The following is a 230,686-nucleotide window of genomic DNA, read 5'->3' as shown; positions in this document are numbered from 1 at the left end:
TGATTGATTGAGCGTGAGTCAAAAAATGCTCTAAACTTCATGATCTAAGGTAAACATTCCTCAATTTCAGTCCAAAGATCTCAAATGTGAATTTTACAGATATCCACTATTTTGTATTAATTGTTCCAGCTTGCCTGATTTTAATGGGAAGCTTGCTTTTAATATGTCATTTTGCTTTTAGGGCTCCCTCATATTTATTGTGGCTCGGGCTTGGATATATTGTGCCTTCATTTTCTGTGGCTGCGCAAAGTTTTATGTCGAATAAGCAGTTGGCTTTGTCGGCACCTATTTTAGGCAGTATGTATTTGTTTGGCGCATGGGCCAGCGCTTATGCTATGGGCTTAAGAAAGAATGCGAATGCACGTCCATATTGGTGTCTGGCCTTGATCATCATGGCTTTACTTTCACTCAGTTATTATTCCTATGTAGATGATCAACTGTGGATCAGAATGCTGATTTTGAACATTTCAATTGCATTGGTTGAGTCTTTGGTTTTGTTTTCAATGTTTAAACATTATCAAGGGATTGATTTGCTCAATAAAATAGTCGACTTTTCCTACTTGTTTATTGTGCTGTATACCTTTGTTCGCGGAATCATTATTTTTCTCTTTTTAAGAAATATCGAAGCAGACATGCTGGCAAACTCAGTCTGGTGGTTGATGATGCTTGCTGCGAGCATTATCTTAAGTATGTGGTTTGCAATAGTGCTGCTCGGAACCTTGGTGCGCGATATTATCCATCAACTCAATGATGAGCGGCTAAGAGATCCGCTAACACATTTATTCAATCAACGTGGCTTTAACGAAGCCGCTAAACGAAAGTTGCATCAGCTCTCTAAACAGCCTTATTTCTTGCTCATGTGTGATATTGACCATTTTAAGAAAATTAATGACACCTATGGGCATTTGGTAGGTGATCAAATTTTACAACAAGTCGTTGAAATTATTGGGCAAAATGTTCGTACGCACGATTTAGTAGGGCGTTTCGGCGGAGAGGAGTTCATTGTCTTATTGCAAATTGATGACCCCACGCTGGCTTATAATATTGCCAATCGTATTCGTTTAGGTATTGCCGATGCACGATTATCCTCAAAAAATATTGCCGTGACAGCAAGTTTTGGACTGGCTGCAGTACATCAACCCAACTTAAAATATGCCATACATGATGCCGATCAATTGTTATATCAGGCGAAACATTCGGGACGAAATCAGATTGGTTTTGAGCCTGCACAGAGTATATTGGGTGTGTCTCATTAGATGTCGATAGCACTAAAAACGCATAAATTCCAAGTAAAACAGTTTAGAAAGCAGAAACTTCCTGTCATACTAGGCAGTTACGAAATGGACAGTTTAAGTTTGAGGTAATACACGTGATTTCAGTTGGTATTGTCGGTGGTACAGGTTATACAGGCGTTGAATTGTTGCGTCTTTTACTACGACACCCAAATGTGCAAGTAAGCGTATTAACATCGCGTACAGAAGACGGTCGCCGTGTAGATGATATGTTCCCAAGCCTACGTGGACATACCGAACTTAAATATTCAGATTTGAATATTGATGAACTGAAAAAATGTGATGTGGTGTTCTTTGCGACACCGCATGGCGTTGCCATGAAGCATGCCGAAGAGTTGGTGGCTGCAAATACTAAAGTGATTGACCTTGCCGCAGACTTCCGTTTACAAGACTTAGAACAGTTTGAAAAATGGTATGGTATGCAACATGCGTGCCCTGAACTACTGAAAGACTCGGTTTATGGTTTGTCTGAATTAAACCGTGAACAGATTAAACATGCCAATGTCATTGGTAACCCTGGTTGTTATCCAACAACAGTACAACTGGGTTTAGCGCCGTTATTTAAGCAAAACGACACATTAGTTAAACCTGAAAGCATTATTATTGATGCAAAATCAGGTGTGTCTGGTGCAGGCCGTAAAGCCAGCCTTGGTATGATCTATTCTGAAAATGCTGATAATTTCAAAGCTTATGGCGTTGCAGGTCACCGTCATCATCCTGAAATTGTGGAAGCGTTGGAAAATATTTCAGGCTTAAAAGAGGTGTTTAACCACATTTTGTTTGTTCCGCATTTGGTGCCAATGATTCGTGGCATGCTGAGCACGATTTATGTGGACTTAACCGATGCGGGTGAAGCTGCTGATTTGCAAAGTTTATATGAACAGTTTTATGCCAATGAAGCTTTTGTCGATGTGATGCCTGCGGGAAGTTCACCAGAGACACGTTCTGTGCGGGGTGCAAATCAACTACGTATTGCGCTGTATAAACCACAACCGAAAAAATTAGTGGTCATTTCTGTACAAGACAATTTGGTTAAAGGGGCAGCAGGTCAGGCCGTTCAAAACATGAACTTAATGTTTGGGTTTGCTGAAACTGCAGGCCTAGACGGAATTGGTTTATTACCATAAAAAACGTTTTAAAACTTCACACACATTTAGATTTCGATTTAAATGTGTGTTTTGAATTGAATCAAAATAAGAGATGACGATGCCGAACACTGACACAAATATGACGTCACAACAGCCTGAACCTGCAAAGCCGTTTTTACAGACCAATAAGCCTTTGGCAATTGGTGCTGTAATATTGATGGTTGCAAGTGGACTATTGGGCTATACCGTCGGACATCGTCAGGGTTTAACGGTGGTAGGATTTGATGCAGATGCTGAGCAACTGGTTGAAGTGGTACAAAAGCAAAAGACCAGTCTGGATGCTTTAAATAAAAACTACAATGCTGCTGTTCAGGAGCGTGACGTTGCTGTAACCAATTCAAATGAGCTGTATTTGTCATTGCAAAAAGCTCTGGATCAACAAGCGCAATCTGAAACCACTGCTGTGATTTACCGTGAGGTTTTACGTCAACGCGGCGGTATTCCACTGGCTGTGCAGCATATTGCGATTAAACCGTTGCCTGAAAATGCATTTGAATATCAACTTGACTTGGTTCAAGTCAGTCCATCTAAACGTGCAGCTTCAGGTACAGTTGAACTCCGACTCATTCGTGGTACAGAGGTTTTAGTTGTGCCTCTTGAAGACAAAAACTTTAACTTTGAAAACTATGAGCGCTTAACAGGGCGTTGGACGATGCCTAAAGGCTTTACGCCACAGTTTATCGAAGTCCGTTTAACAGGTAGCACACCAGTGACACGACGCTTTAGTTGGTCACGTGGTGAGGCCGTAGAAAGTCAATCTGCATTTGTCTCTGAAATCCCTCAGGCTGAGGCGAATGCACAATAATTGTGAATTGTAAGTTTATGGGTATCTCTAAGCGTTCAACGTGTTTAAATGAAATCAAGCAGTCTTTTCATGAATCTGGCTATGTCGATTGGCATATCAGCCCGCGCTTGAGCAATGATGAACCGAATGAAGAAGAAAATGGGGATGTCGCTGTCCAAACTGCGCCACCAGAACTTAAGCGTCCGCCACTCTATGCTGTCGTTTTAATGAACGATGACTACACCCCAATGGACTTTGTTATTGAAATTTTACAACAATACTTTGCTTTGAATCTTGACCAAGCCACTCAAGTAATGCTAACTGTACATTATGAAGGAAAAGGTGTTGCAGGCGTTTACCCGAGAGACATCGCGGAAACAAAAGCAAACCAAGTCAATAATTACGCTCGGTCTCAAGGTCATCCTTTACTTTGTCAGATTGAGCCGAAAGATTAAGGGGGTTCCATGCTCAGTCGTCAATTAGAAGTATCCTTACGTTTGGCTGTTAGTATGGCTCGACAAAAGAGACATGAATTCCTAACCGTTGAACATTTATTATTGGCTTTACTCGATAATGATTCGGCCGTAAATGCATTGAAAGCCTGTGGTGCAGATATTATTGTGCTTCGCAAAGAGCTTGAAGAATATGTAGAGCAGCACACCCCTAAGCTGGGCGAAAACAGTGATCAAGCCCCGCATCCAACCGAAAGTTTTGACCGTATCTTACAACGTGCAATTTTCCATGTGCAATCAAGCGGTGGTGATCGTACAGTTGAAGGTGCAGACATTTTAGTGGCGATGTACTCTGAACGTGACTCTTTTGCAGTCTACCTCTTGAAACGCCATCAAATTAACCGTTTAACTCTGACACAATACTTGGCCCACGGCACACGTAAAGACGAAGTGCAAGTGGAAGAAGAAATTGAAGATCTTGATGGTGAATCGACCAGTTCAAGCAACGCAGGCCCTTTAGAGCTCTATACAACCAACTTAAATGTTGAGGCACAAAAGGGCAAAACGGATCCTTTAATTGGTCGTGAAAAAGAAATTGAGCGTGCAGCACAAATTCTATGCCGTCGCCGTAAAAATAACCCGTTATTGGTCGGTGATCCTGGTGTCGGTAAAACATCGATTGCTGAAGGTTTAGCTTGGCTCATTGTTAATGGTAAAGCACCGAAACCATTGGCAAATGCTGAAGTGTATAGCTTGGACATTGGTGCTTTGGTGGCAGGAACCAAATACCGTGGTGACTTTGAAAAACGTTTAAAACAGCTTTTGAACGCGTTGAAAAAGAAACCAGAAGCAGTTTTGTTTATTGACGAAATCCACATGATTATTGGTGCAGGCTCAAGTATGGGTAGCACGATGGATGCGTCAAACTTGATTAAACCCGCTTTGGCCAATGGTTCATTGCGCTGCATCGGTTCAACCACATTCCAAGAATACCGCCAAGTCTTTGAAAAAGATCATGCATTGTCACGACGTTTCCAAAAAATTGATGTCAATGAGCCATCTATATCAGAAACGATTGATATTCTACGTGGTTTGAAGAGCAAGTTTGAAGATTTCCATCATGTTAAATATGATGACAAAGCTTTAATTTCTGCGGTTGAGCTGTCTGCGAAGTTCATTAATGATCGTTTCTTGCCGGATAAAGCCATTGATGTCATTGATGAAGCAGGGGCACAACGTCGTCTGAAAGCTGAACAAGATGACACCTTGATTACCGTGGAAAATATTGAAGATATCGTGTCGAAAATTGCACGTATTCCACCAAAAACTGTGTCTAAAGATGACAAGACCGTTCTTGAAAATCTTGAACGTGATTTAAAACGTGTGGTCTTTGGTCAAGATGAAGCCATTGAAGCTTTAGGCTCAGCAATTAAGCTGTCGCGTGCAGGCTTAAAATCACCAGATAAGCCTGTGGGTAGTTTTGTTTTTGCAGGCCCAACTGGGGTAGGGAAAACAGAAGTCACCAAGCAGCTTGCGAAATTACTGGGTGTTGAGCTGGTTCGTTTCGATATGTCGGAGTATATGGAACGCCATGCGGTTTCACGTTTGATCGGTGCGCCTCCGGGTTATGTGGGCTTTGATCAAGGCGGTCTATTGACCGATGCGATTCATAAAAACCCGCACTGTGTATTATTGCTAGACGAGATTGAAAAAGCACATCCAGACGTGTTCAACTTATTGTTGCAAATCATGGATCATGGTTCATTGACTGATAACAATGGTCGTAAATCAGACTTCCGTAATGTGGTGTTGGTCTTGACCACAAATATTGGCGCGGAAAGTATTTCTCGCGTGAGTATTGGCTTCATGGATCAAGACAATAGCAATGATAACCAAGATGCAATGAAGAAAGCATTTTCTCCAGAGTTCCGTAACCGTTTAGACAGTGTGATTCAGTTTAAAGCTTTACCTACGACAGTAATTGAAAATGTAGTGGATAAGTTCTTAACTGAATTGCAAGCACAACTCGATGATAAAAAAGTCATTCTTGAAGTGGATCAGAGTGCGCGTGAGTGGATGGCTGAAAATGGCTATGACCGTTTAATGGGCGCTCGCCCAATGCAACGACTCATTCAAGAGCATTTGAAAAAACCGCTGGCTGAAATGATTCTATTTGGTGAGCTTGCAGAACATGGTGGCAATGTTGCGGTCTCTGTGAAGAACGAAAATGGTAAAGCGGTGGGTCTAAAACTTGAAGTTTTTGAAGACCAAACGGCTGAACCTGCTTAAAAATTGCTACATAATAAAAAACCCGTGTTCGCACGGGTTTTTTATTGAAAAAGTATTTAACAGTTAGAAGTAATAAAAGTAGGTTGTATGGATATTCAATTGACGAAAGTTTTAAGTACATTTGTACTGTTTTTGGTAACCGCTGTGATGGAAATATTAGGCTGTTATTTCCCTTATTTGATTTTAAATCAGGGAAGAAGTCATTGGTTGTGGATTCCTACAGCTTTAGCGCTAGGTGCTTTTGTGTGGTTGTTGACTTTACATCCGGCTGCGTCAGGACGTATTTATGCCGCTTATGGCGGAATTTATATTTTTACCGCATTGCTATGGTTGCGTTATGTCGATCAAGTATATTTATCCCGTTGGGACATAATGGGTGGGGCAGTGGTGTTGATTGGTGCGGCCATGATTATCTTACAACCGCAAGGATTGGTTCGCTAAAGTAGAGAACCAATCGCTAGAAAGGTACTATTTGATACCACAATCTTTTTGCTTTAATTCTAAATCGTAGCTATTTTTCTCAGAGCTGAGCTGTAATTTTACAATGTAGGGATTATGGCGTTGATATTGATGCTCGAAGAAAATATTGCAGTTTTGCACAACATTCTTTTTAATCACTTTTTGAACTTCTTTCGCACCCAAATCCTGTTCAAACTGCGCGAAATCAGGGGTAATGATCAAGCCTTTAAGCTCGGTACGGTCTGCATATAGATTAAATTGTTCAATGATAGTGTTGTTATCAATTTCAATTGGGAGGGTTCGAGAGTCTTCTGCAGTTAATACCGTTAATATTTCATTCAACGTTTCTGGTTGCTTAATTTTAAAATTTTGATCAATAATTTGTTTGGATTGTAAGTAGTCATCAAACTCTGAGGCTTGAACCTGAAAAAACGTAGAGCTTAGAATTGTAGCAAGGCACAGGCCAGTTTTTTTGAAATGCATGGAAAGTGTCGCTTATAAAAATTATGTTCCGATTATAGCTTTGCTCGTATAAAAAAAGCACCCTTAGGTGCTTTTCGTTGAAAAAATTAATTAGGGTCTGTTGACATTTACTGTTCATAATTAACCCTATAAAGGTAGCCATAAAAATATACTGGCTAAAGCAACAGAACTTTGATAATTTCTTTTGAGCTTGTCATATCGAGTAGCTATTCCTCTAAATTGCTTTAATCTACAAAACATATTTTCAACTAAATGCCTGATTTTATATAAATACCAGTCCATATGGTCATTGTTCGATTGGCTATTTGTTTTCTTTGGTATATTCGCTTTAGTCCCTGTTTTCCTGATCTGTTCACGCAGTGGTTCTGAATCATAGCCTTTATCTGCACATACCACTTTTGTCTCTTTTAAATCTAATGTTGATATTAAATCAGGTGCAACTTTAACATCATGTGTGGTTCCATCGGTAATCATGAAATCAATAGGATTGCCATGTGCATCAACAATCAAATGTATTTTTGAGAAGTTTCCTCCTACACTTTTAGAAATAGATTGATTCGCTATACCGGCAGAATGTTGATGAGCACGTACATGAGAGCCATCAATAAAAATCCACTCCATATCGAGGCATGAAGCTAGTAATTTGAATAATCTAAGTAACTTACCGCTGCTTGACCAACGATTAAAACGTTTGAAAATAGAGTTTGAATGACCAAAACAACAAGGAATATCTCGCCACGGACAGCCTGTTCTAATTCTATAGAGAATAGCTTCAATAAAATTGCGTAAATTTGAGTTGTGGTGAATGGATAAATTACGCAGAATAACTTTCAACTTTTGCCAGTGTTGATCTGTCAGCATGGTACGAGGCATAGCGAATAGTAAAATTGGGTTTGGCGATTTGATTTTACTACTTCGCTATTTTTTTAAGCTAAAAGTGTCAACACACCCTAATCTTTCTTAGTATTTTCATTGATTAAAAACTCAACCAATGCTTTTTGTGCATGTAAGCGGTTTTCAGCTTCATCCCAAACCACGGCATTTTTATGGTCGAGCATCTTTTCAGAAATTTCTTCGCCGCGATGCGCAGGTAAACAATGCATAAATAAACAATCAGGATGAGCAAGATTCATAAGACGTTCATTCACTTGATAGTCTGCAAAAGCAGCTTCACGAATTTTTTGCTCTTCTTCTTGGCCCATGCTTGCCCATACATCGGTCACGATGAGGTCTGCATTTACGGCAGCATCTTCAGCTGAGTTAACCAGTTCTGCACAATGTGCAAATTCACTTAAAAATTCTGCTTTGGGTTCATAACCTTTAGGTGCAGCAATTTTTAACTTGAAGCCCCACATATGTGCAGCTTCAATATATGAATTACACATGTTGTTGCCATCACCAATCCACGCTACCGTTTTGCCTGCAATGGGCCCACGATGTTCAACAAAAGTTTGAACATCTGCAAGTAGTTGGCAAGGGTGGTGATCATCAGTTAAAGCATTAATCACAGGAACTTTTGAATAAGAGGCAAAACGTTCAACAATGTCATGTCCAAAAGTACGGATCATCACAATATCCAACATACTTGAAATTACGCGTGCTGAATCTTCAATCGGTTCACCACGACCCAATTGGGTGTCTCGTGGAGAGAGAAAAATTGCACTGCCACCAAATTGGCTCATGCCTGCTTCGAACGATACACGGGTACGGGTGCTCGATTTTTCAAAAATCATACCCATGACTTTACCAACAAACGGTTGGAATACTTCGCTGTTGTGCTGTTTACGCTTTAGTTCGATACCGCGTTGTACAACTTGGTTCAGTTCTAAAGTAGATAAATCGCGTAAGGTAAGAAAGTGACGTAGAGCCATTGTTACTCCACAATAATTGCTGAAAACCGAAATAGGTACAGAACAACAATTAGTTGTTGGTTGGTGAAAAGAAAAAAGAGAGTCGATTAATATACTATATGCAAAGGAAATTGCAAAAAAACTAGACTTTTTGATGACCTGCTAAGAAACGATCTACGCAATAATGAACATATTCTAGATTTTCTTGTTCATTTTCTTCAACATAGATGTTCATAAGCACTCGCCACTCTAACTCACGCACAATCCCAAAAAAAAGCTGTGCAGAATAATTTGGATGTTCACATCGAATAATACCTATTTCATCTGCTTTGGTTAAAACACAAGCCACAGCATCTTCAATATGTTTAGGCCCTTGTTTGTGAATATGAAAGGCCAACTGCGGATTACGTTGTACTTGTTCCATAATGAGTCTTAAAAAAGAGGCATTTTCTGGAAGCACAAGGTGTGTTTGAATATTTAAAATGGTTTGTATTAAATAAACGCGCAAATTGTCCTTAGTGAAATCAAATGGCATACAAATATCTTTAAAAAACAGCTCACGACGGTAGTCGCAAATTGCTGTAAAAAGACCGTCTTTATTTCCAAAATATTTGTAAATCGATGCTTTTGAACCACCCGCATGATTGACAATATCATCAAGTGAAACTGCATCGTAGCCATGTTGCAAAAACAACTCGTTTGCACTTAATAAAAATGCAAGACAGCGTTCATGACCTCGTTTTGTGTGAGGTATGTCACGTGTAAGGGGTTCTAGTTGAACTGAGTCGTGCATATAACTAACAACAGCCTAATAAATGTGGATCTCTAGTTGCTATCATAGCAAGAATATGCACACATTGTTGTTTTGGGGCTTAACTGTTTACCACTAAAGCCCAATGCATGGAAGAAAATTACACAATAAAAACGTGAACCATGGGACTAAAGTTTTAGAGTTTTCATTCTAAAATGTCATAGCCAATTCAGTCATTATGGCTATACTCAAAACTCGAAAATTAAAGTAAATGCCGTGGAAAGGACGATGACAGAACAAAGATCTGCAGGCTTAAGATTTAGACAAGCACTGGAAGTGGAAAAACCATTACAAATTATCGGTACAGTCAATGCTTATGCAGCAATGATGGCGAAACAGGTGGGCTACAAGGCCATCTACCTTTCGGGTGCTGGTGTAGCCAACTACTCTTATGGATTGCCTGACTTAGGCATGACCAGTCTGGATAATGTTTTGGAAGATGTGCGTCGCATTACCGAACGTGTAGACACTCCGTTACTGGTCGATATTGACACCGGTTGGGGTGGGGCATTTAACATTGCCCGTACTGTGAAACAAATGATTGCCGCAGGTGCAGCCGCAGTGCACATCGAAGACCAAGTAGCACAAAAACGTTGCGGCCACCGCCCAAACAAAGAAATCGTCACCCAACAAGAAATGGTTGACCGCGTAAAAGCTGCAGTCGATGCTAAAACCGATGCAAACTTTGTGGTGATGGCACGTACCGATGCCCTACAAAAAGAAGGCCTACAAGCGGTAATTGACCGTGCCTGTGCCTGTGTAGAAGCCGGTGCTGATGCGATCTTTGCTGAAGCAATGACTGACATTACCATGTACAAAACCGTCTGTGATGCAGTCGGCGTCCCAGTATTGGCGAACATCACCGAATTTGGCGATACCCCATACTACACCAAAGAACAACTGGCAGAACAAGGCATCTCGATGGTGCTGTACCCACTGTCACCGACCCGTGCCATGCAAAAGGCAGCACTGGAAGTCATGCATGCCATTCGCAATGACGGTACCCAAGTCAACGTTCTCGACAAAATGCAACAGCGCAAAGAACTCTACGAATTTCTGGATTACCACACCTTTGAAAATACATTAGACAAGCTGTTCAAACAGGAGAATTAAAAATGGCTGAAGGAAAAGTCCTCACAGGCGCAGGATTGCGCGGACAAGTCGCAGGAAAGACAGCACTATCAACCGTAGGCAAAAGCGGGGCAGGCTTAACCTACCGTGGTTATGACGTCCAAGACTTAGCAGAAAACTGCCAGTTTGAAGAAGTGGCTTACCTGATCTTCTTTGGTGAACTACCAACAGCAGCACAGCTCACCGCTTACAAAGCTAAACTCAAATCACTGCGCCAACTGCCACAAGCACTCAAAGAAGTCCTTGAGCGTATACCAGCAGACTCACACCCAATGGATGTGATGCGCACAGGCGTATCGATGCTAGGTAACCTAGAAACAGAACAATCCTTTGCCGAACAGCAAGATGTTGCAGACCGTATTCTCGCAACCCTTCCAGCAATCATTTGCTACTGGTACCGTTTTAGCCATGATGGCGTACGCATTGAAGAAAACACCGATGATGATTCAATCGGTGCTCAATTCCTACACTTACTTCGTGGTGAAAAACCAAATGAACTGCATGAACAAGTGATGAACGTCTCACTGATCCTCTATGCAGAGCATGAATTCAACGCATCGACTTTCACCGCACGTGTATGCGCATCAACCTTATCCGATATGCATTCATGCATCACCGGTGCGATTGGTTCACTGCGTGGTCCATTGCACGGTGGAGCAAATGAAGCAGCGATGGAAATGATTGAAAACTGGACGTCACCTGAAGAAGCTGAGCGAGAAATGCTGGGCAAACTAGAACGTAAAGAAAAGATCATGGGCTTTGGTCATGCAATCTACAAAGACAACGACCCACGTAATGGCATCATCAAAATCTGGTCAGAGCGCTTAGCGAAAGATGTCGGTGACACGGTTCTTTATCCAGTATCAGTACGTTGTGAAGAAGTGATGTGGCGTGAGAAGAAATTATTCTGTAATGCAGACTTCTTCCATGCATCGGCATACCACTTCATGGATATTGCGACCAAACTCTTCACACCCATCTTCGTGATGAGCCGTGTGACGGGTTGGGCAGCGCATGTGATGGAACAACGTGCGGACAACCGTATTATTCGCCCAAGTGCGGACTATACGGGGCCTGAGTTACGTAAAGTGGTGCCAATTGAAGAGCGTTCAGCGGCTTAATATAAAGCTCTGATACATTATAAAAAAAGCCTCTTCGGAGGCTTTTTTTATATGCAATTTTTTGTTGATTTTTCTCACGGGTTAATTCAGATAAATATTTAATTTTAATGAAATAATAGATAATTAAAAGAATAGAATTGCTATAATCGCGACCGTTTATTTCTTCATTTATATTGTAATTTACTTTATGAAACATAAGTTTTTGTGTGTATCAGCACTGTTTTTGGGGTTGTCTCATTCTGCTTTCGCCATGCCATTTGACCCACTTATTGGAACATGGAAAGTGATTGATGATCGGACAGGGTATTATATTTCAGATATTGTGATTCGTAAGAATTCTAAAACATCGCAATATAGCGCAGTGGTGACCAAGTACTATCCTTTGGCTGGAGCGCCTGTGAGTGATGTATGTAGTAAGTGTCAGGGTGGGCTTAAGGATAAACCGATTTTTGGTATGCAAGTGCTGAATGGCTTAATGGGTGATGCAACAGGTCAAAAATTCGCAAAAGGCCAATGGCTGAATCCTCAAGATGGTCGTGTGTATAACATCAATACTGCGCAGTTAAATGCTGGTAAAGATCAGATGAAGGTGCAAGCCTCAGCAAAAGATGCGAAAGGTTTGAGCAGCATGACATGGAAAAAGCTTTAAGTCTTTTGATTGTGTCGATAAAGCCATTGCATTGTCATAGTGCGGTGGCTTTTTTTATGGATAAAAAAGCTGGAAGGGTATTTGCTAGATTTGCTTAATCCGTATAAAAAGGAAAAATCATCTTTCTTAGTGAGCATTCAAATAAAATGTTGTCTATACAATGAAGAGAGATGATTAAGAATTAATTGATAATGATAATTATTATTATGTGTTAAGCTTCAGTATCTCATGGCTGTATATACGAAAAATGACTCATCTTTATAGAAAGATTTTTACTACTCTGCTTTCGCGAATTTTTAGCTCGTTGTTGATCTTGGGTGCTAGCTTAAGTATTTATGCGAAACCTGAAATGAAACCTTTACCTGCCAATATTGCAGAAATCGGCTCGGCTTATTACAGTTTTAAAGTCAAAGAGTTTGCAACTACAGATCCAAATAAAACTTATCGCGTTTGGTTAGGTATTCCAAAGACAGTACAGAAGACGCAGGACGCCTATGCATCGGTCTTTATGCTGGATGGAAACGCTGCGATGTCCCATCTGAATGAAGAAATACTCAAGTCTTTGTATGCAAATGATGCCCCTGTATTGGTTGCCATTGGTTATAAAACCAATTTGCCATTTGCCACAGCTTTTCGTTCACTCGACTATACTCCAGCAGATTTATTAACTGGGAAACCCGCCCAAGATCCAAGAAATCCAGAGCGGATGAGCGGGGGAAGTGCTGATTTTAGAAAAGTGATTTTGAAGGATATCGCCCCTTGGGTTGAGCAAAATGTAAAACTGAATGCGCAAAAAAGAGCGTTATGGGGTCATTCCTATGGCGGGCTTTTCGTGCTTGATAGCTTGCTCGATGGGCGTTATTTCAGCCATTTTTTTGCTGCAAGTCCATCACTTTCTTGGGCAGATGAGCGCATGATGCAAAAAATTAGAGCCGTAAAATTAGTCAAAGAGCCACAAAAACATGTATGGCTGATGGAAGGTGATCTTTTAACACATACTGGAGCACAGCAAAGCGCTAATTTTGATGCAAATGGCATCAATAAAAATAGAGAAATTTTGTCTATATTCGATCAGCAGGGCGTAAAGTCTAAATTTTTAATCTATCCAAATCTAAAGCATGGTGAGGTGTTTAAAGCGTCTTTATTGGATGTGCTTTCAAATAAATTATATTGATGGTATTTAAATTATCCGAACATAAAGAAAAGCCTGACCATATGATCAGGCTTTTATTCTCAACAACGTTAAACAGGATTTTGTTCTAGTAGTACTTGGCCATATTGGGTGCGGAGTTCACGTTTTAGCATTTTACCCGTACCGCTCAGTGGAATGCTATCGACAAAAATCACACGGTCAGGGATCTGCCATTTCGCAATTTTGTCAGTATAGTAGTCTAAGACACCTTGTTCAGTGACTGTGCTATCGGGTTTCTTCACAGCGATGACAATAGGGCGTTCATCCCATTTTGGATGTTCGGCTGCAATAACGGCTGCCATAAGAATGTCTGAATGTCCCATCGCAAGGTTTTCAAGTTCAACCGATGAAATCCACTCACCACCAGACTTAATCAAATCTTTAGAACGGTCACTGATGTATAAGAAGCCGTCTTCATCTAAGGTTGCAATATCACCTGTGTCAAACCAGCCATCGGTCGTGAGTGCGGATTCATCTTTACCAAAGTAACTGTCAATAATCCAGTGCCCTTTAATTTGTAGATTTCCAATCTGCTCACCATCGCGGGCAATTTCATGGTTGCCTTTTTCTTCATCGGTAAGACGTAAATCCACGCCAAAAGGTGGACGGCCTTGAGAAAGACGTAGCTTGAAACGCTCTTGTTCAGAGAGCTGTTGATGTTTGGCTTTAAGTTGGTTGGCAGAACCGAGTGGACTCGTTTCGGTCATACCCCATGCATGAATGGTGTCGCAGTTATAGTCATTTTTAAAGGCCGCTAACATGGATGGTGGACATGCAGAACCACCAACAACGTTACGGTTCATACTTGTCAATTGACTACCTAATTGTTTTGCTGCTAACAGTAAACCTTGCCAAATGGTGGGTACACCCAAAGCCACAGTGACTTTATAGGTATCAATCATGTTTACTAAACTTGGCCCATCTAAGCCTGGCCCTGGCAATACAACGGTACAACCGACCATAGCTGCTGCATAAGGTGTACCCCAAGCATTAACATGGAACATGGGCACTACAGGCAACATAATGTCATTTGCAGACAGATTGAGAGAATCGGGTAGGCTGATGGCAAAACTATGCAAAATGGTGGAGCGGTGGCTATATAGCACGCCTTTTGGATTTCCAGTTGTGCCCGAGGTATAGCACAAAGAGCTTGCAGTTTGCTCATCAAAACTTGGCCATGTGAATTGTTCAGACTCTTTGCTGACCAAGTCATCATAAAATTTTACATCGGCAATTTTCTCTGTAATAGCGTCATCTGCGGCATCTAAGCAAATAAAGTGCTCTACATGGGCTAAATGTGCTTTTACCGCAGCAATTAGTGGTGCAAAGGTTTTATCAAATAACACCACACGGTCTTGGGCATCATTGATAATAAAAATCAGTTGTTCTGGAAATAAACGTGGGTTGATGGTATGGCAAATATAGCCACTGCCAGAGATCGCATACCAAGATTCTAGGTGACGATGATTGTTCCATGCGATGGTCGCCACGCGGTCACTTTGCGAAAGTCCTAAATCTTTGAGTACATTGGCAAATCGCTTAGAGTTGGCTGCGACTTTGGCCCAGTTGGTTTCAGTGATACTGCCGTCTGTATTTTTAGAAATAATGGCTGTATCCGCATGGTAGCGTTCTGCGTGATCAATAAGATTGCTAATTAATAGCGGTTGAAACATCATACGTCCAAGCATGTATAAATATCCTTATCGTTGCTTTTTTATCAAACTCTTTCTCTGTACACGACAAAAATAGATAACTCATTGAAATAATGTCATAATAATTGTTTTCTAACGACGAATACTATGACACATCTCAATGAGTTATATCTTATCTTAAACAAATCTCTAAAATGGAACAAGTCACATTTAAAGTGCTTTGCGCTCATCATGCTTGTGATTATTTTAAAGCAAACATGTAATCTTTCTTCTGCATCTAAAGCCTTGCCCATCAAGTGCTTACCACAATCATTTTATCGACGTATGCAGCGCTTCTTTGCAGGTCAGTATTTTGATTATCGTCAAATTTCTCAGTTGATTTTCAATATGTTTTCATTCGACCAAGTGCAACTGACTTTAGATAGAACCAATTGGAAATGGGGAAAACGAAATATTAATATCCTGATGCTCGCAATCGTTTATCGTGGAATAGCGATACCTATCCTTTGGACATTGCTTAATAAACGTGGAAATTCAGATACGAAAGAGCGCATTGCTTTGATTCAACGCTTTATAGCCATTTTTGGTAAAGACCGTATTGTGAATGTGTTCGCAGACAGAGAGTTTATCGGTGAGCAGTGGTTTACATGGTTAATTGAACAAGACATCAACTTCTGCATTCGTGTTAAAAAAACTTCATTGTCACCAATCATTTAGGAAAGAATCATAAAATTAGTGATTTATTTCGCCATCTTAAAGTTGGTCAAATTGAATGTCGTAAACGACGGATTTTGGTTGGTCGGGTGAAACTATATATAAGTGCACTACAGTTAGAAAATGGAGAGCTTTTACTCGTCGTTTCTCCTCAGTTTAATGCCAATGCTATTCAGGATTATGCATTACGCTGGGAAATTGAAACCTTATTCAGTTGTCTCAAAGGACGCGGGTTTAATCTTGAAAATACGCGCTTGACAGACCCTAGACGAGTGAAAAAATTGATTGCGGTGTTAGCTATAAGCTTCTGTTGGTGTTACTTAACGGGTGAATGGCAACATGATCAAAAAAAAGTGATAAAAATAAAGAAGCATGGACGACTCTCAATGAGTTTATTTCGCTATGGTTTAGACTATGTTCAAATGGCGATTCAGCGTTTAATTGGTTTTGGGAAAAAAGAAGAGTTTAAGGAAATTTTGGCAATTTTAAGAAGGCAGAACCCTGATAGGATAAGGGTTCTGTGAAATTTGTCGTGTACAGAGAAACTCTTTATTGGTTGCTCGAAACATCTGTTTTGAGCATTGATTGTATTTTTATCCTAGCTTGATCCAAATTTAAATCAAGCATTCTTTCAATCTCAGCCGCATTTTTAAAAGCGATGTAATTTAGAACCACAAGTAAATGAAAAGCATCATTTAAAAAAGTAAATGACCATTTATCACTTTATGCTGTTATTCGACAAAAGGCACTTGAAATTTATAAAAAGTATGTTTAAAACTGTGTATAGCTCATGATATATGAGTTGTGGGTATTTCAGGAAGATATACCTATTTTAAGAAGCGAATTTTTAAAAAATCATTTACAGGAGTTAAAAATGCTTCAGTTGTTTAAAAAATTATTTTGCATCCACGTTTATGAATATGAACAAATGACTGAAATAGGGGAGCATATGGAATGCCGAAAGTGCGGTGATTCTAAAACCGACTAATCATCTTAAGGAAAAGTGAGCGTAGGCTCACTTTTTAATGCCTGTATTTTTTTATGGCTTAGTTCGACTGAATTGACGCAGAACGGCTTACAATAGCCGAATAACAGTGTTTAGCGTATACAGAAGATGACTAAAAATTTTCAAGCACAGACTTATATTGTCGATGATAATCTGAGTGATACCTTAAGCTGGCTGTGTCAGCATCAAGAGTGTTTTGATTCTTTTCACTATGACGCGATTCGCCAAACGTTAACCATACGCCATGCCAATGGTGAAGATGAGATCTTCCAAGGCGATTATCTGAATGCCAGTTATGGTATTTTAATTACTGCGCATAATTTTGCTCAGTCATCTGAAGGTTAAATAGATAGACATTAAAAAAGCCCCATACTGAATAAGGAGCTTTTTTATGCTTAGTAAATCTTGGGAATTAGCTTGCCATGGCATCTAGGCTAAGGTCTGCCACCGTTGGTTTTGGCTTTTCTGCTACTAAACCTAATTTGGTGAACAGTTGACGGTCCTTACCTTCGCCTGCATTTGGTGTGGTCAGTAGTTTCTCACCTGAGAACAACGAATTTGCACCCGCCATAAATGCAAGTGCTTGGTCTGAGTCAGAAAGTGCTTCACGACCTGCAGATAGGCGGATATAGCTGTGCGGCATGATAATGCGCGCAACTGCAATGGTACGAATCCATTCCGTCACATCGAGTTTTTCAACATCTGCCAGTGGCGTGCCTTCAATTGGAACCAACATGTTGATTGGCACAGATTCTGGGTGAATTGGCATCGTTGCAAGCTCTTGCAATAAACCAATACGGTCTTCTTTCTTTTCACCTAGACCAACGATACCACCGCTACACACTTTCATGCCTGCTTGACGGACATATTCTAAGGTATTTAAACGGTCGTCAAAGGTACGTGTACTAATAATATGTGAATAATACTCGCGTGAAGTGTCGAGGTTATGGTTGTAATAATCTAAACCTGCATCTTTTAAACGCCCAGCTTGAGACTCATTCAGCATCCCTAAAGTCATGCAAGTCTCTAAACCAAGTGCTTTCACCTCTTTAACCATTTCTAGTACATAAGGCATGTCACGTTCATGTGGGTTACGCCAAGCTGCGCCCATACAAAAACGAGATGAGCCTGAAGCTAAAGCTTCTTTGGCTTCTGAAATCACTTTGTCTACAGCAATTCGCTTTTCGGCTTCAAGTTTTGAGTCATAACGTGCTGACTGAGAACAGTACTTACAGTCTTCAGGACATTTACCTGTTTTAATCGACAATAAAGTACTGACTTGAATGGTGTTGGCTTGGAAATGTTGGCGATGTACGGTCTGCGCTTGAAAGACGAGATCAAGAAAAGGCTGATCATACAAAGCTTCGATTTCTTCACGCGTCCAATCATTGCGTAGGTTCATAATGGCGATCCATTTTTAATTCTAACTTGTATACATCATACATTTAACGTGCCAACTTAAAAGGCATTATTGCTCAGTTTTAATAGTATCTCCCGATTATGTTTTTAATTTTATCTTTTTATGAGATTGTAAAAATAGTTGCAAAGTTGAGCGTTTTTTCGGAAATTTGGCCGCAAAATTCTATTTATTTGGATTTTGAGTTACACTGAAAATGCAGCTAAATAGATAAAATAAATAAAATTATGCAAGTAAATGGCTATTTGATTGAACTTTGATTGATTGAGTCTGTTTGAAGCACATTTTAGTGCCTTTTCATCAGTTGCTCTTGGATGGCCCAGTCAATATGGACTTGCACAATATCGTTAAGCTCTGGGCGAGAAGCTTGTAATTGCTGCAATATTTCATCTGAGAAAGGTGCATTACCTAGACCAATCGCGACATTACGCATAAAGCTTTGGTAGCCTGTACGACGTAGGGGACTCCCTTCTGTATTTGCCATAAAGGTGTTTTCATCCCATTGCCAAAGGTCAATCAGTTGAATGTCATCCAAGCCATGACGCGGGTTAAAATCATCAATTGGTGTAGTTTTGGCAAAGCTATTCCACGGGCAAATGAGCTGGCAGTCATCGCAACCAAACACATGGTTACCAATACCGCGGCGTAGTTCTTCAGGAATAATGCCTTGAAACTCAATAGTTAAATAGGCAATGCATTTACGCGCATCTAATAAATAAGGCTCAACAATCGCTTGGGTCGGGCAAATATCAATACAAGCGCTACATGAACCACAGTGTTTGGTGGTGGCTTGGTCAAAAGGTAGCTCTAAAGAGGTAAAGAGCTCACCCAAAACAAAAAATGAGCCTGATGTTTTATGAATGAGTAAGGTGTGTTTACCGACCCATCCCATCCCTGCATTTTCAGCCAATGATTTTTCAAAAATGGGTGCTGAGTCTGCAAATGGGCGAGATTCAAAATCGCCAACTTTGGCTTTGATTTTCTGAGAAAGGGTCTTTAAACGCCCACGCATGACTTTGTGATAGTCACGTCCGCGTGCATAACGCGCAATGATGGCGCTATTTGGTGCAAAAGGCACAAGACGTGGTTCAGGAACGGCTACCAAATAATCCATACGCACACAAATAATACTTTTGGTGCCCGGAACAAGCAGTGTTGGATCTGCGCGTTTTTCTAAGTTTTCAGCAAGAAAATGCATGTCACCATGATAACCAAGTTCTAAATATTTTTTAAAACGCGGCAATTCAACTTGAGCATCTGGTTTGGCGATGACACAATCAGAAAATCCTAAAGCCAGTGCTTCAGCTTTAATCCAAGCCTTAAGCTGCTCTGGATCATATTGATCTACAGGGATTTTTGAGGAAGATGTGGATGTTGTCATAACCAAGAACAAAGGAAAAATCATGCATCAGCAAGTGTACCACAGCAGTGAGATTCAAGCATGGGAAGGGCGTTGGTTCGCGCAGCAAAACAGTGCTTATGGGTTGATGCAACAAGTCGCATGGTCAACAACTGAACAGATGCTGCCTAGGCTTAAACAGCAGCAGGTCAAAAGCGTTGCGGTGTGTTGTGGTCAAGGCAACAATGCAGGTGACGGTTACTTGATTGCATCGTATCTAGCCGCGCAAGGTTATGACGTTGAAATTTATGCAGCTGCTTTGGGAGAGTCTGTATCACTGCAACAAGCACATGCAGCGGCCGTGCAAAAGGGAATAATGATTCATACAGGATTTGCTTTTCAACGTCCTTATGATGCGTATATTGATGCTTTGTTTGGCATTGGGTTAAACCGTGAGCTCAGTTCAGACTGGCAGGCAGTAATTCAGCAGATCAATAGACAAACAGGTTTAAAAATTGCCGTTGATATTCCGAGTGGTTTGCAGGCCAACACGGGGCAAGCTTTACCTTGTGCTGTTGTCGCCGATTATACCTTTACGGCTCTGGGCTTAAAGGCGGGTTTATTTACTGGGCAGGGTAAAGCTTATGCAGGAGTCGTTGAGCTAATTTCGCTACTTCCTGTAGAAAGTGCTTTAAAACCTTTAGCTTCACTTGCTCCACAGCATGTGCAGCTTGTACCGCGTCAAGCCTTTGGACATAAAGGAAGCTATGGGCACGTACTGGTGATTGGGGGACATGCACAGATGGGCGGTGCGGTGATGTTAGCCGCAGAAGCTGCCTTTCATGCGGGTGCTGGCAAGGTGACCGTGGTATGTGATGCAAAACACCATACTGCAATTTTAGCTCGTGCACCCAATATTATGCTGCGTGATATTAACCAAATGTCGCTCCAAGAGCGTGAAGCGTTGGTGGTACATGTGGATGCAGTCAGTTTTGGTATGGGACTGGGAAGAGATGCATGGGCTCAGCAGCAGTTTGATGCATGGTTTCCACTCATTCAGACCAGTGCTTTGCAGGTGGTATTGGATGCGGATGCTTTATGGTTTTTGGCTGAGAAGCCAGTAAAGCTTGGTAAACAGGTGTACGCAACACCGCATCCTGGGGAGGCCGCGACTTTACTCGGTATCAGTACTTCAGCGGTGGAGTCCGACCGTATTGCAGCTATTTATGCTTTACAAAAAAAATATGCAGGACAATGGGTGCTGAAAGGTTCGGGAAGCTTGATTTTAGATACGCAACTTTGGATTTGTACCGCAGGTAATCCAGGGATGGGGACAGGTGGAATGGGTGATGTATTGGCAGGCATGATTGCCAGTTTAAAAGCACAGTTGCAAGATGACATTACGTTACATCAAATTGTGACCTTGCATGCCCAAGCAGGTGACCTTTTGGCTCAGCAAGGTGAACGTGGTTTACAAGCGCAGCAAATGAGTCAGGCTATTTATACGGTCGTGAACCGAGAGTATACAGTATGAAAGCAGTAAAACTGACCATATCGGGAAAAGTTCAGGGTGTTCGATATCGACGCTGGTTTGCACAATATGCTGTTGCTTTTGGGGGATTATGGTGTGGTTGCCGAACTGGTAAATCTTGCTAAAGTCGGATCAACTCATGCGGTAGTCACGGATGTGGTCATCGTAGAACTGGCTTCAGAACAGCAAAGATTTACAGATTTTCAAATACGTCGCGAATGAGCAAGTATGCAAAAATAAAAAAAAGGGCGAAAGTTAAACTTTCGCCCTTTTCTAAGATGTTAAATCTTAGTGGTGGTGACCACCAGCACCGTGCGCATGGCCGTGCTGTAATTCTTCTTCAGTTGCATCGCGGATTTCTACGATTTCAACTTCGAAAGTTAAGTCTTGACCAGCAAGTGGGAAGTTCGCATCAACAATTACGTTTTCGCCTTCAACTGCTTTTACAGTTACGATTTGAACGCCATCATCAGTTTGAGCTTGGAACTGCATACCCGCTTGGATGTTGTCTACGCCTTGGAACATTTGCGCTGGAACTTCTTGAACGAGTTCAGGGTTGTATTCGCCATAACCTTCAGCAGCAGGAACAGTAACAGTGAATTTTTCACCTACAGTTTTGCCTAGCAATGCATTTTCTAAACCAGGGATGATGTTACCTGCGCCGTGCAAATATGCAAGTGGTTCACCTTGTGATTGGTCTAGCGTTTCGCCTTCAGCGTTAGTCAATTTGTAGTTGAAAGAAACCACGTGATCATTTGCGATAGCAGTCATGTTTTTCGTCCATTCATTTAGAATTTAAGGGGTATATCATAAAGTGAAAAGCAGCTTTTGTAGACTAAATTTAGCAAAAAAACTGCATTTTCCACGTTCTTATGGCGTTTTTTTATTAGTGGGGACGCATTTTAAGATTTCAATGCAATTTTATTTTCGGACCGACTTTTTTATTCATCAGGTCTTTTGCGGTCATCAGCCCAGCTTGGGTATAGCCATGTAAGGTGGCCTGATGGAGTCGATATAAAGAAACATACATGGTTTTTGCCAGCACGCCTTGCACATTGACTTGGCCCAGGAGTTCGCCCACAGCTTTGTATTGACTGAGGGAAACCAAAGAGCCTTTGTCAGAAAATTTAAACATCGGCAAAGACTGACCACGAATGCGCGCTTTGAGCGCTCGAAGCAAAAAGGCTGCTTGTTGGCTGGCCACTTGAGCACGTGGGCCAAGGACTGGTTCATCGGCCGCGGGCTGGCAGTGAGCACAATCGCCAAAGGCAAAAATGTTGGGGTCGGAACGGGTTTGCAAAGTTGCATAGACTTTAAGACGTCCAATCGCATCTTTTTTAAAGCCTTCAAGCGCATTTAAAACGACAGGCGCTTTGATGCCTGCCGCCCAAACTTTTAGATCGGCATCGATTTGTGAGCCGTCAGCAAAATAGACATGGTCTTTATCTAACTTGGCAACACGGTGATGGGTGAGGACTTCAACGCCAAGTTTTTCCAATTGGGTAAGTGTGTGATTTGCCATTTTGGTGGATAGGGCGGGAAGAATACGATCCGCTGCTTCAATCAAGGTCACTTTGACTTTGTTTGGGTCAATTTTATTGAGACCGTATTTAAAAAAGGTACTTTTCGCATGGACCAATTCGGCTGCAAGCTCGACTCCTGTGGCACCTGCACCAATAATCGCAATATTGAGTGCGCGTGTTTCTGGACGGTTTTGTGCATCTAAATACAAATGTAGAAGGTCTTGTTGGAAAATTTCAGCTTGCTGGCGACTGTCGAGGAAGTGGCAGTAATGTTTAGCGCCTTCGGTCGCAAAGTCGTTAGAGGTCGAGCCGACTGCAAGGACTAAGGTATCGTAGTTGAGTTCAAACTGCGTGGTTTCAGTGCTTTGTTTGGCATATTGGCGTGCTTCAAGTTTTACTTGTTTATGTTCTTGATCTAAGCCGACAAAACGACCCAAAACAAACTCATAATGATGTTTAGAAGCATGTGCAAAATAATTGATTTCTTCAACACTTGGGTTGAGTGTACCTGCCGCAATTTCGTGGAGTAAGGGTTTCCAGATGTGGGTGAGGTTTTGATCGACGAGGGTGATTTTAACCCATTTGGATTTTGCAAAGCTGTCACCGAGTTGCGTTGCTAACTCTAGACCACCAGCACCACCGCCAATAATAACAATATGGTGTGGCACTTGTTCTGTTTGTACAGCCATATGAAGCAACCTATTTATTATTAAAAAAAGAAGATGACATTGAATATGCCATCTTCTTGATTTATTGATAATTAGATTGTCTTACAAGTTACATAAAGTATAAAACTCGGGATACTGCTCGAACTTAACCGAGTGTATAGGTTTTTACTTTAGGTTCATCGCTTGATAAAAATGGAAACAAGCTTTTGAACCAAAACATTAGACGCTGGAAAATATTGGCTTCTTCAATTTGTACATCTTCTTCAATGGTGAATGTTTGAATGAGCTGATTGTTTTGATAGACCTGCACTTTCGCCAGTTGCATCACTTCAGCCAGCGGAGCGGTCAGCTTGTTTTGCAACACTTCAATATTGAAATGCGTTTTTGTGGACTCTAATGGATCAATGCGTTGAATGGTGCCATTGCCTGTATTGAGCATAATGCGTTGGTTGGTCTGGTCAAAGGCATGTAAGTCAATGGCATATGGTTGATCGTACAGTGATGTAGTCACAATTTTCGGTTGCTTACTTTCCACTTTAAACATTTTCAATGTCGATTTGACGACAGGTAGTTCAGCGATAATTTGCTTATCTTTTAGTGCAACTTCGTTACGAGTATAGGTATAAGACAAATTCATAAGGTTATGTGCAACTTCAGCACGCTTTGTTGCACTTTCTGTACCTAAAACGATGACCACCAAACGACGGTTTGGATTATCGGGGTTCATGGTCGGGCGGTTTGCTGTCAGCGCTAAATTGTATCCCGCTGCTTTGGTATAACCTGTTTTTAAGCCATCTACTGTCGGGTCTTGTTTTAACAGAACATTGGTTGCACGGTGAAAGCGTTGGTTGTAGCTAAAACTTTGCTGTTTTGAATAGTATAAATAGTCTGGCGTTTCATTCACCAAGGCTTGGCCTAGTAGCGCTAAATCATGTGCGGTTGAATAGTGCTCTGGCATGGTGATACCCGCAGGGTTTTGAAAATGCGTTTCAGTCATTCCCAGCGCTTTGGCTTCTTGGTTCATTCGTGCAACAAAGTTTGGAATATCACCTGAGATGCGTTCCGCTAAAGTCACTGCTGCGTCATTGGCAGACATGACCACTAAACCCGCTAGAAGCTGATCCACAGAAATCTGTTCGCCTTGTTTTAAGTACATTTGGGACTCATCCCACATCACCGTACTGACCACAGGTGTTGCGGTAAGAATTTCGCTCTTATTGAGCTTCCCTGCATTGATTTCTTTGAGTGCAATATAAGCCACCATCATTTTGGTGAGCGAAGCGGGTGCACGTTGAACATGACTATTATGCTCTGCAATGACTTGCCCCGATTGGCTGTCAAAAACTGTCCAAGCTTGAGCTTCAACTGTTTCAGGAACAATGTTTAGCAATGCCGCTTGAGTGAAACTTGAACATAAGGCGAAGAGTGTAGCGATGAAGTAGATGACAGCTTTCAATGAAATTCCCTAACCAAGCCATTCCGTGACTTTTAAACCTAAAACAGCTGCAAATGCTATGCCTTTTTTTCCTCAATGACCAGTCAAAAATGCAGACAAATGTGACTGTGACGCAAAACTGGCGTAAATAATGCTAAGCTAAGTTATAACTCATTTCATTTTATTTTGTATCGCCCATTATGTTGCATTATCAGATCGAATTTGACGATTATCGTCAGCACCTTATACACGTGACTTTACGTTTTGTAGCAGACCCAACACAGGTACTTTCATTACCGACTTGGATTCCGGGTAGTTACCTCATTCGCGAGTTTTCAAAGCATATAGAATCGGTTCGTGCTTATGATGAAGAAGGGCGTTTGTTAGAAATTCAAAAATTTGAAAAGAATAAATGGCGTCTTTTTAATACCGACCATGAACTGATTACGGTAGAGTATGATGTCTATGCCTATGATCTGTCGGTGCGCGGTGCGTATGTAGATCAAACCCGTTTATATGTAAACCCTGCATGTGCTTGCTTAGGTTTGGAGGGTCAAGAGGACAAAGCAGTTGAAGTTGAACTGTTCCTTCCTGATGAGCTGAAACACTTCCAATTGGCTACTGGTATGGCTTCAAAAAGCCTCGTTAAAGGTCGTTTTACCTTAAAAGCCAAAAACTATGCCGAGCTGATTGATGCACCATTTGAGTTAGCAGAGCAGACGCGTTTTGGTTTTGAAGCCAATGGCATTCCACACGAGTTTGTGGTGTCAGGTAAACATGCCATGAATGCTGCACGTATGCAGCAAGACATTGAAAAAATCTGCGCAACAGAAATTTCAATGTTTGGCTCAGCGCCATTTTCAAACTACACCTTTATGACGATGGCGACAGCAAATAGTTATGGTGGTTTGGAGCATCCAAATTCAACCAGCTTGATTAGTCCACGTGAAGACTTACCAAAAGCCAATGAGCCTGAAGAGCCGTCTGAAGACTATCAACGTTTCTTAGGCTTATGTAGTCATGAATACTTCCACTCATGGTTGGTCAAATTCATTCGTCCTGAAAACTTTGTCAATTATGATCTCAACAAAGAAGGCTATACCTCTTTGCTTTGGATTTTTGAAGGTTTCACGTCTTATTATGATGACCTGATTTTGCTGCGTAGTGGTGTGATTTCCCAAGCCTCATATATCAAACTACTCAAAACGCAGATTGATCGCTATTTGCAAAATCCGGGGCGTTTTGTTCAGTCTGTGTCTGAGTCCAGCTTTGATGCATGGGTGAAATTTTACCGTCAGGATGAAAACTCGAACAATGCAGGCACCAGCTATTACAACAAAGGTTGTTTGGTTGCCCTATGTTTAGACTTAGGTTTGCGCTTACGTGGTTCAAGTCTTGACGCACTTATGTGTAAACTTTATGAGAACGCGCAAAAGGGCATACAAGTACATGAGCGTACAATTGTTGAGTTGTGTAATGAACTGACAGGTGACAACTGGATTGAGCAAATCAATCACTTAATTAACACCACAGATGAGTTGCCGCTGGATCAACTTTTCCCTGAGTTTGGTTTAAGCTATAGCCTGAAAAATGATAAGTCATTACCGTTAGGTTTAAAGCTTGTAGATAAGCCAGAAGGCGTGTTGGTGCAAAGCGCACGTCGTGATGGTGCTGCTGCTCAAGCTGGCCTTTCTGCCCATGATGTGATCATTGCGATTGATGGTCTCAAAGCAACGGTGAAACTGGTAGAAAAGTATGCCAAGCAAGAAGGCTCGTATAGCATATTGGCATTCCGCCGTGATGAGTTGATGAGCTTTGACGTAAAAGCTGCTGGCTCAGAGCTGACTGAAGTTGAATTGAAAGTCGAAGATCAAGCGAAAGCAGAGAAGTGGTTCAAAGCTTAGTCCCTAAGCCACTTTATTTGATTCTGTACAGACAAAAAACCGATGCTTAGGCATCGGTTTTTTATGCGCTTATTTATGTGCATTAACTACCACGGTAAGTGGAATAGCCATATGGGCTAATTAATAGAGGAATATGGTAATGATCTAATGAGCCATCAATTACAAACACCACGGGCACTTCAGGAAAGAATGAGCGCTGATTTTTTTGGCGAAACCAATCACCCGTTTTAAAGGTAACTTTGTATACACCTTTTTGTAAGGCCGTATCTTTGGGATATAAATCATTGATTCGACCTTGGTCATCGGTCGTGCTTGAGCTGATTTCTGTCCATTTATCATTTTGTTGGGCTTCAAGTGTCACTTTGACATTGGCAGAAGGGAGACCATTTTCCAAATTCAGCACATGGACGCTCAATGGATTTTGAGCAAAACACCAAGAAGAAAAACCAAGTCCAATGAGCGAAAACAGCATTTTTAGCATTGAATTGACCCTTACCGTTGCAGAAAAAAGATTCAGTTTAACCAACCATATAAAAATCATAGGTTTAAAAATGTAAAAATGGGGGAGTACGCGTAGAGGGTTTATGTATCAATATTTAAGCTGCAGCATGCTGAATGGCTCTGCCGATTTAAATTGAGCGCTGAGAAAAGTCATGCTTATGCATGTAGGGCTATAAGACTATAAAAAGGATTTGAAGACTGTATTATGTGAAAAGTATCTGATGTTGTGACTTAAATGAGGTAAATAACACATTTCGCTAAAAAATTTGTTTATTTGCTAAGCAAAAGCTAAAGCCTTGTGGAAAGACGTGATTTTGAAAAACGAAGGCTGTAGTGGTATTTTCTGGCGAAATGTCGTTATCACTGGATATTACGTTGACTGTAAAGCCCTGAGGGACGATACTTTCAGGGTTTTATTCAAGCACATCGGTTCGCAGGGGTTGAGCCAGAAGCTCATCACCCTAAAAAACTCAATCTAACGCAAGGGGCTATATATGGCTGGTGGAAAGTCAACCATCATTTACACACTGACCGACGAGGCGCCATTGCTAGCGACTTATTCGCTACTGCCGATCATTGAGACCTTTACTAAACCTGCTGGTGTAGAGATCGTTAAAACTGATATCTCTGTTGCCGCACGTGTTCTCGCAGAATTCTCTGAATACCTAAAAGAAGAGCAAAAAGTCCCAGACAATCTTGCAGAACTAGGTCGTCTTACCCAAGATCCAGATACTAATATCATCAAACTCCCGAATATTAGTGCCTCTGTTGCTCAGTTAACAGCATGTATCAAAGAGCTTCAATCAAAAGGCTACGCGATTCCTGACTATCCTGAAAACCCAACCACTGAAGACGAAAAAGCGCTTAAAGCACGCTATGGCAAATGTCTTGGTTCAGCTGTAAACCCTGTATTGCGTGAAGGTAACTCTGACCGTCGTGCACCAGCTGCAGTGAAAAACTATGCGAAAAAACACCCGCACTCTATGAGCGAGTGGAAGCAATGGTCTCAAACTCACGTTTCTCACATGGATGAAGGTGACTTCTACCACGGTGAAAAATCGATGACTTTAGATCGTGCACGTAATGTGAAAATGGAACTCATCACCAAGTCTGGTGAAACGATTGTTCTGAAGTCAAAAGTTGCACTTCAAGACGGCGAAATCATCGACTCAATGTTCATGAGCAAGAAAGCGCTTTGCGATTTCTATGAAAAAGAACTTGATGATTGTAAAGAAGCGGGCATTTTGTTCTCTTTACACGTGAAAGCAACCATGATGAAAGTTTCACACCCGATCGTTTTCGGTCACTGTGTGAAAATTTACTACAAAGATGCTTTTGAAAAACACGGTAAATTGTTCGATGAGCTAGGCATTAACGTAAACAATGGTATGGCTGGTCTTTACGAGAAGATCGCAACTTTACCGACATCTTTACGTGAAGAAATCATCGAAGACTTACATGCTTGCCAAGAACACCGTCCTGCACTTGCAATGGTTGATTCGGCGAAAGGCATCACAAACTTCCATTCACCAAACGACGTAATTGTAGATGCTTCAATGCCTGCAATGATTCGTGGTGGCGGTAAAATGTGGGGCGCTGACGGCAAACCTTATGACTGTAAAGCAGTAATGCCTGAGTCAACTTTTGCGCGTATCTACCAAGAAATGATCAATTTCTGTAAGTGGAATGGTAACTTCGATCCACGTACGATGGGTACTGTGCCTAACGTTGGTTTGATGGCGCAAAAAGCTGAAGAATATGGTTCGCACGACAAAACTTTCGAAATGTCTGAAGCGGGTGTTGCAAACATCACTGACCTAGAAACTGGCGAAGTGTTGATGACTCAAAATGTTGAGGAAGGCGACATTTGGCGTATGTGTCAGGTGAAAGATGCACCGATTCAAGATTGGGTAAAACTTGCAGTAAACCGTGCTCGTAACTCGGGTATGCCAGCAATCTTCTGGTTAGACCCATACCGCCCGCACGAAAATGAAGTGATCAAGAAAGTACAAAAATACTTGAAAGACCACGACACTGCTGGTTTAGACATTCAGATCATGTCTCAAGTACGTGCAATGCGTTATACACTTGAACGTGTAGCGCGTGGCCTAGATACGATTTCTGTAACGGGTAACATCCTACGTGACTACCTGACTGACTTGTTCCCAATTATGGAATTGGGTACTTCAGCGAAAATGTTGTCTATCGTTCCGTTAATGGCGGGCGGTGGTATGTACGAAACTGGTGCGGGTGGTTCAGCACCTAAACACGTACAACAGCTTGTTGAAGAAAACCACTTACGTTGGGATTCTTTAGGTGAGTTCTTAGCACTTGCAGTATCGCTTGAAGAGTTAGGCATTAAAGAAGACAACGCTCAGGCGAAACTTCTTGCGAAAACTTTAGATCAAGCAACTGGCCAGTTACTTGACAATGGCAAGTCTCCATCACGTCGTACAGGTGAACTTGATAACCGTGGCAGCCACTTCTATTTAGCGAAGTTCTGGGCTGAAGCGCTTACTGCACAAGATGAAGATGTTGAGTTGAAAGCGAAGTTTGCGCCACTTGCGAAAGCACTTGCTGAAAACGAAGACAAAATCATTGCTGAACTTGCTCAAGTTCAAGGTCAAGCTGCTGACATCGGTGGTTACTATGCTGTAGATACAGCTAAAGTAAATGCTGTAATGCGTCCAAGTGCTACGCTTAATGCTGCACTTGAAACTGTTTAAATTTAACAAAATCGGCTTTTAGTCGATGATGTGAAAAAGCCGATGCGAATGCGTCGGCTTTTTTGTTATTCAATCTGTAGGTAAGGATGTTACTAGCAATTTAATTCTTGAATTATTAAATTATTTCAATGAAATATACTCTCTGCATACACTTAATAATGCTGAATTAGCACATTTGAATTCATGATCGAAATTTGTTCGATTGTCTCTAAATTCTAAGAAGTCTACATTACACCAAGGATAAAACATTTCTAAATAATTTAAATAATCTTGTAAAAACTCCCAATTTTTCTCATCAATTTGACCTTCAAGCAATACTTGTAATTGTTGTACTTTTGAACGTAAGGGAACGGCTATTTCGATAAGTTCAGCATAAGAGTATTTGTACTCTGATTCTTTTGTTTCGATTGAAAATGTATAAGTTAAGACATAAATCTTAGAGGTGAATTGCCCATGTAGCTCCCAGATTTCAGTGATCAATTTTGAAATGAGAGAAAGATTATGTTGGCTTTTCCAGTTTAGAACCAAAACGGCTGCAGTTATTGCTGCAAAAGTTGTTGCTGATGCACTAAGTAAAGATGCAATTAAATTTAAAGTGCTTTCAGGTATTTTTGATTCAATTAACCATTCACCAAATGATAGATAAAGAATATTAATAATAATAAAAAAGGTGAGAATAAAGAAAACGATATAGGTAGAGCTGAATAGCTTTAATAATTTAGTTGATAATTTTCTGATCATATATTTTAGTTGGAGTGAGTAATATTAAATATATTTGATTGAATGCTAGATCGAACAAGATAAATAGTTTAGTTAAATATGCTTGAAATATCATTAAGCAATAGCAAATAATAAAACAAAGCCCACTTTCGTGGGCTTTAAAATACTTAATTTTCAACGACCATTACGTCCGCGACCACGTGGAGCTTTCGTATTTGGACGTGTTGTACCATTGGTTTTACGCTTTGGTTTCTCACTATCATCCATTTGCCAAATACGCTTTGTACCTGACTTTTTCACAGAACCATCTTTGTTCTTACGAACCATAGGCTTACCACCTGTACCACCCGGTTTTTTCACATAAGAGCGTGAACGGTAAGGTTCTTCCGCAGGAATATTTTGAAAGTCAGGGTATAAAAGTGGTTCGATTTCTTTAGTTTCGCCTGGTTGTAAACCCATTTGAACCAAATCAATTGCACCAATTTTAGTACGGATTAAACGTAAAGTAGGAAAACCTACAGCAGCAGTCATGCGACGTACTTGACGGTTACGGCCTTCACAAATTGAAATTTCGACCCAAGAAGTCGGCACAGACGCACGGAAACGTACAGGAGGATCACGCTCCCATAACCACTCAGGTTGTTCAACTTTAGATGCTTCAGCAGGTAAAGTCATACCATCTTTTAATTCTACACCTTTACGCAACTGCTCAAGGGCTTCCTCAGTGACATCACCATCGACCTGAACCAAATATGTTTTAAATTTTTTATTGGCAGGGTTGGTGATGTATTGGTTCAAACCACCATGGTCGGTTAAAAATACCAAGCCTTCAGAGTCCATATCCAAACGACCAGCCAAGCGCAAAGTAGAGTCGCTGACAAAGTCAGACATCGTCATATGTGCTTCATCTTTACGGAACTGGGAGAGGACGTCATAGGGCTTATTCAGGATGACGATTTTCATTATAACCTACTAAAATATATAAATTAATTTTGATGTGGTTTCCTACTTACCCGTTTAAGTACCCGCTCTGGGAGAGATAGCGGAGAAATTAGGAATAAAATGACCACTAATTGTGGGGTACTATATCAGATTTAGGCTTATGCTCCTCAACTTTATTCTTAACGTACGAGGAATACCAAAAAACATCTTTATCAGAAAGTCTAATTGGTTGCTGAATATCCCCAGTATTAATCATGTTATAGAATTTATCTTTTCCAATGGATAGGAGTTGCATAAATTCTTTAGCTCGAATTCTGCGATCAATCTCAATCATCTTGCATCCTCTGTGCTCATTCCACCACCTTCATATCTAGAGGATAAGACTCTTGGTTATTCATGTATTCTTCATCAAATGACGGGTAAACTGTATTAGCTTTTAAATTGTGCTTTTTAAATATAAATCTAAGTGAATTTTTCGTACTGTTACCAGAAAAAGTGCAGCTACCATTAGCTTTTACTTTTTTTACATATTCAGATAATTCAAACCGAATTTTGAAGTTCATCGATCCTCCCATCAATTGATAAATTTTTCATTTTCAGGGTGAGCTGGTAATTAAATGAAAAACCGAATATGCACATTATCAAAATGTTTAAAAAAAAGATGAGAAAAGTTTAAAAAACAAAAAAAAGGTTTATTTTTTAATTTATTATATCAGTAAAATAATCTTAAGTTTGTTTAGATGGATATTCATTAAATTAGAAATGGTTTTTTGTAAAGTGATTTTTAAAAAAATATTATTATAAAGTAAGAGAGTTAAATTTTTAAAAACGCACACGGCTTAGCCGACCCTGAAAAAAAGGTCGGCTATTAACGCATACTGCTTTTTCTGTTAGTTTTTTTATTTACTCATCGTAAATTAAGAATGGATTATTTAAATTGAGTAAAATTGAATTCTTTTTGTTGTTAAATTCTCTTCCAGTTTCTGAAGTACTAAATTCATTTATCTCTTCAGTGTTAAATGATTTTCTCTCAAAATAATCATGCATTAAATAGAGTTTCATGATCTCAAATAATATATCGATTGGATCATCATCATTATTATTTAATTTAAGAAGCGACAATAATGTCCCACCAATAAAAAATTTTTGATGATTATCCTTATTTCTCTTTTTAATATTTTGTTTCTTTTCTAAAGCATCATCCGTGTCTAAGATGTTTTGATGGATTTTTATTTTTATATCATCGGGTAATTTTGACATATAATTGTCTAACATTTTTTCAGCTAAAAAATAATGTTCAAGCACTGGTGGAACAACTTCTCCGAAATAACTATAATCTAAAATATCGCGTTCTATTTTTGTGATCGATTTTGGATCTTTTTTAGATATAAAAAGAAGTTTATTATCATACGTCTTTCTTTTTTTTGTATATAGATACGTTTTTCTGATTAATTGTTTTTCTTTATCACTCAGTTTCCCTAATTTTTTTTGTTCGATTAATTGAATGACATCATAATGTGAACTTTCGAATGTAGCATTATTCATTGCAAAATATTCGATTGAATTAATGTGGTCTTGTGTTGTTAATGCTGTACGACTCATTGTGATATTTTCTCACTAAAAATATAAAAATTTATATCACATGTTAATTTTAAAACTTGAGAAAAGTTGAAATATTCAAAAAAATTGCTGCTTTTTTTTCTACTCACTGTTAGTCACTTTTAGTTTGCTGTTAGTTTGGGCTGTTAGTGGTGAGAGATAAAAATCATTTTTTGCGAATGCAAAAAAAAGATTTTTATCTCGTCTCCGTGTTCATTAAAATTTTCTTTCAGAAAATTTTAATGAACACTACGGCTCGTCCTGCGGAGCACTTTTAGTTAGTTAAGTGTTTGTATTTAAATGATATTATTTATTAAATATTCGAAAATTTACTTGAAGTGGCTAAAAATTGCACAAACGCCTGTTACACGTTAAAAATTGGGGCTGTTACATGTTTTTTTGCTTAAATTTCGTTCGGTGTTACACGTTAAAATTTCTGTTGTTACACGTTAAAACTGGGGGGTGTTACACGTTAAAAGTACATACATTTATGATGCTGATATATTTTCTATAAAAAAACGCATTATTTTTTCATTTTCTGTATCAAACGAATAAAATTTTTGAATAATTTTATATGCTCCATTTTCTTTATTTGAAATTGGATTTGTATATGTATTATTTTGATTTACGTCATAATGTGAAAGAACTAAAAATTCAGCATAAAAATTTGCGTAGAGACAAATTTAGACATTCTTCAGAACTCGGTTATCACTACATTACGCGAACATTATATTTTTCAACGCATAAACAAGATATTGAAGAGCTTGAATATACAGCATCAGCCAATATGCCAATCTGGGCAGCTGATTGCCCCGAAGTATTTTGGAATGCAGCGGATCAATATGAAAGGGCTTTGTTGCACAAACCTAGCCTATAAGGTTTATTCAGTCCTATAATTTCAAAATGAATAAACCTACTCCTAAAACTTATCGTACAACCAACTGGTCTTCCTATAATCGCGCTCTCATTAATTGGGGCAACATTTCCATTTGGTTTGATCCAAACACTCAGTGGTATGCACAACCACAAAACAAGCAAGGTCGAAATCAAACTTACTCCGATACGGCTATTCAATGCTGTTTAATGATCAAATCTTTATTTAGACTCTCTTTACGCATGGTCACAGGTTTTGTTCAAAGTCTGATTAAACTTTGTGGATTAAATTGGACCGCACCAGATTACAGTACGCTTTGTCGAAGACAAAAACATATTGATATTGCGATTAGCTATCAAAAAAGTAGTGATGGGCTACATCTACTCGTCGACTCAACTGGCTTAAAGTTTCTAGGTGAAGGTGAGTGGAAACGTAAGAAACATGGACCTGAATATCGTCGCCAATGGCGTAAGCTTCATATTGGCATCGATGCTGAAACCTTGCAAATACGTGCAGTACAGCTTACTACAAATAATGTGAGCGATTCGCAAGTACTCGGTGATTTACTTGCTCAAATTCCCTTAGATGAACGAATTGATTCGGTCTATACCGATGGTGCTTATGACACGAAGCACTGCAGACAAGTCATTCTAGATCGAGATGCACATGCGCTCATTCCGCCAAGAAAAAATGCAAAACCATGGAAAGATCAGAAATTGAGATCTTTAGAGCGGAATGAGTTACTGAAAACAGTTAAACGTTTAGGAAGAACGCTTTGGAAAAAATGGTCTGGTTATCATCGTCGAAGTTTAGTTGAAACCAAGATGCATTGCATCAAACTATTAGGTGATAAATTAACAGCAAGGAGTTTTTCTAGTCAGGTGAATGAGATTCATGCACGCATAGCCGTATTGAACAAATTTACAGAATTAGGTCGTCCTCATACCCAAGTTGTCATTTGAATTCTGTTCAAATGAGCAGAGTGTTATCTTTTAAATCTTTGTGCAACAAAGCCATATGAAAGTATGAAGGGGAGGACATCTACGCATATTACCGTGGCTCTGCCGAAAGAACTCAATTATATGCAGCGGATAGATTTATCAAATCAACTTATATATGAATTCTGCGGTCAATATCAGATGCCCTACAGCTTTGCCATCCACAATCATGTTTCAACCCTAGATGGGCGTTATGAACAACCACACCTACATTTATTATATTCAGAGCGAAGTATTTATGATGGCATTGAACGAACACCAGAACTGTATTTTCAAAGACACTGTCCAAAGAATCCTGAGAGAGGCGGTGCCAAGAAACTAACAGCAGATGTAATTGGTCTCGGTCGTCATCAAATTAATCATTATCGAAAAATCACAGAAAATGTCATAAATAAATTTTTAAAAGAATATGCACCCATTAAAGAGGTGGAGATCTACGGAATTAAGTTCCACGTCGAAAATAAGGTCTCATGTTTATCGAATGAAGATTATAATCAAAAAAATGGGACAAATTTAAAAGATGTTCCGCAAATACCGAGGCATTATTTACATAGTAAAGATCCGAATATTCAAGAAAAAATTCAAATGGTTAGGCAAACAGTTAAAGAGATTCGAGAAGCGAATTTATATGAATTGCATCAAGCCGAGTATCAGCTTGAATTGTCCAGAAAAAATCAGTATCAATATGAAAATAATGATATTGTTCAGAAGCCAAAATCTAATGATTTCGACTTCTAATTTATTTTGATTCTCAGTGTAAGGATAGTTTCTAATAAGCAAGTTCAATCTGGATAAGATGAACTTGCTTACTTGCTTACTTGCTTACTTGCTTACTTGCTTACTTGCTTACTTGATTAAATAGCTGTCGATTTGCAATTGCTCAAGTGCATGCCATTGATAACGATCCTGACCTGAAAAATGCTGTTTGATATAGGCAATATGTCGAATCACGTGTTTCTGCTGTTTGAGTAAATGCTGAATGCGCTGATCTGCATAATGAATATCAACGCGCTGCTGCAACAGCGCTTGATAAAAATGACGATAATCAGGGTTCATATTTTTCAAAATTTCATGTGATGCAATTGGAGAGCGTGGCTGACTCAATCCTTGTGCCGTCGTATTTCCAGAAATGACAATTTTCGGTTGTACGGAACTTTTCGCTGGTCTTAAGGACTGTGTGGGTGTATCTGTCTGAGTTTTGAGAGTGTGAAACGCGTGTTGAATTGACTGCGTTAGCGTATAAGCTTGGGTGTCTTTAAGTGGATTTGTACTTCTTTCAGGCTTTGTACCAGTTGTATTTGTCATTTGCACCGACGATTGCGGTTGAGCTTGAGTTTCAGTATTCGGCTGGATCAGTTGCTTTAACTTTCGATAGTTAATTGAATAAAAGTTGGTTTGAAGCCATTTATTTTTTGAGAGCTTTTTAATTACTAAAATCTCTGCCTGTTTTAATTTAGCGACGATCCGTTTAATGGTTGAGACACTATAGATCCCGAGGGTTTGTTGCCATTGCTCATAGCTATGAAACCAATACTTTTTTCCTTTGTGGACTTGAGCATCACTTTTTTCTAAGCAGTAATGCAGCTTTTGCAAGAAAGTTGCGGCTGCGACGCCATACGCTTTTGCAAGCGTAGGCGAAGCAATTAAAGGGTAGTCTGAGGGAGCCAGCAGAATATGCTGATTATGCTTGGACATAACGTGCTCCCAAAAGACGCTCAGCACGTTCAATCAGGTTTTGACGTTGATGAGTACGAAATGCCCAGAGCGAAGGGGTATGATTATTTTGATTGAGTTTTGCGACTTCAGCGATTTGTTCATCATTCATCTGGCGCATGCATTGACGAATAATCTGATGCGCATGTTCAAGCTCGGTCAGCATGGAGTCTGCAGTATCGAGTGCTTGATAAAGATGGGTTAAGCTTTGGCGCTGGGGATTTGAAATGCTTTTGCCAAGTTCAACAATCAGTTGAGAGGCTTGTTTTTTAGATGTGCAAGTGTATGCACCATGAAAAGTAGCGTTCATAGCAGTGGTCCTAGATAAGTTTTAAATACTTACCAGCATCACTTTCCTACGGTGATGGTGGCAGTTTAACAGGAGTAGGAAATACTGAATCTAGGATCAGCCAACCTTACGGTTGTCCTGCCAAACTGCCATAGCGACTGCTAAAACAGTAGGCAAAAAAATAGCCGCGAGTGCGACATTAATTTGCACCTAGATTGTATCAGGTTTCCTACGCCTGAACACAGATTTTGCTGTGTCCTATAAGCTTATCTGCGTATCCCGTGAGCTGTCAACGCTATATTTGATTATTTTTACAAAACGCAACATTTAATTAATTCATTGATTAAGCTTTAGTTATTGGGGGAAGTCTGACGGCTAGGTCTACCTATGATGAACAGGAATGTGTCGTTTGATACAGCAGGGCTTTTTTTCAGATCCACTTAAAAAAGTGAATGTTTGGTGAAGATCTATTCAATCATTTTATTCATTTATTTTATTACAGAAGAGCAGTTCATTTTAGACCGATCCATAGCATCAAAATCAGCCCATCGATGGTTTTAATTTGAGCTTATGGGTGAAATCAATAACTTAACTGAATTTATTCAAGCCGATCATGTGAATTTTATCGTATCGCGAAATTGACTAAAGCGCTGGATAAATCTAATATGAGCTCGCTGGCCTACATTGCCAGTCGGTTTTAGCAGACCGATTCATCTAGCACATGAGGTTTATATTTTTGGATATAAACTGAATGTGGGAATCTTCACGTCCCCCTTTTTTTCTATGGTAGGACGGAAGGGGGACACTTTCGGGTGTGCTGATTCCTAGATGATCAGTCTGCTAACCCCTTTTCGTTCTGCCACCATTATTTAGCAGTAATTTGGTAGAACTTCTATCACATCTAGGAGCTTCTCATGCTGTATCCATCTAATCTTTATTGTGCCTCCGCATCTGTTCAACCTTGTTGTGTCATTCAACAGGGCATACCGCACTGATTTTAATTTTTAAGCGGTATTAAAAAAACATTTTTATACGAACAATCTCTAAGGTGGATGGCTCAATCACGCCTATAAAAAATACTTATTTTTATATCCCCTGGTGATTGTCAATTGCATTGAACATGCGGGGAACAATGATGTCTGAATTCACTCAACCAAAAATCATTCCAATCGAAACTCGCCCACCAAAATCCAAAGTTTTTATAAAGTGCATCGTGGCGCCGATCGTCATCTTTTTAATTATGGCCAAAGTCTTTTCCTTTGGCTGGTTTGGTTCTCTATTTTTTGGCATTTGGCTGTTATGGTTTGTGATCACCTATTACTTCTATGAATATGGCAATACCTATTTTGCAGGCATGACGGAACAACTGACCCGTCAAGGTGAACAGTTTAATTATCACCTCTGTACACGACAAAAATAGATAACTCATTGAAATAATGTCATAATAATTGTTTTCTAACGACGAATACTATGACACATCTCAATGAGTTATATCTTATCTTAAACAAATCTCTAAAATGGAACAAGTCACATTTAAAGTGCTTTGCGCTCATCATGCTTGTGATTATTTTAAAGCAAACATGTAATCTTTCTTCTGCATCTAAAGCCTTGCCCATCAAGTGCTTACCACAATCATTTTATCGACGTATGCAGCGCTTCTTTGCAGGTCAGTATTTTGATTATCGTCAAATTTCTCAGTTGATTTTCAATATGTTTTCATTCGACCAAGTGCAACTGACTTTAGATAGAACCAATTGGAAATGGGGAAAACGAAATATTAATATCCTGATGCTCGCAATCGTTTATCGTGGAATAGCGATACCTATCCTTTGGACATTGCTTAATAAACGTGGAAATTCAGATACGAAAGAGCGCATTGCTTTGATTCAACGCTTTATAGCCATTTTTGGTAAAGACCGTATTGTGAATGTGTTCGCAGACAGAGAGTTTATCGGTGAGCAGTGGTTTACATGGTTAATTGAACAAGACATCAACTTCTGCATTCGTGTTAAAAAAACTTCATTGTCACCAATCATTTAGGAAAGAATCATAAAATTAGTGATTTATTTCGCCATCTTAAAGTTGGTCAAATTGAATGTCGTAAACGACGGATTTTGGTTGGTCGGGTGAAACTATATATAAGTGCACTACAGTTAGAAAATGGAGAGCTTTTACTCGTCGTTTCTCCTCAGTTTAATGCCAATGCTATTCAGGATTATGCATTACGCTGGGAAATTGAAACCTTATTCAGTTGTCTCAAAGGACGCGGGTTTAATCTTGAAAATACGCGCTTGACAGACCCTAGACGAGTGAAAAAATTGATTGCGGTGTTAGCTATAAGCTTCTGTTGGTGTTACTTAACGGGTGAATGGCAACATGATCAAAAAAAAGTGATAAAAATAAAGAAGCATGGACGACTCTCAATGAGTTTATTTCGCTATGGTTTAGACTATGTTCAAATGGCGATTCAGCGTTTAATTGGTTTTGGGAAAAAAGAAGAGTTTAAGGAAATTTTGGCAATTTTAAGAAGGCAGAACCCTGATAGGATAAGGGTTCTGTGAAATTTGTCGTGTACAGAGAATTATCACAATCGTGGGGTCTGGATTAACAGTCAGCATAAAACCATCATCCTGTTTGATGAACCCGAACAGCGTTTAGTGAAATACCCCTTTGACTATATTACGTCGGTCGGTCACTTCAACTTAATTGAAGACAAAGTCTCTTATACAAGCACAGTGACCAGCAATCCGATGACGGGAACGCATATCCGCCATCACGAACATCGCAGCCCAGTCAAAAGAGAATACCAAGTCAATATTGGAACACGCGATCAATTCAAACCGCATTACCGCCTCAAAGTGTTGTTTCCTTGGCGTAGCCCCAAAATGGCCAGTGAAATACGCCAACTGCTGTCGGCTGATCATTACCAATAATAACCAAGAATAAGAGGGCTAATAAAATGATGAAACATTCAAAAACGGGGATAGCATCGATTAGAAACAGCACCTTGATGCTGGTCATCAGTATGGCCATGGTCGGATGTGGCGGTGGTGGTTCAGGCGGAAGCACTGGTTCCAATAGTGGTGGAACGGATGGAGCAAACGATGGCGGTACTTCACCTCAGCCTGTCACGTGTTCTGAAACGCAATATCTCCAAGAAGGGATCTGTAAAAACAAGACAGCACAACGCTTTGAACCCTTACAGCTCCAGCGCTTTCTCAAAGGTCAGGCCTATCAGTTGAACCTAAAGACGGATCAAGATCTGGCCCTCAGTTTTAGCAGTGAAAGTCCGAGTATTTGTGACTTCGAACAAGGCGAGCTCAAAGCCCTTGATGTGGGAAAATGTACTTTAAAACTGACACAGGCGGGAACCTCACAGCTTCTGCCTGTGCATAGCACGATGGTGGTGGATGTCATTGAGGCGCAAGCAGAGGAGCATAAAGATCTGAATGCTTGTCAGGCAGGGAGACCCAGTGAGGCGGAGCGGCAGCTGTTTATCAATACCCTGAATGAGATCCGTGCCTTACACAATCTGCCGAAAGTTCGCTATGACCAAGCCTATGAAGACCAAATGATGCAAGCCTCTATGTTACTGGCGGTGAATGAAAAGACCTCACACTATCCGGACCGTACGTGGCGCTGTTTTAGTGACATTGGCTATCAAGGGGCTTCAACATCGAACTTGAACTTTGTTCAAGCCTATCAGCCTTTAGCCAGCTACGGTGCAGATACCCATCTGATCAATTGGTTGATTGAAAAAAACTCGAGCAGCATTGGACATCGACGTCATATCTTGAGTCCCTTTCTGACTAAAACCGCCTATGGCGAAGTCTCCAATACCGAGGCTAAAAGCGTATCGACCATCTTAGGCGCTGCAATGAAAGTGGTCTATCCCTATGCATCACAAACCTTAAGCACCACGATGCCGAAAGGGGTGATTGCTTATCCGTATCATGCCTATCCAAAGAAATTCTTTGCAAAAACTGAACCTTTATCCCTGTCGATATTAGTCAATCCACAAAATGCCTATGCCAACAATACGGTGGATTTTTCTCAGGCGAAACTAACCGTGACGAGACGGGATAATCAGCACATCCAAACGATCAGCAACATCCAGTATGACAATATCAGCTATGGTTTAGTGGCCAATAATCTGCAATTCCATTTTAGCGCAATGGAATACAACGTGATCTATGACGTTAATGTGCAGAATGTATTGGTGGATGGAAAAGCTGAGGACTATACCTACTGGTTTAAAGTTGATGATCAGTCTAGTGAACAGCACTTATCAGGAGAACAACGCGCATCAGGAGAATCATCCAATGAGATTTAAGCTGAGGCCATTTTTACTCGCCAGCACTTCACTACTGGCATTACAAATTGCAGTGGCGCAACCTGTTTCTACCGCCAATGCAGCGACTGTACAGCCTGTGACTTTAGAGCAGGGCTTAAACTGTTTGGATTGGGCCAAGCAAGAACAGTCGTTTAGCAATCAATTGGCCACGGGAGATTGGACGCATACCGCAGCCTCTAAGCTAACAACGTTGCAACAACAATTTAAGCAGCAATACACTCAGCAAAAATCAAGCATTGTGGATGATCCAGACGATGAAAACTACTGTGAGGATTGTCCTGAGATAGAGGTTTATTTACCCAACGATCAACGCAATCCGATTCAACGGATTGAGGCTTTGATGCAGGTCAGTGTGGCTGGGGCAAGTACTTCGATTTATCGCAATGATGACATGGCTCAGACCAAGCAGAAGCTAGAGGAAGGGTTAAAGATTCAGTTCAGTCACTATAGTGGACAGCAATTTAAACGTTTTAAGCAGCAGTGGGATCAAGCCTCAGCACATGACAATGAGAAACGAACCAAGACCCATCAGGTCTTTCAGCAGTATCCACATTTAAAAGTGTTTAACGGGGAGGTCTTTCAAAACGGAAAACGTTACAGCCCTAAACAGATTTACATCTATACCCAGCACTATAAACGGGATGCTTCTGATCTGAGCAGCATGATTGCCTATATCAGTCTGTATGACCATCCCGTGAATCCATCACAGCACATATTACAGTGTGGCTTTATTGACAATATGTCTTACACCGCTTCAACTGAATAAATAACGAGTAGCATCATGAAAAAAATATTTTTAGCGGGCTTATGTCTCAGCCTTTCAAGCTTGGCCTGTGCGGGCGCCAAAGAAAGCCTGATCGGAAAACGTCTGGTGATGGACATCCCGGATGTCCAATGTGCGGGCTTGTCCTTCTCCAAAAATGGCAAAGATGCGGCGATGTATGCAGAACTGGGACAGTGTCAGGATCCCTTACATCTTAGGGTCAGATGGTTGGATGACAAGACCTTTATCTTAATTGAAAAAGTACGTCTCAATGAGACCTCTCCACCCCGTAGCTTTTTATACAAAGTCAAAAGCATCAATCAGGATTATGTCCAGCTGACTGAGATCTGGACAGGGTGGGGAGACTCAAAAGACGATACGCTGGGTTATTATTTTAGATAACAAGATCGGAATAGTGATCAAGACAGGCCCTTGCTGAGGTAGGGGCTTTAAAACAAGAAATGAATAGTTCGATCAGTATTTAAAGGAATTCAATCATGGTGTGTAGTCCAGTGTTTTATCCAGCAAAATTCGAACAAGAAGGGCAAGCGTACAATGTCTCTTTTCGTGATATTCCCGAGGCAATGACTTGTGGTGACAATTTCGAGGATGCGCTACAGATGGCCAAAGATGCGCTGTTTACCAGTGTAGACTTCTATCTTGAAGAGGGTCGGAGTTTACCTCCACCCAGTGAATGCCAAGAGGGTGAGATCCTGATTGCTTTGGTTCAGTCTCTGAAATAATCACAGGGATCAACAATGAGGAGGCCAATGTGGAAAGCAAAGAACATGAATATTTAGAGCAACACAAAGACTTAGAGCAAACGACAGATATTTTATGTGATGTTTGTATGGAATCCACTCAACTGAATTATGCTGTCCTGTCAGCCAATTGGGGCAGTGGGTCGAAGCATAATGGAGAACAGTATGAACTGCATTTATGTGAGGCGTGTTTCTTCGCTACTGTCGTAACGTTAAAAAGAGAGCATCGGGTGAAGCAGATGTTTAATGAGGATTTTAATGAAGCTGAATTGGAACGATTTGGCCGGAAATAAAGATTGCACGATGACGGATTGTGCCTATGGATGACAACCTTGAAAGACGAGTGGTCACTGAATTGAAAAACTTATCAGCAGGCTCAGTGTTTTCTGTTCAAGATATCAGTGTTGCTCTTTCTAAGAAGCAGCTTTTAAGCTTTTTATCTCCCTATCTGGATCAGGGGGAGGTCAGTAGGGTTGTGCCTAACATTTACTATAAAGTTAAATTCTCAAATCATTTTAATCCGCCGAGAGCATTTGGGTCAATTACTGAAGCACAAGAAGCTCATTGGAATGCGGAGATTGAACCACTCATGTAAAGGATTGCGAATCCGATTAATGAGTGGTTAGGAGGGGAAGTAATTGGATTTAAATAAAGTTAAAGGATTTTTCGAGTGTTGTCTTCAAGGTTTTCTAAGAGTGCTCGGCTAGTTGAAACAATCTTATCAATAACGACTTGATCCAGTTTGAGTGTATGGTCATCCAATAATTTTAATTTCTTATCTTCAATAAACTCTTTCTCAAGACTTAAAACTGTATCATTCAAAATCAATTCTTGATAAGTAAATTCCAAGTCATCAATAGTTTTTTTGGGTTTAGGAAATAAGTAATGCTTAAATAATAAAAAGTACACATGATTGAGTGGGCCGCCGTAAGGGAAGCCATGGATATATTCTTGTGTATAAATGATATGCGCATTGATTTTGTTTTTTAATGCATTGAGTTCAGATATGGTTTTTGCTTCAATTTCAGTATCTGGCTCAATAACATCTAATTTAGAAATAAATTCGATCACAAAATCATTAATTTTTACGAGTTCGTCACTAATGGCTTTAAATGCACGTTGTTGGGTCTGACTATGTACTCGCTGAAAAAAAACATAAGCGGCAGGGACTCCGACAATGACCTTTAATATGAGTGACGAAGTTAAAAAATTAAAAAAGCCAATAAAAATATTGGCTATAAAGTGAGTAATTTCAAAAAAAATCATTAAGCTTCTTTGATATAAGTTTCAATACGATCTTTAATAATTGGGCGTCTAGGGCTTCTAATCACTAGAACTTTTTGCAGAAAATCTTTTGAAAATTTTCCTTTACGAACTAAACCACCAAAAGCTTCTTCGAGAAAAGAAGAACCTGCCATAGTTACGCCAGTAAAATCAATAATAAGATGACCGTTTGAAGCACTTTGAAGTTCTTCAAGTTTAGGAGTAAGAACTTTATCTCTAAAAGTTTCACCAGTATATTCACCATCTGCTGAAAAACGACCAGCAGGGCGAGGGTAAAAGTCTGTAGCGATGTTAATAATCATGTCACTCATGTCCATCTCCCACTTCATTAGAGCCGATGCTCTGTATTGCCAAAGGAGAATTTAAGGGCAATTTCCAGAAAATGATTGTACCATCTATTTCATCTTTGTAATTGACCATTTTTTTATAATCTTGACCATTACTCATCCATATTCCTTTTCTACTATAGACGATTAAAGTTGAATTTTTAACATTTTTACAAACTTCTAACATATCACCAAAGCCTTTGCCGCGGTGTCTTTCCTCTGTATTAGATCGTCTAAACTCACTTGCAATATCAATAAGTTGAGCGTCATCCATTCCTAACAAATTAGTTGTGTTAAAGATATTGCTTAGACGATTCAAGATATGATCATCTATTCTATCTGGCACAGTTACAGGAATACTTTTACCAAGATCTGTAATGGCTAAACTCAAATATTCTTCAGTAACTCGTAACGATACTTTCCAGCCTAAAGAGCGTTGATGAGTTTCATATGCATGATTTAATACATTACTGACTGCCTCAGAGATTGCATCATTTACGATTAAGAAAGTTTCTTCATCTAACTTTTCCGCTAAGACTTCTTCGATTTCATCATAATCACTACCAAAAGTTAGATCTGTTCCACTAAATGTAAACCAGTCAACCATGTCGTGATTGGAATAACACGACTGTAGTCCAAGACGTTCATGTATCCCAAGTTTAGTGAACATTGCTCTTACAATGTTACTTGTGTTTGAAGCTCTACTTAAGATTTTTTGGGTAGGGAATTGTTCTAATACGTGTGAAAAATAAATTGTCGCTGGAGCAATCAGAAGACCAACTTTATTAAAATCTAAATAAAGTGGTTCATCCGATTTCACTTCTTGAGGATAACGAATTTTATTAATAGCATTTAAAAGTGTTTTTCGACATTTAGCATCTTGAAAACTTAATGCATGTGGAAAAACAATACTCTTACCTTGATTAAAGGCACTAGTTTTTTTCTTCTTACGTAACTTACAAGCTATTTCCCGACGTATAGATAGAGGTGGTCCCACTTGTTTGAACAACTAAAAGCGTATTTATAAGTGATATTCCGCTCTAGTTAAGCCACCTTGTTTTGTTGGGGTAGCTGATCATAGTAAAACTCATTTGGTGTCATTTTGTCTAGACTCGAATGAGGTCGTTTCAAATTATAAAACTCAAAATATGCACTTAATTGCTTTTTCGCATCTGTGACACTGCTATAAGCTTTGAGATACACCTCTTCATATTTAACGCTCCGCCATAATCGTTCAACCATCACATTATCTACCCATCGACCTTTACCATCCATACTGATTTGAATGCCATTTGATTTCAATACATCAATAAATGCATCACTGGTAAACTGGCTGCCTTGGTCTGTATTAAATATTTCAGGTCGACCATATTTTTCAATCGCTTCATTTAAAGCCGAAATACAAAAATCCACCTCCATACTAATCGATACCCTATGCGCAAGTACCTTGCGGCTATGCCAATCAATCACAGCACATAAATAAACAAAGCCTTTTGCCATAGGGATATACGTTATATCCGTAGACCACACTTGATTACTGCGCTGAATAGCCAACCCTTTGAGCAGATATGGATATTTACGGTGAGCTTGATTAGCCTGGCTTAAATTTGGTTTGCAATATAACGCCTGAATACCCATTTTCTTCATTAAAGTACGTGTATGACGTCGTCCTATATGATGTCCTTGACGATTCAATAAATCACGCATCATACGGCTACCTGCAAAAGGGTATTGCATATGTAACTCATCCATACATCGCATCAGCTTCAGATCTGATGCACTCACAGGTTTTGGGCGATAGTAATAACAACCACGGGAGACTTTCAGCAGCTTAGCTTGCTTAGATACTGAAATCTGAAGTGAGTCGTCGATTAACTTTTGTGGTTGAAGCGGCCCAGTTTCTTCAACACACCTTCTAAAAAATCAATTTCTAATGCCTGCTCACCGATTTTTGCATGTAGTTTTTTTAGATCGATGGGTGGTTCTGTTGGAGCTTTTGATTGATCGAAAGCTTGCGAGGAAGCTGAAATCAGTTGATTTTTCCAGTCGATAATTTGGTTTTGATGAACATCAAATTCAGCACTCAATTCAGCAAGTGTTTTTTCTGCTTTAATCGCAGCAAGTGCTACCTTAGCTTTAAAATCATTTGAATGATTTCTTCTTGGTCTACGTGCCATAAAATACTCCATATATTGATGTTTATAACATCATTTGAGGAGCAGAATATCACTTATAGGAGTTGTTCAAATTTACGGATCCATCTCTGATATAGCTTGATTCGTATACCATTTTTCACTTAATTTTTTCATGTATTAATTAACTTTAAAATTGAAGTTAGAACAATAACTTGTATAAATTTTACGAAGTATAAATCATTATTGAAGTTTATATAAATCAAAACTCAAAAACTTCTTTCGCAGTAGCCACGGTCTTAGGACCTACACCTTTTACTTCAGCAAGTTGCTCAATAGTTAAGCCGCTATTTTTGACGCGTGCAATAACAATTGCTTTAGCAACATCACGCTTTACATTAAGTAGAGCTTCAATTTCATCGAGTGTCACATCAGTAATTTTAGGCTTAGTAGTCTTAGAAACAGCAGATGGATCTAGATAGTCCAGTAGATCAGCAAGCATCAAATAAATATGAAAAACTGCTTTAGTTGCTTCGAGTTGAGAGACTTCGTCATGTACGCCTTTATTCGTAATTTTATTGGCTTTTTCCAACCATGAACCAAGATAGTTAACATGCATTTGAGCCAAATCACGATTGCTGTCAGATTCAATAGTATCATTCATAAATTGCCATAAGCGATTTACGAACTGGTTTTGTTTAAAAGTCCGCTTACCAATTACTAAGTCGCTGGCAGGATAAAGTTTGTCAGCAAGACTTTCTAATAATCTTCTGCATGTTGTTAGCGCATGCGACCATTCTTCTTTACTGTCAGATGAGACAGATTTAAAAGCTAACATTAGTTGTTCTGCAATTTCAGGGTCTAAATCGAGAAGACGGTCATCAACTGCATCTTTCAGTAAGTCAAAACTCGATGAAATTGTTCCAGAAAACTTTAGCTTGTCATGTAACTCTGTTAAATATTCGAAGGTGTATTTTTTGATATATGCTAAGTGTGATTGCAAGGGATTCTTGTAGTGAGAGCCGTCGTTACCTTTCTTTTCTCTTATTAATACATTTAATTTATTTTCTATGAAATCAACTGATGAAAAACCTGCAGCTTCCGAATTATTTTTATAACGGACAATTTCATTAATATCAAATAGAGGAATTTTTAGTTTATTAATATTTTCAATCTCTTCCTTGTATTTTTTATCAAAGATATTTTGAGTTTTATTCTCTTTCTCATACTCTGTAGAAAGCTTTTTACAGAGCTTGCCCAAAGCATTAGTATATTTTGTATTACCCAACTGGACTTGACACCATGTCCAAACTTCTTCGTTGTCTAGAAGTTTTGCTGCACGTGAAAGCTTCTGAACACCAACAGTTACGCTACCTTTTGTAGACTCTAACTCTTTTAAACCTTCCTCAACAATCTTCAAAGCTTCAGCTTTCTTATCTGCCACAACTAACCCCAAACTATAATTATTAAAAAGAAATTTGTGTTAACTATATAGCATTTCTGAGATATTGTGAGTATCTAAGGTACGAACAATATGTCAAAGAGTATGGCTTAAGTTTTAGGAGGTGTTAAAGCCTTGATAACTTTGGCTGATGACTTCGCAACTTCAGTAGAGTTCTTCAACTGTTCACTAACAATATTTCCGATTTCATTTAAAGTTGAATTGTCATTACTTTTACCAAAGTATTTTGATGCAAGGTCTTTTCTTAAGTTTGTTGCATCTTTAGCTTCAAGATCTGCTAAATATGAAGGCAGTGCTTTGAGTTATAACATAGTACGTTCAGCTTCATCCTTTTTCTTCTGATAATGTGTTGCTTGCTTGATTAAGAAGGTAATAACAGTAATAAAAATAAATATTGCTGAAATTTTAATTGTCCAGTAATCATATATATCCATTCCAGATCCTGTTAAATCTGATTTTTATTTTATTATATAAAGGGCTTTGTTGCATAAAGCCTTTGACGGCAGAGCTTTCCTAAGTTGCTCAAATTTAGGTTACAACTTGGGTATGAGGTCGGCCGAGCTCCGTAAACTTATTTAAGATGGCTATACGGGCATGTACCTCGTTGACTTGGCTTTGAAAGTGCGTAGCATTGAGTTTATCTCCCAATAATTTGATGCAATGCATCTTGGTTTCTACCAAACTTCGGCGATGATAGCCTGACCATTTTTCCATAGTGTCCTGCCTAAGCGTTTAACTGTTCGAAGTAATTCACTTCGCTCTAGCGAATGAACTTTTTTATCTTTCCAAGGCTTGGCATTCTTTCTTGGTGGAATCACTGCATGCGCTTGCCGATCTGCAATGACCTGACGGCATTGTTTTGTGTCATAAGCCCCGTCTGTATAGACTGAATCAATCTGTTCATCCGACGGAATTTGATCAAGTAAATCACCAAGTACCTGTGAATCACTTACGTTGTTGGTTGTAAGCTGAACAACGCGTATTTGTAGGGTTTTAGCATCTATACCAATATGTAATTTACGCCATTGGCGACGATATTCAGGCTGATGTTTCTTACGTTTCCATTCTCCTTCACCTAGAAACTTTAAACCGGTAGAGTCGACGAGTAGATGAAGCCTATCATTACTTTTTTGATAGCTAATTTGAATATCAATATACTTTTGTCTTCTACAAAGCGTCGTGAAGTCTGGAGCTGTCCAATCTAATCCGCAAAGTTTAATTAAGCTTTGAACAAAACCAGTAACCATGCGTAAAGTGAGTCTAAATAGAGATTTGATCATCAAACAGCATTGAATCGCTATGTCGGAGTAGGTTTGACTCGACCTTGTTTTCCTTGTGGTTCTGCATACCATTGTGTTTTTGGATCGAAGCAAATGGCAATATTCCCACGATTAATGAGAGCTCGGTTATATGCGGGCCAATTGGTTGTGCGGTAGATTTTGGTGTGTAGGCTTCTTCATTTGGAAATTATATTGCCGAAGAAGCCCTTAAGAACAGCTTTGTGCAACAAAGCCCCTTTAAATTAATAATTCACCTTAAATTTTTTCAATTTAGAAAATATGTCTTAGGTTAAACTGTTCTAGTATGGAGTAAGCTAGAACAGTTTATTATTTATTTTTATTGTAAGCGTCCGCTGAACACACCTTATGAATTCATCCTATAAGCCTTAATTTAGTCCCCACTTAAAAACAAGTGGGGACTAAAATTTATGACTACAAATCACCAGACATCCATCGCATCTCTTGCGAAAAAACGAAGAACATACAGTGCTGAATTTAAACAGCAGATCGTTCAGGCTTGTAAAGCACCGGACGTTTCAATTGCTTCGGTCGCTTTGCAACATGGATTGAATACAAATCTTGTATCCAAATGGATTCGCTTAATTGATGGTAAGCCAGGGAATGATCGCTCACCACTACCGAATAAACCTGCATTTATTGCCTTATCTTGCTCTGCACCATTAGATCCTACTCCTACTGACATGTTAACGGTTCAAATTACTTTACCCCACTCAAAAGCAGAAATTGGCTTGAAATGGCAGACATCAGAAATACCTGCCTTGGCAGAATTACTCAAGGCACTTGCAACATGATCCGCATTGATGAAATCTGGTTGTCTACTCAGCCCATGGACATGCGTGCAGGTATGGATACGGCCATGGCTCAGGTGGTGAGAGCCTTTGGCTACATCAAACCGCATTGTGCTTACCTGTTCTGTAATAAACGTGGCCATCGCATGAAAGTGCTGGTACATGATGGACTGGGCATCTGGCTGTGTGCCCGGCGTTTGGAACAGGGTAAATTTCACTGGGCTCAAGTTCACCAAGGTGAAACCGTGGCCCTCAGCCCGGAACAGTTACAGGCATTAATCCAAGGTTTGCCCTGGCAGAGAATTGGATTGCAGCAAGTGGTGAATATGCTCTAAACCAAGCTCGACCATTCTGCCATCCTCCAAACGTTCTATTTCATTATCTTCATGACCTCAGGCATACTGCGGTCATGAATACGCTGCCTGACTTAAGCCAACTGACCCATGAACAACTGCTGGAATTCACCAGACAGTTGGCGCTGCAGCATCAGTCTCTAGCACAATCAAACCAGCAATTAGATGCCAGAGTTCAACATCTTGAAGTCACCAATCAGCAATTAGATTCTAAAGTTCAACATCTTTCTATTCTCAATCAAAAATACGAGCATGAGCTCGCACTATTTAAACAGCACAAATTTGGCAGTAAAAACGAACATCTCACCGCAAAACAAATCCATCTGTGGGACGAAGCGGTTGAAGAGGATATCGCAGCAGAGGTGGTCCCACTTGTTTGAACAACTAAAAGCTTATTTATAAGTGATATTCTGCTCTAGTTAAGCTACCTTATTTTGTTGTGGTAGCTGGTCATAGTAAAACTCATCTGGAGTCATTTTGTCCAGACTCGAATGAGGTCGTTTCAAATTATAAAATTCAAAATATGCACTCAATTGCTTTTTCGCATCGGTGACACTGCTATAAGCTTTGAGATACACCTCTTCATATTTAACGCTTCTCCATAACCGTTCAACCATCACATTATCAATCCATCGACCTTTACCATCCATACTGATTTGAATGCCATTTGATTTCAATACATCAATAAATGCATCACTGGTAAACTGACTGCCTTGGTCTGTATTAAATATTTCAGGTCGACCATATTTTTCAATAGCTTCATTTAATGTTTCTATGCAAAATGTAACCTCCATACTAATCGATACTCTATGCGCAAGTACCTTGCGGCTATGCCAATCAATCACAGCACATAAATAAACAAAGCCTTTTGCCATAGGGATATACGTTATATCCGTAGACCACACTTGATTACTGCGCTGAATAGCCAATCCTTTGAGCAGATATGGATATTTGCGGTGAGCTTGATTAGCCTGGCTTAAATTTGGTTTGCAATATAACGCATTAATGCCCATTTTCTTCATTAAAGTACGTGTATGACGTCGTCCTATATGATGTCCTTGACGATTCAACAAATCACGCATCATACGGCTACCTGCAAAAGGGTATTGCATATGTAACTCATCCATACACCGCATCAGCTTCAGATCTGATGTACTCACAGGTTTTGGGCGATAGTAATAACAACCACGGGAGACTTTCAGCAGCTTAGCTTGCTTAGATACTGAAATCTGAAGTGAGTCATCGATTAACTTTTGTGGTTGAAGCGGCCCAGTTTCTTCAACACACCTTCTAAAAAATCAATTTCTAATGCCTGCTCACCGATTTTTGCATGTAGTTTTTTTAGATCGATGGGTGGTTCTGTTGGAGCTTTTGATTGATCGAAAGCTTGCGAGGAAGCTGAAATCAGTTGATTTTTCCAGTCAATAATTTGGTTTTGATGAACATCAAATTCAGCACTCAATTCAGCAAGTGTTTTTTCTGCTTTAATCGCAGCAAGTGCTACCTTAGCTTTAAAGTCATTTGAATGATTTCTTCTTGGTCTACGTGTCATAAAATACTCCATATATTGATGTTTATAACATCATTTGGGGAGCAAAATATCACTTATAAGTGTTGTTCAAATTTCCTGATCCACCTCTCAGCAGTTGATTTGGAACTGGAGCGGCTGAATGCAGATAAAACCGATGCAGCGACACAGAAAGCCAAAACCAATAAACCTAAACGTCGACTGCTACCCGATCATCTACACACCATCCGTATTGAGCATGAACCTGCATCAACCCAATGCAGTTGTGGCTGCCAGTTACGTCGTATCGGCGAAGATATCAGTGAAAAACTGCATTTCAGACCGGCACAGTTCTATAAGGAACAGCATGTGCGTGGCAAATGGGTCTGTGATCAGTGTGACACCCTGACTCAGCAAGCGATGCCCGCCTATGTGATTGATAAAGGCATTGCTTCACCTGAACTGCTCAGCCATGTGCTGGTATCGAAGTATGCCGATCATTTGCCGCTGTACCGTCAGCGCCTGATCTATCAGCGGGCGGGCATTGATCTGTCCAGATCTACTTTATCTGACTGGATTGGTCGCTGCGGTGTGGAACTGGAACCTCTGGCGAATGCCTTAAAACAGGTGGTGCTGCAACAGCGGGTGATCCATGCCGATGAAACACCAGTCACCATCATGCGGATGGGTGATGATGAGAAAAAACCGAAGAAAGGTTATGTCTGGGCCTATGCCACTACACAGTACAATCCAGTTCAAGCGGTGATCTATGACTTTCAGGATAGCCGTTCAGGTCAGCATGCAGAAGAGTTCCTGAATGGCTGGCAGGGCCATCTGGTCTGTGATGATTACAGTGGTTATAAAGCACGCTTTAAATCAGGCGATGTCATTGAGGTGGGCTGCATGGCGCATGCACGTCGTAAATTCCATGAGCTACATGTGACTGGGAAAAGTCAGATCGCTGAACAGGCATTACTGATGATTCAGAAACTGTATGCGATAGAAGCAGAACTCAGGAAAAAGACCGATGGTACAGCGGAAGACCGCCGCGAATACCGACAACTGCATAGTCAACCAGTGATGCAACAACTATATGAATGGCTCAACCAACATCATCTGACAGTGCCATCGAGTTCTCCCACCGCCAAGGCCATCAATTACACTCTGAAGCGTTGGCCAGCTTTAAGCCGCTATCTGGATGATGGCAATCTACCTATAGATAATAATTGGGTGGAAGTGCGACACGAAGTCGCTTAATGAAGTTGTTCCCCCCTGCGGGAACCACCCGTGTCACCGGGTGAATCTAGAAGGCTGAATAAAGAGCGCCTTCGACAATGTAACGAGGCACCGCAAGGTGCGGGGTATCAATCGTGAGAGGCGTACCCTTCTGGCAGCCATAGCCGGACAAGGGCTAGATAATCGGTATGGTGAACACATGTGAATCTGCGTAACGATCGTTAAGTTGAACGAGCGGAAATGGCTGATACGCTCGAACCAAAACGGTAATGGAGGTGGGAATTGCGTCTTTCGACTACGCATTCGTGACCCATACGCCTCCCGGTCGATAGCAGGCACCTAAGCCGATGTACTTCAGTAAGCGGAACGTGGAAATCCCGTATTACTCCCATTGGGAAAGCAGTTTGCAAAAACTGCCCATGGTGATGCGGGCGAAGGAACGAGGAAAAAGCGAATGCCAGTCTGTAATGGGTTGGATAGAGGTTGAAACATTACCCCACGCGAAAGCGGGCTGACGTCCTTATGGTCTCTCATCACAAGAGAGTGTGTAGAACCCTTTTAATGGAGGGAGAGCAAATGAATGCAGCAGTATCAGCGTGTGCACCTTCCAGCACATCGTGGGACAGCATCGATTGGATTGCTGTACAGCGTCATGTCAGAGGGCTGCAAGCGCGTATTGTGAAGGCGGTACAAGACGGCAGGCATAACAAGGCGAAAGCTTTGCAATGGCTGCTGACTCACTCGTTTAGTGGCAAAGCATTGGCCGTCAAACGAGTGTCTGAAAACAAAGGCAAAAACACGGCTGGGGTCGACAAGGTGACTTGGAATACACCCAAGGCCAAGACCGGTGCGATGATGTCGTTGAAGAGGCGAGGTTACACGCCCCTTCCGCTTCGGAGAGTCCTTATTCCGAAGAAAAATGGCAAGATGAGACCTCTTGGGATACCCACGATGAAATGCCGGGCCATGCAGGCGCTCCATCTGCTGGCTTTGGAACCCATCGCGGAGACCATCGCTGATCGGAACTCTTATGGGTTCAGACCGCAACGCTCAACCGCGGATGCTGCAGCACAGTGCTTTGGTGTGCTGTCAAGAAAAGTAAGTGCGGAGTGGGTGCTAGAGGGTGACATTCAAGGCTGTTTCGACAATATCAGCCATGACTGGATGATCGCCAACCTTCCAATGGACAAGGTGATTCTACGGAAATGGCTCAAAGCCGGTTACGTCTACCAAAGCAAGCTGTTTCCCAGTCTTTCCGGAACACCGCAAGGAGGTATTATCTCCCCGGTGCTGGCCAACATGACCTTGGACGGACTGGAAACGATGCTGGCGAAGAGGTTCTCTAACGCCAAATGGACAGGCAAAAAGCTGCAACTGGTACGGTATGCGGATGATTTCATCATCACGGGGTATTCTAAAGAGTGGCTCGAAAATGAAGTTCGTCCTGCCGTGGTTGAATTTCTGGCGCAGCGCGGTCTCGTGCTCTCTCAGGAAAAGACCAAAATCACGCACATAGGGAACGGGTTCGATTTTCTTGGCTGGAACGTACGTAAGTACAACGGCAAGCTACTGATCAAGCCGTCAAAGGCAAACATCAGCGCTCATCTTGACAAGCTGCGAGCATTAATCAATGCAAACAAAGCGACACGACAGGCCACTTTGATCGGTTTGCTCAACCCGATTCTAAGGGGTTGGGCCAACTATCACAGTCATGTCGTTGCCAAGAAGGTTTTCAACCAGGTAGACAACGCAGTGTGGGAAATGCTCTGGCGATGGGCTGTACGTCGCCACCCTCGCAAGACACTCCGATGGGTCAAAGATCGGTATTTCAAAGTACAAGGAGCGCGTCGATGGGTGTTCTCATGTGATGAACAGTCCGCCGATGGTCGGAAGCGACAATACACATTAGTGTCTGCCTCGGACACGCCAATTGTGCGACATATCAAGATCAAGGCTGCTGCTAACCCTCATGACCCCGCATGGGATGAGTACTTCGAATCCCGATGGGGTAAAAGAATGCTGGTCTCCGCAAAGGGGCGAGCCAAGCTGTATCGGGTGTGGCTAAAACAAGGTGGTCGCTGCTGCGCCTGTCTTAAACCAGTCACCAAAGATACACCATGGCACAGCCGTCATATTGTGAAGCTAAGTCATGGTGGAACGGATGCAGTTGCTAATCTTGAGATTTACCATCTGTATTGTCCGAGGAGTGTTCAGTTTGCCAATGTCAACGATGTATAACCGGGTGCCGAATGGCGCCTTAGCAGAGGCTTGAGCCGTGTGCTGGGAAACTCGCATGCACGGTTCTTAGGGGGTTGGACGTAGGTAACTGCGTCTGACTACCCGACAACCAGATGCGACCTTGGGCGTTGGGACGTAAGAATTGGCTATTTGCAGGTTCGCTGCGCAGTGGACAGCGAGCGGCAAATATCATGACTTTAATCCAGTCAGCAAAGCTGAATGGGTTGGATCCGTATGCCTATCTCAGTGATGTGCTGAAAAGGCTGCCGACGCATAAAGCGACCCAAATAGAAGAATTACTACCACATCGCTGGAAATCCAACTCAAATTAAAAAATAGGCATGGGGTTCAGCGGATGCTTACTTTTTATTGATGAAATTTAAGTGCTTAGATCTTTAGCTTTCTCAACCATCCATGTTTCGGCTGGTGTAATGCAATAAATCGTAATTAGGATTCACTTAAAACAAGCTGCCTAACCTTAACTGCTTTCTCAAAGTGATCTAGTTTGTGTTGTAGGATCCACCATTGAGCAGCCTCCATCAATAGTTCTGGATTATCATTTTTATTCTTGAAGAAAGCATAAAAGGATAGTCCTACGTTATCTCCTTTCTTCTCAATTTTTTCGTTACATCCACGAATAAAAATCTCTTTTAATTCATCTCTCATTTTTTGACCTTTGTTAATTATTCAATATTTCTAAACCCACATAACTGTAGATAGATTTAATTCACCGTTCCCAATACAGGAATCATCCGTGGTCCAGCCTGTCTAGCCTTACTAATGATCTCTACCAACTCATCATAAGTAAGTTCAAACTTATCCTCACTGTCAAAGACGTAGACCATATTCTTGTCTTTAAATTCCTGTGGTGTCGGTGGTACAAAACGCTTAGGAATTAAGAGTTGTGCCAATTGCTCATTTGTAAGTTTAAATATATGCATAGTCTTATCTCACTCTAAAGAGTTCATTCCATTCTGTTAAATAGTTTGGGGATTTGCGTTCTTGATTCATTTGCCAGTGTTCTTCTTTTCGCCCACACAAGCCCAACGACAGCGTGTTCTTGCCATACTTGTGGGTGATGTGATCTAAGGTGTCGGAGAGCTTGGCTCGCTTAATCTGTAGCGAATAATCGGTAAATAGGTCAGGGGAGAATTTGGTTTTAGGTATGATCTCCATCAGGATGATGCCTGCCTTTTTATACTTAAATCCGGGTTTGAATATTTCATCAATGGCCTGCATTGCTATGCGGGTAATCTCTAATACATCATCGCTGTGTTCATGTAGCTGCATAATCACGTAAGGTGTGTATTTTGCACATTTATCAAAGCGACCAGTTTGAATAAACACCCCAATCATTTTGCATAGGGACATATCATCCCGAAGCCTTGAGACAGCTCTTTGCACATATAAACGCACTGAGGATTTGATATTTTCAATGTCGTAAATCGGTTGGCCATAAGATTGGCTACTGATGATTTGCTTTTTAGCAGGCGCATCACTCTCTAGATCGATGCATGAGATCCCATTCAACTCGCGTACAGTCTTTTCCATAACAATACTGAACTGCTTTTTAATCTCTGCTGGATGCGCTTGAACTAAATCCAAAACGGTACGGATATTCATTGTATTGAGCTTTTTACTGTTCTGGCGACCAACTCCCCAAACCTCGCCAACATCGATCTGTGCAAGCATGGCTTCAGTTGAGCAGGGATCCATATCGACCAGATTGCACACTCCATTAAAGAACTTATTCTTCTTGGCTAGATGATTGGCAATTTTGGCTTCAGTCTTTGAACGTCCAATGCCCACACAGCAGGGTAAAGTGAGCCACTGCCAAGCAGTCTTGCGAATGTCTTGGGCATAGTCGGTTAAATCAAATAAGTGCTCATAGCTGGTGAGATCCAAGAAGCATTCATCAACTGAATAAATCTCTTGCTCTCCTGGTGCAACATACATCCCCAGTAAAGTCATAAAACGACGAGACATGGCCCCATATAGGGCAAAGTTGCTGGAGAACACCTGAACATCATGCTTCTTGATGATGTCTTGAATCTGGAATACCGGCACACCCATTTTAATACCAATGTCTTTGGCTTCTTGGGAGCGCGCCACGGCACAACCATCATTACTCGAGAGAACAATGACCGGACGATTATTAAGGGACGGATTAAAAATACGCTCACAACTGACGTAGCAGTTATTCACGTCCACTAACGCGAATATACGATTTTCAGCTTTCATTTTTTATACTTCTTATTTGCTGGTCGAGCGTCTATAAAATTGCTTGAGGTTGAAAGTCACAACCCCTTGGATAGAGATAGACTGGCTGTCTTTAGGAATAATATGCTCGTAAGCTGGATTTTCAGCTCTCAGCCAAATAGGGGGAAGTTCATAGTCTTCATCCCCAAACATTTCTTTGATTTCTTGTTTTGACATCTTAGCGGTCATCATTAACCGCTTAAGTGTTATTTCACGCTCATCGATGAGGGCTAAAACGATATCTCTATGCTGTGCTGTAATGCTCTTATCGACCAAGAAAGGGTCATCGATTTCAAAACCAGCGTAAAGCATAGACTCACTATCAACCCGTCCCATAAAAGTGGATATGGGGTTGAAGATAAGAAAGTCATTTAAGTCGATCGACTTATCGATATGGTCTTTGGTACCAAAAGCAGGACCAGCTGAAAAACGTTCCAGTGCAGACGGAATTTCGAGGCGGGTTTTGACTGAAATTTCTTTAAGATCAAACTTAGAGCCTAGCTCATGCTTTTTTTGTATTTTTTCAAAGACAGCATTGACTGTAGGACTAGGAGCACCATCGGGACCCATGAGTGTTTGAAGGAATGACCAGACGTCATCCGAGAAATAGATCGGTAGTTTCTTTGACATGTTTGACTCCTACGCTACGAGGCGTGTTTGGAACTGAACTCTTTTTTTAGAATAGTCTGCGCTGAATTAAATTTCAAATTTAAAAGCTGTGGATAATCAAGGCACCTTCAAATTAAATTAGGTTGAGCACCATTTTCGGATAAGTGGGATTTAGGGAAGGTGATGTACTCATCCTGCATTTCAAAGAAGAACTCATGCGCCTCTTTAAAGCTGCAATTCAGCCATTCTTCGCGGTATTCGTCAGGGATTACGATGATCGAGCGCTTCTCATCTTTAGGTTTATGGAATTGCTTCATAAAGGGGTGTTTATCGGCATTGATGGTGAGCATGCTCATTGATCGGATTTGCTCCCCATCGATGACAGCATTCTCGTATATGGCCGCCACAGTAAAGGGCATGCCATCCTCACGTGCAATCCCATACCAGTGAGATTTCCCGTCAATGTATTTAGGTTCAAAGATGGTTTCGACTGGAATCAAGCCAAACTGAGACTTATGCCAAGCTTCCCTAAAACTGGGTTTCTCAGCGACCGTCTCAGTCCGGGCATTGTATGTGTACTTGCCGAAATTCTTTTCCTTGGCCCATTTGGGAATCATTCCAAAATTAATTGATCTCCATTCGATCTTGCCGTCATTGGAAAAGATCAAAGGTGAAGGATAGTTCGGGAAAATGTCTTCAGGGAACTCCAACTGATCAGGCTCAGGGAGATCTAGGAGAAAAGCACGATTCTTTCTGATAGCTTCAAAGTCTGCGCACATAGACTTATCCCTTTTTATTCTTTGTAATCATCGCTCAAATAATAACCCAACTAAGAATAAAATGATTTCAAAACAATTTAGTATCGTCAACGCAGTGCTCACATAAGAATTTGCAGTATTAAACCTAAAAACAGTGAGTTTTACATATCTATAATTGATACTCAGCTCTACAAGTCATATTTATTTATATAAGCTATACTGGTGATGGAACCGACATGATTAATAAGCAAAATCCAGAATCAAAACCTCAAAAAGAATCAAACGATGACAAGGGTGATCAGAAAACCTATCAGAATCCAGATCCCCAAAAAAAACCAAATCAAGAACCTGAGAATCCACTTAAAGAGCAAAAGTAGATCAAAAAGCCCTCGTCGAGGGCTTTTTGAAATCAAATGCTTACACTACTTTTAAGCTCAAATAGATTCATGCTGGAATAGCTGCGACAACTTTTTCTCTATCCCACAAACGATGATTTTGAATAGCTTGTTTGAATTGATCTTGGATCTCTTTAAAATTTTGAGTAGAGAATAGAGCTGCATCCTTAGTGAGCTGAAACTCATCTATTAAAGCGCATTTATCACCCAGGAAAACAATAGGCTTGAGATGTTTATATGTCTCTAATACATAATGTTTAGAAACTCCATCAGCCTTAAATACTTCTAAATTATTCCCATCAATCACGATTACGGCATCATAAGTCACTGAAGGCTCGCCATTTTGTCTTCCATCTACTGGTATTTCATTGCCATCACTAGATTTAACAGGGGCTGCGTTCGGTGCTAAAGTTTCCACAATAGCTTTTTCTGCTTCAGCCCATATTTTAATATCATCTATTGATGACGCATTTACACCGTCATGAACGAGCAAGGCAATTTTTCGCTGTTTAATATCAGATGCAGGAAAAGATGAGGTACTTAATCTTTTCGAAGATGCAATTACGGGTTGGTGCAGACTATCTTGCTGTTTAGGGGGAGTTTTAATACCTAACTCTTTCGCAACATATTCAGCTAAGTCCAAGTCAATATTAGCTAAGACAGCGTAAACTACACGTCTGCGGATATCTTCCGATTTAACCTTAGATAATTCAAAAGAATATGCATCCTTAATATGCTGTTGTTCATATTTTTCCAAACTATGGTAGTGCATTGTGGCTTGCGAGAAATGATCAGCGAAACTTTCTGGTCGAACTCTTAGTTTGCTGCCTTGTACTTCTTCAGGATGTGTCTTGAAAGCACCACTGTCATTAGGTGATTCTCTTGGCCAATTTTCATCAACAGAATTAGGTTCATAATTTGCCTTTCCTTTATAAACTTCGTGATTAGCATAACCACCTCGTCTATTCGTATGAAAAGGACAAACGGGTTTGTTAATTGGAATTTGATTAAAATTTACCGTACCTAGTCTGTGTAAGTGAGTATCCGTATAGCTAAATAGCCGTCCTTGTAAAAGGGGATCGTTACTAAAATCTATACCTGAGACAATATTTGCAGGACTAAAAGCAACTTGTTCTGTTTCTGCGAAAAAATCATCTGTATTTTTGTTTAAAACAAATTTACCTAGTGGAGTAACTGGTACAAGTTCTTCTGGGATTAATTTTGTGGCATCTAAGACATCAAAGTCCCATTGTTTTGCATCTTCTTCAGAGAAAATTTGTGCGCCTAATTCCCATTCCGGGTAATTGCCACGCTCAATAGCATCCCACAGATCACGTCTGTGAAAATCGGGATCTTTGCCATTAATTTTTAGAGCTTCATCCCAGACGACTTGAGCTACCCCTTGCTTTGGAGTCCAATGGAATTTCACTAAGAATGCTTCATTATTCTTATTAATCAATCTAAATGTATGGACACCAAAACCTTGTATAGAGCGTAGATTTCTTGGAATTGCTCTATCAGACATTATCCAAGTAGTCATATGTGATGCTTCGGTGTTTAAAGAAATAAAATCCCAGAAAGTATCATGGGCAGATTGACCAGTTGGAACTTCATTGGCATCTTCTGGTTTTACTGCATGAACAAAGTCCGGAAATTTAATAGCATCCTGAATGAAGAAGACAGGGATATTATTCCCCACCAAATCATAATTTCCTTCTTCAGTATAAAATTTTATAGAAAAACCTCGTACATCTCGAACGACATCAGCCGAACCTCGCCCACCTTGAACTGTAGAAATACGGACAAAGATAGGAGTTCGATTATTTGTGTCCGTTAGGAACTTGGCTTTAGTCCATTTTTCATTACCTGTATAAGCTTGAAAGTAACCATGAGCACCGACCCCTCGAGCATGTACAACACGTTCTGGAATACGCTCACGATCAAAATGAATAAGTTTATCTCTTAGAAGAAAGTCCTCGAGAAGAGTAGGGCCTTTCTCATTAATTTTTAGACTATTTTGATTATCAGCTACGGGAACACCTAAAGAAGAGGTAAGGGTTTTACCTATAGGATCCACGTATGCTTCCTCAGAAAGTTGGTCGATTTTTGGTGTATTTGGTTCTTTCATATCACATTCTCTTATACATTTGCTTTATAACGTTTTGTGAAATTAAGTATTTGTTTTCACTTAAGTTAATGGCTTATTTGTTGACGGATATTGTGTGCTTATACAATTTAATTAGGTTATCTACAATCGAATATGAGTTTCTTGCAAGAAAACTCTTTTTTGGATCAAAGATACCCATATAAACTTTAAGTATTTATGCTTTGAGTAAGGTAAAGAAATGTGTATTTTTTGTTCGCTTAAACTATTCATTTTAAATAATATTGAAATAATCTAAGTCAAAACAAAAGCTTATTAATTTTGATATTCCTCGCAATACAAACAGGATTTAGCCCATTTTGTATTTTGACAGCGAGGGCATTCTTCATTTAAATGATTTAAACGTTGGGTTTGACCACACAACATACAAGAATAAAAGTGATCGACATTATGATGATCTGCGATTTGGTATTCATCGGGAAACAGAGGAAGGCCCCATTTTATATTTTCTTTAGAATATGGGATCACGCTTAGGCAGCCATCAGTCTCAAGCAGTGCTATTTTAACTTGTCCGAGATGCTCTATTTTTTTTTGGCGCATTTCAGCAAAGAATTCATCGTATGAATACTTTTCTTGCTTAATATCTTCAACAATCAGTAAACCATTTTTGACGATGTATATAGGTCGACCTTCCAATACGGTCTCAATAGCATCGGATTTCATCATTAAATAAGTTGTTAAGCGATATAAAGCCATAATTACTGCAAAAACGATGACAGCATGTATGATCGGAACTTCTTCATAGAACATAGCATCGCCAGCAGCAGATCCTAAACTAAGAATAATTGCGATTTCAAAGATGGAAAGTTGTCTAACACCACGTTTACCAGAAAATCTTAAAACTAAGATAATCAGGAAGTACATCAAGACACTACGAAGTACAATTTCTGCTGCAAAAGTAAATGTAGTATCAGCTAATAGTATTTTTATAAAGTCCATTTTACACCTATTTAATTATTATTTAGATGTGCTGATAATGAGCCTAAAAGGCTCATTATCATTATATTGGCTTACATTTTGTCCCATGCATCTTTAATCGCATGTTTGGCTTGTTCCCACTTTAAGCGTGATTCAGCCTTTAGTTCTTCCCATTTTACTTTTAGATCACTTTCTGAATCCTCAAATCGTGCATCAGTACCACGCTCATTTCGGGCATGCTGACCTAATTCATAGGCTGAACGAAGATCACGGTCATAATCTACATCAGGAAGTTCTCGTTGGATATCGCCGTAATATGGGCGGTTTGAATAATCTGTACGCCAATCATGCTTGATTGGGTTTTCGTCTTGATGGTCATTGATAGTCATAATGAACTCCAATTCTATCCAACTAAGAATTCAAAAAAAATTCATAGTTGGATTTAATTAATGAATGAGTTTAAGAATTTAATAATATTATTCAACATGAAAAACTATTATTTCTGTTGAGCGTGTTGGTCATTTTTCTGGTTTTGGTTCGGTTGTTTTTGCTGATTCGGATTTTTTTGTGGTTGGTCTGGTTGCTGTTGCTGTTGTTGCTGATCTGGCTTTTTTTGCGGTTGATTTGGCTGCTGCTGTTGCTGATTTTTCTGCTGTTGATTTTGATTAGTCATTTTACTGAACCTCATAAGATTAGAATTAATCTACATTAATTAATCAGTAGATTTATTATTAATATCATAATTTGTGTTTTAAAAAACATCAGAGGTGTTACATTTTAATTTTTGAGTTAAATTGTGTTTGTTTTAAAGGTTTAGGTGTTGATAATAAATGGAAATATATATTTTGTTTTTTACAAAAGGCTAACAATGTTAAATTTTATTCTTAATTCAGATTTATATCTTTTTGATTGGATTTGTGTTTGTAATTTATTGATTTTTTTGAATTTGAAAAAATAAAAATCTGTGTTGGATCAATGAAATAACGAAAGGAATAATAACGGTGCTTGTACTTTCAATAAATAAAGTTAAAAATTTTATAAATTAGATATAATGCTTTTTACTAATTTTAAACACCATAATTTTTTTAATTCCAATGAGTGTGATTTATATCACAGATTGTGAAATGTTTCTTTATTTCAAATATTATAATTATTTACTTAAATTTTTGTATTTTAAAATAAATAAACTAAAGGATTACATTTGTTAACGTTTCTTTTCAAAGTTGTTAATTAATTAAGTGCAAGTGTCAATTATGTTGGTATAAGTTATTTACCGCGAGAGAATTATAATGCCTACTGCAGTAAAAGAGAGAATTTTAAATTTAATAACCGATGCCCATCAGAAATATTTTGAAATAACACAATTTTTCTTAGATCCATCAGTGTCGCGTTCTGCAAAAGAGTTGAAAGCTTTTCATTTCCTAGAAAACGAAATACTTCATTTGGATAGTGATTTCTCTGATTTTCCTACTAATGTTGATCAATTGGCAGTCTGGATGCAGAAACAAAATAAAACACAATGCTTGCATTACAAAGAGTACTTAGAAAGGCGTGAAAATGGGAGTGCAAGGGAGTTTTTTGGAACTACAAGTAAAGCTTATGAGTTTTTATACAAAGTAGCACCGACCAAACGTGTAGACGGGGCTTGGCTTTATAGCTTTACACAGTACTGGAATGATCCAGCTTTTAGAGACTTTATACAGATATATGTTGAGGAGTTGGGGTTAGGTTCCAGTCAAAGTAACCATGTAAAACTTTTCAATAAATTACTTCTATCACTTGGTCTTCATCAATTTTCAATGAATTTGCCTGATGAATATTATCACCAGTCAGCAATACAATTAGCTTTAGCTTATGCTCCATCAGATTTTATACCCGAGATTGCAGGTTTTAATTTTGGATACGAACAACTACCACTTCATTTACTGATTACAAATTATGAACTTAAAGAGTTAGGTATTGATTCCAAATATTTTAACCTACACATTACAATTGATAACTTTGATAATGGGCATGCTCAATTAGCTACAAATGCGATTAAATGTTTAGCCAAACGCTACCCAAATCAATCCGAATTTATTCGTAAATTAAAGATAGGCTTTTTATTGAATAATCGGGGAGTTAGCTCAGTTCAAATAATAAAGAACCTAAATACTGAGCGAGTGGTTCTGGAAATTTTCAAGAGCAAAGCTTTGGTTGGAAAGCACATGCATAATGAGAAATGCAAGTTTAATAATAAGTCTGTAAATTCATGGCTATCAGAAGAAGATCAGGTTGAGGAATTCATTAGTGAGCTAATAAAAATAGGATGGATTAAGCTTAACGAAGATCCAGAACATAGCCGATTTTTGAAAATGATCAATGAAGAAGATGGGAAAATGTTTGGTGTTTTCTCTGCTGCAGAAAAAGCTTTTATTTATGATTGGATTGCGGGTGCTAATTTAAGTAGACGCATTAACCCAGTAAATACAGAATATATAAAAAACTTTATAGAACTAAATGATTTTAGTTATTTGTCAGAAAAAGAATTATCGCTGTTACAGCAGCAAATTCAGATATCTACAAATACTGGGCATAAAATTAGCAAATTGATGCCATATTTAGCTCCACATCAACATCACCAAGAGATTGGTTTATGGGCTACGCAAAAAGTAGTTGAGTATATTTTCCCATTCTTAGGCAGTAATTTTAAATAAGAGTAGGCTAACTTATTAATTTATACAGAATAGATGTAGTCTATGACAAATAGATTGCATCTAGCTATTTTTTACAAGTATGAAATCAAATACCTATGACTCAAACGGACATTGCGAAGGATTAGGGCTTTTTTGAAATTACTTACAAAGAAATAAAGAGTACGATCAAAGTCTAGCCGTACTCTTTATTTTACGATAATTTAAATAGCTTGCCATTGTTGCTTAACTTCTTCTGAATTTTTAATCAGAACTACTTTGTCATCTTTGACCTCACCAATCCATGCAGTTGGGATCAGATGATGCTGATCATTTTCATCACGCGTCAGTTTGAGTTGGCTATCACCTTCGAGATGATCAACTGTTCCGACTTTGGTACCACAAGAAGCAATTACATCTGAATGTTTTTTAATATCTTGAATATTTAAAGTACTCATTTCTTAAACCTCTTTTATAAACATTACAACACAGAAGCCTTTAAGCTACTGCTTATTTCATCATAATTGTTGGATTTTAAATAATCCTTACATGATGATTTTATAGATTCACATAAACCTGCTATTTAGTTAACAATGAAACAAAAGAAATAAATAGTTAAATAATTACGAATAATTATCTTTTCATTACAATTTATCTATTTAACTAAACAGATTATTTCAATTATTATTTAAATAAACTCATTTGAATTAAAATTTTAAGAATGAATAGAAAAATATTTATAAAAGGCTCAACTTTAGACATATTAAATCGCTTTGAGCAGTATTCAGCTGAAGAAAAGCTAAGTCAACGTCCGATTGTGTTGAAACAGTTGATTCATTCTGTTGGACGATTGCCTGAACCTGCTTCGGGACAAACCTATCAACGCTGGCAAATTTTTGCCCAGATAGCTGGCTTTGACCTAAGTTTAGGAAAGCTTTTTGAGTCCCATTTTGATGCTTTAAGTATTTTGCATGAACTCGGTTATCAACATGAAATCAATGAGGAGACATGGGCTGTTTGGGCTGCCGATGGTGGACCCGTGCCGTTACAGGTCGAAAATGGGCTTTGTCATGGAATTAAGCCGTGGTGTTCAGGCGCTGAATTTATTCATAAAGCATTAATCAGTTTTAAAGATCAACAGGGGCAATCTCAGCTCTGCATTATTGACCTCAACCAATCATTGATCACCATTGATCTGGCTCACTGGCAAGCTATAGGCATGAAGGGAACACAGACCGCAAGAGTCAATTTTCAGGGGATAGCAGTCAAACTCATTGGTCATCCCAATGACTACCTTGATCGGGTTGGTTTTTGGCATGGTGCTGCGGGTGTTGCAGCTTGCTGGTACGGTGCCGCGGTACGGTTAGTGGATGAGCTACAACAAAGTTGCCTTAAAACCCCTAATCCTTTTAAGAAAATGTATTTAGGGCGGTTGGTAACTCGACTTGCTGTAACCCGACAATATTTCCAATATATCGCGCAACTGATTGATAGCCAACCCAAGCTTAGCCATGAACGGGATGTACGGATCTTGCGTGCGCAGGCAGAACAAAGCTGTTTGGAGGTTATTGAAGGGGTAGGAAAAGCGCTTGGAGCACGGCCTTTTTGTGAACAAGCAACTTTTGCCAGCCTAATGGCTGATTTACCTGTATTTATTCGGCAAAGTCATGCGGCATTCGATGATGAGCAAATTGCTGAACGATGTTTACAGGAGCAAATATCATGGCAGCTCTAAAACATGCTTTAGTCGAAGATCGTATTATTGAAGGGCAAGGGACCTCCCGAGAACAATGGCTGCATGCATTTGAGCAGCAGCCGCTTTCTCTACTCAATTTTAAAAAATTTCAATCTAAAAGAATCTTGATTGTCGCACCCCATCCAGATGATGAGATACTGGGGTGTGGCGGCTTGATGCAACAATTAATTATGTTGAATTGTCAGTTGGTGATCGTTGCCGTCAGTAATGGGACACAAAGCCATCCACATTCAACCAAATACAGCCCAGATCAATTAGATCAAATTCGCCCACAAGAAAGCTTAGCGGCTTTACAGTGTCTAGATATTTCTGAATATGTTCAACGTATTGCATTAAATTTACCAGACGGGCAGATTCATTTGCACAGGGAACATCTGTGGCAAGAATTAGACAAGTTGGTTAAAGCGGAAGATATTTTAATTTGTAGCTATGCACTGGATGGGCATCCAGATCATGAAGCGGTAGGAAAGACTGTACAGGCATTTGCTCTAGCTCATGACATATCATATTTACACGTGCTGATCTGGGCTTGGCATTGGGCGCGACCACTAGATCCGCGTATCCACTGGCAAAAGGCTAGAGCTTACAACTTAACTCAGGCCCAATTAATCAAAAAACGTCAGGCCATCATGCAGTTTAAGAGTCAGATTGAAGCTGATGAAAGTACAGGCAATGCTGCGATTTTATCTCCAGCAATCATCGAACGTTTGTTAATGCCTTGGGAGGTTTATCTTTGTGAATGATTCTAATCAATATTTCGAAGCCTTATATCATCACAATAATGACCCTTGGGGCTATGATTTACATTGGTATGAAGCTCGTAAAAGGCAGATTTGTTTGGCATTGCTTACTCAACAGCGTTATTCATCAGTGTTGGAAATCGGCTGTTCCAATGGCCATTTAAGTGTACATTTAGCCAAACGCGCTGATCAGCTTTTATGTCTAGATTTTTCTGAACATGCTGTTCATTGGGCCGCTAAACGTTTACAGAATTTGAAGCATGTGAGCGTTCAACACCAAAAAATTCCTGAATATTTTCCTGAACAGAAATTTGATCTGATTGTCATCAGTGAAGTGGCCTATTACTTATCAAGCAATGAACTGCATGAACTGATCGATCAGCTCCAAGACAGTTTAACGTCACAAGGTGAAATCCTGTGTTGTCACTGGCGTCACGCCATTCAGGATTTTGAACTAGATGCTTATCAAGTCCATCATTATTTAAAACAATCTTTGTTGTTCACTCATTATTTAAGTCTGAATGATCCAGATTTCATCATTGATATCTGGACGGTAAATCCTTCATCTTTGGCAAAACAACAGGGCTTAGTATGAAAATAGGTATTGTTATCCCAGCCCATAATGAGGAACAGAATTTATCCGCTTGTTTGCAGTCAATTAAACACGCTATACAGCATATAGGTCACGGTCAGGTCGAGATTCTAGTGGTTTTAGACAGTTGTACTGACCAGTCCCTCATGATTGTAAAGTCACATCAAATGAATTGGCTTGAATGTAATTTTGCTTGTGTGGGCAAGGCCAGAGACCTTGGCATTAGGCAGCTAATCGATCAAGGAGTTACATGGGTCGCTTGCACGGATGCTGATACAATTGTAGATCCAGATTGGTTACTATGCCAAATGCGACATCAGCCAACAGATGCTATTTGTGGAATCGTTATACTGGATGATCTTAGTCACTTATCAATACAACAACAGCAAAAATATCTGACGCATTATCAAGACATGATGGATCATCAACATATACATGGGGCGAATTTAAGCTTTAGTGCCGAAGCCTATATTCAGGCGGGAGGCTTTGAACCTATTCCTTGTCATGAGGATGTCTCATTAATTGAAAAATTTATTAAGCAATGTTGCAAAATCACTTGGAGTAATTTGGTTCGCGTCACCACTAGCAGTAGATTAAATGGACGTGCACCTGAAGGTTTATCGTACTTTTTAAAACATTTATAAAATTGATCTGATTTGGTGGAGAAAGCTAATCCACAGCTATACCGAGTGAAATATATTATTCAGCTTTATAAATGAACTGCTTAATTCAGTCATTTCTTCAAAACTTAAGTAAATTCATATCTTTGCCTTGTTTAATTGAAAAGCTAAGAATAAAAAGTGTTAAAAATAAACGCTTTAATTTTATTTAAATAAATGAAGATAAATGATTGATATGTAGCGATTTTATTTCTTGCAAAAAATACTATTTTTAGCTTGGTTTTGTGTATAATTTCGCCATAAAAGCCTCTGTGGATTTATAGAACTTCTCTATAGATTAGCAGGGGTTTTTCTATGGCGATTTATCCGAGATGGACGCTCTGAGTTAATTTGTGTGGATGGTATTAAATGATCCTTTTTTCCAGAACTGCTCTTATTGATCCTGAAATTCAATTAAGTGCTCAACGTCTTTCAACTCGTTTTAGCTTTTTCGGTCTTGGTTTCGCCACGGCTGCATGGGCGCCGCTGATTCCTTTTGCCCAGCAACGTTTGCATTTTAATCATGCCGATTTTGGTTTGTTGCTATTATGCAGCGGCTTAGGTGCAATGCTAGCTATGCCTGCGACAGGTAAAATTGTTCAGCGTATTGGTTGTCGTGTGCCGATCGGTTTCGCTTTACTCTTGCTTGCCGTTTTATTGCCAAGCCTAAGCTTATGGACCTCGCCGTTAATGATGGCGATCACCTTATTCTTATTTGGTACAGCAGCAGGAAGTCTGGGTGTTGCACTCAATATTCAGGCCGTAGTGGTTGAGAAAAATAGCTTAAAATCATTGATGTCTGGCTTTCATGGTATGGCGAGTCTAGGCGGATTAGCTGGGGTACTGACGATTACTGCATTGCTTGCTTTAAGTATTTCGTCTGTTATGAGCGCATTTGCTGTGAGTTTACTGTTGGTAATTATTGTTTTTCTTTCAGTGCCATACAACATAAAAGCTGTAGAAAACACCCTTCTTGAAGCGTCATCGAAAGTGAAAAAGTCGATACGACAGCGTCTGCCACAACCTTTGATTATATTAATTGGTATTGCCTGCTTCATCATTTTCATGACGGAAGGTGCGGCGATGGACTGGAGTGGTATTTATTTAACGCAACAATATGGAGTTAATGCCGCTTTTGCGGGATTGGCGTATACCTTCTTCGCGATTGCCATGACCACAGGACGTTTTACGGGGGATTATCTGATCCGTTATTTTGGTGAAAAAAAGCTTTTAACCTATAGCGCGATTTGTGCAACTTTAGGTTTAGCTTTGGTCAGTATCGCGCCTTATTGGTGGCTGGTTTTAGTGGGTTATACACTGGTTGGGACAGGTTGTTCTAACATCGTCCCGATCATGTTTTCCCGTGCTGGACGTCAGACGGTGATGCCGAGCGCAGTTGCATTGTCTTGTGTTTCGACCATGGCTTATACGGGTATTCTGGTTGGACCTGCTTTCATTGGAATGGTGAGTGAGCTGATTGGCCTAAGTACAGTGTTTATGGCACTATCGGGTCTATTATTATTGATTGTGGCTTTAAATCGGTTTACTTATGTGAAATAAGCCTCATAGTGAATTGAACTGGCAATATCTGGATACTGCCAGTTCCTTACAAATCAAAGTACTATAAATTTTGATAAATAGGGTTAACGTTACGCATTCCCAGGAATCTGAAATCCTGCATAGCGGTTTTGTTCTGTAAGTCGTTAAGAAATGCATTGCGCCACTCATTAATATCAAAATCTTTTAAACCTTTCATCAGTTGTTTGTAACGTGAAATACGTTCACGTCGTGGCATTTCCAGTGCTTTTTTTAAGGCATTGACCATCGCCATTTTGTCGGTGGGATCAACCAGAAGTGCTTCAGGCATCTGTTCCGCTGCACCTGCATATTTGGATAGAATAAGTACACCAGGATTTGATGGATTTTGCGCGGCAATATATTCTTTCGCGACCAGATTCATCCCGTCTCGTATTGAACTGATCCAGCACACATCGGCTTGACGATAGATTTGCATCAAATGATGATGTTTTATTGCATCATAAATACATTCCACGGGTTGCCACTCTTCCTTTGCAAATTCCTGATTAATCATCTCGATCTTAATCTTGAAACGCTCAAATAAACGTTGATAAGCTGGAACTTCCAAACGACATGGGCAAGCAATTTGTAAATGTTGAATATGCTGCTGATACTCAGGATATTTCTCTAAGAACTCTGCATAGGACAAAAAGCGTTCCAGTAAACCTTTTGAATAATCAATCCGATCTACGCCGATAATGGTTTTTGCAGCATTCAGCTCTACTGGACGGGTAAGGAAGTCTTGTACATCAATAAACTTATGAGCCGCTTTTTGAATCGCTGTTGGATTTACACCAATTGGATAGCATTTAATTATGGTTAAACGTTGATGGTAGCTTAATAAAGTTTGTTGAATTTTCTGTGCGTTCAATAAAGATGTGCATACTTGCATACACACTTTTTGATCTTTATCTGTTTGTAGACCCACCACATCGTATTGGCATAGATCCTCAATCAATTGTTGAGCACATGGAATTTTTTGCCAGATAAATAAAGGTGCAAAAGGAATGTGCAGGAAAAATCCAATTTTATTCTGCATACCGAGTTCACGGCAATATTTCGCCACACTTAAAAAATGATAATCATGAACCCAAATGGTATCGTCTGGATCTGCAATTTCGGCAAGTTTTTGAGCGAATAAAGAATTTACTTTTTGATATCCTTCGTATTCTGATGTTTTAAACTCAATCAGGTCTGAACGATAATGCATGGCAGGCCAAAGTGAATTGTTGGCAAACCCTGCATAATAATCTGAATATTGAGAATTTGTTAAAGGGCAGGTGACATAATCAACTTTATCCTTCCGAAAAATATTAAAATGTACTTCCTCTTGCTTATGAACTCGTTCGCCATTCCATCCGAGCCATACACCACCAATATCATCTAATGCATCTTGTATAGCGACTGCAAGCCCACCTGCGGTAGTTTTTTGCCCGTTGGGAATACTGACTCGATTCGATAAAATAATTAATTTAGACATGTTTTCTCTCCATCTAAGTTGTTGTTACCCTTAAAATTGTTATCATGGTTTCGAATATGGTCTAAAAATAATTCTAAAAAATCATATACTTGCTTTGTGTCTTTAAGCTGGTATTTGGCATGGGTAAGCCCTTGACCGACTTTGATTGAGATGCCATCTTCCAACTGATTCACAAAATAAAAACCATCTTCGTCCGTAAAGTCATCACCAATGAAAATTGGTGTGTAAACCTCATACTGGTTTAAATGAGCTAAAACTTCCTTGATTGCCAAGCCTTTATTGGCTTGAGCGGGTATTAATTCATAAACGAATTTCCCTTGAATTAATCTTAGGTTGGGGAATATCTTTTGAGCTTCTAACATTATTTTTTTTGCTATATCTTCTAGCTCTGGAGCTTTCCTATAATGCAACGCAATTGATGATTTCTTGTTTTCAATCAGTAAACTTGGATAGGCGATACATGCTCGAGCTAAAATTTTGTGAATATGTGAAATTTCTAAGAAACCCTTTGGTGTACGTAATTCTTTTTCATTTCCAAGATATATTTCTAATCCATGCAATGCAGCAATTGGAAGATCAAGGGATTCAAATAATTTACGTGCAGAATCAATGTCTCGTCCTGTCACAGCTATAACAGGAATTTTATTTGAAATAATTTGTCTTAAAATATTTAAAGTCTTAGTCGGAATATAACTGTTAGTAGGATCTAATTGAAAATCAGATAAAGTGCCATCTATATCTAAGAATAGACATGGCTTATTGTAATTTGAGTTAAGCTTGTCTCTTAATAAAGAGTTCAAGTATTCTAATTGTGAAATTGATTCATCTATTATATTTCTCAATTTTAGTATCTCATATTTCAATTATATTTTATTATAGGTTGATATTTTTTTTATAATACTTAAGTTGTCAATAAGCAAACACAAGTAGAACGTAATTTACATCAGTAATGCTTAGAATACATGGTAAATATTTCTTACATTTTTAATAAGAATTCATTTTTTATATTTATTATAGCTTTGCTACACAAAGATGTATAAGTTGAAGTCGCTTTATTGCATAAACCTATTCTTGAAGGCTTCTTCAGCAATATAATTTTCAAATGAAGAAGCCTACACACAAAATCTACCGCACAACCAATTGGCCCGCATATAACCGAGCTTTCATTAATCGAGGGAATATTGCCATTTGGTTCGATCCAAAGACCTAGTGTATGCACAATCACAAGGCAAGCATGGTCGAAATCAAACTTACTCTGACACCGCTATTCAATATTGTTTAATGATCAAATCCTTATTCCATCTAATGTAGACCAAAAAGTAAAATAAAATTTTCCCATATTATTAACTTATTATTCCTTAAATGTCTCATTCAAAGCATTTTGCACTGCGTCCACACGTGTTTTACAGGCTTTGTATGCCACCATAGACTCTTCAACGATTTTCATTAAATTATCAATGTCGGGCTCTTCCTGTGACTCCAATAGCTCGGCATTCTTTTTAAGGACTCCATAGCCTTCCTTGAAAGAGAGTTCTTTTTTACTCATTACCAATTACCTTCATTACATTTGCTTGAATGGTACCATCCTGTAATTCGACCTGGATGTTATCACCTGAAATCTGTTGAATAGAGCGAATAGCTTTCCCTTCACTACGAACTATTCCATAGCCTTTAGCCAGCACGTTTCGCGGATTCTGGATTAGGGTTTCACGCATCAGCGATTCGACTTGATTCGTTGCCAGTTTGATCTGTTGCTGGGCTAAGTAATGTAGGATGCTTCGCATCAAATCTACGCTCTTATTTGCTTCATTAATTTGCCCATGCGCAAGCGTCTTAATCACTCTCATGTATTGATCATTTTGGCTTTGGTACGTCGTGATTTGATGTTGGGATAATAGCTTAATGGTTTGGAATGAATCTAAGACACCCTGAGTCCGTTCAGCGATAAGATTACGAATACCACCAATTACCTTACTTGGTGTGTCAAATGAACGGTTTGCAACTTCATCCAATATCGTACGGTCTTTCTCGTGACCAATACCGACCCAAATCGGAACGGTTCGTTTGGCCAACAATGCTGCCAGTTCGAAATCATTTAAATAGGCAAGGTCGTTCACAGCACCGCCACCACGGATAATCACGATGAGATCGGGTGGCGTATTGAAATCAGTAGCCCATTGTCTCAGACCATTACTTAGAGAAGTGATGATACTCTGTGCTGCCGTGTTCCCTTGAAATGTGGCTGAATAGTATTTGAAATGACATACACCAGATTTTTCTAAAGCATCAGCATCTTTTTTGAAGTCACCTAAACCTGCCGCATTCTCAGGAGCAATTACCAGGACATTCTGAATATCAAACGGAGTAGGAATGAGCTTATTTTTATTTAACAGACCTTCAGTGGTTAGTCTTTCTAATATTTGTTGATAACGCCGTGCAATGTCTCCAAGGGTATAGCTTGAATCAATATCTTCAACATTAACTGAAAAGCCATACTGTGGATCAAACTTGGCTCTGACTTTTACCAGGACATTTAAATCTTTTGAAAGCTCTACACCGCTTTCCCTTTCAAACTTAAGCACCATTTTTTGAGCTGTAAATTTCCAGATGGTTCCTTTACAACTCGCTATAACTTTGTCGGTACTTTCATCCTTTTCAGCTAACTCAAGATAGTAATGTCCGCCCTTAATATTTAGATTACGGATCTCAGCTTTCACCCATACAGGCTCATTGAAAGTAATTTGAATGACTTCCTGTACGGTTGATAGATAATCACTGAGAGAAAACTGAGGTTCAGACATTAGATCAATTATTTGAAGTGCTTAGATGAATAGTATTAAAGCAAAGCCAGAAGTGCAAATTGAGAATATGCTCACTTGACCCTGATCAAGGTATATGGCATATTTCTGCTATAGTGGACGTACATATGGAAATTCACTTAATTACCGTAAAAAGCTCATCATTTGATGGGCTTTTTTTGTTGCTAGATAATTTGGAATAAAATGTGAATGAGGTCTCAATATAAACCAAGTATATTAGTTGGTATTAAGTTCTCCATGATAGTTAATATCAGTTTATACCTGCACCTTCCCCAAGTTGCAGGTTTTTTTTCTTCATTTTTTATTCGATTAATGATTTAATTATTTTGTTGTAAATAAAAACAACGATTCCTTGTTTCGGCGCAAAAGACCAAGGGGAAAGCCTTACAGAAATGTAGGGCTTTTTTAATAGGAGCTTAACTTAAATCGTATTGGTATAAATTTTAATTTTTTATCAGATGCTTAGTCGATAAAGTGCGTTCAAATAATTGCGCTTTTTTGTTGTGATATATTTTAATCATTACTTACAACAAGAAGAATAGAAATGAATATTTATATCGGTGGTGATTTAGATGGCAGGGTAATAGTGCTTGATAAACCATGTTTTAATGCTAAAAAAGTAAACAAGACAAAAGCAGCAAACTACATTAAGCAAATGTATGTCATACATGGTGACGTCTATTATTTTTGGCGTGATGCTGAGCTTAAATTGTTGGAAGTTACTCAACGTATAGAGATCTTACTGGCAAAGACTAAGCGAAAATCTATTTAACTGTCCCTGATAGTAAGTTTTTTATTGTCTTTATCCGTAAAAGAAATTAGTTTAAATTGAACCAATTGTTAAAATAATTATGAGAACGGAAAAAATGAATAGAAAATTTGAACTACATGTGATTAGCCAGATCTATGACTTTTTAGTTGAAAGAGAGGCGTTTACCTCACTAAACCTTGATCGTAAAGTTACGGAGTTTTTTCGGGAAGTACATGTAGGGCGAGAAGAAGATTTTACAATTCTTGAATCAAATAAAATCTCAGGAAACTTTGGTGAAGTTTCCTATATCAATTTATTGAATGTCCCTAATTTCAACGATAAAGATAAATTTCTGAAATGGGCACATAAAGCTTTAAATTTATAAGTTGTAATAAATCAGTGTAATTTAATAGGAATTGTTTCATTGTTTAACAAATTCAATTACATAAATAATAATGTGGTTACATTATGAACAGTAATTCATCAGAAGGCGGTTAGATAAATACAAATCACAGTGATATGTTTGAATCAAAAGTTCTACATGGATGGAATTAAAGATGAAATTCTTAACTTTGGTGAGCATAGGTGCGGTAGCAAGTTTCTGTTTATTGTTAAAGAGTCAAACTACTGAAAATTCATTTGATTCAAACTTCGATAAAGTTGTTCGAAATGCTGTCTTACAGGGATTCATATAAATATAGATGCCTAAGATATATAGCTTTTAAGTACTTAAAGGAGAAATAAGATGATCAGATTATTAATGTGTATATTTGGCCTTCATGGTGCTAGAGAGATTGATTACACCAATGACCAAAAAGAAATTTGTGTATGCCGAGAGTGCTTGAAGAAAGTCAAGAGAGAGGTGGTCCCACATGTTTGAACAACTAAAAGCTTATTTATAAGTGATACTCTGCTCTAGTTAAGCTACCTTATTTTGTTGTGGTAGCTGGTCATAGTAAAACTCATCTGGAGTCATTTTGTCCAGACTCGAATGAGGTCGTTTCAAATTATAAAATTCAAAATATGCGTTTAATTGCTTCTTCGCATCCAAAACATTGCTGTAGGCTTTGAGATACACCTCTTCATATTTAACGCTCCGCCATAATCGTTCAACCATCACATTATCAACCCATCGACCTTTACCATCCATACTGATTTGAATGCCATTTGATTTCAATACATCAATAAATGCATCACTGGTAAACTGACTGCCTTGGTCTGTATTAAATATTTCAGGTCGACCATATTTTTCAATAGCTTCATTTAATGTTTCTATGCAAAATGTAACCTCCATACTAATCGATACTCTATGCGCAAGTACCTTGCGGCTATGCCAATCAATCACAGCACATAAATAAACAAAGCCTTTTGCCATAGGGATATACGTTATATCCGTAGACCACACTTGATTACTGCGCTGAATAGCCAATCCTTTGAGCAGATATGGATATTTGCGGTGAGCTTGATTAGCCTGGCTTAAATTTGGTTTGCAATATAACGCATTAATGCCCATTTTCTTCATTAAAGTACGTGTATGACGTCGTCCTATATGATGTCCTTGACGATTCAACAAATCACGCATCATCCGGCTACCTGCAAAAGGGTATTGCATATGTAACTCATCCATACACCGCATTAGCTTCAGATCTGATGCACTCACAGGTTTTGGGCGATAGTAATAACAACCACGGGAGACTTTCAGCAGCTGAGCTTGCTTAGATACTGAAATCTGAAGTGAGTCATCGATTAACTTTTGTGGTTGAAGCGGCCCAGTTTCTTCAACACACCTTCTAAAAAATCAATTTCTAATGCCTGCTCACCGATTTTTGCATGTAATTTTTTTAGATCGATGGGTGGTTCTGTTGGAGCTTTTGATTGATCGAAAGCTTGCGAGGAAGCTGAAATCAGTTGATTTTTCCAGTCGATAATTTGGTTTTGATGAACATCAAATTCAGCACTCAATTCAGCAAGTGTTTTTTCTGCTTTAATCGCAGCAAGTGCTACCTTAGCTTTAAAATCATTTGAATGATTTCTTCTTGGTCTACGTGCCATAAAATACTCCATATATTGATGTTTATAACATCATTTGGGGAGCAAAATATCACTTATAAGTGTTGTTCAAATTTCCTGATCCACCTCTGAGTCCTTATAAACAGGTATAATTTCTTTTTATGAAAAGACAGTCTAAAAAATCTGAGCATATAACCTCAAATTGGACAACCGAGCAAGATAGTTTCTTAATTGAAAATAGTTTTATGGTGATTGAGCAGCTTATCAATCATCTGCCTTTTACTGAAGATGAAATTATTAAGCGTAAAGAGGTACTAGGTCTCACTAGAAGACATAGACAGATGCGTAAATTTTTAAGCAATCCATCTTAAGAGAGTTCTAAGCCTCTATTTTTTTTAAAAGGGATCAGACATAAAAGACCCCGTTCGATAGAGGTGGATCAGGAAATTTGAACAACACTTATAAGTGATATTTTGCTCCCCAAATGATGTTATAAACATCAATATATGGAGTATTTTATGGCACGTAGACCAAGAAGAAATCATTCAAATGATTTTAAAGCTAAGGTAGCACTTGCTGCGATTAAAGCAGAAAAAACACTTGCTGAATTGAGTGCTGAATTTGATGTTCATCAAAACCAAATTATCGACTGGAAAAATCAACTGATTTCAGCTTCCTCGCAAGCTTTCGATCAATCAAAAGCTCCAACAGAACCACCCATCGATCTAAAAAAACTACATGCAAAAATCGGTGAGCAGGCATTAGAAATTGATTTTTTAGAAGGTGTGTTGAAGAAACTGGGCCGCTTCAACCACAAAAGTTAATCGATGACTCACTTCAGATTTCAGTATCTAAGCAAGCTCAGCTGCTGAAAGTCTCCCGTGGTTGTTATTACTATCGCCCAAAACCTGTGAGTGCATCAGATCTGAAGCTAATGCGGTGTATGGATGAGTTACATATGCAATACCCTTTTGCAGGTAGCCGGATGATGCGTGATTTGTTGAATCGTCAAGGACATCATATAGGACGACGTCATACACGTACTTTAATGAAGAAAATGGGCATTAATGCGTTATATTGCAAACCAAATTTAAGCCAGGCTAATCAAGCTCACCGCAAATATCCATATCTGCTCAAAGGATTGGCTATTCAGCGCAGTAATCAAGTGTGGTCTACGGATATAACGTATATCCCTATGGCAAAAGGCTTTGTTTATTTATGTGCTGTGATTGATTGGCATAGCCGCAAGGTACTTGCGCATAGAGTATCGATTAGTATGGAGGTTACATTTTGCATAGAAACATTAAATGAAGCTATTGAAAAATATGGTCGACCTGAAATATTTAATACAGACCAAGGCAGTCAGTTTACCAGTGATGCATTTATTGATGTATTGAAATCAAATGGCATTCAAATCAGTATGGATGGTAAAGGTCGATGGGTTGATAATGTGATGGTTGAACGATTATGGCGGAGCGTTAAATATGAAGAGGTGTATCTCAAAGCCTACAGCAATGTTTTGGATGCGAAGAAGCAATTAAACGCATATTTTGAATTTTATAATTTGAAACGACCTCATTCGAGTCTGGACAAAATGACTCCAGATGAGTTTTACTATGACCAGCTACCACAACAAAATAAGGTAGCTTAACTAGAGCAGAGTATCACTTATAAATAAGCTTTTAGTTGTTCAAACATGTGGGACCACCTCTGATATCTATTATTCGCGGAGGTTTTTTTCTCTTATGGATGTTGTTATACAACTTTATACACTTAATTAACGTCACAGTTACTTTTATAAAATCTCTTACATGTCTATCCCTAGAATTTGTGATAATTGTTTGCATTTAGAGTCAAATGCATTCTTAATGACTAGAGCATTAAATAGAACAATAGAAGGAGATGGATATGACCTCGCAAGAAGTACTCGTATTTTCAGCCTCAGCATTTGGTCTCACATTACTCATTTATGAGTTTGGACAGATGTCCATGATGTTTAGTTAAACCACCTTCGGGTGGTTTTTTATTGCAAGATATAACTACATCACAATATGGATAGAATATGTAAACTGGTTAAATTTTAGTGTAATTATGAATTTACAATATTTACTGGAAGTTTCGTTTACGTAACAAACGAGTAATTAATGGCTTTGTTGCATAAATATGTAAGCATCTGATTTAAATAAATTTAATTTTAGATCATAAAATTATCAAAACTTTTAAAATCATATAGTTATGAAATCTTTGTGCAACAAAGCCATTTAATCATTAAAGAAGATGATATATCTGAGTGGCCTACTAGAAATAAGAATGAATGGTAGGCTACGAATAAGAATAGATGGTAGGTTTATATAGGAATATGCAATAATTCATGTGCTCCAGCTATCTACAATATTTGCCCAATCCTGAAGCATCTTTCTACGATCAGTCAAATATTTCGCATGGTTATATGAAGCGCGGGTCTTATTTACTTCGGCATGGGCTAGTTGTGTTTCAATCCAGTCAGTATTATAGCCAAGGCCATTTAATTCAGTTGAGGCTGTAGCCCTAAAGTCATGAGCTGTTACTTGATTTAAGCCAATATATGTAAGCATTTTGTTTAGAGTAGTTCTAGAGATCATGCAGTCTCTTTTTTGCGGGGAAGGGAATACATATTTTTGATCTTTAGTAAAAGCATATTGTTCATTCAAAATATTAAGTAATTGATTGGAAATGGGAACGATATGAACTCGATTTTTCTTCATTATTCGTTCTTGCTTTAATCGTCTAGAGGCTTTAGGAAATTTGATAATCTTCTCTTCAAAATCTACAAAACTCCATTCCATTTTTCTTATTTCAACAGTCCTGAGCATAGAGTAAAGCATTGCCAAACATGCATTCTTAACGGTTGTAGAACCTCCATAACTATCAATATTTTGTCGTAGTGCATTCTTCTCATGCTTTTCAAGTGGTCGAGCATGTTCTACCTCAGGGGATTCAATGGCCTCCCTTACCGCGTAGGTGGGATCGTTATCAGCGCGTAAAGTCACAATTGCATAGCGCATAACTAAACCAATGAATCTACGATTAAGGTTGGCAGCAGACTCACCAGTGCCATGCTTCCCTTGACTTAATACACGTTGAACAGTGTTCTTCATAATGGATAAGATATCTGCAGAGCTAACGTCATTGATTGGCTTATTGCCAATGGCTTTGTAGACATCCTTTTCCATAGAATTATTAAAACGGCCGATATAGTCCTCTGATTTGTACTTCATTCTCTCTTGAACATATTCTTGAGCAATGGCCTTAAATGTATTGTTAACAGCCAATTCTTTTTCAATTCTATCTTTTTTCTTTTCTTCAACAGGGTTCAAGCCTTTAGCAAGTTTAGCTTTAGCCTCGTCTTTAAGCTTACGAGCATCCTGAAGTGATACTGCAGGGTATTCGCCAAAACTAATAGTCCCTTCTTTTCCATGTAAGACAAATTTGAATCGCCAAATTTTTTTACCAGTCGGGCGCACTTCAATATATAAACGTTCAGCATCAAGTATTCGGTAAGATTTTTCTAGTGATTTTAAAGTTCTGACTTTTGCATCGGTGAGCATACGGGTATCTTGTTAATAGAAATATGTTACCCGTTAAGATGCCCGTTTTTATTGAGGATTAAAATAGAATAAAAAAGACTAAAATAGAGTGTAAGTTTTGTTTTGTAAGGGTTTTAGTGGTTTTCATTAGATTGTAACGGATTGATACAGACTCATATTATCAGCATTATTCAGGATGACGATTTTCATAGTCAATAACTTCTGTAATTACATAAAATAAGAAATATCAAGATTTATTTAATAGAGAAATGTAGTTATTTCTCGTATAAATCTCAAAAACAGCGGAATTCGATTAAGCTATTATGCGATAAGAAGAGTGGAAAGTATTGTCTATCGGCAATTATTTTTTAAATTTGCCAATTATAATAAAAGGGAGCACCTGCAAAATGGGTTATCAGAAGATCATCGTTCCTGCGGATGGTAGTAAAATTACCGTAAACGCAGATTTATCATTAAATGTTCCAAATCAACCGATTATTCCTTTTATTGAAGGCGATGGTATTGGTGTCGACATTACACCAGCCATGAAAACTGTAGTGGATGCTGCAGTACAAAAAGCATATGGTGGTAAACGCTCGATTGAGTGGATGGAAGTCTACTGCGGTGAAAAAGCCAATAAAATTTATGGCTCTTATATGCCAGAAGAAACTTTTGATGCGCTACGTGAGTTTGTGGTTTCAATTAAAGGCCCTTTAACTACACCTGTTGGTGGGGGGATTCGCTCTTTAAATGTGGCGCTACGCCAAGAATTAGATTTGTACGTCTGTGTACGCCCTGTACGTTGGTTTGAAGGGGTACCATCACCTGTTCAGCATCCTGAACTGACCGACATGGTTATTTTCCGTGAAAACTCAGAAGATATTTATGCAGGAATCGAGTGGAAAGCCGACTCTCCTGAAGCGAAGAAAGTGATTAAGTTCCTCAAAGAAGAAATGGGCGTGACTAAAATCCGCTTTGAAGATAACTGTGGTATTGGGATTAAGCCTGTATCGAAAGAGGGAACGCAGCGCCTTGTGCGTAAAGCCATTCAATTTGCGATTGATAATGATAAGCCGAGTGTGACCTTGGTTCACAAAGGCAATATCATGAAATATACCGAAGGGGCGTTTAAGGAGTGGGGCTATGAACTTGCGATGGACCGTTTCGGTGGTGAGCTCATTGATGGTGGGCCATGGGTAAAAATTAAAAATCCGAAAAATGGTAAAGATATCATTATTAAAGATGTGATTGCCGATGCATTCTTGCAGCAGATTTTAATGCGTCCTGCGGACTATTCAGTGATTGCGACTTTAAACCTGAATGGTGACTATATTTCTGATGCACTGGCTGCAGAAGTTGGAGGGATTGGTATTGCGCCGGGTGCGAATATTGGTGGGGCGATTTCTGTTTATGAAGCCACGCACGGAACAGCGCCAAAATATGCCGGTCAAGATAAAGTCAACCCAGGCTCTATTATTCTTTCTGCTGAAATGATGCTACGAGATATGGGCTGGGTAGAGGCGGCAGATTTGATCATTAAGGGGATTTCAGGGGCAATTGAGGCGAAAACAGTCACTTATGATTTTGAGCGATTAATGCCGAATGCAACCTTATTGCGTTGTTCAGAGTTTGGTGAAGCCATTATTGCGAATATGGAATAAGTTTTAAGCTGAATTGGTAGAAGCCCGCACATACTGCGGGTTTTCTTTTGTTGGCTTGAAAATAGCTGTGGAAATAGGTTTGCAATGTAAAACTAGGTTAAAGGGTTCGTACTTTCAGTGAGTATAGGTAAGGTTAAATAAAAAGGAGAGTTGATTCTTAACCACAATTTATATATGTAATTACAATGAAGTACTTTGATACAGCTTATAGCTTGGGTTTTTAGCTGAGTGATGTATGGTGGTCTTTGTCGAATGTTACGGCAGATGATAAAGGAGTAGTCTCATGGCTAATCAACAAAATCAACAGCAGAACAATCAGCAGCAACGTCAACAACAACCAAATCAACCGCAAGAACAACCAGACCAGCAACAACAGCAACAACAACCCAAACCAAATCAAGGCCAGCAAAAACAGCCGAACCCAGATCAGCAACAACGCTAGGCGTATTGCTATTTCATGAACGAATGTTAAAGGCATTTCAAGGAAGAATCGATCAAAGGGAGTTGAACCAAAGGAGGACCCTATGTCGAATAATGTTGTGAAAACATTAAAACAGAAGATCAAAGCACGTTTAAAAAAGATCTCTAAGCATCAGTCTAAGCTGAAAGCCTTAGAGAAAAAACTGAAGAAGCGTAAGTAGTTTTACGTGGTTTATTTGAAGCAAAGCCCTCATTTTATATGAGGGCTTTGCCGTTACATATATAAGATATCTTTCAATATATGAGGCATTTAGTATGAAAAGGTAACTGTATCTTATTTTAATATCTAAAAATTAGCTGAGTAGTTGAATCATGTCTCGTTTAGTTCTGAGTGGAGCTATTTTAAGTATAAGTCTGCTGATGAGTGGATGTCAGCCGCCTGCTTCGGGTGAAGCAGCGGGTTTGAGTTATCCATATTTATATTGGCAGTTATATAAGACACCTTTAGAGAAAAACTTAAATGTGCCTGTACAAGGTGTAAGCCATAAGCAGATACAAGATACTTGGGGGGCAGCACGTGGTCAGGGACGAAAACATCAAGGTATTGATATCTTCGCTAAACGCGGAACACCTGTCTTAAGTGCTACATCAGGCATTGTCTTGGATGTCGGCCTCAATAGTCTAGGTGGACAAGTGGTATGGGTAATGGGACCAAACTTAAGCCGTCACTACTATGCACATTTAGATGCTTATGCACCTGATATTCAAACGGGTGATTGGGTTGATGTGGGAGAAGTGTTGGGCTATGTCGGGAACACGGGCAATGCCAAGAACACGCCACCACATTTGCACTATGGAATTTATAGGACTGGAAAAGGAGCTGTGAATCCTTATCCGTATTTAACTTTAAATGCGTTGAAATAACAGAGCTTTGATTTACAGCTGTAAAAGTTCGAATGCGTCCATTGTATTGGTCATAGATGGCTCATCAATTGGGTTCTTTTCTTATTCTTAAACCGTACATTTGTAATATTTAAAAGTAAGTTAAAAATATCACACGTATTTAACATGGACGGCCCTCTATAACTCTTTTTCGATTTCCTTCTATGTGAAGGATTAAAAGGCCTCTTTTTTAGTTGTTGGATTGGAGGTGGATGTCCTACGAGTAAAATAAAACAATTGCAGTGTTCCTAAACCGAGGACTCCCGCAGCAAGCATAAACTGAAAGTGATATGACCAACCCAAATGCTGCAAGGTACTAAAACTTAAGCCACCGACCAGCTGGACCGTTGCAAAGCTGAGTGTCGCCATACTCCACAGTTTTTTATAGGCCAAGCCGTAGAGTTGTAAGATGGTGTAGGAGGTGAGAAAGACTACTGCAGGGTTCAGTAGACCTGTGAGAAATGAAGACAGGAGCGTAAATACAGGTGACAAACTCAGAACCGCAATAAAAACTGCCACAATATAGACACTGTATAAAATCTTTAAAGCCAGAAAGTTGCCAAATTTACGCGCTAAAGCATAAGCTGTCGCTGCACCCAAAGCGCTGCCTAAGCCATATAAAATCCAGTTAAAATTGATCCAATATAAATTTAGCGTTAACACATGGCTTAAATAATCAATCCAAAACAAAGAATGGGGAATATACGCAAAGGCGCTGCAGGCATAAACAATGAGTAAGCTATAGTAAATTTTATTCACTGTATAAGTCTGGGGCTGGCTTGTAGGGATACTGTGCAGTTGCTTTTGGAAAGGGTGAACAAGTATCCATAATAACAATGTAATGACAAATGCAAAGCCACAGAGAATGAACCATGCACTACTGATTGCAATACGGTCTAAATACGGCATAAACAGCGTGGCTGCCAATACACCAATTCCTATTCCGCTAAATCCAATGAGATTAATTTTAAAACGGTGCTGTAACTCACTGCACTGCGCCACAATACTGGGCGATAGAATCATCAGCAAACCACCGCCGATACCTGAAATGATGCGCCACACCAAATACCAAACTTCGTTAAAATGCGCAAATGCACAGGCAAACAGGCTGATTGAACCAAAGAGCGCAGCAAAAATGATATAGATCGGCATTTTTGCATTCTGTGGCAACTTCATCGCCCAAAATGCTCCGATCAGATAACCCAGCAGATTGGCGCTACCGAGTAGGCTGGCGAAATTGTGTGACCATTCATAGGCTTCGCGAGTGGACGGCAGTAGAGCGGTATAAGAAAAACGTAAGATGCCAATTCCCAAGCACATACTCAGGCAGAGAAAGAGACTTAGTTGTACGGTGCTTGAGAACGTCCTGTTCATCATAATTTGACTATTTGTTTAAAAAATACACTTGAACTATAAGATGAAATTTACAATAAAACAATCGGGTGATGTCCGCCTTTAGTCGAGCGGAGTAAAGGCGAAGTCAATTTAATCAGTATCTTTGAGTTGATTGATATCCACTGCATCACCAATGGTATAAAAATGCCCGCCTGCAACATGATGGATACTTTTCCATTCATCTGCGGCTTCATGGTAGTACCAATGGCCATCTCTAAAAACACGATCATCTGCATAAGCGGCAATGACTTTGCCAATAAACAAGTCATGCTGCTGCTGATTATGCGGTTCAGGAATGAGTTCACACAGAATCCATGCACTACAGCCTTCAACCACTGGAATTGGGCTGTGACCAAACTGAAAAAGTTCGACCCCACATTGACGTAACTTTTCAGGAGCATCATATTGACTGATCATGCCCAGTGCGTAGACCATTTTCAGCTGTTTAAGTGTAGGGACTTGCAGCGCAAACAAACCCGATTTTTCAATAATACTGCGGGTTTTTGTCGATTTATCGAGTACCACCGTCACTTTGGCGGGGCTAAACTCTAGGGCGCATGCCCAAGCCGCGGCCATGACATCGGTGCTTTCATCATCTTGACTAGAAACCAGCACGGTTGGGCCGTGGTTGAGTAGCCGATATGCTTTTTCTAAAGGGACGGGCAGAATGTGAGGATTAAGCAAAGATTAATTCATGTAAAAGAACACTTTAACAGCCGTTTAAATGCTTTATACCACATTCTAAAACTGCCAATTCAGTCTAAATTTGTACATTCAGCGTGGAATATGGCGCAAAACAGTAAGCCCGTTTAAATTTTGATTTATAATTATGACAGCATCATTTAGGGAAACAATATGAATATCCCCTTAATCGTCAATGTCATCATTTTTATTGCATTGCTTTTTTTACTGGGCCGAACCCGTAAAACCGATTGGAGTTTAGCGAAGAAAGTACTGGCGGGTCTCTGTCTTGGTATTGTTTTTGGTCTCGCTTTACATGGGTTTTATGGTACGAATTCGCCTGAACTGCAAGAGTCGGTACAGTGGTTTAATTTGGTCGGTAAAGGTTATGTCAAACTACTACAAATGGTGGTGATGCCTTTGGTATTTGTTTCCATTTTAGGCGCTGTGATTAAGCTGCACGATGCAGGTTCATTGGGTAAAATTAGTTTTATCAGTATTGGGACTTTGCTATTTACTACAGCGATTGCTGCATTTGTCGGTGTGGTGGTGACCAATCTGTTTGGCTTAACCGCGGCAGGTTTGGTCCAAGGCACACAAGAAACTGAACGTTTAAATACGATTCAAACTGACTATGTCGGGCAAGTGGCTGACTTGCAAGTGCCTGATTTATTTCTGTCATTTATTCCGAGCAATCCTTTTGCCGAGCTGACAGGGGCACATCCAACGTCCATTATTAGTGTAGTCATTTTTGCAGTGTTTTTAGGCATTGCAGGTTTGAACCTCATGAAAGCGGATGCTGAAAAAGGGCAAAAGCTGTTGTCTGCAATTGACATCTTGCAAGCGTGGGTCATGAAGTTGGTGCGTCTAATTATGATGCTCACTCCTTATGGTGTGTTCGCACTCATGACCAATATTGTGGCCAACTCTAAAATGGCGGACATCTTAAACTTAGGTGGCTTCTTGGTTGCGTCTTATATCGGCTTGGCGATTATGTTTATCGTGCACGCCGTGATTTTGGCGCTCACAGGCGTGAACCCAATTCAGTTCTTTAAAAAGGTTTGGCCTGTGCTGACCTTTGCATTTACCAGCCGTTCAAGTGCTGCCAGTATTCCTTTAAATATTGAAGCGCAAACACGACGTCTGGGTGTACCAGAGTCGATTGCCAGCTTTTCAGCATCATTTGGTACGACCATTGGGCAAAACGGCTGTGCAGGGCTGTATCCTGCGATGCTGACTGTTATGGTTGCACCGACAGTGGGTATTAATCCGCTCGATCCACTTTGGATTTTGACTTTGGTTTGTGTCGTGACCTTGAGCTCGATTGGGGTGGCTGGTGTAGGTGGTGGAGCAACATTTGCAGCACTGATTGTCCTGCCGATGCTGGGCTTGCCTGTGACTTTGGTTGCACTGCTTATTTCAATTGAGCCTTTAATTGATATGGGGCGTACGGCTTTGAATGTGAATGGTTCTATGACCGCAGGTGTCGTGACCAGCCAAGTCTTAGGTCAAACGGATAAGCGTATTTTTGAGCAAGACAATGTGGACTTAAAAGAAGTCTAAGCTGAGAAATATATAGCTTATGAACTGAAAAGAAGCCTATCTTCATGATTAGGCTTCTTTTTATTGGGCGTGTATCCATAAATGACTAAAAACTGTATCTACTTTTTTACTCAGTTTTTTGCAAAATAAAGCTTCAATTTAGGAGAAAAACGATGAAAATGTATCAAGTCGATGCCTTTACAACTGAATTATTTAAAGGTAATCCTGCCGCTGTGATTGTACGTGATGAATGGTTAGCAGTAGATTTGATGCAGAATATTGCTTTGGAAAATAATTTGGCAGAAACGGCTTTTGTGAAAGTGATTGATGCTGAAAACTATGAAATTCGTTGGTTCACCCCTCAGGTTGAAGTGGACTTTTGCGGGCACGCGACTTTAGCTAGTAGTTTCGTCCTGTTTCGGGATTATACCGATGCTAAACGTATCCAGTTTCATGTAAAAGACTTGGGTGTTTTTATCATTGATCAAGATGCTGATGGCAAGATTCATATGAATTTTCCAATTCGTGCACCGCAAAAGTTAGAAGACTATCCTGCGGAAATTCATGAGTTGGTCGATTGTGAAATTAAAGAAGTCTATTTAAACCCACAGGCTTATATTTTAGTGTGTGAGTCTGAGCAGGCTGTTAAGGATGCCAAACCGAACTTGGACAAAATTCGTCAACTGGCAGAAAAGCATAAAGTCAGTACTGCGATTACCGCTGAAAACTTGGATGTTACCCTGACCTCAACATCTCAAGACTATGACTATATCGCGCGTTATTTCGCACCGCATAAAGGCATCAATGAAGACCCAGTGACAGGCTCCATGCATACAGGTCTTGCACCACTATGGGCGGAGAAGTTGGGTAAAACCTCATTGATTGCCTATCAGGCATCGAGCCGTGGAGGATTGCTTTACTGCGATCTTCAGTCTGAAACACGGATCCAAATCTCAGGCTATGCCAAGTTATATATGACGGCTGAACTTTACTTAGATTAAGTTGTAATTCTTTTAAATTAAAACTGCTGGTGAAAAATAAGCATTGATTAAAATGCTATTTTTCACCAAATTACTATAAAAATAATTTCACTTTCCTCTATGATGTTGAGAATCATTCATATTTTGTCGAATTATTTGGAAAAATAATGTTAATGCGTTTTAAAACATTGAGTTTGTCGGTATTGCTACTTGGCTTTGGGGGCACAGTATGGGCACAACCCGTATTGGTAAAATCGGAACAGAAAATTGAAGAATATAAATTAGATAACGGTTTACGTATTATTCTTGCGCCAAACGATAAAGAAAATAAAGTGTATATGAACATGGTCTATTTGACTGGTTCATTGAACGACCCAAAAGGTAAGGGCGGTTTAGCGCACCTATTGGAACACTTAGCGTTCAAGGGGACTAAAAATGTTCCAGGGGACGAGTTTCAACGCCGTTTAGATCAATACGGTTTAATGAATAATGCCAGCACGGACTATTATTCAACCAAATATATTAATGTGGTTCGTCCTGAACAAAATGCAATTAATGAGCTAATTCATCTTGAAGCAGAGCGTATGGACGGTTTGGTGCTCCAAGAAAAATATGTACCATCTGAAATCGCGATTGTAAAACGCGAGCGTGAAGTCCGTATGGATCAGCCTTTTTCAGTGCTCATGGATCAGATGTGGAAGTCCGCTTATGGTAATCAATATTTAGGGCGTTTACCGATTGGTGATTTAAATGAGTTACAGTCAATCAAAATGGCTGAGCTGAATAAGTTTTATCGTGACTGGTATGCACCGAATAATGCGGTGTTTGTCATTTCGGGCAAGTTTGACCAAGCTGCTGTACTGAAGCAGATAGATGAAAAGTTTAGTGCGATTAAAGCGCGTGCTGTGCCTGCGAAAGTCAAAGTGCCTGTCTTAGATGCCAGTAAGATTAAAGATCGTCAGTTTGTGGTGAAAAAGGGCAGTAACTTAGCCAAATATAATATCTACCTGAATGGTAAAAACGAGAACATTAAGACCGCGTTGGCGGTGTCACCGTATTTATACACCATGCAACCCAGTGGGCATTTGTACCAAAGCATTGTAGAAACGGGAACGGCGACAGCTGTTCAGTCGACCACATGGTTAGACCAAGATTTTAATATGGTGTTTATGGGCGCAGTTTATGCCCCCAACCATGATGTGAAGAAAGTCGAGTCGGCTTTGGTTACTGGTGTAGAAAAAACACCAAGCTTCAATGAGGTTGAGCTCAACCGTGTGAAGAGTATGATTAAAAATGCACAAGAAAGCATGTTCAGCAGTGCAACGGCAGTCGGTGGCATGCTCAGTGACTATGTGGTTTCTGCCAATGGTGATTGGACACAATACTTTAAAGATCAGCAACAATTACAACAGCTCAGCGTTACTGATGTGAACCAACGTTTAGATGACTTTTTAGTGCCTGAGCATCGTATTTCAGGCACTATTTTACCGACCCCAGAAGATCAGAAAAAAGCACTTGAACAAGCGGCAGCAGCGACCCCAGCAAAAACTTTAGACCAACAAGCCGTTGCTGAAGAACCATTGAAAGATGTCAGTGCGTATAAGGCAGAAGTGGCTGGATACGTAAAAAGCTCAAAGCAATATTTAGAAAGTGCTGAAAAACAAATTCAGCGTGGCAAGTTAAAAAATGGTATGCAATATGCGCTGTACCCAAGTACCACGCGTGATGATAAGACTTATGCCACCATTTCGATTGATTTTGGTACTGCAGAAAGTCTGTTTAATAAAGCAGAGTTATTAGATCTTACCTCTTATTTACTGCTCAGAGCTTCAACTCAATATAGTTTGCAAGATATTGCCGATCACTCGATCGATGCGGGTGGTGGAGCAAGTGCCTCAAGTAATGGTAACGGCATCAATATTTCAATCGTGGCAAAGAAAGAAAAGTTTGATGAATTTTTTAACTTCGTGATAGATGTACTTAAAAATCCAACCTTTGAACAAAGCCAGTTTGATTTGATTAAGTCACAAAGCTTAGCAAGTCTAGATCGACCGTATACAGAACCTGAAACTGTAGCAGCTTTAACCATTGCTCGTTTACTTGAAACTTATCCAATAGGGGATATTCGACATCACTTCGAACCTGAATATGTCAAGAAGCAGTATCAGGCCGCAACACAAGCTCAGGTTAAACAGCTGTATCAGCAGTTTTTTGCGATGAATCATGCACAAATTTCGGTAACGGGCGTGATTGATACGAAAAAGATGAAAAAGACTTTAAATCAGGCTTTTGCAAACTGGAATTCGGCAGCGCCTTATCAGCGGATTACTTCTGACTTTACTGCATATAAAGCGCAGCGTGTACATGCACTGTCAGAGCAGCGTGAGTTTGGTAGCTATCAGAGCATTATGACGTTCCCTGTGGGTACATACCACCCAGATGCACCTGCTTTACAGGTACTCGAGCACATTTTAGGTGAGTCGCAGTTATCTTCTCGTTTGGCACAAGAGTTACGTGAAAAGAATGCCTTGGTCTATGGTTTTGGTAGCAGTATTTCGCTGGATGACTGGACGGAGTCAGGAGCGCTGACGATTGATGCGAACTATAGCGCAGGCAAATCGGCTCAAGTGTCTCAGGCGGTCTATAAAGTGTTGAATGAGTTACTGGCAAAAGGCGTTACTGAACAGGAAGTGGAAGCTGCCAAGGCCGATATTTTGAAAAAGCGTGTGACTGCACTTGAAGATAGTCGCAATATCCATCGCATGTTGATTCCTCAAATGAAGCGTAATCGTACTTTACTGGATCGTGAACAACGTGATTTAGCATTGGCAAAAATTGGCAAGGCTGATGTTGATGCAGTGATTCAGAAGTATATTAAGCTGGATCAGTTGGTTGAAGTAATGGCTGACCAATATGGCAAAGCGCAACCAGCGCTGAAAAAGTAAAGATTTCAGTTTTCATCCAAAAAGGACCCCCTCAAAATTGAGGGGTTCTTTTTGTTATAGCTTTTAGGAATTAGTTTTCTTATTTTTTCAATTAAAGCCGATAAAACTGTTTGGCATTGTGATGGAATACGCGTTCTAAAGCATCAGGGTCATAGGCTGCGACGACATCACTAAAGGCATCAATAATATTGATCAATGAGGTACTCACCGAATCCATGGGAAAGTTAGAGGCAAACATCACCCGATAGGTTCCAAAACAGGCGAGAGCATGCGTAATCATGGGGTGTGCAAGGTCAAAGACTTCTTGTTTGGAAGCCAGTCGGCCTTCTTTATGAAAACGATGTCCTAATACAGGCATGAAAAGCCCCGACATTTTGGTATAGACATTTGGATAGCTTGCAAGTTCAGCTAAGTCGTCTTTCCAACGAAAGAAAATATTTTCCCGCGCTGTTTGTGTCATCCCTGTATTTGCACCAATTGGACCAAATAAACCTGCGGGTGTACCTAGATGGTCTAGCACAATGGAAGTTTCAGGGAACTGCTTGGCCAGATAAATCACATCTTCAAGCTGTGTGGAATAAACCCAAGCATCAAAACTCAAGTTGTATTGGGACAGCACTTCGAAGCCTTTGAGAAATTTTTTATTGCGATATAAGTGTGGCTCATCTGTCCACGCATGGATTTGTTTGTCTTCATGAAAAGACGCCATTTTACGAATACCACGAAAGTGTGGTGAAGCTTTATGGTGTAATTTTAGGATCTTTTTAAAGTTACGATCACGTGGATCAGCTGTTGCGACAATGCCACCCAATTTGACCGTATCGGCTCCAAAAGCTAAAGACTCAATAAATTGAGTTTCCTCAACCACACCTTTGCCTTTGCTGTGATGCCAACTGGCTTCTACATGCACTACTTGTTCTACTGTGTATGGGCCAGTATCGCGTTTATAGTCTTGGGGCAAATACGGACGTGTAATATGACGGGTTAGACCGATGGTTTCAATCAGGTCTTTAGGTTTCACTAAACGAACCATTTTGTCCAAAAGCTTAGGATGCTTACCCAATAATTTAACTGCCAAAGCCGCTGCATGTGGCGTGTTATAGGGGTCCCACTGGTGGATGTGTGGATCGATGAGTGCAAAGTCCAAATGCTGCATGTTCTTCCCTAAGTCATATTCCTTAGCGATTACCTTACTGTAAATTGAGGTGTTGCAACATTGTATTTCGTTTCAAATACGACGAAATGAAAAAAGCCTGCAGAAGCAGGCTTTGATTGATCAGTGATCGTGTTTGTGGTCATGCTTGTTGGCATGAAATTCTTCGTTATGACGGAAACGAAGGTAGTTTTCAAACTGTTCACAGTATTCGTCATAGTTGTCTTCAAGCATCATTTGGAACTGCTGCAAAATATAAGACATCACTTGCTCTTTGGCATCACGCATTTCATCGCCATCTTTAAAGTTATTGGCTGCCACCCACGTGTTAAAACGGGCTGTACCAAACAACATCGCAGCACTCACTTGGCCACGTATTTCAGCAGGTTTCACTTGTGAACCTTTTTCAGTGCGACAAAAATCGTTGGCTTGCTTAATAAATTCATCTGCACGTTCAAAAAAAGCAGCATTCAACGCTTCTTCTTCGGTTACATCTGTTGCTTTAATCTTCTGAACCATGAACTTGTCCTAAAATACATAAATAACTCAGACTGCATTATAGGCAAAGCCTTGCAGAAACTAAACCTTTGCCTTAATCTAAAAATAGCCTAAGCAATAAAATAGAGAATATCCATGCAAGACGCGATTGCGGTACAAAGTTTAAAAAGTGATATTGCCTTATTGCGTCAAAACATTTGGCCACCACAAAATTTAACCAATGTTGAAGGCTTACCAATCTATTACGGCACGAAAGCGGAAGTCGAGGACTACTACCGCCAGTGGACGGGTTTGATTGAGCGGGCGCAAGACTTGTTCCAACCCTTTATGGAAGATGAGGTACTGGATGCAATTCATTTACCCAGTCATTTGAACTTACCGCTGTTTTATTTTCACGTCGATCGTATTCGGATTAATAAGACCCGCGCCAAAGAGTCTAAAAGTTTTCGTGGTATTGCAAGTCTAATCGAAAAATGTGGGCAGTTTGAACCAGAACAGGTGCACGCTATGCGCGCTTGGTTGGACAGCGATGATAATGCCGCCTTGGTTGCGCATAGGGAGTTTATTGATCTCAGAACCTACGTCTTTCAACACGGACAGAGTGAATATACCCGTACCCGATTTTATGTAAATGGTATCGTGTTAAGTACTGAAGCACACTTTGAACTGGTCGATGCACGAGACAAACCACGTAAGCAGCGGAGTGATAGCTATAACGACCCCTTAGCAGATAACAATACGTGGAAAGTGTACGGAAAGTATCGTTAACTTAGGTGTAGACAGGGAATTCACCTATAGAAGAACTTTTCGCTACTGATGGATATTTTGATTTAAAAAACTATTTCAACGGTTTGGTTTGACTAAACTGCATCATCTGTTGTTCAACCAATTTGAGCATTCTATTTTTTTCCGCGGCGATCCATCCTGTGGCAAAACTATAAGCGGCTTCTGGTTCAGGGGCTTGTTGAAACAAGGCATCTGCAACCACCAAATCATTATAGTGCCCTAGGCTTTCCTGAACTGCTTTGAGTTTTTTTAAATAGGTTTTTAATGCTTTTGCATCGAGTAAAGACGCCACAAACTCAATGCTATAACGCAGTTGTTTGACTTGTTTACGAACGCGGTGTTTTTCCTCATCTTCAAGCTGGCTAAAGTGCTCGGCATGTGCGCATATTTTATGGTGTAAAGACTGTATCACTTTGAGCGCATGTTTTTTCAGTTTGGTTTTTGAAGGCGAATCTAGTTCTTGCTCTGTAAATAAAATTAATTCAAGCCAAAGTTGCGTCGTTTCTGGTCGTTGGAACAGGGCACAGACATCAGTGATAGCCTCTGTACTTGGTGGAAGATAGTCTAATGGATAACCTGCCTCAATTAGCTGAGGAAGTAAATCCTCGTTCAGCGCATCGATATCACGTGTTCCACCTAAGGCTTGAAAAATAGTGGTGAGTTCCGCTTTCCAGTGTGGTTGAATGTCGTCCGACCATGCAGCAAAACTTTTCAGTGCACTACGCAAGCGGCGAATCGCCACGCGGGCTTGGTGTATATGCTCACTGGAGTACTGCTGTCGAGCAATTGAACTGGCATTGGGAAGTAAGTGCTGTAGGCAATTGGCCAGTATGTTTTGTAGAGCCTCAACTTCGCTTGAACTTCTGTTCAATACAAGAGGTGTTTGATACTGCGCAGGAAAGTAACTTTGCTGACGAACGGCCTGAAGGCCATAGTCTGACTTGCTATGTGTGTCGAGACTCAGTTGGTATTTTTGAATCCAAGCTTGTATAAATGCGATCAGATCTTCTATCGATCCTTGTTTTAATTCAAATTCGATTTCGAAAATATCTACACTGCTTTGTTCTTTAAAAATTTTGCCAATATCGAGAGCAATTTCAACTGTAATACTTCCAACATCCTGCAAAACGCGTAAACGTTGGATCTTGGTTTCAAAGAGCAATTCAAGGGTTGGAAGTGGAAGCCCCAAAGCGCGTTTTAATTTTTTGTAGATAGCGGAATAATCTTTTTTATAGTTATCTAAGTCGAGTGTAGTCGTCTCAGGTGGCTCTATATCAAATTCAAGTTCAAAGCGACCCAATGCTTTTGCGGTATCTACTGCTTTGAAGGTTTGTTTCCATTCATCATTTTCCTGCCGACGTCGAATCGCGATGCAATGCTTAGCAATACTTTAATCCGCTGTATCAAAGTATTGGGCTGCTAAATGAATCGGCTCAGCCTTGAGTAGTGTAAAAGCTTTTTGCAAGGCCTTACGCTTCTTAACTGGAACTTGAAACTTAAACTCAATCTCTTGCATAGCCCTGACTCATGACAACCTAGGTTTTACTATATGCTAAATTGAGTAAAAAAAGACCAGTTTTGAATAGGTATAAGCTAAAAGAGCAGAAATAGTGTGCTAGATGTCACTTTAAAATGAAGATAGTGGTTAGAAATATGCAGAGTTAATAAGTACAGATGGTTACATCGAAGTGATAATAAATCTACATTGAGTAGGAATGTATAGGCTTACTTTTTAAGAATAAAAATGAATATAAAGCCTGTATTGTTCTGATAATAGGCCGTTTTGTCATAGATAAATTAGTGGTTTGAAGAGACCAATCACGATCTTCTATCGCAGTTTTGCGGCTTGTCAGGCTTTGTGGGGGATGATAGCAGTCATGTATTTAACATGACTGCTATCATATACAGAGCGTTATTTTAAGAATTTACGGCTAACTAAGAACTGTTCTGTCGCTTCTAAAAGTTTATCGGCATAAACTTCAAGCTTCGCCGTGAGCCAACCCAAAACAAACCAATCACTGGCTTCAAGTTCCGTTTGTTGAATGTACGCAGCTGAAGTCGCCAAGATTTGATATTCATGTGCGGCTTGTTGGGCATCATTCAACGCTTTACTGTATTTCTGCAAATTTTTTACATCATAAATTGACGTTAAAATAGGAAAACTAAACTTCAATTCCTTAATTTTCTGCGCCAATACATCTAAGCTTTCAAAGTGGCTAATATCTGCAGCATTTAAGCTTTCTTGTAGCTGTCGATATTGGTTTTGCAGGGTATTGTGTGCATAGGTTTTTAAATCCTGCTTTTGTACCTGATCATGTGAACTTAAACTAAAGGTCAATAATTCAAGATAATGATGTACGTTCTGTGTCGATTTAACTAAATTTCCAAGCTTTTCTTGAGCATATAAAATGTCTTTGGCAAGATTTTCAGTAGTGGTTGGGTTTTGAAGAAAAGCGCCTAGGGTACTTTGCATATGCTGCAAATGTTGTAAATGATCAAACTGATGCTTAAATGCAGCAAGTTGCATCGCCCATTTATCAGAAATATTGCTATTCCAGTCCTTAAACAATGCCAAGGTCAGTTGTAAGTGCTCTAAAGCGGTTTGTGCCTGATCAATATGGCTTTGCTCAGCAACACCTGCTGAAATTGCGGCAATATTCGGCAGTAAATGCTGCATTTGCTGACCAATCAACAAACTCAGGTTATGTGCTGCACTTTCTTTTTTCGATAAGACAAACTCTTTTTCAAAACGTGCTGGACTCACTGTTTGCTCAAGTGCCAGTAGATTACCCATTTCGGCTTTGCTGCGGACATCTAACCACAGTTGATACTTCTTCACCCATTCAAAACTAAAGGCCAAAAGTGACTGAACAGAGCCTGATTTGAGTTCGAATTCTACCTCATGGATGGTCTGTTCTCGACCAGATGCACGAACCACTCCAACATCCAAACAGACTTCAATTTCAGCGTCTTCAAACACAATGACGCGATAGGTACGTTGGATGTCCGTTTCAAAGGTGAGTTTTAACGCAGCTGCGTCCACTCCTAAAGCTTGGGTTAAAATCTGTTGAGCCTCTGGAATAGCTTCATAAATGCTTAAGTCCAGTTCAGGAGATGACTCTAACTCACCCAAATGATGATTATGTTCAAAACGGTGTAAATGACTTTTACCTGCGGCTTTGAGTGTTTGAATCCAGCAAGCACCTTCAAGACGCTGACGCAAAGCAGCACCATGTTGGGCCAAGAGGCGATCAGGAGTGTCAAAATACTTGGCTTGAAGTTGAATCGTTTCAGATTTTTTAGGATCTAAAGCTTTAAGAAGGGCGGTACGTCGTGTTTCGCTAATCTGAAATTTTAATTCAATTTCAACCATGAAAGATTCCTAATTTGAGGAGCTAGGTCAGTGCCAAGCCTTTATGTATTGAGATGCATGATCTGTAGTTTGTTTTTATGTGCACTAAAGGCACACCAAGGGACCACTGGATTGTAGCGAAAAAGAGACAGTATGTAAGACTTGACGACACAATAAAACAAAGTTGCAGCATGAGATTGATCAAAAAACAATTCTGTTTTTAGTAGACGCGCGTCCAGAGGCTATTGCACTTTGCAGATTGCATATTTTCAGCTATGTTGGTAAAAAACCATCAGGATGATGACAGATGAATGCTCAGGTTGAACCGAAACAGGAACACGATGCTGAACCTAATTTTCAATTGCCGATTAAGGACTATCACCAGTTTTATCGTTTTTATCTAACAGAGCACCGCAACATCATGAGTCGTCGGCTACACGTCGCGGGCAGTTCAATTGGACTGTACTTTTTCTCTAAAGCCATACTTAAACGCAAGCCGCGTTATTTTATATACGGCTTAGTCTCTGGCTATGCCTGTGCGTGGGTAGGTCATTTTGTTTTTGAAAAAAATAAGCCAGCCAGTTTTAAACAGCCTTTGTATAGTTTTATTTCTGACTGGCGCATGTTTTCCGATGTTTTACGTGGAAATTTAAGCTTACAAGATCGTGCTTTGGATAAAATTCCAAGTTAGTGAAGCACTTTGTGACTTCATTATGAAAGTTTTATGAAAAGCTTGAAACTAACAGTTGCAAAGTATGAGTTAATGTTCTAATAATGAGGTCGTTGATTGTATTTTCATCAAATAATATATAAGTGCTTTGAACTTTAAAGTGCTTTTAGTTTTCCAAGCCTAGAGCGACCTTCTCTAGGCTTTTTTTATGTGGATTTTAAATAATAAAATATGCGGCTTTTTAGCTTTTATGATGTTGTTCAAACACCACTGGTTTAAAAAGCTAAAAAGCCGTATCAGATCGCTGAGTGTCTCTTATTCTTGTTATAAAGTTGTTATTTTTATTTTATTCTTGTTGCTTTCTGTATCCATTAAACTGCGAAAGCGGTGGGGCGACTATCACTGAAAATAGGTATTTTTACATAGCCTGAGCTTGGTCGCGGGATTTTTGTGCAAAGCAAAGCATTTTCAGTTCCAATTCATTAAAGCATCAGTCGCCTTTGGCTTTATAATAGAATGACATAACCCAAAGGTAGAGTTAAATGCGCGGTTTATATTTAATTACAAATGATGATCCTTTAGAGCTACTTTTGGCTAAATTAGAAGGTGCAATGGCAACACGTGAAGTTGCCATTTTGCAGTATCGCCGTAAAAAAGTACCCAAAGAAGAACAGGCTTACGAAGTCGAGTATATGAAAGCGATGTGCGCTGAGTATCGTGTTCCTTTTGTGATCAACGATGACTTAGAAATGGCCGTTAAATACGGTGTTGGTGTACATTTAGGGCAAGGTGATGGCGAAGTTGCCGAAGCTGTTGCACGTCTGCCAAAAGATGCGGTGATTGGTCGTACGTGTTTGAACTCGATTGAGCTGGCTGAAAAGGCGATTGCCGAAGGTGCAACATACGTTGCTTTTGGTGCAATTTACGCAACTGAGACCAAGCCAGAAGCTGGCAATATTGGCTTAGAGACTTTAAAAGAAGCCAAAGCCAAATTGAATGTGCCGATTTGTGCGATTGGTGGCTTAACAGTTGAAAATTCAAGTGAAGTGATCGAAGCTGGTGCCGACCTTTGCGCAGTGATTAGTGATATATTAGGGCTATCAATGTCTGCGATTCCTGATCGTATAGAACAGTGGGCTGATTTATTTGCATCTAAAGCTTAAGCGTTTTTAGATGTTTTTTTATTTTTTGAGTTGAGTAACTACATGAGCTTATCTCCAAAGCAAGAACAATTGTTTAAACAAGCAAGCAAACATATTCCGGGTGGTGTGAACTCACCTGTACGTGCATTTAATAGCGTAGGCGGAACGCCTGTCTTTATTGAAAAGGCGCAAGGTGCATACTTGTACGATGTGGATGGTAAGCGCTATGTAGACTATGTGGGCTCATGGGGACCAATGATTTTAGGTCATGCTCATCCTGAAATTATTAAAGCAGTTCAAAATGCTGCTGTGGATGGTTTAAGCTTCGGTGCGCCTACCGTACATGAAACAACTTTAGCCGACATTATTTGCGAAATTATGCCGTCAATTGAGCTGGTTCGTATGACCAACTCAGGTACTGAAGCAACCATGACAGCCATTCGTCTTGCACGTGGTTATACAGGTCGTGACAAGATTGTAAAATTTGAAGGCTGTTACCACGGTCACTCAGATTCACTGTTGGTCAAAGCAGGTTCAGGTTTGTTAACCAGCGGTGAAGGCGAAGCGACTTCAGCCGGTGTTCCTGCCGATTTTGCCAAACACACACTGACTCTTCCATATAACGATATAGCCACTTTAAAAGAGTGCTTTGCAAAGTTTGGTTCGGAGATTGCAGGGGTGATTGTGGAGCCTGTGGCAGGGAACATGAACCTAGTCAAACCAATCGAAGGCTTCTTACAAGCGATTCGTAATGTATGTGATGAACATGGTTCTGTTTTTATCATTGATGAAGTGATGACTGGTTTCCGTGTTGGATTGGGTGGTGCGCAAGCTCACTATGGCGTGACTCCTGATTTAACCACCTTGGGTAAAATTATTGGTGCAGGCTTACCCGTGGGTGCTTTTGGTGGGAAACGAGAAGTGATGGAGTGTATTGCGCCACTGGGCAAAGTTTACCAAGCTGGAACACTGTCGGGGAATCCACTTGCAATGCGCGCAGGGATTGAGATGTTTAAACACCTGCGCCAAGATGGTTTTTATGAAAAATTGACAGCGCAGCTAGAAAAACTGCTTGTGGGTTTACAAGCCGCAGCTGATGAAGCGGGAATTGCTTTTAAAACGCAACAAGTCGGCGGTATGTTTGGTTTGTACTTTACCGATCAAGAAGACATTACCAGCTTCGACTCAATGCTGAAGTGTGATATCGATGCATTCCGTAAGTTCTTCCACGGTATGTTAGACCGTGGTGTGAACCTTGCGCCATCTGCGTTTGAAGCTGGCTTTATTTCAGCTGCCCATTCTGATGAAGATATAGAATTTACGCTGCAAGCAGCGAAAGAAGTTTTTGCAAGCATGAAGTAAGTATTTGTCCTTGCTAAAAAGCCCATCTCATTTGATGGGCTTTTTTTATGATGGGTATTTTGAATAAAAAATACTATATCTCAAATACTTTGTGTTAATTTTAGGAGTACATGAAAAAAATGAATAATTAAATAAGATGACTTATGATTTTAGATTTTCTTAGAAAGCCTATTCAGCTAAAACATTTTTTGATTTTTATACTATTGTCACCAATCATTATCGTCATTTTGAGCGTTATTGTTAGTGTATTGGAACCAAGTGATATACCGAGCTTAAAAGAACAACCATATGAGTGCGGAAGTTTTGGCGATCAGAAAATGCGTATAGATCGACGATATTTATTTTTTACGAGAGTTGAATATCAAGATGTTAGTTATTGGGAGAAAGGTGCTAGTCAACTACATTATACCAAAGATTGTAATGATCAAATCGGTAACGCCACATTTCTTGTGAAATGGCCAGAAATGCATCCTTCAGAAGGTTTTCGGCTTTCCTCAAATCAACTTAGTGACATTGCTTTCACTGTATCACAACGTGGTGATTGGAAGGATGAGTGGGGAGACGACAAAACGTTTTTTGATTATACGCCTTCATTGAAATTTTATTTAAGTGAACGGATGGGTGCTCGAAAAGATATGAGCATAAGTGAGATTAATTCGGAGAAGAAATTTAATTCACGTTTATCACTTTATGAAATAGATTTGGGAGAGCAAGATAATATTTCTAAAAGAATTTACTGGAAAGAAGAAAACGGGAAAGGCATTAGTGTAGTCATTGCGTGTGATTCATATCCAGATGGCGCTACGGCATGTGAATTAAATAGTCATGTACCAAATTATGGCTTTAACACGAGTAGTTTAGATATAGATTTCCATGCGGAGCTTCTGCCACATTGGGAAAAAATTCAGCGTGATTCTTTAAAATTATTTAATTCTTTTCAGATGGAAGAAAATAAAGTAAATGCTTGCAAGTAAGAATATTGAAATAGCATAAGAACTATTATGTAGTAAGAAAACGCGATATAACGCGATCAAGCCTAAAATTTAAAGACTTCGAATAATGGTAAAAGGAGGAAGAATGGATAAATACTTACTGGTGGCCTTGGTAGTTGGTGCATGCATATTGCTGGTGATTTACACTCAACTTGCACCAGCAGGTGGACAGAAAAATTTTAAACAAATCGTACAGCAGGCATTTGGTCGTTATAAAGTGATCGAAAAAAACTACACCATTATGATTTGTGAGATCAATCACCGCAATGAGCCAGAAGAGTTGGTCTTTATTCGTATCGATCCTGCTCAAAAGAAAAATTTACGCATTTCGGGAAGAATGCTGATAGCAACTTATCCAAAAGCACCGTCGGTACGTGAAATGCGTAAAGACTTTAAAGACTATGTCACTTAACGTTTAGCGTCGACGAGAGCTACTACGGCTGCGTCCGCGCGCCATACCGCCAAGAGCATTGAGTACAGCAAGCTTGGTCATACTGCCTGAAGCATGTGCATGACAAATAGCAGCAGCGAGAGCATCGGCTGCATCTTGCTGTGGTTTGATGCTCAGGTTTAGGAGTCTCATCACCATTATTTGTACTTGTTCTTTGTCCGCAGCGCCATAACCGACCACCGACTGTTTAATCTGACGTGCGGTGTATTCAGCAACTTGTAGGTCAAGGTTGACCAGTGCAGCAATAGCAGCACCACGTGCTTGCCCCAGTTTCAGTGCGGAGTCAGGGTTTTGTGCCATAAATACTTGCTCAACTGCGGCTTCAGTTGGGCCATGAAATTTTACAATACGATCAATCCCTGCAAAAATACGTTTTAGCCGTTCAGGCATATCAGCAGCTTCGGTACGAATGGTGCCAGCATCGACAAAAATTAGTTTTTGACCTTCTTTTTGAATAATACCGTAGCCTGTGAGGCGAGAACCGGGGTCAATACCAATAATTAATGACATGCTTGCCCTTTAAAAAAAAAAATATGCCCATATTGTTACATAAGCGTATCAAAAAAGCTTGATGTAGATTGAGCACTTGATTCTTGCACCTTATTCATTTTGTTGAGATTAGATTAATTTTCATGAAATTATTTCTTTTTATATTAGCTGGTGTCATTCTCGAAGTCTTCGTATGGATTGGCGTGGGCGACCTCGTTGGTAGCATGTGGTACGTGTTCTTCTGGTTTATTGCCGCTTTCTTTATTGGTACGAGCCTGATTCGTAAGTATTCAGCAGGTTTAATGCCACAAATGCAGCAAATGCAAGCGGGCCAGATGGGTGCAGATCCTGCATTAACAAACAATCTGCCAAAAATCATTGCGGGTTTTCTTTTGTTGATTCCTGGCTTGGTGACAGATGTGGTTGCCGTGTTATTGCTTATTCCAGCAGTACAAAAAGCTATGACGGGCGCGCTGATGAACGTGATGATGAAACGTCAGCAAGCGATGATGGAAAAAATGATGGGTGGCATGATGGGGGATATGAATGGCATGGGTGGTGGAGCTCAAGGTCAAAACCCATTTGCAGATATCATGCGCCAGATGCAAGAAATGCAGCAACAGCAGGGCGGTTCAGCTTATCGTGACTCGAGTATTATTGATGGTGAAGCACGAGAAGTCACGCCAGAGGCGAAAAAAATTGAAATGAAAGATGTGAATAAATAATTTCATACCTAATTTTAAAGCCGAGTTCTAACTCGGCTTTTTTTATCTTTATGAAAATGTTTTAAGTGCTTATGATTTAAAATAAATATAACAAACGATATAATTATTTTTTAAAAATTATGCCGCTTTTTTATGTCATTGCTTTTCACGATTTGCGCATTGCATTTTGTTGCGCAGCTAAGTCCCGGTCCTGATGTTTTGCTGATTGCCAAAAGTTCAGCTTCGACTACACAAAAAAACACTTTAAAAACTATTTTAGGTATTTCCGTTGGCATCGTCGTTTGGGTGGTTTTAACCTTGTTAGGTTTTACCGTACTCATCGAAAAAATGCCATGGATTCAACAGGTATTGATGGTGATTGGTGGGGTGTTCCTTGCACGTATGGGGTAGCTGATGTTGAAAGCTGGCCTCAATACAATGCAGCAAGAAGCCTTGCTAGATGATGGTCAAAAACTAACTACACCCAAGGCCAACCATTATTTCATGTCAGGTTTACTGACGAACTTGTCTAACCCGAAAACGCTGATTTATTTCAGTAGTGTGTTTTCACTAGCCTTAAGTTCTAGTGCAAGTCCTTATTTAAAAATGCAACTTGCGGTCATTATTCCAATCCAAACTTTTATGACTTTTGCACTGCTGATGCTGCTTTTATCATTACCTAAAATTAAAGCGGCATATCAGCGTTCAGGAAGTTATATTGACATTTTTTCTGGCGGGTTGTTTCTGATTTTTGCTTTATGGCTTTGGTACGATGCTCTCGCAATCTACATCTAAGTCATTTTTAAGCTCTTTAGATGATGGAGCCTGTTCCAAGCTAGACATTTCATCTTTTTTACTTTGCGCATAGCGGTTGGGCTGCAATGTCGCTTCGGTATTTTCTGAGCCCTTATAGCTACGACTGCGGTTAGCACGTTCGCGTAAACCGCCTTTTTTAATCAACTGAACCATTCTTTCTTCCTCATCATTGCATCTTATTCTAATAAACAATCGCTAGAAAACTAAATGGTTTCGAGCAAATACTTCAAAAACTATTATGTTACAAAATGAAATTGTCATGATTCGGTGTTATAAACAGGAATATGCGTTAAATCAATTGATTAATCTTTCAGTGTAAGCCGTTGCTGACATCACTTCAGGTGAATGGCGCTTGAGTCTCAACAAATACTCACATAAGATAAATGAATCTAACATTCTGTGAGGCAGGGTGATGGACAATAAAAACAAGAAAGGACAAAAACAAGGGGGTAAAGCCATGCTCTATCAATACCACTGCGCATGTTGTGAAACAGTTGTCGCATCAACAGATAAAGACTGTCCAAACTGTGGATCACATAATATTCGAAGTCCTTTTGGATTTTGGATTTTCTGTATTGTTGCATGTCTTGCAGCAGCGATTATCGTTAAATCTGTACAAGTCTATTTGGCCGACCGCAACAGCGAACCCGCTGCCGTGACTTCGCTCTTTGATGTACTCAATCATGACAACAAACCTAAGTAGTGAGGTTCAATGACTTCACGACTGAACTGATGGGCTATTTTCTATCAGTGAAAATAAAAAAACCCGCATTAAGCGGGTTTCTTTTTGGATCAAACTTATAGACCAGCTGAAGCTTTAAGCGCTTCCACTTTGTCTGTTTTTTCCCAAGTAAATGCAGTATCTGAACCTTCACGACCGAAGTGACCATAAGCAGCAGTTTGCTTATACATCGGTTGAATGAGGTCAAGCATACGAGTGATACCGTATGGACGTAAGTCGAAGTGTTCACGGACTAACGCAATGATCAACTCTTCAGATACTTTTGCTGTATTGAAGGTATTGATCGAAATAGACGTTGGCTCAGCCACACCAATGGCATAAGACACTTGAATTTCACATTTGTCTGCAAGACCCGCAGCTACGATATTTTTCGCAACATAACGACCTGCATATGCAGCAGAACGGTCAACCTTAGATGGATCTTTACCGGAGAACGCACCACCACCGTGACGTGCCATACCGCCGTAAGTGTCTACGATGATTTTACGACCTGTTAAACCACAGTCGCCCACTGGACCACCAATCACAAACATCCCTGTTGGGTTGATGTGGAATTTGGTGTCTGCATGGAACATTTCGGCAGGAATCACTTTTTTCACGATTTCTTCAATCACAGCTTCTTTTAAGTTGCTTTGAGAAATTTCAGGATCGTGCTGAGTAGATAATACGACTGCGTCTAAACGAACAGGCATGCCATTTTCATAAGCAAAAGTTACTTGGCTTTTTGCATCTGGGCGTAACCATGGTAAAGCGCCACTGCGACGTAGCTCAGCTTGCTTTTCCATTAAACGGTGTGCATATGAAATTGGAGCAGGCATAAGCACGTCAGTTTCACGGCTTGCATAACCAAACATTAAACCTTGGTCACCTGCACCTTGATCTTCAGGCTTTTGACGGTCAACACCTTGAGCAATCTCTGGTGACTGTTTACCAATCATATTGATCACGGCACATGTTGAACCATCAAAACCAAGGTCAGAATGGTGGTAACCAATGCCATTTACGGTTTGACGAACAATCGCTTCGAAGTCAACATTTGCAGTTGTTGTGATTTCACCTGCAAGTACTACCGCACCCGTTTTTACAAGCGTTTCACAAGCAACCCGCGCATATGGGTCTTCTTTTAAGATCGCATCCAAGATAGCATCACTGATTTGGTCAGCCATTTTATCTGGATGGCCTTCGCTTACAGATTCCGAGGTAAATACAGCGTACTCGCGCATAAGTCCTATCACAGTTAATTTAAAAGACGCAATATGGTACATCGACTTAGCCGTTTGAGCCAGTTCTACACGACCAAAATGACTGAATTTATTTCAATTCAACGACTTTTTATCTGATATAAGCATCTAAAAAATTGATATAGCGTTTATTTTTAGTTCGAAACGACAAAGTAACGGTTCTGATTCAAAGTTTATGGGTGCGTATCATGAGATTTTGTGCTTTGGTTATATCTAATTGTAAAACAATAGTTTGTTTGAGTTTTTTTTGGCTTGGGTGTTAAGTTGGTAAATAAAAAATGCTCAAAATAAGCATCAGAAAATAATCGATAATCTGTAATAATTCATGAATAATTTAAAAAAGTGAATAAAATTCACCATGAATGTTTAATTGTATGTAAAAAATACAAATGTATCTTGTGATGTGTTTGATACTCAAGGATAACGGTTTGTTCTGATTAGTGAATAGGGTGGCCGAGCTTTGTTTTTAAAAGTTGATGATTCTATCGTGTAGAATTTGACCCGGAGAAAAGCGAGAGAGGCATTTCTGAGTGAAATTGTTGTGATTTTAGGCAATGCCCGCATTTATTAGACATTGATGATGAATAAATAGCGAAATATTGTCCATTAGGCTTTACCCATTCCTCTTTTTTTAAGACAATACAGCTATCTTTGAATTCTATTCATCTTACTCTTTAAATCATTTGTTTGGACTCTGACCTATGACAACCCCGCTTAACGAACGCCGTATTGCAAACGCAATTCGTGTATTGGCAATGGATGCTGTGCAAAAAGCAAACTCTGGACATCCAGGTGCGCCAATGGGGATGGCTGATATCGCTGATGTGGTATGGCGTGAGTTTTTCAACCATAACCCGACTAACCCTCAATGGGCGAACCGTGACCGTTTTGTACTATCAAATGGTCATGGCTCTATGTTGCAATATGCGTTATTGCACCTTACGGGCTATGATTTATCAATTGAAGATTTAAAAGCATTCCGTCAACTGCACTCTAAAACGCCAGGTCACCCAGAATTAGGTTATGCACCAGGTATTGAAACGACAACTGGCCCGCTTGGTCAGGGGATTGCAAACGCAGTTGGTTTTGCTCTAGCTGAAAAAACTTTAGCAGCGCAGTTCAACAAAGATGAGATGAGCGTTGTTGACCATTTCACTTACTGTTTCTTAGGTGATGGCTGTTTAATGGAAGGTGTTTCTCACGAAGCATGTTCACTTGCAGGTACACTAGGTTTGGGTAAACTGATTGCTTACTACGATGACAACGGTATTTCGATTGATGGTGAAGTAGAAGGTTGGTTCTCAGACGATACAGAGCAACGTTTCCAATCTTACGGTTGGCAAGTACTTAAAGCTGATGGTCATGATACAGATGCTCTACGTGCTGCAACTTTAGAAGCTAAAGCTGAAACGAAAAAACCAACGATCATCATCTGTAAAACGATTATTGGTCTAGGTTCGCCAAACAAACAAGGTAAAGAAGACTGTCACGGTGCGCCGCTAGGTAATGACGAAATCGCATTAACACGTGAAGCATTGGGCTGGACTGAAGGTCCATTTGAAATTCCTGCTGACGTTTATGCAGCATGGGATGCAAAAGCAAAAGGGACGGCTTCTGAAGCGGCTTGGAATGAATTATTTGCGCAATATGCAGCAAAATATCCAACTGAAGCAGCTGAATTGAAACGTCGCCTTTCAGGTGAATTACCTGCTGAATTCCTTGCTCAAGCAGATGCATTTATCGCAGAAACTAATGCAAAAGCGGAAACCATTGCTACGCGTAAAGCAAGCCAAAACACATTGCAAGCTTTCGGTCCATTATTGCCTGAACTATTAGGCGGTTCTGCGGACTTGGCCGGCTCTAACTTAACACTTTGGAAAGGTTGCCAAGGCGTTCAGGACAATCCAGCAGGTAACTACGTACACTATGGCGTACGTGAGTTTGGTATGACTGCCATTGCAAACGGTGTTGCGCTTCACGGTGGTTTCATTCCTTACGTTGCAACATTCCTTATGTTTATGGAATATGCGCGTAATGCAGTACGTATGTCTGCGTTGATGAAACAACGTGTAATCCATGTATATACACATGACTCAATTGGTTTGGGTGAAGATGGTCCAACGCACCAACCTGTAGAGCAAATTGCGTCTTTACGTGGTACACCAAACTTAAATACTTGGCGTCCATGTGACACAGTTGAAGCAGCTGTGTCTTGGAAATCTGCACTTGTGCGTTCAGAAGGCCCAACAGCGTTGATCTTCTCTCGTCAAAACCTACCATTCCAAACACGTACAGATGCACAAATTGCAAATGTAGCGAAAGGTGGTTATGTATTGGCTGAAGAAAAAGGCGAATTAAAAGCGATTATTATTGCGACGGGTTCTGAAGTATCTTTAGCAATGGAAGCGCATGCACAACTTGAAGGTGTGCGTGTCGTGTCTATGCCATGTGCTGAAGAATTTGTGAAGCAAGATGCAGCGTACCGTGAAGCGGTTCTTCCATCAAACATTCGTGCGCGTGTTGCTGTTGAAGCAGCACATGTAGACTACTGGTGGAAGTTTGTAGGTTTAGACGGTCGTGTAATTGGTATGACGACTTATGGTGAATCTGCACCTGCGAAAGACTTATACCAATACTTCGGTATTACCACTGAAGCAGTTGTTGCTGCGGTAAAAGAATTGACAGCTTAATTTTTAAAAATTGACTGTTTGAAGGACGCTCCAGTTTAGGGGCGTCTTTTATTTTGAATGGCGTATATAATATGCAAGCTGCTGTTGAAGTAGCTGCATAAATTTTAGGTGATGATATGAGCTTGTACGATCAAATTCATGATGAAGTTGTATTGATGGATGCGGGCGAACAGAAGTGGATTGGACCAGATCTACCTTTGGAGGCGATGGTTGCTGTTGAACTGTTATTGCAAGATTTAGCAGAAGATAAGCAAATTAAGATCCGTCGTAAAAACCATGAAAAGCAGACAGGTATGAAGTTAATTGATCGAATTCTGATTGAAAAACTATGATGGTTGTCACGTCTAAAAGAAGCCTTATTGAAGCGATTCAATAAGGCTTTTTCTTTGTAATGATTTCAATTTAAATATAAGCCTTACAAAAATAAATAGTACTTTGAAAACAAAATGGAAGTACCAAATATTCATATTGTGCCACTGACAGAAATCGATCAGTCGATCTGGGCTGTATTATGGCAAGCTTATCAGGTTGATTTATTGCAGCAGATATCTGAAAACACGTGGCATAAATTGACTGATTCTAAGCGTGAGCATATGTATGGTTTTGCTGCACTTATAGCAGGTCGGGTTGTAGGCATTGTGCATGTGATAGAGCATGATAGCTGTTGGACGTTAAAGCCTTATGCCTACTTGCAAGATCTATTTACGCATGAGGACTATCGTGGGCTAGGGGTTGCAAGAGCTTTAATCGAACACGTCAAAATGCATACCGAAAAGCGAGCATGTGATCGGGTTTATTGGCTTACCCATCAGGACAATTTGGTCGCACAGCAACTTTATAATAAAGTCGCGAAGAAGACTGGTTTCATTCAATATCGGGCGTAGGTAAGTTGCTACATTTAAAAACAATTATATCGTTCTAAAGTTGCAACATATCGTTTTATCTTTATAGATGTATTCGTTGTAGAACTCTATAGACTAAGCAGTATTCCAATGTGAGATAAAAACATGAACTTTAAAGCTTTAACAATCGGTTTGGCTGTTGCAACTGCGACTACATTTGCTATGGCGAAACCTGTGGCATATCAAATTGACCCTACACATACAGCAACAGTTTTCACATGGAGTCACTTTGGTTTTTCAACGCCATCTGCAAACTTCAGCGACATTCAGGGTGTGATTAATGTTGATAATGCAAAACCTGCAAATTCATCGGTGAATGTAACGATTCCTTTATCTAGCTTAAACACTAACGTAAAAGCTTTAGATGAACACTTACAAGCGGCTGATTTCTTTGATGCAGCAAAATATCCAACCATCACCTTTAAAAGTACAAAAGTACAGGTTGTAGGCGCGAATAAATACAAAATCACAGGTGATTTAACCATTAAAAATGTGACAAAGCCTGTCGTTTTAGATGCGGTGTTAAATAAACAAGGTGAGCACCCAATGACCAAGGCACAGTCAATTGGTTTCAACGCAACCACTTCATTTGACCGTTCTGCTTTTGGTGTAGGTGCATATGTGCCTAACGTGGGTGATAAAATTACTGTGAATATCACCACTGAAGCATCAGTTCCACAGCCTAAAGCTGTTGCAAAATAAGCCATATCTACCAAAAAAGCACCTCATAGAGGTGCTTTTTTATGTCTGTTGTAAACTTAAAAGTTAGAGCAATAGATACATTGAGCGGATTATGGCTGAATTATTAAACCAAGGTTTTTAAATATGCTGCCAAAACTTGTCCAGAAACATTTTCTAGTTGAGCTGCACAGCGTTGGTTGTCTGCACGCAATGCTGGAATGTTGATGTTCGCTTGACGAAGTTCAGCAGTATGCCCGATTAGCCATTTTTCTAAACCGTCTGCTGCGACTTCAGGATGGAACTGTAAGCCTAGAATAGTTTTGCCTACACGAAAAGCTTGGTTGGGATAAACTTCTGAGCTGGCCAACAGTTCAGCTTGAGCAGGGAGTTCAAAGGTGTCTCCATGCCAATGTAGTACTTCAGTTCCTACCAGTGCTTGTAATGGGTTATGTTCAACGATATTGAGCTGTAACTGACTCCAGCCAATTTCTTTGCTATGACCTGCATATACTTTTGCACCGAGTGCATGTGCAATCAACTGTGCACCTAAGCAAATGCCTAAAGTGGGTAAATTCTTTTCTAAACGAACTTTTAGTAAGTCTATTTCTTGTTGTAAGAAAGGGTAGTCTTCAGTTTCATATACCCCAATTGGCCCACCTAAAATGACGGTTAGACCTGTGTAGTTCAATGCTTTAGCTAAGTCATCTTTGCCGGCTTCAAAATATCGTACCCGATAACCCAATTGATATAACACATCTTCCCATGCACCCAAATCTTCAAAAGCAAGATGCTGAATCGCGTAAATGGTATCGGGTAGTGTCGTCATAGTTGGCTCGTTCACAGGGGTTAAAGAAGTGTAAAAATGTACAGGGAAATGCGTAGAAGTTGAAGGCAATAAATCAGAAAATATGTAGAAAAAAACTATAAATTCAATCCAAGATTTTACTTGAGCTGTAGCATGTTTTTAATCATCCATTTGCTTGAGCTTAAAATTTCTCTTTGTAGATGTTCATCCGCCATGCTGCGCGCCATGACAATTGCACCGACCAGTTGACACAGTACCGCCCAAGCTTGTGTTTCATTGCCTAGATGTTGTGTAAAGAGTGCGTGACCACGAAGCATTTCCTGTTGAAAACACAGTTTTGTTGTTTCACTACTACGTGCTACTTCGGCTGCAAGAGAGGGAATAACACAGCCTTGATCTGGACGTTGCACATGAGACAGCGCTAAATAACGTTCAAGTTCGAAGTCAATCCACTCTTCGAGGTTGTCATGCGGATTGGCTTGCCATGCTTGAAAGCTGTGTTGTAACTCGGACTGGATCAGTGCTTCAAATAATTCATGTTTTGATGAAAAATGCGAATAAAAAGCACCGCTGGTCATTTGAGCCGCTTTCATAAAACCGTCGACACCTGTATTGGCAAAGCCTTGCTTCTTGGCCAGTTGAGCACTGATTTTAAGCAACTCTTGACGTTTTTCTTCTTTATAGCCTGTTTTATAGCGCATAGGGGTTTCATCAAAATAAAATTGACTGATGCTAAAAACTATAACATAGTGATCGTTATGATAACGATCGTTATTTTATAAAGGGAGTGGATTTATGGATGGATTACAGCCAGAACAGCAGTTGCAAAAGACTGATGCTAAAAAGAAAGTCGCGTTAGTGATTGGCGCAGGAGATGCTACAGGGGGCGAAATCGCAAAACGTTTTGCACGTGGTGGATACATCGCCTGTATGACGCGAAGAAATGCCGAAAAACTCCAGCCCTTAATTGAAGAGATAGAAGCTGAAGGTGGCCTTGCATATGGCTTTGCGTCTGATGCACGTAAAGAAGATCAAGTCATCGCTTTGGTAGAGGAAATTGAAGCCAATATTGGTGAAATCGATGTTTTAGTGTTTAACATTGGGGCGAATGTGCCATGTAGCATTTTAGAAGAAACTGCACGCAAATATTTTAAAATTTGGGAAATGGCTTGCTTCGGTGCATTTTTGACAGGGCGTGAAGTGGCAAAGCGTATGGTCGTGCGTGAGCACGGCAGCATTATTTTCACGGGTGCAACCGCAGGCATAAGAGGTGCAGCAAACTTTGCCGCTTTTGCCGGGGCGAAACATGCACTGCGTGCCTTAGCCCAAAGTATGGCACGTGAGCTCGGTCCGAAAAATATTCATGTGGCACACGTGGTGGTGGATGGGGCAATTGATACTGATTTTATTAAAGACACTTTTCCTGAGATGTACGCGCGCAAAGAACAGGATGGCATATTAAATCCCGTGCATATTGCAGAAAATTATTGGCATTTGTCGCAGCAACCGCGCGATGCATGGACGCATGAGTTAGATTTAAGACCTTGGATGGAAACGTGGTAAAAGGACAAAGCATGAAAAGCGTAGAATTTTATTTTGATTTGGGCAGCCCATATAGCTATTTGGCCTACTATCGTTTACTGCAAATGGCAGAGCGGCAAGAGATTCAGATTGTGTATAAGCCTATTTTATTGGGCGGGGTGTTTAAAGCAACAGGCAATCGTAGTCCGATAGAGATTCCTGTCAAAGGGGCTTATTCAATCTTAGATATGCAACGCTGGGCGGAGTATTACCATATCCCAATGCAAATGAATCCGCATTTTCCGATGAACACTTTAACCCTAATGCGCATTTTGACAGGCGTTCAATTGTTGCATCTAGAAAAGTTTGAGCAAGTTTTGAAACTTTTATTCGATGCGATGTTTGGTACACCACAAAATCTGAATGAACCTGCTGTCTTGGCGGAAGTGTTAAAACCAAGTGGCTTTTCTGTAGAAGATATTATGAGTATGGTTCAGTCGGAGGTGGTGAAACAAAAACTGATCACTGAAACAGAACAGGCCATTCAACGTGGCATTTTCGGCGCACCGACATTCTTTGTGGGTGATGAAATGTATTGGGGCCAAGATCGTCTACATTTTGTAGAGCAAGCACTGAATAAAGCTAGCTAAAAACCTAAGTTAATAGAACGCATTATTTAGGATCAGCCGTAAAATAACGGCTGATTTGCTTCAAATTAAAATAAACGCTTAGGCGTATGTTCCGTGTCTAGACTGACCATTTCATGTTCATCTTTTAAGTCTACACCTGAGTAGCCGAGTTTCTTGGAGCCACGCATCAGAGACATTAGTCGTTGTACTGCAACAAGAATGCTTAAGCCCGCAGGTCGAACATTTGAAATACAGTTCCGTTTAGCATCCAAAGTGCCCGAGGCAGCTTTCCAAGTATAGTAAATGCCCATACTATCAGGTGAGCTTAGGCCAGGCCTTTCTCCAATTAGCATCACGAGCATAGTCGCGTGTAGGCACTCTGCAACTGGATCACCCAAAGCGACTCGGCTTCCAGTAGCAATAACCATCGGTGCAATGCTCCAGTGTTCTGCTTGCAGCTGCGGGATAAGGTGCTGAATAAAAGGAACTGCATTTTCTTCAATCGCCCGTGCAGATAGTCCATCACCAATCACAATACAGACATCATAGTTTTGCGGGTTACTGGCTTTAAAAACCTCTAAGCCATGTTGTGAAGCTGCACTTAACAGGCGACCTAAGTCAGGACGTTTTAAGTATTCTTGCTTATTTTCAGCTTGACTGTGTACCGTTAGACTATCCAAACCTAGTGTATTAAGACTCGCAACTAAGTGTTCGACATCTAAAGGTTGATGTACGGCATCTTGCGCTTCCGCATGCGCCAGTTGAAATTTCAGCAGTTCATGGGTCGGGATACTACAACCAGCACGACCAATGGCGATACGAGCATCGGTAAATTTCTTTAAGTTTTCCCAAGCATCCTGATGCTGTTCAGTTTGATAATTTTCTAGAGGAACAAGTGACATAAGCTGCTCCTTATATATGCAAAAGTTTTTCAAATTGTGGCGGGATATGCTCAGGCCAAAGAATGTGCTGCTGCTGTTGTTTAAAGATGCCTTGTTCAGCCAACCACAGATCAAATTCAGGTGCTGCTTTTAAGCCCAAAAGTTGCCTTAGATACAACGCATCATGAAACGACGTGGTTTGATAATTCAGCATGACGTCATCCGAACCCGGAATGCCCATAATAAAGTTCAGACCTGCTGTACCGAATAGGGTGAGTAGTACATCCATGTCGTTTTGGTCGGCATCGGCATGGTTGGTATAGCAAATGTCGCAGCCCATAGGTAAGCCTAGGAGCTTGCCACAAAAATGGTCTTCCAAGCCTGCACGGATAATTTGTTTGCCATTGTATAAATACTCTGGGCCAATAAACCCAACTACAGTGTTCACTAGCAGCGGCTTGAATTTACGAGCCACAGCATAGGCACGGACTTCCAAGGTTTGCTGATCTACGCCGTGATGCGCATTACTAGATAAAGCACTGCCTTGACCTGTTTCAAAATACATCACATTTTGTCCCACAGTCCCACGCTTGAGAGCCAGTGTTGCTTCATAGCCTTCACGTAATAATTCAAGGTTAATGCCGAAACCTTCATTGGCGCGCTGTGTGCCTGCAATCGATTGAAACATTAAATCAATCGGCACATTTTTCTCAGCCAGTTGAATCCCCGAACTGATATGCGTCAGTACACAAGACTGGGTTGGAATGTGATGCTCTTGGATCACATGATCGAGTAGTTTGAGCAGCTCCGATAAATTTTGTAGGTTATCGGTTGCAGGATTAATCCCAATGACGGCATCACCATTGCCATACATCAAGCCATCCAAAATACTGGCCGATATTCCCAAGAGATCATCGGTCGGATGATTCGGTTGTAAACGGGTCGAGAGATGACCTTTCAATCCGATGGTGTTGCGAAATTGGGTGATGACTTCACATTTACTTGCAACCAAGATGAGGTCTTGGTTGCGCATAATCTTACTCACCGCAGCCACCATTTCAGGGGTTAAACCGAGCGCAAGTTGTTGTAATTTCTGCGTAGTCGCATCTTCACTGAGTAGCCAGTTACGAAAGTCTCCTACGGTAAAATGTGAAATTGGTGCAAATAAATCACTACGGTGCTCATCGATAATCAGGCGGGTTATTTCATCCTGTTCATAGCTGATCAGCGCTTCAGTTAAAAACTGCTTCAATGGAACATCGGCCAATGCCATTTGTGCGGCAACACGTTCAGTGGCATTTTCCGCCGCAACACCTGCAAGTTGATCACCTGAGCGCAGCGGGGTTGCTTTTGCCATTAAAGTTTTTAAATCATTAAACACATAGTGCTGATGTCCAATCAATGTTTTATAAGCCATGTTATAGGTCCTTCTATAAGTCTTGTTCGGCCTTACGAATACTTTCAAATTCTTCTTCAGGTGTACCTTGAACGAGTCGATGGCGACTATGGAAAATAAAGTAGGCAATAAATAGCGCATAGATGCCTGCGGCCATAAACCAAACTTTAGGATCCACCACAAAACCAGCTATCACCGCAATACTGGCTAATACCAAAGCAATCGATGAGGTGACAATTCCACCTGGGGTTTTATAGGGACGATGTAATTCTGGACGGCTGATGCGCAGTTTAATGTGAGAAAGCATCATCAAGACATAAGAAATGGTCGCACCAAATACCGCCATCAGGATGAGCAGATCACCTTCACCTGTTAGAGACAATAAAAAACCAATGATGCCGGGAATAATAATCGCTAAATAAGGCGCTTTGTTTTTATTGGTCAGTGATAACGAGGTCGGTAAATACCCCGCACGAGATAAGGCGAAAATTTGACGTGAATAGGCATAAATGATGGAGAAGAAACTTGCAATTAAACCTGCCAGACCTACAAAATTGACAAAACTGCCTAACCAACTGTTTTGACCATAGACGGCTACCAGTGCATCAACTAAGGGTGCGCCTGATTCTTTAAGTTGTTCTGCGCCAGCAGCACCAGCACCTAAGAACAGAATAAGTAGGGCAAAAGCGGCCAAAATTAGCATCGAACCGATCAAACCACGTGGTAAGGATTTGGATGGATCTTTGGCTTCTTCTGCTGCTAGTGGTACACCTTCTACCGCTAAAAAGAACCAAATGGCATAGGGTACGGCCGCCCAAATGCCGATATAACCCATCGGTAGGAAGCTACTTGCACCGATATTTTCAGTTGGTGCAATGTTAAATAAGTTGGCGCTGTTAAAATGTGGCGCCATTGCGATGATAAAGACAAAAAGAGCGACGGCTGCAATGGCGGTAATGACAAACATAATCTTGAGGGCTTCACCTGCACCTTTAAGATGAATACCCATAAAAACCAGATAGCAGATGAGATAAATGATCCATCCACCGACACCAAATAAGGCCTCGCAGTAGGCACCAATAAAGCATGCGATAGCCGCAGGGGCGATGGCATATTCAATTAAAATCGCCGTGCCAGTGAGATAGCCACCAAATGGGCCAAATGCGGTACGCGCAAAGCTATAGCCACCTCCCGCAGTGGGCAGCATGGTGGCCATTTCAGACATAGACAGGCACATGCATAAGTACATGATGGCTACGACAACCGTTGCGATAAACATACCGCCCCAGCCACCTTGAGCAAGACCGAAGTTCCAGCCAGCAAAGTCGCCAGAAATGACATAAGCCACGCCTAAACCGACTAATAATAGCCAGCCTACAGCACCTTGTTTCAGTTGCCTTTTTTCAAAATAGTCGTCAGATGTGCTTACAGTTGAAGTAGAGAGTGGAGTCGTTGAGCTGTTAATGGGAGAATCGGTCATGTGAAGCTCCATATCTTGAGTTTTTATAGATGGCTTGATGGATGCAATATTTATGCAATTTCAGTACCAAGCGACTAGACGTCCTGTCTAATGTTTATATGACACAGTTTTGAATTATTGTTTTGATGGTTGATGGTTGATGGTTGATGGTTGATGGTTGATGGTTGATGGTTGATAGAGAAAATGTTTAGGGTAACGAATCACCCTAAACACATAGAGAACTATATATGAATAGACTAAGTGCTTAGAAGAAGCCCATAGGCTTAGTTGCATAGCTCACAAGTAAGTTTTTAGTTTGTTGGTAATGATCGAGCATCATTTTGTGGTTTTCACGACCAATCCCTGACTTTTTATAACCACCGAAAGCGGCATGTGCAGGGTAGATGTGGTAACAGTTGGTCCAAACTCGACCCGCTTGAATTGCACGACCTGCACGGTAAGAGGTATGTGCTGAACGTGACCATACACCAGCGCCTAAACCATAAATAGTGTCGTTGGCAATTTTAATCGCATCGTCAAAATCTTTGAATGTTGCCACAGAAAGTACAGGTCCAAAAATTTCTTCTTGGAAAATTTTCATGTCATTGGTGCCTTTGAAAATGGTTGGTTCAATATAGAAACCAGAACCCACTTCATTACGCTCACTACCACCTGTCAGTACTTGTGCACCTTCACCGCGACCTGTTGCGATACAACCCAAAATTTTCTCTTGTTGTTCAAGTGAAGCTTGCGCACCAATCATCGTTTCTGTATCGAGCGGGTGACCCGTTTTAATGCGTTTCACACGTTCAACTGCCATTTCAAGGAATTTATCTGCAATACTTTCTTGAACTAAAGCGCGTGATGGACATGTACAAATTTCACCTTGGTTAAGTGCAAACATGGCAAAACCTTCAAGGGCTTTGTCTAAGAACTCATCGTCTTGATCCATAATGTCTTCAAAGAAGATGTTTGGAGACTTACCACCTAATTCCAACGTTACAGGAATTACGTTTTCAGTGGCATATTGCATGATCATTTGACCCACAGCAGTAGAGCCAGTGAATGCAATTTTAGCAATACGTGGATTGGTTGCGAGTGGACGACCCACTTCAACACCATAACCGTTGACGATGTTTAAAATACCGGGTGGTAGTAAGTCTTGAATGAGTTCAATTAAAACCAAAATGCTCGCAGGGGTCTGTTCAGCAGGTTTTAAAACAATACAGTTACCCGCAGCAAGTGCAGGAGCAATTTTCCATGTCGCCATCAAAATTGGGAAGTTCCATGGAATGATTTGTCCTACCACGCCTAATGGTTCGTGGAAGTGATAGGCAATAGTATCTTCATCAATTTCAGAAATGCCGCCTTCTTGCGCACGGATACAGCCTGCGAAATAGCGGAAATGGTCAATGGCTAAAGGAATGTCCGCTGCGAGCGTTTCACGAATCGGTTTACCATTGTCCCATGTTTCAGCCACAGCCAATTTTTCTAGATTTTGTTCTAGACGATCTGCAATTTTAAGGAGTAAATTTGAACGTGTAGTAGGAGAAGATTTGTTCCATTGTTCTTTGGCTTTATGCGCAGCATCCAGTGCAAGCTCGATGTCTTCTACAGATGAGCGAGGGACTTTTGTAAAAACTTTACCGTCGACAGGAGAGATATTTTCAAAGTATTCACCTTTTACTGGAGCAACCCACTCGCCACCAATAAAGTTGTCATACTGTGCTTTAAATTCTACTTTAGAACCAGATTGGTTAGGGTCTACATAGCGCATATTGAAGTTCCTTTGCTTATTGATTTTTTAAAAGCATCTACAGCTTTGGTATAAGGTACATCTGTACAATATTTAAGTAGCATAACTAATATAAGGTTGGAAAAAGGTTGGAAGGAAGGAGGTTTACAAGCCTTTGACAAATGTTTACAACCAAGTAATACAGTGGACGTATATCAGGAATTGTTTTGAGAATAAGGAATGATGGCAATGCAACATTTAATACAGAAAAGACAAGAAATAGAAAAGCTTAGAACCAGTAGCAGTATTTCGACGGTACAAGCTGAACAACTGGGAAAAAGTATTGCAAGTTCATGGCAGCGCTCTAACTCCGCAGAAATTCCAAAAGATCGCTTTGCTGCGCCCATTTCTGAAGGTTCTATGTCACAAGGTTCAGCGCTACAACATGCTTTGAGTTACTGCGCAGATGAACTAAGACATATTGCACAACAGTCTTCGATGGTGGTCGCTGTAGGCGATATTGGGAGTACGATTATTTGGAGTGCGTCCAGCAGACAAATGCGTAATGCGGCAGAAAGTGTACATTTTGTTGAAGGCGGGCAGTGGCGAGAGGAATTGGTGGGGACCAATGCATTGGCCTTGTCCTTAAAAACGCAACAGTCCAGTTGTGTCTTTTCAAATGAACACTACATGAGCTCCATCCATGATTGGGTCTGTTATGCGGCGCCGATCATCGACCCTTACTCAAAACACGTCCTTGGGGTGATTGATTTATCCACCACATGGAAAAATCATAATAGCCTTGGTCTACTCGCAGCAGAGCGCTGTGCATCTATCATCCAAACGGCACTGTTAGAATATCAGCGTCAACAGTTATATATCCGTGCTTTTGGTGTGCCGCAAGTACATTTCAATGGCAAAGTGATGGTGCTCACACCGCGACAAATTGAAATTCTGACCATCTTAGCGCTGTGCCCACAGGGCATGACTTTAGACACTTTGCATCAGGCCTTATATGGTGAGCGCAAGGTAAGTGTGGGAACACTTAAGGCCGAAATGTCACAACTGCGTGACTTGCTCGGTGGTATGTTGGGATCTCGTCCCTATCGAATTTTGGCGCATATCGAGGCCGATTTTTTACAAGCCGAGCAAGCCTTAGATGCTGCATATATCGAAACCGCGTTAAAACTTTGTTCAGGTGTTTTACTGCCTAAAACGGAAAGTCCATTTCTATGTGCATGGCGCGACTGTTTGGAGTCACGTTTAAGCAGTGCGATTTTTAAAGCCAATGAAACCGATATGTTGTTTAAACATGTCGCACGTTACCCAGAGGCGATTGATGCTGTTGAGCGACTCATTGAGCTGACACCGAATGGACATCCTGCGCATCAGCTACTTGAGAAATATAAAATTTAAGAATTCTTAATTGTGTTGGAAAGGTATATTTACACTATTTTTTGCTCGAGCCATTGGAACAGCTTAGTATAAACTTCGGTACGAACTTCAGGTGCGGAGAGTACTAAGTCGTGTAAACCGTTTTGAATGGTCACGACACTGACGTCACCTTGTAAATTTTTAGCCTGCTTTTCAATGTCTTTAACATCTAAAATCACATCACTGGTTTGCGCGGCTAGGCCCCATTTCTTCGGGTTAAGCGTTTGATGTGAATGCATAATGAGTGCAGGAACAGAGAGCTTTAAACCACCGCGATGAATTTCTTTCTGTGCTTCATGAATTGCACGTACAAAGCTGATGCGAACCATAGAGTAGCTTGGTTGTTTCCACTCCAAATCAAAGTTCCATTCACCATGCTCGTTTTGATGCAGGCTCGGTACATACCATTTATTCAGTTCACTTGGAAACTTGATGTCAGGAAAATGCTTTGCGAGTCGGCTGAGCTGCGGCACGCCAAGTTTGCGCTTAATGGGATGCATATTAAAATCATAAAAAGGGCTATTGGCCCAAAGTGCTTTGATCAGCGGATGCTTAGGATTGTGTGCAGCGTATAAAGTCGTGATTAAGCCACCCGTAGAGTGTCCTGCAAGCAGCACCGTAGTATGGCCTTCATTGCCAATGATCTCTAAGGCTTGGGTAATTTCAGCATCGTATTCGCTGAGATCACGGACATTGTAGTATTTTTGATGACTTAAATAAGAGCGCCCGTATTTACGTAAATCCAGCGCATAAAAATCATAACCATGTTGGTTAAATTGTTCAGCCATTTCGGTTTGAAAAAAGTAGTCAATAAAGCCGTGGATATACAGCACAGCTTTTTGAGTATTTTTCGGGGCTTTTTTGCGCACGAGGGTTGCGCAGACTGCACCTTCATAATCGTCTGGGAAACTGAGTTTTAATTGTTCATAGCCTTCGCCGAGGACATCAGGTGTATACGCAGGATGAGTTTGATTTTCTGACATAATTTGCTCTGGTTGTTATTGTCATGAGTTTTCTTATCCTTGATGAAGTGCAAAACTTTGTCAACCACAAATAAAAAAAGACAATTTAAGTGCACGGGTAAGCAAGGATTAGGCTTACCTGAATGAAACAGTATGGACGTCTGTTTCATTCCACTTAAATTGTCAAAGCAAACTAAAAGTTAAGGAGAGAACTTATACCGCTGCTTTAAAATCGACCACTGAAGCACCAGATTTGAGTGCAGCTTTGAAGATGTCGACCACTTGAGCATGGTTTGCTTTACGTGGGTTCGTCAGCATGCAGGCATCTTTTTGCGCATTTTCAGACATAACACCCAAATCTTGCTCTTTCACACCCAGTTCAGATAAGCTCGATGGAATACCAATCGATGCAGATAGTTCACGAATCGCGTCAATGGCAGCATATCCAGCTTCTGTCACAGTTAAACCTGTGATGTTAACTCCCATCAGTTCAGCAATACGTGCATAACGGTCAGGGCAGGCAATTAAGTTGAACTCACAGACGTGTGGGAGTAGGACTGCATTACATACGCCGTGAGGTAGGTTATAGAAGCCACCGAGTTGGTGAGCCATAGCATGGACATAACCTAGTGATGCATTATTAAATGCCATACCTGCTAAATATTGTGCATAACTCATGGCATCACGTGCTTCTAAGTTTTCGCCGTTCGCAACTGCTGGACTTAACCATTCGCTAATCATCGAAATGGCTTTTTCAGCACAGGCATCGGTGATTGGATTTGCCGCTGTTGAAACATAAGCTTCTACCGCATGGGTTAAGGCATCCATACCTGTTGCTGCTGTTAAGCTTGCAGGTTTTGCAATCATCAGTTTAGGGTCATCAATTGCAATCAGTGGAGTGCAGCGCCAGTCTACAATTGCCATTTTTACGTGCGTATCTGTATTGGTAATAATACAGAAGCGCGTCATTTCTGATGCTGTACCTGCCGTGGTGTTGATGGCAATAAGAGGAGTCATTGGAACCGTACTTTTATCAATTCCTTCGTAGTCACGAATATGACCGCCACCCGCAGTCACGAGTCCAATACCTTTAGCGCAGTCATGGGAAGAACCACCACCTAAGGACACAATAAAGTCACAACCTTGTTCGTTATACGCAGTCACGCCGTTGTGGACATTGATGTCAGTTGGGTTCGGTTCTGCACCTGGGAAGATGTGGCTATCAACACCTGCATCTTTGAGATATCCTGCAATGGTGTCGGCTACGCCAAATTTAAATAAACCTGCGTCGGTCACAATCAGCGCTTTCTTTGCACCGAGGTTTTGTGCTTTGCCACCAATTTCTTTGGCACAGCCTGGGCCAAAAAGTGAAACACAAGGGATATAAAAACCGTTCGTTTGATCTGCAATATTTTTAAAAGCCATGGTGCGATTCCTTCTACCATTATTTATGTTGTTATCGGTGCTCATTACCGTTTTTAGAGTATTGAATGATTCCAAAAACTTGTGTACCTACCAAATACCTACCATGAGTAAGGGAATGAGGAAAAATGGCTTCACCGAACAAAATGGCTATCGATAAAAGGCATAGCCTGTGGTTCAGGATTTGTTTATATTGGTTTTGAAGTTGTGGTGAAAATAGCCAAATTCAAAGAGGGCCAGCCGTGGAGAAAAACGATAAGCTTAAGCAATATCAAAGTCTTGCTATACAGTTAAGACAAGTTGTTCCGAGTATTCAGCAGCTTTATCACGAGCAGGCCGCTTTTCTTTCCACACTCAATGTGCAAAATGTTTTAAGTGTCGACGTAAAAAAACAACGGATTCAAATTTTAAATCATTGTTTTCATATTCAGTTTTATATACCGACGGAACAGGCGGAGCTGTGTGTTCCACAGTTTATCTATCAAGGGCACTATGCGGAAGCACTCGAAGAGTTTTGTTTACACGACATTGTGTTTTTAGTGGGTGATCAGTCCCCACAACATTCTTTGTATTTGCGTAATAAAGTTAAACAGTTGCGTCAGCTGATTCTTCAGCAGGTGTTTGTTTTGTTCGATGGGCCGAGTCGCGTGCAAACGATTTTGACTGAAATACGGCAAACGCAATCAGAACTCTTTCAACAGCTGTGCCAGCAAGTTGAATTCAATACAGATGATCCAACCTCTGAGCGAAGTTTGCTGGCCGAGTTGCAGCGCTTATGCAACTTAGATGTAGATCAGGCGGAAGATATTTTACCCTTACAGTCGTTGATGAATAGTTATGATGAGCTGTGTTGCAGTGCCAATCAATTCTTAGAACCACATGTTTATCGCATTATACAAACGGCATTTCCTGAACGGTTTTCTTTACAAGAGTTGATGGATCATACGCACGACATTCATTTGTTGTATCCGCATGCTAAAGAGCAGCCCCATATGCTTGGCTTTGTGCGGCTTATGCATCGGGATTTTTGGACATCGCGTGATTTGTTGTCTAAGCGGCATTTTTTAAAAACTGAGACCAAGACATGGCAAAAGAAGGTCGCTAAACTCCCGATTTTTGATGAAAGCCGTACCGTAAATTGGTTATTCAAACAAAAAGCGGTGGTGACAGACTGGGTTAGTCAAAATATTCAGCACAGTAGTATACGCGTTGCCGTAACGGCTTTAAGTTATCTCGATACTCAGTCTTATCATCCTGAGATTATTGTCACGACTTTAAAGTACTTCCAACATGTTGCGGCTCGCTTATTTATACAAAGTTGCTATGAGTATGCCTTACAACAGCACTGGTTTGAGCTGGAGGCCAACCAGCATGTGGTCTTAAAAAATAGACGCCAAGATATGGATGATCAGCGGATAGCGATCAGCCCATCTATTTTGTATTTAGATGAATGGCTCGAACTGCTGCGCCGTGTGGTCGAACAACAGCCCGAACGGGGGAAACGGGTCTACACAAAATTGAGTCGTGTAATGCAGGCCTATATTCAGCATCTAGATAAAATTGCGCAGAAACTCCCAGAAGACTTAGTGACTTATTTTAGCGAAGATAAGCAACAACACCGTGATTTTTATCTTCAGTTAAAGCAACATAAACTGTATATTGAAAGCTTTAGACAGTTGTTTTATTTAAATCATCCCCCTTTACGAGTTTCGGTGTTTGATGCATATGTGCGCGATTATTTGCCTGAACATTTCGAGACGCAAAAGGAGATTTTAAAAAATGTCACGTGGAAGAGCCTATTTCATCAGGCTGTGCAGTGGCATGATCAATTGCATAGCCAAGAGCTGCTTGCGGAACTGAAACGAAAGCTTGGTTATGTCTCATGGCAACCAATTAGTCATGAAGCTTATTATTTTATTGAGAGTTGGGTGCTTGAGGAGCTCAAAGATATTGATCGCATCATTGCTGAATCACGTCGCTTTCAACATTGTTTAGCAGCCAGTTTTGCTGAGCGAATTATCGTTCGTGAATATGCTGCATTTCATATGAGTCATACCGACGCACAGCGGCACTTGACGCTCGGTTGTCATTATATTGCAGGGCAGCTGTTATTTGATCAGCTTGAATATCCAAATAACCAAAAAGCGCTACCTGATGATGTTGTCGTCGCTGAACAATTTATTGCCATGCTGAATCAAACCCAATAACCAAGCTCTTAAAAATTAAACAACAATGGACCTAATTTGTCGCACATCATTTACTGTATGACGAGATCTGCTTAACTTTTTAGCAAAAACTCGGTAGGCTATAGCCGTTCATCAATGGTATAGGTCTTATGAAGCAAGAAACTGCACTCAAACTCTTAAAAGCGGGCGAAAATGTCTTTTTAACCGGTTCCGCTGGTGCAGGAAAAACCTATACGCTGAACCAATACATTAACTATTTAAAAGCCCGTAAAGTGCCTGTGGCGATTACTGCTTCCACAGGTATTGCCGCGACGCATATGAATGGGATGACCATTCATACTTGGGCTGGCATTGGAATTAAAGATGCGTTGGGGGAAGATGAACTCAAACGCATGAAAGAACGTAAATACTTAAAAGAGCATTTAGAAAATGCCCAAGTCTTAATCATTGATGAAATTTCGATGCTACATGCCAAGCAACTCAATTTGGTCAATAAAGTCCTTAAGTTCTTTAAGGAAAGTGAAGAGCCATTTGGCGGGATTCAAGTGATTGTTGCGGGTGACTTCTTCCAGTTACCGCCAGTTGGTAAAAATGAAGAGCGCAACCGCGATAAATTCTGTTTTATGTCTGATGCTTGGGTCGAAGCCAAGTTTCGTGTGTGTTATTTGACTGAGCAGCACCGTCAGGGCAATGATTACCTCAATGATATTTTAAATGCCATCCGCAGTCAGAGTATTAACGCTCAGCACTTGCAGGCTTTACAAGCTACACGTCAGCAAGATATTGGGGAAATCTTTACACGTTTATATACGCATAATATGGACGTGGACACCATCAATTTCAAACATTTGAATGAAATTGAAAATGAAGGTCGACAGTTTGAAGCGGTGTGTGATGGCAATGACAAGCTTATTGAAACGTTAAAGTCTTCTGTGCGAGCACCTGAAAACCTAACCCTCAAGAAAAATGCCAAAGTGATGTTTGTAAAGAACAACTTCGATGTGGGCTATATCAACGGTAGCTTAGGCGAAGTAGTGGGCTTTGAAGAAGATGATGACTTTGGGATCTTGCCGAAGGTCAAACTGACTGATGGTACGGTACTGGTGGTTGAGCCTGAAACTTGGTCAGTGGACAATGATGCAGGCAAAACCATTGCCAGTTTTCAGCAAATTCCATTGCGTTTGGCATGGGCCATTACCATTCATAAGTCGCAAGGGATGACTTTAGCGGCAGCGGAAATTAACCTCAGCCATACTTTTGAAAAAGGACAGGGCTATGTGGCTTTGTCGCGCTTAAAGACTTTGGATGGTTTAAGGCTACTGGGTTTTAATGAACAAGCTTTGGAGTTAGATAGTCTTGCCATTAAGGCAGACCGCCGCTTCCAAGAACTCTCCGATGAAGCCGAAACACATTTTGAGGCCGTTGATCTTGACCCGCAGCACAAGGCATTTATCCGTCACTGTGGCGGAACGCTCAATGAAATTGAGATTGAGCGGAATGAAAAGAAAATTGCCCGTAATGCAGGTAAAGCCAACTATGCTTCTGCAACACTTGATGAAACACGTGAATTGTTTGAAGGTGGTTATGAAATTGCAGATATCGCACAAGAGCGCGGTTTGACGGCTGCAACTATTATCAACCATTTGGCAAAGTTGCATAAAGAGCAAGGCTTGGATATTTCCGTGGCACATCCTGGAGAAGAAGTAGTTGAGCAAGTGCGGAAAATTTATAAACGCTTAATGAAGCGTCAGCAAACAGAACACTTTAGCGAAGATGGTGCGATTAAGCTTCGTCCTATTGTGGAACTGACAAATCCACGTATGGGCTATGACCAAGTTCGTTTAGCGCTGTTATATATTGAATAACATCTTAAAACTAGGACATTTCGTGCAGAAATTTCTTACTTACTTTGCCCAGAACTTCAGTTAAACTGAATTTTAAGGGATAAGAATAACTTAGAATCGTAATGAAATTGACAGCTTGGTACACGCTTCGCAAATTTGTTTATAACAATTTGCATAATGAGGATTATGAGACGCCCTTAAGTCGAGGGTTAAACTATTTTCTCATTGCACTGATTATGAGTAATGCTGCTGCGGTCTTGCTGGAGTCGGTGCAAAAGTACTATGTGTTGTATCAAGACTTTTTCTATTATTTTGAAATCTTTTCTATTATCGTTTTTAGCGTCGAATATCTTTTACGTTTTTGGTCAATTGCTGAATCTAATAGTTTTGAGTCGGATTGGAAAAACCGTCTAAATTGGGTCAAAAGTGGTGGGGCGATTATCGACCTTTTGGCTATTCTACCTGCCTATTTAAACTTCTTTGTTCAGTTCGACTTACGATTCTTAAGAATTGTTCGTTTGCTCCGACTTCTCAAGCTCACCCGCTACTTTGTCTCTCTACAAATTTTATTACGTGTCATTGAGCGTGAAAAAGGCTCATTTCAAGCGGTTATTTTCATCTTAATGATTATGATCATTATGGCGGCTGCAGGGGTGTATTTGATTGAAAGTCAGGCACAACCTGAAGTTTTCAGTTCCATTCCTGCTTCAATGTGGTGGGCCGTGGTTACATTGACCACCGTCGGTTATGGCGATGTGACACCTATTACGCCGTTAGGACGCTTTCTTGGTGCGATTATTACTATCTTAGGTGTAGGTTTAGCGGCATTACCTGCGGGTATTTTGGCGAATGGTTTGGCCAATGAACTTGAGCAGCGTAAAGAAAAACTTGAACTCAGATTTCGAGAACTAATCCAAAATAGCGATATTGATTTTGTCTTGGAGACAGAAAAAATTGAAGAAGTTCGTAAAGAAGTTGGGCTGACCAAAGAGCAAACACACGATATTATTTTACAGCTCATTCGTGAACAAAAAGAAGAATCTTTAAGGCAAGAGCGTGAGCAATATGCCTATTGTCCACACTGCGGGAAAAAGCTACCTGAATGATTATGCCAGTCAGTTAAGGAGTTTCGTATTGAACTTCTTAACTGCGGAGTCTCACCGTTTTTAAGTTCAATTTTGGAGTTCTTTTTTTCGCCAAAAGAAACACATTGGTCATTTGAACAAACAGTCCATATTAAAGGCGATTACATCGCCTTGGGCTGCAAATAAAAGCTTTGCTTTTATTCTTACCGCAGCTTGCGGATGACGTTATCGCGTATCGAATAAAATTTAGAGTTTAAAAAAAATGCCATTAAGATTTTTAATGATCTGACATTAATCTGAATGATGGATTGTAAAAGCGTGCATAACAATACGATTGAGTTCTTACGCACGCTTATTGTTTTAGATAAAGTCATTTATTGGGGGTTAACAAGTCTGATTTGAATCGCTTTTACATGCGGATATCAACTTTTTCTCATGCTGAAAAGCCAACAATAAAATAATCAGCCCACCTAAACTTAGTAAAACTCCGACCCAGATTGGAGCTAGCCAACCTAAACCTTGGCTAATTAACCAGCCGCCCAGAAAAGCACCAAAAGCATTGGCAATATTAAATGCAGAATGATTCAGCGAAGCTGCTAAGCCTTGTGCATTACCAGCGACATCCATTAAGCGGGTTTGTAGTAAAGGCCCCAAGCCTGCAATACTGAAGCTAACCAAGAAGAGTGCAATAAAAGCAGTGGCAAGGTGATCCATAGACAGGGCACAAAGTACATAAGAGCAGGCATTGGAAACTAAGACCCAAATAATCGCCTTGTTTAAGTTTTTATCGGCAAAGTGTCCTGCGACAACACCGCCGACGACCAACCCGAGCCCAATACATGCCAGTGCAAACGGAATGACTTGAATGCTAGCATGGGTATATTCAGTCAAAATAGGTGATACATAACTATAGACAGAAAACAGCCCACCAAATCCAATTGCACCGACAGCAAGCGTGAGCCACATTTGTGTATTTTTAAGTCCACGCAGCTCATTTTGAATGCTGGCTGTGTGATCCAGTTGCATTTTGGGTAGGCCAAAACAAATTGCGACCACAGTCAAAAATGCGATAGATGCAGAAAACTCAAAACCTGCCCGCCAACCATACAGCTGACCCAGCCATGTCGCAAAAGGCACACCAATCACGGTCGCGACATTCAGCCCCATCATGAGCATGGCGACTGCCGAAGCACGCTTTTGTTTTCCAGCAAACTCTGCAACCACCAAAGCGGCAATACCAAAGTAAGCGCCGTGAGGGAAACCTGCAATAAAACGTGAGACCAACATAGACTCATAGCTGTTTGCGAGTGCTGTACTGGCATTGGCGATACCATAAAACAGCATGAGGCCAATTAAGAGCGTTTTACGCGGAACCTTTGCGGCCAAAATGGCAATCACAGGTGCGCCAATAGTCACACCTAAAGCATAGGCACTAATAAAATGCCCTGTGACAGGAATGCTGAGATTGAAACTTTGTGAGATCTCTTGGATGAGTCCCATCGCAACGAATTCAGTCGTACCAATACAAAAACCACCGAGTGCTAATGCCAAAATAATGACAGATAAGTGACTCGTTGGTGGGATGCTATTTTCTTGAGAGGACATAAATAGACGAGAAAATGAAAAGTATTATACGTTCTTTATCACATTAAAATTTGGTTGTTCAAAAAAGTTATAAGTGAACTAAGCAAGCGTATATTCATATGAACTCTGAAGGTTCTACACGATGAATATTTATTCATAGCGCTATATTGAGTGGACTTTCTATAAAAAGAAGTCAAATTTAAAGGCAGCAAATACAGATCAATCCAGCCTAGCTTGAGAATTTGGATTTTTTTTGTATTCGCTAGGCTAGGGCTGTCCTGTACCAATGATTAGGGTAAGTAACCCAGCCGCAATGAGTGGGCCGACTGGAACGCCACGTAGTAAAGCCACTCCTGCAACGGTTCCGACTAGTAAGCCTGCAACAACATCGGGTTGGTTTGACATCAGTTTTACGCCGCGCCCGCCTAGCCATGCAACCAAAACACCAATGGCGATGGCAAGTAATGATTTGACACTTAAAAAAGATTTAAAAATACTTTCACCACTAATTCTACCACTTGCAATCGGCACTAAAACTGCAATGGTTAAAATGATGATCCCGATATTTAATCCATGTTGTTGGATGAGTGGGAAGTATTCACTCAGTGGTGTCATCCGCAAAATAATGAGTACTGCAGCAGCAATGGTTACCGCAGAGTTGTGACTGAAAATACCACAAGCCAGCAGGATCAAGAGGACGATCAGATTCAAATCTAAGTTCGGCATAGGGGAGAGACTGGTCAAAAAAACATGTGCATTGTAACGTTTTTTTAGCCACTTTGCCGAATGATCCAAGTACTTTGATTGATGTTCCTGTATTTCAGTATAAAATGAGCCTTTATTTAAAAATGTGGTGTGCTGATGCTGTTGGAAAAAATGTTGCAGTCGCAAGGATTTGGTTCGCGAAAGCATTGCCAACAGTTGATTAAAAATGCAGCCATTGAAATTGATGGGCAGATCATTACTGACCCTAAATATAAACTCAAATTGGATGCTTTGAACTACAAGGTACATGGCAAGAGCTTTGAATACCGCGAAAAAGTCTATATCGCCTTAAATAAACCTCAAGGCTATGAATGCTCACATCAGGCGACACATCATTTTAGTGTTTTTGATTTGTTTGACGATGTGCTCTTGAATCGTGGCATTCAGTGTGTAGGTCGTCTAGATCAAGACACCACAGGTTTATTGTTACTCACCGACGATGGTCAGTTTTTACAAGCATTGACACATCCTAAAAAGCATGTGGCAAAAGTGTATCGGATGAAAACTGCCGACCCTGTTACAGATGAACAGGTCCAACAGTTGGAGCAAGGGGTGGAGCTGCGAAATGAAAAAGGGAGCTTTGCTGCAACGGATGTAAAACGCTTAGCTGAATGCGAACTGCAAATGACCGTGCATCAAGGGGTATATCATCAAGTGAAACGTATGCTTGCGGCAGTGGGAAATAAAGTTGAGAGCTTGCATCGTCAGCAAATTGGAGCGCTCGACTTAACGGGGATACCAGATTTAGTCGAAGGGCATTGGATCTATTTAAATGCAGAACAAGTGGCTTTAGCCAAGACACGCAATGATCTTGAGAGTGAAGGTCTTTAGACGCTGAATGCTATAGAAAGCAATGATAGGTCTTAAATTCATTATCCGCTACAAAGCCCATTGCTTCATATAAGCTGTGGGATTGATAATTATTTTTTTGCGTTTCAAGCGTAATACGAATGGCTTTTTCGTGTCGCGCAAACAAAATCGCGGTATCAATCAATTGTTTTGCTGAGCCATGGCGACGATGCGGTGGAGAAACATAAACATCATCTAAAATATAATAAGTTGCACAGGCCACAGAAGAAAAGCCTAAATACAGCAGCACAAAACCTGTAATCACATCGTCTTTGACATGAATGAAGATGACGCTTTGTTCGTTTTCAAGGCGAAGTTTAAGGAACTTTTGGGAAAGCGCTAAGTTGGAAGATGCACCATAAAATTGGCGATATTCATCAAATAATACAGCAAGTTTTTCTAAGTCTTCTAAAGTGGCACGTCTAACGATCATGTATTACTCCATGCTGTATTTATAATATTTACATGAAGCATACCTAAGTTTTGAAAGGGATATTTCTAAAATTTGTTTAGAAATGCAACACTGTTAAGTTTTGTCACTTTCTCCCAAGATTGCCGCTAATTCTTCAAAAAGATCACTATGTTCATCGTCTGCAAATAAATCATTGGTTGCAGTTGAGTCTGCGCTGGTGATGTGATCAACCGCTTTTTGTTCTTGCTTGAGCTTACGTAGCTTAATCAGCTGTTCAAGATTGATGTTCTGGTTTTCAATTGAGAATGGGATGGATTTGGTTAAAACCACTTGTCTGAAGAACAAACGAACGGCTTGCGCAGGCGTAATTCCCAGTTGTTTAAACACTGCAAAAGCTTGTTTCTTTTCTTGGGAATCGAGTCGAATTTGATAGACTTCTGTTTTTCTCATGATTTTTTAAATAATTTGAACGACTTAAGGGTAGAAGTTATTTTAATCAATTCCATTGTAATTTCAATATTCATACAATGGAATTTTAAATTATTTTGTAATGACAAGCAGATTACAATGTCAATTCAGAATTGGAGCTAAACTGCATAAGCTGTTGAGTTACTGGATCTTTAAATGAAAGATGCTTAGCTAATAGCTGTAAAGGCTGACTAAAATCATAGTCGGCTTTATGTACAACTTTAGGATAGAACGGATCATTTTTAATCGGAAGACCTAAGAAGTTGAGGTGTACACGGAGTTGATGTTGCTTCCCTGTCTCGGGTTTAAGCTCATATTTTGCCCATGTTTCATCATGTTCTAAAAGCAAGATCTCAGTTTCACTGTTCGGTGCTTCGTCTAGGACTTGCATGGTGTAGAACGGTTCACCTTTTTGCATATGTAGTTTTACTATGCGTGGAAATTTGAGTTCGCGGTTAAAAGGTGCAATCGCATGATAGGTTTTTTGAACCTGTCGCTCTGCAAACATTTGCTGATACATCCCTCGACTGTGAATGCATTTGGAAAACATCACTAAGCCAGCGGTTTCACGGTCAAGGCGGTGGATGGGCGTTAAATGCTCAATGCCTGTTTGTTTTTTCAGGCGCACCAATAGGGTTTGTTGAACATATTGCCCCGTTGGACTGATGGTCAAAAAGTGCGGCTTATCCACCACTAAGAAATGATCATTTTCAAATAAAATCTCATGCTGAGATGGCACTTCAATTTCGTGCGCTAAAAAGCGGTAATAAAACACATGCTGATTTTCAAGATATGCCGAATCTGTATGGAGTACATTACCTACAGCGTCATAGACCAAACCATCATGAAAACGTTGCTGCCACTCAGTTGCTTCAATATGCGGAAATTGGTCAGATAAATAAGCCAATACGGTGTGTGGTGCTGGCTTTAATTTAGGCAGAAACACTTTACTTGCGCTCACGCCATTGAGCATGGGAGGGCAAAATTCAGCAGGTTTTATGGTGAACATGATGTGCAGGCAATATCTAATCGGTTGGTGCAGTTAAATACGAGATTTCAAGCTTGTGGCTTGGGCATTTTGTGAGTCCAGTGCTATCATAATTGTTCTTTTGTCACTTGTCGTGAGTATTATGCAGTATTCATTTAATTTAACGCTCAATAATGAACAAGATACCCAAAATTTAGCACAAATTTTGGCACAGCATTTTACGACGGGTGTGGTGTATTTAATTGGGGATTTGGGTGCGGGCAAAACTACGCTAACACGCCATTATTTACAGTATTTAGGTCATCAAGGTTCCGTGAAAAGCCCAACCTATACCTTGGTTGAACCGTACCAAGTTCAAGAGCGTGATATTTTTCATTTTGACTTGTATCGTTTAAACGATCCGTATGAACTGGAGCTAATGGGCATTCGTGACTATTTGGAAACGCCCAATGCATTGTTTTTGTTTGAATGGCCGTCTAAAGGGGGCAATGAAATCCCTCAGGCAGACATAATTATTGATATTCAAAAATCTGAAGATGAACTGACACGGTCTGCTACCTTAAGTTTCCATTCAGTAGCATTATTACAAGCTTTAGAGAGCCAATTAAACAATGCATGATGATTTAAAGATACGCCGTATTCATACTTTGAATCCTGCTTTAGCCAACCAAATTGCAGCAGGTGAAGTCATTGAGCGTCCAGCGTCTGTGGTCAAAGAGTTACTTGAAAACTCGATTGATGCAGGTGCGACAGAGCTGATTATTCGGGTAGAGCAAGGCGGCAGTACTTTAATTGAAATCATGGACAATGGTCGAGGGATTCACGCTGAAGATCTCCCTTTGGCGGTGATGCGACATGCGACCAGTAAAATCCAAACCGCTGAAGATTTACATGCAATTGTCAGTTTAGGCTTTCGTGGAGAGGCTTTGGCTTCTATTGCAGCGGTTTCGCGTTTAACCTTGACCAGTAGTCAGGTGGATGATGGAATTGGCTATCAAGTTGAAGTCAATGGAACTGCATTTGATCGTCAAGAGATTCAGGCTGTAGCTGCGCCTAAAGGTACGCATATTCGGGTACAAGATTTATTTTTTAATGTGCCTGCACGTCGAAAATTCCTCAAAAAACCTGGCACAGAGTTTGGTCATATTGAGGAAATCGTCCGACGTTTAGCGCTGACGCATTTCGATATTCGTTTTGTGCTTGAACATAATCAAAGCATCAAATTGAATTTGCCGATTGCAGATAGTGGTGAGCTACGTTTTCAGCGCGTACAGCAGTTGCTAGGGCGTGCATTTACTGAAAATGCTTATTGGATGGATGCAGATAGCATCAACATGCGTTTAACAGGTTGGTTGGGACATCCCTCGGATGCGCGGGCTCAGGCTGACTTACAGTATGTTTATGTGAATGGTCGAATTGTTAAAGATAAAACCATCTCTCATGCGCTGCGTATGGCTTATGATGGTATTTTGCATGGACATCAGCATGCGGGTTATTTGCTTTTTCTGGAAGTAGACCCTGAAAATATTGATGTCAATGTACATCCGACCAAACATGAAATTCGCTTTTTGAATCAACGTGAAGTACATGAATTTGTACGTCACTATGCCAAAGAGACTTTATCGCAGTTTCAAACGGCAACCGCAGATTTATCTGATGCAATGAAGATTGCAGAGAATCAAGCTTCGATGTCTGTGCAGCCTCGTTATCAAGAGCCTTTGCAGTTGCATCGTCGTGTTGAGTCTGCACAAACTGGTGAGCAAGCCCCATCGGATGTGCTCACTGACTTTAGTTCAAGTCAACCACAAGGTGTCCATTATTCGGCGCAACCTTCACGCTATCAGGGCTCACAACAGCTCAATAATGCCTTGCAAAGCTATTTAGCACCTCTGCGTGATGCTTCATCTGCTGTTGATCAAGCTCAGTCTTTGGCTGATTTTACAGTGCAAAGCACTAAAGTCGATGAGCATCCGTTGGGAATTGCCATTGCACAATTGCATGGTATTTATGTGCTGGCTCAAAATACAGAAGGGCTGATTATTGTTGATATGCATGCAGCGCATGAGCGTATTTTGCTACAGCAAATGAAGTCAGCGTGGGATAAACCAGAGTTTTGGACTTCTCAGCAGTTACTTATTCCCAAAGTGATTAATATCACGCGAATGCAAGCGATACGAGTGGAAGAGCTCAAAGATCAATTGGCGCGTTTAGGTCTTGAAATTGATCAATATGGCGATGAGCAGGTCATTGTTCGTGGTGTGCCTGCGATTTTACATAAAGCCAATTTTGAGGCGCTGGTACCTGAATTACTGAACGATTTAGATCCAAATGATGAAGCGCAGGGCTTACTGCAAAAGCGTGATCAAATTCTAGCGGGTATGGCCTGTCATGGTGCTGTTCGCGCCCATCGCATTTTGGGTCTTTCTGAAATGAATGCTTTGCTTCGTCAAATGGAACAAACTGAATTTGCCAGCCAATGTAACCATGGTCGCCCAACTTGGCGTGCGTTTCCATTGGCTCAACTAGATAAGCTTTTTGCTCGAGGAGAGTAGTTTTACATGTCAACTCAATTGCCGGTCATCAATTTAATGGGGCCAACTGCAAGTGGTAAAACTGCTTTGGCATGTCAGCTCTATGAGCAAGGAAATTTTGAACTGATATCTGTAGATTCAGCATTGGTTTTTAAGGATATGGATATTGGTACAGCAAAGCCGACTAAAGAAGAGTTGCTGCAATATCCACATCACCTTATCGATATTATTAGCCCATTAGAAGTCTATTCGGCTGCAAACTTTGTTGAAGATGCATGTGGTTTAATTGATGACATGCATGCGCGAGGTAAAACTCCGATTTTGGTGGGTGGGACTATGCTCTATTTCAAGGCACTTTTAGAAGGTCTTTCAAGCAATTTACCGAGCGCAGACTATGCTGTTCGTGCTGAAATAGAAGCAAAAGGTGAGAGTGAGGGTTGGTCTGCGGTCTATGCTGAATTATGCAGTATGGATCCACTGGCGGGCGAAAAATTTAAAGTGAGTGATAAACAACGGATTATTCGCGCTTTAGAAGTTTACAAATTGACAGGGCAGCCTATTACTAAACTTCAAGCTGAACAACCTAAAAACGTGCCTTATCGCTATAATTTTCATAATTATGCTTTGATGCCAGACCGTGCCGAATTGCACCAAAGAATTGCACAACGCTTGAAAATTATGTGGGACATCGGATTTTTGAATGAAGTGGAAGCACTTATGAAAAAATACGATTTAGACGAAAATTTACCCTCTATGCGCTCAGTTGGGTATCGACAAGCACTCGAATTTTTACAAAAAGGAGATAAAACTGTCGAAAAACAACGTGAAATGGAGGATAAAGCACTTTTTGCGACACGACAACTTGCCAAACGTCAATACACTTGGTTAAGATCTTTGCAAGAGGCACATAAATTTACAACGTATTCTACTATCACGCAGGCACAAGAAGACTTGCGAAACTGCTACGGATAAAGCAAAATTTAGCTACTATCTTTTTTATAATTTTTAATTGAAAAATAAAGATAGTTTTTTGCGCTGATTTTTAAATTTTTTTGGAGTTATAACATGTCTAAAGGTCAAACTTTGCAAGATCCGTTCTTAAATTCTCTCCGTAAAGAACGTATTCCTGTCTCTATCTTCCTTGTAAACGGTATTAAGTTACAAGGTCATATTGAATCTTTCGACCAATATGTTGTTTTATTAAAAAATACAGTAAGCCAAATGGTTTACAAGCATGCAATTTCTACAGTTGTTCCTGCACGTAACCCACGTCCTGCTGGTGCACCTGCTGGTGCTGGTCAACAAGGTAGCTTTGGCGGTCAACAAGGCGGCTTTGGCGGTCAACAAGGCGGCTTTGGCGGTCAACAAGGCGGTTTTGGTGGTCAACAAGGCGGTTTTGGTGGTCAACAAGGTGGCTTTGGTGGTCAAGGTGGCTTTGGTGGTCAAGGTGGTTTCGGTGGTCAAGGTGGCTTTGGCAGTCAAGGTGGCTTCGGCGGTCAAGGTGGCTTCGGCGGTCAATCGACTGGTTTTGATGGCGAATCAAAATTTGAAGACACTCAAGATGACGAAAATAATCGTTAATTGATTGTTTAAAAAAGCCTCTCACATGAGAGGCTTTTTTTATACCTAATTTTTAGTTTTCATCCAAGTGGAAAATAAAAGACCAGCATAAATGCTGGTCTTTTATGTGTTCAAACTTATGACTTATTATTCTTACGGTCTAAGTTTGGATCTTTGATTTCGACAAAAGCTCTGTTGCGTGTTTCACGTAACCAGCTATCAAGCTCTGCATCAAATTGACGCTCACCTAAAATTTGACGTGCCATACGTTCTTGATATTCAGCAGTCATGTCTTGTTGACGTGTTTCAGTCACTTGAAGAATATGCCAGCCAAATTGGGTTTGGAAAGGTTTACTGGTTTGACCTACCGGTGTATTTTTCATGGTTTCTTCAAACTGAGGAACCATCACACCTGGGCTGACCCAACCCAAGCTTCCGCCATCACGTGCTGAACCTGTGTCATTAGAGTAGGTGGAAGCTAAGACTGCAAAGTCTTCACCTTTTTGAACGCGGTTATACAGGCTTTCGATCATTTGTTTAGCATTTTCAGGGCTAACCACTTCAGACGGTTGGATCAAAATATGGCGTGCTTTGTATTGGGGCACAATCGCTTTTTGCTCAGCACCTTTGCGTTCAACTAACTTTAAAAGATGCACACCATCTCGTACTGTAATTAAATCTGTGATTTGTCCCACTTGGAGTGGACTCACACGTGCCGCAAGCTCGCTAGGGATGTCAGAAAGTGCTCTAAAGCCCATATCTGCACCTTCAACTTTAGTGCCAGCAGTACTGAACTTTTTAGCAATTGCAGCGACATCGTTGTCGTTTGCTAGAACAGTTTTGACTTGCTTCGCCACAGTGTCAGCATTGTCACCTGAAACACGCACATGTAGCACATGCACTTGGTTTCCAAGTGCTGCTTGACCTTGTGGTGTATTTAAGAAGTTTTTAACGTCTTGGTCTGAAATCTGGATACGAGAGGTAACGATTTGCTGGCGTAAACGATTGATGGCTAAATCTTCAGCAACGCGACTACGCAAAGAAGCATAGGTTCCGGGTGCCATTTTATCGAGCTTTTGTTGGAATGCTTCTAGGCTTGTGCTACCGGATTGTTTTGCAACATTTAAAACCGCTTCATTCAAGCTTTTTTCATCAGGTTGAATGTTGTAACGCTTCACTTGTTCAAGCTGAGTTTGACGAATAATCAGTTGCTCTAATGCTTGTTGTGCCAAATATTGCTCTGGTGGGACTTGTTTCTTTTGGCTCTCAAGTTGATGTTTGAGCTCAGTCATGCTTGCTTCTAAGTCACTCTTCAAAATGACACTGTTATCGACTACAGCAACAACTTCATCCGACGCATGTACAAAAGTTGGAATAGCGGTTGCGAGAGCTAAAGCCAAAGCACTCGCTTTAAAAAATTGTTTGAACTGTTTTGTCTTCATTAACGGTCTGTCCAAGTCTGATTAATATTGTTAAAGCCTAGAATACGATTTTCTAGTAATGATGAAAGTTTACTGTTGAGTCCGCCTAAGCCTTTAAGTGTAATTTCGGCCATAATTGCACGTTTAGGTTCTATACCTGCAGCATTGACGTCATCTAAGTCGTTATAGTACTCACGACCATAAACGGAGATCCCCCAACAGCAAGACTCGTAATTGACACCAAGGAGGTATTCACGAGCGACATTGTTGTCTAAGTCATATTGAGCGTGGCCCATAATACGCCAGTTGTTATGGATCGGTTGTACAAAAGATGCAACCACTTGGTCGTAATGTTCTTGGCGGTCTGCAATTTCTTTACGGTAGAAATAGCCAACGTTATAGAGGTTGCCTTTATCACCCGTAAAGTAAAGCTGTAAGTCACGTTGCGCATTATCGCCATTTGCCATCCATGCTGAGTTTGCACCGAGGGTAAAGTTTTGTGAGAGCTGGCTAGATACGCTGACAATCGGACCAGAGTGATTTTCTCTATCAAAGACATCTGCTGTTTGGTCAAGCGTTACGCGGCGGTCTTCGAAATAATAGCTTTGGCCCACACTGGCTTTTAAGCGCTCTAGACCCACCGTATCAAATAGGCTATAGCTTAAGCCCAGTGACAAGAAGTTATTGTCTTCTAGACGGTCATGGCCATAGAAGCGATTTGCACTAAACAACTGATCATAGTTAATCGATGCTGTTGCAGAGTCAAAGTTTGGTGCGCCATCTTGATTTTTATAGGGTGCATAGGCATAGAACATACGTGGACTTAACGTCTGTAAGAAAGTGCCTTCTTTTTCAAAAGTCAAACCTGCATCAAAAGTCACCTGTGGCACGACATAAGATTTGTCGTTCGATGAGCGGTTGGTGTTGTCAAACTCATTGATGGTATCTTGATCGTAGAATGTGTTCACATTGCGAATAGATACTTCAGGAATGGCGAAAGCCCACGGTGTACGGTAGTTGTAGCGTACAGAAAAGTCATTGTAGACACGGGTGCCGCTTGGTTCAAAGCTATCGTTGGTATCTCCGTCGATAGTCCCAAAGTCCTTTTTAAAATAAGCCGTATCGTTGTTGAACTCGTATTCTAAGCCTAGCGCATTACCCGCTTTATAGTTGAGTAAGAACTGTGGTAAACGTGCATATGGACGGTCAACGTAGGGTGTGGTTTCGTCTAGTGTTTGGAAGTCTTCAATTTTTAGTTGGGCCTTTAGACCAGGAATTCCATTTTTATAGTTCAACTCCCAAGCACGACGCAGGTTTAAGTCTGTCTTGGTGTTAGGGTTGTTGCTTAAGTCAGTAAAATAATCTTTGTCCGAAGCATAGTTATATTCAAGGTTGGTTGAGAACTGTTCATTGATTTGCCAGTTATGTAAAAAGTGCAAATCTTTACGGTCTTCATCGTCATATTTTCGGTCAGAAGCTAAGTAACCCCCCCAAATTTGACCTGAACCAAAGTTTTCGGTTAGATAGCGGAACTCACCCTCAAACATTGGGCCGCGGTCGCTGATATAGCGTGGCGTAACGGTCGCATCGTAGTTAGGTGCTAAGTTGAGATAAACAGGCACTGCAAGCTCGACACCACCATCATTGGTGAAGCCAAAACTTGGTGTCAAAATACCGGTAGTACGACGGTCATCAATCGGGAAGTTGAAATAAGGAACTGCGAGAACGGGTACATCTTTAACATAAAGTTTTGTGCCGCGTGTTTCACCACGGCCAGTTTCTTGATTTAACTTAATTTCGTCTGCTTGGATTTTCCATGTTGGCGATTGCTCTGGTGGGCAGGTGCTATAAGTTGCATTTTTTAGCGTGGTGGTCGTTTGTGACTCACGTAGGATTTGTTCAGCCCGCCCATGCGCATGTTGTTCTTCTGAAATATAGAAACTGTTTTTCAGATCGCCTTGTTGAGTTTTTAGGTTGTAATTGATTTGGTCGCTTTGCGCTAATAAACCACTTTGCGCCATTTGCACGCGTCCTTCAGCATTGGCAAAGGTCTGGGTTTGATCAATTGTAATTTTATCGGCACGAATTTGACGACCTTCTTGATCAATCAGAACATTACCTTCAAGAACAGAGTCACCTTGTGGGTTGTAGTGACCATAGTCCGCTGTAATGGTGGATGTCGCATTGGCTGCGTCAGCGGCTTTGGTTTCAGGGCTTACAGGGGTTAGCCATGTGCCTTGGCAATACGCGGAACTTAAGTAACGTCCTTGGCGCTGTTGAGCTTCAGGAGATGACTTATCGACATAGTATTGTTCGAAGAACTTTTGCCCAGGATAGCTTTCTTGTAGTGCTTGTTTTAGCGATTGTTGTTCATCTGAAATAGACGAGGTTGGTGTTGCAGCATAGCTTGTGATTGAGCTACCACAAAGAAGGGTAAATATCGCAGTCGCTAAAGGATTAAATTTAAACTGATACTTCATGTGTCTCATTTACCAAGTATGCTTAAAACGCAATTAATTATTGTCGCATCATAGAGAAAAAGTTGATAAGTGGCTACACTTAGCACTTTAAAAACTCAGCCTGTATTAGAATTTATCGCAAATGAATACACAACGTGAACAATTGATACAAACATGGATTTCATCTGTACTTGGTTCAGATCAATTTGAAATTAACTTTTTAGCAGGCGATGCAAGTTTCCGTCGTTATGCACGAATCAAGTTGAATAATAAAACATTTATGCTGATGGATGCACCACCAGAAAAAGAAGATTGTGTGCCTTTTGTGACGATTGATGAATTTTTTGATACGAACGGTGTTCGTGTACCACATATTGTGGCGAAAGATTTGGAGCAAGGCTTCTTATTGCTTGAAGATTTTGGTGATGTGCTACTGTCTACACAGCTCGATGACAAGACTGTTGATGCACATTATGAGCAAAGTTTTAAGCAGTTGATTCAATTGCAATCTATTGATGGTGAAGGTCATTTCCCAGCTTATTCTTATGAAAAGTTAATGACCGAAATGTCGCTATTGACAGATTGGTTATTGCCAAGTTTACAGATTCAACCTTCTGATGATGAGTCTGCGCTGATTAAACGTACATTTGCAATTTTAGCCAATGCTGCTTTGGCTCAGCCTCAAGTGATTGTACATCGTGATTTCCATAGTCGTAATCTCATGCTTTTGGCAGATGAGCAAGAGCAGGGGGTGATTGACTTTCAGGATGCTGTGATTGGTGCAGATACTTATGATCTGATCTCAATTACTCGTGATGCGTATGTACAATGGAGTCCTGAGCGCGTTTATCATTGGTTTAAAGTGTTTTATGAGCTATTGCCAGCTTCTGCCAAAGAAGGGCGTGACTTTGAACAGTTTAAGCAAGATGCTGATCTGATGGCGATACAACGTCATATTAAAATTTTAGGTATTTTTGTGCGTTTATTTGAACGTGACGGTAAATCAGGCTATCTCAAAGATTTGCCACGTGTGATGTGGTATTTACTCGAAGAAAGCAAACCATATGCAGAACTACAACCTTTCATGCAATTTATTTGCGATAAAGTGATGCCGAAATTTGAAGCAAAATATGGCAAATATGAGGTTGTTGCAGCATGAAAGCAATGATTTTGGCCGCGGGGCTTGGAAACCGTATGCGTCCTTTAACATTATATAAACCGAAACCTCTGCTTGAAGTTGGTGGCAAACCACTGATCGTTTGGCATATTGAAAAACTCAAGCAAATTGGGGTCACAGAAATTGTGATCAATTCTGCATGGTTGGCCGATGTCTTGATTGGTGCACTTGGCGATGGTTCGCAGTTTGGAGTGACTATTCGTTGGACGCGTGAAGAAGAGGGGCTTGAAACAGCGGGTGGTATTATCAATGCTCTACCACTGTTGGGGACAGAACCGTTTATTTTAGTGAATGGCGATGTTTGGACCACTTTTGATTTTGCATCTTTACTTGATGTGCAATTGGACGCCGATTTTGCGCATCTCGTATTTGTACCCAACCCGACACAACATCCCAAAGGCGACTTTATCTTAAATCAAGGGCGTGCTTATACCTTTGAACAAGAGCAGTCAGGCGAAGCACTGACTTATAGTGGTGTTGCAGTTATACATCCACAGATGTTTAAGGGATTGGAAGCAGGTAAGCGTCCGTTGGCTCCATTGCTAAAAGAAGCGATGTCTGCTGGAAAAATTTCTGCCGAGAAAATGCAAGCCGCATGGGTGGATGTTGGCACACCTGAGCGATTAAGTGATCTAGATCTACAGATTCGTCAAGGTATGTACGTTTAAGTGCATAATCACTAAGCGTTAGCTACTGTTCCACGGCTGAGAAATCGGTATACTTCAGTTTAATTTTATTGAGATGTCTTCTTTATGCATCCATTTTTTCAAGACTTAAAGCAAGGTAGTCAAAAGCTTGGCTTAGATTTGAGTGAAGAAGCATTAAATTTATTGCTGAAGTATCAAGACGCACTTGTGCTGTGGAACAAAGCTTACAATTTAACAGCGATTCGCGATCCTAAAGAAATGCTGGTGAAGCATTTATTAGATAGTTTAAGTATTTTAAAAGATTTGCCGAAAGGTCGTTTGCTGGATATTGGTACGGGCGGTGGTATGCCGGGCATGATTATTGCTCTATGCCAACCTGAGCGCCAATGTGTTTTGCTCGATTCCAATGGTAAAAAAATTCGTTTTTTAAAGCAGTTTATTGCAGATCTAAAATTAACCAATGTAATTGCAGTTCAAACGCGTGTTGAAAATGAAGATAGCATCCATGATTTGGGTCAGTTTGATGTGATTACCAGTCGTGCATTTGCTTCTTTAACCGATTTTATCAATGCATCGAAGCCTTATATGCACCAAGACAGCATTATTGCGTCGATGAAAGGCTTGGTTCCGCATGACGAAGTTGAAGCATTCAAAAACGAATTTAGTTGTGACATTATTGCGTTAAAAGTTCCACGTTTGGACGAACAACGACACTTACTTTTATTAAAACGTATCTAAAAAAATTCAAAGGATTGGGCGGGTCATGGCACAAATTATTGCGATTGCGAACCAAAAAGGTGGTGTAGGTAAAACCACAACCGCAGTAAATTTGGCTGCATCTTTAGCAGTACTTAAAAAGCTTGTTTTATTGGTCGATATGGACTCGCAAGGCAATGCGACCATGGGTTCAGGCATTCAAAAAAATGACCTACTGTATTCAGTGACCGATGTTTTACTGGGTGAAGTGCCTATAGAGACTGCGATTACCAAGGCGGAAGTGGGTTATAAGGTCTTGGGTGCAAACCGTGATTTGGCGGGAGTTGAACTTGCGATTGCTGAGCAAGAAGGGCGTGAATTTATTCTGCGTGACGCATTGCAAGAAATTGAACAAACATATGACTACATCATTGTGGACTGTGCGCCCAGCTTAAGCTTGATCACAGTTAATGCACTAGCAGCGGTGGATGGTGTGATGATTCCAATGCAGTGTGAATACTATGCTTTGGAAGGCTTGGCAGATTTAACACAGACCATTGATCGCATTCAACAAGCATTGAATCCTGAGTTAAAAATTATTGGTGTTCTACGCACCATGTATGATGCACGTAATGCACTGACACGTGATGTGTCTGAAGAATTAGAACAATACTTTGGCAAAAAACTCTATGACACGGTCATTCCACGTAATGTGCGTCTAGCTGAAGCACCTGCGCATGGTTTGCCTGTGATTTATTTTGAAAAAAGCTCGAAGGGCGCAGTTGCTTATTTACATTTAGCAGCTGAAATGATTAAGAAAAGCAAAGTGAAAAAAGGAAGTAACGCATGACCGTTAAGAAACGTGGACTAGCAAAAGGTCGTGGTTTAGATGCCTTACTCGGTTCCATTCAAAAAGAGAAATTACAACTTGAAGCACAAGCTCTTGATCACGGTCAGCTAAAACAAATTGATGTGCATTTATTGCAGCGTGGTGAATATCAGCCACGTCGTTTTATTAATGAGCAAGACTTACAAGAGTTAGCAGCATCGATTGAAAAACATGGTGTGATGCAGCCGATTGTGATTCGTCCAATTGATAATGAAAAGCATCCCTATGAAATTATTGCGGGTGAGCGTCGCTGGCGTGCGGCTCAACTTGCTGGCTTAACGCAAGTCCCAGCCATTGTTCGTGATTTAACAGACCAAGTTGCAATTGCACTGGCGTTGATTGAGAACATCCAACGTCAAAACCTTAATCCGATTGATCAAGCGATGGCATTACAACGTTTTCATGAAGAGTTTGGTTTAAGTCATCAAGAAATTGCGGATACGGTAGGTAAAGCGCGTACCACAGTCAGTAATTTGCTGCGTTTATTAAGTCTAGCTGAGCAAGTTAAAGACTTTATGCAGCAGGGGTTATTGGATATGGGACATGCTCGTGCCATTTTGACTTTGAAAGGGAAAGATCAACTGAAAGTCGCAGAATTGGTGATAGAGAAAAGTTTATCCGTTCGCCAAACTGAACAATATGTTCGTGATCTCAATGCGCCGAAACAAGAAAAATCGAAAACGGAAATTGCACCAGATCTTCAACAATTGACACAGCGCTTAACAGATCGTTTTAGTGCAAATGTCAAAATTGATCATAATAAACAAGGGAAAGGCAAGCTCACGATTCATTATCATTCACTAGATGAGTTGGATGGTATTTTGAATATTTGCTTAGCTGAATAATTTTATTTTCTATTTTAAATACTTGGGGAAGTGTTATGTGGGAATTGGTAAAAGCAGGTGGGTGGCTTATGCTGCCCCTTGTACTCTGTTCGATCTTTACTGTTGCGATTAGCTTAGAGCGTTTTATTCGCTTAAAGAAATCCGCTATTTTACCGAAAGATTTGCTATTAAACCCAGCGCAAAGCGTACAAATGGTTTTGCCTAAACTTAAACAAAATCAGGATTTACAGGCAACGACATTGGGTCGTATTTTGGAAGCTGGTTACCAAAGTAAGGCACAAGGTGAACAGTTTGCACGTGCGCAGATGGAAGCAACAGCTTCTCAAGAAATTGGTTATCTTGAAAAAAATATCAATTTTTTAGGAACATTGAGCGCTGTCGCGCCTCTTTTAGGATTGTTGGGGACTGTATTAGGTATTATCGAGTCATTTTTAATGATTGATATTGGGAATAGTAGTAATCCAACACTGATGATTCCAGGGATTTCTAAAGCACTGATTACAACTGCAGCAGGAATGTTCATTGCGATTCCTGCATTATTTGCTTATCGTTATTTTCAGCGTTTGGTTCAAGAGTACGTTGCTGAATTAGAGCAGCAATCGACTTTGTTTCATGCGGCTTTATTTTATAAGAAAACAGAAACTGTGCTTGAAAACCACGATGATGTTGTTGTGAAACAAGCGAGCTAAGGTGAAGTATGAAATTCAAACGCTCGCAAGTTGAAGATGTTCATATTAACCTTACACCAATGATTGATTGCTTATTATTTATTTTGGTGTTTTTATTGCTGACCACTACATTCAATCAATTTAGTCGTATGAATTTAACCTTGCCTGATGCGCAAGGGGTTCCGCCGAAAACATTTGATCATAAAATCGAAGTGGTGGTAGATTCCACAGGGCATTATTCAATTAATGGTCAGTCTATCGCATCGAAAGATGTTTCAGAATTAAATACCGCAATTAAACAGATTTCCAATGACCGTCGTGATCTAATGTTTGTGATTGCTGCGGATGCAAAAGCAACCCATCAGGATGTGATCCGTGTGATGGATGTGGCCGGTCAGTTGGGATTTGTAAATATCAATATTAGTACCAAAGTGCCTTCTCGAGGTTATTAGTGAAACACGATTTTAAAGTTTATCTACGTCTACTGAGCTATTTAAAACCTTATTGGGGCGTAGCAATTCTTGTGGTGGTCGGTTTTGCTATAAATGCCGCGACAGAGGTTTCTGTTGCTAAATTACTTGAAAAAATTATTGAAGCTATTCAACACCGTGATCAAGGTTTTACAACCTTGTTCCCAATTTTGGTTGTTGTGGTAATGTTTTTCCGTGGGCTGGGTTTGTTCATGGGGGGGTATTTTACGGCTGTCATTTCTAGAAACCTGGTCTTTAATATTCGCCAAGAAGTTTTTGCAAAATTATTGCGTCTTCCTGCACAGTATTATCTGGATAATAACAGTGGTCATATCACTGCGAAGATCATGTTTAATGTGGAGCAGCTTACCGCTGCATCTTCAGAATCATTAAAAACTATTGTTCAACAAGGTCTAATCACCATTGCACTGTTGGGGTACCTGATTTATAGCAATTGGCGTCTGACCTTGTGTATTTTGATTTTTGCACCGTTGATTGGTTTACTTATCCGTAAAGCGGCAAAGCGCATGCGTAAGCTTTCTATTCAAGTCCAAGATACCATGGGTGATGTCAATCACGTGGTACAAGAGACGGTCAATGGTCACTTGGTGGTAAAAGGTTTTGGTGGACAGGCTTATGAACAACAACGCTTTAGAGATACATCTTTAGAGAATTTACGTCGTGGCCTGAAAATGGTGGTTGTGCAGCAGCTGAACAGTCCTGTTGTCCAATTAATCATGTCCATTGCTTTGAGCATCGTCATGTGGATCGCACTACGCCCAGAGATTTTACAGGATACGAGTGCAGGTCAATTTGTGGCTTACATTACTGCAGCGGGTATGTTGAGTAAGCCAATTAAAGCGTTGACTGACGTGAATGAAAAGATTCAACGGGGTATGGCTGCAGCACATTCAGTTTTTGAAATTTTAGATTTACCAGAAGAAAAAAATACTGGGGCTTTAACTCCTGTACTGAAAGGTAATATTGACTTTAAACATGTGAATCTGGTTTATACCGATGGCCATCACGCATTGCATGATTTTAATCTGAGTGTAAAAGAAGGTGAAACAGTCGCTTTAGTAGGGCGTTCTGGTGCTGGTAAAACATCTTTAGTGAATTTACTGGTGCGTTTTCAAGATACGACCTCTGGCCAAATTCTCTTTGATGGTGTTGATATTCATAATATTGAAATCAATAGCTTGCGTACTCAAGTGGCAATGGTTAATCAGCAAGTGGTTTTATTTAATCGCACTGTACGTGACAATATTGCGTATGGTCAGCTTGAAAATGCCTCGGATGAAGAGGTGATTGCAGCGGCAAAAGCAGCTTATGCACATGACTTCATTATGGCTTTACCACAAGGCTACAATACCAAGTTGGGTGCACAAGGTCTCAATTTATCGGGCGGTCAACGCCAACGTATAGCCATTGCTCGTGCGATTTTGAAAAATGCGCCTGTATTGATATTAGATGAAGCCACCAGCGCGCTTGATAATGAATCAGAGTACTTTATTCAGCGTGCATTCGATGCTGCAATGCGAGATCGGACCACGATCGTCATTGCACATCGTCTATCTACCATTGAGAATGCGGATCGTATTGTGGTGATGGACAGAGGGCGTATAGTAGAGCAAGGTACACATGCTGAACTTATTGCAAAGCAAGGTGCTTACTATCAGTTACATCAACGTAATTTTGAGGAAAACTAAGTCATGTCAGGTGCACAGTTTATTCAGGATGCTTGGAACTCACAGGCAAAGTGGTTAATTGTGCTTCGTCCGTTGTCTTGGTTATATAGAGGTGGTTTTCTTTTAAACCGTAAGTTGTATCGGTGCAATATTAAAAAAGCCTATACGGCTCCTGTACCTGTCATGATAATTGGTAATATTACCGTGGGTGGGAGTGGTAAAACCCCTTTGCTCATTCATTTGGTGAGTTATCTGCGAAGTAAGAATATTCGAGTGGGTGTGATCAGTCGTGGTTATGGTGCCAAAGGCCCATTTCCGACTATGGTAGATCTCAACTCATTGCCTGAAAATGTAGGTGATGAACCGACACTCATCGTGCAATCTACTGGTGTACCGATGGCAGTGGGTCCAAATCGCCAAGAAAGTATTGAACTGCTTTTATCTCACTATCCCATTGATTTGATCATTAGTGATGATGGACTGCAACATTGGGCATTGAATCGCCAAATTGAATGGATTGTCCTAGATAATAATCGTGGACTAGGCAATGAAAAGTTATTGCCCGAAGGTTATTTACGAGAGCCAAAGTCTAGACTAGATCAAGGCATAGTAATCGAACATGCAGATCGTCCTACACGTGCTATGCACATGCACTTAGAAGTTGCAGAGCCTTACCTGTTAAACAGTACTGAAGCTAAAGCATTCAATCCGCAAGATGATTTTTATGCGGTCGTGGGGATAGGTTTTCCGCAGCGTTTTTATCGTACTTTAGAGTGTATGGGAGTGCAGAAGTTCCAGTGTCATGAGTTTGCTGATCATTATGAATATGAGTTAGAGGATTTGGTCTTTGATGATGCCAATCCCGTCATTACCACTGAAAAAGATGCAGTGAAAATTTTAGCGCTGCTCAAACAAAACCCGAGTTTTGCCCGCGATATTTGGGTTGTTCCTGTCGATGCGGTGTTATCGACAGCGTGTTATGACACCTTACATCAACAGCTCGCCGCTGTAGGTATTGAAATTTCTTAAGGTCTATTATGAAGCATATTGTTATTCCTGCGCGTTTTGCGAGCACACGTTTATCTGGAAAACCACTTCTTAAAATTCATGGTCGTGAAATGATTTTAAGGGTCGTTGATCAGGCGAAGAAAGTGGAAGGTTTTGATGATCTCTGCGTCGCAACGGATGATCAGCGAATTTATGATCTTTGCATGGTTGAAGGCGTGGATGTAGTGTTGACCTCAGCGGACCATCCTTCGGGAACAGACCGCCTAAGTGAGGTGGCGAAAATTAAGGGTTGGGCCAGTGAAGATATCATTGTCAATGTTCAAGGTGATGAGCCTTTATTGCCGGCGGCTTTGGTCAAGCAAGTCGCGCAACTTTTAGAGTCACAAGTCGATTGTTCAATGTCGACCTTGTGCGAACCAATTCAGCAGTTAGATGAATTTAAACGCGACAGTATTGTTAAAGTGGTGATGTCGAATTACAAACAAGCACTTTACTTTAGTCGCGCCACTATTCCATATGACCGTGATGCTGCAAAGCAAGTGCAACAAACGTTGCATAACCAAGCCTTCCGTCATTTGGGCCTGTATGCTTACCGCGTGAAATTGCTCCAAGAGTATGTGACATGGGATATGGGTACACTTGAAAAGCTCGAAAGCTTAGAGCAACTGCGTGTTTTGGAAAATGGACATCGTATTGCCATTGATATCGCAGAAGCGAACTTACCACCAGGTGTGGATACACAAGAAGATTTAGATCGTTTAAATGCCATGGATGTGGCTCATTTTGCATAATAGAACTTAGGTCATCTACATGAAACAAACGCTGCCTGAGCAGATTTATCCGTGGCATCAAAATATTTGGGAAACTTTAACTACGCGCTTTCCTAATATTGGTCATGGCTTATTGTTTTATGGCAAAAAAGGTTGTGGTAAAGAGATTTTTGCTGAGCAGTTTCTTGCTTGGGTCTTATGTGCGAAGCGGCAGCCAAATCATTTGGCCTGTGGGGAGTGTGGAAGTTGTCAGTGGTTAAAGGCGGATACACACCCCAATTATGTGCACATCACTACCGATGAAGACAATAAGAAACAAAATGTCAAGATCAAAATTGAGAAAATTCGTGATCTGCTGCCTTTTGTACAGCAAACGGTAGATGGTTGGCGCGTCATCATTATTGAACCAGCCGAAGCTTTAAATACAGCTTCAGCCAATGCTTTATTGAAAACGCTTGAAGAACCAGGTGATCGTGTTGTTATCATTTTATTGGCAGATCATTATTTAAAACTGCCTGCAACCATTCGCAGTCGTTTGCAACATTTTGCTTTGGATCGCATAAATGAACAGCAAGCAGAGCAATTTTTAAATCAGCATTTGTCCCATAGCGATTTGGCACAGCAACATTTGTTGATGAATTTGTCTAATCATATGCCGTTACAGGCAATTACATTGTCCGAGAGTGAATGGATTCCTCAACGTGCTGAATTTTTAAAAGATTGGCAAAAGTTGGTGATGGATAAAAATATGCCGATGGCAATTGCAACCAAGTGGAATAAAGTGCTGGCATTTAGTGATTTTAGTCAAATGTTTGAGTACTTGTTGTCAGATTTGATTTGTGTCAAGCTAAATCAGCAATTAAAAAACACTGATTTGGATTTTAGTGTGCTGGCAGAGCGGTATTCACTTGAAACTTTGTTTTCAATTTATGCTGAGTTGCAACAGTCAAAACAATATATTGAACAAAACGTACAAACTAATTTAGTGCTCGACCAATTGTGTATTCGGTTGATGGATGTTTAAAACAGGGGAATTTTATGCAACCACGTATGGGCGGAATCATTCAAGCCAATATTCCAGATAAAGCAACGTTATATGCAAGCTACATGCCTTTTGTAGTTGGTGGTGGTTTATTTATTCCATCCAAACAACCTGTAAAGATGGGAGAGGAGGTCTTTGTTTTGGCAACATTGCCAGAACAAGCACAGAAAATTCCTCTCACAGGTAAAGTGATTTGGATTTCGCAAAAGCAAAATGGAATCAAACTCCAAGGATTTGGTATTCAACTTTCTGGGGAGAAAGGGGTTTATTACAAATCAGAAGCGGAAAAGTTGCTTGCAGGTATTAAGTCTGAAGGGCGAACTAGTTACACTATGTAATTAAGTATATGAAGTAGGAAACGCCTGTGTTTGTAGATACACACTGCCATTTAACCATGCTAGATTTAACCCCTTATGATGGGGATTTAGATTTGGCATTAGCGCAGGCACGTGAAGCGGGCGTTCATCGCTTTATGAGTATTTCAGTCGACATTGATGATCATATAGAACTGGCAAAAATAGCTGCGCGTCATAATGATGTCGGTTATAGCGTCGGGGTACATCCTTGTGAAGATCCTGAAACCATGGCTCGTGCAACCACAGACTATTTAATTGAGTTGGCACAGCCTGAAAAAGTTTGGGCAATTGGTGAGACTGGGCTCGATTATTTTCATAGTACAGATTTCATCGCTGAGCAAAAAGACTGTTTTGCACGACATATTCATGCTTCACAAGCTGTAAAAAAACCAGTTGTTGTGCATACCCGTTCTGCCAAGCACGATACTGTCGATATTATTCGCGCCGAAAAATCGACCCATGGTATTTTGCATTGCTTTACAGAAGACTGGGAAACGGCCAAAGCTGTCTTAGACTGCGGTTACTATGTGTCATTTTCAGGGATTGTATCTTTTAAAAATGCGCAAGACCTGCGTGATGTGGCGAAGCAAGTTCCTTTAGATCGCCTATTAATTGAGACGGATAGTCCTTATTTGGCACCGATGCCATATAGAGGAAAGTCTAATGAGCCAAAGTACGTTCCTTATGTAGCCAAAGCCTTGGCAGATGTATATGATAAGTCCTTGGAAGAGATGGCTTTCATCACAACACAGAACTTTGAAAACCTTCTCAACATGAAGTAAATAAATTGAAACGATAAAAGCGTATAAGAGAGTACTAGGGTGAAAATGGATCGTCAGGCTCAGTTTCGAGCAAGAGAAGCGTTAATTTTCCAAGTGGCTGAACAGTTGCTTTTAGAGAATGGCGAAGCAGGGATGACCCTTGATGCATTGGCTGCGGAATTAGATCTAGCAAAAGGTACGCTCTATAAACATTTTCAAAGTAAAGATGAACTCTATATGTTGCTCATTATTCGTAATGAGCAAATGTTGCTTGAAATGATTAAAGATACAGACAAGCAGTTCCCTGAACATCTTGCTTTTTTTATGTTACATCATTTGCATCATCCTGAACGCACGGTGCTGTTTCATCAAATAGAAGAGCGATTATCGACAACGGGTGTTGGGATCTATCATTTATTTACTGAGCTTTATCAAATTCGAAAGCAACGTCTACGTTTAATTATCCGTATGACCGAGCGGTATTTGGAGTCGATAGAAAGTCAAATGACAGTTCGTGATTATTTGGCATCGATTTGGTCTTTAACGCATGGTGCAGCTGCGATTTTGAACTCTAGTTTTTATCAACGGTATTTGGGTTCGCGTGATACTTTGCGCGTGGCCTACATTGACCAAGCTCTGGCGATGCCTAAACAAACGGGCGCAGCAGGATATCTTGCTTAGCGGATAGGATGTATGAAACAGAAACCACCTTCAAGGATTCAAGGATTTACACTGGTTGAATTGATGGTGGTTATTGTTATTATGGCCATTATGGCGTCATTGGTGATGTTGAATATCAATGGGGTCGATCAACGTAAAGCAGCGCAAGCCCGTGATTTTTTTATCATGGATGTACAGAAAATTGCACGTGAGGCAAATGATCAAGCACGTGTTTTGGCACTAGAGGTTCATCCTGCGACCGATGTGGCTGATTTTTCTTATGCTGTTGTTGAATATAAAAATCCTCAATTTACCATACCCACAGAACAACAAAATAATGCAATGCTGAATCATCAAAAATGGCAAAAATATAATGAGTTCCCGCAGCAAGTGTTAGCCAAAAATGTTTCTTTTGCTGTGCAATCCTTAGATTATGATGTTTCCCCAGCCCGAAACGATGATTTAACCCAAGAGAGTGCACCTAAACTGATTTGGTTGGGGAATGGCGAAGCAAAACCTGTTCGTATTCAATTTTATTATGCCAATGAGCCCGTGGGTGCAGAAATTGAAATTGATCATTTGGGTAAAATAAATGCGAGCTAAAGATTTAAAGAATAGTCTGCCAGCTTGCGCTCGGATGAAACATTATTTCATTAATCCTCACTCAGGATTTACATTGCTGGAAGTGATGGTGGCACTGGCTATTTTTGCTACAACAGCGGTCGCTTTAACCAAAGTGGGTATGCAATATACTCAGTCTACTGGACATGCGATTTTACGTACTAAGTCACAATTTGTTGCCTTGAATGAAATTTCGATGATGGAAATCAATCGTGATTGGCTACAAGGCACGGCCTCTAAACAAATCACCCAACAAGGTGAAACTTGGCAAATTGATAAATCAGCGCAAGCAACGATCAGTACTAATGTGCAACGCGTCAATGTACAAGTGAGCTTGGTGAATACTGAAACTGGAAAAGTAGATTCGGGTGTTACGAGTTTAGTTTTTTTCAACCATCGTGATGGAAGCCAACCATGAAAAAACGCTCAGGCTTTACTTTGGTTGAGTTATTGGTGGCAATCGCGATTTTTGCTGTGCTTTCAGCTTTGGGTTGGAAGGTTTTTGATTATCTGATCAAGATTAAAGAGCGTAATACCCAACATGAACAGCGCTTAGGTCAGCTACAAGAAGCATATCAACAAGTGTTACGTGACACTGTGCAAATTGTACCAGTTACTGCCAATGTTGCGGGGCAGGTTCAACCCGCAGTCATGTTGCAAAATGGTCAGTTGACCTTTAGTAAAACTGGCGTGACTGATCCTTTAATGCAAGGCATACCGCCTGAAGAGCGAGTTGAATATATTTACAAAGCAGATGAAAAAAAACTGTACCGTTATAAATATAAAAATTTAAATCAAACCGGTAATGATCAACCAGAAACCAGTGTTTTACTTGATTCAGTTGATCAATTTCAAATTATGTTACTCAATCCCAATGAAATGGCACAATGGCCTGAGGTGGCATTGAGTGAAAATGATGTAACTCAGGCAAAAATACTACCGCGCGGTTTAAAAATAAACCTCACTGTCAATGAAGTGAGTTATGAATGGGTGTTTAGTTTATTAAATACAGACTTTTTAAAACAAAAAAATTAAGTTGCAGGATATGAAACTCACGGACTCTATGCAAAACCATTTTTCCTTAAATGTCTTCGTTGTAAATAGGTGGATGTTTTGAAGCGCTCTCAGCATGGCATTGCATTGATCACCATTTTGGTGATGGTGGCTTTAGCAACCATCCTTGCGGCTACGATTGCGCAACATCAGCGCAATACCGCAGAGAGTACGGGTTATTTAATGCGACAAAACCAAGCTCTGTTATACGCAAAAAGTGCTGAAGCTTTTTTTTCTGAGCTGTTGGTGGATGATGCTCAAAATGCAGCAGAGGTCGATCATCTACAAGAAACGTGGGCGAAGCCCATGCCTGCTTTTCCAGTGGAAGATGGTTTTGTTTCTGGGCGTTTAGAAGATGAGTCAGGAAAATTTAATTTAAATGCTTTAGTTAAGTCGGATAAAAAGCCGAATGAGGCTGCAAAACTTTGGTTTGAAAAACTGTTGGTACGTGTGGGGTTGCCTGCGCAACTTTCAGAAGCAGTGATTGATTGGCAAGATGAAGATGATGAAGTCAGTGGGCCGATGGGTGCTGAATCTGCTTATTATCAAAGTTTAGCTCAGGGTTACTTGGCGCCAAATCGTGCTTTTTATAATGTTGAACAGTTGAAGTTGGTGCGTGGGTTTGAGGGGCGTAACTATCAACTGATTGCACCTTATGTGAGTGCTTTGCCGAATAATGAATTAAAGGTGAATGTAAATACTGCACCTGCACTGGTGTTGGCTAGCATTGATCCTAAGTTGGATGTATCTGCTATTCAAAATTTACAAAAGCAAAGACAGGCCAATCTGGAGCATTTTTCCAATGTTAATGAACTATGGGAGGTTGATCCATTTAAACAAGTGGACGAGGCTCAGCGGGCTGCTGTTAATGATTTTCTCGGGGTTCAATCGAACTATTTTAAAGCTAGAATTGAAGTATTGCTGAGTGAGCGTAAGCGTCAGTTTAGTGCTGATTTGGTGCGAAAAGATCAGGCGGTATATGTGGCCTATCGGAGCATGTCAGCGTTTTAAAGGATAGATATAAGACTGATATGATTTACCAATTGGATTGAACAATAAAATAAATGAGCATAGGTTTACTTTTGCTTTATAATTAAAGTCAATTCTCAGAAAGTTTGATTGCATTACGGCATATGTTAATTCGTAAGTTATTTAAGTTTGAAAATGCCCATATTGTACGTAACTGTACATCGGATCGTTGTAAACGCTCCATTCATGGTCACAGTTATAAAGTTGAATTACTCCTCAAAGCATCGAAATTAGATCATGGTCAAATGGTTTATGATTTTGGCTTGCTGAAAGGGGTGATTAAAGACCTTTATGACTCTTTTGATCATGCGATTTGTTTTTGGCAAAACGACGATCCAGAATATATCCAAGCATGTAAAACATTTAGTGCACGTTGGGTGTCGCTGCCTGTTTCGCCATCGGCTGAACAATTTTCACGTATTTTCTTTTATCTTGCACAGCAAGTACTCGCGTCGACCGTGACTCAAAACGGTGAAGGCGATGTGGAAGTGTACTCGGTGATTGTGCATGAGACTGATACGGGCTATGCGCAGAGTTTTATTGAAGATATTGAAAATACACAGATGGGGCTTTTAGATTTAAGCCAGATCGAGTTTTCAGAACAAATCCAAGCGGAATGGGCGGATACTGAAATGTATACCAAATTAAAAGAAGGTATCCAATTTCACAATCCGAATGTAGAATTGCAAGTCAAACTGTGAAATTTGTCACGGAATATACAGTAAGGGAATAAGGCGCAAGTATGTCTTTAACAGAACAACAGCAAACCAAGCTTGATAAAATTCAGCTGGATGCCAGTTGGAAACATGGATTAAGTGACTTTTTGCTTAGTACTAAGATGGATGCGTTAAAGCAGTTTCTTGTTACAGAAATAAAAGCGAATAAAGTGATTTATCCGCCAAATGCGCTGATTTTTAATGCATTTAATACGACGCCTTTGGCGAATGTAAAAGTGGTAATACTCGGACAAGACCCATATCATGGGCCGAATCAGGCACATGGGCTCAGTTTCTCTGTGCAAAAGGGGCTTGCTTTACCACCATCTTTACGTAATATTTTCCATGAGTTAAATAAAGATTTAGGAATTGATATTCCTAAACATGGGGATTTAACTCGTTGGGCGCAGCAAGGCGTTTTGCTGTTGAACAGTGTATTAACCGTTGAAGCTGGTCAACCCACATCACATCAAAAACAAGGTTGGGAAGATTTTACCGATCATGTGATTGATGTTTTGAATGAACAGCGCGAACATATTGTTTTTATTCTTTGGGGAGCATATGCGCAGCGGAAAGGACAACGGATTGATCAAGAAAAGCATTTGGTGTTAAAGGCGGCACATCCGTCACCTTTGGCAGCAAATCGTGGTGGATTCTTCGGTTGTAAAGTTTTTTCAAAATCCAATAATTATCTTAAACAACATGGCATTGAGCCTATAGATTGGCAGCTGGACGCATGACATATTCTCCCGTTTCTAAAAACTACCATCCAGATTTGATTGTAGAAGAAGCAAAAAATGGTTGGCGCATTGTTCGTCTGAATAGACCAAAATCACTTCACGCTTTAGATGAAACGATTGTTTCAGTTTTATTTGAAGTGTTTCAAGATTTTCATAGCGATGACGCAGTAAAAGCCATTTGGTTGGATTCAACCACACCAAAAGCATTCTGTGCGGGTGGTGATGTACGTAAACTTCGTCAACTGGTGATTAACGATGAAGTTGAAACAGCCAATCAGTTCTTCGAGCAAGAATATGCTTTAGATTTATTACTACACAACTATGCTAAGCCTGTCTTGGTCTGGGGTGAAGGTTATGTCATGGGCGGTGGTTTAGGTCTGTTTATGGCCGCGCCATTTCGTTTGGTGACACCGCATTCACGTTTAGCGATGCCTGAAATTAATATTGGTTTGTACCCAGATGTGGGTGCAACGCGTTTCTTGGCGGATCGTGGAGCAATTGGTTTGTTCACGGGCTTAACGGGTTCAATCATGACGGCTGCGGGCGCATATGGTATTGGTTGGGCAACACACATCTGTGATGCGCAGCGTAATACGGTGCTTGAGAAAGTTATCAATATAGACTGGAGTCATTATCCAGCAGGTGATTTTAGAGCCATTGATGACACATTAAACAGTATGCATCGTCCGGTAGGCCCAGGTCCATTACAGAACTCTTTGGATGTCATTCATAGTGTATGTCGTGGTGTGAACTTCGAGCATGATTATGATGCTATTGTTGGTTTAAGTGATGCGCGTAGCGATTGGCTTCGTCAAGCCAGTGAGAACTTACAAAAAGGCTCACCAACAACTGCTGCATTAACATGGTTGCTATGGCAGTGGGGCAAGCAGGTTCATTCTTGGAATGAAGTGTTCGAGCTTGAAACCCAAATTTCGGACTGGAAAATTCGTCATGCAGACTTTGTTGAGGGTGTGCGTGCGCGTTTAGTGGATAAAGACTTGTCACCAGCATGGAAACAAGGGGCTAGTAATAGCTTAAAGGGTATTTTCGCTGGTAATCCACCAACAACGAGCATTGAAAGCTGGAATGAACTCCTTAAACATTACGATGTAATCTAATCTTTATGACTGATGTTTTAAAAATAGATAGTGAATGGATGCAGCTTGCTTTAGAGCAGGCTGCTATTGCAGCGTCAAAAGGTGAAGTCCCGGTCGGGGCAGTCATTGTGAGTCAAAATAAAATTATTGGTTCGGGCTTTAATGCGCCTATTACGCTAAATGACCCTACCGCGCATGCTGAGGTTCAAGCACTTCGCGATGCTTGCCAAAATACACAAAATTATCGTTTACCTGATGATGCGGTCATGTATGTGACGCTTGAGCCTTGTACCATGTGTGTAGGTGCTTTGGTGCATGCACGCGTTTCAAAAGTAGTATTTGGTGCGACAGAGCCGAAAGCGGGCTCTCTTATAAGTGCACGTAAATTATTTGAAACGGGCTATTATAATCATCAGTTCTTGGTTGAGTCGGGTTGTTTACATGAGCAATGCTCACAGCAGCTCAGTCACTTTTTTAAAATGCGCCGCGAACAAAAGCGACTATCCCGTCTACAAGAAAAGGGATGAATGAATTCGTAAAATAATAATTTCATGTAAAATGAAATGACAATAATTATTGTCAAATAAGGCGTTGGAACCACCATGAATAATATTCAGATTAAAAAAGAATTTAATGCACCCGTAGAGCAGGTATTTGATTTACTTTCTAAACACTCAACCTATAACGTCGCTTTTGCACCAGTTCAAGTGGTGCGAGTGAAAGATTCAGCAGATCCAGAACGTCCGGATGGACTTGGTTCTGTACGTCGTATGGGTTTTGGTCCAATTAAACCGTTGCAAGAGCAAATTACATTAATGAATGTGAATGAGCGTATTGAATACAAGATTATTAAAAATCCACTCATCAAACATCATTTGGGTATTATTGAGTTTGAGCCGATTGACTCGAATAAAACTTTAGTGACCTATACGATTGAATTACAGGCACGTGCACCTTTTGTAAGTAAATTAATCCTTGCACAGCTTAAATCTGCGATTAAACTAGGTTTTTCAAAACTCGCTAAATCTGTATAACAAACTTTGGGTAAGCAATGACAGTTCAAATAATCACAATTGATGGTCCAAGTGGTTCGGGTAAGGGCACACTAGCTGCGAAAATAGCAGCTCATTATCAATTTCATTTACTTGATTCGGGAGCGTTATATCGCTTGTTGGGCCTGTCATTGCATCAACAGGATTTGTTGGATGCTTTGTCAAGTGAATTGAGTCAATGTGTCGAAATTGCTAAACATTTAGACATACAATTTTTAAGTTCTGCACAAGGCACACAAGTCTTGCTCAATGGTGAGGATGTTAGTCAAACCATTCGAACTGAGCGAGTTGGTGAGTTTGCATCAAAAGTTGCAACAATTCCTGAGCTTAGAGCTGCGCTGGTTGATCGCCAGCATGCTTTTGCACAAGCACCGGGCTTGGTTGCAGATGGTCGAGATATGGCCACATCCATCTTTCCAGAGGCTCAAGCCAAGATTTATTTAACCGCTTCAGCCCAATCTCGTGCTGAACGCAGAGTAAAGCAGTTGCAGGGTATGGGGCTGGATGCTAAAATAAACGATATTTTAGCTAATATTGAGGCGCGTGATAAACGTGACATGGAGCGCGAAGTTGCTCCACTCAGACCAGCAACTGATGCCTACATCATTGATAGTTCTGAATTGAACATTGATGAGGTGTTTCAGCTTATGATGGCTTATATTGATAAGCAATTAGCAAACTAACGAATTTTTATATTCAGCAGAAGCATAGCTTGATCAGTTCAAAATGGACTATGTAGACGCTTAACTAAACCGGCCTTGTCTGATCCAAGACCGCTGACTTTATCAGGTATATCATGACCGAATCTTTTGCAGCCCTCTTTGAAGAAAGCGAATTAAACCTCAACGTTGAAAAGGGTGCTGTCATCCAAGGCGTTGTAGTAAACATCGATTCTGATTGGGTAACAGTTGACACTGGCCTTAAATCAGAAGGTATTGTTGACCGCGCTGAATTCTTAAATGAACAACGCGAACTTGAAGTTCAAGTTGGCGACACTGTTGATGTTGTTGTTGAAGCGCTTGACAACGGCATGGGTCAAACAGTTTTATCACGTGAAAAAGCGAAACGTGCTGAAACTTGGACTAAACTTGAAAAAATCTTTGAAGACGGCGAAATCGTTACTGGTGTTATCTCTGGTAAAGTTAAAGGCGGTTTCACTGTTGACATCGGTCCAGTTCGTGCGTTCCTTCCAGGTTCTTTAGTTGATACTCGTCCTATTCGTGATACTACTCACTTAGAAGGTAAAGAGTTAGAATTTAAAGTAATCAAACTTGATGCTAAACGTAACAACGTTGTTGTATCTCGTCGTGCTGTTATGGAAGCTGAATCTTCAGCTGACCGTGAAGCTCTTCTTGCTCAGCTTGAAGAAGGTCAAACAGTTACTGGTACTATCAAAAATCTTACTGACTACGGCGCATTCGTTGACCTTGGCGGTATTGATGGTCTTCTTCACATCACTGACATGGCTTGGAAGCGTATCAAGCACCCATCAGAAGTTGTTGAAGTTGGTCAAGAAGTTACTGTTAAAGTACTTAAGTTTGACAAAGAACGTAACCGCGTATCTTTAGGTCTTAAGCAATTAGGCGAAGATCCATGGTTAGCGATCATGAACCGTTACCCTAAAGGTTCAATCGTTAAAGCTCGCGTAACTAACTTAACTGACTACGGCTGTTTCGCAGAAATCGCTGAAGGCGTTGAAGGTTTAGTACACGTTTCTGAAATGGACCACACGAACAAAAACATCCACCCATCTAAAGTTGTTCAGATTGGTGATGAAGTTGATGTTATGGTTCTTGAAGTTGACGAAGAGCGTCGTCGTATTTCTCTTGGTATCAAACAAACTCGTGCTAACCCATGGGAAGAGTTTGCTAAGAATCACGACAAAGGTGAAAAAGTTTCAGGTACGATCAAGTCAATCACTGACTTCGGTATCTTCATCGGTTTACCAGGCGGTATCGATGGTCTAGTTCACTTGTCTGACATTTCTTGGAACGAACAAGGCGAAGAAGCTATCCGTCGTTACAAGAAGGGTGACACAGTTGAAGCGGTTATCTTGTCTGTAGACGCTGAAGGCAACCGTATCAGCCTTGGCATTAAGCAAATGAACAGCGATCCGTTCAACGATTTCTTAGCTGCTAACGAACGCGGTGCACTTGTAAAAGGTACTGTAACTGCTGTTGACGCTCGTGGCGCAACACTTAAGTTAGCTGACGAAGTTGAAGCGACTCTTAAAGCATCTGAAATCAACCGCGACCGCGTTGAAGATGCAACTAAGTTCCTTGAAGTTGGTCAAGAAGTTGAAGCGAAAATCATCAACGTAGATCGTAAATCTCGCTCTATCAACTTGTCTATCAAAGCGAAAGACGAAGCTGAAGAGAAAGAAGCAGTTGCTAACTTGAAGACAGCAACTACTGGTCAAGACAATGGTCCTAAGACTATTGGTGATTTGATCAAAGCTCAAATGGGCAACTAAGTAGATGTTTGAATTGTATTGTTAATGTAAGTTAACTAATACTTTTTACACAAATACAATAAACGGTAGCGTAGTATTCACTTATTACGCTACCGTTTTGTATTTAAACAGGTTATTATCAATCTATCTACAAGGTAGCTTGATAATTAAAGAGGTCGCAGATGACTACTGAAGCACTTAATAAGTCTGACTTAATAGAGCGTATTTCTCTTAAAAACCCGCACTTAGCAGAGCCATTAGTGGAAGAAGCTGTTAAGATTATGATTGATCAAATGATTGCATCTTTGTCTTCAGATAATCGTATTGAAATTCGTGGTTTTGGTAGTTTTGCACTCCATCACCGTGAGCCTCGTGTTGGGCGTAATCCTAAAACGGGTAAGTCGGTAGAAGTGGCTGCTAAAGCTGTTCCACATTTCAAACCAGGTAAAGCATTACGTGATGCAGTAAACGAGACTGCAGGCGAATAAAATTTATTGGGGTGCTTATGCGTTACGTATTATTCGCATTATTAATTGTACTGTTTGGCTACTGCCTAGCTTTGGTACTACAAAACGGAACTGAGCTAACCGTTGATCTGTTGTTTATACAGGTTCCAGCAATGCGTTTAGGTCTATTGTTATTATTGACAATGGCTTTAGGGATTGTGTTGGGTTTATTAATTGGTGTTCAGGTATTTCGTGTATTCCAGAAAGGTTGGGAAATTAAGCGACTACGTAAAGACATTGATCACCTTCGTAAAGAGCAGATTCAATCCGCTCAGCTGGCTGCTGCTGAAGCTGCAGCACATACAAGACATGAAAAAACGGTGTTAGATATCAATCCTAATGATCGTCCATCTACACCGCTTTAAGCCACAATATGCAGTAAGATTTCTATCTTAGAAGTATTGAAGCAAGTTTGATTTAAACGCCTTTGGATATATAGCCAAAGGCGTTTTTTATTGTGCTTTAAAATATTGATAACTATATAAAAAGTATATGAATAAAGAACTTAGTTTGAATTTTAAATGGTTTTTAGAAAAATAGTCTTGGTCGTTTTAGGCTTAATCCGTATAATGCCATAATTTTGTGAGTTTGAAGGGTCTCCCCCATGAGTATTATTGTTGCCTTAGATGCAAAAAGTCATTATGACGCAATGACGATTGCTGGGCAATTAGACCCTCAATTATGCCGTGTAAAAGTCGGTAAAGAATTATTTACCCATGAAGGCTCATCTATTGTTAAAGCTTTACATGGTGAAGGCTTTGAAGTCTTTTTAGATCTAAAATTTCACGATATTCCAAATACGACTGCGCAAGCGGTATGTGCTGCTGCAGATATGGGGGTTTGGATGGTAAACGTCCATGCTTCAGGTGGCCGTAAAATGATGGAAACCTGCGTTGAGCGCTTAAAGGCTGGGAACTATAACACTCAACTGATTGCAGTAACGGTGTTAACCTCGATGGGCCGTGAAGACTTAGCTGATATTGGTCTGGATATAGAACCATTTGAACAAGTCAAACGTTTAGCAAAATTGACTAAAGACAGTGGTTTAGATGGTGTGGTATGTTCAGCACAAGAAGCAAAAATGCTGCGTGAGACTTTGGGTTCAGAGTTTGCATTGGTGACGCCGGGCATTCGCCCTGAGGGTTCAAGTGCGGATGACCAAAAGCGTATTGTAACGCCAAAACAAGCAATGTTAGACGGTGCAACACATCTAGTGATTGGTCGACCAATTACACAGTCTGCAAACCCATGTCAGATGCTCAAAGATATTTTAGCGACGCTTTAAGCGACTAGAAATCTAAAAAGCCTTTCTTTCGAAAGGCTTTTTTTATGGATTAAATTTTAAAAAGAATTGTTGGTAAGCGAGGTGGCAATAGCAAAATAAAAAGGCAGCATTTAATAGAGCGCTATACTTTACAGAGCCGCCAATACACTGACGACAATCGGTGCCAAAACTGACAGGATGAAACCGCTCACCATGGCATGTGGAATAAAGTCATTCCCACAGGCTTGTTTGACCATCGGTAGGGTGACATCCATTGCTGTAGCTCCTGCAGATGAAATCGCAGAGCGAGGGTAACGCCAGCCAATGATGTACATAAACACAATCGCAAAAATTTCTCTGAACAAATCATTCATCAGAGCAATACTGCCTAAATGTGCATTCTTTAACTCCGTGACCACAATGCCAGTCATGGAGTAGAAACCATAACCTTGAGACAACATAATCAGATCTTTTAGTTGAATGCTCGGCACAAAATAGCCAGTTACAAACGCCCCGATAATTGAACCTAGAATACAACCAAGTGGAACGAGCAGGATTTGCCAGTTCAACCATGAGCGATCTAGTGGGGAATAGGCTAAATCAAGCCCGATCAGGAACATGAAAACCAGTAACAAGTTCCATGTGCTGATATGAAGCATATAGCCGAAACTTGAAGATAGCTCTGCCAAACCATAACCCAAGGCCAGTGCGATAAATGCATAACTGATATTGATTAATGATTTGCTCACAAGGCTCATGGATACTTTGCCATGACTCGGTTGGTAGCCTAAAAGTTTAAATAATATGTAACAACAGATAAAAGCACCGATACTGGTCATAACTGCTAAAAGCGCTGCATGATTGAGTATCTGCCAAGGTTCGGCAATGCTATGCAAAGTCGTTGAAAACTCAATCGCAATTGCGATTAAGAGAATATACGTAAAATAGGGTAGGATTTGAAAGGCAAGTCGTTCAAGCCATTTGGGTAAACGACGCGCCAAAACAAATCCAAGTGCTAAACAAATAAGAAGCTGAAAAATCAACCAAAACGATTGCATGTCAAATAAAGTGTGAAAAAATACTAACTTATTATGACCGCGATCTTAATTTATTGCTTGACTATCTTGCTTAGAATTTAAAAAACGATAGTCTGCTGGATTGGCTTTTCGTGTTTTTAGCCAATACTTCCATGTATAGCTGGGCCATAAAGAGAAATTTTTCCCGTCCTCTTGTTGATACCAACTGACGCAGCCAGATTGCCAAATGGTATCTGTAAATTGACTTTGTAAATGCTGATTAAATTGGTCTTGAATATCTGCTTTCACAACGATTGCTTGAGATTGGGTTTTTTGTGCCATCTCGATGAGCTGTAGAATGTAATTCACTTGTGACTCAATCATAAAAATAACTGAGTTATGACCTAAGACTGTATTGGGCCCTAAAAGCTGAAATAAGTTTGGGAAACCTTTGGTGCTAATTCCATAGTAACTTTCGGCCCCGTCTTGCCATGCGTCTGTAAGCTCAACATGATTCAGCCCTGTACAGCTAAAGGATTTAAGATAAATACGTGGGTCAGTCACAAAACCTGTGCCATAGATGAGGCAGTCAATTGCACGCTTCTTCCCATCTTTGGTGATGATACTGTCCTCAGTTAATTCCAAAATATCATCGGTAACCAATTCAACATTTTTACGGTTAAAGCTTGGGTAATACTTGTTGGAGACCAAAATGCGTTTACAACCCATAATATAGTTGGGAATTAACTTATCTGCGGTTTCAGGGTCTTTGACTTGATGGTGAATATACGCTTCTGCTAGTTTTTGTGCATATTTCATGACCTTTGGTTTCATAATGGGAACTACACGAGATTCATTTGTCCAATACAGACGAGCTCGATGAATTTTTCGAAACCAATCAAATCGATTAAACAGTGTTTTCTCAATCGGTAAATAACGACGTTCATCCCGAGGAATAACCCATGCAGCTGTCCTTTGTAGTACGTAGAGTTGCTTCACTTTTTCTGCAATTTCAGGAATATATTGAATCGCACTACCCCCAGTGCCAATAGAGGCAACATTTTTATTGCTGAGGTCATAGTTATGATCCCACTGTGATGAATGGAAAACTTTGCCTTTAAATTTCTCGATACCCGAAATACGCGGAATTTGCGGTACATGCAGTGGACCAGATGCGAAAATAACAAATTGAGCGGTCAGAGTTTCATTTTGATTAAGGGTGAGTTGCCATAAACACTGATTGTCTAAGTAATGTGCAGCACACACTTCGGTGTTAAAGCGGATATAAGGCTGCAATTGATGTTCAGCGGTAAGTGTTTGCATGTATTGATAAATTTCAGGTGCTTCAGCATAACGTTTAGACCAGTCGGTCTTGGGTGAAAAAGACAAGGAGTAGAGATGTGACTGTACATCACAAGCAGCGCCCGGATATTGGTTTTCACGCCATGTGCCACCTATTCCACTGGCTTTTTCCAAAATTACAAAATCACGAATACTATTTTGCAAAAGGCGAATAGCCATCGCTAAACCGCCAAAGCCTGCACCAATAATGGCGATTTTTACCTGCGGGGGTGTTGAATTTGCTGCCTGCATTTGTTTTTCCTTTTTGTTTTACTTTATTGTAGAGCAACTATCCAGAAGGTCTATGATAGCCCTGACAAGAAAATTGATAGATTCGGCAATTGTTGTACGCTAGGTGGCTGTAGTAAAACATAGGCCAATATTTTGCTTTTAATTGATTATGAAACGTTCTGTACTTGGCTTGATGTATTTGATTCAAGGAATGCGTAAAGCAGGAGTCGCAGTCGATCAAAAGTTACAAAGCATTGGCTTACGTGTGGAGTCGCTTGATCCGAATGCGATCATTCATCCTGCTCTAGAGTGGGATATTTTGAAAATCATTGCAGAGGATATTGAGCCTGAGCAAGGCTTGTTCATTGGTCAGCATTATGTCTTGGCGGGATATGGCCCTTTACTGATGTTATTGATGACCAGTCCAACGACACATACCGCGTTAGAACAGGGTATTCGCTATCAAAGTTTGACGCATTTGAGTGGCTTATTGGGTTTGAAAAAACAAAATGATCAAGTCGCATTATGTTATCTACCGCGAGACCTACAAACGTCTGTGGGACAGTTGCGTGCACATTCTGAGATAGCGGGAACCTATAAGTTTTTACAAGATATTTATAAGATGATTGGGCTGGAAATGCCTGAGATTCGAATTACTTTACCTGTTGCACGACCTGATGATGTGAAAAAACTGGCGCTCTACCAGCAGGTTTATGGTCAGCAAGTGAGTTTTGGTACGCAGCAAGCTGAATTTTGGTTTGATGAGTGGGTTTTAAATGTGCCGATTCCTTCAGCAGATTTGATGACATTTAACGTTTATGCAGGCAAATGTCAGGCGGAATTGCAGCGTTTGGAAGAAACGGCAGAACAGCCGAGTCTGATTCAGCGGGTGCAGGATTATTTGGAGTTGCAACGAGGTTTACTGCCGACCATGGCTGAAACCGCGCAAGCTTTGAATTTGCCAGAGCGAACCTTAAGACATCAGTTGCAACAGTTAAATAGCAGTTATAAACAAATTCGTGAGCAATTAATGAAAGACCGTGCACTACATTTGATGGAATATCAGGAATATTCCATTGAAATGATTGCAGAGTTATTGGGTTACTCGGAGCCTGCTGCCTTTAATCATGCATTTAAACGGTGGTTTGGTTACAGTCCACGACAATATGGGAAATAGCCTAAGCATAATTATGCCAAAGTGTTATATATTAACTTTTCCACTCCGCTATAATTGATATAGCCTAAAAACAGTATTAAATGATATGTCAGATTTTAATTCACCTACCGCATTCAGTCCTTTATCTCCTGCAGAGCGCTATGCGCAAGCCTTAGCATCCGGACAGTTCATGTCTGATGAGGCACAAGCTCAGGCCGTTCATGAGCTGGATCGCGTTTGGCATGAATTAATTCAACGTTTTAAGGCATCTAAAAAAGCATTCCGTCGTTTCCGCCGTCAAACTTCTCCACGTGGTGTATATATGTGGGGCGGTGTAGGCCGGGGTAAAACATGGTTGATGGATCAGTTTTATGACTCAATTCCATTTCGTCGTAAAACACGGATGCACTTTCACCATTTTATGCAACATGTACATCGTGAGCTCAACAAGCTTTCAGGTCAGCGTAACCCTTTAGATGCGGTTGCGGATCAAATTTATAAAGAAGCAGTGGTTATTTGTTTCGATGAGTTCTTCGTCTCGAATGTGACGGATGCCATGATTCTTAGTGATTTGTTCCAAAAGCTTTTTGCACGTGGCATTACCTTGGTAGCAACCTCAAACATTGCGCCAGATGGTTTATATAAAAACGGCATTCACCGTGATCGTTTCATTCCAACCATTGAAATGGTGAAACAGCAGTGTGTGATTTTAAATGTAGATGCAGGCGTGGACTATCGTTTGCGTGTTTTAAAGCAAGCGCAACTCTTTAAATCACCTTTAACACATGAGCACCAACGCTGGATCGCACAGCGTTTTAGTGCATTGACACAAACTCAAACCATTTCAGATGAGCCGATTATTATTAATAATCGTATTGTAGAAACGGTCGGGCATACTGAAGATGTTTTATGGTGTGAGTATTCAGAGCTGTGTTTAAAACCTCGTAGTCCTGCTGACTTTATCGAAATTGCAAATATTTATAATACTGTGTTGGTGAGTAATGTTCCGCATTTGACCGATTATCTTTCTGAAGGGACGCGTCGTTTTATTTATCTGGTCGATGAGTTTTATGACCGTGGGGTAAAACTGATTTTAACCTCAGAAGATACAATTATTGATTTATACTCTGGTGATAAATTAGCCTTTGAAATTGAACGCACGCGTTCACGTTTATTGGAAATGCAATCAGATGATTACTTGAATGAAGCACATCGACAAATACAAGCTGAAGCAAGTAAACAACAAGAAGAAATCTAAAAATATAAGCACCCAAAAGGGTGCTTTTTTTATGTGCATTTTCATCGATTAATTTATCGACTTTTTTGAATAATCATGGCTTAATCAGGATTGAAAATAGGGAGAATATTGGTTTTAAGTGTAAAAAATATACAAAACTGCACTTAAGTCTAATTTCGGCATTTCAAAAACTTAATAAACTACTAAAGAGCATTTTGTAAATTGATAATGCTTGTGCCTTGAGCAGTATTTTATTTGGTAGTTTGTATACTTTATTAAATAAAAAATGATCACTATTTCGCACGGTGATATTACTATTCAGCCAAGTTTAAATCGGTATACTAGAATCTCTTGTATAAAAAGTAGCAATATCAGGAAAGACAATGACTGCACGTATTCAAAAAGGCAAGTTAGCGATTGCTAAAGAACTTTACGATTTCATCGAAAATGAAGCACTTCCAGGTTCAGGTTTGGACAGTGAAACTTACTGGAAAAACTTTGAACAAGTCGTTGTCGATCTTAGCCCAAAGAACAAAGCACTATTGGCTAAGCGTGACGACATTCAAGCGAAGATCGATGAATGGCACCGCAACAACAAATTTGAACTTGGAGCTTACAAAGCTTTCCTTACAGAAATTGGCTACTTAGTACCAGAAGTAGAAGATTTCCAAATCAGCACAGAAAATGTAGATGAAGAAATCGCATTATTGGCTGGTGCGCAATTGGTAGTACCTGTGCGTAATGCACGTTACTGCTTAAATGCTGCAAACGCGCGTTGGGGCTCTTTATACGACGCACTTTACGGTTTTGACGTGATCCCAGAAGACGGTGGCGCGGAAAAAGGTAAAGGCTATAACCCTGTGCGTGGCGACAAAGTTATTGCATTTGCTAAAAACTTCTTAAATGAAACCTTCCCATTAGCGAATGGTTCGCATGCTGATGCGACAAAATATGCAGTTGAAGGCAAAAAGTTAGTTGTGACGTTAAAAGACGGTTCGACATCGACTTTGGCTAAAGAAGCACAATTTGTTGGTTTTAATGGCGAAGAATCGGCTCCAACAGAAATCGTACTTTTAAACAACGGCCTACACGTTGTAATTGAAATTGATGCGAACAGCCCAATTGGTAAAACAGATGCCGCTGGCGTAAAAGATTTAGTTCTTGAAGCTGCTGTAACGACTATTCAGGATTTAGAAGATTCGATCGCTGCTGTAGATGCAGAAGAGAAAGTTGAAGGCTACCGTAACTGGTTAGGTTTGATGAAGGGTACGCTTTCAGAGTCTATCGAGAAAAATGGTAAAACTGTTACGCGTACTTTGAATAAAGACCGTACGCACAAAAACTTGATCGGTGGTGAAACGAAACTTCATGGCCGTTCATTGATGCTTCTTCGTAACGTGGGTCATCTCATGACCAACCCTGCGATTCTTGTAGATGGTGCTGAAATCTACGAAGGTATCATGGATGCATTAATCACTCCGCTATTATCTTTTGCAGACATTAAAGGTGAAAACGAAAACAAGAACTCTCGTAAAGGTTCAATGTACATCGTAAAACCTAAAATGCATGGTCCTGAAGAAGTTGCTTTTGCGGTTGAGTTGTTTGAGCGTTCAGAACAAGCGCTTGGCCTGCCTGAAAAAACGTTAAAAATCGGTATCATGGATGAAGAGCGTCGTACTTCTGTAAACTTGAAAAACTGTATTGCTCAAGCGAAAGACCGTACCATCTTCATTAATACAGGTTTTATGGACCGTACAGGTGATGAAATCCATACCTTTATGGAAGCAGGTCCATTCGTTCGTAAGGGCGAAGTGAAATCACAAATTTGGTTCCCAGCATATGAAAACCGTAACGTGATGATCGGTCTTCAAGCGGGCTTACGTGGTAAAGCACAAATTGGTAAAGGCATGTGGCCAAAACCAGACATGCTTTTAGACATGTATAAAACCAAGATTGAACATCCAGAAGCGGGCGCAAGCTGTGCATGGGTTCCATCTCCATCTGGTGCTGTCATTCACGCGATTCACTACCACCAGTGCAACGTGTCTGAGCGTCAAAAAGAATTATTGAATACTCAGCCTTTATCATTAGATGATTTGTTAACACCACCTTTAGCGACAGATACCAACTGGACTGAAGAAGAGAAAACCAAAGAGCTTGAAAATAACCTTCAAGGGATCTTGGGTTATGTTGTGCGTTGGGTTGACTTGGGTGTAGGTTGTTCGAAAGTTCCAGACATCAATAACGTGGGTTTAATGGAAGACCGTGCAACTTTACGTATTTCATCTCAACACGTTGCAAACTGGTTACGTCATGGCATCGTATCTGCGGCGCAAGTTGAAGAAGTGATGCAGCGTATGGCGAAAATCGTTGATGAACAAAACGCAAACGATCCGCTTTACACGCCTATGGCACCAAGCTTCGATGGTTATGCATATAAAGCAGCGTATGACTTAGTGTTTAAAGGTGGTGAGCAGCCATCAGGTTATACAGAGCCACTTCTGCATGCTGCACGCTTGAAGTTAAAAGGTTATACAGGTGACTAATCTGTAAATCTAAAAAAGCCTCTTCGGAGGCTTTTTTATTGGACGAAATAAGTCGTACTGTATCCTTAGAGTAAATCAATAAGACTGATTTAATTTTGGGTAATAGCAGTGATCTATAGATTGGACTTATTCAAGGCTATGAATGGTTTTAAGCGTAGTGCTAAATAAGTATCTCAACTAGACGCCGCAGATAAAAGCCTTATACAATTCGCTATATAAAGCTCTTCATACTATTGTTAACCACCAAGTTGGATGAAAATCCATGTGCGCTAATTTTAAGCCTCTAACCTTTGCTCAAGTACAACAGTTTGGTCTACCTGAAATTCCTTTTGATTATGTCGAAGAAGTCTATCCTGGTTATGAGCTGCCTTTATTGTTCAAATCAAATATAGGTTTTGAGTGGCGTAAGGTACATTTTGGTTTAATACCGAAATGGGCCGAAGATAAGAGTATTGCAACGAAAACCTATAATGCTCGAAGTGAGACACTCTTGCAAAAGGCTAGTTTTATTGAAGCCACTTCCAAATATCAGTTTGGGGTGATCCCAGTTTTTGAATTTTATGAGTCAAAATATATAGAACAAAAGCCGCAGAAATGGGGTGTTAGACGACAGGATGGGCAGGTTATTTTTGTTGCTGCACTTTATGAAATCTGTCGTATAGCAGGCGAGGTAGTCTGTTCAGCAACGATGCTTACGATGGATGCCATAGACCACCCAATGATGCGGGAGTTTCATGAGCTGGGGGATGTGAAGCGCTCAGTGATCGTGATTCCACATGAACGCTTAGAGGAGTGGCTCAGCTGGAAATCACCGAATATTCAATCCTTTGTACAAGGCTTTCCTGTTGAAGAGTTTGAATGTTCACATGTGCCGAAAATAAAAGTCGAAAAAGAGAGTCCCCAACTCAACTTTTTCGACTTTTAAACGGTTTAGCGAGCTAAATTTTTAAAAACGTGTTTTAAGCTTTCCATCATTTTTTCAATTTGCAAAGGTGTTAAGCCTTCAAATGATTGCTCAAGTACAACACTGGTGAGATCATTGATCTTATTGGTCATTTCAACACCTTTTTCGGTGAGAAGAACACGGGTGATACGTGCATCATCTTCACAAGAATAAGTTTCAACCAATCCTTCATCTTTTAAGCGATAAACAATTTTGGTGGTTGTCGACATTTTAGAGACCACCATGTCAGATAAATCAGAAACACTGGCATGTGGCTTTGAATCTAGAGCCAGTAAAATACGACGACGTGAGTTATCTAAACCATACTTTTTTAAAGCATGATCGACATTGAGTACATACTGTGCATGTACTTGCGTTACCCAGTAAAATGGAAAGCTTTCTAAAGAAAAATCTTCAGAACCTGGTAGGAACTTACTGTACTTTTTGGTCATGTGACGGATTCCCCGTGAATCGTATTTTTATTTTATAGATCATTTGAACACATTTTATGTGAACACTCATACACTTATCAATACAATAGGACTTACGCAGTATTATTTATAGATTCTCTGTGGTAGCAGATGATTTTTATCGAGAATAAAGTCATCAATGAAGTCTTTGATGATTGGTCTAAATAATTTCTTCTGCCAACGATATACATTTTCAAAGATCCGCTCAAACTGGTTCTTTTGTATCTCGACGTAGGCCATCAAGGCTGAAAAAATATGATTCAAAATCAGTTTAGATCGTCTTACTTGAAACTTTTCAATATGACAAACCTGTTTAATCACTCGGTGATATTGTTCTATTTTCCAATGACTTGAATGTAATTCATGAAAACCCTCAAAGGACAATAAATCATCTTCATCTTGATGCACAATATAAAACCTCTGCTGTTCTTTTAACTGAGTCTTAAATAATTGTACAAAGCCAAAATCTTTGAGCCAGACCACTTGACCCTGATGGAAATTCGGCAATAAACGCAGTTGAAACCATTGTCCTTTTTCTGGGGAAACCTTACGGTTACAGTCGATACCAAACATAAATCGAATACCATGTTTTCTTATGGTTTTTAGATTTGCAATCGATGAATACCAACTATCACCTGTAATGAATTGAATCTTTGCACCCCAACTGAGTACTTCACTTAACATATCCATAAAGTAATCATTCTTGGTTTTACTTTCAGATTTGTCATAAATTCGGAAATTAATTGGAATATTTTGACCATTTTGATCTGTCGCATACAAGGTAATGAGATTAATACCCTTGACGGATCGGTGGTGTTTGCCTGACCAAAAATAGCTAACTAAGTCCATATGCTGACTATACGGTTTATCTAAAACAGTATCATCAATACTGACTATAAGTTTATTATTATCAATATGTTGAATTGCTTCCTGATATAGGTCGTGAGGTGTGTAGTCTTCACGCTCTAGAAAGCGATTTACACTATCATGCGAGATATTATAAGTCTCGGCAAGTTGTGTGCAGCTAATAGAGTTCGGTTCTGTCATGAGAAAGCCCATATAAATGGGTAGAGTACAAGTTGCTGTAGAAGCATGTTTAATTCGTCTGATCACAGATACTTTATAAAGTATTTTAATACTTTTTTGAATCCGTCAATGCGTAAGTCCTATACAAAATTACTGGATTTCTCATCATAAAGGAAATCTGTTAAAAGAAAGCCTTGGCCAGTAATCAAGAAAAGTTAAGCGTGGTTGTTTAGAAGAGACAGGGTATAGCCGTCTTTATCTTGATGGAAGCTCACAATACTTTGAGCAAATTGTACAACTTCATCTTCGACTTCAGCATTCTGGTGAGAATCTAAAGAGAGTTTAGCCATGGGAACACCGTCCTGTAGAACGATAGGCAAGTGCATTTCAAACTTTTGGTTATTATGCGAAACCACAACTTTAACTTGATGCTGATCAAATGAGGAGTCTAAATGCAGATATGCGCCTTCATAGCTAGTATTGGCAAGCATTTTTGACGTCTTATTGAAGGTCAATGCTTTTTCATTGTTCATAGCGATGAATCCTGTCTTCGATTACTTTGATCGGATTGTCAATCCGCGCATCCTTGGTTTGGGTGATTGACCACTTTTACAACAATGCTGGTCGTGTTTCATTTTAGTGAAAAAAATGGATTTGTGAACTAGTGTTTTTAACAAAAAGTGTCATTTGTGGAGATCATAAATGTAGTGAATTGATATTTTTTAACTATTATTAAAATAAATAATTAAATAAAAACAATTATTTGGTTTTTATTTGCGATGGATTTAATTAGAAAAACTAAAAAATGACCGTGGCGTCTAATCTTTATAGAATGCGACAATTGGCATTAAGTGACAAAATTTCAAACAGTGATTTCGATATTTTTATGTATTTTTTGCATAATAAGTGGTCGAATATTAAAAATTTGTTAAAAACCATAAAAAAATTATTACAAACCAAACATCTCAGGCATAATTATTTCATCTTTAGTTGAACAGGTCACAAATATGGATCCGTCGCCGTGCAGGTCTATGCTTTTAAAACAGAAACATAATTCTGGGGTAATGAAATAATGGAATTTTTATTAGATCCGGGAATATGGGTAAGTTTACTTACGCTTATTATATTAGAAATTGTTTTAGGTATTGATAACCTAGTCTTTATTGCCATTTTGGCTGAAAAACTTCCTCCTGAGCAACGCAATAAAGCGCGTGTCATTGGTCTGTCACTTGCACTTTTAATGCGTTTGGGCTTGTTGTTTATCATCACTTGGTTAGTCACGTTGACTCGACCGCTGATTACTGTCTTAGATTGGACATTCTCTGGGCGAGATCTGATTCTTTTATTTGGTGGCTTATTCCTAGTCTATAAAGCCGTTACCGAATTGCATGAAAAAATTGAAGGTAAGCCTGAAGTTAAGCTGACCACCAATGTGGTCTACGCGGGTTTCACCGCAGTTGTGGCACAGATTGTGATCCTTGACGCTGTGTTCTCATTGGATTCGGTGATTACCGCGATTGGTATGGTCGACAACATTAATGTGATGATGGTGGCTATGGTCGTTGCCATGGTGGTCATGCTGTTGGCTTCGAAACCATTAATGACTTTTGTAAACCGTCATCCGACTGTGGTCATCTTGTGTTTAAGCTTCCTATTGTTGATTGGTATCAGCCTGATTGCGGAAGGTTTCGGCTTCCACATTCCTAAAGGTTATATCTATTCGGGTATTGGTGTTGCTATTGCAATTGAAGCCTTTAACCAATTTGGTGAGCGCAATGCGGCAAAACATGAAGCGAAAATTCCTCTGCGTCATCGTACTGCGGATTCTATTTTAAAACTCATGGGTGGCAAGCTCCAAGCTGAAGACCCTGATCAGCTTCAAGCGCAAGAAACTTTTGCGGATGAAGAACGTTATATGATTGGCGGTGTATTGACATTGGCTGAACGTTCGGTCGCGTCGATCATGACACCGCGTAGTCAAATTTCGTGGGTCAATCTTGATGATTCACCTGAGAAAATTCGTGAACAGGTACTGTCTGTGCCGCACAGTTTATTTCCAGTGTGCCGCGGTAGCTTGGATAAAGTGATCAGCATTGCGCGCGCCAAAGAATTGCTCGATGTCTTAGATGATGAAGAGCAATTGAAAGACCTGATCAAACGTCATCGTCCAATTTACATTTTTAAAAAAATGAAAGTCATTGATGCGATTAATACGTTAAGAACGTCTAAAGGTTCATTGGTTTTGGTGAGCGATGAGTTTGGTAATGTGCAGGGCCTTGTTTCACCGCTTGACGTATTTGAAGCGATTGCTGGTGAATTTCCCGATGCCGATGAGCAACTTGATTTGGTGAAGGTTGATGATCAGACGTGGAAGGCGACAGGCATGCTGGATTTATATCAGCTTGAACTGGAACTTGGGATGATCGATTTGGTTGAAGAAGATGCGGGCTATATTAGTGTTGCCGGTTTAATCCTAGATAAAACTCATGGTGATGTACACGTTGGGACTCAACTGGACTACCGTGGTGTTCACTTTGAAGTGCTTGAGTTGGATTCAAACCGAATTAAGACCGTGAATATTAGCTATCGTACTGCTTAATCATTGCAATAATAGATTGTGAGAAAAAATGCCAGCTTTGTGCTGGCATTTTTTCTGCTTATAAAATAAGCGCTATGCACTTAAATAAAAAGCAGTTATTCTATGCCCGCAATTGGGTTGTCGTATTGCGTACTTGAAATTACCTGTTTGGTGAAGACAGCTTGTTTCTATCCCTATGGTTATCAAAGCATTGCATTTAGACTATAGCAGTAAAACAAGTGATCAAAATAAGAACGGAAATACTTCATGCAACTTATGGAAAAGGTCGTTGATTTTAAAAAGCTTTCAGTAGAGAAAAAACAAGTTCTATTTGAAGAGCTTGAAACTTTTGATCGACAAATTTTCCCAAATGCAATCCAAGAAGAACTACATCAATTAGTATATAACCCTGATGTAGTGGCATTACCAATTATTCGTTTTTATCATCGCGGAAAAATAGTTGGGCAAAATATTATTGCTATATTGAAGCTTAAGACAGCGCATCAACCTTTATATATTCTTAGCTCGCGTGCAGCTTTTTTACCTGATTACCGAAATCAAAACAGAACACTTTTATCCGCAATTCGAGTGACCTTGGGTTATCGTTTAAAATATCCCACGCGTCAGTTATGGTTTGTTTCGAGTTTGATGCAGCCAAAAGTATATCGGCTGTTTGCTTCACGTTCAAAACGCTTTTATCCGCGTGCAGAAGTGCCAATGCCTAAGGATTACTTACAGGTTCTTGATCTAATGCAAAACCGTCATGTGAATGTGCAACAGCGCAGTGAGGATGTGTTTGTGCATCCTTGTGTACTGCCGCAGACCACGCCTGAACAATTGATTCGGCTTCGAAATCGAGCCAGTCGTCATATCAACTTTTATATGCAACATACGCCTGATTATTTTATTGGTATGGGTTTAATGTGTATCTGTAAATTAGATGTGCTGACTCTGCTAGAAGCGGCGATGAACGTGCTTTTAGGGCGAGAAGTTACCTAAGCAGAAACTCTCGCCATACTTTATTTAGGCTGAGGTACGGATAAGCTGTATATCCGCATATTTATAAATGGTTTCAGCTTTCATTTGATGAATGTGATCCATAAACGCTACATTAAAACTTCCTGTGCTTTGGCTTCGGGCATATGCAAGCTGCCCAGCAATGGCAAAGTGGACATGCGCAGACAGCGCTGCAATGACAGGATTGGTGACTGCGCTATAGGCTGCAATTAATGCACCAAGGGCACAACCTGTAGCAGTAACTTTGGGTTGTAAATGTGAACCACCATTGACTTGGATTACAGCATCAAGTTGTTTGGAGAGAATATAGTCAGACTCACCAGAAATGGCAATGACTTCAGCCTGCGCTAAAAGTGTTTTTGCTTGATGGTAAACATCAGCACTGCTTGCAGTACTATCAACGCCTTTGGTTTCGATCTGGTTTCCCGCAAGTGTGCTGATTTCAGATGCATTTCCACGAATAACCGTGGGTTGAAAAGCTAACAGCTGATTCACCATTTCAGAGCGCCACTTTAAAAACGGCCCATATCCCACAGGGTCTAATACCCACGGAATGTTTTGCTGCTGCGCGGTTTGTGCCGAGATTTGCATGGCTTGCATTTGTTCAGAGGTTGGCGTACCTAGATTAATACTGAGCGCTGCACTAATGCGTGTGAAACTTTCAGCTTCAAAGGGATTATCAATCATGGCAGGTGAGGCGCCTGCAGCCAATAAAACATTGGCTGCATAGTTGGCAGCCACACTGTTGGTGATACATTGTACCAAAGGTTGTTGCGTTTGCAGGGCAGTCCAAGCTTCAGCAACATATGCCACCAAGACATCGGTTTGGTCTTGAATCGATTGTTTTGTGTTAAGCAAGGACAGGTCTAAAAGCTGGGTCATAGTGGATGCCCTTATTTGGTGAAATAGTGGTCTTGATGCTTACATTTGCGACAAAATAAAGTCACATATTGGTCGGCATCATAATCTACGGTGAGCTCATTTGAACCGCAGTACATACAGCGTTTTTGTGAGTAGAAACTTAAACGTGGTTCAATTTTTTGCCATGAACGAGAGACAGGCTGAAAGAAAATGGCTTCGTCATAGCCTAAAAATCGGAAAAATAAGACTTCGCTCATTTTGCTGAATGGTAGGTTATGTGGTCGAGGCAGAGTTGATGTTTCCCATTTTTCAGCCACACTGCGTTCACGGTATTGTTGTAGAGTTTTTTTCAGTAAGTTGGTGTTAATAAAGTTTTCATTTCTGGGTTGTAAGGCTTTACGTTCATATAAATACTCCAATGCAGTTTGGATTAAATAATAAATTTGTCCGACCGCGAGTACATCGAGTAAACGATAACAAAACACTTGGAAACTGTTATTTCCCGCAATTTGAATGCCCCAAGTACGGCAGTAAAACTGCATAAATTGGATAATTTCCTGATAGAGCAATTGGTACAAGGCATTTTTGACTTCATCCGCGGTCTTAAAAGGCACACCAAGGCTAAGATTTTCATAAAACCAATAACGTAATTGCTGCGTAACACTAAATAGGCTAGGTTCAGAATAGCCGTCCAAACGCACATTAATATAATACTGATGGGCTTCACTGGCAAAATCTTTGGCAACGAGGATTTGTTCTTTTACCAGTTGTTTGATGAGACTATTTTGAAACAGATAATTGGGGGTAATGCTAAAATATTTGATCTGTTCCCAATCAATAAACTCTTGGTGCTGTGTATGTTCTTGTGCGTAGTCATCTAACAGGGCCAATAAAAATAATTTATGCATAAAACTGAGTTGACCCAGTTCAAACTCATAAATGTCCTTGGTTTTGGTTTTACGCTGTTCTTGCTGACGAGTTTCTTTCAATATTTTTTTGCGCTGTGCTAAGCAACTGTCGCAGTGGCAGTTTAAGTTTGAATTGCTAAAAACACGATGTTGGCAGTGGCTACATTCATGAAAGTTAATTTCTTTGTCGTATTGTTCAGCATCCACCCAAAACATGGCCGCCTGACAAAGTGGACAAGGCGTGCTCTCATCAAGTTGTTTGTGCAAAATTTGAAGCGACATAAGATGAATTTGAAACTCAGGATTTTCTCAAATTATACACGCTAAAATTTCAGAAAGGCGTTGTAAATTGCAGTGTAATTGAACAAGCAGAGGTGCTTTGTAAGCGCTAGATGGGTGAAGCAACGCAGTGGCGAATATAGGGCAAAAAAAATACGGCATGCACCGTATTTTTTGGACTAGTAGAATTTAAACGGGGCAAGGTAGAGAGTCATCTTCCATACCTAGTTTTTTAGCTTCAATCATGGCTTGAACTTTTTTGCTCGGCAACTTTTTAGTCCCTAGTGTGTCGTAGTGATTTAGAATGCTGCTGACATCATGTGCTTGTAAAGGCATTCCTTCACAGCTCATGAACAGGGCAATGACTTTATGATCAATTTTTGCAGCATGCATTGCTTGCAGCATTTTTATATTTTCGACGCGGACGATATGGTTTTTTAAGTACATCTCACACCTCTTTTATTTTGCTTAAGTATTATCATGCGCTATGCATATTTAGATACAAGCAAAAACTGTGCACAAAATGTAGCCGATTTGAAAATTAAGTTAGATATTTGAAAAGAGCTGGCTTTATATATTATCGATATCTTTAAGTTTCTCAGCGTTTGAATGGTAGAGAGCTAATGGCACTGTTTAAGTGTAAAGGCTGGTGCAAATATTGCTAGACAAGCACGGCACGATAAGGGCGTTGACTGTTTCTTATTCACTTGGTGCAGTCATATGAGCGGGATAAGACAAATAGAATTGAAAAGCCTATTCAACGTGCCCATATAATTATCATTCAACATACACAGACAGTATGGCAAACTTGTCGTATGATCAAAACATACACAATATAAAGCTGTAGACCAATAGCATTAGGACATGACATGAATATTGCGGCAAATCCAATTATTGAAGCAGATCAAACCGTCTATTTAAAAGACTATCAAAAACCATCTTTTTTAGTAGATAGCATTCACCTCGATATTCAAGTCTATGATGAGCATAGCAAAGTTGATGCTGTACTGGAGCTGACGCGCCAAACTGAGGGTGATTTGGTTTTACTCGGTCGTGATTTAGAGCTGAAAAGTTTAGTGCTGAATGGTCAGCAACTTAGCCAAGAGCAATATGTGCTTGATGCAGAGCAGTTGGTGATTCGTAATGCACCAAATCAGATCAAGCTTGAGACATCGGTGATCATTCATCCTGAGTCAAATACACAACTTGAAGGTTTATACCAAGCCGCATCAGATTTGTTTGTTACCCAAAATGAGCCTGAAGGATTCCGTAAAATTACCTTTTACCCAGACCGTCCAGATGTCCTTTCAGTTTTCACCACCCGTGTAGAAGCTGACAAAAAATATCCAGTGCTCCTTGCTAATGGTAACTTGATTGAAGCGGGTGAGGCTGGCGAAGGCCGTCACTATACCATTTGGCAAGATCCAACCAAAAAACCAGCGTATTTGTTTGCTTGTGTGATTGGTGATTTGGCGGTTTTAAAAGACCGTTATGTGACCTCTGAAGGCCGTGATGTGGCTTTGGAAATTTATGCCGAAGAAAAAGATATTCCGAAATGTCATATTGCGATGGAAGCCTTAAAGCATTCAATGCGTTGGGATGAAGAACACTATGGTCGTCCCTATGATTTAGACAACTATATGATTGTGGCTACCAGTGCTTTCAACATGGGTGCGATGGAAAATAAAGGTCTCAACATTTTTAACACGTCATGTGTTTTGGCAGATGAAGAATATACGACAGATGCCGCGATCATGCGTGTACAGTCGGTCATTGCCCATGAATACTTCCATAACTGGACAGGTAACCGCATTACTTGCCGTGATTGGTTCCAATTGTGTTTAAAAGAAGGCTTAACGGTTTTCCGTGATCAATCTTTCTCAGAAGATTTGCAGTCTGCTGCGGTTCAACGTATTGACGACGTTGCGGTACTCAAAGCGCATCAGTTCCCAGAAGATTCAGGCCCATTGTCTCATCCACCGCGTCCAGACCATTTTGTGGAAATCAATAACTTTTATACTGCAACGGTCTACGAAAAAGGTGCAGAAATTAACCGCATGATGGCAACCTTATTAGGCAAAGAAAAATTCCGTAAAGGAACTGATGAATACTTTGAACGCTATGATGGTCAGGCCGTGACAGTTGAAGACTGGGTAGCCGCTTTAACCGCAGGTTCAGGCGTAGATTTATCCAATTTCTTAACATGGTATAACCAACCGGGTACACCAAAGTTAGAAGCTGAGGGGCACTATGATGTTGCTGCACAAACTTATACCTTAAACTTTAAGCAAAGTTTAAAAGCACATCCTAAGTATCCGAATCTAAAAGCTGTGCCAATCCCTGTCGCTTTAGCGCTGTTCGATGCTGCAACAGGTGAGCAATTGCTTTTAAACTCAGACAGTTTATTTGAAAATGCAGTCAAAGACGGTGTGTATCTTTTCGATCAAGATCAAGCCAGCATTGTGTTTAGCGGTTTAAGCACGAAACCTGTCGTGTCATTACTGCGTAATTTTTCTGCGCCCGTCAACTTAGAATTTAACTATACCGATGAAGAGTTGGCGTTCCTGATTCAATACGAAACCAATGGTTTTAACCAATGGCAAGCAACGCAAACACTGCTTGAGCGTATTTTACTCAATGGTCATGATGCGCATATTTATATTCAAGCCATTAAAAACACGCTACCAGATCTTGTTGAACAAGATCCACTCTTGGCATCACGTTTATTTGATGTGCCAAGTGAAGGTTATTTAGGTAGTCGTATCGACACTGACTACGAACCAGCGAAGATTCAAGAACAACGTAATGCTTTGATTGAAAAATTAGCACGTGAGTTAGGTGCGTTCTGTAAAGACACTTATTTGGCTTTAGACCCAGATTTGCAAAAAGAGTTTTCACAAGCCATGGGTGTCCGTGCGCTGAAAAACATCATGCTTAGTATGATGGCGCGTCAAGGCGATGAAAGTGCTTTTGAGCTGGCATATCAGCAATATGAAGCCACAGGCAATATGTCTGAACGTTTAGGTGCACTACGTGTCTTGGTTTGGAATGATGCACCGCAAGCAGAAGCGGCTTTACGTGATTTTTACCTACGTTTTAAAGATGAGGCTTTGTCACTAGATCAGTGGTTCACACTTCAAGCGGCACATCCTTGTGCTACGACGGAAACCATTCAATACCTCACTTCACATGCCGATTATGATTTGGGCGTGCCGAACCGCATTCGTTCAGTGAGTGGTGGTTTAAATGCAAACCCAGTGAACACATGGAGTTTTGGTGTGGATCATTTCATTGGGCTGGCAAAATATTTAGATGAGAAAAACCCAATTGTTGGCTCTCGTTTACTTCAGGTTTTGTCACGTTGGTACACATTGGCAGAGCCACAGCGTAGCGAAGTGAAAGCGAAGCTTGAGGCTTTAAAACCACAAGTGAAATCTAAAAATGTCAGTGAAACTTTAAGCAGTATGTTAAGTATTTAACTGATCTACGCATAAAAAAAGTCAGTCAGTAGACTGGCTTTTTTTATGTAAACTGAAGAATGACAGCATGAAGAGTGCACATTGGTATTTTTATAAATAATGAACATTCATGTGAATAGTGTGAAATAAATCGCATTTTATGGGTATAATGTTATGGCATAACAGATGATTAGCTCAATATTCTGTATTTTTTCGGCTTCTGTATACAGGCTATTGGGCAGACAAACATGTAGAGTGTAAAAACAGATATGTTAGTTAAAATTGAAGATGGGTTTTATTTAAATACCGTTCATATTATTGCTATTCGTATTGCGAAAAGTGCTGAACTGGGAACATTTCAAGTCAATGTTGAATATAGTCCGCATAACCATCAGGCTTCGGGTTTATTTCAAAAAACTTTTATGCAACAGTCGGCAGCAGAGCATTATTTGCAAAATTTGCATCAGCAGATTAGTAAAAGCAAATGAAGTGAACGAGTTCTGCCAAATAAAAAAGACTGCTTCGGCAGTCTTTTTTATTTAAAACAATACTTAAACTTTTACGATCAGCACAGGTATTGGAGACTGCGTTAGAACATTTTGCGCCACACTACCTAACATCATCTTTTTAAAACCTGTACGGCCATGTGAGCCCATCAGAATCAGATCTGCACCGACTTCATCGGCCACATGAATAATACCTTCAGAAGGAGAGATGCCGCGGATCACTTTGGTATCCACCTCAATTTCATCACGGTCAAATGAGAGCTTTACTTCGGCTAAACGGTCTTGAGCGACTTTTTCAGCATGTAGAAAATAGTCGGTGATAGCTGGTGCTACTTTATAGAAGTCGACTCCGACAAATGGATCGACTGCAATCACGCTCATGAGCGTTACGCGACTATTTAAATCTTTGGCCAACTCAAGTGCTTGTTCAACAGCAGCATAAGACATCGGTGATTCATCGACGGCAACCAAAATGTGTTTGTAGCTCATTATCTTCTCCTTAATGGTACGTCTTTATGCGGATCATTTTGCAGTACATGCGAAATCAGCTCACATAAAGACGCGTTATAGTTGATTAAGCTTTAACAATGAGAACTGGGAGCTCAGTAGATTTGAGAACATCTTGAGCAAAGCTGCCTAATAGGAATTTTTGAAAGCCTTTGCGACCATGTGAACCCATTACAATCAGGTCATTTTTCAGTGAAGTTGCTGTTTCGACCACAGCATCTTCAGAGACTTCACCTTTAATGATTTTAGACTGAGCTGTTACACCTTGTTCTTGTGCAATTTGAACCGCATCCTGAAGGGCTTTCTCAGCATTGTTATAGGCTTGTATGAAATAGTCTTTCATGATTGGAGAGGTATAGTAAAAATCGGCATCTTTGAGAGGGTCTTCAGCAACTAAGCTAATCAATGTAAGTTGACTGCCAAAAACTTTGGCAATTTCAGCCGCTTGCTTAACCGCAGAAAAAGAAATTTGTGAACCGTCAACAGGGACTAAAATATGTTGGTAAGCCATCAGAGGGACTCCTTTTTGTATAAGATTTAGTTCTTGATTTATTGATAACACACTGCCATTAAATGTTCAATTTTGATCGGGCTAAAAATTGAAAATTCATGAAATTAAAAGAAAATAATTCAAGAAAATGCTGATTTTCGTGTCCAAAATCTTGAGTGAAAAACTCAAGTTTCAGATTTAATACGATATTCTTTAAAAGATACTTCTGGTGTTTAAATGAAGCTGAAATGAGATCTGTTTAATCATGCGATGTGATAGAGACTGTATTAGAATCATTTGAAAAAAGGATGGGGCCGAACAGTATGATTTTTCAACCAATAATAAAAGTACTTAGTACTGTTTTCATGATTGTGCTTTTGAGCGCGTGTCAAAGTGTAGAAAAGAGCACCAAACTAATTGCGGGTACATTTAACACAGCAACCAATATTCAAATGAAAATGCTAGATCGCTTTGCGCCTCCCGATGTCATCGTACACAATAATATTACATATCAAGCTAGTCCTGAGCTGAATGTTGACATCTATCAACCCCAAAATATTGAACAATTAAACGCAGTGCCCACGGTGGTTTGGATTCATGGCGGCGGATGGGTTTCGGGCTCAAAAGAGCATGCGCGAGGTTATTTTAAGCTTTTAGCTAATCAAGGCTTTAACGTGGTCTCGGTAGAGTATCAGTTTGCACCTGAGGCTATTTATCCCACTCAGTTACAGCAAGTCGATCATGCACTGAATTTCTTACAATTGAATGCTGCTCAGTATCATATTAACCCGAACCAACTGTATCTAGCAGGAGACTCTGCTGGAGCCAATATTGCCAGTCATTATGCTGCGCTTTTGACGAATCCCGCATTTGCTCAAGCATCCAATTTTAAGCCGAGCATTCAGCCGAAACAGCTTAAAGGGCTAATTTTGCATTGTGGTATTTATGACTTATATCGCTTTGTAAACACCGCTCCTGAGGAACTCAGGCTCATTGAATGGGGCGTTTATAACTTGGTTCAAGCGTATACAGGAGAGCGTAAAGAGGATGCAGCTTTTTTAAAGGCAATTTCAACCAGTGAGCATATTACGCCACAGTATCCACCTGTCTTTATTAGTGGAGGAAATAAAGACTTTTTAACCAATAGCCAGTCTTTACCTTTCGTCGAGGTGTTGAAGCAGCATCAGGTTGCAGTCACGGAGGCTTTTTATCCAGACTCTAAGGAGTTTTTGGTGCATGAATATCAGTTCATGATGAGCAAACAAGCGAGTCAGATCACCTTTGATCGAACCATTGATTTTATAAAGCAAACCTCAAGGCCGACTGAAACAAAATAAAAAAGTATGCAGAAAGCCTTGTTTAATTTTTGCTATTTTAATAACATACCGACCGATTGGTATGTTTTTTTGTTGAGTTTCTGATGAATCCTATATTAATGGCTTATGCTTTGCTGGCGATGGCAATTATTTCTGAAGTGATTGGTTCGACTTTTTTGGTAAAGTCGGAAGGTTTTACCAAGCTATTGCCTTCTCTGGCCGTAGTCGTTCTATTTTCGTTGGCATTTTATTTATTGTCTCAAGTGATTAAAGTGATTCCATTGGGTATCGCTTATGCGATTTGGGCGGGTGTTGGTATTGTTTTAACCGCTCTGATTGGTTACTTTGTTTTCCGACAAAGTCTAGATTTCGCAGCAATGATCGGTATTGCACTGATTGTTTCTGGTGTGGTCGTGATTAACTTATTTTCAAATTCAACAGGGCATTAAGTTCGATGCAACAAGCAAGTCCACGTAAAAAGGCACCAGAACAGGTTCGCCAAAGTATCCTACAACATGCGATCTGTTTGGCTGCTGAAAAAGGCGTGACTGGGGTCTCCATACAAGCAGTGGCTGATTTGGTTGGCGTGAGTAAGGGTGGTGTTTTCCATCATTTCCCAAACAAACAAAAGCTACTTGAAGCGATGGTTGTGGAACAACTTGAACAATTGGATCGTGTTGTTGATGAGTTGATTAGTCAAGACCGTGATCGTTATGGTTGCTTTACCCGAGCCTATATTGAAATTACTCTAGAAAAGCAGGTGCTAGGCTTGGAGCATTCTTGGTCAGCTATTTCGATGATTATGCTGACGGATCGTACCTTTAATGAGTATTGGATTGAGTGGCTAGAAAAACGTTTAGCGCGACATCAGGATACAGATAATAATTTGGAGCTTAAAATTTTACGCTATGCTGCAGATGGCATTTGGCTCACAGCATTTACCGAGGTGGAAAATCTGTCTGAGACGATGCAGCTTAAGCAAGAATTGATTCAACGAAGTTATCAGCATTAAGTTTTCAATTTAGCAATATTTAAAAATGAAAAAGCACCCATCGAGGGTGCTTTTTGTATGAGGGCTTAAACTTTTTTGGCTTTAAATTTAAATATAAGCATAACTGCAAAACCAAAGAGTAGTCCCCAAAAGGCAGAGCCAATACCAAAGAACTGTACCCCAGATGCGCTGAATAAGAAGGTCATGAGGGCTGCCTCACGGTCTGATACCGCTTCAAATGCAATCGCGATGTTATGACTAATCGTGCCAAACAAAGCAATACCAGCCAATGCTGTAATAAAGATTGCAGGGAAAGACAGTAAAAGGCTGGTCAGGGTGGCTGCGAATAGTCCCATTAAGATATAGAAGAAACCGCAGCTCATGCCCGCAATATAACGTTTTGATGGATCAGGGTGAACTTGTTCATCTAAACTGACAGCTGCACTAATTGCTGCGGTATTGACACTATAACAGCCAAAGGGTGCGAGTAAGGCTTGAGCGGTACCCGTCCATCCAATCAGTTGATTGACGTGGGGGTTATAGCCATAGCTTTTAATCATGGCAATACCGGGTAAGTACTGCGATGCCATATTGATCACAAACAAAGGTAGCGCTAAACCTAAAATAGCAGACATGCTGAACTCAGGTGCCATCCAAACAGGTTGCGCTAGGCTCCATGTGATTTGAGGCGTATGGAAGTCTAAGAATAACGGGCAGAGTAACAAGCCTGCAATCACTGTAATGACAATGCAGTAACGTGGAGTAAGTCGCTTAGAAACAATATAAGCCGCCAGCATGGATAAAATAAAACCCCAATGGTCTTGCATACTAGCGAACAATGAAATACCAAACTTCAATAACACACCAGCTAGCATGGCACTGGTTAGGCTTTGCGGGATATACGTCAGAACTTTTTCAAAGATACCGAAAAAGCCCAAAATGGCAGTAACTAAACCACAGACCAAAAATGCGCCAATCGCTTCATGCAAACTATAACCACTGCCTGTCGCAATAATTAAGGCCAGTGCTGCCGTAGACCATGAGGTCGATACAGGATATTTAAGTTTCCAAGATAAAAGCAGCCCACTTAAACCAATACCCAGACCTAAAGCCCAGAACCATGAGTTGATTTGTGCGGTATTTGCACCTAAGACTTGGGCGGATTGAATGACCAAGACTGAAGACACACTAATGCCAATGAGGAAGGTAATAAAACCTGCGAATACTGCTGGAACTGAGAAATCTTGAAATAATTTTTGCATGAAGATCAAAACATAATTTGAATGAGTGAAAATTACTATTGTTCAAGGATCATACGCTGGTTCTTGAAAAAGAAAACAGCACATGATGGATTTTTTATCGAAAATAATGAGATTATTCACGAAAATTACAGTGTGGAAAGCGCCAGTTTTAAGCCGAAGCCACAAAACAGCAGACCGACGGTCGCCACCGCAACGGCTGCAACTTTAAACTGTCGATTGAAATAGCTCGCCAGCTTAATACCTGAAAAAATCAGAATACTGAGATAAGCCATACTGATGATTTGCAGAATAATGGAAAGTAAGGCAAAGCTTAGTGCTGGATAAGCATAATTTGGGTCGACAAACTGCACAAAAAAAGACAGATAAAACAAAATGGCTTTTGGGTTTAAAAGGCTAATGGTCAGCGCTGAGCGAAAAGGATGCAAGCTTTGTAAAGTACTCTGGCCTGTACTTGCTGCAAGCTGTTGTGGGCTGGACTTCCAGGTTTTGACTCCTGCAATCAAGAGTTTTATACCTAAATATGATAGATACAGTGCACCTACAATTTTTAATAAAATAAACAGCCAAGGAAAAGCATGTAAAAGAGATGCTGCACCCAGCACGGTACATAGAATGAGGATCAAATCGCCAGTGAAAACACCTAATGCACCCCAGTAACCTGTCTTAATACCAAATCGTGAGGCAATGGACATCACATAAAGAGAATTTGGGCCTGGCAAAATCACAATTAGAATTGTACCGATGATATAAGTACCGATGTCGATAATACCAAACACAACGTATTCTCAATAAAAAAGCCGATGTTGCATGATAACAAAATCGGCTTTTAAAAGAAGAAAAATCAAGTTAAGCCGAAATTTCCTCATCTAAACCAAAAGACTGACGTAACAGTGTGTTCAGTTGTTGACGAGCTTTAATAAATCCATCAATCCCCCCTTGTAGCAGTTGCGTTGCCATGAGGTCATGTTCAATTTGATCTCTAAACTCAGTTTCACCGAGTGCGTTAAGTGCAGTTGTCGCTGGTGCAATATCACTTGCTGATAGTTGTGCTTTGACTTCACGCGTGTCTTGTTCAAGTGCAGCCAATAAATTAGGTGCAACAGTCAGCAGGTCACAGCCGGCTAGTCCCAACACTTGGTCAATACTCCGGAAGCTTGCGCCCATAATTTCTGTTTTAACCCCATGTGCTTTATAGAACTGGTAAATTTGCTTCACAGAGAGTACGCCAGGGTCTTTTTCAACGGGATAGCTGTCCACGCCTTCGGCCTTTTTGTACCAATCTAAAATACGTCCAACAAAAGGTGAGATTAAAGTGACATTCGCTTCCGCACAAGCATGTGCTTGATGCACACCAAACAAAAGCGTTAAGTTGGTATGGATGCCTTCAGCTTCCAGCACTTTCGCTGCTTGAATGCCTGCCCATGTCGAAGCAATTTTAATTAAAATACGATCTTGATCTACGCCGTAGTTTTTATATAGCGCCAGCAGCTCTTTGGCTTTTTTGATGGTGGCATTGGTATCATAAGACAGCGCTGCATCTACTTCTGTGGAAACACGACCTTCAATCAACTTGAGAATTTCAACACCAAATTTGACGGTAAGAATGTCAATCGTACGTTCAATAAGTAAGTCATCTTCAAAGCCTTCCGCTTTGGCTTGAGCGAAAGCGTCTTCAATCAACTCTTTATTTTCAGGTTGACTTGCAGCTGCTGTAATTAGAGAAGGATTGGTGGTTGCATCGAGCGGGCGAAATTGGTTAATCGCTGCTAAATCGCTACTGTCGGCAACAATGGTGGTTAAGCTTTTTAATTGGTTTAATGCGGTTTGTGTCATTGATCGTTCGTTCTTAAAGTTATTACCCGTAAAATATTTATAACACAAACTGCTTTTAACCCAAGTAGATTCGGACGTTTTAACAGCAGTAATTATACTTTTTTACGCTGATTTCGGATGTGTTGGATTAAAAAACGTGCAGCCGCACCCAATTCACTTTCACGACTCCAGACCAAGTCCACAAAATATTCAAACTTGGGGGTGAAATCCATCAGATCTAATATTTTGAGCTGCTTTTTGAGCTGAGGGTTTTCATTTAACATTTCTAAGGGTAAAACACCCCAGCCAAAGTTTTGCATGATTAAGGCGCAAGCCGAGTGATGGTTGTCTGTCCGCCAATACTGTTTGGAATAGAGCAATTCTGGCTTAATGCTTTTATCGCGACTGGCAACCACGATTTGACGGCTGTGTTGAATTTGTTCAAAACTGACTTGTGAAAATTTCGCCAGAGTAAAGTCCTTATTGGCAACGGGAACTAAAGTTTCGAGTTTTAATTCTACAAACTGTTCGCTGCTTTCCAGTTGTTCACGTTCAAACATCAGTGCTAGTTGTGCTGTACCATTGAGTAACATTTTCTGAGCATCTTCTTGAGGTGCAGAAAAAATATTGATTTGTAGACTGGGAAATTCGGCTTCTAATATTGCGATGTAGTCGATCCATTGCATATGTAGCAGTTCAGATACCACTACAATGTTGAGCGAGGACTCCAAACCGTGGCTTAGGGCATGGGCATGCTGTTTCCATTGGTTCATTTCGGTCAGTAGTTGCTCGGTCTTTTCATACAAGGTTAGGGCTTGCGCTGTTGCTGTGGGCTCACGTCCTTCACGTAAGAAAAGTTGTAGGTTTAAGTCTATTTCCAAGTTGGCAATTGACATACTCACGGCCGATGGCACTTTGCCCAATTTTCGTGCGGCAGCTGAAAATGAGCCTGACTCAATCACGGTTTTAAAAATGATCAGTTGCTCTTGATTGATATTCATAATTTTCTATCTTTCAATTTTATTGAAAGAACCTAACTCGATTAATCAATATTATAAAAATAAACTAGCCAACATCCAATTATGAAAGAGTAATTAAAAATGTTGATTTCCAAAAGAAGGATTATTCATGCGCTCAGCTATGAAATCATCCTATTGGTGATCATTGCTGTAGCTTTAAGTTTCATATTCCATATGCCTTTAGAAGTCACAGGTGTACTCGGTATTGCCATGGCTGTCACTTCGGTCATATGGAATATGGTGTTTAACCATTTTTTTGAAAAGTTTGAAGCGAAAAGAAAGCTAAAAAGAACCATCGGCGTGCGTGTTCTTCACGCGATTGGTTTTGAAGGTGGTTTGATGCTTGCAACCATCCCAATGGTCGCATATGCAATGCAAATGAGTATTTGGCAAGCCATCGTGCTCGACTTCAGTTTAACCATGTGTATTTTGGTTTATACCTTTATTTTCCAGTGGTGTTATGACATGCTGGAGGCGAAATTGGGTATTCAACCTGAAGCGCAATATTCAAATTAAAAAAAAGCCACGCAATGTCGTGGCTTTTTTAATGTGCAGCGATTCTTATGTGAATTTTCTAACATTGAAAATATAAGGGATCATCAAGGCAAAAAGAACCGTGAGGGCATAGTGTAAGCTATTCACTACAGCGCTAATATACGGATGAGCAAAGCCTTTTAGATAGACCATGGTTGCGCCTTTCTTTGTACTGGAATCTGTGTATGGGATTTCATCACTGATCAAAAACCAGCTTAAGCAGAAAAAGAGCAACATAAAAATAAAAAACAATAAGCCTAAGGGGTTAAACATTGAACGTTGCTGTGTATTCAGTTTTGCGTAGTGTTGTTTAATGTGCTGGATTTGTTGTCTGTTGAGCTGTACGCGAAAATAATTGATAAAAATAATGACAATACATATGAAAGTACATATACCAAAAAAGTCATTGAGAAATTTATGTGGACTGGATAAGTTGGATGCGATGGTGCTTGGAAACATGCCTTGAAAGTGAACATCAAAACTGACCACAAGGAGGGCTAGTCCTAAGGGAACGAGGTAAAAATAATAATAGCGAATGGGTGTATTGAGGTAAGCCAATAATGGGAATGAATTTCGCATAGTTTTGTATTTGGTTATTTTATATTTTTATCTATAGGGCAAATTGATTGTTTTGACCAGTTAAAAAGCACCTCAAAAGAGGTGCTTTATCATGGCGAAGGCGAGATTATTTTTCAATAATTGCCGTTACACCTTGGCCGCCAGCAGCACAAATTGAAACCAGTACGCGACCTGAACCTTTTTGGTTAATCAACTTCGCAGCAGTAGCAATGATACGACCACCCGTTGCAGCAAATGGGTGACCTGCTGCAAGTGAAGAACCTTTTACGTTAAGTTTAGTGCGGTCAATTGAACCTAGTGGAGCATCTAAACCTAAACGGTCTTTACAGAATTTTGGATCTTCCCAAGCTTTCAACGTTGAAAGAACTTGCGATGCAAATGCTTCATGAATTTCGTAGTAGTCGAAGTCTTGAAGTGTAATGCCAGCACGCTCAAGCATACGTGGAACTGCATAAGCAGGCGCCATCAATAAGCCTTCTTTTTTCTCAACGAAATCAACAGCAGCTGTTTCTTGGAAGGTTAAGTAAGCAAGTACTTCGTGACCGTTTGCTTTGGCCCATTCTTCTGACGCTAAAAGCACACAAGATGCACCATCCGTAAGTGGGGTTGAGTTACCCGCAGTCATGGTACGCGCATCGCCTTTACCAAAAGCTGGTTTGAGCTTAGCAAGTTTTTCAACAGTAGAGTCAGCACGTAAGTTGTTGTCACGCTCTAAACCTAAGAATGGTGTGATTAGGTCATCGAAGAAACCTTCTTCGTAAGCCGCAGCCATTTTTTGGTGTGAAGATGCAGCAAGTTCGTCTTGTGCTTCACGTGCAATACCCCATTCAAGTGCAGTAATAGCTTGGTGATCACCCATAGAAAGACCCGTGCGTGGCTCACCATTTTTTGGCGCATCCATCAAGTCTTTTAGATTGATTTTAGTCAAAGCTTTTAAACGGTCTTTACCTGTTTTTGCAATGTTGAGCTCAAGCAATGCTTTACGTAAACCATCACCAAACGCAATTGGTGCATCAGAAGTCGTATCTACACCACCAGCAACACCCACTTCAATTTGGCCAAGTGCGATTTTGTTGGCAACTAAGAAAGCTGCTTGTAAGCCAGTACCACATGCTTGCTGAATATCGTAAGCAGGTGTTTCTGGTGCAAGTGCAGTGTTTAGTACACATTCACGGGTCATGTTAAAGTCACGGCTGTGTTTAAGTACCGCACCAGCAACCACTTCACCAAGGCGTTGACCTTGAAGGTTAAAACGTTCAACAAGACCGTTTAGCGCTGCTGTGAACATATCTGTATTCGAAGCGGTGAAATATGCGCCATTTGAGCGAGCGAAAGGAATACGGTTACCACCGATAATAGCCACGCGGCGAACAGTGTTTTGACTCATGGTTTGATCCTGTTGAACAGCAGTTTGAGTTTTTGATTTTGAAGCATTTGTAGAAGAAGCGGGGCTTTTACTACGAGTTGACGCAGCACGGGTGCGAGTCGGCTTAGTCGTGTTATTTACTGATTGGGTTGTTGTGCCAGTACTTTTAGTTCTACGAGATGTACTTTTTGATGTATTTGACACAGTTTCCGTAGCAGAATTTTCCACTGCTGGATTTTCTTGAGTTGTTTTGCTCATAAGGCTTTTCCAAGCATGTTAATCTATTCTTAGGGTGTACATTAGCATATTATAAAAAGGGCTGAATTGACTAGAATGACATTGCAACAGGCTTTCAGGTCAAGACATATCATCTATAACTCAAGTATGATTCTATAGAAACCGATGGAACTATTGAAATATAAGACTCTAGACATCACTTTGAAGTTAAAAGGATATCTTTGAATCCATCAACAATTAATTTGTATGAGAGATAAAAACATGACTGATCAATACCAAACTTTTGCAAAATCTCCGATTGGTAAATTTGTCATTAAAAATTTGGGTTTACCTGCACCAACTTTTTTAGACCGTTTTGAGTCAGCAACACCTGTGATTAAAGGTGCTGTTTTACTGGGTGCAGCAGCAAACAGTTCATTATCTGGTGCACTTGCGCAAGTGTTGGCCAATGTTCACGCCAATAGCTATGCAGGTAACAATGCACAGTTACAGCAAGCTGCGGCTCAAGTGGGCTTAAATTTAAGTGCATTTAATGCAGGCGACAAAGAGTCTAAATTCAAAGTTGTTATTTTTGATGCATCTGGCATTGAGTCATCAGAGCAACTCAATGAGTTATATAACTTCTTTAATCCTATCGCACGTCAAGTGGCTGCTTCTGGTCGTGTAATTGTAGTAGGTACGACACCTGAAACTGCGGGTAGCGTGAAAAAAGCGATTGCACAACGCGCGCTTGAAGGCTTCGTGAAGTCTGTCGGTAAAGAATTTAAAAAGGGGATTGCAGCACATTTGATTTATGTGGATGCAGGTGCAGAAGCAAATCTTGAGTCAACTTTACGTTTTGCAGCATCTCCACGTTCTGCTTATGTTTCTGGTCAAGTGATTCGTGTTTCTAAAGCTGCTGTTGTAGATGTAGACTGGGCTAAACCACTGGCAGGTAAAACTGCTGTAGTGACAGGTGCGAGCCGTGGTATTGGTGAAGCGATTGCGCATGTCTTGGCACGTGATGGCGCGCATGTGATTTGTTTAGACGTACCACAGCAGCAAGCAGATCTTGACCGTGTTGCAGGTGAGATCGGTGGTTCAACACTGGCAATTGATATCACTGCAAATGATGCTGGTGAGAAAATTAAAGCTGCGGCAGCTGCTCAAGGTGGTTTAGACATCATCGTGCATAACGCAGGTATTACTCGTGACAAAACTTTGGCAAATATGAAGCCTGAGCTTTGGGACTTGGTGATTAACATTAACTTGTCTGCAATTGAACGTGTAAATGATTATTTACTTGCCAAAGAGGGTTTAAATACCAATGGTCGTATTGTATGTGTATCATCGATTTCAGGTATTGCGGGTAACCTAGGTCAAACCAACTATGCTGTGTCGAAAGCAGGTGTCATTGGTGTGGTTAAATTTACTGCTCCAACTTTGACGAATGGCATTACGATCAATGCGGTTGCACCAGGTTTCATTGAAACGCAAATGACTGCTGCGATTCCATTTGCAATCCGTGAAGCGGGTCGTCGTATGAACTCGATGAGCCAAGGTGGTTTACCTGTAGATGTTGCTGAAACCATTGCTTTATTTGCAGCGACAGCATCGACTGGTTTAAACGGCAACGTGGTACGTGTTTGTGGTCAAAGTTTGTTGGGTGCTTAATTTAAAAGCTTGAATTTATCTCTCCTTTAGGGAGGGATAAATTCTTTATATTATAAAAGGGAGGGAGTTTTCCCTCATCCCAACCTTCTCCCTGAGGGAGAAGGAGCTTTCAAAAATATTGAAATAAAAACTTCTCAAAGGTTCAGTATGAAGACTCGCCATTTTAGTCAACTTCCAAAACCATATATGGCTTATCCGAAAGTCATTCAAGGTTTGATCTTTAAAAAGCCAAAAGGTGAAAAAGTCTTACCGCAGGTTGAGTATGTGGTGGATTCTTTTAACGTCGATCAAAAGCATTTGAAAGCCTATAACCAAGTATGTGGCTTTAAAAATAATGGTTATATTCCTGCGATTTATTTGGCCGTATTATCGCAAAGCCTACAAATGCACATGATGGGGCAAGAGCCGTTTCCATTTCCTGTGCTAGGTTTGGTACATATTCGCAATCAAGTCAAACAAATGCGTAAAGTTGGCGTCAATGAAACCCTCACTTTATCATGTAAATATGGCGCGCTTGAGCCACATGATAAAGGTGTTCAGTTCGATTTTATTACCACGGTGAAAGTTGGCAATGAAGTGGTGGTTGAAGCATTAACCACGTATTTAGCACGTCAAAAGACCGATGGTAAAACAGCACCAAAATTAGTTGAAGCAACGACTCCAGATTATCAGCCGAATGCAGTCTGGGAAGTCTCTGAAAACACAGGTCGTCGTTATGCAATGACCTCGGGCGACTTCAACCTCATCCACATTCATGCGGTGACAGCAAAAGCCTTTGGTTTCAAACAAGCCATTGCGCACGGCATGTGGAGTAAGGCGCGAGCGTTGGCTTCGATCACATTGCCTGATGCTTATGAAGCGGATGTTTGGTTTAAACTGCCGATGTATTTGCCTTCAACGGTCGATTTTATGACCACGACAGAAGGTGTAAATACCGCTTTCTTAATTCGAAATAGTAAGAATCAAAAACCGCATGTGACGGGACAGGTCAAAGCACTATAATTTTAAAAAGCCCAGTTTAGATTACACTGGGCTTTTTTATGTCAGCTTAAAAATACAAGGATGTGTAAATGAAAATTTTAAAACAATATTTACAAGCGAATCCGAACCATTACCAAGGCTATGTTGACCCACGTTTTCAAAGTGTTGCCCATCTCTTTAGCCGCTTACAGGATGCTCGTTTAGCATATGGCGGTGCAGCTTGTGTTTTATATTTTCAAGGTGAAAAAGTTGTTGATATCTATACTGGTTTAGCAGCGGTAGATTCTCCTTGGCAGGCCAATACCATGTCGGTGTGTTATTCGACGGGCAAAGGCGTGCTTGCAACCTTGGCGCATATTTTAGTCAGTCAAGGTGTGCTGAGCTACGACCAACCGATTGCGGATTATTGGCCTGAATTTGCCCAAAATGGTAAAGGAAAGATGACGCTAAGACATGTGCTAAGTCATCAAAGCGGATTATTTGATATCCGTAATAACATTGCTGATGCGACAGAAATGTTGGACTGGACGCATATGTTAGACGTATTTGAAAAAGCGCAACCACGTTTTGCAATTGGTCAAGATGCTGCCTATCAACCTTTGTCATTTGGTTGGATTGTCGGTGGTACTTTGGAAAAAGCAACGGGCAAACCTTTAACTGAACTCTTCCAAACCTATTTAGTTGAGCCACTTGAGCTAGATGGGGCTTACTTTGGTGCACCCAGTGCTGAATTAAAACGTATCGCACGACCCATTGTCCGTCCTGTACCTATCCAACCAAATCAAAAAAGTCCAACGAAGGTACGTAAAGTTTCATTGTTTGATAAAGCGATGCAGTGGTCAGGGCAAGATCCACAAGATTTTCAGGATGGCATGATTCCCAAAGGCATGAAAAAGGTCAGCTTTTACCATGATGATGCGATTCAGGCGATCATTCCCGCAGCAAATGGTGTATTTACAGCCAATAGTTTAGCCAAAGTGTATGCGATGATATCTCAAAAAGGGATTTGGAAAGGTCAGCAGTTGATTCGTCCAGATGTGTTTTCTGAGTTGAGTCGAGTGCAATATACCGATCGAGATCGCGTGATGCCGATACCTATGCATTGGCGCTTGGGGTATCACCGTATATTAACCTTAGGAAAAACCGCAGAGCAAGGTTTTGGTCATATGGGCTTTAATGGTTCAGGGGCTTGGGGCGATAGTGAGCGAGGCTTAAGTTTTGCTTATACACATAACTTTGCTACAGGTTCTTTAACTGGGGATTATCGACTTTGGGCTTTGAGCCAAGAAAGTTTACGCTGCGTAGATGCGGTCTTAAAAGGTAAAAAAGGTTGGTTTTGACAGGTCTGAGATTTAGTCATCGTCTAAAATATGTTATGTTCGTCGCGGTTTAGGTTTTGAATATTTGTGACATGAAGGCTCCCATTCTTATCCCGCTGGTTGCTACAGGATTATTGTTAGGTTGTTCCGAGGCGAATCAAACGCAACATGATCAGTCTAAACTTCAAGTGGCAGAACAAAAGCAGATTATTCCTGCGTGGGTTGGGAGTTATCAGGGGACAATGCCGTGTATGGGATGTTTGTCCCGTTGTGAAGACTGTCCGGGTATGGCAGTTGCACTAGAGCTGCATGAAAACATGACTTATACCCTAAAACGAGAAAGTTTGAGTGGCCATAACGAAATCGAAACTTTGACTGGAGCACTTCGTTTTAATGCTCAAGATCAGCACAAGGTAGAGTTAGTGAATATGACAACGCGAAACTTGCTTTATATCGATTTAGAAGATCGTGTTTTAGAAATACGTGAAGATGTGACTGGAAAAAAATATCAAATGCAGAGTGATTTTATTTTAGTGAAACCAGCTTAATTTCCTAAATAGCTGTATTTTAGAAATTCATTTTAATATTTACACCTTTTTACTTTTCCAAAGCTCTCACTTTATTTCAAATCCATAATCTAAATACATAAATAGCTTGAGATAGAGAGTGGGATAAAAATGGAGCTAATGGTTTTTGGATTATTGATCTAAATCAGGTTTATAGCTTAGAAATGCGAGAACGGAGTGAAGTAATTCATTCACTCTTTGGCAAAAAAACAGTATGCTTAGGCCTATAAAAAGGAGCATACATGTATCAGGTACTTGCACGGAAATATCGTCCTCGCAATTTTAATGAGCTAGTGGGGCAAAACCACGTTTCTCGAGCACTAACCAGTGCTTTGGAGCGCGGACGTTTGCACCATGCTTATTTATTTACAGGAACGCGTGGGGTCGGAAAAACCACCATTGCCCGTATTTTGGCGAAGTGCTTGAACTGTGAAACGGGTGTGACTTCGACGCCGTGCGAAGTTTGCCCAACCTGTACCGCCGTGAATGAAGGCCGTTTTATTGATTTAATTGAAATCGATGCGGCATCACGGACTAAAGTTGAAGATACGCGAGAACTTTTAGACAATGTTCCTTATGCGCCGACACAAGGTCGTTTTAAGGTCTATTTAATCGATGAAGTACATATGCTGTCTACGCATTCTTTTAATGCTTTACTCAAAACATTGGAAGAACCACCTGAACATGTGAAATTCCTTTTTGCAACGACAGATCCGCAAAAGCTCCCAATTACCGTGATTTCGCGTTGTTTGCAATTTACATTACGCCCGTTGGCTGTCGATGAAATTACCGAGCATCTGGGGAATATTTTAAATAAAGAAAGCATCCAAGCCGAACAAGATGCGATTTGGCAAATTGCAGAGTCTGCCCAAGGCTCATTACGTGATGCACTTTCTTTGACAGATCAGGCAATTGCTTACGGTCAGGGCGCTATCCAGCACCAAGATGTCAAAGAAATGTTGGGTTTAATCGACCGTACTATTATTTATGATCTGATCCTTGCGATACATCAAAACCAAAAACAACGGGTGAGTGAGTTGCTGATGCAATTCCGTCAGCAAGCACTGGATGTATCTTTAGTTTTGGATCAGTTGATTTCGACTTTACATGAATTGGCATTACTACAATATTTGCCAGAACTTAGCCTCAAATATAGTGCTGAAATTAATAAAAAAATCATGCAATTGTCTCAGCAAATTGCTGCGCAAGACTTGCAACTTTATTACCAAATTGCATGTAAAGGGCGTGCTGAATTACAGCTAGCAGTCACCCAAGAGCAAGGCTTTGAAATGTCAGTGCTGCGCATGTTGGCGTTCCGTCCATTACAACCAAATGAAGTGTTGGTGGCTCATGCCAATAGTGCTGTAGTTGAATCTGTACAACAAACGGCAATACCGAGTACTGCTCCAGAAACGGCTTTGCAGCAAGATGCTCAAACTGTAGATGTTGAAGTAGAATTTGAAGATGCTACGATAAATCAGGACGTAGAGCCTGAGTTTAAGCCTGGACTTGATGATGTCGATGTTTCAGAAAGCGCCGAAGATAATAAACCATCAGTGGACTCATCTCAGCAATCTGATCAAATCGTTTTCGATCCTTCCAGTGATGAAGTGTTGTTCGATTTAGATGAAGCAGACGAATTTAATGCACAAAGCAATGACGATGAGCCAAATAGTGATGATTTCTTATTTGATGAAATTGTACCGCTAGACCTAGAAAGTCAAAATGAAGCATCCGTTGAACCTGCCGCAGTAATAGCTGACGCTGTGCGAGCAGAGTCTTCTGATTTAGAAAATGAAGTGCTTTCAGTTGCTAATGTTGAGGAAACCCAAGTTGTAGAAAATGAAAGCCAGCAAACAGTTGCTACTATTGTAGAGTCTGCTCAACTTGAACAGGTTTCATCTGCATCAGTCGATTTAATGCCGCAAGATATTTTACAACTACAACCGCAGCAGTTAGTCGGTGAGTGGACGGTGGAGAAGTGGGAGTACTGGTTTAGAAACAGTGGCTTATCACCCGCGGTACAAGAGTTGGCTCAGCAAGGTTTAATAGCTGGGCAAATTAATGCCGAGTCTGTGTTTATGATTCCGCAGCGTTATGAGCAACTCCTCACCCAATTACGTCATGTTTTGGAAGATGCGCTCAAAGCTGAATGGCCTCAGACGCGTTTTGATGTGAAATATGCAGAAGTTGAAACGATTACGCCGTACACCATGCAGGCGCAGCGCAAGCAAAAAGCATTTCAACGTGCGCATGAGTTACTGCAAAATGAAGACACGGTCAAAGGCCTTGTACAAACTTTTGATGGTGAATTACATAATATCCAACTTAAGTAATGTCATGGCTTAAGTAGTGGCGCAAAGCACTCCGCATTTCAGAGGGAATAGGGGTGCTTTTTCGTGTTTCACGGTCTACAAAAACATGAATAAAATGTCCTTGAGCTGAAGCAGTTTCTTGACCAAATTTGAAAATGGCAAGTTCGTAAGTGAGTGAAGAGTTTCCTATTCTGGAAATAGTCACACCAACATCAATAATCTCAGGATAAGACAACTCATGTAAGAAACTGCATGCTGAGTCGACCACTAAACCAATAATAGGGGATTGGTGAATATCAAAATTTGCTTTTTCTATCAGTAAGGCATTTGCGGCAGTATCAAAATAGCTATAGTAGGTGACGTTGTTGACATGGCCATAGAGGTCATTGTCCGACCAACGTGTCTGAATCGGTAAAAAATAATGAAATTGGTCACGTGTCTTTGCAGCCTGTCTCATCGATATCATCCTGAAAATCGTCTTATAAATAGCCTAAGTTAATTATATGGCTTAGCTGTAAATGGCTTGATAAATTTCGCGTGCCTGTTGCCACTCTAGTTCTCTTGGGTTGTTTTGTAGTAGGCGTGTTTGTAACATGGCATCGGTTGCAAGCTGGTCTAGACTGTGTTCAGAAACATTCAATGCCTTGAGTTTTAGGGTTAAACCACTGCGGTCTAAATGGTTTTGCATATGATCGACGAAAAGATCAGAAAGGCCATCGGTACAGCCTGTACTTTTTGGATCTAGCCAGCAGATCAGTTCCGCATAATGTTGCTTAGCTAGCGGCAGATTAAACTTTAAAACCTCTGTCAGCACTAAGGCATTACTGTGTCCATGAGAAATGTGAAAATGCCCACCCAATGGATAAGCAAGTGCATGAACAGCACCGACTGGGGCATTGGCAAAGGCTTGTCCTGCCAACATCGAACCGACTAACATATTTTGTCGAGCTTCTAAATTTCGACCATCTTCTAGCACCAAGTTGAGGTTTTGATTCAGCAGTTTTAAAGCCTGTTTTGCTAACATGTCTGCATAGGGGTTTTTCTTGATTTTAGAGGTATAGGCTTCAATCGCATGTACCATCGCGTCAATGCCTGTGGCAGCACTAATATGACGCGGCAGGTTTTCAGTAAATGTCGCATCCAAAATCGCTACATCGGCAAAAAGAACGGGTGCTACGATGCCAGTCTTTGTCGTTTCACCTGTGGTAACGATCGAAATTGGTGTGACCTCAGAGCCTGTCCCTGCAGTGGTAGGGACTAAAATTAAGGGTAGACGAGGTGCTTGGGCATTATTCACCCCATAAAGATCTGATAACTTTTGCTGCTGTGCAGGATGGCTGAGGATGGCAATAATTTTTGCAACATCCATAGAGCTGCCGCCACCAAAACCTAAAACGATATCTACCTTTTGTTCCTTGGCATAATCAACCGCATTTAAAACAATTTGCTCACTTGGATCTGCTTCAACCTCACTGTAAATACTATAAGTGAGCGAGAGATCTTCTAAAATTTCCAAGATGGGAAGGTGAAGCTGATGCTTTAACATACCAGCATCTGTAACCAATAACAGATGTTGATAAGGACGTGCTGTTAAAATGTCTCTGAGTTGCTGAATGCTGCCTAAGCCTGAAATAATATTCGGCACAGTTTGAAATTGAAATTGGTTCATATCAGCATCCTTTTTTATATCTTATCCAACAATATTGTTTTGTACTTCTATAGGATTCATCCTCTAAATAACTTAACATAAGACACTTGAAAATAAAGCTGTTTCGAGGTGGTTATGTCATTCACAGCGCCCTATAAGGTGTTATGTGTCTGTTTAGGAAATATTTGTCGTTCTCCCACGGCAGAAGTGGTTCTCAGACATTTTTGTGATGCACATCAGCTCAATATCGAAATCGATTCGGCGGGAACTAGTAATTACCATCCCAACAAAGCACCTGACTTGCGTAGTCAAGAACATGCTTTAAAACGGGGCTATGATTTATCCAGCTTACGTGCACGACAGTTACAGACCCGTGACTTTGTCCATTTCGATTTAATTTTGGCGATGGATCATCGTAATTTTGATGATATTCAAGCGTTGTATCAAACAGCGCAAACTGAATTTGGTACTCAGCCTCTCCGCGCTAAAATTGCACTCATGTCTGAACATGACGCACAGTATCCGCAGCAAGCATTACCTGATCCTTACTATGGTGGCTTTGATGGTTTTGAACGTGTTCTTGACCAATGTGAGTCGAGCAGCCAAGCGTGGGTCAGTATTTTTAAACAACACTTTGAACAGTAATTAAGGTTCGTGCATGCAAATTGAAACACAAAAACAGCTTAAACCTTTTAATACGTTAAGCTTAAATGCGATAGCCTCTCATTATGTTCAAATTCACAGTCCAGATGAGCTTGTAGAAGCATTGGATTATGCACAGCAACACGCTTTGAATGTCATGATTTTATCTGGTGGAAGTAATATGCTGCTTCCTGCACAAATTGATGCTTTGGTTGTGCATATGAACATTTTAGGCGTAGAAAACCTGTCTGAAGATGCAACGACCAAAATGATACGGGTCGGTGCGGGTCAAGTTTGGCATGACTTTGTGCTTTGGACGACAGAACATCATTTATTTGGCTTACAGAATTTGGCGTTGATTCCAGGGCTCGTGGGCGCGTCTCCTGTACAAAATATTGGCGCTTATGGTGTAGAGGCCGGTGAGTTCATCGAAAGCGTGCAAGTCTATGACCGACAGTTGAAAACATTTAGCGATATTCAAGCTAAAGACTGTGCATTTAGTTATCGTCATAGTATTTTTAAAGATGATCCAAATCGCTATGTGATTACACATGTGACTTTCAAGTTATTGAAAAAAGAAGACTTGAAAATTAGCTATGGTGACTTAAAACAAGCCATGGGTGATGAGCTCACTGCTTTTAATTTGCAACAACAAGTGATTCAGATTCGCCAAAGTAAACTGCCTGATCCGAAAGAATTTCCAAATGTAGGCAGTTTTTTTAAGAATCCAATTATTAGTCAGCAAGCTTATGACCTTTTAGCCCAACAATTTGAAAAACTGCCACATTATCCGCAGCCGAATGGTGATGTTAAAATTGCAGCAGGTTGGTTGATTGATCAATCGGGCTGGAAAGGTAAGCAGCTCGGTGTTGTCGGGATGTTTGCTAAACAAGCCTTGGTTTTAGTCAATTATGCCAATGCAGATTTGAATGATGTACAGAGCACATACCGTGCAGTACAGCAGGATGTGTATAATAAATTTAAAGTTTTGTTGGAACCTGAGCCTGTGCTTTTTAATTCGGCGGGTTTAATTCAATCTCATCAGGATCATTAAGAGTATGAGTAAAACCCATAAAATGGTACGTTTAATGCAAATCACTTCGGTGCTGTTTGCATTTTTCGGCTGTTTAATGATTTTTATTTATACGCCTTTTTATTCTAAGCTGATCGTGGCGACATTGAATGCCTTTGTCCCTGTAGATGTCAATGAAGTTGCAGCACAGAGTCAAAAAATGGCAGCACTCAGTGAGCAAGAAAGCTTAGAACCGGGTTCTGATTTGTGGATTGCCCGCCAAGCGTACTTACAGTTGATGGAAGAGCAAATCAAAGAACATAATTCGCAAAACCTAACCACGATTCAGGCACGTTATAAAGCATTGCAACAGTTAATTATTTCTGAACAGCGTGAAGAACAAGAAAAAGAGCAAAAGCCTCAAATTCCTTTGGTGGTTGAGGCGGCAAGTTCTGAGGTTGATCCGACCGAAAATGTTAAAGAACTGTTAGAGCTGAATAGCAAAGAAAATAAAGCCCTGATGGAACATTATCTCGACTTTTTAAAAACACATAAAGTTGAAACTGTAGAGGAAGAGCCGATAGATGAACAAATCTATCAGGACATCGCACAAATACATGCACAAAATGAAGAGAGAAAAGCGGCATTAAACATGCCGAATGCCATAGTTGTTTTGGGTGGTGGATTAACTTTAGACAAAAATCGTAAAGATATTGTGGTGAATGAATATACGCGATTACGTCTTGAAACCACATTGCAGGTCGAACAGCAGTTTAAGCTGCCCATTGTGCTTAGCGGTGTCGAAGCTCCGTATATGCAAAAATGGTTAAAGGCGCGTGGAGTCGATGCGAAACTATTAGAGGATCGTAGTATGAATACCTGCGAAAACTCGCGCTTTAGCTCTTTGCTGTTGCAGAAAAAAGGTGGTGCGCCTAGAGTGATTTTAATTACAGATCAATATCATATGCCACGTACACGCCGTTTATTTGCTTTAAATGGTATCGAAACACAGCCGATTGAGGCACCAATGCCGACCCAATTAACCCAATGGCGTCCAAGTGAACAAAATTATGATCATAGTCGCCGTGCCAATTATGAAATGCTCGCAACGATACGCGATGTACTGTTGGGTTCGAGTGACTGTCGGGAGATTCCATAATGCCTGAACTTCCTTTTTTAAATCCTTCAGTACTCAAACAGCTTGAACTTCCTGTGCCGAGTCGTGAGACAACACCACAGCTTTTAATGCCTTTGAATCTAAACCAGCCGTATGAGGCATCGGTGGAGATGGTATCTTATCGTCGTTTATACGGTTTAGATGCATTGGACTGTGATCACTGGCAAGGTTATGTTCAAATGCCTTTGTTTAAGCTGCATGTCCAAGTTTTTGCACCAAAAATTGAAAAAATCAAAGGTTCAGTCTGTCTGTTGCATGGTTATTTAGAGCATAGCGGAATTTATCAACCTATTATTAAAGAGTTGCTTGAACAAGGCTTTAGTGTACTGACCTATGATCTTCCGGGGCATGGACTCAGTGATGGATCACCTGCGAATATCCAAAATTTTGATCACTATCAAGATGTGTTACATGCTGTGGTGCGCTATGTCAAACATGCAGAACAGCTACCGCAACCGTGGCTAGGCATAGGGCAGAGCACGGGTGGTGCAATTTTGATGCATCATTTGCTTGAGTTTGCCGAACGCCGTGAAAACCCTTATGTGCAACGTGTTTTGTTGTTGTCGCCACTTATTCGACCTGCAAAATCCGCTTGGTGGCATAACTCGGTTGGATTAGGCATTATTCGTCGAATTAAACGTCAAGTGCCGCGTCATTTTAGGCGGAATAACCATAACCCTGAGTTCTTACGATTTGTTCGTTTAAAAGATCCGCTACAACCTCGCATGATGGGTATGGATTGGATTTTGGCTATGTCCAAATGGATGTTGGAAATGGAGCAGCGCCCAGCCTGCCGCATTCCTGTCTGGTTAGCCCAAGGTGCGCTGGATCAGACGGTAGACTGGCGTTATAACATTGAGTTTATTCGTGAGAAGTTCCGCTTACAAACTTTATTGATGTTGGAGGAAGGTTCACATCAATTGATTAATGAACGTTCGGATATTCGCGCGGCCTTAACAGGTTTAATTCCTGCCTTTTTACATGCGCAGGGTTCATCGAGTGGATATTACTAACATTCTGTGATTTCTCTTATCGAAAATAAAAAGGAGGCTGATAGAGCCTCCTTTTTATTTAGAAATGTTCTAATTTGGACATATTCCACATACGGAAATAGAAGTTCTCTTCATCTTTATTTTCACAAGATAGCAGTTCACCATCTTTTAACCAAAAATGCAGCTGCGCATAGTTTCGAATTTCTCGGTCATTAATACGCTGTGCTAAATGGCGTGCTTTAATTTCTGCTGGATGTTTTAAGCCCGCTGAAGCAATCATTTCTGAAAGTGCCTTTAATGTGTTGTCATGAAAATGCAAAACGCGTTCGGCTTTTGTGGGCACATGTATTGCTTTTTGACGCTCTTTGTCTTGTGTCGCAACACCAACAGGGCATTGGTTGGTATGACAACTTTGCGCTTGAATGCAGCCCACCGCGAACATAAATCCTCGTGCAGAATTGACCCAATCTGCCCCAATTGCCATGGTACTGGCAATATCAAAGGCACTAACCAATTTGCCACTGGCACCAATTTTGATCTGATCACGTAAACCAGCACCGACCAGTGTGTTGTGTACAAAAAGTAAGCCTTCACGTAGTGGTACGCCCATATTGTCTATCAGCTCGATCGGTGCTGCACCAGTACCGCCTTCGGAGCCATCTACGACAATAAAATCAGGAATAATTTGAGTATGCAGCATGGCTTTGACAATGCTCATAAATTGCCAAGGCTGACCAATACACAGCTTGAAACCGACAGGTTTGCCTTCAGATAACTCACGCAGTTTTTGAATAAAATGCATCATCTGAATTGGCGTTTTGAAGGCAGAGTGACTTGAGGGGGAAACACAGTCATGATCACGACTGACACCTCGTATTTCGGCAATCTCTTCAGAAATTTTATCTTTCGGTAGGATCCCGCCATGACCGGGCTTTGCTCCCTGAGAGAGCTTGATTTCGATCATTTTGACTTGAGGTCGCTTGGCTTGAGCGGCAAATTTTTCAGGGTCAAATTGACCATCTAGAGTACGGCAACCGAAATAACCACTGCCTAACTCCCAAACAATATCGCCTCCATATTCAAGATGGTACGGACTTAAACTGCCTTCGCCAGTATCATGGTAAAAACCACCCATTTGTGCTCCTTTATTTAAAGCGCGAATAGCATTGGCACTCAGGCTGCCAAAACTCATGGCTGAAATATTGAAAATAGAAGCACTATAAGGTTGTGAGCATTGCGAATTGCCCACCAAAATACGGAAGGTTTTAGGGTCAGCAGGTGTACATGGGCTCAGTGAATGAGTCATGAAGCGGTAGTTGTCTGCATAGACATCGATAATGGAGCCGAATGGTTTATCTGCATTTTGGTTTTTTGCACGTTGATAGACCAAACTGCGTTGCATACGCGAAAAAGGCAGTGCATCTTGATCGGCCTCAATAAAATATTGGCGAATTTCAGGGCGGAAATCTTCAAAAATAAAACGAAAGTGCCCCATAATCGGATAGTTCTTTAAGATCGAATGTTTATTTTGTAAAACATCATGCAAGCCAACAAGACTCAGTAAACCTGTGATTAGCCAAAGACTGTTCAGGAAAGTATCCGAAATAAAATAATTAATATAGATGGGGGTATGGCTATAATGAAAAAAAGTAATGCTCAAAAAAATAAAAATACACAGTAGCCAAATGGAGTGCCGTGAAAAAAAAGTATTGAGTAATTTATGACGTATGGATTGAGCAGGGCTAGACATATGGCTGGGCATCCTTCCTGATTGTTTAGACCTAATGTGCCAAGTCTCTATTTCATCTACAAGTAATAAATTGTTGTTAAGCCCATTATTATTTGCAGGAGGAATCCAATATTAAAATTACGGATAAATTTTATACAGATTGATATCTTTCAGAATTTAAAGTATATAAAATGAATATGAACAAGCGCTTATTGTTCAAAAGAAAAAATTATAAATTACTTACTTCTAGGGATAGGTTAGGCCAAGCTTGCATCGGTATAGTGTGGTTGAAGAATGATAAGAAAAAGGGGAAGCTTCAGTGAAAAATAAGGAAACTGTTTTGCCTGCACCTGTTTTAATCGTGGAAGATGAAGCCATGATTCGCTCGCGCCTAGATCTGATCCTGTCGGAACTGGGCTATAGTCAAGATATGCTGATTTTTGCTAAAAATTTAGCTGAAGCCATGCAAATTATTGCATCACAACCGATTTCTTTAGCTTTAGTTGATTTAGGGTTGCCTGATGGAAATGGCATCACCTTAATTGAAAAACTTAGAGAGATAGACGAAAGCGCCTTAATTTTGGTGATTTCTGCATGGAGTACACAGCAAAGTTTATTTGCCTCAATTAAGGCAGGAGCAAATGGCTATGTATTGAAAGAACGTGATGATGCCGAAGTGCTGATGTCCATACGGAGTATTTTGCGCGGCGGAGCGCCAATTGATCCCTTTATTGCTCGCGAAATTTTAAATCAAATCTCAACCTCAAATACCCCCCAAACTGAGCGTGTAGAGCAGTTGGATGGTCAGGACTATGATCAACTGACCAATCGAGAAACTGAAATTCTCAATTTGGTGGCACAAGGCCTGAGTAACCGCGAAATTGCTGAGCAATTATTTGTTTCGCGCTATACCGTTGAAAGCCATATTAAGCATATTTACCGCAAGCTTTCTGTTTCAAAAAGAACCAAAGCAGTCAGCACTGCGCGTTCTTTAGGTATTTTATGAGAAATGGCTGGCTGAGCATTTTTGTCACACTGTGTTTGTGTGTGCTTAGTTTTGCCAGTTCCGCACAAACCAACTTTGCTGTTAGTCCAACTTGTAAAGTGAATGTCGATAAAATTTCTGCGGTGAAAACAAGTTCTATCGATGTTGTTCCGAAGACGGGATGGGTAGAGGTCAAAAACCCTGACGTGTGGACAGAACGCTGGCCACATTACGATGGCGGCGTTTGGTACCATTTTAATTGGCATTGGAGTTGTAACGACAGTAATGAACTGAAGCAGCCTTTAGCATTTTCTGTGGAAGGCATGAGTAGTGCAGGCGCTGTTTTTTTTAATCGAAACCTGCTTTGGAAAGATAAGCATTTAGTTGAACCCCTATCAAAAAGCTGGAATACTCCGCGTTTTTGGATCCTTCCTGTCGAAAGCTTAAAACAAAAAAACAATGACATTTGGGTGTATGTGGTTGGTAATAGTTATGAAAGTCCGGGTTTAGGCAAACTAGAATTTTCTGATATCACAACAGCATATGATAAACAACAAAAAAGAATTTGGAACAAGAGAGCACTGTTTCAAGTCAATTTAGTCATTTCCACCACCTTAGGTTTGGTGTGCTTTGTCATTTGGTTTTTTAGACGCAATGAAACGACATTTCTGTGGTTTTCTGTTAGCTGTTTGTTTTGGGTCTTGTTTATTTGGAATGTCATCAACCGAGAAGTGTTTCCTTATCCAAACTCCCTGTGGGTCATGAAAACAGAGATGGATCCGTAAATTTGAACAACTCCTATAAGTGATATTCTGCTCCTCAAATGATGTTATAAACATCAATATATGGAGTATTTTATGGCACGTAGACCAAGAAGAAATCATTCAAATGATTTTAAAGCTAAGGTAGCACTTGCTGCGATTAAAGCAGAAAAAACACTTGCTGAATTGAGTGCTGAATTTGATGTTCATCAAAACCAAATTATCGACTGGAAAAATCAACTGATTTCAGCTTCCTCGCAAGCTTTCGATCAATCAAAAGCTCCAACAGAACCACCCATCGATCTAAAAAAACTACATGCAAAAATCGGTGAGCAGGCATTAGAAATTGATTTTTTAGAAGGTGTGTTGAAGAAACTGGGCCGCTTCAACCACAAAAGTTAATCGACGACTCACTTCAGATTTCAGTATCTAAGCAAGCTAAGCTGCTGAAAGTCTCCCGTGGTTGTTATTACTATCGCCCAAAACCTGTGAGTGCATCAGATCTGAAGCTGATGCGATGTATGGATGAGTTACATATGCAATACCCTTTTGCAGGTAGCCGTATGATGCGTGATTTATTGAATCGTCAAGGACATCATATAGGACGACGTCATACACGTACTTTAATGAAGAAAATGGGTATTCAGGCGTTATATTGCAAACCAAATTTAAGCCAGGCTAATCAAGCTCACCGTAAATATCCATATCTGCTCAAAGGGTTGGCTATTCAGCGCAGTAATCAAGTGTGGTCTACGGATATAACGTATATCCCTATGGCAAAAGGCTTTGTTTATTTATGTGCTGTGATTGATTGGCATAGCCGCAAGGTACTTGCGCATAGGGTATCGATTAGTATGGAGGTGGATTTTTGTATTTCGGCTTTAAATGAAGCGATTGAAAAATATGGTCGACCTGAAATATTTAATACAGACCAAGGCAGCCAGTTTACCAGTGATGCATTTATTGATGTATTGAAATCAAATGGCATTCAAATCAGTATGGATGGTAAAGGTCGATGGGTAGATAATGTGATGGTTGAACGATTATGGCGGAGCGTTAAATATGAAGAGGTGTATCTCAAAGCTTATAGCAGTGTCACAGATGCGAAAAAGCAATTAAGTGCATATTTTGAGTTTTATAATTTGAAACGACCTCATTCGAGTCTAGACAAAATGACACCAAATGAGTTTTACTATGATCAGCTACCCCAACAAAACAAGGTGGCTTAACTAGAGCGGAATATCACTTATAAATACGCTTTTAGTTGTTCAAACAAGTGGGACCACCTCTGATGGCGTAGGTTTTAATGTGGAGTGTGTGCTTAACCACGGGATGGGCATTGGTATGCGCAGTATGAAAATGCGTTTAGAAAAAATTGGTGCTGAGCTCAATATCGAATCAGAAAAAGGCTGTACCAAAATTATTGCCAGTTTAAGGTTTGGTGAGGGAGAAAGTGCTGAGTAGATTAGATTCCTCAGCACTTGGTTTGCTTAAGCTTCGTCAGGTGGGAGTAGCATTAAGACGGATTCGTTCATCAGCATTGCAATGTCTTCTAGAATATCGGCATCATATAAGCTTTCATCAAGTAACAGTGCTTCACCATCTGCTAAATTCTTGAGTAATGGTGCAAATTGCTCCGAAATGCATAGCCCTTCACCGTTGGCCCAAAATAAGAATTCATCTTCATCGTGAGTATAAAGTAGGCGAGAAGCAGGTTCTAAGATCAGCTGATAGCCTTGGTCTAAAATACCTTCTAAATCTCCTGTGCCAATTTCTTCAGCTTCAGGAATATTTTCAGGGTATTTCGGCTCTGACATCAAGGTCATAATAGCATCTTCAAGTAAAGTTGAGTTTTGCAGCTGAGCCAAAATTTCTGCCTTTAAATAATCCAATTCGTTTTGTGTTAATTGACCGATCGGACTTTGTTGGTCACGAACAATATCGAGTAAAGGATTACGTAGCAGAGCGTTATCAGACAGTTTGTCGCCTACACGGTCTACCATGTCGGTGACGTTTGGCATACGGAAGCCAAAAGAGAAAGTCAGGCAGTCATCTTCGGCTACACCAAAATGTGATAAACTTGGTGGTACATAAAGTAGATCACCTGGTGCTAATACTTCGTCAAAATGTACGTCAATTTCAGGTAGTAATTTTAAAGGTTGGCCTGCAACAATCTCAGATTCAGCATCGCACATTTGACCCAATTGCCAACGACGGTGTCCATAACCTTGAACTAAAAAGACATCGTAAAAGTCAAAATGCTTTCCGACAGAGCCACCTTTAGGCGCATAAGACACCATGATGTCATCACGGCGCCACTGCGGAATAAAAGGAAATTTTTTCCACAGTGCTGCTAAGTCAAAAGAGTAGTGATCTACGGCTTGAACCAATAAAGTCCAGAGTTTTGGCATCTTTTGGAAATCAGCTTTTAACAGCGGTGAAGACTTTACCGACCACTGATTTGGGTCACGGTCTTTTTGTTTGATGAGACGAGCTGTGACATTTTCATCTAAAGCCAGTTCCATAATATCGCTAGGTTCTAAAATATTGATAATTTCAGGCAGCGCGTTACGGACCAGTAATGGCTTTTTTTGCCAATATTCGGCAAGGAATTGTTCAGCTGTAATACCGCCAAGAACATCAAGAGATTGGGACATGAAAATAGCCTAAGCAAATTTAAAACAATATTGTGACTATTGTCTTATGATCGAAGGCCTATGTGCAAGTATCGTTAGATTTATTTAAATGCGCTTGGTTGATTTAAATAAATTGAGTTTGTCTGAGTCGTTATGATTGCAGGCATCAAAATTTTTACAGCATAATTGGTCTAAAATATAGTGAAGAAAAATAATGTTAAGTAAAGAAGATGCCGAGAAAATGGCGAATGAGATATTGCAAAAAGAAAGAGAGAAAAGTCAGTCCAAATTAGCGAAAAAATCATCCTCAATCGATAGGATATACAAAACAAAAGATTTGGCTAAGGTGCCGCAATATCAGCATATCTTACTTTTTAGACAAGCCAAAAGTCTCGCTGAAGATCATCCGCTATATAATAAAATGTGGTATGGCTATTTGGTATTGGCATTGTTATTTGTCAAATATCTCTTTAGACAGAGGGAAAGTGTGAGTAGCTTTGACCCTAATAATATTGGTCTATTTTCCTTTCTTATTCTTTTTATGCTGATTACGCTGTACCGTAGTCTATTAATTCGAATGTATTTTAAACGACTCATTCAAGCTTATCTCTCAGTAAATTCGTCTAAAAATCTTTGAGCGATTGGTCATATATTAATATTTATGCTGTTGTTAAATTTAATGCTCATAAACGAACAGCAACACCTGCTGCTGTTCAATTTATTGGGAATTAACTAAAAATACTTCTAATAATTATGGCACAAGCACTTTTAATTCACGCAGAATATGACACAACTGAATCATAGGCATACCCATCAACGTGGTTTGATCTTGTCCTATCATTTGTTCAAATAAGCTGATACCAAGGCTTTCACACTTGAAGCTTCCTGCACACATCAGTGGCTGTTCAACGTCAACATAACGCTGAATTTCAGGTAGTCCCAATTTACGGAACTTAACTTTATAATGTTCAACCAGACTACGCTCAAAACCTGTTGAGTGTTGCTGCACGCTGAGTGCGGTACTGAAGTAGACAATTTTGTCCGAATTGGCCTGTAGCTGTTTAATGGCTTTTTCAGTACTCAAAGGCTTACCAATAAAAATATCGGGTGCACCTTCACGCCATGCCACTTGATCTGAACCAATCACGATTGCTTCAGGATTTTGTGACGCAATGACATGCGCTTTTTCAAAAGCAAGTCGCTTGGCTAAATCATCGGCATGGCTTTCACCACGAGGCGATTCGTTTATATCAGGGACAACGCAGCGGTAGTCTAGACGTAAACGGTTCATGAGGTCTTTACGAGTTTGACTGCTTGATGCCAAGATAATTTCTGAAGTATTCATTCGACTGCATATTCCATAAGCACATTCAGCGGGACATAGGACAGTACAGCTTGATGGCAAGCTTGAACTTTAACAGGAGGCGCAAAACCGGCCTGATAAGCTTCTACCCAACGGGTCACACAGATACACCAAAAATCACCAGGTTGTAGACCTGGAAAGTTAACTTCAGGCACAGGGGTAATGAGATCATTACCTACACGCTGCGAAAAATTTAAAAACTCAGAGGTCATTTCGACACAGATCGTGTGTTGTCCCAAATCAGAAGGTGCTGTATGACAAAAACCATTACGGAAATATCCAGTGATCGGGGAATAACAACAGCTGGCTAAAGGTTCACCCAAAACGTTTAAACGGTTTAGATTTGGATCAGGATGAATAGACATAAATGCTAAATCTAGTGAGACTTTTCACTATGATAGCAAAACTTTGCCTTTCGTTTGCTTTTCTGCAAAAGAAGCTAACTTTTTTCTGCATAATCATTTAAAATCGACGCGATTTTTATATATAGAAAGAGAGCTCTACATGAATTTTCAGCGTATGACTGACCTCGATTTAACGGGTAAACGTGTTCTTATTCGCGAAGATTTAAACGTTCCTGTTAAAAATGGTGTGATTACAAGCGATGCACGTTTACGTGCCGCTTTACCAACAATTAAAGCAGCGTTAGCACAAGGCGCAGCACTAATGGTTTATTCTCACCTTGGTCGTCCAGTTGAAGGTGAGCCAAAACCAGAACAATCATTAGCACCTGTTGCAGCGTATTTGACTGAAGCATTGGGTCAAGACGTTCAATTAGTGACGGATTACCTTGATGGTGTTGAAGTGGCAGCAGGTCAAGTGGTACTCCTTGAAAACTGCCGTTTTAACGTGGGTGAAAAGAAAAACAACCCAGAACTTGCGGCAAAATATGCAGCACTTTGTGATGTATTTGTGATGGATGCATTCGGCACAGCACACCGTGCAGAAGCATCAACTGAAGGCGTGGCACGTTTAGCGAAAGTTGCGGCGGCTGGTCCTCTATTGGCGGCTGAGTTAGATGCACTTGGTCGTGCATTACAAACCCCTGAAAAACCAATGGTTGCTATTGTTGCGGGTTCTAAAGTATCGACTAAGTTAGATGTGTTGACATCACTTTCTGATATTTGTGATCAATTGATCGTGGGTGGTGGTATTGCCAATACGTTCTTGGCCGCAGCAGGCTTCAATGTCGGTAAATCATTGTGTGAAAATGATTTGATCGATACAGCAAAAGCGATTGCTGCAAAAGTTTCTGTGCCGCTTCCAACGGATGTTGTCGTGGCAGATGCTTCTGAAATCGATTTTGCAGACTTCTTGGGTTCATTGGCTGCTGCTAAAGCAGTCGTGAAAAAAGTTGAAGATGTGACTGACAATGACATGATTTTGGATGTAGGTCCAGAAACGGCAAAAGCATTTGCAGACATTCTAAAAATGTCGAAAACGATTCTTTGGAATGGCCCAGTGGGCGTATTTGAAGTTGATCAATTCGGCGAAGGCACAAAAACTTTATCTTTAGCGATTGCTGAATCTGCTGGCTTCTCTATTGCAGGTGGTGGTGATACTTTAGCTGCTATTGATAAATACGAAGTTGCAGACAAAATTGGTTATATCTCAACTGGTGGTGGTGCATTCCTTGAATTTGTCGAAGGCAAAACACTTCCAGCAGTTGCAGCGCTAATAGAGCGTGCACAATAATTATTGTGTGCTAATGCTGTTGTAAAAAGGTTGACTTCGGTCAACCTTTTTTTATGAGCTTAACAAATCTATTCATCATTCAGTCATGAAAATGAAATAATGCTGAAATAAACTACAGGGCATTAAATCATCTGTTCTAGGAAAACATTATGAATTTAAAAATGACCCTTGCTGCACTTTTGTTAGCACCATTGGCACTGACTGCTTGTAAGAAAAATGAAGCACCAGAGCAAACCGCTGCGGCATCTGAAACAGCAGCAGTTGAAGAAGCTGTAACTGCTGAACAACAAGCGGCAATTGATGCGATTGATCAGCCAGAGTTGGATGAAAAGAACAAAGACATTCCTGCTGAAGTTGCAAATGCACCAGCAGATGCTGCAACAGCAGATCCTGCGGTAGAGGCTTCGGCAGCTACAGCACACTAAATACACGCGAATTTCGTAAAAAGTCCCTGCAATTGCGGGGATTTTTTTTAAATAGTGTTATTTGTTGCTGAATTGAAACCTTTGAGCATGTAGAATATGTCGCATCAACTGGGAGGACATTATGGCTCTTATTTCATTGCGCCAGCTCTTGGATCACGCCGGCGAACATGCTTACGGCGTACCAGCATTCAACGTAAACAACTTAGAACAAATGCGCGCAATCATGCTTGCAGCAGATGCGACAAATTCACCTGTTATCGTACAAGCATCAGCGGGTGCGCGTAAATATGCAGGCGCTCCATTCTTACGTCATCTTATTTTGGCTGCAATTGAAGAATGGCCACACATTCCAGTGGTAATGCATCAAGACCATGGTACAGATCCAGACGTTTGCCAGCGTTCAATTCAATTGGGTTTTTCATCTGTAATGATGGATGGTTCATTGGGTGCAGACGGTAAAACACCAACAACGTATGAATACAACGTTGATGTAACACGTCGTACAGTACAAATGGCGCATGCATGTGGTGTTTCAGTTGAAGGTGAAATCGGTTGTTTAGGTAGCCTTGAAACTGGTATGGCGGGTGAAGAAGATGGCGTAGGCGCTGAAGGTGTTCTTGATCATTCTCAACTTTTAACTTCAGTTGAAGAAGCACGTCAGTTTGTTGCAGATACCAATGTAGATGCACTTGCAATTGCGGTGGGTACTTCTCACGGTGCATATAAGTTCACTCGTCCACCTACAGGCGATATTTTGGCGATTGACCGTATTAAAGAAATTCATGCGGCGCTGCCAAATACCCACCTTGTGATGCACGGTTCAAGCTCTGTTCCGCAAGAATGGTTAGCGATCATTAACCAGTACGGCGGCGACATCAAAGAAACTTATGGTGTTCCTGTTGAGCAATTGGTTGAAGCAATCAAGCACGGTGTACGTAAAATCAACATCGATACCGATTTACGTTTAGCATCTACAGGTGCAATGCGCCGTATGATGGCTGAACAACCAAGCGAATTTGATCCGCGTAAATTCTTTGCAAAAACTGTTGATGCAATGAAACAGATCTGTGTTGATCGTTATGAAGCTTTTGGTACTGCGGGCAACGCCGACAAGATTCGTCCAATTTCTTTAGAGAAAATGGTTGATCGTTATAAATAATTCTTTTTGAATGATTTATATTGGAAAAGCCCACCCTGATGTGGGCTTTTCTATGTGTGTAATCCAAGTGACAATAATAAGAGTGTGCTATGGAACTGATATTTGCTGCGGCCTGTTGTAGTGTGGTGGTCTCCATTCTTTTAAAATGGGGCAAAAACAAAGGATTTGATCCGATCCAGATGATCAGCTGGAACTATGCTTCAGCCAGTTTACTGTGTTACGTCTGGTTTAAACCTGACCTAAGCCACGTTTCTGTTTCAAATACTCCGTGGTGGCTGATTATAGCACTTGGTGTCTTGTTACCGAGTGTATTTTTATTTTTAGCCAAGTCTTTGCAATATGCAGGCATTGTCAAAACAGAAATCGCACAGCGTTTGTCGGTGATTTTATCTTTATTGGCGGCTTATTTTATTTTTCAAGAACAGTTTAATCAGCTCAAAATTATCGGGGTAGTCTTGGGGCTTGCCGCCGTGATGTGCATTTTATTTACCAATGCCTCTGGTGGTGGAGAAGGTCAAAAACAGGCTGTGTGGTATTTAGCACTAGTCTGGTTTGGTTATGCGCTGATTGATGTCTTACTCAAATATACAACAGGGCTGGGTGTGCAGTTTTCCGTTGCGTTAAACCTGATGTTTATTTGCGCGTTTTTATTGTCAGTCGGTTATGTTGCTGTGACCACGAAAAATATCGGCTTAACCAAGAACGTCTTGGCAGGTTTATGTCTTGGCGTGTTGAACTTTGCCAATATCGCACTTTATGTCAAAGCTCATCTGTTACTCAAGGACAGCCCAGCGGTGGTCTTTGCAGGCATGAATATTATGGTGGTGCTGTTAGGCGTATTCAGCGGACTACTGTTCTTTAAAGAGAAGCTCAAACTCGCAACAGCAATCGGATTGGTGTTGGGTATCACAAGCGTGGCTTGTTTAGCTTATGCAATGTCTGTTTAAAATAGATCTGCACAAAGGAAAAAGGGTGTTTGAGTAGATCCTCAATCACTGCAATTCCCAATAACAGCCCTGGTTGCTCACAATTGGGGCAATCGGGATAGTGAGGGCGCATGATATGTTGATACTGACCTAAATAGATTTTATTGCAATGTGCACATTCAAATTTCATCGGTATATTGGGCTTAACAGACATCAGCAACCTCACTTTTTTTGTTTTGGCATTGAACATGATGAAGCAATTTTCAGGCCCAAAATATAAAAGGGACTGAAGTCCCTTTTATAAACAAATAGCATTACAGCTGCGTGAAAATATCTTCTTTGCTTAAGCGAGACTTTGGCAATTTTGCATTGAAGTCAGCATCACTACGATAGCCTAGTGTGAGCAATACAGAAGGGATTAGACCTTGTTCGGCTAAACCTAGCTCTTCACTAATAATGGATTCATTAAAACCACCAATTGGCGTCGCATCAATTTTTTCAATACCTGCAGCCAATAGAATTTGACCTAAAGCAATAAAGGTTTGGTTTTCGGCCCAACGCTGCACATCACCTTTTTCATTGCGGTAATAGTTGACATAACCTGAACGACTGTCTTTTTGGCCTTGCTTAGCGGCATCATCTTTAAAACGACCATGTAGGTCATCTTGATGCAATAAATTTTCCAAATGTTGCTCAGAAATATCGGCTTTGGTACAAAATAAAATTGTATGTGATGAATCTAGTACTTTGGGAGCATTGTATGCGTATTTACCCACCAGTGCTTTTGCAATTCGTTCTTTGGCGTTTGTGTTTTCTGCAATGAAAAAATGCCAAGGTTGGATGTTGATAGACGATGGCGTCAAGCGGAGAATTTCTAATAATCGAGCAAACTGTTCATGAGGGATCTTTCTATTTGGGTCATAAGCTTTGGTGGTATAACGACTTTTTGAAATATTTAGCAGATCCATAATCGCACTCGATTTATTGTTGATGTCTCATTCTAACCGATGAAAGGAGACTTGTGATCACGCTACAACTCGAACAGACTTAGATTTTAGTTGAAAAAGGCATACAGACTTAGTTCGTTATCATTATTGAATAACGAGTGTGTTACTCAATTTCTATGGGGGAGAGGCAGTTAGTATGTAATCAAAGCTGGGTGTAAGTTACTCGTTTTGTTTTTATGTGACATTGAGATAGTAATTGCGTTGCAATCAAATCTATAAAGTGGTTGAATTACTTCTTTAAAATAATGAACATACTGTATAAATGTTTGATCTAGAACCTAAAAATATCAAAGCTAAAATCCGACAACAGTCTTTAACGAAAGTTTTTACGGTGTTGATTTTTGGTTTGAGTATTTTAATTATTGTGTCAGAATATCAAAAATATAGTGAATGGAATTTTAAGTTTCTAGTGATTGCTGTGGCTGTCATGGTTTGGAATTATAAGTTGGCTCGTGAAATTAAAAATTTAAAAGATCAAAATACCGATGTGCCTTAAACAAATCATTTTCTGGTTTATGCTAGTATTTACCCAAAGTGAGCTACTTTTGCTTAAATCTTGACAACCTAGTATAATGAAGACTACGAGTAGGTATTGTTCCTACTTTTCTATGATATAGCTGATTGTGATCTATCTGAGTTCAGGCATTTGACTTGAATATCATCATTGTAACTACAGAATTATTATTCAAAACCCGTTTTATTAATCTCTTTGTTCCATCACAAAAAGCTCACTTAGTGAGTTAAAATTTTGACAACTTTAAATACATGGCGTGTTGCTACAGCCGTAAATGGTAGTGAAATCAATGTAAAATTGGTGCCACTTAAACGTCAACAAAATACAAATCACGGTTTAATTTGGGTTGAAGTGGGGCATATGATTCAACTTGAATCTGGCGAAACTCTTCCAATGAACTTAGATGGTTTGAGCTTTTATACCGGTGTTAATCAATTGTATCGTCTAAATGAGTTGAACTAAGGCGATAAGTACTTGAGTTAAGCATTATGTGTAATATTGATTGGTATAATCAAAAAATGGCATTAATACTGCCATTTTTTTAATACCAAATTTTGTAGATGATCATTCGCATTAATTTCTAAAATCTGAGCCGAATCTTCTTTCCAGTCACCAAGTACAATTCTCTTTTTCCCATCGACATCATGAATATTTGCGCGGTGGGTATGTCCGTGAACTAGTAAATCAACATTGCTTAATGCTGCTTGAACAGCATCTTGATTCACATCCATGACTTCATAGCTTTTAAACTGTTGTGCTTGACGGCTTTTTTTACGGAATCCATTGGCCAGTTTTTGTCTAAAACCAAGAGGTGTACTTTTTAAAAACTTCAGCAGAAGGGGGTTACGGATGATTTTACGAAAACGCTGATAGGATACGTCATCCGTGCAGAGCAAATCACCATGTTCAATACGAATGGTGTGATCTGAAAGTTTGAGTGTGCAAACTTCAGCTAACAGTTGACCATTAAATTGGTTGAGGAACTGTTGTCCTAGGGCAAAATCACGGTTACCTGTTAAGAAATAGATGTGATTGCCTGCATTTGAAAATTGCTTTAAAGCGCGAATGATTTCATCTAGCCAAGGGGCTGTGTAGTCGTCGCCAATCCATGCATTGAACCAATCGCCTAAAATATACAGCTGGGTATTCTTGTTTTTATAAGCATCTAATAAATCTAAAAACCCTCGAACGAGTCGAGGGTGATCTGGTGACAAGTGTAAATCAGCGATAAACAAATAGGTCACGGAAGTTTCCTTTTAAAAATCCCTCCCGACCTCCCTTTAAAAAGGGAGGGTAATCTCATATTCGAATGAGAGTCTATCTCCCTCCTTTATCAAAGGAGGGCTGGGGAGGATTTAAAAATTACTCAGAAATGATCTTAGCAGATTCAATCACAACGTTTTCTAGTGGAACGTCAGCGTGGTAGCCACGGTTGCCAGTACGAACACCTTTAATTTCGTTTACTACGTCTAGACCTTCAGTTACTTTACCGAAAACTGCATAACCCCAACCTTGTGCATTTTTGCCAGAGTGGTTAAGGAAAGAGTTGTTACCAACGTTAATAAAGAACTGCGCAGATGCAGAGTGAGGTGCTTGTGTACGCGCCATTGCAATTGTACCAAGGTCATTGGTTAAGCCGTTATCAGCTTCGTTTTCAATTGCATCACGTGTTGCTTTTTCTTTGAAGTTTTCATCCATACCACCACCTTGGATCATGAAGCCATCGATCACGCGGTGGAAAATTACGCCGTCATAGAAACCGTCACGTACGTATTCTAAGAAGTTAGCAACAGTGATTGGTGCTTTTTCGTTGTTAAGTTCAAGAACAATACGACCTTTATTGGTGTTTAATTCGACTTGAGGAAAACTCATTGTGTAATCTCCTAATCATGGACATCAAAGCCATGGGTTTTTTGGTTGTGAGAAGCATAAGCAAACTGTAAACTACAAGGCAAGTAAAAACGTTATTTTCTTTGTAAAATAGATCAAATATCGTTTAAGGGGCTGTAAAATATTCATAAATCGACTGATAGATCAGTTAGAATTATGCTCGTATAGCAGGACCCTATTTTTCCTTAATTTTTTTCATCAAAGTGATTTTTAAACTATGAAGCCGAATGATGTTGTTTCAACACTGCCAAATAACCCGACACCAAGTAACAATGCCTCTGTCGTAGCGCAGCAAGAACAACAGCCAGGCTTAGACTTTGTTCGCCAAGTGATTACCGAAGATTTGGCTGAAGGTCGTACGCAAAAAGTAGTCACGCGTTTCCCGCCAGAGCCGAATGGTTATTTACACATTGGTCACGTGAAAGCGATTTGCTTAAACTTTGGTATTGCCAACGAGTTTGATGGTTTGTGCAACCTACGTTTTGATGACACCAACCCAGATGCAGAAGAACAAGAATATGTAGATGGGATCGCCAATGACGTTAAATGGTTAGGTTTTGAGTGGAATGGCGAACCGCGCTATGCATCAAGCTATTTCGATCAACTCCATGCATGGGCGATTCAACTGATAAAACAGGGTGATGCTTATGTGGATTTGCAGTCCCCTGAAGAAATCCGTTTGAACCGCGGTAACTTTATTGAGCCGGGTAAAAACTCGCCTTACCGCGATACTTCAGTTGAAGAAAACCTTGCGCGTTTTGAAAAAATGAACAATGGCGAGTTTGCAGAAGGTGAAGCTGTTCTGCGTGCCAAGATTGATATGGCATCTCCAAATGTGCATATGCGTGACCCTATTTTGTACCGTGTACTCCATTCAGAGCATCACCAAACAGGTGATAAATGGAAAATGTACCCAATGTACGACTATGCACATCCATTATCCGATGCAATTGAAGGCATTACTCACTCATTATGTACTTTGGAATTCCAAGACCACCGTCCGTTTTATGACTGGGTGGTTGAGAAAGTTCACTCGGAAGCAGTACCACGTCAGTATGAGTCTAGCCGTTTAAATATTGACTACACCATTACCTCTAAGCGTAAATTACGTAAATTGGTTGAAGGTGGTTATGTCAATGGATGGGATGACCCACGTATGCCAACCGTTGTAGGTATGCGTCGTCGTGGTTTTACCCCAGAAGGCCTACGTGACTTCTGTAAGCGTGTTGGTGTGTCGAAGTCAGATGGTATTGTTGATGTTGCAATGCTTGAATACTGCATCCGTCAGTCTTTGGAAAATACAGCTGCTCGTGGTATGGCAGTATTGAATCCACTCAAAGTCACACTCACAAATTTGCCTAACGATATAGATTTAACTCATTCACGTCATCCAAATGTAGACATGGGTGAGCGTGTAATTCCGTTAACCTCTGAAATTTACATTGACCGTAAAGACTTTGAAGAAGAACCACCAAAAGGCTTCAAGCGTTTAATTCCGGGTGGTGAAGTTCGTCTACGTCATGCTTATGTCATTAAGTGTGATGAAGTGATTAAAGATGAAAACGGTAAAGTGGTTGAGTTGAAATGTTCAATCGACCCTGAAACTTTGGGCAAAAATCCAGAAGGTCGTAAAGTTAAAGGGGTGATTCACTGGGTATCTGCGACTAAAGGCATTCCTGCTGAAGTGCGTATTTATGATCGCCTGTTTACAGAGTCGGACCCTGAAGTGGGCGATGATTTCTTAGCGAACTTGAATCCTGATTCATTGAAAATTGTAAACGCGGTGATTGAGCCTGCATTGGCGCAAGCACAGCCTGAAGACCGTTTCCAATTTGAGCGTGAAGGTTATTTTGTTGCAGATCAATACGACCATACAGCAGAGAAACCTGTGTTTAACCGTATTTTAGACTTAAAAGACAGCTTTAAGCCTAAATAAGCGCTGTTTGCTTGATTTGGATAGATATAAGGCTCAACTTCGGTTGAGCCTTTTCGTAGCGAAACCAATAGGAATATACTGTGATCGTTCGAGATAAAACCAATAGCTTTGCATTACTCTTTGCTTGGCGTGGCACCATTTTGCCGAAAGTGTTTCCGGCACTGATGGTCGGTGTTTTAATTTCAACTCTTTTGGTTTATCTAGCGACTCAACATTACGTGACAGCTCCTGCAGTGCCTGTCATTGGGTTTACTGTATTTGGTGTGATTCTTTCGATTTTCTTAAGCTTTCGAAATACAGCGTGTTATGACCGCTGGTGGGAAGGGCGTAAGCTATGGGGCGCAATGATTGCCAACGCACGGCATATGATTCGTGATAGTTATGTCTTAAATGATGCAGAGCGTACAGTTTTGATGTATCGCGTGATGTTATTTAGTCATTTGCTTCGAGATCGTTTACGGCAGCAAAGTCATACCTATGACCACTATCAAGCCAAAGTACAACTGACAGTAGAGCAGTGGGAGGTATTGGCTACGCATATTAATCCACCGCAATATCTATTAGAGCTTACGCAGAAAGATCTGGCGGTGTTGTATAAGCGTGGTGAGATTAGCGATATTATTTACAGTATGCTGACTAAGCATATGGTGGCAATGGGAGATATTCACGCTGGTTGTGATCGTATTTCATCTACACCTCTGCCATTTTCTTATTCGGTTTTGTTACACCGTGCCGTGTACTCTTTCTGTCTCATTTTACCTTTTAGTTTAAGTTCCAGTCTTGGTTTTTGGTCACCGGTGATCGTGGCCTTAATTGCCTATCTCTTATTGGGTTTAGATGCGCTAAGTGCAGAGTTAGAAGAACCCTTCGGGCTTCAGGAGAATGACTTGCCTTTAGATGCTATTGTGCGAGGCATAGAGCGTGAAATGCTGAGTTCTTTAAATGAGTCCTTGCCAGAACCAGTGAGTGCGCATAGAGCCAATTTAAGTTAAAGCAGTGAACAAATCCATAACAGAAAATGAGTGGATTGCCTGAGCCATAACAAATTTTCGATATGATTGGTTTGTTGAGATGTGCTATCACTAAGTTTAAAAGTGATAGGGATATAACAATGACTACCGTGATCGAAACTCAGATGTTGATTCGGCGTTCTGTCAATATTGTGTTTAACGCTTTTGTTGATCCACTTATAACCACCAAGTTTTGGTTTAGTCAGTCTTCAGGCTATTTAGAAAAAGGTGCAATGGTCGATTGGACATGGGATAAATACCAAATTACGCACTCGACGCATGTCCTACAAGTCGTTGAAAATGAGCTGATCTGCATCGAATGGGGCACGCCTAAAACTAAAGTGGATTTTGTATTTGAAAAAATCGACAGCATGAATACCTATGTGATCATTCGAAACTATGATATTGAGTTACAGGGTAATGAGTTGATTCATTATGTGATGGATGCAACAGGTGGCTTTACTACAGTGCTAGATGGTGCCAAGGCATGGCTTGAATACGATATCCAGCTCAACTTGGTGGAAGATAAATTCCCGCCTTTTCAGTTACGTTCACATCAGTGATCTTTTTTAGAGCGTTCCTCTTTAAACTCAAAATAGTTGCCAAGCTGTTGTTTGGCCTTATCACGTAATTTCTTTTTGATATAAAGCACCAAGGCAAAACAGGTGGTGGTGAGCGTTAACATTAGGCTGTTCATGAAACTCATCATTGAGCTTACATAGCCAATGGTGGTGAGCCGGTTCATCATTTTGATGACTTGGGGGCTACTTTCAATGCCTGTAATGGCCCACGTACACAAGTGTTCACAGTTATTGATAATAAGATGGTAGTTGTTTTCATGCATGCGTGAGCGCATACGGCGAACCACTTTACGGCCTTTATATTTGGGGTCTTGGTACTGATTCACTGTAATTTTGCGTCCGTGGCTAAAGTTCTCGATGGAGGTGATTTCAATCGGATGCTTTTTAAAAAGATGCGCAAAACCTGAATAATGAATCACACGTCCACGCCCAGCATATATGCCGTGATGCGTATAGCCAAAATGTTTGACTATAAGATGAGCCCCCAAGGGGTAGTGGACTTTTTGTTGTTGCATGCCTAATACGTGCTAATTCATTACAGTTGTCTTTTATCTGTATTTTAAAGCTTCTGCTGGGAATTAGCGACTGTTTAGTGGGTTTCGGTTATTTGAGTTTACGATGATAGAAATAAAAGAGACCGATTGGAAAGGAGTATCTAGCTTTTGTGATCGCATTAAAAGAGGATGCAAGCATCCTCTTTTAAGATGAAGTAGTGTTTATTGATCCACTAGACCTAAAAGTGAATTTTGGGTACTGCACATGCGTGTTGCTTCTTCAGTGTTCATCGCTTTCACGTCTTCTTCAAATTTCTTTTTTTGTTCTTTGAGTTGTTCTTCAGGCAAACCCATCTGCTCGGCAAGTTTTTCCATTTTTTCCCAAGACTCAACACAAGCTTTCGGCATCTTGCTACATGCTGTTAAAGATAAAAGGGTAATACATGTGCTGATTATGAGTAGTTTTTTCATTACTTAACCTTTTAATTTCAAAAATTATTGATTTTTATATTGAGCCTGTAAGGTAACAAAAAATTCAGGCTTTGTATAATATTTAAACGTGCAAAGTGTGCTGTGCTTCATATATCTTGGTTTTTTATAAGGCGAATGATTTACAGACATTAAAAAAGGCACTTAGATCAATCTAAATGCCTTTTTGATGAATATTCAGTGACTCTACTACTGTAGAGGTCGATGCTGAAGTTCATTTAACTCCTTACGGCCATAGCCACGAGAAGCTAATACTTTTTTAATCCCAACAATCACGTCTTCATCGGTCGCTGTTTTAAGCTTTTCGATGAGCTGTTCATTGGTTTTACAAGAGCAGTCATTTTCAACACAAGCAATTTGATTTTTATGCTCGTTTTGCTGTTCATTCGAAAACAGCTTTTGCCAAAAACTCATATAGACTTCATTTACAACCTAACATAGGGTGAAATATAGCCAATCTGTAAAATAATGCAAGTCAGCGTGAGAGATAAAAGCAGCGATCGATGTCGAAAAATTCCGATTATAGCGCCAGGTATTAACGTTATTATGACAGTTGAAATACTTGCATTTTATATAAGCTTATCTTTTTTCATGAAAATTAAAAAAGAAGCTCATTCGAGCTTCTTTTTTATACGGTTTAAGTTGCAACAAATTGTTTAAATTTTTTCCAGCAAAACCCCAGATTCGACATGGTGGGTATAGGGGAATTGATCAAACAATGCAAACTGTGAAATTTTATGGGTTTGGCTGAGTGTTTTTAAGTTGTCATGCAAGGTGTCAGGATTACACGAAATATAGATGATCCGTTCAAAACGCTGAATCAATTTTAAGGTTTCATCATCAATACCCGCACGCGGTGGGTCAACAAATACGGTATCGAACTCATAGCTGCTCATATCGATATTTGCTTCTTGTAAGCGACGGAATTCGCGCTCGCCGTTATAGGCTTGTGTGAAGTCTTCTGCCGATAAACGCGCGACTTGAATATTATCGATGTGGTTTTGTTCGATGTTCCACTGTGCTGCATACACTGAGGACTTAGCCAGTTCAGTGGCTAAGACACGGTTGAAACGGGTTGAGAGCGGTAGGGTAAAGTTACCATTGCCGCAGTAAAGTTCTAACAAATCTTTGTTCGACTGCTGTGCAGCATTACAGGCCCATTCGAGCATTTTTTGGCAGACTTGCGCATTGGGCTGCGTAAAGCTGCTTTCAATTTGTTTGTACTGATATTTGCGCTCAAAAACTTGTAGTTCTTCCACCACAAATTCATCAGTGAGTACCACTTTTTGACCACGGCTACGGCCAATCAACTTAATATTTAATTTTTCTGAAAGTTGTTTGGCTAAAACCTGCCATTGTTCATCGAGTGGGCAGCGATAAATCAGTGAAACCAGCATTTCACCCTTTAAGGTTGCTAAGAAATGCACTTCAAATAGGCGTTTTGAGAGGAGATCATTGCTTTTCAATTCTGCCAATAAAACAGGCATGAGCTGATTAATACTGGCATCAGCGATTGGGAAGTCATCAATACGAATGACTTTTTTCTGATTGTCTTCATCGCGTTCAAACATGGCATAAAACATATCATCTTCGGTATGCCAAATACGGAATTCTGCACGCATGCGAAAGTGTTTTTCAGGAGATTGAAAAACTTCAAGCGAAGGTGGAGTGAATTCAGCAAATTGAGCTGTAATTCGTTCAATTTTGGCGTCAAGTTGTTGTTGATAAGAAGAAGTCATATGCAGTAAAAATCGCAAACATATTGAAAAAAGAGATGGTAACAAAGTTTGCCGAATTAGCCTAAAGATATTCAGCAAAAGCGTGGGGTTTATTCATGCTACAAGTGGTTTGATGCTGTGCTACATCGGAAATTTTCGAGCAGATTAAGTCAAACCGAGTCGCATAAAAAATGCCAAGTAAACAGACCAGGAGATGTTGACTTGGCAATAGAGGAAACATAGTAATAAACCTGCAGTCCTGATGAGGACTGCAGGTTTAAATTGGGCTTAGTTCAAAGTCATGAGACTTGCATTACCACCAGCAGCTGCAGTGTTTACACTGATAGCGCGCTCAATCACAAAGCGTTCTAAAGGAATGGCAGTTTGTGATGGGCTAAGATGAGTAATACCCACAATCGCACCTTGACGCTCAGCAATCTGCTGTTGCAACGCTAAAAGCTGCGCCGTTGTACCATGGTGCAATACCGCATCAAAAGCATCAGTTTTGATGTCTTTGATGACATGGAACGCTTGAGCCAATGCTTTAGGCATGCTTGGTATGTGTTTTAACACAAAGCTGTTATCTGCAAGCACTGCTGGACGGCTACCGACTGCAAAAATCGCATTCAACTGTTGTAACTGATCCGCTTCTTGTTCTGCTAATGACAACACTGCATGACGCGGAATTACCATGTATTGGTTACTTTCACCTGTTGGACCTTGCAGCTCGTAATGATGGCCTGAACAGAAGTTCTCAATTTTTGCCAATTTTACTGCTGGGAAGGTTTTAGCTGCCCACTCAAGGAACAATGCAGAGTTGCTGAACTCGACTTGAGGGTTTAAGTCAGCACCTGTTGCAAATGGTTTATTTAACTTTTTCGCAGAACAGTTTTGCATTAGGCGATATAGATAAATTGGACCGCCCGCTTTAGGGCCTGTACCTGATAAACCTTCGCCACCAAAAGGTTGTACACCGACAACTGCACCCACGATGTTACGGTTGATGTAGAGGTTACCTACTTCAGCATGGGTCATTACAGTTTGAATGGTCTCATCAATACGGGTATGTAGACCCATCGTCAGGCCATAGCCTTTGCTGTTGATGTGCTCAAGTAATTGTTTGAGTGAACCTTGGTTAAAGCGAATCACGTGCAGCACAGGACCAAACACTTCGCGCTCTAAATCATTGAGATTTGGCAGTTCAATCAATGTTGGTGTAATGAACGTTCCTGCATTTATCTCAGTGTCTTGAGCATCATTACGCATCAATTGGTGTACGCGATGACCTTTTTGGCGCATTTTGTCGATGTGCTTTTGAATGTTTTCTTGCGCTTCAGCATCAATTACAGGACCAATATCTGTTTTAAGTAGATATGGGTTGCCCACTTGAAGTTGCTGCATTGCACCTTTAAGCATTTGAATCACAGCATCGGCATTGTCTTCTTGTACACACAGTACGCGAAGAGCAGAACAACGTTGACCTGCGCTGTCATAAGCTGAGCTGACGACATCAAGTACAACTTGCTCAGTCAGTGCTGATGAGTCAACGATCATGGCATTTTGACCGCCTGTTTCAGCAATCAGTGGAATGCTTTCACCATTTTTGCTTAGACGCTTCGCCACAGTTTTTTGCAAAATCTTGGCAACTTCAGTTGAACCTGTGAACATGATGCCTTGAACTTGCTCGGCTGCACTGAGTTGTGCACCCACAGTTTCACCGCGACCCGGCATCAGCTGTACAGCAGCTTGAGGCACACCTGCTTGCCATAAGATTTGAATTGCTTGCGCTGCGATCAATGGCGTTTGTTCAGCTGGTTTAGCAATCACTGTATTACCCGCAACCAACGCAGCAGCAACCTGACCTGTGAAGATGGCCAATGGGAAGTTCCATGGGCTAATGCATAGCATAGTGCCTAAAGGCTCAACTTCTGCGTTTGCATCTAGATCAATCATTTGCGTTGCGTAGTAGCGTAAGAAATCTACAGCTTCACGAACTTCTGCAATGGCATTGGCATACGTTTTACCACTTTCACGACAAAGTAAAACCATCAGTTCTTCTAAGCGAGCTTCCATTAAGTCAGCAGCGCGAAGTAGGTAACTCGCACGGGTGTCTTTAGCCGTACGTGCCCAAATATCTTGAACAGCCTGCGCATTGTTTAATGCTTGCTCAACTTGTTCGGTTGTTGCTTCTTGTACATAACCCACAACATCTGTGTGACGTGCTGGGTTGATAATGCTTTGCGGAGCAACGGCGTCATTGGTCTGAATGTGCTCACCCATTGGGGCAGCAGACCATTGATGCTTAGCAAACTGTTGAGCTGTTTGGTTCAACTGAGCTAATGCAGAGTCATTTGCAAGGTCTAAACCTTTAGAATTTGCACGCAGTTGGCCATAAAGTTCAGCAGGAAGTGGAATCGAAAGGTGCTTTTGACCCACGATATTTTCACGTTTTGCACTGCTTAAAATGGTTTGAGTTGGGTTTTCAATCAAATCATCAATTGCGAGTGACTTGTCTGCAATACGGTTTACAAAAGAGGTGTTTGCACCATTTTCAAGTAAACGACGTACAAGATAAGCCAATAGTGTTTCATGGTTGCCCACAGGTGCATAAATACGGCAAGGTACACCTAGTTTTTTATCTAGTTTTTCGCCGACCACTTGTTCATACAGTGGCTCGCCCATGCCGTGTAAGCATTGGAACTCATACTGACCCACGTAGTATTTCTCTGGGTTAGCCATTTCATAAATAGTCGCCAAGGTTTGCGCATTGTGTGTTGCAAACTGTGGGTAGATTTGTTCTGGTGCAGCTAATAATTTCTTCGCACAAGAGATATACGACAAGTCTGTATGTACTTTACGAGTAAATACAGGGTAGTCAGTCATCCCTTCAATTTGTGCTTTCTTAATTTCGCTGTCCCAGTACGCGCCTTTCACTAAACGGATCATTAAGCGTTTTTCGCTACGTTTAGCCAAGTCTACGATGTAGTCAACCACGTAGAAACAACGTTTTTGATACGCTTGGATAACGAAACCAATACCTTTCCAGTCTTTGAGTTCTGGTTCAAAGCATAGGCGTTCAAGCATTTCTAAAGAAATTTCTAAACGCTCAGATTCTTCTGCATCGATATTTAAACCGATGTTGTAGCCACGTGCTAATTTAGCAAGGGTAAAGACTTTGCCATACAACTCTTCATGCATACGTGCAACTTGTGCACGTTGGTAGCGAGGGTGTAGAGCAGATAATTTAATTGAAATACCTGGGCCATCGTAAACATCTTTGTCTTTTGACGCTTGACCAATGGCATGAATGGCATCGGTATAGTCTTTCATATAACGATCAGCATCATGATCGGTCAGTGCTGCTTCACCCAGCATGTCGTATGAATAGCGGAAGCCTTTTTCTTCAAGACGTTCAGCGTGTTGTAATGCTTCAGCAATGGTCTCGCCAGTCACAAACTGTTCGCCCATCATACGCATAGCTACATCAACCGCTTTACGGATGATGCCACGACCACTACGTGCCAATAAGCCTGTTAAAGTGCCTGATAAGCTATTTTGCTTTGGCGTTTCCATCAGTTTGCCAGTCAACATGAGGCCCCATGCAGCCGCATTGACAAACATCAGGTTACTTTGACCAACGTGTTCTTTCCAGTTGCCTTGGTTGATTTTGTCTTTAATCAATAGGTCACGTGTCGCCATGTCTGGAATACGAAGCAATGCTTCAGCTAAACACATCAGCGCAATGCCTTCTTGAGAAGACAGTGCAAATTCTTGTAAGAGACCCTGTACAATGCCTGCTTTACCGCTGCCGCTTTTACGTTCACGTAAAGTATGAGCCAAATCAAACGCAAGTTCATGAATGCGTTGATTCATCTCGTCAGAGATTTTGCTGTGGTCTAATAAGTTTTGAACACAGTCAGTTTCGGCACGTCGCCAAGCGGTATTGATTTCAACTTCAAGCTCACTTTTTTCTTTGAATTCGGTAATATATTCAAATTGAGTTTGAGCGTCGTTGAAATGCGTATTGCTTTCCATCATATTCATGCCTACATCCTGTGCATACAATAATGTGTTGAGAGATCTATAGTAATTAA

General features: G+C 40.4%; 226 protein-coding genes and 10 pseudogenes. 139 read left to right on the top strand and 97 right to left on the bottom strand.

Translation table 11 applies throughout. The features are described from left to right. Window positions 1-221 precede the first annotated feature (221 nt). From AC4CUX_RS17905 to AC4CUX_RS17880, 6 genes are all read left to right on the top strand, one after another. Window positions 222-1,256 carry a GGDEF domain-containing protein gene (locus AC4CUX_RS17905; RefSeq protein WP_039890403.1) on the top strand — a complete coding sequence of 345 codons (1,035 nt, stop codon included), beginning with the start codon at window positions 222-224 and terminating at the stop codon, window positions 1,254-1,256. A gap of 107 nt (window positions 1,257-1,363) precedes the next feature. Further along, window positions 1,364-2,419: an N-acetyl-gamma-glutamyl-phosphate reductase gene (argC, locus tag AC4CUX_RS17900; protein ID WP_171054258.1), complete on the top strand. Its 1,056-nt coding sequence runs from the start codon at window positions 1,364-1,366 to the stop codon at window positions 2,417-2,419. 79 nt (window positions 2,420-2,498) lie between these two features. Further along, on the top strand, window positions 2,499-3,245 hold the full coding sequence (locus tag AC4CUX_RS17895; protein WP_039890406.1) for a DUF6776 family protein: 747 nt from the start codon (window positions 2,499-2,501) through the stop codon (window positions 3,243-3,245). Window positions 3,246-3,262: 17 nt separating this feature from the next. Then, a complete protein-coding gene (gene clpS / locus AC4CUX_RS17890) occupies window positions 3,263-3,679 on the top strand; it encodes an ATP-dependent Clp protease adapter ClpS (RefSeq protein ID WP_005401077.1) in 417 nt (138 codons plus the stop codon). Between the two features lie 9 nt (window positions 3,680-3,688). Further along, window positions 3,689-5,965: an ATP-dependent Clp protease ATP-binding subunit ClpA gene (clpA, locus tag AC4CUX_RS17885; protein WP_005401078.1), complete on the top strand. Its 2,277-nt coding sequence runs from the start codon at window positions 3,689-3,691 to the stop codon at window positions 5,963-5,965. Window positions 5,966-6,052: 87 nt separating this feature from the next. Then, window positions 6,053-6,406 (top strand): YnfA family protein, encoded by a 354-nt coding sequence (locus AC4CUX_RS17880; RefSeq protein WP_005401079.1) that lies wholly within the window; start codon window positions 6,053-6,055, stop codon window positions 6,404-6,406. Window positions 6,407-6,433: 27 nt separating this feature from the next. On the opposite strand, the gene AC4CUX_RS17875 is transcribed toward AC4CUX_RS17880, so the two are convergent. From AC4CUX_RS17875 to AC4CUX_RS17860, 4 genes and pseudogenes are all read right to left on the bottom strand, one after another. Then, window positions 6,434-6,907 carry a hypothetical protein gene (locus AC4CUX_RS17875; RefSeq protein ID WP_004696701.1) on the bottom strand — a complete coding sequence of 158 codons (474 nt, stop codon included), beginning with the start codon at window positions 6,905-6,907 and terminating at the stop codon, window positions 6,434-6,436. A 107-nt stretch (window positions 6,908-7,014) separates the two neighbouring features. Beyond that, window positions 7,015-7,780 (bottom strand): annotated as a pseudogene (locus AC4CUX_RS17870) (IS5-like element ISAba31 family transposase). A gap of 77 nt (window positions 7,781-7,857) precedes the next feature. Then, window positions 7,858-8,778 carry an ornithine carbamoyltransferase gene (argF, locus tag AC4CUX_RS17865; protein ID WP_201706579.1) on the bottom strand — a complete coding sequence of 307 codons (921 nt, stop codon included), beginning with the start codon at window positions 8,776-8,778 and terminating at the stop codon, window positions 7,858-7,860. 121 nt (window positions 8,779-8,899) lie between these two features. Beyond that, window positions 8,900-9,550, bottom strand: coding sequence for a TetR/AcrR family transcriptional regulator (locus AC4CUX_RS17860; protein WP_005401081.1), 651 nt, complete (start codon window positions 9,548-9,550; stop codon window positions 8,900-8,902). Between the two features lie 246 nt (window positions 9,551-9,796). Here AC4CUX_RS17860 and prpB point away from each other — a divergent pair, with 246 nt between their 5' ends. From prpB to AC4CUX_RS17840, 4 genes are all read left to right on the top strand, one after another. Then, window positions 9,797-10,681, top strand: a complete 885-nt coding sequence (prpB, locus tag AC4CUX_RS17855; protein WP_004696708.1) for a methylisocitrate lyase — start codon at window positions 9,797-9,799, stop codon at window positions 10,679-10,681. Between the two features lie 2 nt (window positions 10,682-10,683). Next, entirely contained in the window at window positions 10,684-11,820 is a 1,137-nt protein-coding gene (prpC, locus tag AC4CUX_RS17850; protein WP_004696709.1) for a bifunctional 2-methylcitrate synthase/citrate synthase, read from the top strand. Window positions 11,821-12,007: 187 nt separating this feature from the next. Beyond that, entirely contained in the window at window positions 12,008-12,469 is a 462-nt protein-coding gene (locus AC4CUX_RS17845; protein ID WP_005401083.1) for a DUF2147 domain-containing protein, read from the top strand. Between the two features lie 247 nt (window positions 12,470-12,716). Then, complete coding sequence (locus AC4CUX_RS17840; protein ID WP_039890408.1) at window positions 12,717-13,643, top strand: alpha/beta hydrolase; 927 nt, start codon at window positions 12,717-12,719, stop codon at window positions 13,641-13,643. Window positions 13,644-13,711: 68 nt separating this feature from the next. Here the strand turns inward: AC4CUX_RS17840 and AC4CUX_RS17835 are convergent, their stop codons facing one another. Next, on the bottom strand, window positions 13,712-15,349 hold the full coding sequence (locus AC4CUX_RS17835) for a long-chain-fatty-acid--CoA ligase (RefSeq protein ID WP_201951583.1): 1,638 nt from the start codon (window positions 15,347-15,349) through the stop codon (window positions 13,712-13,714). 111 nt (window positions 15,350-15,460) lie between these two features. Here AC4CUX_RS17835 and AC4CUX_RS17830 point away from each other — a divergent pair. Continuing rightward, a protein-coding gene (locus tag AC4CUX_RS17830) for an IS4-like element ISAba1 family transposase (RefSeq protein WP_155118754.1) occupies window positions 15,461-16,551 on the top strand; the annotation gives its coding sequence in 2 pieces (ribosomal slippage) (window positions 15,461-16,001 and window positions 16,001-16,551; 1,092 coding nt in all). Between the two features lie 590 nt (window positions 16,552-17,141). After that, window positions 17,142-17,378, top strand: coding sequence for a hypothetical protein (locus AC4CUX_RS17825; RefSeq protein WP_005401087.1), 237 nt, complete (start codon window positions 17,142-17,144; stop codon window positions 17,376-17,378). A gap of 67 nt (window positions 17,379-17,445) precedes the next feature. Here AC4CUX_RS17825 and bioB read toward each other — a convergent pair whose 3' ends face one another. Beyond that, window positions 17,446-18,435 (bottom strand): biotin synthase BioB, encoded by a 990-nt coding sequence (gene bioB, locus AC4CUX_RS17820; protein ID WP_004981788.1) that lies wholly within the window; start codon window positions 18,433-18,435, stop codon window positions 17,446-17,448. Window positions 18,436-18,736: 301 nt separating this feature from the next. Continuing rightward, window positions 18,737-19,831, bottom strand: a complete 1,095-nt coding sequence (queG, locus tag AC4CUX_RS17815) for a tRNA epoxyqueuosine(34) reductase QueG (protein WP_005401088.1) — start codon at window positions 19,829-19,831, stop codon at window positions 18,737-18,739. Between the two features lie 22 nt (window positions 19,832-19,853). Here queG and AC4CUX_RS17810 point away from each other — a divergent pair, with 22 nt between their 5' ends. Both AC4CUX_RS17810 and AC4CUX_RS17805 read left to right on the top strand, forming a co-directional pair. Beyond that, window positions 19,854-21,323, top strand: a complete 1,470-nt coding sequence (locus tag AC4CUX_RS17810) for a bifunctional ADP-dependent NAD(P)H-hydrate dehydratase/NAD(P)H-hydrate epimerase (protein WP_005401089.1) — start codon at window positions 19,854-19,856, stop codon at window positions 21,321-21,323. A 36-nt stretch (window positions 21,324-21,359) separates the two neighbouring features. Continuing rightward, entirely contained in the window at window positions 21,360-21,542 is a 183-nt protein-coding gene (locus AC4CUX_RS17805; protein ID WP_005401090.1) for a hypothetical protein, read from the top strand. Between the two features lie 66 nt (window positions 21,543-21,608). Here AC4CUX_RS17805 and slyD read toward each other — a convergent pair whose 3' ends face one another. From slyD to AC4CUX_RS17790, 3 genes are all read right to left on the bottom strand, one after another. After that, window positions 21,609-22,091, bottom strand: coding sequence for a peptidylprolyl isomerase (gene slyD / locus AC4CUX_RS17800; protein ID WP_004696728.1), 483 nt, complete (start codon window positions 22,089-22,091; stop codon window positions 21,609-21,611). 139 nt (window positions 22,092-22,230) lie between these two features. After that, on the bottom strand, window positions 22,231-23,532 hold the full coding sequence (locus tag AC4CUX_RS17795; protein WP_039890411.1) for an NAD(P)/FAD-dependent oxidoreductase: 1,302 nt from the start codon (window positions 23,530-23,532) through the stop codon (window positions 22,231-22,233). A 124-nt stretch (window positions 23,533-23,656) separates the two neighbouring features. After that, window positions 23,657-24,967, bottom strand: coding sequence for a D-alanyl-D-alanine carboxypeptidase PBP6B (locus AC4CUX_RS17790; protein WP_005401092.1), 1,311 nt, complete (start codon window positions 24,965-24,967; stop codon window positions 23,657-23,659). Window positions 24,968-25,146: 179 nt separating this feature from the next. Between AC4CUX_RS17790 and AC4CUX_RS17785 the strand changes: the two genes are divergently transcribed. Next, window positions 25,147-26,850, top strand: a complete 1,704-nt coding sequence (locus AC4CUX_RS17785; RefSeq protein ID WP_005401093.1) for a M61 family metallopeptidase — start codon at window positions 25,147-25,149, stop codon at window positions 26,848-26,850. 82 nt (window positions 26,851-26,932) lie between these two features. On the opposite strand, the gene uraH is transcribed toward AC4CUX_RS17785, so the two are convergent. Then, window positions 26,933-27,331, bottom strand: a complete 399-nt coding sequence (gene uraH / locus AC4CUX_RS17780) for a hydroxyisourate hydrolase (protein WP_005401094.1) — start codon at window positions 27,329-27,331, stop codon at window positions 26,933-26,935. A 514-nt stretch (window positions 27,332-27,845) separates the two neighbouring features. Between uraH and AC4CUX_RS17775 the strand changes: the two genes are divergently transcribed. After that, window positions 27,846-30,077, top strand: coding sequence for an NADP-dependent isocitrate dehydrogenase (locus AC4CUX_RS17775; RefSeq protein WP_005401095.1), 2,232 nt, complete (start codon window positions 27,846-27,848; stop codon window positions 30,075-30,077). 120 nt (window positions 30,078-30,197) lie between these two features. Here the strand turns inward: AC4CUX_RS17775 and AC4CUX_RS17770 are convergent, their stop codons facing one another. The 5 genes from AC4CUX_RS17770 to AC4CUX_RS17750 all read right to left on the bottom strand — a co-directional run bounded on the left by AC4CUX_RS17770 (window position 30,198) and on the right by AC4CUX_RS17750 (window position 33,341). Then, the gene (locus AC4CUX_RS17770; RefSeq protein ID WP_005401096.1) at window positions 30,198-30,818 is read right to left on the bottom strand and encodes a hypothetical protein; all 621 of its coding nucleotides are present in this window, start codon (window positions 30,816-30,818) and stop codon (window positions 30,198-30,200) included. Between the two features lie 153 nt (window positions 30,819-30,971). Continuing rightward, window positions 30,972-31,760, bottom strand: coding sequence for a pseudouridine synthase (locus tag AC4CUX_RS17765; protein ID WP_005401097.1), 789 nt, complete (start codon window positions 31,758-31,760; stop codon window positions 30,972-30,974). 106 nt (window positions 31,761-31,866) lie between these two features. Next, window positions 31,867-32,070 carry a helix-turn-helix transcriptional regulator gene (locus AC4CUX_RS17760; protein ID WP_029575045.1) on the bottom strand — a complete coding sequence of 68 codons (204 nt, stop codon included), beginning with the start codon at window positions 32,068-32,070 and terminating at the stop codon, window positions 31,867-31,869. Between the two features lie 19 nt (window positions 32,071-32,089). Further along, the gene (locus tag AC4CUX_RS17755) at window positions 32,090-32,302 is read right to left on the bottom strand and encodes a hypothetical protein (RefSeq protein ID WP_490792587.1); all 213 of its coding nucleotides are present in this window, start codon (window positions 32,300-32,302) and stop codon (window positions 32,090-32,092) included. A 340-nt stretch (window positions 32,303-32,642) separates the two neighbouring features. After that, on the bottom strand, window positions 32,643-33,341 hold the full coding sequence (locus AC4CUX_RS17750; RefSeq protein WP_201706576.1) for a hypothetical protein: 699 nt from the start codon (window positions 33,339-33,341) through the stop codon (window positions 32,643-32,645). A 607-nt stretch (window positions 33,342-33,948) separates the two neighbouring features. Between AC4CUX_RS17750 and AC4CUX_RS17745 the strand changes: the two are divergent. The 3 genes and pseudogenes from AC4CUX_RS17745 to AC4CUX_RS17735 form a co-directional block, all read left to right on the top strand. Next, window positions 33,949-34,182: pseudogene (locus tag AC4CUX_RS17745) on the top strand (MobA/MobL family protein); the annotation flags it as partial. A 59-nt stretch (window positions 34,183-34,241) separates the two neighbouring features. Continuing rightward, entirely contained in the window at window positions 34,242-35,174 is a 933-nt protein-coding gene (locus AC4CUX_RS17740; protein WP_010327640.1) for an IS5-like element ISAha2 family transposase, read from the top strand. A gap of 63 nt (window positions 35,175-35,237) precedes the next feature. Beyond that, window positions 35,238-35,948 (top strand): MobA/MobL family protein, encoded by a 711-nt coding sequence (locus AC4CUX_RS17735; protein WP_227556883.1) that lies wholly within the window; start codon window positions 35,238-35,240, stop codon window positions 35,946-35,948. 108 nt (window positions 35,949-36,056) lie between these two features. Here the strand turns inward: AC4CUX_RS17735 and AC4CUX_RS17730 are convergent, their stop codons facing one another. Continuing rightward, the gene (locus AC4CUX_RS17730) at window positions 36,057-36,905 is read right to left on the bottom strand and encodes a hypothetical protein (protein WP_201706575.1); all 849 of its coding nucleotides are present in this window, start codon (window positions 36,903-36,905) and stop codon (window positions 36,057-36,059) included. Then, window positions 36,892-37,233 (bottom strand): hypothetical protein, encoded by a 342-nt coding sequence (locus tag AC4CUX_RS17725; protein ID WP_131230081.1) that lies wholly within the window; start codon window positions 37,231-37,233, stop codon window positions 36,892-36,894. Before AC4CUX_RS17725 ends, AC4CUX_RS17730 begins: the two co-directional genes overlap by 14 nt. Window positions 37,234-38,347: 1,114 nt before the next feature. Between AC4CUX_RS17725 and AC4CUX_RS17720 the strand changes: the two are divergent. The 9 genes and pseudogenes from AC4CUX_RS17720 to AC4CUX_RS17680 form a co-directional block, all read left to right on the top strand. Next, window positions 38,348-38,608, top strand: a pseudogene (locus tag AC4CUX_RS17720) (hypothetical protein); the annotation flags it as partial. A gap of 74 nt (window positions 38,609-38,682) precedes the next feature. Further along, window positions 38,683-39,773, top strand: a protein-coding gene (locus tag AC4CUX_RS17715; RefSeq protein WP_155118754.1) for an IS4-like element ISAba1 family transposase whose coding sequence is annotated in 2 segments (ribosomal slippage) — window positions 38,683-39,223 and window positions 39,223-39,773 — 1,092 coding nt in all. Because the reading frame shifts where the segments join, the coding sequence is not laid out codon by codon here. A gap of 12 nt (window positions 39,774-39,785) precedes the next feature. After that, window positions 39,786-40,145 (top strand): annotated as a pseudogene (locus AC4CUX_RS17710) (hypothetical protein); the annotation flags it as partial. A gap of 26 nt (window positions 40,146-40,171) precedes the next feature. Next, the gene (locus AC4CUX_RS17705; RefSeq protein ID WP_201706573.1) at window positions 40,172-41,545 is read left to right on the top strand and encodes a CAP domain-containing protein; all 1,374 of its coding nucleotides are present in this window, start codon (window positions 40,172-40,174) and stop codon (window positions 41,543-41,545) included. After that, the gene (locus tag AC4CUX_RS17700; RefSeq protein WP_201706572.1) at window positions 41,535-42,332 is read left to right on the top strand and encodes a hypothetical protein; all 798 of its coding nucleotides are present in this window, start codon (window positions 41,535-41,537) and stop codon (window positions 42,330-42,332) included. The genes AC4CUX_RS17705 and AC4CUX_RS17700 overlap by 11 nt, the downstream gene beginning before the upstream one ends. A gap of 15 nt (window positions 42,333-42,347) precedes the next feature. Beyond that, entirely contained in the window at window positions 42,348-42,731 is a 384-nt protein-coding gene (locus tag AC4CUX_RS17695; RefSeq protein WP_078390424.1) for a hypothetical protein, read from the top strand. Between the two features lie 95 nt (window positions 42,732-42,826). Continuing rightward, entirely contained in the window at window positions 42,827-43,072 is a 246-nt protein-coding gene (locus tag AC4CUX_RS17690) for a type II toxin-antitoxin system HicB family antitoxin (RefSeq protein WP_201706571.1), read from the top strand. Window positions 43,073-43,101: 29 nt separating this feature from the next. Further along, on the top strand, window positions 43,102-43,383 hold the full coding sequence (locus tag AC4CUX_RS17685; protein WP_201706570.1) for a hypothetical protein: 282 nt from the start codon (window positions 43,102-43,104) through the stop codon (window positions 43,381-43,383). Window positions 43,384-43,409: 26 nt separating this feature from the next. Beyond that, complete coding sequence (locus AC4CUX_RS17680) at window positions 43,410-43,685, top strand: hypothetical protein (RefSeq protein ID WP_227556882.1); 276 nt, start codon at window positions 43,410-43,412, stop codon at window positions 43,683-43,685. A 59-nt stretch (window positions 43,686-43,744) separates the two neighbouring features. On the opposite strand, the gene AC4CUX_RS17675 is transcribed toward AC4CUX_RS17680, so the two are convergent. The 7 genes and pseudogenes from AC4CUX_RS17675 to AC4CUX_RS17645 all read right to left on the bottom strand — a co-directional run bounded on the left by AC4CUX_RS17675 (window position 43,745) and on the right by AC4CUX_RS17645 (window position 49,754). Continuing rightward, window positions 43,745-44,356, bottom strand: a complete 612-nt coding sequence (locus tag AC4CUX_RS17675) for a hypothetical protein (RefSeq protein ID WP_004981728.1) — start codon at window positions 44,354-44,356, stop codon at window positions 43,745-43,747. Continuing rightward, window positions 44,356-44,685, bottom strand: a complete 330-nt coding sequence (locus AC4CUX_RS17670; RefSeq protein WP_004981725.1) for an STAS-like domain-containing protein — start codon at window positions 44,683-44,685, stop codon at window positions 44,356-44,358. Before AC4CUX_RS17670 ends, AC4CUX_RS17675 begins: the two co-directional genes overlap by 1 nt. After that, the gene (locus tag AC4CUX_RS17665; RefSeq protein WP_490792586.1) at window positions 44,678-45,709 is read right to left on the bottom strand and encodes an ATP-binding protein; all 1,032 of its coding nucleotides are present in this window, start codon (window positions 45,707-45,709) and stop codon (window positions 44,678-44,680) included. Before AC4CUX_RS17665 ends, AC4CUX_RS17670 begins: the two co-directional genes overlap by 8 nt. Before the next feature lie 35 nt (window positions 45,710-45,744). After that, window positions 45,745-46,877, bottom strand: a protein-coding gene (locus tag AC4CUX_RS17660; protein ID WP_227555099.1) for an IS3-like element ISAba14 family transposase whose coding sequence is annotated in 2 segments (ribosomal slippage) — window positions 45,745-46,625 and window positions 46,625-46,877 — 1,134 coding nt in all. Because the reading frame shifts where the segments join, the coding sequence is not laid out codon by codon here. Between the two features lie 217 nt (window positions 46,878-47,094). Next, window positions 47,095-48,276, bottom strand: coding sequence for a ComEA family DNA-binding protein (locus tag AC4CUX_RS17655; RefSeq protein WP_004981704.1), 1,182 nt, complete (start codon window positions 48,274-48,276; stop codon window positions 47,095-47,097). A gap of 320 nt (window positions 48,277-48,596) precedes the next feature. After that, the gene (locus tag AC4CUX_RS17650) at window positions 48,597-48,728 is read right to left on the bottom strand and encodes a hypothetical protein (RefSeq protein ID WP_004981702.1); all 132 of its coding nucleotides are present in this window, start codon (window positions 48,726-48,728) and stop codon (window positions 48,597-48,599) included. Between the two features lie 94 nt (window positions 48,729-48,822). Next, window positions 48,823-49,754: pseudogene (locus AC4CUX_RS17645) on the bottom strand (IS5 family transposase). Between the two features lie 248 nt (window positions 49,755-50,002). Here AC4CUX_RS17645 and tnpA point away from each other — a divergent pair. The 3 genes and pseudogenes from tnpA to AC4CUX_RS17630 all read left to right on the top strand — a co-directional run. After that, complete coding sequence (gene tnpA, locus AC4CUX_RS17640) at window positions 50,003-50,386, top strand: IS66-like element accessory protein TnpA (RefSeq protein ID WP_034589178.1); 384 nt, start codon at window positions 50,003-50,005, stop codon at window positions 50,384-50,386. Then, a complete protein-coding gene (tnpB, locus tag AC4CUX_RS17635; protein ID WP_068523813.1) occupies window positions 50,383-50,718 on the top strand; it encodes an IS66 family insertion sequence element accessory protein TnpB in 336 nt (111 codons plus the stop codon). The genes tnpA and tnpB overlap by 4 nt, the downstream gene beginning before the upstream one ends. Window positions 50,719-50,792: 74 nt before the next feature. Further along, a pseudogene (locus AC4CUX_RS17630) lies at window positions 50,793-51,095 on the top strand (IS66 family transposase); the annotation flags it as partial. A 60-nt stretch (window positions 51,096-51,155) separates the two neighbouring features. Here the strand turns inward: AC4CUX_RS17630 and AC4CUX_RS17625 are convergent. Beyond that, window positions 51,156-52,288, bottom strand: a protein-coding gene (locus tag AC4CUX_RS17625; RefSeq protein ID WP_490792585.1) for an IS3 family transposase whose coding sequence is annotated in 2 segments (ribosomal slippage) — window positions 51,156-52,036 and window positions 52,036-52,288 — 1,134 coding nt in all. Because the reading frame shifts where the segments join, the coding sequence is not laid out codon by codon here. Window positions 52,289-52,306: 18 nt separating this feature from the next. Here AC4CUX_RS17625 and tnpC point away from each other — a divergent pair. From tnpC to AC4CUX_RS17610, 3 genes and pseudogenes are all read left to right on the top strand, one after another. After that, window positions 52,307-53,479, top strand: a pseudogene (gene tnpC / locus AC4CUX_RS17620) (IS66 family transposase); the annotation flags it as partial. A gap of 576 nt (window positions 53,480-54,055) precedes the next feature. Beyond that, window positions 54,056-55,717 (top strand): group II intron reverse transcriptase/maturase, encoded by a 1,662-nt coding sequence (gene ltrA / locus AC4CUX_RS17615; protein ID WP_005167203.1) that lies wholly within the window; start codon window positions 54,056-54,058, stop codon window positions 55,715-55,717. Between the two features lie 104 nt (window positions 55,718-55,821). Beyond that, window positions 55,822-56,049: pseudogene (locus tag AC4CUX_RS17610) on the top strand (transposase domain-containing protein); the annotation flags it as partial. A 115-nt stretch (window positions 56,050-56,164) separates the two neighbouring features. Here AC4CUX_RS17610 and AC4CUX_RS17605 read toward each other — a convergent pair. The 5 genes from AC4CUX_RS17605 to AC4CUX_RS17585 form a co-directional block, all read right to left on the bottom strand. Further along, window positions 56,165-56,383 (bottom strand): DUF6500 family protein, encoded by a 219-nt coding sequence (locus AC4CUX_RS17605; protein ID WP_004981693.1) that lies wholly within the window; start codon window positions 56,381-56,383, stop codon window positions 56,165-56,167. A 56-nt stretch (window positions 56,384-56,439) separates the two neighbouring features. Beyond that, window positions 56,440-56,658, bottom strand: coding sequence for a hypothetical protein (locus AC4CUX_RS17600; RefSeq protein WP_004981691.1), 219 nt, complete (start codon window positions 56,656-56,658; stop codon window positions 56,440-56,442). Between the two features lie 4 nt (window positions 56,659-56,662). After that, window positions 56,663-57,958, bottom strand: a complete 1,296-nt coding sequence (locus tag AC4CUX_RS17595) for a Y-family DNA polymerase (RefSeq protein WP_010326905.1) — start codon at window positions 57,956-57,958, stop codon at window positions 56,663-56,665. 12 nt (window positions 57,959-57,970) lie between these two features. Further along, window positions 57,971-58,606, bottom strand: a complete 636-nt coding sequence (locus tag AC4CUX_RS17590; RefSeq protein WP_010326904.1) for a LexA family protein — start codon at window positions 58,604-58,606, stop codon at window positions 57,971-57,973. A 107-nt stretch (window positions 58,607-58,713) separates the two neighbouring features. Then, window positions 58,714-59,364, bottom strand: a complete 651-nt coding sequence (locus AC4CUX_RS17585) for an SOS response-associated peptidase family protein (protein WP_094149022.1) — start codon at window positions 59,362-59,364, stop codon at window positions 58,714-58,716. A gap of 215 nt (window positions 59,365-59,579) precedes the next feature. Here AC4CUX_RS17585 and AC4CUX_RS17580 point away from each other — a divergent pair, with 215 nt between their 5' ends. Continuing rightward, window positions 59,580-59,720, top strand: coding sequence for a hypothetical protein (locus AC4CUX_RS17580; RefSeq protein WP_004676713.1), 141 nt, complete (start codon window positions 59,580-59,582; stop codon window positions 59,718-59,720). Between the two features lie 67 nt (window positions 59,721-59,787). Here AC4CUX_RS17580 and AC4CUX_RS17575 read toward each other — a convergent pair whose 3' ends face one another. The 4 genes from AC4CUX_RS17575 to AC4CUX_RS17560 form a co-directional block, all read right to left on the bottom strand. After that, window positions 59,788-61,866, bottom strand: coding sequence for a catalase (locus AC4CUX_RS17575; protein ID WP_131230069.1), 2,079 nt, complete (start codon window positions 61,864-61,866; stop codon window positions 59,788-59,790). A gap of 291 nt (window positions 61,867-62,157) precedes the next feature. Next, on the bottom strand, window positions 62,158-62,841 hold the full coding sequence (locus AC4CUX_RS17570) for a DUF421 domain-containing protein (RefSeq protein WP_004986536.1): 684 nt from the start codon (window positions 62,839-62,841) through the stop codon (window positions 62,158-62,160). Between the two features lie 71 nt (window positions 62,842-62,912). Continuing rightward, window positions 62,913-63,209 (bottom strand): hypothetical protein, encoded by a 297-nt coding sequence (locus AC4CUX_RS17565; RefSeq protein WP_004981674.1) that lies wholly within the window; start codon window positions 63,207-63,209, stop codon window positions 62,913-62,915. A gap of 107 nt (window positions 63,210-63,316) precedes the next feature. Then, window positions 63,317-63,493, bottom strand: coding sequence for a hypothetical protein (locus tag AC4CUX_RS17560; protein WP_004986537.1), 177 nt, complete (start codon window positions 63,491-63,493; stop codon window positions 63,317-63,319). 616 nt (window positions 63,494-64,109) lie between these two features. Here AC4CUX_RS17560 and AC4CUX_RS17555 point away from each other — a divergent pair. Continuing rightward, complete coding sequence (locus AC4CUX_RS17555) at window positions 64,110-65,516, top strand: iron-containing redox enzyme family protein (protein ID WP_490792584.1); 1,407 nt, start codon at window positions 64,110-64,112, stop codon at window positions 65,514-65,516. A gap of 200 nt (window positions 65,517-65,716) precedes the next feature. Here AC4CUX_RS17555 and AC4CUX_RS17550 read toward each other — a convergent pair whose 3' ends face one another. Continuing rightward, window positions 65,717-65,950: a DUF2171 domain-containing protein gene (locus AC4CUX_RS17550; RefSeq protein WP_004772208.1), complete on the bottom strand. Its 234-nt coding sequence runs from the start codon at window positions 65,948-65,950 to the stop codon at window positions 65,717-65,719. A 263-nt stretch (window positions 65,951-66,213) separates the two neighbouring features. On the opposite strand from AC4CUX_RS17550, the gene AC4CUX_RS17545 reads away from it, so the two are divergent. The 5 genes from AC4CUX_RS17545 to AC4CUX_RS17525 all read left to right on the top strand — a co-directional run bounded on the left by AC4CUX_RS17545 (window position 66,214) and on the right by AC4CUX_RS17525 (window position 70,799). Continuing rightward, window positions 66,214-67,227: an acyl-CoA/acyl-ACP dehydrogenase gene (locus tag AC4CUX_RS17545; protein WP_058951824.1), complete on the top strand. Its 1,014-nt coding sequence runs from the start codon at window positions 66,214-66,216 to the stop codon at window positions 67,225-67,227. Further along, window positions 67,215-67,991: a PIG-L deacetylase family protein gene (locus tag AC4CUX_RS17540; RefSeq protein ID WP_078424967.1), complete on the top strand. Its 777-nt coding sequence runs from the start codon at window positions 67,215-67,217 to the stop codon at window positions 67,989-67,991. The genes AC4CUX_RS17545 and AC4CUX_RS17540 overlap by 13 nt, the downstream gene beginning before the upstream one ends. Then, window positions 67,984-68,583, top strand: a complete 600-nt coding sequence (locus tag AC4CUX_RS17535) for a class I SAM-dependent methyltransferase (RefSeq protein ID WP_094148964.1) — start codon at window positions 67,984-67,986, stop codon at window positions 68,581-68,583. The genes AC4CUX_RS17540 and AC4CUX_RS17535 overlap by 8 nt, the downstream gene beginning before the upstream one ends. Continuing rightward, the gene (locus AC4CUX_RS17530; protein ID WP_004638728.1) at window positions 68,580-69,224 is read left to right on the top strand and encodes a glycosyltransferase family 2 protein; all 645 of its coding nucleotides are present in this window, start codon (window positions 68,580-68,582) and stop codon (window positions 69,222-69,224) included. Before AC4CUX_RS17535 ends, AC4CUX_RS17530 begins: the two co-directional genes overlap by 4 nt. A gap of 384 nt (window positions 69,225-69,608) precedes the next feature. Further along, entirely contained in the window at window positions 69,609-70,799 is a 1,191-nt protein-coding gene (locus tag AC4CUX_RS17525; protein WP_005325067.1) for an MFS transporter, read from the top strand. Between the two features lie 61 nt (window positions 70,800-70,860). On the opposite strand, the gene AC4CUX_RS17520 is transcribed toward AC4CUX_RS17525, so the two are convergent. Together AC4CUX_RS17520 and otsB are read right to left on the bottom strand one after the other, a co-directional pair. Then, window positions 70,861-72,297 carry a trehalose-6-phosphate synthase gene (locus AC4CUX_RS17520; RefSeq protein WP_151769096.1) on the bottom strand — a complete coding sequence of 479 codons (1,437 nt, stop codon included), beginning with the start codon at window positions 72,295-72,297 and terminating at the stop codon, window positions 70,861-70,863. Continuing rightward, window positions 72,285-73,139, bottom strand: coding sequence for a trehalose-phosphatase (otsB, locus tag AC4CUX_RS17515; protein ID WP_005005835.1), 855 nt, complete (start codon window positions 73,137-73,139; stop codon window positions 72,285-72,287). The genes AC4CUX_RS17520 and otsB overlap by 13 nt, the downstream gene beginning before the upstream one ends. Window positions 73,140-73,399: 260 nt before the next feature. On the opposite strand from otsB, the pseudogene AC4CUX_RS17510 reads away from it, so the two are divergent. Then, window positions 73,400-73,602 (top strand): annotated as a pseudogene (locus AC4CUX_RS17510) (transposase); the annotation flags it as partial. 46 nt (window positions 73,603-73,648) lie between these two features. Here AC4CUX_RS17510 and xseB read toward each other — a convergent pair. Both xseB and xseA read right to left on the bottom strand, forming a co-directional pair. After that, a complete protein-coding gene (gene xseB / locus AC4CUX_RS17505; protein WP_094148961.1) occupies window positions 73,649-73,843 on the bottom strand; it encodes an exodeoxyribonuclease VII small subunit in 195 nt (64 codons plus the stop codon). Beyond that, a complete protein-coding gene (gene xseA / locus AC4CUX_RS17500; RefSeq protein ID WP_094148960.1) occupies window positions 73,836-75,098 on the bottom strand; it encodes an exodeoxyribonuclease VII large subunit in 1,263 nt (420 codons plus the stop codon). The genes xseB and xseA overlap by 8 nt, the downstream gene beginning before the upstream one ends. A 562-nt stretch (window positions 75,099-75,660) precedes the next feature. Here xseA and AC4CUX_RS17495 point away from each other — a divergent pair. Next, entirely contained in the window at window positions 75,661-75,888 is a 228-nt protein-coding gene (locus AC4CUX_RS17495; protein WP_004984985.1) for a hypothetical protein, read from the top strand. A gap of 94 nt (window positions 75,889-75,982) precedes the next feature. Next, window positions 75,983-76,252 (top strand): hypothetical protein, encoded by a 270-nt coding sequence (locus AC4CUX_RS17490; protein WP_004984984.1) that lies wholly within the window; start codon window positions 75,983-75,985, stop codon window positions 76,250-76,252. 534 nt (window positions 76,253-76,786) lie between these two features. On the opposite strand, the gene AC4CUX_RS17485 is transcribed toward AC4CUX_RS17490, so the two are convergent. Next, window positions 76,787-77,919, bottom strand: a protein-coding gene (locus AC4CUX_RS17485; protein WP_223235881.1) for an IS3 family transposase whose coding sequence is annotated in 2 segments (ribosomal slippage) — window positions 76,787-77,667 and window positions 77,667-77,919 — 1,134 coding nt in all. Because the reading frame shifts where the segments join, the coding sequence is not laid out codon by codon here. A 119-nt stretch (window positions 77,920-78,038) separates the two neighbouring features. Here AC4CUX_RS17485 and AC4CUX_RS17480 point away from each other — a divergent pair. Both AC4CUX_RS17480 and AC4CUX_RS17475 read left to right on the top strand, forming a co-directional pair. After that, window positions 78,039-78,248, top strand: a complete 210-nt coding sequence (locus tag AC4CUX_RS17480) for a hypothetical protein (RefSeq protein ID WP_004676710.1) — start codon at window positions 78,039-78,041, stop codon at window positions 78,246-78,248. Between the two features lie 147 nt (window positions 78,249-78,395). After that, window positions 78,396-79,528, top strand: a protein-coding gene (locus AC4CUX_RS17475; RefSeq protein ID WP_223235881.1) for an IS3 family transposase whose coding sequence is annotated in 2 segments (ribosomal slippage) — window positions 78,396-78,648 and window positions 78,648-79,528 — 1,134 coding nt in all. Because the reading frame shifts where the segments join, the coding sequence is not laid out codon by codon here. 718 nt (window positions 79,529-80,246) lie between these two features. Here the strand turns inward: AC4CUX_RS17475 and AC4CUX_RS17470 are convergent. Continuing rightward, complete coding sequence (locus tag AC4CUX_RS17470) at window positions 80,247-81,464, bottom strand: tyrosine-type recombinase/integrase (protein WP_004984978.1); 1,218 nt, start codon at window positions 81,462-81,464, stop codon at window positions 80,247-80,249. A 386-nt stretch (window positions 81,465-81,850) separates the two neighbouring features. Here AC4CUX_RS17470 and icd point away from each other — a divergent pair, with 386 nt between their 5' ends. The 3 genes from icd to AC4CUX_RS17455 all read left to right on the top strand — a co-directional run bounded on the left by icd (window position 81,851) and on the right by AC4CUX_RS17455 (window position 84,448). Next, a complete protein-coding gene (gene icd / locus AC4CUX_RS17465) occupies window positions 81,851-83,104 on the top strand; it encodes an NADP-dependent isocitrate dehydrogenase (RefSeq protein WP_005401098.1) in 1,254 nt (417 codons plus the stop codon). A gap of 283 nt (window positions 83,105-83,387) precedes the next feature. Further along, window positions 83,388-83,546, top strand: coding sequence for a hypothetical protein (locus AC4CUX_RS17460; RefSeq protein ID WP_005401099.1), 159 nt, complete (start codon window positions 83,388-83,390; stop codon window positions 83,544-83,546). Between the two features lie 350 nt (window positions 83,547-83,896). Further along, a complete protein-coding gene (locus AC4CUX_RS17455) occupies window positions 83,897-84,448 on the top strand; it encodes a M23 family metallopeptidase (RefSeq protein WP_005401100.1) in 552 nt (183 codons plus the stop codon). 192 nt (window positions 84,449-84,640) lie between these two features. On the opposite strand, the gene AC4CUX_RS17450 is transcribed toward AC4CUX_RS17455, so the two are convergent. Both AC4CUX_RS17450 and AC4CUX_RS17445 read right to left on the bottom strand, forming a co-directional pair. Beyond that, on the bottom strand, window positions 84,641-85,843 hold the full coding sequence (locus AC4CUX_RS17450; protein WP_039890415.1) for a YbfB/YjiJ family MFS transporter: 1,203 nt from the start codon (window positions 85,841-85,843) through the stop codon (window positions 84,641-84,643). Between the two features lie 108 nt (window positions 85,844-85,951). Next, the gene (locus AC4CUX_RS17445) at window positions 85,952-86,545 is read right to left on the bottom strand and encodes a flavin reductase (protein WP_039890484.1); all 594 of its coding nucleotides are present in this window, start codon (window positions 86,543-86,545) and stop codon (window positions 85,952-85,954) included. 171 nt (window positions 86,546-86,716) lie between these two features. Between AC4CUX_RS17445 and AC4CUX_RS17440 the strand changes: the two genes are divergently transcribed. The 3 genes from AC4CUX_RS17440 (at window position 86,717) to AC4CUX_RS17430 (ending at window position 92,009) form a co-directional block, all read left to right on the top strand. Next, on the top strand, window positions 86,717-88,105 hold the full coding sequence (locus AC4CUX_RS17440) for an L-cystine transporter (protein ID WP_490792583.1): 1,389 nt from the start codon (window positions 86,717-86,719) through the stop codon (window positions 88,103-88,105). A 152-nt stretch (window positions 88,106-88,257) separates the two neighbouring features. Continuing rightward, complete coding sequence (locus AC4CUX_RS17435; protein ID WP_005401104.1) at window positions 88,258-89,085, top strand: PhzF family phenazine biosynthesis protein; 828 nt, start codon at window positions 88,258-88,260, stop codon at window positions 89,083-89,085. Window positions 89,086-89,231: 146 nt separating this feature from the next. Beyond that, a complete protein-coding gene (locus AC4CUX_RS17430; protein ID WP_005401105.1) occupies window positions 89,232-92,009 on the top strand; it encodes a M16 family metallopeptidase in 2,778 nt (925 codons plus the stop codon). A gap of 91 nt (window positions 92,010-92,100) precedes the next feature. On the opposite strand, the gene AC4CUX_RS17425 is transcribed toward AC4CUX_RS17430, so the two are convergent. Both AC4CUX_RS17425 and AC4CUX_RS17420 read right to left on the bottom strand, forming a co-directional pair. Next, the gene (locus tag AC4CUX_RS17425) at window positions 92,101-93,165 is read right to left on the bottom strand and encodes an amidohydrolase family protein (protein ID WP_010326891.1); all 1,065 of its coding nucleotides are present in this window, start codon (window positions 93,163-93,165) and stop codon (window positions 92,101-92,103) included. Window positions 93,166-93,285: 120 nt separating this feature from the next. Next, the gene (locus tag AC4CUX_RS17420; RefSeq protein WP_005401107.1) at window positions 93,286-93,681 is read right to left on the bottom strand and encodes a DUF3144 domain-containing protein; all 396 of its coding nucleotides are present in this window, start codon (window positions 93,679-93,681) and stop codon (window positions 93,286-93,288) included. Between the two features lie 114 nt (window positions 93,682-93,795). On the opposite strand from AC4CUX_RS17420, the gene AC4CUX_RS17415 reads away from it, so the two are divergent. Continuing rightward, entirely contained in the window at window positions 93,796-94,428 is a 633-nt protein-coding gene (locus AC4CUX_RS17415) for a hypothetical protein (RefSeq protein WP_005401108.1), read from the top strand. A 70-nt stretch (window positions 94,429-94,498) separates the two neighbouring features. Here the strand turns inward: AC4CUX_RS17415 and AC4CUX_RS17410 are convergent, their stop codons facing one another. The 3 genes from AC4CUX_RS17410 to AC4CUX_RS17400 all read right to left on the bottom strand — a co-directional run bounded on the left by AC4CUX_RS17410 (window position 94,499) and on the right by AC4CUX_RS17400 (window position 97,819). Beyond that, window positions 94,499-95,818 carry a CYTH and CHAD domain-containing protein gene (locus AC4CUX_RS17410; RefSeq protein ID WP_490792633.1) on the bottom strand — a complete coding sequence of 440 codons (1,320 nt, stop codon included), beginning with the start codon at window positions 95,816-95,818 and terminating at the stop codon, window positions 94,499-94,501. Between the two features lie 18 nt (window positions 95,819-95,836). Next, window positions 95,837-95,962 (bottom strand): hypothetical protein, encoded by a 126-nt coding sequence (locus AC4CUX_RS17405; protein WP_490792582.1) that lies wholly within the window; start codon window positions 95,960-95,962, stop codon window positions 95,837-95,839. Window positions 95,963-96,358: 396 nt separating this feature from the next. Continuing rightward, the gene (locus AC4CUX_RS17400; RefSeq protein WP_005401110.1) at window positions 96,359-97,819 is read right to left on the bottom strand and encodes a CYTH domain-containing protein; all 1,461 of its coding nucleotides are present in this window, start codon (window positions 97,817-97,819) and stop codon (window positions 96,359-96,361) included. A 286-nt stretch (window positions 97,820-98,105) separates the two neighbouring features. Here AC4CUX_RS17400 and AC4CUX_RS17395 point away from each other — a divergent pair, with 286 nt between their 5' ends. The 5 genes from AC4CUX_RS17395 (at window position 98,106) to AC4CUX_RS17375 (ending at window position 102,376) form a co-directional block, all read left to right on the top strand. Continuing rightward, the gene (locus AC4CUX_RS17395; protein ID WP_005401111.1) at window positions 98,106-98,489 is read left to right on the top strand and encodes an Mpo1-like protein; all 384 of its coding nucleotides are present in this window, start codon (window positions 98,106-98,108) and stop codon (window positions 98,487-98,489) included. A gap of 521 nt (window positions 98,490-99,010) precedes the next feature. Continuing rightward, the gene (gene thiE / locus AC4CUX_RS17390; RefSeq protein WP_005401112.1) at window positions 99,011-99,631 is read left to right on the top strand and encodes a thiamine phosphate synthase; all 621 of its coding nucleotides are present in this window, start codon (window positions 99,011-99,013) and stop codon (window positions 99,629-99,631) included. 42 nt (window positions 99,632-99,673) lie between these two features. After that, window positions 99,674-100,972 carry a glutamate-1-semialdehyde 2,1-aminomutase gene (gene hemL / locus AC4CUX_RS17385; protein ID WP_005401113.1) on the top strand — a complete coding sequence of 433 codons (1,299 nt, stop codon included), beginning with the start codon at window positions 99,674-99,676 and terminating at the stop codon, window positions 100,970-100,972. Window positions 100,973-101,115: 143 nt separating this feature from the next. Continuing rightward, window positions 101,116-101,946, top strand: a complete 831-nt coding sequence (locus AC4CUX_RS17380; RefSeq protein ID WP_005401114.1) for a hypothetical protein — start codon at window positions 101,116-101,118, stop codon at window positions 101,944-101,946. Window positions 101,947-102,049: 103 nt separating this feature from the next. Further along, a complete protein-coding gene (locus AC4CUX_RS17375) occupies window positions 102,050-102,376 on the top strand; it encodes a hypothetical protein (protein WP_010326887.1) in 327 nt (108 codons plus the stop codon). Window positions 102,377-102,379: 3 nt separating this feature from the next. On the opposite strand, the gene ruvC is transcribed toward AC4CUX_RS17375, so the two are convergent. Further along, on the bottom strand, window positions 102,380-102,925 hold the full coding sequence (ruvC, locus tag AC4CUX_RS17370; RefSeq protein ID WP_005401116.1) for a crossover junction endodeoxyribonuclease RuvC: 546 nt from the start codon (window positions 102,923-102,925) through the stop codon (window positions 102,380-102,382). A 122-nt stretch (window positions 102,926-103,047) separates the two neighbouring features. Between ruvC and AC4CUX_RS17365 the strand changes: the two genes are divergently transcribed. Both AC4CUX_RS17365 and AC4CUX_RS17360 read left to right on the top strand, forming a co-directional pair. After that, the gene (locus AC4CUX_RS17365) at window positions 103,048-103,629 is read left to right on the top strand and encodes an FxsA family protein (protein WP_005401117.1); all 582 of its coding nucleotides are present in this window, start codon (window positions 103,048-103,050) and stop codon (window positions 103,627-103,629) included. Between the two features lie 132 nt (window positions 103,630-103,761). Then, window positions 103,762-104,403, top strand: a pseudogene (locus AC4CUX_RS17360) (LysE family transporter). Here the strand turns inward: AC4CUX_RS17360 and AC4CUX_RS17355 are convergent. Beyond that, window positions 104,365-104,577: a hypothetical protein gene (locus AC4CUX_RS17355; RefSeq protein ID WP_005401119.1), complete on the bottom strand. Its 213-nt coding sequence runs from the start codon at window positions 104,575-104,577 to the stop codon at window positions 104,365-104,367. The pseudogene AC4CUX_RS17360 and the gene AC4CUX_RS17355 sit on opposite strands and share 39 nt — an antisense overlap. A gap of 304 nt (window positions 104,578-104,881) precedes the next feature. On the opposite strand from AC4CUX_RS17355, the gene AC4CUX_RS17350 reads away from it, so the two are divergent. Beyond that, on the top strand, window positions 104,882-105,127 hold the full coding sequence (locus AC4CUX_RS17350) for a hypothetical protein (RefSeq protein ID WP_005401120.1): 246 nt from the start codon (window positions 104,882-104,884) through the stop codon (window positions 105,125-105,127). A gap of 95 nt (window positions 105,128-105,222) precedes the next feature. Here the strand turns inward: AC4CUX_RS17350 and metK are convergent, their stop codons facing one another. After that, a complete protein-coding gene (gene metK / locus AC4CUX_RS17345; protein ID WP_004984924.1) occupies window positions 105,223-106,389 on the bottom strand; it encodes a methionine adenosyltransferase in 1,167 nt (388 codons plus the stop codon). 719 nt (window positions 106,390-107,108) lie between these two features. Here metK and tkt point away from each other — a divergent pair. The 4 genes from tkt to AC4CUX_RS17325 all read left to right on the top strand — a co-directional run bounded on the left by tkt (window position 107,109) and on the right by AC4CUX_RS17325 (window position 110,701). Next, window positions 107,109-109,097, top strand: coding sequence for a transketolase (gene tkt, locus AC4CUX_RS17340; protein WP_005401121.1), 1,989 nt, complete (start codon window positions 107,109-107,111; stop codon window positions 109,095-109,097). 116 nt (window positions 109,098-109,213) lie between these two features. Beyond that, complete coding sequence (locus AC4CUX_RS17335) at window positions 109,214-109,429, top strand: hypothetical protein (RefSeq protein WP_004696769.1); 216 nt, start codon at window positions 109,214-109,216, stop codon at window positions 109,427-109,429. Window positions 109,430-109,543: 114 nt separating this feature from the next. Continuing rightward, complete coding sequence (locus AC4CUX_RS17330) at window positions 109,544-109,981, top strand: GNAT family N-acetyltransferase (protein WP_005401122.1); 438 nt, start codon at window positions 109,544-109,546, stop codon at window positions 109,979-109,981. A 123-nt stretch (window positions 109,982-110,104) separates the two neighbouring features. Continuing rightward, the gene (locus AC4CUX_RS17325) at window positions 110,105-110,701 is read left to right on the top strand and encodes a YceI family protein (RefSeq protein WP_005401123.1); all 597 of its coding nucleotides are present in this window, start codon (window positions 110,105-110,107) and stop codon (window positions 110,699-110,701) included. A 103-nt stretch (window positions 110,702-110,804) separates the two neighbouring features. On the opposite strand, the gene AC4CUX_RS17320 is transcribed toward AC4CUX_RS17325, so the two are convergent. Further along, window positions 110,805-111,506: a glutamine amidotransferase gene (locus AC4CUX_RS17320; RefSeq protein WP_039890422.1), complete on the bottom strand. Its 702-nt coding sequence runs from the start codon at window positions 111,504-111,506 to the stop codon at window positions 110,805-110,807. Window positions 111,507-111,622: 116 nt separating this feature from the next. Further along, complete coding sequence (locus AC4CUX_RS17315; RefSeq protein WP_005401125.1) at window positions 111,623-112,186, bottom strand: TetR/AcrR family transcriptional regulator; 564 nt, start codon at window positions 112,184-112,186, stop codon at window positions 111,623-111,625. Window positions 112,187-112,280: 94 nt separating this feature from the next. Here AC4CUX_RS17315 and AC4CUX_RS17310 point away from each other — a divergent pair, with 94 nt between their 5' ends. Then, complete coding sequence (locus tag AC4CUX_RS17310; protein WP_039890424.1) at window positions 112,281-113,048, top strand: SDR family oxidoreductase; 768 nt, start codon at window positions 112,281-112,283, stop codon at window positions 113,046-113,048. 11 nt (window positions 113,049-113,059) lie between these two features. Next, window positions 113,060-113,656, top strand: a complete 597-nt coding sequence (locus tag AC4CUX_RS17305) for a 2-hydroxychromene-2-carboxylate isomerase (RefSeq protein WP_005401127.1) — start codon at window positions 113,060-113,062, stop codon at window positions 113,654-113,656. Window positions 113,657-113,721: 65 nt separating this feature from the next. Here AC4CUX_RS17305 and eutC read toward each other — a convergent pair whose 3' ends face one another. The 4 genes from eutC to exaC all read right to left on the bottom strand — a co-directional run bounded on the left by eutC (window position 113,722) and on the right by exaC (window position 119,148). Then, window positions 113,722-114,537: an ethanolamine ammonia-lyase subunit EutC gene (gene eutC, locus AC4CUX_RS17300; protein WP_005401128.1), complete on the bottom strand. Its 816-nt coding sequence runs from the start codon at window positions 114,535-114,537 to the stop codon at window positions 113,722-113,724. 10 nt (window positions 114,538-114,547) lie between these two features. Then, window positions 114,548-115,933: an ethanolamine ammonia-lyase subunit EutB gene (locus AC4CUX_RS17295; RefSeq protein ID WP_005401129.1), complete on the bottom strand. Its 1,386-nt coding sequence runs from the start codon at window positions 115,931-115,933 to the stop codon at window positions 114,548-114,550. Window positions 115,934-115,946: 13 nt separating this feature from the next. After that, window positions 115,947-117,392, bottom strand: coding sequence for an ethanolamine permease (gene eat / locus AC4CUX_RS17290; protein ID WP_005401130.1), 1,446 nt, complete (start codon window positions 117,390-117,392; stop codon window positions 115,947-115,949). Between the two features lie 244 nt (window positions 117,393-117,636). Next, entirely contained in the window at window positions 117,637-119,148 is a 1,512-nt protein-coding gene (gene exaC, locus AC4CUX_RS17285) for an acetaldehyde dehydrogenase ExaC (RefSeq protein WP_005401131.1), read from the bottom strand. Between the two features lie 198 nt (window positions 119,149-119,346). Here exaC and AC4CUX_RS17280 point away from each other — a divergent pair, with 198 nt between their 5' ends. After that, window positions 119,347-120,522: a helix-turn-helix domain-containing protein gene (locus AC4CUX_RS17280; protein ID WP_005401132.1), complete on the top strand. Its 1,176-nt coding sequence runs from the start codon at window positions 119,347-119,349 to the stop codon at window positions 120,520-120,522. A 29-nt stretch (window positions 120,523-120,551) separates the two neighbouring features. Here the strand turns inward: AC4CUX_RS17280 and AC4CUX_RS17275 are convergent, their stop codons facing one another. Further along, window positions 120,552-121,523, bottom strand: coding sequence for an alpha/beta hydrolase (locus AC4CUX_RS17275; RefSeq protein ID WP_005401133.1), 972 nt, complete (start codon window positions 121,521-121,523; stop codon window positions 120,552-120,554). Between the two features lie 192 nt (window positions 121,524-121,715). Next, a complete protein-coding gene (gene mdh / locus AC4CUX_RS17270) occupies window positions 121,716-122,927 on the bottom strand; it encodes an iron-dependent methanol dehydrogenase (protein WP_004984892.1) in 1,212 nt (403 codons plus the stop codon). 239 nt (window positions 122,928-123,166) lie between these two features. Between mdh and AC4CUX_RS17265 the strand changes: the two genes are divergently transcribed. The 3 genes from AC4CUX_RS17265 to AC4CUX_RS17255 all read left to right on the top strand — a co-directional run bounded on the left by AC4CUX_RS17265 (window position 123,167) and on the right by AC4CUX_RS17255 (window position 128,060). Next, entirely contained in the window at window positions 123,167-125,131 is a 1,965-nt protein-coding gene (locus AC4CUX_RS17265) for a hypothetical protein (protein ID WP_005401134.1), read from the top strand. 128 nt (window positions 125,132-125,259) lie between these two features. Continuing rightward, entirely contained in the window at window positions 125,260-126,975 is a 1,716-nt protein-coding gene (locus AC4CUX_RS17260; protein ID WP_005401135.1) for an AAA family ATPase, read from the top strand. A gap of 101 nt (window positions 126,976-127,076) precedes the next feature. Beyond that, entirely contained in the window at window positions 127,077-128,060 is a 984-nt protein-coding gene (locus tag AC4CUX_RS17255) for an ion transporter (protein ID WP_004984887.1), read from the top strand. A 363-nt stretch (window positions 128,061-128,423) separates the two neighbouring features. Here the strand turns inward: AC4CUX_RS17255 and AC4CUX_RS17250 are convergent, their stop codons facing one another. Both AC4CUX_RS17250 and AC4CUX_RS17245 read right to left on the bottom strand, forming a co-directional pair. Beyond that, the gene (locus tag AC4CUX_RS17250; RefSeq protein ID WP_005401136.1) at window positions 128,424-129,644 is read right to left on the bottom strand and encodes an MFS transporter; all 1,221 of its coding nucleotides are present in this window, start codon (window positions 129,642-129,644) and stop codon (window positions 128,424-128,426) included. Between the two features lie 246 nt (window positions 129,645-129,890). Beyond that, window positions 129,891-130,349, bottom strand: a complete 459-nt coding sequence (locus AC4CUX_RS17245) for a DUF441 domain-containing protein (protein ID WP_004696797.1) — start codon at window positions 130,347-130,349, stop codon at window positions 129,891-129,893. A gap of 135 nt (window positions 130,350-130,484) precedes the next feature. On the opposite strand from AC4CUX_RS17245, the gene AC4CUX_RS17240 reads away from it, so the two are divergent. Further along, window positions 130,485-131,219: a pseudouridine synthase gene (locus AC4CUX_RS17240; RefSeq protein ID WP_005401137.1), complete on the top strand. Its 735-nt coding sequence runs from the start codon at window positions 130,485-130,487 to the stop codon at window positions 131,217-131,219. A 10-nt stretch (window positions 131,220-131,229) separates the two neighbouring features. Here the strand turns inward: AC4CUX_RS17240 and AC4CUX_RS17235 are convergent, their stop codons facing one another. The 3 genes from AC4CUX_RS17235 to AC4CUX_RS17225 all read right to left on the bottom strand — a co-directional run bounded on the left by AC4CUX_RS17235 (window position 131,230) and on the right by AC4CUX_RS17225 (window position 133,126). Beyond that, a complete protein-coding gene (locus tag AC4CUX_RS17235; protein ID WP_004696801.1) occupies window positions 131,230-131,670 on the bottom strand; it encodes a GNAT family N-acetyltransferase in 441 nt (146 codons plus the stop codon). 93 nt (window positions 131,671-131,763) lie between these two features. After that, window positions 131,764-132,099, bottom strand: coding sequence for a type II toxin-antitoxin system RelB/DinJ family antitoxin (locus AC4CUX_RS17230; RefSeq protein WP_005401138.1), 336 nt, complete (start codon window positions 132,097-132,099; stop codon window positions 131,764-131,766). Window positions 132,100-132,211: 112 nt separating this feature from the next. Further along, complete coding sequence (locus AC4CUX_RS17225) at window positions 132,212-133,126, bottom strand: pseudouridine synthase (RefSeq protein WP_005401139.1); 915 nt, start codon at window positions 133,124-133,126, stop codon at window positions 132,212-132,214. 121 nt (window positions 133,127-133,247) lie between these two features. On the opposite strand from AC4CUX_RS17225, the gene tsaE reads away from it, so the two are divergent. From tsaE to hfq, 4 genes are all read left to right on the top strand, one after another. After that, the gene (gene tsaE / locus AC4CUX_RS17220) at window positions 133,248-133,724 is read left to right on the top strand and encodes a tRNA (adenosine(37)-N6)-threonylcarbamoyltransferase complex ATPase subunit type 1 TsaE (protein WP_010326867.1); all 477 of its coding nucleotides are present in this window, start codon (window positions 133,248-133,250) and stop codon (window positions 133,722-133,724) included. After that, entirely contained in the window at window positions 133,717-135,657 is a 1,941-nt protein-coding gene (mutL, locus tag AC4CUX_RS17215; protein WP_005401141.1) for a DNA mismatch repair endonuclease MutL, read from the top strand. Before tsaE ends, mutL begins: the two co-directional genes overlap by 8 nt. 6 nt (window positions 135,658-135,663) lie before the next feature. Next, window positions 135,664-136,608: a tRNA (adenosine(37)-N6)-dimethylallyltransferase MiaA gene (gene miaA / locus AC4CUX_RS17210; protein WP_201706557.1), complete on the top strand. Its 945-nt coding sequence runs from the start codon at window positions 135,664-135,666 to the stop codon at window positions 136,606-136,608. Window positions 136,609-136,701: 93 nt separating this feature from the next. Continuing rightward, a complete protein-coding gene (hfq, locus tag AC4CUX_RS17205) occupies window positions 136,702-137,217 on the top strand; it encodes an RNA chaperone Hfq (RefSeq protein WP_058869749.1) in 516 nt (171 codons plus the stop codon). Between the two features lie 116 nt (window positions 137,218-137,333). On the opposite strand, the gene AC4CUX_RS17200 is transcribed toward hfq, so the two are convergent. Together AC4CUX_RS17200 and AC4CUX_RS17195 are read right to left on the bottom strand one after the other, a co-directional pair. Beyond that, a complete protein-coding gene (locus AC4CUX_RS17200) occupies window positions 137,334-138,638 on the bottom strand; it encodes a peptidylprolyl isomerase (protein WP_039890432.1) in 1,305 nt (434 codons plus the stop codon). Next, window positions 138,638-141,097, bottom strand: a complete 2,460-nt coding sequence (locus AC4CUX_RS17195) for an LPS-assembly protein LptD (RefSeq protein WP_005401145.1) — start codon at window positions 141,095-141,097, stop codon at window positions 138,638-138,640. The genes AC4CUX_RS17200 and AC4CUX_RS17195 overlap by 1 nt, the downstream gene beginning before the upstream one ends. A gap of 121 nt (window positions 141,098-141,218) precedes the next feature. Between AC4CUX_RS17195 and AC4CUX_RS17190 the strand changes: the two genes are divergently transcribed. The 28 genes from AC4CUX_RS17190 to pyrF all read left to right on the top strand — a co-directional run bounded on the left by AC4CUX_RS17190 (window position 141,219) and on the right by pyrF (window position 163,304). After that, window positions 141,219-142,235, top strand: a complete 1,017-nt coding sequence (locus AC4CUX_RS17190) for an aminoglycoside phosphotransferase family protein (protein WP_005401146.1) — start codon at window positions 141,219-141,221, stop codon at window positions 142,233-142,235. Further along, a complete protein-coding gene (gene murU, locus AC4CUX_RS17185; RefSeq protein ID WP_010326860.1) occupies window positions 142,232-142,921 on the top strand; it encodes an N-acetylmuramate alpha-1-phosphate uridylyltransferase MurU in 690 nt (229 codons plus the stop codon). The genes AC4CUX_RS17190 and murU overlap by 4 nt, the downstream gene beginning before the upstream one ends. An 84-nt stretch (window positions 142,922-143,005) precedes the next feature. Further along, the gene (gene rsmG, locus AC4CUX_RS17180; RefSeq protein ID WP_004984861.1) at window positions 143,006-143,638 is read left to right on the top strand and encodes a 16S rRNA (guanine(527)-N(7))-methyltransferase RsmG; all 633 of its coding nucleotides are present in this window, start codon (window positions 143,006-143,008) and stop codon (window positions 143,636-143,638) included. A gap of 25 nt (window positions 143,639-143,663) precedes the next feature. Then, window positions 143,664-144,446, top strand: a complete 783-nt coding sequence (locus tag AC4CUX_RS17175) for a ParA family protein (RefSeq protein WP_490792581.1) — start codon at window positions 143,664-143,666, stop codon at window positions 144,444-144,446. Continuing rightward, window positions 144,443-145,330 (top strand): ParB/RepB/Spo0J family partition protein, encoded by an 888-nt coding sequence (locus AC4CUX_RS17170; RefSeq protein ID WP_490792580.1) that lies wholly within the window; start codon window positions 144,443-144,445, stop codon window positions 145,328-145,330. The genes AC4CUX_RS17175 and AC4CUX_RS17170 overlap by 4 nt, the downstream gene beginning before the upstream one ends. 35 nt (window positions 145,331-145,365) lie before the next feature. Continuing rightward, window positions 145,366-146,019 (top strand): MotA/TolQ/ExbB proton channel family protein, encoded by a 654-nt coding sequence (locus AC4CUX_RS17165; protein ID WP_005401149.1) that lies wholly within the window; start codon window positions 145,366-145,368, stop codon window positions 146,017-146,019. Between the two features lie 8 nt (window positions 146,020-146,027). Next, window positions 146,028-146,450 carry an ExbD/TolR family protein gene (locus tag AC4CUX_RS17160; protein WP_004696832.1) on the top strand — a complete coding sequence of 141 codons (423 nt, stop codon included), beginning with the start codon at window positions 146,028-146,030 and terminating at the stop codon, window positions 146,448-146,450. After that, window positions 146,450-148,177, top strand: coding sequence for a lipid A export permease/ATP-binding protein MsbA (gene msbA, locus AC4CUX_RS17155; protein ID WP_005401150.1), 1,728 nt, complete (start codon window positions 146,450-146,452; stop codon window positions 148,175-148,177). Before AC4CUX_RS17160 ends, msbA begins: the two co-directional genes overlap by 1 nt. Before the next feature lie 3 nt (window positions 148,178-148,180). After that, the gene (lpxK, locus tag AC4CUX_RS17150; protein ID WP_005401151.1) at window positions 148,181-149,185 is read left to right on the top strand and encodes a tetraacyldisaccharide 4'-kinase; all 1,005 of its coding nucleotides are present in this window, start codon (window positions 148,181-148,183) and stop codon (window positions 149,183-149,185) included. A gap of 8 nt (window positions 149,186-149,193) precedes the next feature. Beyond that, a complete protein-coding gene (kdsB, locus tag AC4CUX_RS17145) occupies window positions 149,194-149,955 on the top strand; it encodes a 3-deoxy-manno-octulosonate cytidylyltransferase (protein WP_005401152.1) in 762 nt (253 codons plus the stop codon). A gap of 19 nt (window positions 149,956-149,974) precedes the next feature. Then, window positions 149,975-150,958, top strand: a complete 984-nt coding sequence (locus AC4CUX_RS17140) for a DNA polymerase III delta subunit-related protein (protein ID WP_005401153.1) — start codon at window positions 149,975-149,977, stop codon at window positions 150,956-150,958. Between the two features lie 14 nt (window positions 150,959-150,972). Next, complete coding sequence (locus AC4CUX_RS17135; RefSeq protein ID WP_005401154.1) at window positions 150,973-151,314, top strand: PilZ domain-containing protein; 342 nt, start codon at window positions 150,973-150,975, stop codon at window positions 151,312-151,314. A gap of 26 nt (window positions 151,315-151,340) precedes the next feature. Then, window positions 151,341-152,114, top strand: a complete 774-nt coding sequence (locus tag AC4CUX_RS17130) for a TatD family hydrolase (protein ID WP_005401155.1) — start codon at window positions 151,341-151,343, stop codon at window positions 152,112-152,114. Between the two features lie 45 nt (window positions 152,115-152,159). After that, the gene (locus AC4CUX_RS17125) at window positions 152,160-152,774 is read left to right on the top strand and encodes a TetR/AcrR family transcriptional regulator (RefSeq protein WP_004696845.1); all 615 of its coding nucleotides are present in this window, start codon (window positions 152,160-152,162) and stop codon (window positions 152,772-152,774) included. A gap of 12 nt (window positions 152,775-152,786) precedes the next feature. Continuing rightward, window positions 152,787-153,356: a type II secretion system protein gene (locus AC4CUX_RS17120; RefSeq protein ID WP_010326852.1), complete on the top strand. Its 570-nt coding sequence runs from the start codon at window positions 152,787-152,789 to the stop codon at window positions 153,354-153,356. A 34-nt stretch (window positions 153,357-153,390) separates the two neighbouring features. Beyond that, on the top strand, window positions 153,391-153,792 hold the full coding sequence (locus AC4CUX_RS17115) for a type IV pilus modification PilV family protein (protein WP_005401157.1): 402 nt from the start codon (window positions 153,391-153,393) through the stop codon (window positions 153,790-153,792). Next, on the top strand, window positions 153,789-154,409 hold the full coding sequence (gspJ, locus tag AC4CUX_RS17110; RefSeq protein ID WP_005401158.1) for a type II secretion system minor pseudopilin GspJ: 621 nt from the start codon (window positions 153,789-153,791) through the stop codon (window positions 154,407-154,409). Before AC4CUX_RS17115 ends, gspJ begins: the two co-directional genes overlap by 4 nt. A gap of 78 nt (window positions 154,410-154,487) precedes the next feature. Next, window positions 154,488-155,438 (top strand): type II secretion system minor pseudopilin GspK, encoded by a 951-nt coding sequence (gene gspK, locus AC4CUX_RS17105; protein WP_010326849.1) that lies wholly within the window; start codon window positions 154,488-154,490, stop codon window positions 155,436-155,438. Between the two features lie 122 nt (window positions 155,439-155,560). Beyond that, window positions 155,561-156,157 carry a 6-pyruvoyl trahydropterin synthase family protein gene (locus tag AC4CUX_RS17100; RefSeq protein ID WP_004696854.1) on the top strand — a complete coding sequence of 199 codons (597 nt, stop codon included), beginning with the start codon at window positions 155,561-155,563 and terminating at the stop codon, window positions 156,155-156,157. Between the two features lie 41 nt (window positions 156,158-156,198). Continuing rightward, on the top strand, window positions 156,199-156,912 hold the full coding sequence (gene ung / locus AC4CUX_RS17095; protein WP_004696856.1) for a uracil-DNA glycosylase: 714 nt from the start codon (window positions 156,199-156,201) through the stop codon (window positions 156,910-156,912). After that, window positions 156,909-158,030 (top strand): enoyl-CoA hydratase/isomerase family protein, encoded by a 1,122-nt coding sequence (locus tag AC4CUX_RS17090; protein WP_005401160.1) that lies wholly within the window; start codon window positions 156,909-156,911, stop codon window positions 158,028-158,030. The genes ung and AC4CUX_RS17090 overlap by 4 nt, the downstream gene beginning before the upstream one ends. 5 nt (window positions 158,031-158,035) lie before the next feature. Next, the gene (tadA, locus tag AC4CUX_RS17085; RefSeq protein WP_005401161.1) at window positions 158,036-158,536 is read left to right on the top strand and encodes a tRNA adenosine(34) deaminase TadA; all 501 of its coding nucleotides are present in this window, start codon (window positions 158,036-158,038) and stop codon (window positions 158,534-158,536) included. Between the two features lie 75 nt (window positions 158,537-158,611). Continuing rightward, entirely contained in the window at window positions 158,612-159,043 is a 432-nt protein-coding gene (locus AC4CUX_RS17080; protein ID WP_004696860.1) for an SRPBCC family protein, read from the top strand. Window positions 159,044-159,060: 17 nt separating this feature from the next. Further along, window positions 159,061-159,744: a (d)CMP kinase gene (gene cmk, locus AC4CUX_RS17075; protein WP_005401162.1), complete on the top strand. Its 684-nt coding sequence runs from the start codon at window positions 159,061-159,063 to the stop codon at window positions 159,742-159,744. Window positions 159,745-159,857: 113 nt separating this feature from the next. Then, on the top strand, window positions 159,858-161,534 hold the full coding sequence (rpsA, locus tag AC4CUX_RS17070) for a 30S ribosomal protein S1 (RefSeq protein ID WP_004696863.1): 1,677 nt from the start codon (window positions 159,858-159,860) through the stop codon (window positions 161,532-161,534). Between the two features lie 161 nt (window positions 161,535-161,695). After that, window positions 161,696-162,001, top strand: coding sequence for an integration host factor subunit beta (locus tag AC4CUX_RS17065; protein ID WP_004696865.1), 306 nt, complete (start codon window positions 161,696-161,698; stop codon window positions 161,999-162,001). 17 nt (window positions 162,002-162,018) lie between these two features. Further along, window positions 162,019-162,384 carry a lipopolysaccharide assembly protein LapA domain-containing protein gene (locus AC4CUX_RS17060; protein WP_004696867.1) on the top strand — a complete coding sequence of 122 codons (366 nt, stop codon included), beginning with the start codon at window positions 162,019-162,021 and terminating at the stop codon, window positions 162,382-162,384. Window positions 162,385-162,623: 239 nt separating this feature from the next. Next, window positions 162,624-163,304, top strand: coding sequence for an orotidine-5'-phosphate decarboxylase (gene pyrF / locus AC4CUX_RS17055; protein ID WP_004696869.1), 681 nt, complete (start codon window positions 162,624-162,626; stop codon window positions 163,302-163,304). Between the two features lie 128 nt (window positions 163,305-163,432). Here pyrF and AC4CUX_RS17050 read toward each other — a convergent pair whose 3' ends face one another. Together AC4CUX_RS17050 and AC4CUX_RS17045 are read right to left on the bottom strand one after the other, a co-directional pair. After that, entirely contained in the window at window positions 163,433-164,341 is a 909-nt protein-coding gene (locus tag AC4CUX_RS17050; protein WP_005401163.1) for a LysO family transporter, read from the bottom strand. Between the two features lie 45 nt (window positions 164,342-164,386). Next, window positions 164,387-165,892 (bottom strand): flavin-containing monooxygenase, encoded by a 1,506-nt coding sequence (locus AC4CUX_RS17045; RefSeq protein ID WP_005401164.1) that lies wholly within the window; start codon window positions 165,890-165,892, stop codon window positions 164,387-164,389. A 148-nt stretch (window positions 165,893-166,040) separates the two neighbouring features. Between AC4CUX_RS17045 and AC4CUX_RS17040 the strand changes: the two genes are divergently transcribed. From AC4CUX_RS17040 to AC4CUX_RS17025, 4 genes are all read left to right on the top strand, one after another. Further along, window positions 166,041-167,048 (top strand): AraC family transcriptional regulator, encoded by a 1,008-nt coding sequence (locus tag AC4CUX_RS17040; RefSeq protein WP_039890438.1) that lies wholly within the window; start codon window positions 166,041-166,043, stop codon window positions 167,046-167,048. Between the two features lie 85 nt (window positions 167,049-167,133). After that, complete coding sequence (gene zapE / locus AC4CUX_RS17035; RefSeq protein ID WP_004696878.1) at window positions 167,134-168,285, top strand: cell division protein ZapE; 1,152 nt, start codon at window positions 167,134-167,136, stop codon at window positions 168,283-168,285. Between the two features lie 362 nt (window positions 168,286-168,647). Next, the gene (locus AC4CUX_RS17030) at window positions 168,648-170,810 is read left to right on the top strand and encodes a malate synthase G (protein WP_005401166.1); all 2,163 of its coding nucleotides are present in this window, start codon (window positions 168,648-168,650) and stop codon (window positions 170,808-170,810) included. Between the two features lie 262 nt (window positions 170,811-171,072). Beyond that, on the top strand, window positions 171,073-171,735 hold the full coding sequence (locus AC4CUX_RS17025; RefSeq protein ID WP_005401167.1) for an SOS response-associated peptidase family protein: 663 nt from the start codon (window positions 171,073-171,075) through the stop codon (window positions 171,733-171,735). 5 nt (window positions 171,736-171,740) lie between these two features. Here AC4CUX_RS17025 and AC4CUX_RS17020 read toward each other — a convergent pair whose 3' ends face one another. The 3 genes from AC4CUX_RS17020 to AC4CUX_RS17010 form a co-directional block, all read right to left on the bottom strand. Further along, window positions 171,741-172,205 carry a MarR family winged helix-turn-helix transcriptional regulator gene (locus AC4CUX_RS17020; RefSeq protein ID WP_004696885.1) on the bottom strand — a complete coding sequence of 155 codons (465 nt, stop codon included), beginning with the start codon at window positions 172,203-172,205 and terminating at the stop codon, window positions 171,741-171,743. 102 nt (window positions 172,206-172,307) lie between these two features. Continuing rightward, window positions 172,308-173,336, bottom strand: coding sequence for an IS701 family transposase (locus AC4CUX_RS17015; protein ID WP_081316814.1), 1,029 nt, complete (start codon window positions 173,334-173,336; stop codon window positions 172,308-172,310). Window positions 173,337-173,464: 128 nt separating this feature from the next. Beyond that, window positions 173,465-173,782 carry a hypothetical protein gene (locus AC4CUX_RS17010; protein ID WP_004696886.1) on the bottom strand — a complete coding sequence of 106 codons (318 nt, stop codon included), beginning with the start codon at window positions 173,780-173,782 and terminating at the stop codon, window positions 173,465-173,467. Between the two features lie 539 nt (window positions 173,783-174,321). On the opposite strand from AC4CUX_RS17010, the gene AC4CUX_RS17005 reads away from it, so the two are divergent. Together AC4CUX_RS17005 and AC4CUX_RS17000 are read left to right on the top strand one after the other, a co-directional pair. Continuing rightward, complete coding sequence (locus AC4CUX_RS17005; RefSeq protein WP_005401168.1) at window positions 174,322-175,848, top strand: TerC family protein; 1,527 nt, start codon at window positions 174,322-174,324, stop codon at window positions 175,846-175,848. Window positions 175,849-176,103: 255 nt separating this feature from the next. Further along, complete coding sequence (locus AC4CUX_RS17000) at window positions 176,104-176,826, top strand: hypothetical protein (RefSeq protein ID WP_395480447.1); 723 nt, start codon at window positions 176,104-176,106, stop codon at window positions 176,824-176,826. 24 nt (window positions 176,827-176,850) lie between these two features. Here AC4CUX_RS17000 and thiM read toward each other — a convergent pair whose 3' ends face one another. The 3 genes from thiM to AC4CUX_RS16985 form a co-directional block, all read right to left on the bottom strand. Further along, window positions 176,851-177,726: a hydroxyethylthiazole kinase gene (thiM, locus tag AC4CUX_RS16995; protein WP_005401170.1), complete on the bottom strand. Its 876-nt coding sequence runs from the start codon at window positions 177,724-177,726 to the stop codon at window positions 176,851-176,853. 11 nt (window positions 177,727-177,737) lie between these two features. After that, complete coding sequence (locus tag AC4CUX_RS16990; RefSeq protein ID WP_201951573.1) at window positions 177,738-178,895, bottom strand: hypothetical protein; 1,158 nt, start codon at window positions 178,893-178,895, stop codon at window positions 177,738-177,740. Window positions 178,896-179,081: 186 nt separating this feature from the next. Continuing rightward, window positions 179,082-179,339: a hypothetical protein gene (locus tag AC4CUX_RS16985; protein ID WP_201951570.1), complete on the bottom strand. Its 258-nt coding sequence runs from the start codon at window positions 179,337-179,339 to the stop codon at window positions 179,082-179,084. Between the two features lie 422 nt (window positions 179,340-179,761). On the opposite strand from AC4CUX_RS16985, the gene pepN reads away from it, so the two are divergent. Next, on the top strand, window positions 179,762-182,371 hold the full coding sequence (gene pepN, locus AC4CUX_RS16980) for an aminopeptidase N (protein WP_201951567.1): 2,610 nt from the start codon (window positions 179,762-179,764) through the stop codon (window positions 182,369-182,371). 248 nt (window positions 182,372-182,619) lie between these two features. Then, on the top strand, window positions 182,620-182,838 hold the full coding sequence (locus AC4CUX_RS16975) for a hypothetical protein (protein WP_010326836.1): 219 nt from the start codon (window positions 182,620-182,622) through the stop codon (window positions 182,836-182,838). A 63-nt stretch (window positions 182,839-182,901) separates the two neighbouring features. Here the strand turns inward: AC4CUX_RS16975 and AC4CUX_RS16970 are convergent, their stop codons facing one another. After that, window positions 182,902-183,345 carry a universal stress protein gene (locus tag AC4CUX_RS16970; RefSeq protein WP_004696899.1) on the bottom strand — a complete coding sequence of 148 codons (444 nt, stop codon included), beginning with the start codon at window positions 183,343-183,345 and terminating at the stop codon, window positions 182,902-182,904. An 85-nt stretch (window positions 183,346-183,430) separates the two neighbouring features. Next, window positions 183,431-183,874, bottom strand: a complete 444-nt coding sequence (locus AC4CUX_RS16965; protein ID WP_010326835.1) for a universal stress protein — start codon at window positions 183,872-183,874, stop codon at window positions 183,431-183,433. A gap of 302 nt (window positions 183,875-184,176) precedes the next feature. On the opposite strand from AC4CUX_RS16965, the gene AC4CUX_RS16960 reads away from it, so the two are divergent. From AC4CUX_RS16960 to AC4CUX_RS16950, 3 genes are all read left to right on the top strand, one after another. Beyond that, window positions 184,177-185,190, top strand: coding sequence for an alpha/beta hydrolase (locus tag AC4CUX_RS16960; protein WP_201706554.1), 1,014 nt, complete (start codon window positions 184,177-184,179; stop codon window positions 185,188-185,190). A gap of 83 nt (window positions 185,191-185,273) precedes the next feature. Next, a complete protein-coding gene (locus tag AC4CUX_RS16955; protein WP_005401176.1) occupies window positions 185,274-185,618 on the top strand; it encodes a DMT family transporter in 345 nt (114 codons plus the stop codon). A gap of 5 nt (window positions 185,619-185,623) precedes the next feature. Further along, window positions 185,624-186,181, top strand: coding sequence for a TetR/AcrR family transcriptional regulator (locus AC4CUX_RS16950; RefSeq protein ID WP_010326832.1), 558 nt, complete (start codon window positions 185,624-185,626; stop codon window positions 186,179-186,181). Window positions 186,182-186,246: 65 nt separating this feature from the next. Here the strand turns inward: AC4CUX_RS16950 and AC4CUX_RS16945 are convergent, their stop codons facing one another. From AC4CUX_RS16945 to aceR, 4 genes are all read right to left on the bottom strand, one after another. Next, the gene (locus AC4CUX_RS16945; RefSeq protein ID WP_010326831.1) at window positions 186,247-187,422 is read right to left on the bottom strand and encodes a benzoate/H(+) symporter BenE family transporter; all 1,176 of its coding nucleotides are present in this window, start codon (window positions 187,420-187,422) and stop codon (window positions 186,247-186,249) included. A 125-nt stretch (window positions 187,423-187,547) separates the two neighbouring features. Next, window positions 187,548-188,198 (bottom strand): leucine efflux protein LeuE, encoded by a 651-nt coding sequence (gene leuE / locus AC4CUX_RS16940; protein ID WP_178927975.1) that lies wholly within the window; start codon window positions 188,196-188,198, stop codon window positions 187,548-187,550. A 70-nt stretch (window positions 188,199-188,268) separates the two neighbouring features. Continuing rightward, entirely contained in the window at window positions 188,269-189,255 is a 987-nt protein-coding gene (gene tal / locus AC4CUX_RS16935; protein WP_183173111.1) for a transaldolase, read from the bottom strand. A gap of 92 nt (window positions 189,256-189,347) precedes the next feature. Further along, window positions 189,348-190,235, bottom strand: coding sequence for an HTH-type transcriptional regulator AceR (aceR, locus tag AC4CUX_RS16930; RefSeq protein ID WP_201951560.1), 888 nt, complete (start codon window positions 190,233-190,235; stop codon window positions 189,348-189,350). A 99-nt stretch (window positions 190,236-190,334) separates the two neighbouring features. Here aceR and aceI point away from each other — a divergent pair, with 99 nt between their 5' ends. Further along, window positions 190,335-190,769 carry a chlorhexidine efflux PACE transporter AceI gene (aceI, locus tag AC4CUX_RS16925; protein ID WP_062032662.1) on the top strand — a complete coding sequence of 145 codons (435 nt, stop codon included), beginning with the start codon at window positions 190,335-190,337 and terminating at the stop codon, window positions 190,767-190,769. A gap of 45 nt (window positions 190,770-190,814) precedes the next feature. Here aceI and AC4CUX_RS16920 read toward each other — a convergent pair whose 3' ends face one another. Further along, complete coding sequence (locus AC4CUX_RS16920; protein ID WP_183175048.1) at window positions 190,815-191,366, bottom strand: hypothetical protein; 552 nt, start codon at window positions 191,364-191,366, stop codon at window positions 190,815-190,817. Window positions 191,367-191,472: 106 nt separating this feature from the next. After that, complete coding sequence (locus AC4CUX_RS16915; RefSeq protein WP_148825969.1) at window positions 191,473-192,990, bottom strand: acetyl-CoA C-acetyltransferase; 1,518 nt, start codon at window positions 192,988-192,990, stop codon at window positions 191,473-191,475. A gap of 240 nt (window positions 192,991-193,230) precedes the next feature. Between AC4CUX_RS16915 and AC4CUX_RS16910 the strand changes: the two genes are divergently transcribed. The 5 genes from AC4CUX_RS16910 (at window position 193,231) to dnaX (ending at window position 199,824) form a co-directional block, all read left to right on the top strand. Continuing rightward, on the top strand, window positions 193,231-194,622 hold the full coding sequence (locus AC4CUX_RS16910) for a 3-oxoacyl-ACP reductase (RefSeq protein WP_201951557.1): 1,392 nt from the start codon (window positions 193,231-193,233) through the stop codon (window positions 194,620-194,622). Between the two features lie 147 nt (window positions 194,623-194,769). Beyond that, entirely contained in the window at window positions 194,770-195,624 is an 855-nt protein-coding gene (locus AC4CUX_RS16905) for a MaoC family dehydratase (protein WP_130235072.1), read from the top strand. A gap of 74 nt (window positions 195,625-195,698) precedes the next feature. Continuing rightward, on the top strand, window positions 195,699-196,943 hold the full coding sequence (locus AC4CUX_RS16900; protein ID WP_227557097.1) for a serine hydrolase domain-containing protein: 1,245 nt from the start codon (window positions 195,699-195,701) through the stop codon (window positions 196,941-196,943). A 71-nt stretch (window positions 196,944-197,014) separates the two neighbouring features. Next, entirely contained in the window at window positions 197,015-197,470 is a 456-nt protein-coding gene (locus tag AC4CUX_RS16895) for a copper resistance protein NlpE N-terminal domain-containing protein (protein WP_130235070.1), read from the top strand. Between the two features lie 260 nt (window positions 197,471-197,730). Continuing rightward, entirely contained in the window at window positions 197,731-199,824 is a 2,094-nt protein-coding gene (gene dnaX, locus AC4CUX_RS16890; RefSeq protein WP_201951554.1) for a DNA polymerase III subunit gamma/tau, read from the top strand. On the opposite strand, the gene AC4CUX_RS16885 is transcribed toward dnaX, so the two are convergent. Together AC4CUX_RS16885 and AC4CUX_RS16880 are read right to left on the bottom strand one after the other, a co-directional pair. Beyond that, window positions 199,817-200,260 (bottom strand): acyl-CoA thioesterase, encoded by a 444-nt coding sequence (locus tag AC4CUX_RS16885; RefSeq protein WP_058951902.1) that lies wholly within the window; start codon window positions 200,258-200,260, stop codon window positions 199,817-199,819. The two genes, dnaX and AC4CUX_RS16885, sit on opposite strands and share 8 nt — an antisense overlap. 51 nt (window positions 200,261-200,311) lie before the next feature. Further along, entirely contained in the window at window positions 200,312-201,472 is a 1,161-nt protein-coding gene (locus AC4CUX_RS16880) for an iron-containing alcohol dehydrogenase (protein WP_201951551.1), read from the bottom strand. 114 nt (window positions 201,473-201,586) lie between these two features. Between AC4CUX_RS16880 and AC4CUX_RS16875 the strand changes: the two genes are divergently transcribed. Genes AC4CUX_RS16875 through AC4CUX_RS16860 form a run of 4 tightly spaced genes read left to right on the top strand, consistent with a single transcriptional unit; the run spans window position 201,587 to window position 205,295 of the window. After that, a complete protein-coding gene (locus AC4CUX_RS16875) occupies window positions 201,587-202,096 on the top strand; it encodes a low molecular weight protein-tyrosine-phosphatase (protein ID WP_114837412.1) in 510 nt (169 codons plus the stop codon). A 13-nt stretch (window positions 202,097-202,109) separates the two neighbouring features. Then, window positions 202,110-203,147, top strand: coding sequence for a UDP-N-acetylmuramate dehydrogenase (gene murB / locus AC4CUX_RS16870; RefSeq protein ID WP_201951548.1), 1,038 nt, complete (start codon window positions 202,110-202,112; stop codon window positions 203,145-203,147). Between the two features lie 4 nt (window positions 203,148-203,151). Continuing rightward, window positions 203,152-204,264, top strand: a complete 1,113-nt coding sequence (locus AC4CUX_RS16865; RefSeq protein ID WP_148825978.1) for a YdcF family protein — start codon at window positions 203,152-203,154, stop codon at window positions 204,262-204,264. Beyond that, the gene (locus AC4CUX_RS16860) at window positions 204,264-205,295 is read left to right on the top strand and encodes an alpha/beta hydrolase (protein ID WP_004696940.1); all 1,032 of its coding nucleotides are present in this window, start codon (window positions 204,264-204,266) and stop codon (window positions 205,293-205,295) included. Before AC4CUX_RS16865 ends, AC4CUX_RS16860 begins: the two co-directional genes overlap by 1 nt. 58 nt (window positions 205,296-205,353) lie before the next feature. Here the strand turns inward: AC4CUX_RS16860 and AC4CUX_RS16855 are convergent, their stop codons facing one another. Beyond that, window positions 205,354-207,024 (bottom strand): FMN-binding glutamate synthase family protein, encoded by a 1,671-nt coding sequence (locus tag AC4CUX_RS16855; RefSeq protein ID WP_490792579.1) that lies wholly within the window; start codon window positions 207,022-207,024, stop codon window positions 205,354-205,356. 298 nt (window positions 207,025-207,322) lie between these two features. Here AC4CUX_RS16855 and AC4CUX_RS16850 point away from each other — a divergent pair, with 298 nt between their 5' ends. The 4 genes from AC4CUX_RS16850 (at window position 207,323) to AC4CUX_RS16835 (ending at window position 210,213) form a co-directional block, all read left to right on the top strand. After that, window positions 207,323-208,009, top strand: a complete 687-nt coding sequence (locus AC4CUX_RS16850) for a LuxR C-terminal-related transcriptional regulator (protein ID WP_004696942.1) — start codon at window positions 207,323-207,325, stop codon at window positions 208,007-208,009. A 98-nt stretch (window positions 208,010-208,107) separates the two neighbouring features. Further along, entirely contained in the window at window positions 208,108-208,773 is a 666-nt protein-coding gene (locus tag AC4CUX_RS16845) for a hypothetical protein (protein ID WP_490792578.1), read from the top strand. A 72-nt stretch (window positions 208,774-208,845) separates the two neighbouring features. Then, window positions 208,846-209,978, top strand: a protein-coding gene (locus AC4CUX_RS16840; RefSeq protein WP_227555099.1) for an IS3-like element ISAba14 family transposase whose coding sequence is annotated in 2 segments (ribosomal slippage) — window positions 208,846-209,098 and window positions 209,098-209,978 — 1,134 coding nt in all. Because the reading frame shifts where the segments join, the coding sequence is not laid out codon by codon here. A 79-nt stretch (window positions 209,979-210,057) separates the two neighbouring features. Then, entirely contained in the window at window positions 210,058-210,213 is a 156-nt protein-coding gene (locus AC4CUX_RS16835; protein WP_490792577.1) for a hypothetical protein, read from the top strand. A gap of 26 nt (window positions 210,214-210,239) precedes the next feature. Here AC4CUX_RS16835 and AC4CUX_RS16830 read toward each other — a convergent pair whose 3' ends face one another. Continuing rightward, complete coding sequence (locus AC4CUX_RS16830) at window positions 210,240-211,406, bottom strand: ribosomal protein uL16 3-hydroxylase (RefSeq protein WP_010326811.1); 1,167 nt, start codon at window positions 211,404-211,406, stop codon at window positions 210,240-210,242. Between the two features lie 193 nt (window positions 211,407-211,599). Between AC4CUX_RS16830 and AC4CUX_RS16825 the strand changes: the two genes are divergently transcribed. Continuing rightward, on the top strand, window positions 211,600-212,022 hold the full coding sequence (locus AC4CUX_RS16825) for a hypothetical protein (RefSeq protein ID WP_010326810.1): 423 nt from the start codon (window positions 211,600-211,602) through the stop codon (window positions 212,020-212,022). A 114-nt stretch (window positions 212,023-212,136) separates the two neighbouring features. Here the strand turns inward: AC4CUX_RS16825 and AC4CUX_RS16820 are convergent, their stop codons facing one another. Continuing rightward, window positions 212,137-212,730 (bottom strand): Maf family protein, encoded by a 594-nt coding sequence (locus AC4CUX_RS16820; protein ID WP_010326809.1) that lies wholly within the window; start codon window positions 212,728-212,730, stop codon window positions 212,137-212,139. Beyond that, entirely contained in the window at window positions 212,727-213,113 is a 387-nt protein-coding gene (locus AC4CUX_RS16815) for a DUF2237 family protein (protein WP_201951540.1), read from the bottom strand. Before AC4CUX_RS16815 ends, AC4CUX_RS16820 begins: the two co-directional genes overlap by 4 nt. Before the next feature lie 139 nt (window positions 213,114-213,252). Here AC4CUX_RS16815 and AC4CUX_RS16810 point away from each other — a divergent pair, with 139 nt between their 5' ends. The 4 genes from AC4CUX_RS16810 to AC4CUX_RS16795 all read left to right on the top strand — a co-directional run bounded on the left by AC4CUX_RS16810 (window position 213,253) and on the right by AC4CUX_RS16795 (window position 216,974). Then, a complete protein-coding gene (locus AC4CUX_RS16810; RefSeq protein ID WP_201951537.1) occupies window positions 213,253-214,443 on the top strand; it encodes a phosphoglycerate kinase in 1,191 nt (396 codons plus the stop codon). Between the two features lie 149 nt (window positions 214,444-214,592). Then, entirely contained in the window at window positions 214,593-214,868 is a 276-nt protein-coding gene (locus tag AC4CUX_RS16805) for a hypothetical protein (protein WP_004696954.1), read from the top strand. Window positions 214,869-214,989: 121 nt separating this feature from the next. Beyond that, the gene (gene fba / locus AC4CUX_RS16800; protein WP_004984718.1) at window positions 214,990-216,027 is read left to right on the top strand and encodes a class II fructose-bisphosphate aldolase; all 1,038 of its coding nucleotides are present in this window, start codon (window positions 214,990-214,992) and stop codon (window positions 216,025-216,027) included. Between the two features lie 89 nt (window positions 216,028-216,116). Next, on the top strand, window positions 216,117-216,974 hold the full coding sequence (locus tag AC4CUX_RS16795; RefSeq protein ID WP_010326807.1) for a DMT family transporter: 858 nt from the start codon (window positions 216,117-216,119) through the stop codon (window positions 216,972-216,974). Window positions 216,975-217,267: 293 nt separating this feature from the next. On the opposite strand, the gene nfsB is transcribed toward AC4CUX_RS16795, so the two are convergent. Then, window positions 217,268-217,921: an oxygen-insensitive NAD(P)H nitroreductase gene (nfsB, locus tag AC4CUX_RS16790; protein ID WP_063454281.1), complete on the bottom strand. Its 654-nt coding sequence runs from the start codon at window positions 217,919-217,921 to the stop codon at window positions 217,268-217,270. A gap of 301 nt (window positions 217,922-218,222) precedes the next feature. On the opposite strand from nfsB, the gene AC4CUX_RS16785 reads away from it, so the two are divergent. Continuing rightward, complete coding sequence (locus AC4CUX_RS16785; protein WP_004696964.1) at window positions 218,223-218,456, top strand: hypothetical protein; 234 nt, start codon at window positions 218,223-218,225, stop codon at window positions 218,454-218,456. 252 nt (window positions 218,457-218,708) lie between these two features. Then, a complete protein-coding gene (locus AC4CUX_RS16780; RefSeq protein WP_004696967.1) occupies window positions 218,709-218,936 on the top strand; it encodes a hypothetical protein in 228 nt (75 codons plus the stop codon). A 62-nt stretch (window positions 218,937-218,998) separates the two neighbouring features. On the opposite strand, the gene AC4CUX_RS16775 is transcribed toward AC4CUX_RS16780, so the two are convergent. Both AC4CUX_RS16775 and AC4CUX_RS16770 read right to left on the bottom strand, forming a co-directional pair. Continuing rightward, entirely contained in the window at window positions 218,999-219,718 is a 720-nt protein-coding gene (locus AC4CUX_RS16775) for a UDP-2,3-diacylglucosamine diphosphatase (RefSeq protein WP_005401203.1), read from the bottom strand. 118 nt (window positions 219,719-219,836) lie between these two features. Beyond that, on the bottom strand, window positions 219,837-220,346 hold the full coding sequence (locus tag AC4CUX_RS16770) for a peptidylprolyl isomerase (RefSeq protein ID WP_004696971.1): 510 nt from the start codon (window positions 220,344-220,346) through the stop codon (window positions 219,837-219,839). A 235-nt stretch (window positions 220,347-220,581) separates the two neighbouring features. Here AC4CUX_RS16770 and AC4CUX_RS16765 point away from each other — a divergent pair, with 235 nt between their 5' ends. The 3 genes from AC4CUX_RS16765 (at window position 220,582) to AC4CUX_RS16755 (ending at window position 223,873) form a co-directional block, all read left to right on the top strand. After that, window positions 220,582-222,300 carry a glutamine--tRNA ligase/YqeY domain fusion protein gene (locus AC4CUX_RS16765; RefSeq protein WP_005401204.1) on the top strand — a complete coding sequence of 573 codons (1,719 nt, stop codon included), beginning with the start codon at window positions 220,582-220,584 and terminating at the stop codon, window positions 222,298-222,300. Between the two features lie 80 nt (window positions 222,301-222,380). After that, entirely contained in the window at window positions 222,381-223,292 is a 912-nt protein-coding gene (locus AC4CUX_RS16760) for a bestrophin family protein (protein WP_005401205.1), read from the top strand. Window positions 223,293-223,411: 119 nt separating this feature from the next. Then, complete coding sequence (locus AC4CUX_RS16755) at window positions 223,412-223,873, top strand: SRPBCC domain-containing protein (RefSeq protein ID WP_004696977.1); 462 nt, start codon at window positions 223,412-223,414, stop codon at window positions 223,871-223,873. Here AC4CUX_RS16755 and AC4CUX_RS16750 read toward each other — a convergent pair. The 5 genes from AC4CUX_RS16750 to putA form a co-directional block, all read right to left on the bottom strand. Next, entirely contained in the window at window positions 223,867-224,406 is a 540-nt protein-coding gene (locus AC4CUX_RS16750; RefSeq protein ID WP_005401206.1) for a lecithin retinol acyltransferase family protein, read from the bottom strand. The genes AC4CUX_RS16755 and AC4CUX_RS16750 overlap by 7 nt on opposite strands. 201 nt (window positions 224,407-224,607) lie before the next feature. Continuing rightward, complete coding sequence (locus AC4CUX_RS16745) at window positions 224,608-224,856, bottom strand: hypothetical protein (RefSeq protein ID WP_004696981.1); 249 nt, start codon at window positions 224,854-224,856, stop codon at window positions 224,608-224,610. 207 nt (window positions 224,857-225,063) lie between these two features. Next, the gene (locus AC4CUX_RS16740) at window positions 225,064-225,288 is read right to left on the bottom strand and encodes a hypothetical protein (RefSeq protein ID WP_004984703.1); all 225 of its coding nucleotides are present in this window, start codon (window positions 225,286-225,288) and stop codon (window positions 225,064-225,066) included. A gap of 242 nt (window positions 225,289-225,530) precedes the next feature. Next, the gene (gene trmA / locus AC4CUX_RS16735; protein ID WP_005401207.1) at window positions 225,531-226,613 is read right to left on the bottom strand and encodes a tRNA (uridine(54)-C5)-methyltransferase TrmA; all 1,083 of its coding nucleotides are present in this window, start codon (window positions 226,611-226,613) and stop codon (window positions 225,531-225,533) included. Between the two features lie 267 nt (window positions 226,614-226,880). Further along, on the bottom strand, window positions 226,881-230,636 hold the full coding sequence (putA, locus tag AC4CUX_RS16730; protein ID WP_005401208.1) for a trifunctional transcriptional regulator/proline dehydrogenase/L-glutamate gamma-semialdehyde dehydrogenase: 3,756 nt from the start codon (window positions 230,634-230,636) through the stop codon (window positions 226,881-226,883). Window positions 230,637-230,686 lie beyond the last annotated feature (50 nt).

Source organism: Acinetobacter sp. 231_lipA (assembly GCF_058243005.1).
This window is presented reverse-complemented; position numbering and strand designations above follow the sequence as displayed.

Bases quoted from the DNA above. Each gene is read 5' to 3' on its own strand.
- AC4CUX_RS17895 (WP_039890406.1), top strand. From the start codon at position 2,499: ATGCCGAACACTGACACAAATATGACGTCACAACAGCCTGAACCTGCA.
- clpS (WP_005401077.1), top strand. From the start codon at position 3,263: ATGGGTATCTCTAAGCGTTCAACGTGTTTAAATGAAATCAAGCAGTCT.
- clpA (WP_005401078.1), top strand. From the start codon at position 3,689: ATGCTCAGTCGTCAATTAGAAGTATCCTTACGTTTGGCTGTTAGTATG.
- AC4CUX_RS17880 (WP_005401079.1), top strand. From the start codon at position 6,053: ATGGATATTCAATTGACGAAAGTTTTAAGTACATTTGTACTGTTTTTG.
- AC4CUX_RS17875 (WP_004696701.1), bottom strand. From the start codon at position 6,907: ATGCATTTCAAAAAAACTGGCCTGTGCCTTGCTACAATTCTAAGCTCT.
- argF (WP_201706579.1), bottom strand. From the start codon at position 8,778: ATGGCTCTACGTCACTTTCTTACCTTACGCGATTTATCTACTTTAGAA.
- AC4CUX_RS17860 (WP_005401081.1), bottom strand. From the start codon at position 9,550: ATGCACGACTCAGTTCAACTAGAACCCCTTACACGTGACATACCTCAC.
- prpB (WP_004696708.1), top strand. From the start codon at position 9,797: ATGACAGAACAAAGATCTGCAGGCTTAAGATTTAGACAAGCACTGGAA.
- prpC (WP_004696709.1), top strand. From the start codon at position 10,684: ATGGCTGAAGGAAAAGTCCTCACAGGCGCAGGATTGCGCGGACAAGTC.
- AC4CUX_RS17845 (WP_005401083.1), top strand. From the start codon at position 12,008: ATGAAACATAAGTTTTTGTGTGTATCAGCACTGTTTTTGGGGTTGTCT.
- AC4CUX_RS17840 (WP_039890408.1), top strand. From the start codon at position 12,717: ATGACTCATCTTTATAGAAAGATTTTTACTACTCTGCTTTCGCGAATT.
- AC4CUX_RS17835 (WP_201951583.1), bottom strand. From the start codon at position 15,349: ATGCTTGGACGTATGATGTTTCAACCGCTATTAATTAGCAATCTTATT.
- AC4CUX_RS17825 (WP_005401087.1), top strand. From the start codon at position 17,142: ATGACTAAAAATTTTCAAGCACAGACTTATATTGTCGATGATAATCTG.
- bioB (WP_004981788.1), bottom strand. From the start codon at position 18,435: ATGAACCTACGCAATGATTGGACGCGTGAAGAAATCGAAGCTTTGTAT.
- queG (WP_005401088.1), bottom strand. From the start codon at position 19,831: ATGACAACATCCACATCTTCCTCAAAAATCCCTGTAGATCAATATGAT.
- AC4CUX_RS17810 (WP_005401089.1), top strand. From the start codon at position 19,854: ATGCATCAGCAAGTGTACCACAGCAGTGAGATTCAAGCATGGGAAGGG.
- slyD (WP_004696728.1), bottom strand. From the start codon at position 22,091: ATGACTGCTATCGCAAATGATCACGTGGTTTCTTTCAACTACAAATTG.
- AC4CUX_RS17795 (WP_039890411.1), bottom strand. From the start codon at position 23,532: ATGGCTGTACAAACAGAACAAGTGCCACACCATATTGTTATTATTGGC.
- AC4CUX_RS17785 (WP_005401093.1), top strand. From the start codon at position 25,147: ATGTTGCATTATCAGATCGAATTTGACGATTATCGTCAGCACCTTATA.
- uraH (WP_005401094.1), bottom strand. From the start codon at position 27,331: ATGCTAAAAATGCTGTTTTCGCTCATTGGACTTGGTTTTTCTTCTTGG.
- AC4CUX_RS17775 (WP_005401095.1), top strand. From the start codon at position 27,846: ATGGCTGGTGGAAAGTCAACCATCATTTACACACTGACCGACGAGGCG.
- AC4CUX_RS17770 (WP_005401096.1), bottom strand. From the start codon at position 30,818: ATGATCAGAAAATTATCAACTAAATTATTAAAGCTATTCAGCTCTACC.
- AC4CUX_RS17765 (WP_005401097.1), bottom strand. From the start codon at position 31,760: ATGAAAATCGTCATCCTGAATAAGCCCTATGACGTCCTCTCCCAGTTC.
- AC4CUX_RS17755 (WP_490792587.1), bottom strand. From the start codon at position 32,302: ATGAACTTCAAAATTCGGTTTGAATTATCTGAATATGTAAAAAAAGTA.
- AC4CUX_RS17750 (WP_201706576.1), bottom strand. From the start codon at position 33,341: ATGAGTCGTACAGCATTAACAACACAAGACCACATTAATTCAATCGAA.
- AC4CUX_RS17740 (WP_010327640.1), top strand. From the start codon at position 34,242: ATGAATAAACCTACTCCTAAAACTTATCGTACAACCAACTGGTCTTCC.
- AC4CUX_RS17735 (WP_227556883.1), top strand. From the start codon at position 35,238: ATGAAGGGGAGGACATCTACGCATATTACCGTGGCTCTGCCGAAAGAA.
- AC4CUX_RS17730 (WP_201706575.1), bottom strand. From the start codon at position 36,905: ATGTCCAAGCATAATCAGCATATTCTGCTGGCTCCCTCAGACTACCCT.
- AC4CUX_RS17725 (WP_131230081.1), bottom strand. From the start codon at position 37,233: ATGAACGCTACTTTTCATGGTGCATACACTTGCACATCTAAAAAACAA.
- AC4CUX_RS17705 (WP_201706573.1), top strand. From the start codon at position 40,172: ATGATGAAACATTCAAAAACGGGGATAGCATCGATTAGAAACAGCACC.
- AC4CUX_RS17700 (WP_201706572.1), top strand. From the start codon at position 41,535: ATGAGATTTAAGCTGAGGCCATTTTTACTCGCCAGCACTTCACTACTG.
- AC4CUX_RS17695 (WP_078390424.1), top strand. From the start codon at position 42,348: ATGAAAAAAATATTTTTAGCGGGCTTATGTCTCAGCCTTTCAAGCTTG.
- AC4CUX_RS17690 (WP_201706571.1), top strand. From the start codon at position 42,827: ATGGTGTGTAGTCCAGTGTTTTATCCAGCAAAATTCGAACAAGAAGGG.
- AC4CUX_RS17680 (WP_227556882.1), top strand. From the start codon at position 43,410: ATGGATGACAACCTTGAAAGACGAGTGGTCACTGAATTGAAAAACTTA.
- AC4CUX_RS17675 (WP_004981728.1), bottom strand. From the start codon at position 44,356: ATGATTTTTTTTGAAATTACTCACTTTATAGCCAATATTTTTATTGGC.
- AC4CUX_RS17670 (WP_004981725.1), bottom strand. From the start codon at position 44,685: ATGAGTGACATGATTATTAACATCGCTACAGACTTTTACCCTCGCCCT.
- AC4CUX_RS17650 (WP_004981702.1), bottom strand. From the start codon at position 48,728: ATGGATATATATGATTACTGGACAATTAAAATTTCAGCAATATTTATT.
- tnpA (WP_034589178.1), top strand. From the start codon at position 50,003: ATGACTACAAATCACCAGACATCCATCGCATCTCTTGCGAAAAAACGA.
- tnpB (WP_068523813.1), top strand. From the start codon at position 50,383: ATGATCCGCATTGATGAAATCTGGTTGTCTACTCAGCCCATGGACATG.
- ltrA (WP_005167203.1), top strand. From the start codon at position 54,056: ATGAATGCAGCAGTATCAGCGTGTGCACCTTCCAGCACATCGTGGGAC.
- AC4CUX_RS17605 (WP_004981693.1), bottom strand. From the start codon at position 56,383: ATGAGAGATGAATTAAAAGAGATTTTTATTCGTGGATGTAACGAAAAA.
- AC4CUX_RS17600 (WP_004981691.1), bottom strand. From the start codon at position 56,658: ATGCATATATTTAAACTTACAAATGAGCAATTGGCACAACTCTTAATT.
- AC4CUX_RS17595 (WP_010326905.1), bottom strand. From the start codon at position 57,958: ATGAAAGCTGAAAATCGTATATTCGCGTTAGTGGACGTGAATAACTGC.
- AC4CUX_RS17590 (WP_010326904.1), bottom strand. From the start codon at position 58,606: ATGTCAAAGAAACTACCGATCTATTTCTCGGATGACGTCTGGTCATTC.
- AC4CUX_RS17585 (WP_094149022.1), bottom strand. From the start codon at position 59,364: ATGTGCGCAGACTTTGAAGCTATCAGAAAGAATCGTGCTTTTCTCCTA.
- AC4CUX_RS17580 (WP_004676713.1), top strand. From the start codon at position 59,580: ATGATTAATAAGCAAAATCCAGAATCAAAACCTCAAAAAGAATCAAAC.
- AC4CUX_RS17575 (WP_131230069.1), bottom strand. From the start codon at position 61,866: ATGAAAGAACCAAATACACCAAAAATCGACCAACTTTCTGAGGAAGCA.
- AC4CUX_RS17570 (WP_004986536.1), bottom strand. From the start codon at position 62,841: ATGGACTTTATAAAAATACTATTAGCTGATACTACATTTACTTTTGCA.
- AC4CUX_RS17565 (WP_004981674.1), bottom strand. From the start codon at position 63,209: ATGACTATCAATGACCATCAAGACGAAAACCCAATCAAGCATGATTGG.
- AC4CUX_RS17560 (WP_004986537.1), bottom strand. From the start codon at position 63,493: ATGACTAATCAAAATCAACAGCAGAAAAATCAGCAACAGCAGCAGCCA.
- AC4CUX_RS17555 (WP_490792584.1), top strand. From the start codon at position 64,110: ATGCCTACTGCAGTAAAAGAGAGAATTTTAAATTTAATAACCGATGCC.
- AC4CUX_RS17550 (WP_004772208.1), bottom strand. From the start codon at position 65,950: ATGAGTACTTTAAATATTCAAGATATTAAAAAACATTCAGATGTAATT.
- AC4CUX_RS17545 (WP_058951824.1), top strand. From the start codon at position 66,214: ATGAATAGAAAAATATTTATAAAAGGCTCAACTTTAGACATATTAAAT.
- AC4CUX_RS17540 (WP_078424967.1), top strand. From the start codon at position 67,215: ATGGCAGCTCTAAAACATGCTTTAGTCGAAGATCGTATTATTGAAGGG.
- AC4CUX_RS17530 (WP_004638728.1), top strand. From the start codon at position 68,580: ATGAAAATAGGTATTGTTATCCCAGCCCATAATGAGGAACAGAATTTA.
- AC4CUX_RS17525 (WP_005325067.1), top strand. From the start codon at position 69,609: ATGATCCTTTTTTCCAGAACTGCTCTTATTGATCCTGAAATTCAATTA.
- AC4CUX_RS17520 (WP_151769096.1), bottom strand. From the start codon at position 72,297: ATGTCTAAATTAATTATTTTATCGAATCGAGTCAGTATTCCCAACGGG.
- xseB (WP_094148961.1), bottom strand. From the start codon at position 73,843: ATGAGTAAAAAAGAACTCTCTTTCAAGGAAGGCTATGGAGTCCTTAAA.
- xseA (WP_094148960.1), bottom strand. From the start codon at position 75,098: ATGTCTGAACCTCAGTTTTCTCTCAGTGATTATCTATCAACCGTACAG.
- AC4CUX_RS17495 (WP_004984985.1), top strand. From the start codon at position 75,661: ATGAATATTTATATCGGTGGTGATTTAGATGGCAGGGTAATAGTGCTT.
- AC4CUX_RS17490 (WP_004984984.1), top strand. From the start codon at position 75,983: ATGAATAGAAAATTTGAACTACATGTGATTAGCCAGATCTATGACTTT.
- AC4CUX_RS17480 (WP_004676710.1), top strand. From the start codon at position 78,039: ATGAAAAGACAGTCTAAAAAATCTGAGCATATAACCTCAAATTGGACA.
- AC4CUX_RS17470 (WP_004984978.1), bottom strand. From the start codon at position 81,464: ATGCTCACCGATGCAAAAGTCAGAACTTTAAAATCACTAGAAAAATCT.
- icd (WP_005401098.1), top strand. From the start codon at position 81,851: ATGGGTTATCAGAAGATCATCGTTCCTGCGGATGGTAGTAAAATTACC.
- AC4CUX_RS17460 (WP_005401099.1), top strand. From the start codon at position 83,388: ATGGCTAATCAACAAAATCAACAGCAGAACAATCAGCAGCAACGTCAA.
- AC4CUX_RS17455 (WP_005401100.1), top strand. From the start codon at position 83,897: ATGTCTCGTTTAGTTCTGAGTGGAGCTATTTTAAGTATAAGTCTGCTG.
- AC4CUX_RS17450 (WP_039890415.1), bottom strand. From the start codon at position 85,843: ATGATGAACAGGACGTTCTCAAGCACCGTACAACTAAGTCTCTTTCTC.
- AC4CUX_RS17440 (WP_490792583.1), top strand. From the start codon at position 86,717: ATGAATATCCCCTTAATCGTCAATGTCATCATTTTTATTGCATTGCTT.
- AC4CUX_RS17435 (WP_005401104.1), top strand. From the start codon at position 88,258: ATGAAAATGTATCAAGTCGATGCCTTTACAACTGAATTATTTAAAGGT.
- AC4CUX_RS17430 (WP_005401105.1), top strand. From the start codon at position 89,232: ATGTTAATGCGTTTTAAAACATTGAGTTTGTCGGTATTGCTACTTGGC.
- AC4CUX_RS17425 (WP_010326891.1), bottom strand. From the start codon at position 93,165: ATGCAGCATTTGGACTTTGCACTCATCGATCCACACATCCACCAGTGG.
- AC4CUX_RS17420 (WP_005401107.1), bottom strand. From the start codon at position 93,681: ATGGTTCAGAAGATTAAAGCAACAGATGTAACCGAAGAAGAAGCGTTG.
- AC4CUX_RS17415 (WP_005401108.1), top strand. From the start codon at position 93,796: ATGCAAGACGCGATTGCGGTACAAAGTTTAAAAAGTGATATTGCCTTA.
- AC4CUX_RS17405 (WP_490792582.1), bottom strand. From the start codon at position 95,962: ATGCAAGAGATTGAGTTTAAGTTTCAAGTTCCAGTTAAGAAGCGTAAG.
- AC4CUX_RS17400 (WP_005401110.1), bottom strand. From the start codon at position 97,819: ATGGTTGAAATTGAATTAAAATTTCAGATTAGCGAAACACGACGTACC.
- AC4CUX_RS17395 (WP_005401111.1), top strand. From the start codon at position 98,106: ATGAATGCTCAGGTTGAACCGAAACAGGAACACGATGCTGAACCTAAT.
- thiE (WP_005401112.1), top strand. From the start codon at position 99,011: ATGCGCGGTTTATATTTAATTACAAATGATGATCCTTTAGAGCTACTT.
- hemL (WP_005401113.1), top strand. From the start codon at position 99,674: ATGAGCTTATCTCCAAAGCAAGAACAATTGTTTAAACAAGCAAGCAAA.
- AC4CUX_RS17380 (WP_005401114.1), top strand. From the start codon at position 101,116: ATGATTTTAGATTTTCTTAGAAAGCCTATTCAGCTAAAACATTTTTTG.
- AC4CUX_RS17375 (WP_010326887.1), top strand. From the start codon at position 102,050: ATGGATAAATACTTACTGGTGGCCTTGGTAGTTGGTGCATGCATATTG.
- ruvC (WP_005401116.1), bottom strand. From the start codon at position 102,925: ATGTCATTAATTATTGGTATTGACCCCGGTTCTCGCCTCACAGGCTAC.
- AC4CUX_RS17365 (WP_005401117.1), top strand. From the start codon at position 103,048: ATGAAATTATTTCTTTTTATATTAGCTGGTGTCATTCTCGAAGTCTTC.
- AC4CUX_RS17355 (WP_005401119.1), bottom strand. From the start codon at position 104,577: ATGGTTCAGTTGATTAAAAAAGGCGGTTTACGCGAACGTGCTAACCGC.
- AC4CUX_RS17350 (WP_005401120.1), top strand. From the start codon at position 104,882: ATGCTCTATCAATACCACTGCGCATGTTGTGAAACAGTTGTCGCATCA.
- metK (WP_004984924.1), bottom strand. From the start codon at position 106,389: ATGCGCGAGTACGCTGTATTTACCTCGGAATCTGTAAGCGAAGGCCAT.
- tkt (WP_005401121.1), top strand. From the start codon at position 107,109: ATGACAACCCCGCTTAACGAACGCCGTATTGCAAACGCAATTCGTGTA.
- AC4CUX_RS17335 (WP_004696769.1), top strand. From the start codon at position 109,214: ATGAGCTTGTACGATCAAATTCATGATGAAGTTGTATTGATGGATGCG.
- AC4CUX_RS17330 (WP_005401122.1), top strand. From the start codon at position 109,544: ATGGAAGTACCAAATATTCATATTGTGCCACTGACAGAAATCGATCAG.
- AC4CUX_RS17325 (WP_005401123.1), top strand. From the start codon at position 110,105: ATGAACTTTAAAGCTTTAACAATCGGTTTGGCTGTTGCAACTGCGACT.
- AC4CUX_RS17320 (WP_039890422.1), bottom strand. From the start codon at position 111,506: ATGACGACACTACCCGATACCATTTACGCGATTCAGCATCTTGCTTTT.
- AC4CUX_RS17315 (WP_005401125.1), bottom strand. From the start codon at position 112,186: ATGCGCTATAAAACAGGCTATAAAGAAGAAAAACGTCAAGAGTTGCTT.
- AC4CUX_RS17310 (WP_039890424.1), top strand. From the start codon at position 112,281: ATGGATGGATTACAGCCAGAACAGCAGTTGCAAAAGACTGATGCTAAA.
- AC4CUX_RS17305 (WP_005401127.1), top strand. From the start codon at position 113,060: ATGAAAAGCGTAGAATTTTATTTTGATTTGGGCAGCCCATATAGCTAT.
- eutC (WP_005401128.1), bottom strand. From the start codon at position 114,537: ATGTCACTTGTTCCTCTAGAAAATTATCAAACTGAACAGCATCAGGAT.
- AC4CUX_RS17295 (WP_005401129.1), bottom strand. From the start codon at position 115,933: ATGGCTTATAAAACATTGATTGGACATCAGCACTATGTGTTTAATGAT.
- eat (WP_005401130.1), bottom strand. From the start codon at position 117,392: ATGACCGATTCTCCCATTAACAGCTCAACGACTCCACTCTCTACTTCA.
- exaC (WP_005401131.1), bottom strand. From the start codon at position 119,148: ATGCGCTATGTAGACCCTAACCAATCTGGTTCTAAAGTAGAATTTAAA.
- AC4CUX_RS17280 (WP_005401132.1), top strand. From the start codon at position 119,347: ATGATGGCAATGCAACATTTAATACAGAAAAGACAAGAAATAGAAAAG.
- AC4CUX_RS17275 (WP_005401133.1), bottom strand. From the start codon at position 121,523: ATGTCAGAAAATCAAACTCATCCTGCGTATACACCTGATGTCCTCGGC.
- mdh (WP_004984892.1), bottom strand. From the start codon at position 122,927: ATGGCTTTTAAAAATATTGCAGATCAAACGAACGGTTTTTATATCCCT.
- AC4CUX_RS17260 (WP_005401135.1), top strand. From the start codon at position 125,260: ATGAAGCAAGAAACTGCACTCAAACTCTTAAAAGCGGGCGAAAATGTC.
- AC4CUX_RS17255 (WP_004984887.1), top strand. From the start codon at position 127,077: ATGAAATTGACAGCTTGGTACACGCTTCGCAAATTTGTTTATAACAAT.
- AC4CUX_RS17250 (WP_005401136.1), bottom strand. From the start codon at position 129,644: ATGTCCTCTCAAGAAAATAGCATCCCACCAACGAGTCACTTATCTGTC.
- AC4CUX_RS17245 (WP_004696797.1), bottom strand. From the start codon at position 130,349: ATGCCGAACTTAGATTTGAATCTGATCGTCCTCTTGATCCTGCTGGCT.
- AC4CUX_RS17240 (WP_005401137.1), top strand. From the start codon at position 130,485: ATGCTGTTGGAAAAAATGTTGCAGTCGCAAGGATTTGGTTCGCGAAAG.
- AC4CUX_RS17235 (WP_004696801.1), bottom strand. From the start codon at position 131,670: ATGATCGTTAGACGTGCCACTTTAGAAGACTTAGAAAAACTTGCTGTA.
- AC4CUX_RS17230 (WP_005401138.1), bottom strand. From the start codon at position 132,099: ATGAGAAAAACAGAAGTCTATCAAATTCGACTCGATTCCCAAGAAAAG.
- AC4CUX_RS17225 (WP_005401139.1), bottom strand. From the start codon at position 133,126: ATGTTCACCATAAAACCTGCTGAATTTTGCCCTCCCATGCTCAATGGC.
- tsaE (WP_010326867.1), top strand. From the start codon at position 133,248: ATGCAGTATTCATTTAATTTAACGCTCAATAATGAACAAGATACCCAA.
- mutL (WP_005401141.1), top strand. From the start codon at position 133,717: ATGCATGATGATTTAAAGATACGCCGTATTCATACTTTGAATCCTGCT.
- miaA (WP_201706557.1), top strand. From the start codon at position 135,664: ATGTCAACTCAATTGCCGGTCATCAATTTAATGGGGCCAACTGCAAGT.
- hfq (WP_058869749.1), top strand. From the start codon at position 136,702: ATGTCTAAAGGTCAAACTTTGCAAGATCCGTTCTTAAATTCTCTCCGT.
- AC4CUX_RS17200 (WP_039890432.1), bottom strand. From the start codon at position 138,638: ATGAAGACAAAACAGTTCAAACAATTTTTTAAAGCGAGTGCTTTGGCT.
- AC4CUX_RS17195 (WP_005401145.1), bottom strand. From the start codon at position 141,097: ATGAAGTATCAGTTTAAATTTAATCCTTTAGCGACTGCGATATTTACC.
- AC4CUX_RS17190 (WP_005401146.1), top strand. From the start codon at position 141,219: ATGAATACACAACGTGAACAATTGATACAAACATGGATTTCATCTGTA.
- murU (WP_010326860.1), top strand. From the start codon at position 142,232: ATGAAAGCAATGATTTTGGCCGCGGGGCTTGGAAACCGTATGCGTCCT.
- rsmG (WP_004984861.1), top strand. From the start codon at position 143,006: ATGCATCCATTTTTTCAAGACTTAAAGCAAGGTAGTCAAAAGCTTGGC.
- AC4CUX_RS17175 (WP_490792581.1), top strand. From the start codon at position 143,664: ATGGCACAAATTATTGCGATTGCGAACCAAAAAGGTGGTGTAGGTAAA.
- AC4CUX_RS17170 (WP_490792580.1), top strand. From the start codon at position 144,443: ATGACCGTTAAGAAACGTGGACTAGCAAAAGGTCGTGGTTTAGATGCC.
- AC4CUX_RS17165 (WP_005401149.1), top strand. From the start codon at position 145,366: ATGTGGGAATTGGTAAAAGCAGGTGGGTGGCTTATGCTGCCCCTTGTA.
- AC4CUX_RS17160 (WP_004696832.1), top strand. From the start codon at position 146,028: ATGAAATTCAAACGCTCGCAAGTTGAAGATGTTCATATTAACCTTACA.
- lpxK (WP_005401151.1), top strand. From the start codon at position 148,181: ATGTCAGGTGCACAGTTTATTCAGGATGCTTGGAACTCACAGGCAAAG.
- kdsB (WP_005401152.1), top strand. From the start codon at position 149,194: ATGAAGCATATTGTTATTCCTGCGCGTTTTGCGAGCACACGTTTATCT.
- AC4CUX_RS17140 (WP_005401153.1), top strand. From the start codon at position 149,975: ATGAAACAAACGCTGCCTGAGCAGATTTATCCGTGGCATCAAAATATT.
- AC4CUX_RS17135 (WP_005401154.1), top strand. From the start codon at position 150,973: ATGCAACCACGTATGGGCGGAATCATTCAAGCCAATATTCCAGATAAA.
- AC4CUX_RS17125 (WP_004696845.1), top strand. From the start codon at position 152,160: ATGGATCGTCAGGCTCAGTTTCGAGCAAGAGAAGCGTTAATTTTCCAA.
- AC4CUX_RS17120 (WP_010326852.1), top strand. From the start codon at position 152,787: ATGAAACAGAAACCACCTTCAAGGATTCAAGGATTTACACTGGTTGAA.
- AC4CUX_RS17115 (WP_005401157.1), top strand. From the start codon at position 153,391: ATGAAACATTATTTCATTAATCCTCACTCAGGATTTACATTGCTGGAA.
- gspJ (WP_005401158.1), top strand. From the start codon at position 153,789: ATGAAAAAACGCTCAGGCTTTACTTTGGTTGAGTTATTGGTGGCAATC.
- AC4CUX_RS17100 (WP_004696854.1), top strand. From the start codon at position 155,561: ATGTTAATTCGTAAGTTATTTAAGTTTGAAAATGCCCATATTGTACGT.
- ung (WP_004696856.1), top strand. From the start codon at position 156,199: ATGTCTTTAACAGAACAACAGCAAACCAAGCTTGATAAAATTCAGCTG.
- AC4CUX_RS17090 (WP_005401160.1), top strand. From the start codon at position 156,909: ATGACATATTCTCCCGTTTCTAAAAACTACCATCCAGATTTGATTGTA.
- tadA (WP_005401161.1), top strand. From the start codon at position 158,036: ATGACTGATGTTTTAAAAATAGATAGTGAATGGATGCAGCTTGCTTTA.
- AC4CUX_RS17080 (WP_004696860.1), top strand. From the start codon at position 158,612: ATGAATAATATTCAGATTAAAAAAGAATTTAATGCACCCGTAGAGCAG.
- cmk (WP_005401162.1), top strand. From the start codon at position 159,061: ATGACAGTTCAAATAATCACAATTGATGGTCCAAGTGGTTCGGGTAAG.
- rpsA (WP_004696863.1), top strand. From the start codon at position 159,858: ATGACCGAATCTTTTGCAGCCCTCTTTGAAGAAAGCGAATTAAACCTC.
- AC4CUX_RS17065 (WP_004696865.1), top strand. From the start codon at position 161,696: ATGACTACTGAAGCACTTAATAAGTCTGACTTAATAGAGCGTATTTCT.
- AC4CUX_RS17060 (WP_004696867.1), top strand. From the start codon at position 162,019: ATGCGTTACGTATTATTCGCATTATTAATTGTACTGTTTGGCTACTGC.
- pyrF (WP_004696869.1), top strand. From the start codon at position 162,624: ATGAGTATTATTGTTGCCTTAGATGCAAAAAGTCATTATGACGCAATG.
- AC4CUX_RS17050 (WP_005401163.1), bottom strand. From the start codon at position 164,341: ATGCAATCGTTTTGGTTGATTTTTCAGCTTCTTATTTGTTTAGCACTT.
- AC4CUX_RS17045 (WP_005401164.1), bottom strand. From the start codon at position 165,892: ATGCAGGCAGCAAATTCAACACCCCCGCAGGTAAAAATCGCCATTATT.
- AC4CUX_RS17040 (WP_039890438.1), top strand. From the start codon at position 166,041: ATGAAACGTTCTGTACTTGGCTTGATGTATTTGATTCAAGGAATGCGT.
- zapE (WP_004696878.1), top strand. From the start codon at position 167,134: ATGTCAGATTTTAATTCACCTACCGCATTCAGTCCTTTATCTCCTGCA.
- AC4CUX_RS17030 (WP_005401166.1), top strand. From the start codon at position 168,648: ATGACTGCACGTATTCAAAAAGGCAAGTTAGCGATTGCTAAAGAACTT.
- AC4CUX_RS17025 (WP_005401167.1), top strand. From the start codon at position 171,073: ATGTGCGCTAATTTTAAGCCTCTAACCTTTGCTCAAGTACAACAGTTT.
- AC4CUX_RS17020 (WP_004696885.1), bottom strand. From the start codon at position 172,205: ATGACCAAAAAGTACAGTAAGTTCCTACCAGGTTCTGAAGATTTTTCT.
- AC4CUX_RS17010 (WP_004696886.1), bottom strand. From the start codon at position 173,782: ATGAACAATGAAAAAGCATTGACCTTCAATAAGACGTCAAAAATGCTT.
- AC4CUX_RS17005 (WP_005401168.1), top strand. From the start codon at position 174,322: ATGGAATTTTTATTAGATCCGGGAATATGGGTAAGTTTACTTACGCTT.
- AC4CUX_RS17000 (WP_395480447.1), top strand. From the start codon at position 176,104: ATGGAAAAGGTCGTTGATTTTAAAAAGCTTTCAGTAGAGAAAAAACAA.
- thiM (WP_005401170.1), bottom strand. From the start codon at position 177,726: ATGACCCAGCTTTTAGACCTGTCCTTGCTTAACACAAAACAATCGATT.
- AC4CUX_RS16990 (WP_201951573.1), bottom strand. From the start codon at position 178,895: ATGTCGCTTCAAATTTTGCACAAACAACTTGATGAGAGCACGCCTTGT.
- AC4CUX_RS16985 (WP_201951570.1), bottom strand. From the start codon at position 179,339: ATGTACTTAAAAAACCATATCGTCCGCGTCGAAAATATAAAAATGCTG.
- pepN (WP_201951567.1), top strand. From the start codon at position 179,762: ATGAATATTGCGGCAAATCCAATTATTGAAGCAGATCAAACCGTCTAT.
- AC4CUX_RS16975 (WP_010326836.1), top strand. From the start codon at position 182,620: ATGTTAGTTAAAATTGAAGATGGGTTTTATTTAAATACCGTTCATATT.
- AC4CUX_RS16970 (WP_004696899.1), bottom strand. From the start codon at position 183,345: ATGAGCTACAAACACATTTTGGTTGCCGTCGATGAATCACCGATGTCT.
- AC4CUX_RS16965 (WP_010326835.1), bottom strand. From the start codon at position 183,874: ATGGCTTACCAACATATTTTAGTCCCTGTTGACGGTTCACAAATTTCT.
- AC4CUX_RS16960 (WP_201706554.1), top strand. From the start codon at position 184,177: ATGATTTTTCAACCAATAATAAAAGTACTTAGTACTGTTTTCATGATT.
- AC4CUX_RS16955 (WP_005401176.1), top strand. From the start codon at position 185,274: ATGAATCCTATATTAATGGCTTATGCTTTGCTGGCGATGGCAATTATT.
- AC4CUX_RS16950 (WP_010326832.1), top strand. From the start codon at position 185,624: ATGCAACAAGCAAGTCCACGTAAAAAGGCACCAGAACAGGTTCGCCAA.
- AC4CUX_RS16945 (WP_010326831.1), bottom strand. From the start codon at position 187,422: ATGCAAAAATTATTTCAAGATTTCTCAGTTCCAGCAGTATTCGCAGGT.
- tal (WP_183173111.1), bottom strand. From the start codon at position 189,255: ATGACACAAACCGCATTAAACCAATTAAAAAGCTTAACCACCATTGTT.
- aceR (WP_201951560.1), bottom strand. From the start codon at position 190,235: ATGAATATCAATCAAGAGCAACTGATCATTTTTAAAACCGTGATTGAG.
- aceI (WP_062032662.1), top strand. From the start codon at position 190,335: ATGTTGATTTCCAAAAGAAGGATTATTCATGCGCTCAGCTATGAAATC.
- AC4CUX_RS16920 (WP_183175048.1), bottom strand. From the start codon at position 191,366: ATGCGAAATTCATTCCCATTATTGGCTTACCTCAATACACCCATTCGC.
- AC4CUX_RS16915 (WP_148825969.1), bottom strand. From the start codon at position 192,990: ATGAGCAAAACAACTCAAGAAAATCCAGCAGTGGAAAATTCTGCTACG.
- AC4CUX_RS16910 (WP_201951557.1), top strand. From the start codon at position 193,231: ATGACTGATCAATACCAAACTTTTGCAAAATCTCCGATTGGTAAATTT.
- AC4CUX_RS16905 (WP_130235072.1), top strand. From the start codon at position 194,770: ATGAAGACTCGCCATTTTAGTCAACTTCCAAAACCATATATGGCTTAT.
- AC4CUX_RS16895 (WP_130235070.1), top strand. From the start codon at position 197,015: ATGAAGGCTCCCATTCTTATCCCGCTGGTTGCTACAGGATTATTGTTA.
- dnaX (WP_201951554.1), top strand. From the start codon at position 197,731: ATGTATCAGGTACTTGCACGGAAATATCGTCCTCGCAATTTTAATGAG.
- AC4CUX_RS16885 (WP_058951902.1), bottom strand. From the start codon at position 200,260: ATGAGACAGGCTGCAAAGACACGTGACCAATTTCATTATTTTTTACCG.
- AC4CUX_RS16880 (WP_201951551.1), bottom strand. From the start codon at position 201,472: ATGAACCAATTTCAATTTCAAACTGTGCCGAATATTATTTCAGGCTTA.
- AC4CUX_RS16875 (WP_114837412.1), top strand. From the start codon at position 201,587: ATGTCATTCACAGCGCCCTATAAGGTGTTATGTGTCTGTTTAGGAAAT.
- murB (WP_201951548.1), top strand. From the start codon at position 202,110: ATGCAAATTGAAACACAAAAACAGCTTAAACCTTTTAATACGTTAAGC.
- AC4CUX_RS16865 (WP_148825978.1), top strand. From the start codon at position 203,152: ATGAGTAAAACCCATAAAATGGTACGTTTAATGCAAATCACTTCGGTG.
- AC4CUX_RS16860 (WP_004696940.1), top strand. From the start codon at position 204,264: ATGCCTGAACTTCCTTTTTTAAATCCTTCAGTACTCAAACAGCTTGAA.
- AC4CUX_RS16855 (WP_490792579.1), bottom strand. From the start codon at position 207,024: ATGTCTAGCCCTGCTCAATCCATACGTCATAAATTACTCAATACTTTT.
- AC4CUX_RS16830 (WP_010326811.1), bottom strand. From the start codon at position 211,406: ATGTCCCAATCTCTTGATGTTCTTGGCGGTATTACAGCTGAACAATTC.
- AC4CUX_RS16825 (WP_010326810.1), top strand. From the start codon at position 211,600: ATGTTAAGTAAAGAAGATGCCGAGAAAATGGCGAATGAGATATTGCAA.
- AC4CUX_RS16820 (WP_010326809.1), bottom strand. From the start codon at position 212,730: ATGAATACTTCAGAAATTATCTTGGCATCAAGCAGTCAAACTCGTAAA.
- AC4CUX_RS16815 (WP_201951540.1), bottom strand. From the start codon at position 213,113: ATGTCTATTCATCCTGATCCAAATCTAAACCGTTTAAACGTTTTGGGT.
- AC4CUX_RS16810 (WP_201951537.1), top strand. From the start codon at position 213,253: ATGAATTTTCAGCGTATGACTGACCTCGATTTAACGGGTAAACGTGTT.
- AC4CUX_RS16805 (WP_004696954.1), top strand. From the start codon at position 214,593: ATGAATTTAAAAATGACCCTTGCTGCACTTTTGTTAGCACCATTGGCA.
- fba (WP_004984718.1), top strand. From the start codon at position 214,990: ATGGCTCTTATTTCATTGCGCCAGCTCTTGGATCACGCCGGCGAACAT.
- AC4CUX_RS16795 (WP_010326807.1), top strand. From the start codon at position 216,117: ATGGAACTGATATTTGCTGCGGCCTGTTGTAGTGTGGTGGTCTCCATT.
- nfsB (WP_063454281.1), bottom strand. From the start codon at position 217,921: ATGGATCTGCTAAATATTTCAAAAAGTCGTTATACCACCAAAGCTTAT.
- AC4CUX_RS16785 (WP_004696964.1), top strand. From the start codon at position 218,223: ATGTTTGATCTAGAACCTAAAAATATCAAAGCTAAAATCCGACAACAG.
- AC4CUX_RS16770 (WP_004696971.1), bottom strand. From the start codon at position 220,346: ATGAGTTTTCCTCAAGTCGAATTAAACACCAATAAAGGTCGTATTGTT.
- AC4CUX_RS16765 (WP_005401204.1), top strand. From the start codon at position 220,582: ATGAAGCCGAATGATGTTGTTTCAACACTGCCAAATAACCCGACACCA.
- AC4CUX_RS16755 (WP_004696977.1), top strand. From the start codon at position 223,412: ATGACTACCGTGATCGAAACTCAGATGTTGATTCGGCGTTCTGTCAAT.
- AC4CUX_RS16750 (WP_005401206.1), bottom strand. From the start codon at position 224,406: ATGCAACAACAAAAAGTCCACTACCCCTTGGGGGCTCATCTTATAGTC.
- AC4CUX_RS16745 (WP_004696981.1), bottom strand. From the start codon at position 224,856: ATGAAAAAACTACTCATAATCAGCACATGTATTACCCTTTTATCTTTA.
- AC4CUX_RS16740 (WP_004984703.1), bottom strand. From the start codon at position 225,288: ATGAGTTTTTGGCAAAAGCTGTTTTCGAATGAACAGCAAAACGAGCAT.
- trmA (WP_005401207.1), bottom strand. From the start codon at position 226,613: ATGACTTCTTCTTATCAACAACAACTTGACGCCAAAATTGAACGAATT.
- putA (WP_005401208.1), bottom strand. From the start codon at position 230,636: ATGAATATGATGGAAAGCAATACGCATTTCAACGACGCTCAAACTCAA.